This is a genomic window from Polyangiaceae bacterium (genome assembly GCA_020633205.1).
Taxonomy (GTDB): Bacteria; Myxococcota_A; Polyangia; order Polyangiales; family Polyangiaceae; genus JAHBVY01.
Genome location: JACKEB010000012.1, coordinates 743,055 through 973,740 on the forward strand (window position 1 = coordinate 743,055; position 230,686 = coordinate 973,740).

At 65.1% G+C, this 230,686-nt stretch carries 191 protein-coding genes, 3 tRNA genes and 2 pseudogenes (2 of these 196 only partly in view); 97 read left to right on the plus strand and 99 right to left on the minus strand.

Annotation, left to right across the window (positions count from 1 at the left end; all coding sequences use genetic code 11):
* The 3 genes from tkt to H6718_15300 form a co-directional block, all read left to right on the plus strand.
* A protein-coding gene (tkt, locus tag H6718_15290; GenBank protein ID MCB9586764.1) for a transketolase crosses the window boundary here: on the plus strand, nt 1-969 show its 3' portion. Its footprint begins 999 nt before the window's first position; 969 of the gene's 1,968 nt are visible here — the last part of the coding sequence; its start codon lies off the left edge, out of view; its stop codon occupies nt 967-969.
* A gap of 184 nt (nt 970-1,153) precedes the next feature.
* Nucleotides 1,154-1,492 carry a DUF433 domain-containing protein gene (locus H6718_15295; protein ID MCB9586765.1) on the plus strand — a complete coding sequence of 113 codons (339 nt, stop codon included), beginning with the start codon at nt 1,154-1,156 and terminating at the stop codon, nt 1,490-1,492.
* A 683-nt stretch (nt 1,493-2,175) separates the two neighbouring features.
* The gene (locus H6718_15300) at nt 2,176-3,411 is read left to right on the plus strand and encodes a hypothetical protein (GenBank protein MCB9586766.1); all 1,236 of its coding nucleotides are present in this window, start codon (nt 2,176-2,178) and stop codon (nt 3,409-3,411) included.
* Between the two features lie 151 nt (nt 3,412-3,562).
* On the opposite strand, the gene nagZ is transcribed toward H6718_15300, so the two are convergent.
* The 6 genes from nagZ to H6718_15330 form a co-directional block, all read right to left on the minus strand.
* A complete protein-coding gene (gene nagZ, locus H6718_15305; protein ID MCB9586767.1) occupies nt 3,563-4,708 on the minus strand; it encodes a beta-N-acetylhexosaminidase in 1,146 nt (381 codons plus the stop codon).
* Between the two features lie 18 nt (nt 4,709-4,726).
* The gene (locus H6718_15310; protein MCB9586768.1) at nt 4,727-6,115 is read right to left on the minus strand and encodes an ABC transporter permease; all 1,389 of its coding nucleotides are present in this window, start codon (nt 6,113-6,115) and stop codon (nt 4,727-4,729) included.
* The gene (locus tag H6718_15315) at nt 6,112-6,813 is read right to left on the minus strand and encodes an ABC transporter ATP-binding protein (protein MCB9586769.1); all 702 of its coding nucleotides are present in this window, start codon (nt 6,811-6,813) and stop codon (nt 6,112-6,114) included. Before H6718_15315 ends, H6718_15310 begins: the two co-directional genes overlap by 4 nt.
* A gap of 133 nt (nt 6,814-6,946) precedes the next feature.
* Nucleotides 6,947-8,308, minus strand: a complete 1,362-nt coding sequence (locus H6718_15320; protein ID MCB9586770.1) for a phosphoglucosamine mutase — start codon at nt 8,306-8,308, stop codon at nt 6,947-6,949.
* The gene (locus H6718_15325; GenBank protein ID MCB9586771.1) at nt 8,301-8,786 is read right to left on the minus strand and encodes a YajQ family cyclic di-GMP-binding protein; all 486 of its coding nucleotides are present in this window, start codon (nt 8,784-8,786) and stop codon (nt 8,301-8,303) included. The genes H6718_15320 and H6718_15325 overlap by 8 nt, the downstream gene beginning before the upstream one ends.
* Nucleotides 8,787-8,873: 87 nt before the next feature.
* Nucleotides 8,874-10,103 carry a bifunctional folylpolyglutamate synthase/dihydrofolate synthase gene (locus tag H6718_15330; protein ID MCB9586772.1) on the minus strand — a complete coding sequence of 410 codons (1,230 nt, stop codon included), beginning with the start codon at nt 10,101-10,103 and terminating at the stop codon, nt 8,874-8,876.
* 501 nt (nt 10,104-10,604) lie between these two features.
* Between H6718_15330 and H6718_15335 the strand changes: the two genes are divergently transcribed.
* Both H6718_15335 and dut read left to right on the plus strand, forming a co-directional pair.
* A complete protein-coding gene (locus tag H6718_15335; protein MCB9586773.1) occupies nt 10,605-13,241 on the plus strand; it encodes a tetratricopeptide repeat protein in 2,637 nt (878 codons plus the stop codon).
* 128 nt (nt 13,242-13,369) lie between these two features.
* Nucleotides 13,370-13,813: a dUTP diphosphatase gene (gene dut / locus H6718_15340; protein MCB9586774.1), complete on the plus strand. Its 444-nt coding sequence runs from the start codon at nt 13,370-13,372 to the stop codon at nt 13,811-13,813.
* Here the strand turns inward: dut and H6718_15345 are convergent.
* The gene (locus H6718_15345; protein MCB9586775.1) at nt 13,792-14,631 is read right to left on the minus strand and encodes an alpha/beta fold hydrolase; all 840 of its coding nucleotides are present in this window, start codon (nt 14,629-14,631) and stop codon (nt 13,792-13,794) included. The two genes, dut and H6718_15345, sit on opposite strands and share 22 nt — an antisense overlap.
* The gene (locus tag H6718_15350; GenBank protein MCB9586776.1) at nt 14,618-16,081 is read right to left on the minus strand and encodes a sigma-54-dependent Fis family transcriptional regulator; all 1,464 of its coding nucleotides are present in this window, start codon (nt 16,079-16,081) and stop codon (nt 14,618-14,620) included. Before H6718_15350 ends, H6718_15345 begins: the two co-directional genes overlap by 14 nt.
* 622 nt (nt 16,082-16,703) lie before the next feature.
* Here H6718_15350 and H6718_15355 point away from each other — a divergent pair.
* Entirely contained in the window at nt 16,704-17,027 is a 324-nt protein-coding gene (locus tag H6718_15355; protein MCB9586777.1) for a four helix bundle protein, read from the plus strand.
* Between the two features lie 67 nt (nt 17,028-17,094).
* On the opposite strand, the gene H6718_15360 is transcribed toward H6718_15355, so the two are convergent.
* On the minus strand, nt 17,095-17,421 hold the full coding sequence (locus H6718_15360; protein ID MCB9586778.1) for a four helix bundle protein: 327 nt from the start codon (nt 17,419-17,421) through the stop codon (nt 17,095-17,097).
* Between the two features lie 426 nt (nt 17,422-17,847).
* On the minus strand, nt 17,848-18,834 hold the full coding sequence (locus H6718_15365) for a tetratricopeptide repeat protein (GenBank protein ID MCB9586779.1): 987 nt from the start codon (nt 18,832-18,834) through the stop codon (nt 17,848-17,850).
* Between the two features lie 117 nt (nt 18,835-18,951).
* Here H6718_15365 and greA point away from each other — a divergent pair, with 117 nt between their 5' ends.
* The 4 genes from greA (at nt 18,952) to H6718_15385 (ending at nt 25,269) form a co-directional block, all read left to right on the plus strand.
* Nucleotides 18,952-19,425, plus strand: coding sequence for a transcription elongation factor GreA (greA, locus tag H6718_15370; protein ID MCB9586780.1), 474 nt, complete (start codon nt 18,952-18,954; stop codon nt 19,423-19,425).
* A 30-nt stretch (nt 19,426-19,455) separates the two neighbouring features.
* A complete protein-coding gene (locus H6718_15375) occupies nt 19,456-22,683 on the plus strand; it encodes a sulfatase-like hydrolase/transferase (GenBank protein MCB9586781.1) in 3,228 nt (1,075 codons plus the stop codon).
* Between the two features lie 67 nt (nt 22,684-22,750).
* Nucleotides 22,751-24,028 carry a tetratricopeptide repeat protein gene (locus H6718_15380; protein ID MCB9586782.1) on the plus strand — a complete coding sequence of 426 codons (1,278 nt, stop codon included), beginning with the start codon at nt 22,751-22,753 and terminating at the stop codon, nt 24,026-24,028.
* Nucleotides 24,029-24,051: 23 nt separating this feature from the next.
* Entirely contained in the window at nt 24,052-25,269 is a 1,218-nt protein-coding gene (locus H6718_15385) for a PQQ-binding-like beta-propeller repeat protein (GenBank protein MCB9586783.1), read from the plus strand.
* Here the strand turns inward: H6718_15385 and H6718_15390 are convergent.
* The 4 genes from H6718_15390 to groL form a co-directional block, all read right to left on the minus strand.
* The gene (locus tag H6718_15390; protein ID MCB9586784.1) at nt 25,237-26,727 is read right to left on the minus strand and encodes a glycosyltransferase family 39 protein; all 1,491 of its coding nucleotides are present in this window, start codon (nt 26,725-26,727) and stop codon (nt 25,237-25,239) included. The genes H6718_15385 and H6718_15390 overlap by 33 nt on opposite strands.
* 2 nt (nt 26,728-26,729) lie before the next feature.
* Nucleotides 26,730-27,731 (minus strand): winged helix-turn-helix transcriptional regulator, encoded by a 1,002-nt coding sequence (locus H6718_15395; protein MCB9586785.1) that lies wholly within the window; start codon nt 27,729-27,731, stop codon nt 26,730-26,732.
* Between the two features lie 619 nt (nt 27,732-28,350).
* Nucleotides 28,351-28,965 (minus strand): adenylyl-sulfate kinase, encoded by a 615-nt coding sequence (gene cysC, locus H6718_15400; protein MCB9586786.1) that lies wholly within the window; start codon nt 28,963-28,965, stop codon nt 28,351-28,353.
* 186 nt (nt 28,966-29,151) lie between these two features.
* Nucleotides 29,152-30,846: a chaperonin GroEL gene (groL, locus tag H6718_15405; GenBank protein MCB9586787.1), complete on the minus strand. Its 1,695-nt coding sequence runs from the start codon at nt 30,844-30,846 to the stop codon at nt 29,152-29,154.
* Nucleotides 30,847-31,236: 390 nt separating this feature from the next.
* Between groL and H6718_15410 the strand changes: the two genes are divergently transcribed.
* Both H6718_15410 and H6718_15415 read left to right on the plus strand, forming a co-directional pair.
* A tRNA-Gln gene (locus tag H6718_15410) sits at nt 31,237-31,310 on the plus strand.
* 117 nt (nt 31,311-31,427) lie between these two features.
* Nucleotides 31,428-31,499 (plus strand) — tRNA-Glu (locus tag H6718_15415).
* Between the two features lie 284 nt (nt 31,500-31,783).
* Here H6718_15415 and H6718_15420 read toward each other — a convergent pair.
* Nucleotides 31,784-32,149 (minus strand): hypothetical protein, encoded by a 366-nt coding sequence (locus tag H6718_15420; GenBank protein ID MCB9586788.1) that lies wholly within the window; start codon nt 32,147-32,149, stop codon nt 31,784-31,786.
* A 62-nt stretch (nt 32,150-32,211) separates the two neighbouring features.
* On the opposite strand from H6718_15420, the gene H6718_15425 reads away from it, so the two are divergent.
* The 4 genes from H6718_15425 to H6718_15440 all read left to right on the plus strand — a co-directional run bounded on the left by H6718_15425 (nt 32,212) and on the right by H6718_15440 (nt 35,159).
* Entirely contained in the window at nt 32,212-33,621 is a 1,410-nt protein-coding gene (locus H6718_15425) for an MATE family efflux transporter (GenBank protein ID MCB9586789.1), read from the plus strand.
* 7 nt (nt 33,622-33,628) lie between these two features.
* The gene (locus H6718_15430) at nt 33,629-33,793 is read left to right on the plus strand and encodes a hypothetical protein (protein ID MCB9586790.1); all 165 of its coding nucleotides are present in this window, start codon (nt 33,629-33,631) and stop codon (nt 33,791-33,793) included.
* 149 nt (nt 33,794-33,942) lie between these two features.
* Nucleotides 33,943-34,785 carry an AraC family transcriptional regulator gene (locus H6718_15435; protein MCB9586791.1) on the plus strand — a complete coding sequence of 281 codons (843 nt, stop codon included), beginning with the start codon at nt 33,943-33,945 and terminating at the stop codon, nt 34,783-34,785.
* Nucleotides 34,786-34,874: 89 nt separating this feature from the next.
* Nucleotides 34,875-35,159 carry a hypothetical protein gene (locus H6718_15440; GenBank protein ID MCB9586792.1) on the plus strand — a complete coding sequence of 95 codons (285 nt, stop codon included), beginning with the start codon at nt 34,875-34,877 and terminating at the stop codon, nt 35,157-35,159.
* A gap of 2 nt (nt 35,160-35,161) precedes the next feature.
* Here the strand turns inward: H6718_15440 and H6718_15445 are convergent, their stop codons facing one another.
* Entirely contained in the window at nt 35,162-36,091 is a 930-nt protein-coding gene (locus H6718_15445) for an SGNH/GDSL hydrolase family protein (GenBank protein MCB9586793.1), read from the minus strand.
* Between the two features lie 20 nt (nt 36,092-36,111).
* Nucleotides 36,112-37,146, minus strand: a complete 1,035-nt coding sequence (locus H6718_15450; protein ID MCB9586794.1) for an SUMF1/EgtB/PvdO family nonheme iron enzyme — start codon at nt 37,144-37,146, stop codon at nt 36,112-36,114.
* On the opposite strand from H6718_15450, the gene H6718_15455 reads away from it, so the two are divergent.
* The 9 genes from H6718_15455 (at nt 37,145) to H6718_15495 (ending at nt 46,226) form a co-directional block, all read left to right on the plus strand.
* Nucleotides 37,145-37,414, plus strand: coding sequence for a hypothetical protein (locus H6718_15455; GenBank protein MCB9586795.1), 270 nt, complete (start codon nt 37,145-37,147; stop codon nt 37,412-37,414). The two genes, H6718_15450 and H6718_15455, sit on opposite strands and share 2 nt — an antisense overlap.
* A 143-nt stretch (nt 37,415-37,557) precedes the next feature.
* On the plus strand, nt 37,558-38,634 hold the full coding sequence (locus H6718_15460) for an ABC transporter ATP-binding protein (protein ID MCB9586796.1): 1,077 nt from the start codon (nt 37,558-37,560) through the stop codon (nt 38,632-38,634).
* The gene (locus H6718_15465) at nt 38,631-39,926 is read left to right on the plus strand and encodes an ABC transporter substrate-binding protein (GenBank protein MCB9586797.1); all 1,296 of its coding nucleotides are present in this window, start codon (nt 38,631-38,633) and stop codon (nt 39,924-39,926) included. The genes H6718_15460 and H6718_15465 overlap by 4 nt, the downstream gene beginning before the upstream one ends.
* A gap of 5 nt (nt 39,927-39,931) precedes the next feature.
* The gene (locus H6718_15470) at nt 39,932-40,801 is read left to right on the plus strand and encodes a sugar ABC transporter permease (protein MCB9586798.1); all 870 of its coding nucleotides are present in this window, start codon (nt 39,932-39,934) and stop codon (nt 40,799-40,801) included.
* Nucleotides 40,798-41,619, plus strand: coding sequence for a carbohydrate ABC transporter permease (locus H6718_15475; GenBank protein MCB9586799.1), 822 nt, complete (start codon nt 40,798-40,800; stop codon nt 41,617-41,619). Before H6718_15470 ends, H6718_15475 begins: the two co-directional genes overlap by 4 nt.
* A gap of 134 nt (nt 41,620-41,753) precedes the next feature.
* The gene (locus H6718_15480; GenBank protein ID MCB9586800.1) at nt 41,754-42,353 is read left to right on the plus strand and encodes a hypothetical protein; all 600 of its coding nucleotides are present in this window, start codon (nt 41,754-41,756) and stop codon (nt 42,351-42,353) included.
* Between the two features lie 479 nt (nt 42,354-42,832).
* Nucleotides 42,833-44,476 carry a protein kinase gene (locus H6718_15485; GenBank protein ID MCB9586801.1) on the plus strand — a complete coding sequence of 548 codons (1,644 nt, stop codon included), beginning with the start codon at nt 42,833-42,835 and terminating at the stop codon, nt 44,474-44,476.
* A gap of 4 nt (nt 44,477-44,480) precedes the next feature.
* Nucleotides 44,481-45,557 (plus strand): tetratricopeptide repeat protein, encoded by a 1,077-nt coding sequence (locus H6718_15490; GenBank protein ID MCB9586802.1) that lies wholly within the window; start codon nt 44,481-44,483, stop codon nt 45,555-45,557.
* Nucleotides 45,558-45,623: 66 nt separating this feature from the next.
* Nucleotides 45,624-46,226 carry a hypothetical protein gene (locus H6718_15495; protein ID MCB9586803.1) on the plus strand — a complete coding sequence of 201 codons (603 nt, stop codon included), beginning with the start codon at nt 45,624-45,626 and terminating at the stop codon, nt 46,224-46,226.
* 3 nt (nt 46,227-46,229) lie between these two features.
* Here H6718_15495 and H6718_15500 read toward each other — a convergent pair whose 3' ends face one another.
* A complete protein-coding gene (locus tag H6718_15500) occupies nt 46,230-46,574 on the minus strand; it encodes a hypothetical protein (GenBank protein ID MCB9586804.1) in 345 nt (114 codons plus the stop codon).
* Nucleotides 46,575-46,610: 36 nt separating this feature from the next.
* A complete protein-coding gene (locus H6718_15505) occupies nt 46,611-46,916 on the minus strand; it encodes a hypothetical protein (protein ID MCB9586805.1) in 306 nt (101 codons plus the stop codon).
* 106 nt (nt 46,917-47,022) lie between these two features.
* On the opposite strand from H6718_15505, the gene H6718_15510 reads away from it, so the two are divergent.
* On the plus strand, nt 47,023-47,793 hold the full coding sequence (locus H6718_15510; GenBank protein MCB9586806.1) for an SDR family NAD(P)-dependent oxidoreductase: 771 nt from the start codon (nt 47,023-47,025) through the stop codon (nt 47,791-47,793).
* A 3-nt stretch (nt 47,794-47,796) separates the two neighbouring features.
* On the opposite strand, the gene H6718_15515 is transcribed toward H6718_15510, so the two are convergent.
* From H6718_15515 to lon, 3 genes are read right to left on the minus strand one after another with little or no spacing between them, the layout of a single operon-like run.
* Nucleotides 47,797-50,277, minus strand: a complete 2,481-nt coding sequence (locus tag H6718_15515) for a hypothetical protein (protein MCB9586807.1) — start codon at nt 50,275-50,277, stop codon at nt 47,797-47,799.
* A 4-nt stretch (nt 50,278-50,281) separates the two neighbouring features.
* On the minus strand, nt 50,282-50,548 hold the full coding sequence (locus H6718_15520) for a hypothetical protein (GenBank protein ID MCB9586808.1): 267 nt from the start codon (nt 50,546-50,548) through the stop codon (nt 50,282-50,284).
* Nucleotides 50,549-50,561: 13 nt separating this feature from the next.
* The gene (gene lon, locus H6718_15525; GenBank protein MCB9586809.1) at nt 50,562-52,949 is read right to left on the minus strand and encodes an endopeptidase La; all 2,388 of its coding nucleotides are present in this window, start codon (nt 52,947-52,949) and stop codon (nt 50,562-50,564) included.
* A 101-nt stretch (nt 52,950-53,050) separates the two neighbouring features.
* On the opposite strand from lon, the gene H6718_15530 reads away from it, so the two are divergent.
* The 3 genes from H6718_15530 to H6718_15540 all read left to right on the plus strand — a co-directional run bounded on the left by H6718_15530 (nt 53,051) and on the right by H6718_15540 (nt 55,081).
* Nucleotides 53,051-53,734 (plus strand): hypothetical protein, encoded by a 684-nt coding sequence (locus H6718_15530; GenBank protein MCB9586810.1) that lies wholly within the window; start codon nt 53,051-53,053, stop codon nt 53,732-53,734.
* On the plus strand, nt 53,731-54,342 hold the full coding sequence (gene hisB / locus H6718_15535; GenBank protein MCB9586811.1) for an imidazoleglycerol-phosphate dehydratase HisB: 612 nt from the start codon (nt 53,731-53,733) through the stop codon (nt 54,340-54,342). Before H6718_15530 ends, hisB begins: the two co-directional genes overlap by 4 nt.
* A 181-nt stretch (nt 54,343-54,523) precedes the next feature.
* Nucleotides 54,524-55,081 (plus strand): Uma2 family endonuclease, encoded by a 558-nt coding sequence (locus H6718_15540; GenBank protein ID MCB9586812.1) that lies wholly within the window; start codon nt 54,524-54,526, stop codon nt 55,079-55,081.
* Nucleotides 55,082-55,096: 15 nt separating this feature from the next.
* Here H6718_15540 and H6718_15545 read toward each other — a convergent pair whose 3' ends face one another.
* Nucleotides 55,097-55,504 (minus strand): hypothetical protein, encoded by a 408-nt coding sequence (locus tag H6718_15545; GenBank protein MCB9586813.1) that lies wholly within the window; start codon nt 55,502-55,504, stop codon nt 55,097-55,099.
* 109 nt (nt 55,505-55,613) lie between these two features.
* On the opposite strand from H6718_15545, the gene hisH reads away from it, so the two are divergent.
* Nucleotides 55,614-56,267, plus strand: coding sequence for an imidazole glycerol phosphate synthase subunit HisH (gene hisH, locus H6718_15550; GenBank protein ID MCB9586814.1), 654 nt, complete (start codon nt 55,614-55,616; stop codon nt 56,265-56,267).
* 91 nt (nt 56,268-56,358) lie between these two features.
* Entirely contained in the window at nt 56,359-57,084 is a 726-nt protein-coding gene (hisA, locus tag H6718_15555; protein ID MCB9586815.1) for a 1-(5-phosphoribosyl)-5-[(5-phosphoribosylamino)methylideneamino]imidazole-4-carboxamide isomerase, read from the plus strand.
* A 49-nt stretch (nt 57,085-57,133) separates the two neighbouring features.
* Here hisA and H6718_15560 read toward each other — a convergent pair whose 3' ends face one another.
* The gene (locus tag H6718_15560; protein ID MCB9586816.1) at nt 57,134-57,424 is read right to left on the minus strand and encodes a type II toxin-antitoxin system RelE/ParE family toxin; all 291 of its coding nucleotides are present in this window, start codon (nt 57,422-57,424) and stop codon (nt 57,134-57,136) included.
* Nucleotides 57,421-57,735, minus strand: a complete 315-nt coding sequence (locus H6718_15565) for a type II toxin-antitoxin system Phd/YefM family antitoxin (GenBank protein MCB9586817.1) — start codon at nt 57,733-57,735, stop codon at nt 57,421-57,423. Before H6718_15565 ends, H6718_15560 begins: the two co-directional genes overlap by 4 nt.
* Before the next feature lie 317 nt (nt 57,736-58,052).
* Here H6718_15565 and H6718_15570 point away from each other — a divergent pair, with 317 nt between their 5' ends.
* From H6718_15570 to genX, 6 genes are all read left to right on the plus strand, one after another.
* Nucleotides 58,053-59,549 carry a tetratricopeptide repeat protein gene (locus H6718_15570; protein ID MCB9586818.1) on the plus strand — a complete coding sequence of 499 codons (1,497 nt, stop codon included), beginning with the start codon at nt 58,053-58,055 and terminating at the stop codon, nt 59,547-59,549.
* Between the two features lie 33 nt (nt 59,550-59,582).
* Nucleotides 59,583-60,272 carry a CDP-diacylglycerol--glycerol-3-phosphate 3-phosphatidyltransferase gene (gene pgsA / locus H6718_15575; GenBank protein MCB9586819.1) on the plus strand — a complete coding sequence of 230 codons (690 nt, stop codon included), beginning with the start codon at nt 59,583-59,585 and terminating at the stop codon, nt 60,270-60,272.
* A gap of 71 nt (nt 60,273-60,343) precedes the next feature.
* Nucleotides 60,344-60,841 carry a hypothetical protein gene (locus H6718_15580; protein ID MCB9586820.1) on the plus strand — a complete coding sequence of 166 codons (498 nt, stop codon included), beginning with the start codon at nt 60,344-60,346 and terminating at the stop codon, nt 60,839-60,841.
* Complete coding sequence (locus tag H6718_15585; protein ID MCB9586821.1) at nt 60,838-61,326, plus strand: hypothetical protein; 489 nt, start codon at nt 60,838-60,840, stop codon at nt 61,324-61,326. The genes H6718_15580 and H6718_15585 overlap by 4 nt, the downstream gene beginning before the upstream one ends.
* A gap of 20 nt (nt 61,327-61,346) precedes the next feature.
* Nucleotides 61,347-61,583, plus strand: a complete 237-nt coding sequence (locus H6718_15590; protein MCB9586822.1) for a flagellar biosynthetic protein FliQ — start codon at nt 61,347-61,349, stop codon at nt 61,581-61,583.
* A 345-nt stretch (nt 61,584-61,928) separates the two neighbouring features.
* Nucleotides 61,929-62,849, plus strand: coding sequence for an EF-P lysine aminoacylase GenX (genX, locus tag H6718_15595; protein MCB9586823.1), 921 nt, complete (start codon nt 61,929-61,931; stop codon nt 62,847-62,849).
* A gap of 52 nt (nt 62,850-62,901) precedes the next feature.
* Here genX and H6718_15600 read toward each other — a convergent pair whose 3' ends face one another.
* The 3 genes from H6718_15600 to surE form a co-directional block, all read right to left on the minus strand.
* The gene (locus H6718_15600; protein ID MCB9586824.1) at nt 62,902-65,346 is read right to left on the minus strand and encodes a hypothetical protein; all 2,445 of its coding nucleotides are present in this window, start codon (nt 65,344-65,346) and stop codon (nt 62,902-62,904) included.
* Between the two features lie 73 nt (nt 65,347-65,419).
* The gene (locus H6718_15605; GenBank protein MCB9586825.1) at nt 65,420-66,112 is read right to left on the minus strand and encodes an adenine phosphoribosyltransferase; all 693 of its coding nucleotides are present in this window, start codon (nt 66,110-66,112) and stop codon (nt 65,420-65,422) included.
* A 136-nt stretch (nt 66,113-66,248) separates the two neighbouring features.
* On the minus strand, nt 66,249-67,004 hold the full coding sequence (surE, locus tag H6718_15610; protein ID MCB9586826.1) for a 5'/3'-nucleotidase SurE: 756 nt from the start codon (nt 67,002-67,004) through the stop codon (nt 66,249-66,251).
* Between the two features lie 233 nt (nt 67,005-67,237).
* Here surE and H6718_15615 point away from each other — a divergent pair, with 233 nt between their 5' ends.
* From H6718_15615 to grxD, 3 genes are all read left to right on the plus strand, one after another.
* Nucleotides 67,238-68,428 carry a hypothetical protein gene (locus H6718_15615; protein MCB9586827.1) on the plus strand — a complete coding sequence of 397 codons (1,191 nt, stop codon included), beginning with the start codon at nt 67,238-67,240 and terminating at the stop codon, nt 68,426-68,428.
* A 74-nt stretch (nt 68,429-68,502) separates the two neighbouring features.
* Nucleotides 68,503-68,739 carry a BolA family transcriptional regulator gene (locus tag H6718_15620; GenBank protein MCB9586828.1) on the plus strand — a complete coding sequence of 79 codons (237 nt, stop codon included), beginning with the start codon at nt 68,503-68,505 and terminating at the stop codon, nt 68,737-68,739.
* A 68-nt stretch (nt 68,740-68,807) separates the two neighbouring features.
* Entirely contained in the window at nt 68,808-69,116 is a 309-nt protein-coding gene (gene grxD, locus H6718_15625) for a Grx4 family monothiol glutaredoxin (protein MCB9586829.1), read from the plus strand.
* A 74-nt stretch (nt 69,117-69,190) separates the two neighbouring features.
* On the opposite strand, the gene H6718_15630 is transcribed toward grxD, so the two are convergent.
* On the minus strand, nt 69,191-71,194 hold the full coding sequence (locus tag H6718_15630) for a DUF4139 domain-containing protein (protein ID MCB9586830.1): 2,004 nt from the start codon (nt 71,192-71,194) through the stop codon (nt 69,191-69,193).
* Nucleotides 71,195-71,679: 485 nt separating this feature from the next.
* Here H6718_15630 and H6718_15635 point away from each other — a divergent pair, with 485 nt between their 5' ends.
* Together H6718_15635 and H6718_15640 are read left to right on the plus strand one after the other, a co-directional pair.
* Nucleotides 71,680-72,744 carry a hypothetical protein gene (locus H6718_15635; protein ID MCB9586831.1) on the plus strand — a complete coding sequence of 355 codons (1,065 nt, stop codon included), beginning with the start codon at nt 71,680-71,682 and terminating at the stop codon, nt 72,742-72,744.
* A gap of 17 nt (nt 72,745-72,761) precedes the next feature.
* A complete protein-coding gene (locus H6718_15640; protein ID MCB9586832.1) occupies nt 72,762-73,265 on the plus strand; it encodes a hypothetical protein in 504 nt (167 codons plus the stop codon).
* 17 nt (nt 73,266-73,282) lie between these two features.
* On the opposite strand, the gene H6718_15645 is transcribed toward H6718_15640, so the two are convergent.
* Both H6718_15645 and hemH read right to left on the minus strand, forming a co-directional pair.
* Nucleotides 73,283-74,389 carry a hypothetical protein gene (locus tag H6718_15645; protein MCB9586833.1) on the minus strand — a complete coding sequence of 369 codons (1,107 nt, stop codon included), beginning with the start codon at nt 74,387-74,389 and terminating at the stop codon, nt 73,283-73,285.
* A gap of 208 nt (nt 74,390-74,597) precedes the next feature.
* Nucleotides 74,598-75,488, minus strand: coding sequence for a ferrochelatase (gene hemH, locus H6718_15650; protein ID MCB9586834.1), 891 nt, complete (start codon nt 75,486-75,488; stop codon nt 74,598-74,600).
* A gap of 98 nt (nt 75,489-75,586) precedes the next feature.
* Here hemH and H6718_15655 point away from each other — a divergent pair, with 98 nt between their 5' ends.
* Nucleotides 75,587-76,351: a glucose 1-dehydrogenase gene (locus H6718_15655; protein MCB9586835.1), complete on the plus strand. Its 765-nt coding sequence runs from the start codon at nt 75,587-75,589 to the stop codon at nt 76,349-76,351.
* A 4-nt stretch (nt 76,352-76,355) separates the two neighbouring features.
* Here H6718_15655 and pruA read toward each other — a convergent pair whose 3' ends face one another.
* A complete protein-coding gene (gene pruA / locus H6718_15660; GenBank protein ID MCB9586836.1) occupies nt 76,356-77,963 on the minus strand; it encodes an L-glutamate gamma-semialdehyde dehydrogenase in 1,608 nt (535 codons plus the stop codon).
* Between the two features lie 94 nt (nt 77,964-78,057).
* Nucleotides 78,058-79,266, minus strand: a complete 1,209-nt coding sequence (locus H6718_15665; protein MCB9586837.1) for a hypothetical protein — start codon at nt 79,264-79,266, stop codon at nt 78,058-78,060.
* 412 nt (nt 79,267-79,678) lie between these two features.
* Between H6718_15665 and H6718_15670 the strand changes: the two genes are divergently transcribed.
* From H6718_15670 to H6718_15690, 5 genes are all read left to right on the plus strand, one after another.
* A complete protein-coding gene (locus H6718_15670) occupies nt 79,679-83,053 on the plus strand; it encodes a serine/threonine protein kinase (GenBank protein MCB9586838.1) in 3,375 nt (1,124 codons plus the stop codon).
* Nucleotides 83,054-83,115: 62 nt separating this feature from the next.
* Nucleotides 83,116-83,706, plus strand: a complete 591-nt coding sequence (locus tag H6718_15675; protein MCB9586839.1) for a hypothetical protein — start codon at nt 83,116-83,118, stop codon at nt 83,704-83,706.
* A gap of 10 nt (nt 83,707-83,716) precedes the next feature.
* Nucleotides 83,717-84,937 (plus strand): hypothetical protein, encoded by a 1,221-nt coding sequence (locus tag H6718_15680; GenBank protein ID MCB9586840.1) that lies wholly within the window; start codon nt 83,717-83,719, stop codon nt 84,935-84,937.
* Between the two features lie 13 nt (nt 84,938-84,950).
* Nucleotides 84,951-86,927 (plus strand): HAMP domain-containing protein, encoded by a 1,977-nt coding sequence (locus H6718_15685; GenBank protein MCB9586841.1) that lies wholly within the window; start codon nt 84,951-84,953, stop codon nt 86,925-86,927.
* On the plus strand, nt 86,924-87,637 hold the full coding sequence (locus H6718_15690; protein ID MCB9586842.1) for a hypothetical protein: 714 nt from the start codon (nt 86,924-86,926) through the stop codon (nt 87,635-87,637). Before H6718_15685 ends, H6718_15690 begins: the two co-directional genes overlap by 4 nt.
* A 32-nt stretch (nt 87,638-87,669) precedes the next feature.
* Here the strand turns inward: H6718_15690 and H6718_15695 are convergent, their stop codons facing one another.
* Complete coding sequence (locus H6718_15695; protein ID MCB9586843.1) at nt 87,670-89,319, minus strand: L,D-transpeptidase; 1,650 nt, start codon at nt 89,317-89,319, stop codon at nt 87,670-87,672.
* A 233-nt stretch (nt 89,320-89,552) separates the two neighbouring features.
* Here H6718_15695 and H6718_15700 point away from each other — a divergent pair, with 233 nt between their 5' ends.
* Nucleotides 89,553-90,527, plus strand: coding sequence for a hypothetical protein (locus tag H6718_15700; protein ID MCB9586844.1), 975 nt, complete (start codon nt 89,553-89,555; stop codon nt 90,525-90,527).
* Between the two features lie 119 nt (nt 90,528-90,646).
* On the opposite strand, the gene H6718_15705 is transcribed toward H6718_15700, so the two are convergent.
* On the minus strand, nt 90,647-91,219 hold the full coding sequence (locus tag H6718_15705) for a hypothetical protein (GenBank protein ID MCB9586845.1): 573 nt from the start codon (nt 91,217-91,219) through the stop codon (nt 90,647-90,649).
* Nucleotides 91,220-91,340: 121 nt separating this feature from the next.
* Here H6718_15705 and H6718_15710 point away from each other — a divergent pair, with 121 nt between their 5' ends.
* Nucleotides 91,341-92,777, plus strand: coding sequence for a sulfatase (locus H6718_15710; protein MCB9586846.1), 1,437 nt, complete (start codon nt 91,341-91,343; stop codon nt 92,775-92,777).
* A 110-nt stretch (nt 92,778-92,887) separates the two neighbouring features.
* On the opposite strand, the gene H6718_15715 is transcribed toward H6718_15710, so the two are convergent.
* Genes H6718_15715 through H6718_15730 form a run of 4 tightly spaced genes read right to left on the minus strand, consistent with a single transcriptional unit; the run spans nt 92,888 to nt 97,972 of the window.
* The gene (locus H6718_15715) at nt 92,888-93,919 is read right to left on the minus strand and encodes a DUF4340 domain-containing protein (GenBank protein ID MCB9586847.1); all 1,032 of its coding nucleotides are present in this window, start codon (nt 93,917-93,919) and stop codon (nt 92,888-92,890) included.
* Complete coding sequence (locus H6718_15720; GenBank protein MCB9586848.1) at nt 93,916-96,270, minus strand: Gldg family protein; 2,355 nt, start codon at nt 96,268-96,270, stop codon at nt 93,916-93,918. Before H6718_15720 ends, H6718_15715 begins: the two co-directional genes overlap by 4 nt.
* On the minus strand, nt 96,267-97,001 hold the full coding sequence (locus tag H6718_15725; GenBank protein ID MCB9586849.1) for an ABC transporter permease: 735 nt from the start codon (nt 96,999-97,001) through the stop codon (nt 96,267-96,269). Before H6718_15725 ends, H6718_15720 begins: the two co-directional genes overlap by 4 nt.
* On the minus strand, nt 97,001-97,972 hold the full coding sequence (locus H6718_15730) for an ABC transporter ATP-binding protein (GenBank protein MCB9586850.1): 972 nt from the start codon (nt 97,970-97,972) through the stop codon (nt 97,001-97,003). The genes H6718_15725 and H6718_15730 overlap by 1 nt, the downstream gene beginning before the upstream one ends.
* Before the next feature lie 155 nt (nt 97,973-98,127).
* Between H6718_15730 and queG the strand changes: the two genes are divergently transcribed.
* Nucleotides 98,128-99,447: a tRNA epoxyqueuosine(34) reductase QueG gene (gene queG, locus H6718_15735; protein MCB9586851.1), complete on the plus strand. Its 1,320-nt coding sequence runs from the start codon at nt 98,128-98,130 to the stop codon at nt 99,445-99,447.
* A 12-nt stretch (nt 99,448-99,459) separates the two neighbouring features.
* Nucleotides 99,460-99,846 carry a hypothetical protein gene (locus H6718_15740; protein MCB9586852.1) on the plus strand — a complete coding sequence of 129 codons (387 nt, stop codon included), beginning with the start codon at nt 99,460-99,462 and terminating at the stop codon, nt 99,844-99,846.
* A gap of 152 nt (nt 99,847-99,998) precedes the next feature.
* Here the strand turns inward: H6718_15740 and H6718_15745 are convergent, their stop codons facing one another.
* Entirely contained in the window at nt 99,999-100,661 is a 663-nt protein-coding gene (locus H6718_15745; GenBank protein ID MCB9586853.1) for a dienelactone hydrolase family protein, read from the minus strand.
* Between the two features lie 253 nt (nt 100,662-100,914).
* Here H6718_15745 and H6718_15750 point away from each other — a divergent pair, with 253 nt between their 5' ends.
* Entirely contained in the window at nt 100,915-101,646 is a 732-nt protein-coding gene (locus H6718_15750) for a ferritin-like domain-containing protein (GenBank protein MCB9586854.1), read from the plus strand.
* An 82-nt stretch (nt 101,647-101,728) separates the two neighbouring features.
* Nucleotides 101,729-102,853 carry a hypothetical protein gene (locus tag H6718_15755; protein MCB9586855.1) on the plus strand — a complete coding sequence of 375 codons (1,125 nt, stop codon included), beginning with the start codon at nt 101,729-101,731 and terminating at the stop codon, nt 102,851-102,853.
* 232 nt (nt 102,854-103,085) lie between these two features.
* Here the strand turns inward: H6718_15755 and H6718_15760 are convergent, their stop codons facing one another.
* From H6718_15760 to H6718_15810, 11 genes and pseudogenes are all read right to left on the minus strand, one after another.
* Complete coding sequence (locus H6718_15760) at nt 103,086-104,495, minus strand: protein kinase (protein ID MCB9586856.1); 1,410 nt, start codon at nt 104,493-104,495, stop codon at nt 103,086-103,088.
* Between the two features lie 435 nt (nt 104,496-104,930).
* Entirely contained in the window at nt 104,931-106,352 is a 1,422-nt protein-coding gene (locus H6718_15765) for a hypothetical protein (GenBank protein ID MCB9586857.1), read from the minus strand.
* A gap of 241 nt (nt 106,353-106,593) precedes the next feature.
* Nucleotides 106,594-108,372 (minus strand): fibronectin type III domain-containing protein, encoded by a 1,779-nt coding sequence (locus tag H6718_15770; protein ID MCB9586858.1) that lies wholly within the window; start codon nt 108,370-108,372, stop codon nt 106,594-106,596.
* A gap of 67 nt (nt 108,373-108,439) precedes the next feature.
* Complete coding sequence (locus H6718_15775) at nt 108,440-110,464, minus strand: fibronectin type III domain-containing protein (protein ID MCB9586859.1); 2,025 nt, start codon at nt 110,462-110,464, stop codon at nt 108,440-108,442.
* A 417-nt stretch (nt 110,465-110,881) separates the two neighbouring features.
* On the minus strand, nt 110,882-112,396 hold the full coding sequence (locus H6718_15780; GenBank protein ID MCB9586860.1) for a hypothetical protein: 1,515 nt from the start codon (nt 112,394-112,396) through the stop codon (nt 110,882-110,884).
* Between the two features lie 255 nt (nt 112,397-112,651).
* Nucleotides 112,652-113,812 carry a molybdenum ABC transporter ATP-binding protein gene (gene modC, locus H6718_15785; protein ID MCB9586861.1) on the minus strand — a complete coding sequence of 387 codons (1,161 nt, stop codon included), beginning with the start codon at nt 113,810-113,812 and terminating at the stop codon, nt 112,652-112,654.
* Entirely contained in the window at nt 113,809-114,471 is a 663-nt protein-coding gene (modB, locus tag H6718_15790; protein MCB9586862.1) for a molybdate ABC transporter permease subunit, read from the minus strand. The genes modC and modB overlap by 4 nt, the downstream gene beginning before the upstream one ends.
* Nucleotides 114,472-114,493: 22 nt before the next feature.
* Nucleotides 114,494-115,312 carry a molybdate ABC transporter substrate-binding protein gene (gene modA / locus H6718_15795; protein ID MCB9586863.1) on the minus strand — a complete coding sequence of 273 codons (819 nt, stop codon included), beginning with the start codon at nt 115,310-115,312 and terminating at the stop codon, nt 114,494-114,496.
* 45 nt (nt 115,313-115,357) lie between these two features.
* Nucleotides 115,358-116,194: pseudogene (locus tag H6718_15800) on the minus strand (uridylate kinase).
* 81 nt (nt 116,195-116,275) lie between these two features.
* Nucleotides 116,276-117,100 carry a uridine kinase gene (locus H6718_15805; GenBank protein ID MCB9586864.1) on the minus strand — a complete coding sequence of 275 codons (825 nt, stop codon included), beginning with the start codon at nt 117,098-117,100 and terminating at the stop codon, nt 116,276-116,278.
* A 13-nt stretch (nt 117,101-117,113) separates the two neighbouring features.
* Nucleotides 117,114-118,040 (minus strand): methyltransferase domain-containing protein, encoded by a 927-nt coding sequence (locus H6718_15810; GenBank protein ID MCB9586865.1) that lies wholly within the window; start codon nt 118,038-118,040, stop codon nt 117,114-117,116.
* A gap of 527 nt (nt 118,041-118,567) precedes the next feature.
* On the opposite strand from H6718_15810, the gene H6718_15815 reads away from it, so the two are divergent.
* Nucleotides 118,568-124,147, plus strand: coding sequence for a DNRLRE domain-containing protein (locus H6718_15815; protein MCB9586866.1), 5,580 nt, complete (start codon nt 118,568-118,570; stop codon nt 124,145-124,147).
* A gap of 514 nt (nt 124,148-124,661) precedes the next feature.
* Here H6718_15815 and H6718_15820 read toward each other — a convergent pair.
* Nucleotides 124,662-124,730: pseudogene (locus tag H6718_15820) on the minus strand (exosporium leader peptide).
* A 724-nt stretch (nt 124,731-125,454) separates the two neighbouring features.
* Here H6718_15820 and H6718_15825 point away from each other — a divergent pair.
* From H6718_15825 to H6718_15835, 3 genes are all read left to right on the plus strand, one after another.
* Nucleotides 125,455-126,540, plus strand: a complete 1,086-nt coding sequence (locus H6718_15825) for a zinc-binding dehydrogenase (protein MCB9586867.1) — start codon at nt 125,455-125,457, stop codon at nt 126,538-126,540.
* A 58-nt stretch (nt 126,541-126,598) separates the two neighbouring features.
* Complete coding sequence (locus H6718_15830; GenBank protein ID MCB9586868.1) at nt 126,599-127,525, plus strand: alpha/beta hydrolase; 927 nt, start codon at nt 126,599-126,601, stop codon at nt 127,523-127,525.
* Between the two features lie 76 nt (nt 127,526-127,601).
* Entirely contained in the window at nt 127,602-128,213 is a 612-nt protein-coding gene (locus H6718_15835) for a heme-copper oxidase subunit III (protein ID MCB9586869.1), read from the plus strand.
* A gap of 6 nt (nt 128,214-128,219) precedes the next feature.
* Here H6718_15835 and H6718_15840 read toward each other — a convergent pair whose 3' ends face one another.
* The 5 genes from H6718_15840 to H6718_15860 all read right to left on the minus strand — a co-directional run bounded on the left by H6718_15840 (nt 128,220) and on the right by H6718_15860 (nt 134,234).
* Nucleotides 128,220-128,960: a DUF2914 domain-containing protein gene (locus H6718_15840; protein ID MCB9586870.1), complete on the minus strand. Its 741-nt coding sequence runs from the start codon at nt 128,958-128,960 to the stop codon at nt 128,220-128,222.
* A 229-nt stretch (nt 128,961-129,189) separates the two neighbouring features.
* Nucleotides 129,190-129,630: a hypothetical protein gene (locus tag H6718_15845; GenBank protein MCB9586871.1), complete on the minus strand. Its 441-nt coding sequence runs from the start codon at nt 129,628-129,630 to the stop codon at nt 129,190-129,192.
* Complete coding sequence (gene htpG, locus H6718_15850; protein ID MCB9586872.1) at nt 129,631-131,526, minus strand: molecular chaperone HtpG; 1,896 nt, start codon at nt 131,524-131,526, stop codon at nt 129,631-129,633.
* Between the two features lie 126 nt (nt 131,527-131,652).
* Nucleotides 131,653-132,579 carry a hypothetical protein gene (locus tag H6718_15855; protein ID MCB9586873.1) on the minus strand — a complete coding sequence of 309 codons (927 nt, stop codon included), beginning with the start codon at nt 132,577-132,579 and terminating at the stop codon, nt 131,653-131,655.
* Between the two features lie 89 nt (nt 132,580-132,668).
* Nucleotides 132,669-134,234, minus strand: a complete 1,566-nt coding sequence (locus tag H6718_15860; GenBank protein ID MCB9586874.1) for a protein kinase — start codon at nt 134,232-134,234, stop codon at nt 132,669-132,671.
* A gap of 1,022 nt (nt 134,235-135,256) precedes the next feature.
* Here H6718_15860 and H6718_15865 point away from each other — a divergent pair.
* From H6718_15865 to H6718_15875, 3 genes are all read left to right on the plus strand, one after another.
* Complete coding sequence (locus tag H6718_15865) at nt 135,257-135,586, plus strand: hypothetical protein (protein ID MCB9586875.1); 330 nt, start codon at nt 135,257-135,259, stop codon at nt 135,584-135,586.
* A gap of 111 nt (nt 135,587-135,697) precedes the next feature.
* Nucleotides 135,698-136,825, plus strand: coding sequence for an SUMF1/EgtB/PvdO family nonheme iron enzyme (locus H6718_15870; GenBank protein ID MCB9586876.1), 1,128 nt, complete (start codon nt 135,698-135,700; stop codon nt 136,823-136,825).
* Nucleotides 136,826-136,914: 89 nt separating this feature from the next.
* Entirely contained in the window at nt 136,915-137,916 is a 1,002-nt protein-coding gene (locus H6718_15875; GenBank protein ID MCB9586877.1) for an SUMF1/EgtB/PvdO family nonheme iron enzyme, read from the plus strand.
* Between the two features lie 16 nt (nt 137,917-137,932).
* Here H6718_15875 and H6718_15880 read toward each other — a convergent pair whose 3' ends face one another.
* Nucleotides 137,933-138,601, minus strand: coding sequence for a hypothetical protein (locus tag H6718_15880; GenBank protein MCB9586878.1), 669 nt, complete (start codon nt 138,599-138,601; stop codon nt 137,933-137,935).
* A gap of 245 nt (nt 138,602-138,846) precedes the next feature.
* Between H6718_15880 and H6718_15885 the strand changes: the two genes are divergently transcribed.
* The 7 genes from H6718_15885 (at nt 138,847) to H6718_15915 (ending at nt 146,429) form a co-directional block, all read left to right on the plus strand.
* Nucleotides 138,847-139,971 carry a GGDEF domain-containing protein gene (locus H6718_15885; GenBank protein ID MCB9586879.1) on the plus strand — a complete coding sequence of 375 codons (1,125 nt, stop codon included), beginning with the start codon at nt 138,847-138,849 and terminating at the stop codon, nt 139,969-139,971.
* The gene (locus H6718_15890) at nt 139,971-140,903 is read left to right on the plus strand and encodes an ABC transporter permease (GenBank protein ID MCB9586880.1); all 933 of its coding nucleotides are present in this window, start codon (nt 139,971-139,973) and stop codon (nt 140,901-140,903) included. The genes H6718_15885 and H6718_15890 overlap by 1 nt, the downstream gene beginning before the upstream one ends.
* Complete coding sequence (locus tag H6718_15895; GenBank protein MCB9586881.1) at nt 140,900-141,721, plus strand: ATP-binding cassette domain-containing protein; 822 nt, start codon at nt 140,900-140,902, stop codon at nt 141,719-141,721. The genes H6718_15890 and H6718_15895 overlap by 4 nt, the downstream gene beginning before the upstream one ends.
* Before the next feature lie 54 nt (nt 141,722-141,775).
* Entirely contained in the window at nt 141,776-142,723 is a 948-nt protein-coding gene (locus tag H6718_15900) for a MoxR family ATPase (protein MCB9586882.1), read from the plus strand.
* A complete protein-coding gene (locus H6718_15905; GenBank protein ID MCB9586883.1) occupies nt 142,720-143,982 on the plus strand; it encodes a DUF58 domain-containing protein in 1,263 nt (420 codons plus the stop codon). Before H6718_15900 ends, H6718_15905 begins: the two co-directional genes overlap by 4 nt.
* On the plus strand, nt 143,979-145,880 hold the full coding sequence (locus H6718_15910; protein MCB9586884.1) for a DUF4129 domain-containing protein: 1,902 nt from the start codon (nt 143,979-143,981) through the stop codon (nt 145,878-145,880). The genes H6718_15905 and H6718_15910 overlap by 4 nt, the downstream gene beginning before the upstream one ends.
* 63 nt (nt 145,881-145,943) lie before the next feature.
* Complete coding sequence (locus H6718_15915; GenBank protein ID MCB9586885.1) at nt 145,944-146,429, plus strand: hypothetical protein; 486 nt, start codon at nt 145,944-145,946, stop codon at nt 146,427-146,429.
* 57 nt (nt 146,430-146,486) lie between these two features.
* Here the strand turns inward: H6718_15915 and H6718_15920 are convergent, their stop codons facing one another.
* Nucleotides 146,487-147,293, minus strand: coding sequence for a crotonase/enoyl-CoA hydratase family protein (locus H6718_15920; protein ID MCB9586886.1), 807 nt, complete (start codon nt 147,291-147,293; stop codon nt 146,487-146,489).
* Between the two features lie 56 nt (nt 147,294-147,349).
* Here H6718_15920 and H6718_15925 point away from each other — a divergent pair, with 56 nt between their 5' ends.
* From H6718_15925 to H6718_15940, 4 genes are all read left to right on the plus strand, one after another.
* The gene (locus tag H6718_15925) at nt 147,350-148,255 is read left to right on the plus strand and encodes an alpha/beta hydrolase (protein ID MCB9586887.1); all 906 of its coding nucleotides are present in this window, start codon (nt 147,350-147,352) and stop codon (nt 148,253-148,255) included.
* A gap of 120 nt (nt 148,256-148,375) precedes the next feature.
* Entirely contained in the window at nt 148,376-149,254 is an 879-nt protein-coding gene (locus H6718_15930) for an acyl-CoA thioesterase II (protein MCB9586888.1), read from the plus strand.
* A gap of 576 nt (nt 149,255-149,830) precedes the next feature.
* Nucleotides 149,831-150,466, plus strand: a complete 636-nt coding sequence (locus H6718_15935) for a thymidine kinase (GenBank protein MCB9586889.1) — start codon at nt 149,831-149,833, stop codon at nt 150,464-150,466.
* 79 nt (nt 150,467-150,545) lie between these two features.
* Nucleotides 150,546-151,568: an aldo/keto reductase gene (locus tag H6718_15940; protein ID MCB9586890.1), complete on the plus strand. Its 1,023-nt coding sequence runs from the start codon at nt 150,546-150,548 to the stop codon at nt 151,566-151,568.
* Nucleotides 151,569-151,647: 79 nt separating this feature from the next.
* Here the strand turns inward: H6718_15940 and H6718_15945 are convergent, their stop codons facing one another.
* The 15 genes from H6718_15945 to H6718_16015 form a co-directional block, all read right to left on the minus strand.
* Entirely contained in the window at nt 151,648-153,099 is a 1,452-nt protein-coding gene (locus H6718_15945; GenBank protein ID MCB9586891.1) for a phosphoenolpyruvate kinase, read from the minus strand.
* A 99-nt stretch (nt 153,100-153,198) separates the two neighbouring features.
* The gene (uraH, locus tag H6718_15950; GenBank protein ID MCB9586892.1) at nt 153,199-153,543 is read right to left on the minus strand and encodes a hydroxyisourate hydrolase; all 345 of its coding nucleotides are present in this window, start codon (nt 153,541-153,543) and stop codon (nt 153,199-153,201) included.
* Nucleotides 153,540-154,082, minus strand: coding sequence for a 2-oxo-4-hydroxy-4-carboxy-5-ureidoimidazoline decarboxylase (gene uraD, locus H6718_15955; protein ID MCB9586893.1), 543 nt, complete (start codon nt 154,080-154,082; stop codon nt 153,540-153,542). The genes uraH and uraD overlap by 4 nt, the downstream gene beginning before the upstream one ends.
* Nucleotides 154,082-155,185, minus strand: coding sequence for an allantoicase (gene alc, locus H6718_15960; protein MCB9586894.1), 1,104 nt, complete (start codon nt 155,183-155,185; stop codon nt 154,082-154,084). Before alc ends, uraD begins: the two co-directional genes overlap by 1 nt.
* Nucleotides 155,186-155,189: 4 nt before the next feature.
* Nucleotides 155,190-156,584, minus strand: a complete 1,395-nt coding sequence (gene allB, locus H6718_15965; GenBank protein MCB9586895.1) for an allantoinase AllB — start codon at nt 156,582-156,584, stop codon at nt 155,190-155,192.
* Nucleotides 156,581-158,020: an NAD(P)/FAD-dependent oxidoreductase gene (locus H6718_15970; GenBank protein ID MCB9586896.1), complete on the minus strand. Its 1,440-nt coding sequence runs from the start codon at nt 158,018-158,020 to the stop codon at nt 156,581-156,583. Before H6718_15970 ends, allB begins: the two co-directional genes overlap by 4 nt.
* The gene (ureG, locus tag H6718_15975; GenBank protein MCB9586897.1) at nt 158,017-158,688 is read right to left on the minus strand and encodes an urease accessory protein UreG; all 672 of its coding nucleotides are present in this window, start codon (nt 158,686-158,688) and stop codon (nt 158,017-158,019) included. Before ureG ends, H6718_15970 begins: the two co-directional genes overlap by 4 nt.
* A gap of 12 nt (nt 158,689-158,700) precedes the next feature.
* Nucleotides 158,701-159,378: an urease accessory protein UreF gene (locus H6718_15980; GenBank protein ID MCB9586898.1), complete on the minus strand. Its 678-nt coding sequence runs from the start codon at nt 159,376-159,378 to the stop codon at nt 158,701-158,703.
* Between the two features lie 10 nt (nt 159,379-159,388).
* Nucleotides 159,389-159,934, minus strand: a complete 546-nt coding sequence (gene ureE / locus H6718_15985) for an urease accessory protein UreE (GenBank protein ID MCB9586899.1) — start codon at nt 159,932-159,934, stop codon at nt 159,389-159,391.
* Entirely contained in the window at nt 159,934-161,646 is a 1,713-nt protein-coding gene (gene ureC, locus H6718_15990; protein ID MCB9586900.1) for an urease subunit alpha, read from the minus strand. Before ureC ends, ureE begins: the two co-directional genes overlap by 1 nt.
* Entirely contained in the window at nt 161,643-161,972 is a 330-nt protein-coding gene (locus H6718_15995) for an urease subunit beta (GenBank protein MCB9586901.1), read from the minus strand. Before H6718_15995 ends, ureC begins: the two co-directional genes overlap by 4 nt.
* Before the next feature lie 21 nt (nt 161,973-161,993).
* Nucleotides 161,994-162,296, minus strand: coding sequence for an urease subunit gamma (gene ureA, locus H6718_16000; protein ID MCB9586902.1), 303 nt, complete (start codon nt 162,294-162,296; stop codon nt 161,994-161,996).
* 33 nt (nt 162,297-162,329) lie between these two features.
* Nucleotides 162,330-163,214, minus strand: coding sequence for an urease accessory protein UreD (locus H6718_16005; protein MCB9586903.1), 885 nt, complete (start codon nt 163,212-163,214; stop codon nt 162,330-162,332).
* Nucleotides 163,215-163,618: 404 nt separating this feature from the next.
* On the minus strand, nt 163,619-166,525 hold the full coding sequence (locus tag H6718_16010) for a multicopper oxidase domain-containing protein (GenBank protein ID MCB9586904.1): 2,907 nt from the start codon (nt 166,523-166,525) through the stop codon (nt 163,619-163,621).
* 205 nt (nt 166,526-166,730) lie between these two features.
* Nucleotides 166,731-168,518: an endoglucanase A gene (locus tag H6718_16015; protein MCB9586905.1), complete on the minus strand. Its 1,788-nt coding sequence runs from the start codon at nt 168,516-168,518 to the stop codon at nt 166,731-166,733.
* A 134-nt stretch (nt 168,519-168,652) separates the two neighbouring features.
* Between H6718_16015 and H6718_16020 the strand changes: the two genes are divergently transcribed.
* Nucleotides 168,653-169,429 (plus strand): hypothetical protein, encoded by a 777-nt coding sequence (locus H6718_16020; protein ID MCB9586906.1) that lies wholly within the window; start codon nt 168,653-168,655, stop codon nt 169,427-169,429.
* 2 nt (nt 169,430-169,431) lie between these two features.
* On the opposite strand, the gene H6718_16025 is transcribed toward H6718_16020, so the two are convergent.
* Nucleotides 169,432-171,174 (minus strand): hypothetical protein, encoded by a 1,743-nt coding sequence (locus H6718_16025; protein ID MCB9586907.1) that lies wholly within the window; start codon nt 171,172-171,174, stop codon nt 169,432-169,434.
* A gap of 98 nt (nt 171,175-171,272) precedes the next feature.
* Between H6718_16025 and H6718_16030 the strand changes: the two genes are divergently transcribed.
* Nucleotides 171,273-172,172 carry a hypothetical protein gene (locus tag H6718_16030; protein ID MCB9586908.1) on the plus strand — a complete coding sequence of 300 codons (900 nt, stop codon included), beginning with the start codon at nt 171,273-171,275 and terminating at the stop codon, nt 172,170-172,172.
* Nucleotides 172,173-172,187: 15 nt separating this feature from the next.
* Here the strand turns inward: H6718_16030 and H6718_16035 are convergent, their stop codons facing one another.
* Nucleotides 172,188-173,075, minus strand: a complete 888-nt coding sequence (locus H6718_16035; protein ID MCB9586909.1) for a DUF1295 domain-containing protein — start codon at nt 173,073-173,075, stop codon at nt 172,188-172,190.
* Nucleotides 173,076-173,123: 48 nt separating this feature from the next.
* Here H6718_16035 and H6718_16040 point away from each other — a divergent pair, with 48 nt between their 5' ends.
* The 3 genes from H6718_16040 to H6718_16050 are packed head-to-tail and all read left to right on the plus strand — an operon-like array spanning nt 173,124 to nt 175,590.
* Entirely contained in the window at nt 173,124-173,939 is an 816-nt protein-coding gene (locus H6718_16040; GenBank protein MCB9586910.1) for a DTW domain-containing protein, read from the plus strand.
* A gap of 39 nt (nt 173,940-173,978) precedes the next feature.
* Entirely contained in the window at nt 173,979-175,187 is a 1,209-nt protein-coding gene (locus tag H6718_16045) for a radical SAM protein (GenBank protein ID MCB9586911.1), read from the plus strand.
* Nucleotides 175,188-175,212: 25 nt separating this feature from the next.
* Nucleotides 175,213-175,590 (plus strand): hypothetical protein, encoded by a 378-nt coding sequence (locus H6718_16050; protein ID MCB9586912.1) that lies wholly within the window; start codon nt 175,213-175,215, stop codon nt 175,588-175,590.
* Nucleotides 175,591-175,643: 53 nt separating this feature from the next.
* Here the strand turns inward: H6718_16050 and H6718_16055 are convergent, their stop codons facing one another.
* The 4 genes from H6718_16055 to H6718_16070 all read right to left on the minus strand — a co-directional run bounded on the left by H6718_16055 (nt 175,644) and on the right by H6718_16070 (nt 180,359).
* Nucleotides 175,644-176,918: a 6-phosphofructokinase gene (locus H6718_16055; GenBank protein MCB9586913.1), complete on the minus strand. Its 1,275-nt coding sequence runs from the start codon at nt 176,916-176,918 to the stop codon at nt 175,644-175,646.
* A gap of 265 nt (nt 176,919-177,183) precedes the next feature.
* On the minus strand, nt 177,184-177,921 hold the full coding sequence (locus tag H6718_16060) for a hypothetical protein (protein MCB9586914.1): 738 nt from the start codon (nt 177,919-177,921) through the stop codon (nt 177,184-177,186).
* A 31-nt stretch (nt 177,922-177,952) separates the two neighbouring features.
* On the minus strand, nt 177,953-178,687 hold the full coding sequence (locus H6718_16065) for a hypothetical protein (protein MCB9586915.1): 735 nt from the start codon (nt 178,685-178,687) through the stop codon (nt 177,953-177,955).
* Nucleotides 178,688-178,706: 19 nt separating this feature from the next.
* A complete protein-coding gene (locus tag H6718_16070; protein ID MCB9586916.1) occupies nt 178,707-180,359 on the minus strand; it encodes a hypothetical protein in 1,653 nt (550 codons plus the stop codon).
* Between the two features lie 417 nt (nt 180,360-180,776).
* Here H6718_16070 and H6718_16075 point away from each other — a divergent pair, with 417 nt between their 5' ends.
* Genes H6718_16075 through H6718_16095 form a run of 5 tightly spaced genes read left to right on the plus strand, consistent with a single transcriptional unit; the run spans nt 180,777 to nt 186,391 of the window.
* Nucleotides 180,777-182,441, plus strand: coding sequence for an ABC transporter substrate-binding protein (locus H6718_16075; GenBank protein MCB9586917.1), 1,665 nt, complete (start codon nt 180,777-180,779; stop codon nt 182,439-182,441).
* Nucleotides 182,442-182,467: 26 nt separating this feature from the next.
* A complete protein-coding gene (locus H6718_16080) occupies nt 182,468-183,436 on the plus strand; it encodes an ABC transporter permease (GenBank protein MCB9586918.1) in 969 nt (322 codons plus the stop codon).
* Nucleotides 183,436-184,380 (plus strand): ABC transporter permease, encoded by a 945-nt coding sequence (locus H6718_16085; protein ID MCB9586919.1) that lies wholly within the window; start codon nt 183,436-183,438, stop codon nt 184,378-184,380. Before H6718_16080 ends, H6718_16085 begins: the two co-directional genes overlap by 1 nt.
* Entirely contained in the window at nt 184,377-185,336 is a 960-nt protein-coding gene (locus H6718_16090; protein MCB9586920.1) for an ABC transporter ATP-binding protein, read from the plus strand. The genes H6718_16085 and H6718_16090 overlap by 4 nt, the downstream gene beginning before the upstream one ends.
* Nucleotides 185,337-185,356: 20 nt before the next feature.
* Nucleotides 185,357-186,391 (plus strand): ABC transporter ATP-binding protein, encoded by a 1,035-nt coding sequence (locus tag H6718_16095; GenBank protein ID MCB9586921.1) that lies wholly within the window; start codon nt 185,357-185,359, stop codon nt 186,389-186,391.
* Between the two features lie 24 nt (nt 186,392-186,415).
* On the opposite strand, the gene H6718_16100 is transcribed toward H6718_16095, so the two are convergent.
* The gene (locus tag H6718_16100; GenBank protein MCB9586922.1) at nt 186,416-187,345 is read right to left on the minus strand and encodes an HDOD domain-containing protein; all 930 of its coding nucleotides are present in this window, start codon (nt 187,343-187,345) and stop codon (nt 186,416-186,418) included.
* Nucleotides 187,346-187,620: 275 nt separating this feature from the next.
* Here H6718_16100 and H6718_16105 point away from each other — a divergent pair, with 275 nt between their 5' ends.
* A complete protein-coding gene (locus H6718_16105; GenBank protein MCB9586923.1) occupies nt 187,621-190,047 on the plus strand; it encodes a DEAD/DEAH box helicase in 2,427 nt (808 codons plus the stop codon).
* A 684-nt stretch (nt 190,048-190,731) separates the two neighbouring features.
* Here the strand turns inward: H6718_16105 and H6718_16110 are convergent.
* Entirely contained in the window at nt 190,732-191,769 is a 1,038-nt protein-coding gene (locus H6718_16110) for an SIS domain-containing protein (GenBank protein MCB9586924.1), read from the minus strand.
* A gap of 257 nt (nt 191,770-192,026) precedes the next feature.
* Here H6718_16110 and H6718_16115 point away from each other — a divergent pair, with 257 nt between their 5' ends.
* Nucleotides 192,027-193,535 (plus strand): hypothetical protein, encoded by a 1,509-nt coding sequence (locus H6718_16115; protein ID MCB9586925.1) that lies wholly within the window; start codon nt 192,027-192,029, stop codon nt 193,533-193,535.
* A 159-nt stretch (nt 193,536-193,694) separates the two neighbouring features.
* On the plus strand, nt 193,695-195,563 hold the full coding sequence (locus H6718_16120; GenBank protein ID MCB9586926.1) for a helix-turn-helix transcriptional regulator: 1,869 nt from the start codon (nt 193,695-193,697) through the stop codon (nt 195,561-195,563).
* A gap of 78 nt (nt 195,564-195,641) precedes the next feature.
* On the opposite strand, the gene H6718_16125 is transcribed toward H6718_16120, so the two are convergent.
* Genes H6718_16125 through H6718_16135 form a run of 3 tightly spaced genes read right to left on the minus strand, consistent with a single transcriptional unit; the run spans nt 195,642 to nt 202,196 of the window.
* Nucleotides 195,642-198,296 (minus strand): glycosyl hydrolase family 2, encoded by a 2,655-nt coding sequence (locus H6718_16125; protein ID MCB9586927.1) that lies wholly within the window; start codon nt 198,294-198,296, stop codon nt 195,642-195,644.
* Nucleotides 198,297-198,330: 34 nt separating this feature from the next.
* A complete protein-coding gene (locus H6718_16130) occupies nt 198,331-200,289 on the minus strand; it encodes a glycoside hydrolase family 9 protein (protein ID MCB9586928.1) in 1,959 nt (652 codons plus the stop codon).
* Complete coding sequence (locus tag H6718_16135) at nt 200,286-202,196, minus strand: PD40 domain-containing protein (protein MCB9586929.1); 1,911 nt, start codon at nt 202,194-202,196, stop codon at nt 200,286-200,288. Before H6718_16135 ends, H6718_16130 begins: the two co-directional genes overlap by 4 nt.
* Before the next feature lie 45 nt (nt 202,197-202,241).
* On the opposite strand from H6718_16135, the gene H6718_16140 reads away from it, so the two are divergent.
* Together H6718_16140 and H6718_16145 are read left to right on the plus strand one after the other, a co-directional pair.
* Nucleotides 202,242-203,813, plus strand: a complete 1,572-nt coding sequence (locus tag H6718_16140) for an aldehyde dehydrogenase family protein (protein ID MCB9586930.1) — start codon at nt 202,242-202,244, stop codon at nt 203,811-203,813.
* On the plus strand, nt 203,807-204,223 hold the full coding sequence (locus tag H6718_16145) for a hypothetical protein (GenBank protein MCB9586931.1): 417 nt from the start codon (nt 203,807-203,809) through the stop codon (nt 204,221-204,223). The genes H6718_16140 and H6718_16145 overlap by 7 nt, the downstream gene beginning before the upstream one ends.
* A gap of 20 nt (nt 204,224-204,243) precedes the next feature.
* Here the strand turns inward: H6718_16145 and H6718_16150 are convergent, their stop codons facing one another.
* From H6718_16150 to H6718_16180, 7 genes are all read right to left on the minus strand, one after another.
* The gene (locus tag H6718_16150; GenBank protein ID MCB9586932.1) at nt 204,244-205,596 is read right to left on the minus strand and encodes a hypothetical protein; all 1,353 of its coding nucleotides are present in this window, start codon (nt 205,594-205,596) and stop codon (nt 204,244-204,246) included.
* 375 nt (nt 205,597-205,971) lie between these two features.
* Complete coding sequence (locus H6718_16155; protein MCB9586933.1) at nt 205,972-206,232, minus strand: hypothetical protein; 261 nt, start codon at nt 206,230-206,232, stop codon at nt 205,972-205,974.
* A gap of 11 nt (nt 206,233-206,243) precedes the next feature.
* Nucleotides 206,244-206,852, minus strand: coding sequence for a hypothetical protein (locus H6718_16160; protein ID MCB9586934.1), 609 nt, complete (start codon nt 206,850-206,852; stop codon nt 206,244-206,246).
* Nucleotides 206,853-207,166: 314 nt separating this feature from the next.
* Nucleotides 207,167-207,244, minus strand: a tRNA-Glu gene (locus tag H6718_16165).
* Nucleotides 207,245-207,411: 167 nt separating this feature from the next.
* On the minus strand, nt 207,412-208,617 hold the full coding sequence (locus H6718_16170) for a HupE/UreJ family protein (GenBank protein ID MCB9586935.1): 1,206 nt from the start codon (nt 208,615-208,617) through the stop codon (nt 207,412-207,414).
* Nucleotides 208,614-209,495: a peptidyl-prolyl cis-trans isomerase gene (locus tag H6718_16175; GenBank protein ID MCB9586936.1), complete on the minus strand. Its 882-nt coding sequence runs from the start codon at nt 209,493-209,495 to the stop codon at nt 208,614-208,616. The genes H6718_16170 and H6718_16175 overlap by 4 nt, the downstream gene beginning before the upstream one ends.
* Nucleotides 209,492-209,992: a hypothetical protein gene (locus tag H6718_16180; protein MCB9586937.1), complete on the minus strand. Its 501-nt coding sequence runs from the start codon at nt 209,990-209,992 to the stop codon at nt 209,492-209,494. The genes H6718_16175 and H6718_16180 overlap by 4 nt, the downstream gene beginning before the upstream one ends.
* A gap of 60 nt (nt 209,993-210,052) precedes the next feature.
* Here H6718_16180 and H6718_16185 point away from each other — a divergent pair, with 60 nt between their 5' ends.
* Entirely contained in the window at nt 210,053-211,447 is a 1,395-nt protein-coding gene (locus H6718_16185) for a sigma 54-dependent Fis family transcriptional regulator (protein MCB9586938.1), read from the plus strand.
* 15 nt (nt 211,448-211,462) lie between these two features.
* Here H6718_16185 and H6718_16190 read toward each other — a convergent pair whose 3' ends face one another.
* Nucleotides 211,463-211,804, minus strand: a complete 342-nt coding sequence (locus H6718_16190; GenBank protein MCB9586939.1) for a hypothetical protein — start codon at nt 211,802-211,804, stop codon at nt 211,463-211,465.
* 508 nt (nt 211,805-212,312) lie between these two features.
* Here H6718_16190 and H6718_16195 point away from each other — a divergent pair.
* Together H6718_16195 and H6718_16200 are read left to right on the plus strand one after the other, a co-directional pair.
* The gene (locus tag H6718_16195; protein ID MCB9586940.1) at nt 212,313-212,753 is read left to right on the plus strand and encodes a hypothetical protein; all 441 of its coding nucleotides are present in this window, start codon (nt 212,313-212,315) and stop codon (nt 212,751-212,753) included.
* A gap of 121 nt (nt 212,754-212,874) precedes the next feature.
* On the plus strand, nt 212,875-213,468 hold the full coding sequence (locus tag H6718_16200; GenBank protein ID MCB9586941.1) for a hypothetical protein: 594 nt from the start codon (nt 212,875-212,877) through the stop codon (nt 213,466-213,468).
* Between the two features lie 46 nt (nt 213,469-213,514).
* Here H6718_16200 and H6718_16205 read toward each other — a convergent pair whose 3' ends face one another.
* The 3 genes from H6718_16205 to H6718_16215 all read right to left on the minus strand — a co-directional run bounded on the left by H6718_16205 (nt 213,515) and on the right by H6718_16215 (nt 214,998).
* Nucleotides 213,515-213,943, minus strand: a complete 429-nt coding sequence (locus H6718_16205; protein MCB9586942.1) for a helix-turn-helix transcriptional regulator — start codon at nt 213,941-213,943, stop codon at nt 213,515-213,517.
* Nucleotides 213,943-214,422, minus strand: a complete 480-nt coding sequence (locus H6718_16210; protein ID MCB9586943.1) for an SRPBCC domain-containing protein — start codon at nt 214,420-214,422, stop codon at nt 213,943-213,945. Before H6718_16210 ends, H6718_16205 begins: the two co-directional genes overlap by 1 nt.
* 231 nt (nt 214,423-214,653) lie before the next feature.
* Nucleotides 214,654-214,998: a hypothetical protein gene (locus tag H6718_16215; protein ID MCB9586944.1), complete on the minus strand. Its 345-nt coding sequence runs from the start codon at nt 214,996-214,998 to the stop codon at nt 214,654-214,656.
* 97 nt (nt 214,999-215,095) lie between these two features.
* On the opposite strand from H6718_16215, the gene H6718_16220 reads away from it, so the two are divergent.
* Entirely contained in the window at nt 215,096-215,548 is a 453-nt protein-coding gene (locus H6718_16220) for an SRPBCC family protein (GenBank protein ID MCB9586945.1), read from the plus strand.
* Nucleotides 215,549-215,557: 9 nt separating this feature from the next.
* On the opposite strand, the gene H6718_16225 is transcribed toward H6718_16220, so the two are convergent.
* From H6718_16225 to H6718_16235, 3 genes are read right to left on the minus strand one after another with little or no spacing between them, the layout of a single operon-like run.
* A complete protein-coding gene (locus H6718_16225; protein ID MCB9586946.1) occupies nt 215,558-220,852 on the minus strand; it encodes an AAA family ATPase in 5,295 nt (1,764 codons plus the stop codon).
* 4 nt (nt 220,853-220,856) lie between these two features.
* Nucleotides 220,857-222,584, minus strand: coding sequence for a hypothetical protein (locus H6718_16230; protein ID MCB9586947.1), 1,728 nt, complete (start codon nt 222,582-222,584; stop codon nt 220,857-220,859).
* A 15-nt stretch (nt 222,585-222,599) separates the two neighbouring features.
* On the minus strand, nt 222,600-224,339 hold the full coding sequence (locus H6718_16235) for a lipoxygenase (protein ID MCB9586948.1): 1,740 nt from the start codon (nt 224,337-224,339) through the stop codon (nt 222,600-222,602).
* Between the two features lie 498 nt (nt 224,340-224,837).
* On the opposite strand from H6718_16235, the gene H6718_16240 reads away from it, so the two are divergent.
* The 6 genes from H6718_16240 to H6718_16265 form a co-directional block, all read left to right on the plus strand.
* The gene (locus H6718_16240; GenBank protein MCB9586949.1) at nt 224,838-225,065 is read left to right on the plus strand and encodes a hypothetical protein; all 228 of its coding nucleotides are present in this window, start codon (nt 224,838-224,840) and stop codon (nt 225,063-225,065) included.
* On the plus strand, nt 225,062-226,054 hold the full coding sequence (locus H6718_16245; GenBank protein ID MCB9586950.1) for a sensor histidine kinase: 993 nt from the start codon (nt 225,062-225,064) through the stop codon (nt 226,052-226,054). The genes H6718_16240 and H6718_16245 overlap by 4 nt, the downstream gene beginning before the upstream one ends.
* Nucleotides 226,055-226,136: 82 nt before the next feature.
* The gene (locus H6718_16250) at nt 226,137-227,846 is read left to right on the plus strand and encodes a tetratricopeptide repeat protein (GenBank protein MCB9586951.1); all 1,710 of its coding nucleotides are present in this window, start codon (nt 226,137-226,139) and stop codon (nt 227,844-227,846) included.
* Nucleotides 227,847-227,942: 96 nt separating this feature from the next.
* Nucleotides 227,943-228,995: an NAD(P)-dependent oxidoreductase gene (locus tag H6718_16255; protein MCB9586952.1), complete on the plus strand. Its 1,053-nt coding sequence runs from the start codon at nt 227,943-227,945 to the stop codon at nt 228,993-228,995.
* Between the two features lie 17 nt (nt 228,996-229,012).
* A complete protein-coding gene (locus tag H6718_16260; protein ID MCB9586953.1) occupies nt 229,013-230,539 on the plus strand; it encodes a flippase-like domain-containing protein in 1,527 nt (508 codons plus the stop codon).
* Nucleotides 230,532-230,686: the 5' end (the start) of a GMC family oxidoreductase gene (locus H6718_16265; GenBank protein ID MCB9586954.1), read on the plus strand. 1,312 nt of this gene lie beyond the right edge of the window; 155 of the gene's 1,467 nt are visible here — the first part of the coding sequence; the start codon lies at nt 230,532-230,534; its stop codon lies off the right edge, out of view. Before H6718_16260 ends, H6718_16265 begins: the two co-directional genes overlap by 8 nt.

Genomic DNA, 230,686 nt, shown 5'->3' on the forward strand with positions numbered 1-230,686 from the left:
AAAGCCGAGGACCTGCTCGGCAAGCTGTGCGAGGGCCTGGAGGCGAAGGCTGACGCGACGCGCTCGATCGCCGCGAAGGTGGAACAACAGGTCGCCGCGCTGTGTCCTCGTCTGGTGGGCGGCTCCGCGGATCTGGCGGGCAGCTGCAAGACGACGATCAAGGGCGCAGCAGACGTTGGTCCGGGTGCATTTTCTGGGCGGAATATGCACTTCGGGATCCGCGAGCATGGCATGGGTTCGATCATGAACGGCCTCGCGCTTTCGGGGTTCGTGCCGTTTGGCTCGACGTTCTTGATCTTCAGCGACTACATGCGGCCGTCGATCCGTCTGGCCGGACTGATGGAGCAGCAGGCGATCTACGTGTTCACCCACGACAGCGTGCTGCTTGGTGAAGATGGACCGACACATCAACCCATCGAGCAACTCGCGGCTCTGCGACTGATCCCGAACCTCCACGTGGTGCGCCCGGCGGACGCCTATGAGTGCGCCTTCGCGTGGGCCCACGCGATGCAGCGCACCTCGGGCCCGACGGCCATCGTGCTCTCGCGGCAGAAGGTGCCGGAGCTCACTCGCGATGGCGGACTCGACCTACAAGCGATCGCACGGGGTGCGTACGTCGTGTCTGGTGACGCGAATGCCGACTTCTGCTTGATGGCGAGCGGCAGCGAAGTGGGCCTTGCCGTGGACGTTGCCAAGGCGCTGGGCGAACAAGGCAAGACGGCGCGCGTCGTCTCGGTGCCTTGCTTGGAGCTGTTCGAAGCGCTCGACGTGAGCGCGCGCAAGTCACTGCTCGGCAGCGGCAAGCGCGTCAGCCTGGAAGCGGGACGCGCGTTGCCGTGGAAGCACCTCGTGGGTGAAGACGGTGTGTGTATCTCCCTCGAACACTTCGGCGCGTCAGCTCCGGATAAGGAACTGGCGAAACAGTTCGGCCTCACTGTCGATGGAGTGCTGAAGAAGCTGCTCGGCTGAGCGTGCGTTTCTGTCAGCGGAGCCTGCGCTTCTGTCGACGGAGCCTGCGTTTCTGTCAGCGGAGCTGCAGCGCCACCGCGCATCACCCGAGCAGTCTTTACAGCACGCCGCGCCCTCGCGTAGCGTGAGCCCGCTTGGTGCGCGATGGGCGCTCACCTGTGTTGGCTGTGTCGAGGGAGCGAGAGTGAGTCTTCCGATCGTCCTGGTGCCGCATCCCCACGTGCGGGTGGATCCCAAGGTGCTCGCGGGTAGTCCGTTCGTGGTTGGCTCCCGCGTGCCAGTGCGGCGCTTGTTCGGCTTCTATCGCAACGGCGCGACCGTCGAGACGTTGCTCAAGCGTTACCCCCAACTCGGTCCGGCTAAGGTGATGGACGCCCTGGCGTTCGCCTTGGATAACCCCGAGGTGATGGAGGCGGACATCGCTCGTGAGCAGAACCTGCTCCAGAAGAGCGGCGCCAAACCCTCGCTCGGAGCAACGGCATTGAAACAGATCCCGCTGCCCTTCGACCCAGACGGCAAGTAGGTCGAACGTCTCGCTTCGAGGCAGGGCGCGGATACGTGGGGTATGCCGGCGTGGAAATGCTGGCGCGGTAACAGGCCGGCGCCGCCAAGAGCCTAAATTTGCGGCTCTTCCGCCCTGGGCTAGGCCGTTTTTTGGTGAGCCGGTTCGCGCTCTCTGCGCGTCTAGCCTGCGTTGGCTTAGGGGACCCTGCGAGCTCCCTCTCAGCGGGCGGGTCTCCATCCGAACCCCTGATTTTCGCGCTTTCACCCGTTGCCGATCCCCGGAAACGACGCTTGCTTACTCTATTCTCCAGTCGCTCCTGCGCGTTGATCGCGGTGCACCACGGTTTGCAAGCGCATCACCCGGGCCTCCCCACGGCGCAAATTTGCCGTCGCGCGGAAACTGGCTCTTTACAACGTGGCGGAATGGGGCGAAAAGCGCGCCCAGGGCTACACCCCAAAGCGGCACCCAATGTTGGGGCCTCGCGGGGAAGCCTAGCGCAAACCCCCACGAATAAGGGTTGCAATGCTTAGCCGAGGTGTCGGATCTTCCCGGCCCTCGGAAGAGACCGAGTGAGGGATTGAAGTCACATCAAGCAGCCAGCCTTCGATCGTGAAGCTGGGAGTGTGGCGCTGAGTTGTACGGCCCAGGGTTGGGCCCGAGGAGGTTTTAGGAACATGCGTAGGCGGAACGTAAATCGGCTGATCGGAATTTCGGCTCTGGTGTTGTCACCGGCTCTCATGAACTGCGGCGGCGGTCTTCCCGGCATGCCCGGCATGCCCGGTGGTGATTGCCCCTCGGATCCGGAGGCGATTGCCAGCGCATCCTTCGGCCTCAAGGGCGAGCTCGAGGGTAAGGTCAAGGCAGGTCTCCAGGCTTCGGCCAACCTGCAGAACCTGGCCGTCGAGGTCGAGGGTGAGGTCGCGGCAGCTTGTGCCGGTCTCGCCATGGATCTCGGTGCCAGCGAGGAAGACACCAAGCCCGCCGAAGACGGCCCCGGCAAGAAGGCGGAAGCCGCCTGCCAAGCCGCCGTCAAGGTGCTCGGCGAGGTGAAGGCCAAGGCCTCCGGCAGCCTCAAGGTCGAGGTCGTGCCCCCGAAGTGCAGCGCTTCGATGGACGCGATGGCCGAGTGCGCCGGTTCCTGCGACGCGAGCGTGACCCCCGGCTCTGCCGAGGTGCAGTGCGAGGGTGGCGAGATCAGTGGCCAGTGCGGTGGCAAGTGCGAGGGTGAGTGCACCGTCGAAGCTGGCGCCGAGTGCTCCGGCTCCTGCAGCGGCACCTGCTCCGGCTCTTGCAGCGCTGACTTCAGCGGCAAGTGCGGTGGCAAGTGCGACGGCAAGTGCGATGGCACGGCCACCAAGGCTGGCGGCGCCGAGTGCGCTGGCACCTGCGAAGGCAAGTGCGACGCCAAGGCCGAAGGCAAGTGCGGCGGCGAGTGCGGCGGTTCCTGCGACGCGAGCTGTACGGCCAAGGCCGGCGGCGAGTGCAAGGGCACCTGCAGCGGCTCCTGCGACGTGAAGATGGAGGCCCCCAAGTGCTCCGGCGAGATCAAGCCCCCGGAGATGAGCGCTGAGTGCAAGGCCAACTGCGACGCCAAGGTGAGCGCCAAGGTTGACTGCGTGCCCGCGAAGGTTTCCGTGAAGCTCGAGGGTGCGGCGGACGCCGAGGCGGCCACCAAGCTCAAGGCGGCCATCGAGAAGAACCTGCCCGCGCTGCTCAAGGTCACCTTGGGCATGAAGGGCAAGCTCGAAGGCGCCGTGGCCAGCGTGAAGGCGTCGGTCGAGGGTCTGCAAGCGGTCGTCAAGGGCGGCGGCGAGGCAGCGCTCAAGGTCGGTGCGTGCGTGGCTGGTGCCCTCAAGGCCCAGGTGGACGCCTCGGTCAGCATCAACGTGTCGGTCTCCGCCAGCGCTTCGGCGAGCGGCGAAGCTGGCGCGGGCTGATCCAAGCCAACACCAAAACGCTGAAACCCCGCGCGGCGCAAGCCTCGCGGGGTTTCTCGCATTTGGCGTCTCAGCGCCGCTATTGCCCTGCGGAACTAAGCCCCGCGTCTTGGGGCTCGCACGCGACCCGCAAGGCCTCGAGCTTGAGCAGTCAGCGCTCCGTGGGATCGTGACCCGTCGGCTGCTGAGTGAGCCGGTCGAGCTTCGCCTGCAGGCTCCGATGGCGCTGGAAAAGCGCCTCGAGCTCCTCGCGGGTTTGGGGGTGAGGGGGAAACGCCTGGGCTAGCGCCTCCAGCCGTCCGGCCGCCTCAACGACCCGCGCGTTGAACGCGGGGCTTAGTTCGGCTTCTTTCGCTAGCGCCTCCAGAGCGGCTTCTTGACGATCCATCCGGTGACAGATCAGCACCGAGTCGCAGCCCGCTGCGATAGCCAGGACGCTGGCTTCCGCCGCTGGCCAGTGATCGCTGATTGCCTGCATTTCCAGGCAATCGCTGAACACCGCGCCCTGGTAGCCGAGCTCGTTTCGCAGCAGGCCGGTGACCACCTTGGGGCTCAGCGTGGCGGGGAGCGCTGGCTCCAGCGCCTCGAACACGATGTGCGCGGTCATCAGGCTCGGTAGCTTGGCTTCTACTGCCGCGCGGAAAGGGATGAGCTCAAGGTTCCGCAACCGCTCCAGGCTGTGGGGCAGCTTAGGCAGGGTGAGGTGACTGTCGCTCTCGGTGTCGCCGTGGCCTGGGAAGTGCTTACCGCACGGGCTGACGCCGCCAGCTGAGAGCCCTCGAGCGAAGGCGAGGCTGAGCTCCGCGACGTCGTGGGGCTCTGATGCAAAAGCGCGGTCGCCGATCACCGGGTTCGCCGGGTTGCTGTTCACGTCGAGCACCGGAGCGAAGTTCAGGTTGAATCCGCAGGCCAGAAGCTCCGCGGCCACGGCTCTGCCCAGCGCTTCCAGCGCCTCCACGTCCCACTCTCCGTCGTCGCTGCCACCACAGTGGGCGCCCAGGGTGTGCATTGGGGGCAGCTCCAAGAGCGGCGCCTTGAGGCGGCGCACGCGGCCGCCCTCTTGATCGATGGCGACGAGCGCCGGGGCGCCGCCGGACCCGTTCATTGCCGCGTGGATCTGCTTGGTTAGGCTTAGGGCAACGTCTGGGCTGCTCAAGTTGCGGCGAAACAAGATGGCGCCGCCACGACGGCCTTGCTCCAGAGCTGCCGCGTAGTCCCTCGGGAGGTCCTCACCCCCAAACCCGCCTAGGATCAAGCGGCCGCATTGACGAACCAGGGAGTCAGTGGCGGCGCTCATGCTCGTTTCTCCAGAGGCTTAGACGGGGCGACCGAGGGCGCCGGCAGGATCTGTCTTTGCCGCGCGGAGTGCTGGCCCAAGCGCGCCGAGCAGCGCAAACAGCACCGCGAAGCCGATCCCCAGGGCGAATAACCACGGTGGGTAGTCGAAGAAGCTATCGGGCTTGAAGGGGAAGTCGGGCAAGTCTTTAGCTGCCCGCCAGTTGGCGATGGCGCCGCCAAGCAGCGCCCCGACGCAGCCCATCAAGCCGCCCAGGGTGCCGACCACGATGGCCAAGCCGAACAGCCAGCGGCGCATATCCGACGCGCTGGCTCCGAGGGCGCGGTAGAGCGCGATTTCCCCGGAGCGCTCGGCGACCATCACGCGGAAGGTGTGGGAGATGTTCAGCGCACCGACGAGCAAGATCACGCTGGCCACGAGCACCATCAGCGCCAAAACACCGCTGATCAGCACGCTGACGTCGCGCGCACGCGTATCCGTGGGGACCAAATCGAGGTTTGCGCCACGAGCGATCACGCGGCTGGTGGCGCCCTGATCCTCCATCATCACCACGGCGCTCGAGTAGCGCTTGGAGGCAGCCTCGCCCGCGTACTCAGCGTTCCAGCGCCGCACCACGTCGAGGGGCAAAGTGACGCCGATATCCACCGCGCGGTCGCTGATGCCGACCACCTTGATCTTGACGTTGCGGGTCTTTCCGCGCGGAGCGACGCCGAGCAGTGAGTTGCCCAACGTCATGCGGAACTCGACGCCTTTTGCTTGGCGCAGCAAGGTGCCAGCCACCGGTGGGAGGCCATGAGAGGGCGCCACGGCGTGATCGAAGACCTCCACCAGGTAGCGGCTGACGATGGCGGGCACCGGCGCGGAGCACTGGCCAGCGCTCGCCTCGCTGGGCAGCTCACAGTACAAGCCGCTCTCGCAGTCGCTGTCGACCTGGCAGGCTTTCCCAGGTGTTTTCAGGGGATCACTGAAGTCGGTTCCTGGCTCCAGATCGGTGACGAGGGCGCTGTCGATGCCGTCGCCGATCATCTCGTGAGTGCCGATCTCCTTACCGAAGATCTCCTTGCCGCCGAAGGCCGAGCACGGGAAGCGGAAGCGCAGCTTGGGGTACACCGCACGCACGCCTTCGACCTCTTTCAGTGCGTCCAGCGCGGGCTGATCGACCCCTGGGGGTTCGTAGCTGCCCGCGAGCAGGGTGAGCACACCGGTGCTGGTCTTTTGTGGCTCGAGCTCGATCTGATCAATGGGGAAGATATCTCCGAGGAGCACGCGTTTGGCTCCAAGGCCCAGGGCCAAAAAGAACACGAGCGCCGCCACGCCGACGGCGATGCCAAAGCCGGCGGTGACGAGCGGACCCCGCGTGCGGGTTAGATCGCGGCGCAGCAGGGTGAAGAGCGCACTCCAGGTCACTCGTCATCTCCCGTTTCCGTGTGGTGCTCCGTGTTCTCTACCAGGCGGCCGTCTTCCAGGTGGAGGGTGCGGCTCGCGATGCGATCCAGGCGGTGCTCGTGGGTGACGATGACCAGCGTGGTGCCGAGCTCCGAGTGCAGCTCCTCGAATAGATCGATGATGCTCTCACCCGTCTTGCGATCGAGATTGCCCGTGGGTTCGTCGCATAGGAGCAGCTCCGGTTGCCGCAAGAGCGCGCGGGCGATGGCCACACGCTGGCGTTGCCCGCCTGAGAGCTCGCTTGGCCGAGCGCTGGTCTTGTCCGCCAAACCGACGCGCTTCAGCGCCTGAAAAGCGCGCTCTTCCGCGTCGGGGAGGGGAGGATTGGCGAACAGCCCCGGGGCCTGCACATTGTCGAGCACGCTCAGGTGGTCGAGCAGGTGGAAGGCTTGAAAGACGAAGCCAATGCGCTCGCCCCGCAACTTGGAGAGCTGCTTGTCGGAGAGCTTCGCGAGGTCTTTTCCAAACAGGCTCAGCTTGCCTGAATACTGTCGATCCAGGCCTCCGATCAGCGCGAGCAGGGTGCTCTTGCCAGAGCCGCTAGGGCCGAACAGTAGCACCACCTCTTGGGGTTGGACCTCGAAGCTGACGTTGGCGACCGCCTGGCTCTTGGCGCTGCCCTTGCCGAACGTGCGCACCAACGATTCCGCAAGGATCATCGGCTCGGTGTGGGAATGCGCGCGCAGCTTGTCGCCCGCTTCACCCTCCCAGGAGCTACCGATGGAATCCGGGCCGTCGCCGTCCTCGACCTCGCGCGCGCTGACCGCTTCATCCTCCATCCGCGTGCCCGGCTCAGCTCCCAAGGTCCAGGCGGGCCGCTTCTGCCATCTCGCTCAGCAGCTGGTTCAGGAGCTTGGGTTCGGGGCCCTCCGCCATCAGGCGGAGCTTGGGCTCCGTGCCGCTCCAGCGCACCAAAATGCGGCCGTTTTTGCCTAGTTTCTTTTCCGCGCGGCTTTGAATGGCGAGCAGCTTGGGCATCTGTTCCAAGGGCTTGCGTGCCGGCAGACGAATACTCTCGAGCACCTGGGGCATGCGCTCCAGCACCCGGGCGAGCTCACTCACGGGGCGCATCTCTCGCACCATCACGCCCAGCACCTGCAGGGCGCCGACCACGCCGTCTCCGGTCGTGGCGTGATCCATGAACACCAGGTGGCCGCTTTGCTCACCGCCAAAACTGTAGCCGTGGCGACGCATGGCTTCGACCACGTAGCGATCGCCCACCGAGGTTCGGAGGAGCTTGCCGCCAGCGCCCTGAATGGCGATTTCGAGCCCCATGTTGCTCATCACGGTGGCCACGAGCGTCTTCTTCTTGAGGCGCTTCTCTCGCAGCATGCGAATAGCGCACAGGGCCATCACGGCGTCACCGTCGATCTCCTGACCCTTCTCGTCGATCAGGATCAGGCGGTCCGCGTCGCCGTCCAGCGCCACGCCGAGATCCGCCTTCTTGCGTACCACCTCACGCGCGACGTGCTCCGGATGCAGGGCGCCGCAGCCCTTGTTGATGTTCTGCCCGTTCGGCTTACAGCCGAGGGAAATCACCTCAGCACCAAGCTCCCGGAAGACCAAGGGCGCGACCTTGTACGCGGCGCCGTGAGCGGCGTCGACCACGATGCGCAGGCCGTCCAGCGTGAGATCCTCGGGGAAAGTCCGCTTGGCGTAGACGATGTAGCGGCCGGTGGCGTCGTCGATGCGCTCTGCGCGACCGATCTTGGCGCCTGTGGCGCCCGCGGTGTCGAGCTCCTGGCTCTCGAGCAGCCGCTCGATTTCGAGCTCCTCGCTGTCTGGCAGCTTGAAGCCATCGGGTCCGAAGATCTTGATGCCGTTGTCAGCGAAGGGGTTGTGGCTCGCGCTGATCACGATGCCAGCGTCCGCGCGCATGCTGTGGGTGAGGTTCGCGACGGCGGGGGTTGGGATAGGGCCGCTCAACATCACCCGGCCACCCATGGCGCAGATCCCTGACGCGATCGCCTGCTCGAGCATGTAGCCCGAGAGGCGTGTGTCTTTCCCGATCACCACGCGAGGGGCGCGTGTCTTGCCCCTGCCAGCCACACGGGCGATCGCTCGTCCCAGGCGGAGGGAGAGTTCCGGGGTCATCGGGTGGACGTTTGCGGGGCCGCGCACCCCGTCGGTGCCGAAGAGCTTGCGTTCAGTCACGAAAGTTCACGTACTGCAGTTCGAGGTTGAGGTCTGCGGATTTGAGCACGCCGATCACCTCCTGCAGGTCATCGCGCTTCTTGCCGGTCACACGCACGGTGTCGCCCTGAATGGCGGCCTGGACCTTCAGCTTCTTGTCTTTGATGAGCTTCACGATCTGCGACGCCGGCTCCTTGTCGATGCCTTCCTTGATCGTGATCTGGATCTTCGCGCCGCCCTTAGCGGTCTTCTGTGGATCACCCACGTCAAAGTGCTTCAGGCTCACCTTACGGCGCACGAGCTTCTCCACCAGCACGTCCCACGCCGCACGTGCCCGCTCTTCGCTGTTCGAGCTAACGCTCAAGACAGTGTCCTTCTGCTCCAGCGCAGAGTCCGTGCCCTTGAAATCGAAGCGCTGAGAGACTTCCTTCTGCGCTTGATTCAGGGCGTTCTTGATTTCCGAGTGGTCGACCTTCGACACCACGTCAAATGACGGCATAGCGCTCCTTACAGCTCCGCGGGTGAACGCGCAGCCTACACCCGCGCTCTGCTGAGGCAAGCTGCGCAGGTAAGGTGGGAGCGACGCTCAGAGCTCGACGGGAGGATCTGAGGGCAAGCCGAGCAGCATCGAGCGGGCAGCGCCTACCAAGTAGGTCGAACCGGTGACGACGACCACGCCGCGTGGCCCCACTAGGTTCCGCGCGCGGGTCAGTGCTTCGGCCACGCTGCCCGCGACGTCGCCAGTGAAGCGTTCGGCGATTTCATGAGGATCCACGGCGTCAGCAACCGGGGGAGCGACAAACACCTTGTGCCCCGCCGTCGACTCCAGGCGACGCATCATCGCCCGCCAGTTCTTGCGCTTGACCGCGCCGAACACGAGGGCGACTTCGCGACGCGACTCGATCTCCCCAAGCAAGCTCGGATCGAGCACGTGGCTGAGCGCTACGGTGGCGTCCGGGTTGTGAGCGCAGTCGAGCAGCGTGAGATCTTGGTTGTTGCGGTGCAGGAGCTCGTTGCGCCCTGGCCAGACCGTATTCTCGATCCCCTTGAGCAGCGCGTCCGTACCGATCCCGAGCTCACGAGCGATGGTGTTCGCAACGGCTAGGTTCGAGCCGAACATGGCCAGGCGCGGGTAGGCGATGCGCGCGCCGGGAATGGGCTCCGCAGGACCAAGCTCCACGATTTCGGCGCCGACCTCTTTGACCCGTAGGTCGATCTGCTCGCGCGCGTCGGGATGGATGCGGCCGAGCACTACCTTGGTACCCGACTTGATGATCCCGGCCTTCTCCTTGCCAATCGCGGCTAAGGAGTCCCCGAGGTAGTTCATGTGATCGAAGGCAACGCGGGTGATCGCGGCGACCTTTGGTGGTGGGATCACGTTGGTGGCATCCAGGCGGCCACCAAGGCCGACTTCGAGCACTGCCAGATCCACCTCGGCGCGTGCAAACGCCAGGAACGCCGCGACCGTTGCCACCTCGAAGAAGGTGAGGTCCGGTCCCTTGTCCATCACCTCGGTCAACAACTCGACTAGCAGATCATCGCTAATCGGCTGGCCGTCGATCTGGATGCGCTCGGCGAAACGCGAGAGGTGTGGGCTGGTGTAGAGGCCCACTTTCTTGCCGGCGGCGCGTGCGGAGGAAGCCACGAACGCGCATACGCTGCCCTTGCCGTTCGTGCCGGCGACATGCACCGCGTCGAACGTTTCCTGCGGGTTGCCGAACTGGGCGCACACTTCCTCTACCCGTTCGAGCCCCAGCTTGGTGCCTCGCGGAACTAAGGCGTAGAGCCGTTCCAAAGTCTCTTTCAGGTCAGGCAATGCAGGACTCCAAATCTACAGCGCGTGGTGCCATAGCACACCTGGGGTGCTCGAAGGCAATCACTCCGCGGGATCGACTCGCGCGTCGCTCCTCATCGGGACCCAATAACTCCTCAGGGCTCCCAGGACATCCACCAAGCGCGGCTCCTGGTGGTTCGGCCTTGGACGGTCGGTCCGCTGGCAGTGTGGGGGGAGTAGGGGAGGCAATGCGCATGAGTCTGGGGGGCGCGGTGAGTAGCTCACAGCATGCCCGGGAAGCTCTTAGAATTACAGGCCTTTGATTCGATTCCAAGGCGAACGTGATGAGGCCACCAGCAGAGGGCGGCCGCGCGGGAGTCTGCGTGGGCGGCTGTTGGCGCTGTGGGATGCCAGCTCAAGGCCTGTCTCGGCTAATCTTGCGAGAGCCGAGTCCCCGCCTTGGGCATCACGAAGCCTGCAAAGCGACGAGAAGCTAGCCTCACTGTTGGTCGAGCCTCCCAGAGCCTTGCTATACGTTTAGACATGTACGGGGCGAACGTCGCGCTAACCGGAAGAGACGCCGAGATGGCTCGCTTGAAGCGAGCGCGAGATGATGTGGCGACCAGCTCCGAGGCACGCATCGTGACCTTGGTCGGCCCCACTGGAACCGGAAAGAGTCGCATCCTGGAGGAGCTGGCCCGAGAGCTTGCGGCGAGTTCGAGCTTGCCACGGGTGTTTCGTGGTCGTGCCCGGGAGGGTGCAGCGCCCTTCGCGGTGTTCGCGCGCCTCCTGCGCCATCGTTTCGGTGTCTACGAGGGACTCGACAAGGAGGCGGCACGCGGGCGTGTTCGCTCTGAGGTTGCTCGCGTTCTGGACGACCGAAAGGTCGAGGACGTCGCCCACTTCATGGGGCAGCTGATGGATCTCGACTTCCTGGAGAGCCCGCTCACACGCGCCCTGGCTGACGATCCGGTGCAGGCCCGCCTGGTCCAGCGTGCCGTTGTGAGGAACTTCTTCGAGAGCGACGCGGCCCAAGCGCCGATGTGTTTGGTCTTCGAGGACTTGCACTTCGCGGACGACGACTCGCTCGATCTGTTGCGTTACCTTGCGGAAAATATGATGGCCCCGATCCTCGTGCTGTGCACGGCCCGCTCGGAGCTACTCGCGAGGCACGAAGACTGGGGGACGATCGGCGGCGCTCGCCATCAGCTGATCGAGGTTGGGCCCCTTGGGCCAGAGGAGTCCGCGCAGGTGGCGAAGGCCATGCTGAGCCCTTGCGAAGGAGGCGCTCCAGAGGCGCTGGTTGAAGCGGCGGTGAACCTGGCCGGCGGCAACCCCGGGTTGCTCGAGCAGATGGTCCGTATTTTCCACGACGTCGGTGTGCTCACCGTCAAGGGCGACCCTCAAGATGGCCCCTGGGGAGTCAACCTGGATCGCCTCGCCAGCGCCCGGCTTCCACTCACCGTCGAGGACGCGGTGGCCGCACGCATCGCCGCGCTGAGCAATGAGCAACGCCGGGTGCTCGAGCACGGCGCCACGATGGGCAGCGTCTTCTGGCAGGGCGCTTTGCTCGCCCTCATGCGCATGGATAGTCCACCTCCGGATCTCTGGTCGGCGGATGCGGCGGACGACGAGGAACAGCTCGAACGCCTGCTTGGTGAGCTGATTGCCCGCGACTACCTGCTCAAGTTGCCCGACTCTGCGTTCCCCGGGGAAACGGAGTACGTCTTCAAGCACAACCTCGAGCGCGAGAAGGTGGCCAGCCTCACCAGCGCAGCGCTCTCCCGGCGCTATCACCAGACGATCGCGGACTGGCTGAGTCAGCAGGCGGGCACCAAGACCTCGGAGGAGAGCTTGGTGATGCTCGGCAAGCACCTGGAACGGGCGGGAGCGCGCATTCAAGCGGGTGAAGCCTACTTGCGCGCGGGCGATGTGGCGCGTTCGGGCTTTGGTTCAAAGAAGGCCGCGGATCACTTCTCGAAAGGGCTCGAGCTCCTGGGGGACACCGACGCACGGCGCCGCATCGACGCGCTCCACGACTACGGCGACGTGCTCTGGATCGCTGGTCGCAGCGACGAAGCCCAGGCGGCCTTTCGGCAGATGCAGCAGCTGGCCTTTCAGCTGAACCTCAAGGCCAAGGGGGGCGCGGCGCACAACCGCATCGGGCGCCTATTCCGCGACACCGGTGACTTACAGCGTGCCTTCGATCACCTGAACACGGGGCTCGGGCTGTTTTCAGCGGTAAACGACGAGCGCGGCGTTGCGGCGAGCCACGATGACTTGGGGAAGCTCCTGTGGATCAAGGGGGAGTACGCGGCGGCGCTGCGCGACATGAAGACCGCGCTGGAGATCCGGCGGAGGCTCGGAGATCGCCGCAGCATCGCGCTCAGCCTGAACAACATCGGCCTGGTGTGGATGGACCACGGGCGAGCCGCGAAGGCGCAGGAGGCGCTCGAAGCCGCACTCACTATCCGTAAGGAAATTTCGGATCCGATCGGTGTGGTGGAGACACTGGCGAATCTCGGTCGCATCGCGAAGCAGCAGGGAGATCTGCAGCGCGCCCTCGAACTCTTCGGTGAGGCCTACGATGTTGCGCGAGAAATGGGCGAAAAGGGTCGTATCGCCGTGGTGCTGACCTGCTTGGGCGACACGAAGACTGCACTGGGCGAGGCCGAACAGGCGCTGAAGCTCCTGAAGCAAGCCGAGCAAATCTGCGACGAATTGGGCGACAAGCTGAACCTAGGTGAGGTGAAGCGAGTGCTGGCTGACGCCTACCTGGCTCAAGATCAGCTGCGCCCCGCTCGCGAGTCGATCAAGCAGGCAGTCGATTTGTTCGGCCGCGTGCGTTCGAAGGCGCACCTGGCGATCGCGCTGCGAACGCTAGCCGACGTCACGGCTGCTGGCGCCTGGGGCGAGGGCCACGAAGGCAAAGCGGTCGACTACTACATGCGCTCCATCGCGCTCTGCAAAGAGATCGGAAACGAACTCGAAGAGGCGAAGAGCTATCGCGCGTTCGCGGCCTACGTCACCTCATCGCCGCACTACAAAGGCAACCAGGACATTCAGCGCGAGGCCGCACGCCTCAGCGTGATCGCCGACGAGATCTTCAAGCGTCATCGCATTGGGCCACTCGGTACGGATCCTGGCTCGATGCGCCCTCCAAGCGGCAGCATCCCGTAGACGGCTCGCCTCTCCCCCGAGAAATCCAGCGGATAGGCGCTGGCAGTCAACGCTGCGGGAAACGCGGGCGGTGTTGCTGTCTCGGCCCGATCTTGACGCGGGGGTGAGGACCGACGTAGCCCCAGCGCATGCAGCCCAAGGTCCTGTTGAAGCGAGTTGGTGAAGTCGAAGTTCCGTTGCCCCGCTATCAGACGCCGGAGAGCGCCGGCCTCGATCTGTGCGCTGCGCTGAAGGAAGCCGTAACGCTCGCGCCGGGCAAGCGGCAGCTGATCCCCACCGGTCTGGCGATGGCGATACCGCGCGGATATGAAGGGCAGGTGAGGCCACGTAGCGGTCTCGCGCTGAAGCACGGCATCTCCATCGTCAACTCCCCGGGCACCATCGACAGCGACTACCGCGGTGAGGTGGCGATCGTGTTGATCAACCTGGGCGAGGAGCCTTACGCCGTGGAGCCGCTTTCACGCATCGCCCAGCTGGTGATCGCGCCGGTGACCCAGGCGAGCCTGGAGCTCGCGTCGGAGCTCGATGACACCGAGCGCGGCGCGGGTGGCTACGGCTCGACCGGCGTCTGAAGCCCAGCTGACTGGGGCAGCTCGAGCTGTTCCCTGAGGTAGCCAGCTAGGCGCCGCTCTAGCTCTCGGCGCTCGATGTCTCGGGTGACGATGTGGCGGCTGCGTGGCAAGATGAGGATGCGCGTTTCCGCGCGGGTCATCGCGCGCGCCGCGAGATCCGCGTTTTTCATCGGGCACAGGCGATCCTGAGCGCCATGGATCAAGAACGTGGGGCAACGCACTTCGCTCAGCCGCTCCCGCAGGCGCTTGGCAGCCTCGTGAAGATCGACCGCCGCGTGCACCGGTTGCGAGGCGTAGGTGAGGTGATTCTTGCGAGCCACTGGATCGCCGAGATCGCTCGCGAGCTTGGGCAGCTGAAAGTCGGGTAGCCCTAGGCGGCCGGCCCAGTCGAGGGCACGCGCCGGAAATGGGCTGCGCAGCCACAGCGCGTTCGAGAGCAGTACCAGGCAGCGCACGCGCTCTGGATGGCGTAGCGCCAGCTCCAGCGCCAGCAAGCTGCCCATGGACAGGCCGGCGACGCACAGCGGTCGACTACCGCTCTTGGTGTACAGCTCACTCAGGTTTTGTTCAGCGCCGCGCAGCCAGTCGCTGAACCGTGTCTTAGCGAGATCATCAGGGTGGCTGCCGTGTCCAGGAAGCACCGGAGCGAGTCCCTGGAGCCCGAGTCCCTTGGCCACATCCATCAGAAGCTCGACTTCGACTGGTGTTCCGCCAAAGCCGTGTAGCGCCAAGATTGCCGGTGCGGATCCGCTCACCCGGCGCGTGCCAGGATCGCCCGTACCGAGCCAACCGTCGCGCTTGCCCTCAACCTTCCCCACGCTTGATGCCATACGCTCGAATCTTCTTGTGCAAGTTGGTGCGCTCGACCCCAAGGGTCACCGCTGCCTTGGAGATGTTCCAGTCGAATTCGACCAGCGTGTCCACGATATAAGCTCGCTCCGCAGCTTCCCGGTATTCCCGCAGTGACAGTCTCTCGCCATCGGGGCCAGTGATCTGCGGGGCATCCGCGCGGGCGGCCTCGCTCTCGGTGCCTGCGTCGTCGGTGTCCGCGTCATCGTCGAACGGCGAGACGTGCGGGTCTTCTGGGAGATCCGCGATCGTGATCACGTCACTCGAGAGGATCGCCGCCCGCTCCACCACGTTCTTCAGCTCCCGCACGTTACCTGGCCACTTGCGCTGCGAGAGCGCTTCGTACACCGCGGGGTCGATGCGCTTCTGCTTCAGCCCGTTGTCGTTACAGAAGCTGTTCACGAAGGCGTCTGCCAAGAGCCGCACATCGCCCGGTCGTTCGCGCAGCGCCGGAACCCGGATCGGGAACACGTCGAGTCGGAAGTATAAATCCTCGCGGAAGCGCCCTCCGGATACTTCTTTGGCTAGGTCCTTGTTCGTCGCCGCCAGCACTCGCACGTCGACGTTGATCACGTGTTCACTACCGACCCGGATGATCTCGCCGTTTTGCAGCGCGCGCAGCACCTTTGCCTGCGCCGAGAGGTCCATGTCGCCGATCTCGTCGAGGAACAGCGTGCCGCCGTGGGCCTGCTCGAAGAAGCCGCGCTTACGCGCCTGAGCGCCGGTGAAGCTGCCTTTTTCGTGGCCAAACAGCTCGCTCTCGATCAGCTCCTTGGGGATCGCCGCGCAGTTGACCTTAACGAACGGCGCGTCCATGCGCGGGCTCAAGCGGTGCACCGCGCGGCTCACCAGCTCCTTGCCAGTGCCGCTTTCGCCGGTGATCAACACGCTGGCGCGAGTCGGCGCGACCTTGTCGATGTCCTGAAACAGCTTCTGCATCGCAGGGCTGGTCCCGATCATCTCGTAGCGAGCCTCGAGCTCGCCGCGCATGGCCTCGACCGTGCGCGTCAGACGTGCCGTGCGGATACAGTTGCTGACGCTGACGAGTACACGCTCGCGATTCAGCGGCTTCTCGAAGAAGTCACTCGCGCCGAGCTTGATGGCGTTCACCGCGTCATGCACCGTCGCGTGGCCGCTGATCACGATCACGGGCAGGTCCTTGCTGGCGTCGTCGCCGCGGAGCTTCTCCAGCGCGTCGAGCCCGCTCATCCCCGGCAGCTTCAAGTCGAAAATCGCCAAGTCCACGGGCTGGCTCGGGTTGCCGATGGCATCCAACCCTTCCTCCGCGCTGCCCGCGGAGAGCACCTGATAGCCCTCACCGGTGAGCACCATCTCCAAAGTGCGGCGGATGTTCTTCTCGTCGTCGACGACCAGGACCGTGGGGGACACCTGGCTCAGCTCTTGGGGCTCGCTACTCATGTGCAAGCCCGATAGTTCAACAGCCAGCCAATTACTGCAACGCTCGCTCGCGTGAGCGCTCGCTCGCGGAGGGGGAGGGAGCGCGGGGGCGCGAGCGGGAGCGGGGGCTTTGGGCTCGTTCGCTTCGCGAGCCTCGCTGGGAGGGCGGGGGGGAGGGCGAGGCTCGCTCGCTTTAGCTCGCGAGCAAGGGCGGGGCTCGTTCGCTTCGCGAACATCGCGGCGGGGGCGGGGGCGTGTGCGGGTGCGGGGTGTTCGCTTGCGAACCTTGCAGCGTGTGAGGGTGGCGCTTCCGCACTTGGCGAAGCCCTCGCTCCCGCTCTCCAGGCGAAGCCCTCGCTCCCGCTCCCGCTCTCGCTCTCCAGGCGAAGCCCTCGCTCCCGCTCCCGCTCTCGCTCTCCAGGCGAAGCCCTCACTCCCGCTCCCGCTCGTCCGCGCGCTCTCGCCCGGATCGTGCCGCCGTGCTCGTCGCGGTCGAGGCCGGGGCCGTGCTCGCCATGCTCGGACTTCGTCCGGCGCGTGGCTGCGCGCGGTGCGGGCGGTGCCCGCAGCCTCGACCGCGCCTGCGCGCGGCGGCGCGGCGGGGGCGAAGCCCGCGCACTCGAGTGCGGGCGGAAAGGAACCCATGCTTCGCATCTATCCCGTCGTTCTTTCGTTGGTGGAGACCCTCTCGCCCCTCATTCGGCAACTGGAGCGCCACGACCCCGATCTCGCTCGCCAGTGTCGGCGGGCGCTTGCGAGCGCGCCGCTGAACCTCGCAGAAGGCAGCTACAGCCGCGGCCGCAACCGCAAGGCGCGCTACCACACCGCGCTCGGCTCTCTTAGAGAGGCGCTCGCTTGTCTGGAAGTTGGTACCGCCATGGGTTACCTCCCACCGGTCACACCCGCCCTACGCGCCGAGTTTGACCGCATCCTGGGCACCTTGGTGCGGTTGGTGGGCGGCCACTGAGTCCGGCTAAGCGGCTCCCCGCCCAGCGTGGGAGGGCAGCCGCTTGTAGATTACCTCGCGGAAATTTCTAGGCGTGCGTGAGCTTCCAAAGCACCGCGAGGATGTGCTCGAGGTGCGCGCGCACCGGCTCGCAGTCCGCCTCGCTCAGGTAGCCCCAAGCTTGCGCAACCTCCAGCGCGCTGCGGGTTTCGCTGGCGGACCCAGCGGCGCTCAAGTACCGCTGGCGGCGAGTGCCGCCGCTCGAGTGCGCGCCTTCGCCGAGATTCAGCGCGATACTCGAGGCGCTGCGGGAGATCTGCTTCGCAAGCGCGAGATCGAAGCGGCAAAGCCGCGGCATGAGGGGACGGAGGAGCGCAATAGCCTCCACGGCGCTCGCCTGAATTCGCAATGACATGGTCGTCTTTCCTTTCTGCCCCATCGGCGGGGCTCGCCCCCGAGACCCCGACGAAAGGGGCAGGGACGGGGACGGGGCCTGCGAGCGGGGTTGGGCCTGGGTCTGGGTCTGGGTCTGGGTCTGGGTCTGCGTCTGGGTCTGCGTCTGGGCCTGCGACCACGATCGCGGCAAGCGCCAGTGCCAGGCGCAGCCTGGCGCGCGCTTGCCCAAAGCCTCAACGCCAACCACCATAACCCCACGGAAGCGGCCGCGCGCGAGCGCGCCGCGAAGCCTCAACCCATCAAGCCACCCGCCCACAACGTAGCGGCCGCGCGCGAGCGCGCCGCGCTCACCGTCGCGGACGGAGCCGCTGACCCAGCCCCAGTCGCTGACCCGGGCCCAGCCCCTTTCCCCGACGCTGGCCCAGCCCCAGCCCCTGACCCAGCCTCAGTTCCTGATGCTCGGCTCTGCCCCTTCGAGCCCCGGCTCTTCTTCCTCAATGCCCGCGCCCGGGCCCTCGCCCTCCGGCGCCTTCGGCACAGGATCCGGCAGTGCCACCGCGGCGGTGGTCGGGTCCAAGCCCATTTGCTTGAGGAAGTTGCGCGCCGGCAACGTGAACGGGCTCGCGGGGTACTGCTGCAAGACTCGACGGAAGGAAGCTTCGGCGAGCTTCTTCTTCTTCATCTTCAGGTATGTCTCGCCCAGCAGCACCATGGCTTCCGCTTCCAGGCCCGAGCCTTCGAAGTTTCTGAGAGCGTACTGGGCGCGGGCGACTGCGGCTTCGAACCGGTCCTCTCGCAGATAGAACCGGGCGACGTAGAGTTCGTGGCGCGCGAGCAGGCCAGTGACCACCTCGAGCATGTAGTCGAGCTCGCGGCGATCCTCGTGGCCGGGAAAATCAGCGAGGAACTTGTTCAGCTCCACGTAGGCGTCGCTGACGTTCGCCAGATCGCGTTCCTCCAAGGGAGGCAGCAAGAAGGTGTCGGACGTCTGTGCGAACAGGCCTTTGACGATGCGTAGGCGCGCGTAGGGCACCTCCGGGTCGTTCGGGTAGTCGCTGACGAACGCTTTGTAGCCGGCGATCGCCTCCGCGTACTTGTCCTGGTGGTAGGCCGCGTCCGCGATGCGGAGTTCGGCTAGCCGGGCGTAGCGGGTGTAGCCGTAGTTGCGCCGGATCTCTTCGAACAGCAGGACGGCTTGCTCCCAGTCCTTGTCGAAATACGCTTCCAGGGCTTCCTCATAGGCGCGTCGGGCGTTCTCCGTGTACTCGAGCGGATTTTCCGCAGGGCGCGCCGGGGTGCAGCCCATCGCCGAAAACAGCGCCGAACCCGCCACCAACGCCACGCTCACAGCGCGGAGGAGCGGGCGGCGGCCGGACCGCCACACTTTGCTGGTGGCTTTGGCCGGTTGCTCGAGGTCTGAAAGGCTACGCATCTGCGCCGGGGGATTAGCGTTTCGGGGCAGGGAGAGCAAGTACGAGCGCGGCGCGTGGGACGGAAGCGATAGCGGGGTTTGCCCAAGCGGGGGACTGCGGGTAGAAGTGGCGGGGTTATGGCTGAATCGTTTCCAATGACGCCCCAGGGTGCAAAGAAGCTCAAGGAGGAGCTGCAGCGCCTCAAGGAAGAGCGCCCCAAGATCTCCCGCGACATCGAGACCGCTCGTGAGCACGGGGATCTCAAGGAGAACGCCGAATATCACGCGGCGAAAGAGCGCCAAGGGATGGTCGAAGCCCGGCTCAAGGACATCGAGGCCAAGCTGGCGCTGTCGGAGATCATCGATCCCACCAAGCTCAGCGGTGATCGCATCAAGTTTGGCGCGACCGTCACGCTGTCGAATATCGATACAGGCGAGGAGCTCAAGTATCAGATCGTCGGCGCAGACGAGGCGGACATCGATGAGGGCACCATCAGCATCTCGGCGCCCCTCGCCCGCGCGCTGATTGGCAAGGAGACCGGGGACGAAGTTCGTGTGACGATGCCGGCTGGCCAACGGGTTTTCGAGGTCGTGGACGTCGAGTTCGTTTAGCGCCGTTTCGTGGCTGATTGACGCCCAACCATGGCGAACCAAAGACCAGCGAGCGCGGCGCCGCGGCCGCGCCCCGCGCGGAGCCCGCGTGGGGCGCGTTTCCTCGCGGTTTTAGATGTCACCGCCACTGGGATCGGCGCCGCGTGGCTGGTGCTCGCGCTCGAACTCTGTGCCGTCACGCTGCTCGGTCAGCGGCGCTTCGCCAGCGTGTGGGAGATCCAGTTTGGTTCTCTGTGGCTGGCGCCAACGGCGCTGGGTCTGGCGGGGGCTTGCGGGGTCGCGGGCGCGGGTCTGGGCAGTCTGCTGAGGCGGGATTCGCTGGCCGCTCGCCGCCTCTTCGCGTCGCTGATCGGACTAGGTGCAACCGCGGCGGCGTGGTCCGTGGGCGGTGGCCGACACCTGGCTGAGCCGGTCAAACGCTTCGGCTTCGCGGCCGTGGTTGGGCTCGTCGGCGGGCTCGCGGTGCTGTGGATTGCGGCCCGCGCGGCACGCCTCGCGCGCACGCGCCCTTGGGTTTTGCGCGGCCTCGGTTGGCTGGTGGTTGTCGCATGCGAGGTGGTCAACGCGAGCGTCCTGGTGCGCCTGTACCCAGGTTTTCACGCTAGCCTGGCGATCACCGCGCTGCTTCTCGCCGCTGCAACCGCGGTGGCGAGCCGGGCTGAAAGCGCTTCTGCGACTCCAAGAAAGTACCGACTTCTGGGCTATTTCGGCGTTTGGGTGATGAGCCTCGCCCTGGCAACGCTCTCGGCCCAGCGCCTGTCGACGTTCGACAACTATCGCATGGTGCTGCTCGACCGTGCGCCACTGCTTGGGCAGGCGGTGCTGGTCGCCGGCCGCCTGGCTCCGCCGCCGCCCATCAGCGCGGACTGCGACGGTGCCGATTGCTGGCGTCAGCTGAAGAGCGAAGGCCTGAGCCGTGAGGCGCGTGGCGCTTCAAGCCTCGACTGGCGCGGTCACGACGTGCTCCTGATCAGCATCGACGCGCTGCGCGCCGATCACGTCGGCGCGTACGGCTACGAGCGCACAACGACCCAACACATCGACGCGCTCGCGACTGGAGATCGCGACCACAGGGGCGTCGTCTTCAACTGGGCCTATTGCCCAACTCCCCACACGTCGTACTCCGTGACGAGCTTGATGACGGGCAAGTACATGCGCCCGCTCTTGCTTCAGGGCGCTGGCGCTGACTCCGACACCTGGGCTGGGATCCTGCGTACCTACGGTTTCCGTACGGCAGCATTCTATCCCCCCGCGGTGTTCTTCATCGACGGTGATCGCTTCCAGCCTTTCATGCAGTCGCAGCTCGGTTTCGAATACGCGAAGCAAGAGTTCTTGGAGGGAGAGGGGCGCGTCAAGCAGGTCACGAGCTACCTCGATGGTCAGCAGGAAGATCAGCGACTGTTCGTTTGGGTGCACTTGTTTGGCCCTCACGAGCCCTACGAGGCGCACCCTGGGCTGGGCTTTGGTGATCGCGATATCGATCGCTATGACTCGGAGATCGCTGCGGCGGATCGCACCGTCGGGCAGCTGGTTGAAGCGATGCGCAAGCGTCGCCCCGGCAGCATCGTGATCGTCACCTCCGATCACGGTGAAGAGTTCGGCGACCACGGCGGTCGCTACCACGGCAGCAGCGTCTACGAGGAGCAGGTGAGGGTGCCGCTCGTGGTCTCGATCCCGGAGCAGCGCGGGAGTGAAACGGCAGCCTCCCCCCCAAAAACCAGCACCCGAGTGAATGAAGTGGTGCAGACAATCGACCTCCTGCCGACAGTGCTTGGGGCACTGGACGTGCCGATCCCACCGCGGGTGCGCGGGCGTGATCTAAGCCCAGTGATCGCTGCGGCGCGCAAGGCGCCGGCGAAGGATTCGCGACCCGCAGGCGGCTTCGCGCTCGTGGAGACGGACGCCCAGAGCTTGCTTGCCGAAGGTAGTCAGCGGTTGATTTGCGAGCGCCGCCTTGGGGCGTGCCAGCTGTTCGACCTGAATGGCGACCCCCAAGAGAAGCGCCCGGTGGACGACCCAACTCGGCGAGAGGCGTTGCAAAAGCGCCTTAAGCAGCTGGGGGCAAGCCACGGGCGCTTCGAACAGAGCGGACGGCGAGCTGAAGGCAAGGGTTGGCCCGCAGCAATTCTGCGCGGAATGAGCGGAGACGGCGACGCGGCGCCGGAGATCGCGGCGCTGCTCGACGACGCGGACGTGGAGATCCGGCGAAAGGCAGCTGAAATCCTGTTCGAACTCGGTCGAGCGGAGAGCGCAAGCAGCCTCGAGCTAGCCGTGCGCAGGGATGAAGACGAGAGGGTCAAGCGTTGGTCCGCGCTGGCCTTGACGCGTCTCGGGCGTGGCGCTCCACTGACCTTCGAGCTGGTCAAAGGGGACGACTCCGAGTGGCGTCGCTTGGCCGCTTTGGCGCTGGCAGAGTCCGGAGACAAACGGGGCGAAGCGATCTTGATTGCCTGGTGGAAAGACGAAGAAGCGCGTGATTTTACGCGTTCTCAGCAAATCTTGGCGGCTCTAGGCCACTTGCGCTCGGAGGACGCCGTCTGGCCCTTCGTGCAATCCCTGGACGACGTGCGCCTGCGCCCCTACATCGCGCGCGCGCTGGCACAGATCGGCGAAGACGTGGCGCGCGTGCCCCTCGCAAAGGCGCTCTCCAAGGAGCGCTATCAGAGCGCGCGGGTGGCGCTCACCGAGTCTTTGGTGGAGCTTGGAGCGACCGCGGAACTGGTCGAGCCCCTCAAGCATTTCCTCGGGGTACCAGATCCCTTGGCTGGTGGCGTCGGGTTTGCCCGCGAAGCGAAGATCTTGGACCGCCTGGGTGGCCCCGATGGTCGACACCTCGCGAAGCTCGAGAAGCAGGCTGGGCTCGGGGTTCAGCTGCTCCTGGTCGTGCCCAAAGGTGGCAACGGCAAGGGCGTCCGGGCGCTCGTTCGGGCACAGAGCGAGGCGGGAGGTAAAGTGTATATCGGGCCCGAACAGGTAGTGCTCAAGTACGACCGTCACGGCGTGCCGCGCAGCCCGAAGGACCTGCCGCGGATCAACTACGACCAGGCGACGGTGCTCGAGGTCCCTGCGAGCACTGCTCCCGTGGAGGTCTGGTCTCAGCTCGGCGACGCCGTCGGGGCCAAACCGGGCAAGCCCGTGAACGTCGTCGTGTTTGCGGAGCGCGGGGTCAGCCTGCTTGGCCTGGCGCTGGTCCCGCTCAGCGACGAGCTGCCGCCTCCGCCCCCCAAGCCCTGGAAACCTGGTCAAAAAGAAGAATAGGCGGGGGTGGGGGAGAGGGAACGCTGAGAGGCTTCCCAGAGGCCCCGATGATGCTATACGGGCGCCGGTGGCAGAGCAGAAGAAGAAGTCGTCCCGCCGCGCTCAGCGCCGCGCCCGTGAAGAACAAGAGCTGAAGAGCTCGAAGGCGAAGAAGCGCGCCGAGGTCGAGGCGGAAGAAGAGGACACCGAGGACGCAGACTCGGAAGACGAAGCCGACGACGAATCGGAGGACGACGCCGAGTCCGACGAGGAGGAGGCGGAGGAAACCTCGGACGACGGCGAAGAAGACTCCGAAGAAGAGGAAGAGGACATTCGCAAGATCCGCGACCGCAACAAGCGGTTGCGAGCGAAGGCCGCCGCCAAGCGCCGTCAGCGTCGCCGTCAAGAAGCCGCGCAGGCCGTGGGCCTCGACGCCGGTGAGATGGTCGACGACGTGTTGGCGCGCTCGAGCGCCAAAGCCGGTCGCTTCATCAAGAACAACTTCAAGGTGCTGCAGTGGGTCATCATCGTGGGCCTCGTTGGCACCGTCGGTTGGTACGTCTACAGCTACGTCCACAAGCAAGAGGAAGCCAAGGCGACGGATGCCCTGATGAAGGGTATCCGCGCGGAAAATGGCTCCACCGAAGACCAGCAGCAGCTGCCTGAAGAGATGGGCGTGCAAACCTTCAAAGACCATCAGGCGCGCTTGAAAGCCGCTGAAGAAGCCTATCGCGAGGCACTGAAGGACGCGGCGGAACCCGCCGGGCAAGCGCTCGCCCACCTCGGCCTGGCTGGCGTGCTCTTTGACCAAGCCAAATACGAGGACGCAAAGGCGGAGTACGAGAGCGTGCTCGGCTCGGCGCTCTCCGGCGTGGACCTCGACGTGCAGGCTCGCGCGACGGAAGGCGCGGCGCTCTCGGTTGAAGCCAAGGGCGACAAGAAGGCCGCTCTCGAGCTGTACAAGAAGCTCGAAGGCATCGAAGGCTACAAGCCCCTCGGTCAGTACCACCAGGCTCGTCTGGCGCTTGAAGCGGGGGACAAGGAAGGCGCCAAGAAGCTGCTGCTCGAGGTGAACGAGAAGCTGCGCGACGACAAGTTCGCCCGCCAGGGCTACGTCTACGGCATGAGCTTGCAGATGCTTGCGGCTCTCGACCCCCAGGCGGCCGAAGAGGCGCAGAAGAAGATCGTCGAGAGCCCGGAAGAGCAGCTGAAGAAGCTTCAAGAGATGGAGGAGCGCCTGAAGAACCTGCAGGGCCCAGCAGGAGACATCCTGAAGAAGCTTGGCATCGGTCCTGACGGCAAGCCGCTCAAGCCAGCTCCGAGCGGTACACCCGCTCCCGCTCCCGCTCCTAGCGGAGGCGAGTGAAGCGCCTCGGGCTCGTCGCCGCACTGCTCTTCAGCGTCGGCCTTCCGGCGTGCGAGGCGGTGCGAACCGGCGCCAACCCCGAAGTGCCCAACTGGGCCCATCGCCCAAGCTGGGCGATCGAAGTGGAGTACCGGCGCACGCTGCTGGCGGAGAGCCGCAAGGTGGGCGAGCCGTACGAACGGGGTCAGCCGGAGATCGACGTTGCGGGGCGACGGGTGTTCGTCGGCTCGAGCGATCACGGGCTCTACGCACTGAACGCCGTGAACGGCGACACGCTCTGGCGCTTCGAGACGCTGGGGCCTGTGCAGTGCGAGCCGCTCTACGATCCAGAGGAAGATGTCGTCTACTTCGGCAGCAACGACGGCGCGCTGTACCGCGTTCGGGCGCGTGACGGGAAGCTCCTGTGGCGCTTCATGTCGAACGCCGAGATCAACAAGCGGCCGGTGCTCTACAACGGCTTGCTGTACGTCGTGAACGCCAACGACACGTTACTCGCCATCGAGCCGAGCTCAGGCAAGGTGCGCTGGGGACAGCACCGCGCGCCCGCACTCGGGATGGAAGTGGCGGGGCACTCCGGAGTGCTCGTGTGGCAAGGCCTGGCGTATCTCGCGTACAGCGACGGCAACGTCATCGCGTATGACGCGAAGACGGGCGAGGAGCGCTGGCAGCCCGTCGACCTCTCGGCGGAGGCCGAGCAGCTGCTTGGAGACGTACCCCAGTACCTCGACGTGGACACCACGCCGGAGGCGCTGGTGCTGCCCGACGGTCCGGCGATTGGGGTCGGAAGCTACGAAGGCGGCGTGTACGCGCTAGACGCCGAGACGGGCAACCAGCTGTGGTCCAACCCGGCGATTGCTGGCGTTACGGATCTCATGCACTGGCAAGAGCCGGGGCACCCGGATCCTCAAGGCGGCCCAGCCATCGAGGCGCGCGATCTGCTGATCGCTTCGACCGGAACCAGTGGTCTGTGGGCGCTCGAGCCCGCGACCGGCGAAACGGTGTGGCATCGAGATTTGCCGGACGGCGGTGTTTCGCGCCCGGTGCCGATTGCCGGTGCGCTGCTGTTCTCGACGTCTCAGCGCGGGCTCTACCTGGTTTCGCCTTTGAATGGGGGCGTCATCGATGGGATCCACACGGGCATGGGACTCTCGATGGCTCCTGCCGCGCACGGTAACCGTGCGTTTGTGCTGACCAACGAGGGGAAGTTCCTAGCGCTGCACGTCAGTGCTCCGGGCCGCTGAACGGCGCGTCCAAAGCAGGACGCCGTTCACCGTCTTGGTGTGCTTCCAGCCATCCACGCGTAGGCCGTAGTAGACCAGCGGCGACGTGAGGCTGCCTGAAGCGAACACTTCGGGCGGCGCTTCACCTTCTGCGGCACTCAAGAGTTCAGCGTCGGTGAGCAGCTTGTAGCGCTCGCGTTCTTCAGCAGAGACGCGCGAACCGACGATGCGGGTGAAGGGGGAGTCGGCGGCCCGCACCCGCGGGCTCCGGGATGCCACGAGATAGCTTGGCTGTGAGCTCGAGACGCTCGCGCCAGCGGCGAGCGCGTCTATCGCCTTAGCCACTTCGTCCTCTTTGGCTGGGCGACGGGGCGAGTCGAGCGCGGCGTAGCTCATGCAGAATGATATTGCCGCAGGGATACAGAGTAGGGTCGCCCCGACAAGCAGCGGCTTGCTCGACCGGCTGAGGGCGATCGCGCAAGCGACAGCGAGAAACGGCAAGACGAGTACGAAGTATTGAGCGTGCGGCTTGACGGGGATGAACGCGGTGAGTGCCGTGACGCCGCCAAGCGCAAGGTAGCGCCGCGCCACGCCTGGCAGGTTGGAGTAGCCAATCACGCAGCCCACCACGAGCGCGGCGAGCAAGGAGTTCTGAGTCGAGAAGGGACTGCCGATGGTGCCCAGACCGAAGAGCTCCGACAGCGCAGAGCGCGCGTAGTACCAGCTACGCTCACCGCCTGGGTACAAGCCGTGGAAGGTCACGTTGTCGAACCAAAACCTGCTCGGTGAGAGCACAGCGAGCAGCAATGCGGGAGAACAGCCGAAGGCAAGGCCGCTCCCAAAGCGCGCAGCGCTTCGCAACCGACTGCTCGAAGCAATGTCGGCGTTTGCCGCGAACCAAGCGAGGGGCAGGGCTAGCGGAAGGAACGTTGCGCGACACAAGATGCACGCGCCGAGCAGCGCGCCGCCTGCCGCGAGGCGTGCGGTCGACTTGGCGTGCAGCGTGACCGCGCTCGCTGCCATCGCGAAGAACAGCGCCGGAGCGAGCGATTTGGCAGGCGTGAGCCAGAGCGGGCAAAGTGGATTGGCAACCAGAAGCAGCAGCGCGGCGACTGCGGCGAGTCGTCCCGCGTGCTTGCGGGCAACGTGGAAGACGACACCTAGCGTGAGCGAAGCCATCAGCCAGGGCAGCACTCGGCCGGCGCTCATGCTGCTACCGAGGACCGCTTGAGCGGCGCCATACAGGTACGGGGTCCCAGGTAGCTGGGGAAACGCAAAGTGAACATAGGGCAGCTCGCCGTGCATCACGCGCTGTGCCGCGAGCAGGTAGACGCCTTCATCATCGTCGGTCACGCGCCACTGGCTGAACCACCAAAGGTAGAGCGCCGCCGCAACCACGAGCAGGTAGTCCGCGCTTGCGCCGAGGCGCCGCAGCCACCCCACGAGATGGGTGCGCCGTGCATCCGGGGGGAAGCTCATAGTTACTCGAAGGTGGCGCCTGCCTGAGACAGCACCCGGCGCACTACAGCATTCGCGTTGAGCACCTGTAAACGCACCTCTGGATGCGCTCTCTGCCAAACGCTAAAAATCTCCTGGGCGAATCCAAGTCCGACGCCATCGACGCCCTTGAAGTCGAGGCGTACGTCTCGCAACGTCTCCATGCCGCGCAGCAGCGCCTGTGCTTCCGCACGCGAGACGAACCGCGCGCCGTGCTCAAACAGCTTCACATGGCCGGTCGCGCTGAGTGGGCTACTGCCTGGCAGTGTGGAACGCTGAAGATCCCGCCACTCCGCTTCAGTAAGTGGATCTAGCTCGCAGCGCGCCGTCGTACCGACGCTGCCAGGCGCCTCACTCAAGAGCTGATCTCCGCGGCGGTTGTCTTGCACCCAGCACAGGCCGTTCGCGACCAACTCGAAGCGCTGACACGCTGCAGCCACCAGGAACAGCCCGCGACCGAAATGGGCCGCTGGTTGAGTCGTGAGCGGGCCCTTGGAGAGCGCGAACAGCGCGTCCAAGTCGCTCGGCAGCTTCAAGCGCTCGCGGATCCGCGTAAACAGCCCCAGGCCAGTATCGCGAATCTCGAAGCGGATCAGGTTGGGGTGAGAGCGGCAGCGCAGCTCGGCGGAGGCCGCGGCGGCGTGGGATTCAGCATTGCTCAGGAGCTCTACAAAGCAGGCGCGCGTGAGCTCTTCTGCCGCCTGGGTTGCTTCCTCAGGGATCAGCAGATCACGCACCGCGCTCCAGGTTCCTGCCACATCGGGGTCCGCCAGATCGACGCGGAAAGCCCCGGGGGGCGACTTCGGTAAGTAGTAGCGCGTCGCTCGGGCGCGACCCGTGACGGCGAGCTCGCCACTTTCTACCAACGCCCGTAGGTGACGGTGCACAGCCTGCCGGGTGTAGTTGGTCTTTTCGCTAATTTCCGTGCAGTTAATAGAGCCGTGTTTCCGCGCGAGATCGAGCAGGAGAGGGCGCAAGTCGCTCATGGTTGAATCGTAAAATCGTCAACGACGAATGGGCAAGCTCGAATCGTAAAATCGCAATCGCTGATTCCGAAAATCCTAAATCGTCAAATCGTAACCGTCGTCGCATGCATCACAAATCGCAAATTCGTAAACGCTGACCATCAGAGCGCCGCTTTTCTCAAAATCGTAAAATCGTAAAAGCAAGGGCGTGCGCCGGCGATTGATTGGCCGTGGCCTCGACGACCTGAGTTCATCTCAGGGATATGGCGAGTGACGCCGGGATTCTCGGCGCGAACCTCGCGCGCGGACCGACGGTTGTTGCGTGACGACTCGTCGGTCGGTCCAGTCAGCAACCGTGGCACTGTGGCTGTGCGCTGCCACTTCGGGTTCTCCACGGAGCTTGGGTTGAGTGGGCTGGCTGGACCGGCTTGAGTTCGATGATGTGTGCTGAGTGACTGGACGAAGTTCGACGTGTAGTGGCCGACGCTTGATGAGGCGGTCTAGCTGTCAGGGGCACCTCACCCCCAAACCCACACGCAACTTCGCATAAGATAGATTATGTTAACTAACGGCTGCGGGTTTTGCGGGGAAAACGGTGGTTTCCCGTCGGCCCACGGTCTTATGCGGGACACGCGGCGCCTCAGTCGTCGCTCACCGAAACCAGCAGCTGGCGCTCGCCCAAGAGTGCCTCGAGTGCAGCCACGCTCTGCTCCACACTCAGCTGGTCGGTACGCAACGCCAGCTCTGGATGGAGCGGCGCCTCGTACGGAGCGGAGATCCCGGTGAAGTCGCTGAGCTTTCCAGCGCGCGCCTTGGCGTAGAGTCCTTTTGGATCTCGCGCCTCACAGACGTCGACGGGCGCATCCACGTGGACCTCCAGGAACTCACCAGGTCGCATCAGCTCCCGAGCGCGGTCTCGGTCCCCCCGATATGGCGAGATGAAGGCGCTGATCACGATGGCGCCCGCGTCCACGAACAGTGCCGTGACCTCTCCAACTCGCCGGATGTTCTCGCGGCGATCCTCTGGGGAGAAGCCGAGGTCGCTGTTCAGACCATGCCGGAGATTGTCGCCGTCGAGCACGTACGCGAAGATGCCGCGCTCTACAAGGCGGCGCTCCAGGGCCCTCGCCAGCGTGCTCTTTCCCGACGCGGACAACCCCGTGAGCCAAACCGCCGCCCCCTGGTTGCGATGCAGGCTACTGCGCAATTCCCGGCTGACACTCGCGGCGTGCCACTTGATGTTTGAGTCCGCCATCGCCCTGCCCTTCGCTTCGATGGTTTCCGCGCGGATGAAGTCTCGCGGGACGCTGCTAGTTTGCACGCGGTCGCCCCGGAAACCCACAGATTGCGAATCCACGTTAGCCGGAGCTGGCAGTCACAAACGCCAACGGGCGGCACCTCTCGGCGCCGCCCGCAGCGTGTTCACGAGGTGAAACGCAGGTCAATCCATGGGGAATCCGCCCATGCCGCCCATTCCACCCATGCCGCCCATTCCACCCATGCCGCCCATTCCACCCATGCCGCCCATGGGATCCATGCCGCCACCGCCGGGTGCGGCGGGCGCGGGCTTGTCGACCACCAACGCCTCGGTGGTGAGCAGCAGTCCGGCGACGCTTGCCGCGTTCTCCAGGGCGCTACGCACGACCTTCGTGGGGTCGATGATGCCGCTCTTGGTGAGGTCCTCGTAGGACTCGGTGCGGGCGTTGTAGCCGAAGCCACCCTTCCCGGCCGCGACCTTCGCCAACACCACCTCGGACTCGACGCCAGCGTTGTGAGCGATTTGCCGCAGGGGTGCACTCGCGGCGCGCTCCAGCAGGCGCAGGCCGAGCTCTTGGTCGCCTGCAAGCTTGAGGCTCTTCAACGCCTCGGTGGCGCGCAACAACGCGACGCCCCCGCCAGCGACGTAGCCCTCTTCCAGGGCCGCGCGGGTCGCGGCGAGCGCGTCCTCCACGCGATCCTTACGCTCCTTCATCTCGGGCTCGGTCGGGGCGCCCACCTTGAGCACCGCCACGCCGCCAGCCAGCTTTGCGAGGCGCTCTTGCAGCTTCTCACGGTCGTAGTCGCTGGAGGTCTCCTCGATCTGGCGCTGAAGCAGCGCGATGCGGCCGTTGATGTCCGCCTTCTTGCCAGCGCCACCCACGATGGTGGTCTCGTCCTTGGAGATCTCGACGCGCTTGGCGCGGCCCAGATCCTTCAGCGTCACGCCTTCCAGCGTGCGGCCGAGGTCCTCCATGAACGCGGTTCCGCCGGTCAGCACCGCGATGTCTTTCAGCATCTCCTTGCGGCGATCGCCGAAGCCGGGGGCCTTCACGGCGACGATGCGCAGCACGCCACGCAGCTTGTTCACCACCAGGGTCGCGAGCGCTTCGCCCTCGACGTCCTCGGCGATGATCAGCAGCGACGCACCAGCGTCCTTCACCGCTTCGGCCACATGGACCAAGTCCGCCAGGCTCGTCAGCTTCTTCTCGTGCACGAGGATGTAGCAGTCATCGTACTCGCAGGTCAGGTGCTGCTGGTTCGTCACGAAGTACGGCGAGAGGTAGCCGCGGTCGAACTGCATGCCTTCCACGACGTCGATCTCGGTCTCGAGGCCCTTGGCCTCTTCGACGGTGACCACGCCGTTCTTGCTGACCTTGTCGAAGGCCTCGGCGAGCATCTTGCCCACGGTCTCGTCGCCGTTGGCGCTGACCGTCGCGATGTGGGCGACCTCTTCCGTACCCTTCGCCTTCTTGGACTGACCCTTGATGTGCTCGACCATGGCGGTGACGCCCGCGTCGATGCCGCGCTTCAGATCCATCGCGCTGGCGCCGGCCTCGAGGTACTTGAGGCCCTGCTGGAAGATCGACTGAGCCAACACGGTCGCCGTGGTGGTGCCGTCCCCAGTGTTGTCATTCGTGCGAGACGCGACCTCGCGCACCAGCTGTGCGCCGAGGTTCTGGAACTTGGCGTCCAGCTCGATCTCCTTGGCTACGCTCACGCCATCCTTCGTGATGTGCGGGGCGCCCCAGCTCTTCTCCAACGCGACGTTCCGTCCACGCGGTCCGAGGGTCACCTTCACGGCGTTGGCCAGCGCGTCGACGCCAGCGAGCACTTCGCGGCGCGCCTGCGCGCGGAACAGGATCTGCTTGCTTCCCATGGGTCCTTTGATCTTTCTGTTGGTTGCCGGGCAGCGCCCGACCCGAGGTTGCTCTTGCGCCGCTTCTGCGAGCGCGGACAGGTCATTCAATGTGCGGGCGGTCCCGAAAAGGTCGCCCGCAGGGCCCAAACCAGCGATCTACTGCGTGAACGCACGCCGCCGACTTGCGCGCGCGGAGAGTATGTCTTGGTTCGGCCAGGTCAACCCCGCGAGGGCCCATGCGGAAAAAAAGTGTGTCGCGGCCTTGATTTGGTCTCCGATTGAGGGTAGCAAGCGCTCCCCGTCACGGAGGGCTTCGGCACTCCTGGCTGCTCTTTCTTAGTCTACTCAAGCTAGCGTCCGCGATGCTTCCTTCCACTGCCTGCGAGAGCAGGTCGTGGCGCTTCTTCTTGGGGGATCGTCTAACGGCAGGACGCAAGTTTCTGGTACTTGTTATCTAGGTTCGAATCCTAGTCCCCCAGCCAGTTTTCCCTCGAACGAGGTGAAACGTGGCTGCCTTCGACACCGTTTCCTGCCAGGTTTCGAAGGTCTCAATCAGACACTAGCTTGATTGGATATGCGCTCCCTTGACGGAGCAAACCGGCCCCATCGTCTAGCGGTTAGGACACTGGCCTCTCACGCCGGTAACACGAGTTCGAATCTCGTTGGGGTCACTGACATCTTCTCGCGCGGGCGCCCGCAGGCCCGCGCGGTTCATAAAGTATGTACCTGCGGTGCCCTGACGTGGCCCCCGCCGGCCCGTGGGGGACGTGGAATCCAGTGTTCCGAACACTGACCTGGCGGGCGCCCGCAGGCCCGCGCGGTTGACTCCGTATGTGCCTGCGCCAGTGCGCTGCCGAGCGGAACTTTGAGGCGTACCCAGTGGCTGTTTCCATGAGGAATCGCTGGTTCGTGCTGCTGCAGCTCCGAACAATCTTCTCCGCTTTGACTTCTCACGCTAGAGGTTGTCGGTGAGGTCGAAGATCGGCACGTAGAAGCCGTACATGCAGAATCCAATTGCGAACAGGCCGAGCAACGCGCCCAGGGCATAGCTCACGCTGCGGCTTGCGCCCCGTCCAAGTGCACCCACGAGCAGGCAGCCAGCGCAAACCAGCGCGGCTCCAAAGGGGCCCCACCAGGAAGTGGCAAACCGTAGCGAGAAGTATCGGGAAGTCGCTGGGGCGCCGCCGCCAAAATCCAGGTACATGCCTTCGAACCGCGGCGCGACGAACAGCGGAATGAAGAGCAGCACCAAGATCAGAACCGCTACGAAACTGAAGAGCAGCATCTCGCCCAACGTCCAGCTGCGCTCCGCTTGGTCCACGCGCGGAGTCTACCCTCGCCAGCTGCCTGTGGGTTGAGCTATGGCGACGGGCGGCGACTCCCGTGGCTTCCTCTCCCCCAAACGAACTGGCTCCTTCGAGCACGGCGACTTCGGCGAGCCTTGGCAAGCAGCTGCTCGCGTTGGCGATCCCAGCGGCTTCGACCAGCTTGCTGGAGACCCTCGTGTTCCTCGCGGATCGCGTGATGCTTGGGCGTTACTCACGGGACGCCCTCGCCAGCATGCAGGTGCAGGGACCGGTGGTGTGGTCGCTGTTCAGCGTGTTCATGGCGCTCTGCGTGGGCGGCGTGAGCGTCGTCGCGCGCAATATCGGTGCCGAACGCTTTGCGCGGGCTCAGGCAGCGAGCCGCAGCGTGGTGCGTTTGGCGGGGTTTGCGGGGGTGAGTGTGGCAGTCGTTGGTTGGCTCCTCACGCCGCAGATCGCGGCGCTGATCGGCCCTGCTTCGCCAACGATTCAAGGGCTTTCCGTGAGCTACCTGCGGGTGGCGCTGCTGGGCTTTCCCGGGCTCTTTATCGCGACGGGCGCGTCGATGGTGCTTGGAGCGAGCGGCGACACCAAGACGCCGCTGCGCGCCGCGGTCGTCAGCAACGTGCTCAACGTGGGACTGAACCAGCTGCTGATCTTTGGTTACGCGCCCCTCGGTGTGCCGAGCCTCGGCGTGCGCGGTGCGGCGATCGCCTCGAGCGTTGCGTTCAGTGTGCAGGCGCTCTTGATCTTGAGGAGCTTGCTCAAGGCTGAATGCCCGGTGAGCGCCGCTGGGTTCTGGAAGATCCCCGAGGAGACGGACACCATCGCACGGCGCGAAATCGTGCGGCTGTCGGTGCCGGTGGTGGTCGAGCGCGTGATCTTTCATCTGGGGTTTCTGGCGTATGTCAGCGTGATCACTCGCCTAGGGCCGCTGGTGATGGCCAGCAATCAGGCCCTGGTGACCCTCGAGTCGGTGTGCTTCCTCTCGGCCCAGGGCTTTGGAGTCGCGACGGCGGCGCTGGTGGGTCAGTCCATGGGGCGCGGTGACATCCCGCGGGCGCGCCGCGCGGGTTTCCTTGGGGCAATGCTAGCCGCTGGCTTTTTGAGCGCATTTGGCCTCTTGATCTGGCTCTCCGCGCCGCTAACCCTTGAGCTGTTTACCCCGGCGGAAGGTAGCGCCGCCGGTCTCATCGAGGAGGGCCTCAAGGCGGCGCCGCTGCTGGCCCTTTCTCAGCCCTTCATGGCGTACGCCGCAGTGCTTTCCGACGCCTTGCGAGGTGCTGGGGCGACGCGCTTGCCGGTGGGTGTGACCATCCTCGGTATCATCGGTGTGCGCCTGCCGCTGGTGATCTGGCTCGGCATCGAACTCGGCTGGGGCACCTTCGGTGTGTGGGGTGCCAGCACCGTCGACTGGATGGTGCGCACCGCGTGCTGCGTGCTGTTGTTCGCTGGTCCGTGGTGGACACGAGCGAAAGTCGAAGCATAAGGCTGAGATGGCTCTGCTCGCTGGCATCGTGATGGCGACTTGGCTCGCTGAGACGCGCCTCAGTCACGCAACGTTGGTGCGGCCGTGGGGCCTCTCCATCGACCCTTTGGCAGAGGTCGCGGTGCATTCAGTTCAGCGGGGCAGCGCCTGCAGCGCTCCCCTCACCCCCTGATCGGGCGGCTGCCGCGGCTGATTCACGTTTCCGCCAGGGCTCCTCGCCACGAACAGCTCAGACGCGTGCTCGAGCTGCTCACCCATCCGTCGAAGACCTCAACTCAGCAAGACTTGCAAAGCCGCTGCGTGCCACAGTGCTCGCACCTCATGACGACGGACTTCGAACGGCGGCTGATGCGGGTGATCGACCAGGTGCACGATCACCCCGCTGAGGACCTGAATCTCGATCGCCTGGCTCGCGTAGCCGCGCTGAGCCCCTACCACTTTCACCGCGTGTTTCGCGGGATCACCGGGGAAACGCTGGCTCATATGGTGCGCCGCGTGCGCATGGAACGCGCAGCCACCTGGCTCACCTTCGGCACCCTGCCGATCGCAGAGATCGCGCAAGCCGTCGGCTACCCCAACGTCGCGAGCTTCACCCGCGTTTTCGGTGAGATGTACGGGTTGCCACCCGGTGCTTATCGCGAGCGCGGCACACACCGACCTCAACTATTGAACCTACGTCAAGGAGAGAAACACATGACCAGACCCGTTGAAATCCGCACTGAACCCGCCCGCCGCCTGGCTGGCATTCTACACCGCGGGCCCTATCAAGAGCTGACGCTGGCCATCAATCAGCTGTTCGGGACACTTGCCGCGCGGAACCTGATGGATCAGAACCAGGGCATGGCCTGCGTGTTCCATGACGACCCGCACGCGGTGCAGAGCCCGGAGCTCCGCAGCCACTGCGGAGTGATCGTAAACGCCGAATTTCCCGTCGAAGCACCGCTCGAGGAGCTGAACTTGCCGGGTGGGCGCTACGCCGTGATGCTCCACAAGGGCCCGTATAGTGGGCTCTCGGAGGCTTACGACGAGCTGTTCTCCGTCTGGTTGCCAAGCTCCGGTCAGGAGCCAGGTGAGGTGCCGTTGTTCGAGACCTATCTCAACAGCGCCCAGGACACACCACCGGACCAACTCGAAACGGAGATCCACCTCAAGCTCAAAGACTGATGCGTTCCCCCGCGGATCGAGACGCGCGGACAACTTCTTGAGCGTCTCGGACATTTGCAGAGCGAGCGTGACGCCCCAAGCATCGGGGCATGTTCATCGTCCTTCTGAAGTTCGCGAAGCGGGAAGCTGCTGCTTCCCACATGGCCGCCCACAACGCCTGGATCCACCAGGGACTCGCTGACGGCGCCTTTCAGCTGATCGGTACGCTGCAGCCCAAGCTCGGCGGCGCGATCGTAGTTCACGGCGAGAGCCGTGAAGCGCTCGAGCTGCGCCTCGCGGCGGATCCCTTCGTCGAGCACGGCGTCGTCAGCACGGAGATCCTTGAAATCGCGCCGAACCGCGCGGCGGACAGGTTCCAGTTTCTGTTGAGCTGAGCCTACTTCGCCGCGCCAGGCTCCGGCTCGGCGCCGACCGGTGTGCCCTTCAGGTGCCACACCTGAGCAGGCGTGGGCTCGCGCTCGTTCTGCAGCCACTCGACGACTACCTTCGCCCAGCCCTTCCGTGCGGCAATGGTTGGGTGGATCTTGTCGCTCAGGCGAGGCATCCCAGGGTGGATCTTGTTCGTGTCCATGAAGCGACAGGGCGCGCTGTTGTCACGGATGAGATCCATCAGCCCGTTGTCCATGCCCCACAGCGGCGTCGCGATCCATACACAAGGCGTGCCGTTCAGGCGCTTGACGATCTTCTTGATCAAGGGGACCCGCAGCGTGGGGTCTTTCATCGCCATCTCGTTCGCGCCGAGGGTGATCAGCACCAAGTCTGGCTTCAGCTGGGCGATGTAGGCGCCGAGATCGTAGCCGCCAGCCCAGTTCGGGATGAACGAAGCCGTCTTGAAGCGCAGGTGGCTCACCAGGCCCCGGGAGCGCAGCTCTTCGTTGAGCGGTACCCCCAGAGCCCCTGCGAACGAGTCGCCGATGTGCAGCACCACGCTGCCCTTTGGCAGCTCCAGGGGCGCGCTGAGCGCCTCCGCTTCGGGGGCCGCGTCAGCCGTGGGCGCGCCCGCGTCGGACGCCGTCGGCGCGGTTGATGCATCCCACGTCTCTGGCGCGGGGTGGGTCGTGGTCACACTCGAGACCTCGCTCGTCTCGCTCGGTGGCGGCGTGGGCTCTGCGGGCGGTGGTGTTGCGCCACTGCAGGCAAACGCACCAGCGCCCAGCAGGATGAGACCGCAGGTGAGTTTCGACGCTAGCGCGGAGAGCTGAGAGTGCTTCATGTCATTGCCTTGGGGATCGACGCTGCCTTGGGGATCAAACACTGCCTTGGGGATCAACACTGCCTTGGGGATCAACACTGCCTTGGGGATCAAACACTGCGCCGGGTATCAATTCAGGGGCAGCAGCAAGAGTTCCAACCGACTCCAACGTCACGGTTCTTGCAGCCTGCGCCGCCGCTCACGGCGTTGCGCTTGGCGTGGGTACCGCCGACGTACTGGTAGGCATGTGGCCTGCCCGGGTAGTGCGCGTCGCAGTCGGAGTCGAAGCCCGCGGTGCGATTGCGGGTGACTGGGCTGCTCGCCACTTCAGGCGCAGGACCGTCGGCTTCGTGCTCCAGCACGCAGCCAAAGCCCTTCTTCTCCTTGCGCCCTTCGGGGCACGGCGGTGCGCCTTCTTTCGCACAGCGCAGGCCGTTCCACTTCTCCGTTGCCGGGCAGTCCAGCTCCAGCACCTCGCGCAGGCAGCTGCCGTCCTCTGCCTTCCCCGCCGGGCAGCTCACGTCGCTCGGCGTCACCGCGCAGCGCATGCCGAGGTGTGAGCCCTGGCTCTTCGGCGGGAAGCGATTGCGGAGCGGTGTGCGCATCCATTTGTTGAAGCGCCGGCTCCAGCTGCCGCCGCGGTAGACCTTGGAGAGATTGTTCGTGGCGGGCCACGGGTACGGCCCAAAGCTCGACGAGGTCCACTCCCAGACGTTACCCGTCATGTCGAGCAGGCCAAACGCGCCGGGCGCGTACTTGCCCACTTCGCAGGAGCCGCCGGGGTGCTTCCAGCAGGTTCGGCCATCCGGATCTTCGCTGCCCCAGGAGTAGGCGCGGTACTCTTCACCGCCGCGCGCCGCGAACTCCCACTCCACTTCCGTGGGGAGACGTGCATCCTGCGCCTTGCAGTAGGCAGCCGCCTGGTGCCAGTCCACGCAGTTGATCGGGTGCTTGCCGCGGCCTTCCCAGCGCAGGTTGCAGAAGCGATGCTTGGAGCTCGCTTGGTTGCACTTGCCGTCCTTCACGCAGGCTTCGTACGCGTCGACGGTGACTTCGGTCTTGTCGAGGCAGAACGGCTGCAGCTTGGTCTTGAAGCGCGGCCACTCCTCGTCGCTGCCGCTGCCTTTGCGGGAGCCGACCCAAAACTCGCCGCCGGGGATGCGGATCATGCCGTCGGGACAAGCGCCCGGCTTGCTCGCGGTGTTCGCGGCTGCGGAGCTCTCCGGGGCAACGTCACTCGCGCTGGGTGCGGCGCTGGCCAGTCCCTCCCCGCTGCTCGAGGTGGCTCGGTTGGTACCTGGCTCACCTCTCCCCCCACCCGAAGAAACGGCTGGAGATGTCGATGAACCGGCGCTCGACTTCGAATCGTCACAGGCGATTTGCGCAAGAGCGCAGATCGAGAGCGCCGCGAGGCTTAGCAAGCGGGATCCTTTGTGACTACGATGCGCGCCGCTCATGGAGGGATCGCTCGAAGAGGCGTGGCGCCGGGCTGGTTTGCTTTTCTGCCGCTGTGGCATCGAGGGCCGGCATAGCACCACGCGAAGTGTTTGCGACGCAAGGGGGGCGACGTGGCTGCATCAGTGACCCTGGACGGCGTCGAGCGCCGGTTTGCCGGGGCCGATCGACCCGCTGTCGCCAAGCTCAGCCTGCAATTGCCCGCGGGCCAGACCCTGTGCCTCGTGGGGCCCTCGGGCTGCGGTAAGAGCACCACGTTGCGCATGATCGCCGGGCTCGATGAGCCGGACGCTGGACGCATTGCGATCGGCGAGAAAGACATGCGCGGGGTCGCGCCCCAGTCTCGCGACGTCGCGATGGTGTTTCAGGGCTTCGCGCTCTACCCCCACATGAGGGCGCGGGACATCATCGCCTTCCCGCTCAAGATGCGCAAAGTGCCGCCGGCGGAGCGGGACAAGGCCGTGAGCGAAGCGGCCGAGTTGCTCGACATCAAGCACCTCTTGGATCGCCGTCCAGATCAGCTGAGCGGCGGTGAGCGTCAGCGTGTAGCCATGGGCCGCGCTATCGTGCGTCGGCCAGAAGTCTTCTTGTTCGACGAACCGCTCAGCAATCTGGACGCGGCGCTGCGAGCGGAGCTCAGAGTGGAGCTTGGGCGGCTCTTGCGAGAGCTTGGGGCGACGGCGGTTTACGTCACCCACGATCAAGTCGAAGCGATGACCCTTGGGCACCAGATCGCCGTGATGCGCGCCGGCAAGCTCGAGCAGCTGGGCACCCCGCGGGAGATCTACGAGGCGCCGGCGACTGATTTCGTTGCGGGCTTCTTCGGGAGCCCACCCATGGCGCTTTGCCCCGGGGAAACTAAAGACGGCACGCTCCGGCTTGGCGATCTCGAGGTCCCTGCGCCGCACTCGGGAAAGCTATGCTTGGGGATCCGTTCGGAGATCGTGCACCTGGGTGAGCCGCGGGAGGCCGAAATTGGCTTCAAAGCCACGGTCGTGACCCGGGAGCCGCTCGGTGCAGAGACCCACCTCGAGCTCTCCCTGGGTGAAGGCACCGACAGGCCGCTCTGGATCCGTGCGAAAACGCAAGGCTTCGACGCGCCGGAGGTCGGCAGCGAAGTGCGGGCGGCCCTCGACCCGGCCGGGCTCCACTGGTTCGCTGGAGAGGGCGGCAAGCGGCTCTCTAGCTCGGAGAGCGCGTGAAGATCTCGCGCCGCGCGTGGCTCGGCGGCGCTGCAGCGCTGGCAACTCCGGGGCTAGTTGGCTGCGAGGATCGCGGCGTACCTCCAGGGCGCCAGCTCGTGCCGTTCTGGTTCAGCTACGGCGGCAAGAACCGCAAGGTGCTGGAGAAGCTCGTCGATCGCTACAACCAGAGCCAGAGCGAGAACTGGGTCCACGCCGTCTTTCAGGGCGACTACTTCGAGAACTTAGCGAAGCTCCGTACCGCTGCCGCCGCCAAGGCGGTGCCCGCGGTCAGTCACGTCGTCGGCGAAGTGATCCCTTACCTCGCGGAAGCAGGCGTCCTCGAGACCTTAGACAGCTACCCCGGCGCGAAGGATCTCGGTCTCGTCAAAGCCTTGGCCCAAGCCGGATCCTGGGTTGGGGGTGAGGAGCGCCCGCTAGTCGCCCTGCCCTTCAATCGTTCGACACCGATCGCTTATCTAAACGGCGCCTGGCTCAAGCGTCACAACGCCGAGCCGCCAAAGACCTGGGACGAGATGATCGCCCTGGCCAAGACCTTCACTTTTCGCAAAGGCGATCAAACCGAGCGCTGGGGCTTCGAGTGCCCCATCGACTGGTGGTTCTGGGCGGCGCTGGTCGGGCAAGCCGGTGGGCAGATCATCGAACCGAACGGCACTGTGAGCCTGGGTGGCGACGCGGGCGTCAAGGCGGCGCGCCTCTGGCGGCGCATGGTGAGCGAAGAAAAGATCATGAAGCCGCCACCCGGCCGCGACTACAGCGCCTGGGAGGTGACGAACCAGGACTTCCTGGCGGAGCGCGTCGGGATGATCTGGACCAGCACCGCGTTCCTGAAATACCTGGAGGAGAACGCGAAGTTCCCCGTCGTCGCCGCGCCACTCCCCGCGGAAACGCGCGCCGCGGTGCCGAGCGGCGGCACCTTCTTCGTGATGCTCAAGTCGGCGCCCGAAGCGCAAAAGCGCGGCGGCTGGGAGTTCTTGCGCTGGATGATGCTGCCGGAGCAGACCATCGAGTGGGCGACGAGCACCGGTTACATGCCGGTTGCGAGCGCGGCGATCGAGCAGCTCGAGCGCGACGGCTACTACAAGCAGCATCCAAACGACCGGGTGGCCTACGATCAACTGAGCGTCGCCTTCGCCTGGCCCTGGTCCCCTCACCTGTTCCGCATCCAGCGCGAGATCGTGCAGCCGAGGCTCGAGAAGATCGTGCTCTCTGGCGCGGACCCGGCTGAGTCTTTGAAACAGGCCCGCGAGCTCGCCGAGCGCGAGATCCCGGGCGCTGGAGGTGCCGGATGAACCTGCTGCGTCCGCGTCGCCCGGGTGATCCGTACTGGATGCTGCTGCCGACGCTACTGCTCTTGGCGGTGTTCTTCTTTTATCCGCTGGGATTTGCCTTCTTCAAGAGCTTCTACCAGTGGGATTTGTTGACCGAGCCGCGCTATGTCGGCTTCGACAACTACAGCGCGCTCGTCGCCTCGGGTGATCTCTGGAGCACCTTCGCGACCACGCTGATATTCAGCCTGATCGTGGTGGTTGGTGCGATGGCGCTGGGTCTCGGCTTGGCGCTCTTACTGAACCGCTCCGGGGCCCTCGCGGGCTTTCTGCGCGCGGCGATCTTCAGTGCGTATGTGGTGAGCTGGGTCAGCGTGGCGCTGCTCTGGATGTGGGTGCTCGATAGCGAAAACGGCGCGCTCAGCGCGCTGGTGCGCGGCTTGGGGCTCAAGCCCCTCGACTGGCTCGGGGATCCCAAAGTCGCGCTCTATTCGTTGGCTGGAGTTACCATCTGGAAAATTGCCGGGTACGCGATGGTGCTCTACCTTGCGGGTCTGCAGGACATCCCGGAGAGCCTGTACGAGGCCGCAAGCCTCGACGGCGCCGGCGCCTGGGAGCGCTTCAAGAACGTGACCTGGCCGCTCTTGCGACCGACGTCTGCGTTCGTCGGCACCACCAGCCTGATCGCTTCGTTTCAGGTGTTCGATGTGGTGCGGGTGATGACTCAGGGCGGCCCGGTGAAGAGCACCACGGTGTTCGTGTACGCCATCTACGAACAGATCTTCATGAACCTGAGGGTCGGTCGCGCCAGCGCGCTGGTGGTGGTGTTCTTCTTCTTGCTCCTGGGTCTGACCGCGCTGCAGCTCTGGGGCTGGCGGGACAAGGAGTCTTCACGATGAAGCGCGAGTCGACTCCGAAGCGGGTGTTGATCTACGGGTTGATGCTGATCGGCTTGGTGTGGCTCCTGCCCTACGCCTGGATGGTCTCCACCAGCTTCAAGACGCTGCCAGAGATCGTGCAAGCGCCTACCGCGCCGCTGCCTTCGGGGCTCTCCACGGAGGCGTACCGCGAGGTGTTCCACTCATTGCCGCTGGGGCGCTACTTCTGGAACACGTTACTGATGAGCGTGCTGATCAGCGTGGTGCAGATCGCCGTGGCGTTGCCTGCCGGTTACGCGCTCAGCAAGCTGGGCTTCAAGGGTCGCGGGGTGGCGTTCGGCTTGGTGGTCGCCACGCTGCTGATCCCAGCGCAGGTGCGCTTCGTTCCCGTGTTCGCGCTGATGGCGGACTGGGGCTTGGTCAACACGATGACCGCGTTGGTGCTGCCGTTCGGTGTGAGCGCGTTTGGGACCTTCTTGATCCGTCAGGCCCTGGGCAACGTGCCGAACAGCGTGGTGGAAGCGGCGCGCATGGATGGTGCGAGCGAGCTGTACATCGTGTTTGGGCTCTTGCCCCGCATGATCACGCCGACTTTGGTCGCGTTCTTCATGTTCAGCTTCATCTACCACTACAGCGACTACTTCTGGCCGCTGGTGATGACGACGGACGATCAAGTTCGCACGTTACCGCTCGGAATTGCTCTGCTTCGCGAGCAAGGTACCGGCGTGCGCTGGCATGTGGTGATGGCGGGCAATGTGCTCTTGAGCATGCCGGTGCTGGCACTCTTTGCCATCGTACAGAAGCACCTCTTACGGGCCGTGACGTCGCGAGGCATGTGAGGCGCTAGTTGGCGCAGGCGGACCAAGCCACCTCGGCGAAGCCGCAGCAGGAGTGGCGCGCAGTCTGCGGCACGTGGATTGCAGCTTGGTATGCACCTGGCGTTCCTCACCCCCCCAAGATAAACCGGATGATCATGACTTGGACTGCGCGCACCTCGAGCTGGCTTTGGATCCCCACGGCGTTGCTGATGCTGCTCGCGGCCTGCACCGATGAAGCGGTGTTGGTGCAAGGAGCGGCCGGCAGCGGCGGAACCGGCGGCGCAGCGGGCGCTGGAGGGACGGCTGGCAGCGGCGGCGCGGCGGGCACTGGTGGCGTAGCGGGCACTGCTGGCGCAGCGGGTGGAAGCGCAGGCACTGGCGGCACTTCAGGCAGCGCTGGCGCTGGCGGTCCTGGAGGCATGGGGGGCATGCCTGGTGGCTGCTCTCCGGTCGTCGGTCGCACGTCGTCCTGCGACACGTGCATGGAAATGAACTGCGCGACGCAGCTGGCAGCCTGCGAGAAGATGAACGACTGCAGCTGCATGATGTGGGGCGGCGAAGTCGGACAGATGAACTGCATGTTCCAGTGCGCGACCTGGCGGCCCGTCGATACGGACTACGAGCAGTGCTACGACACCTGCGGCAAGAGCGGATTGGTCAGCCCGGAGACGGTCGCGTTGATCGAGTGCATCGCCGAGGGCGGTGGTATGGCCCCGCCGGTGTGTCCGAGCTGTTTTCCAATGCCCGGCGGGTGAGCGCGCAGCGGGGCCGTGTTTCCGTGCGGCGGGGCACTATGCGTCCAGCGCGGTATGCGAATATCGCGCGGAGAGACGGCCTTGCTGGGCGAAGGGCCGATACGTGACAACCTGCAACGCGGCGATACCAGTAACTGCGAACTCTGCAGCCGAACGTGCGGGAGTCGCATCAGAGGTATCTCGTGTCGAAACACCAGGTTGCGAGCGGGGGCGGTGATGTCCCTGACCCCGAGGACGTCCAGCTGGGCGCACCTCTGCCTGAACCCGTGTGGAGATGTCTCACCCGCAGCTCCCTGCCCAAGCGGCGTCAGGCGAGGTCAGCGGTCGTGGGGAGATCCGCGGCTGTTTTTCCCGTTCTCTGCTCCCCGTGGGCCGATTGGCGGAGTACCCTTGAGGTTGGATCCGCAGAGTCGCTGAACGTTTCGCGCGATTCAGGTTCCGGAAGGGTGAGTCTCTCACCACCATCTCACTAGAGCACGATGAGCGTCGACATTCAGCCTGGGACCGTCTTGGCCGGCAAGTACCGCGTGGAGCGGCTGCTGGGTGAAGGCGGTATGGGCGTCGTCGTGGAGGCGATGCAGCTCGGGCTCAATCGCCGCGTGGCGCTCAAGTTCCTGCGTGCAGATACCCAAGGTACCTTGGGCGAGGTCGCGCAGATCCGTTTCGAGCGCGAGGCCCAAGCTGCGGCTCAGCTCCGAGGCGAGCACATCGCACAGGTCTACGATGTGGGCACGCTGGAAGGTGGCGAGCCCTTCATCGTGATGGAGTTTCTGCAGGGAGAAGATCTGGGCGATCTCTTGGAGCGCCGTGGTCACCTCCCCGTCACGGACGCGGTCGCTTACGTGCTGAGCGCCTGCGAAGCCATCGCCGAAGCCCACGCGACGGGCATCGTGCACCGCGATTTGAAGCCTGCGAATCTGTACCTTGCGAAGCGCCCCGACGGGCGGCGTCAGCTCAAGGTGCTCGATTTCGGCATCTCCAAGCTCGTGTCCGAAGTCAGCGAGACATCGGCCTCCGTGGACCTCACGGGCACGCGCGGCACCCTCGGGTCGCCGCTCTACATGTCGCCGGAGCAGCTCGAGTCGCCGCGCGACGTTGATTACCGTGCGGACATCTGGGCGCTTGGCATCATCCTGTATGAGCTCTTGGTCGGCAAGACGCCGTTTCACGGCAACACGCTGGCCATCGTCCACGCTCGCATCCTGGTCGGCCAATACGAGGCCCCCAGCAAGCTGCGCCCAGAGCTCCCGCCGGAGCTCGACGAGATCGTCGCGCGCTGCCTGCAGCACTCTGCGGACGCGCGCTTCCCCACGGTTGCTCACCTGGCGATCGCCTTGGAAGGGCTCGCGCAAGACCGCATGCACGAGATCGTGGCCTCCACGGTGCGCATCATCGCGGCCTCCAAGCTCGCGACGCCGGACTTGAACGTCGCTCCCGGCTCCAACTACCCGCCGCCTTCGACCCACGCGGAGCTGCGGGAGGCGTTGGCGAGCGCGCCGACCCACGCGCTGACACCCAGCAGCGGTGACCGCTCGACGGGCAGCGGCTACGCATCCGGGAACCTGGGCGTGCGCATCTCTCAGCCGGAGGTCGGGAGTTCTGGGGCCGCGCCCGCCACCTCAGTCGAGCCGCCGGCGATCCCCGACGGCATGCCAGAGACCATCGCAAACGGTGGGAAGTCGCCCTGGGTGCCCATGTATTCTCCCGTGGGCCAGACCCTAGGCGGCAGCGCGGTCAGTAGCTCCCGTGACGGTCGCTCGAAGCTCGGCACCACACTCGTTGCCGCTGGAGGCGTCGCGGTCCTCGGCATCGCCGCCCTGGTCTGGTTCATGACCCGACCGGTGACCGCGGAGAGCGAGCCTCAGGTCGCTGCGCCCACCCAAGAGGGACTGAGCGCTCCAGCACCACCAGACCCCACGGAAACAGCCGCAGCGATCGAGCCGACGGTTGAGCCCGCGGTCGAGCCGAGCGCCGAACCTTCCGCCGCGCCCAGCGCGAGCGCTGAGCCCCCCAAGCCCAAGGCGCCTGCGGTCAAACAGCAAAAACCGGCTACCAAATCGACCGCCAAGGCGCCTGCAACCGGGACGAGTGACGCGGACAACATGCTGAAGTATCGAAAGTGAGTTGATGCGTACCCGACTGACTCACCGCTGGCGCTCGGCCTCGTCTGTTGCAGCGGCTCTGGCCCTCGCGTTCACTCTCGGCTCTGTCTCCGCTTACGCGCAGCCCGCAGGCGCGGACGTGTTGTTCGACCAGGGGCGCGCGCTGATGGACGCCAAGCGCTACGCCGAAGCTGCTGAAAAGTTCGAAGAGAGCTACAGCCTGGATCCAGCAATCGGAACGCAGCTGAACCTCGCGGAGTGCTACGTCAACGTGGGGCGCACTGCGAGCGCGTGGACCACCTATCGCGCCGCGGCCGCAGCCTCAGCCCAAGCCGGGCAGCGAGAACGGGAGCGCTACGCGAGCGGCAAAGCCAAGGCGCTCGAGTCGAAGCTGTCTCAGGTCTCTGTTTCCGTGGGGCAGCCGGTTGAGGGCCTCGTGGTCAAGCGCAACGGGATCGATGTGCCTGCGGCGCTCTGGGGGACCCCAGTGCCAACCGATCCCGGCACCGTCACTATCGAAGCCTCAGCGCCCGGCTACGAGCCGTGGAACACGCAGATTGATCTCGGCAAGGAAGCTGACAGGCAAGAGGTCAACGTGCCCTTACTCACAGCGAAGCCGCTGCCCCCCGAGGAAGGGCCCCAGGGTCCGCCTCCGAATCCCGAGCTCGGTGGTTCACTCACCAGCGAGCCAAAAGGCGACCCGGGTGACGCTGGCGTGCTGCCGCCGCCGGACCAAGGCGGGGGCTTCAACGCCGCCGGCTGGATCACCCTGGGCGTGGGGGTGGTGGGTCTCGGCATCGGGACGTTCCTGTACTTTGACTCGCAGGCGACCATCGACGATGCGAACTGCCCGAACTCCCAGTGCGTGGTCGGGATTGGCGACAAAGATCTCCACGACTCGGGCCGCGCCGAAGAAAAGACGGCGTTCATCCTGGGTGGATTGAGCTTGGCGGTGACCGGCGTTGGCGTCTATCTGCTGCTGAGCGACGGCTCGGGAGATGAGAGCGCAAGCCTCAACCACACCAATTCCGCGTGGTACCGCGGGTTGAGCCTTGGCAGCGACGGGCGCACCACCGCGGCCAGCTGGCGCACAGCGTTCTGAGCTGCTTTGAGCCGGAATAGTCGGCACGCCCTGACCTTCGTGGCTCTTGCCTGCTGCGGGTGCGCGATGTCTCAAGAGGCGTTCGACGAGCTGGACGCGGAGGTTGCGGCGCGCAACCGCGCGCGTGCCGAGAGCGTCGGGAAGCAATTCGAGGCCCAGGGCTACCGCACGGTGCACGAGGCGCTCTATGCGCTCTTGCCGCCGGCTACCCAAGAAGCTTGCCTCGCGGAACTCATGGGCAACTCGGACACCGCGGGTCGGCGCATGCCATTGACGGTCAACCGCGCCAAAAGCGGCAGCGAACCGCCTGACCCATCCCTCGACCTGGTCGCGAACTTGAACGACGTCTGTGACTTCTTTCGCGGTCGCGCGGCTGAGCTCGATGTCGAGCGCAGCGACGGAAGCCGCGATCACCTGGTCGCCATCCGCGGCGGCCTCGCCAAAGATCCAAAGGGGCAACTGATCGAAGTCCGCACCCGGGCCCGCGTGATCAAGACGCGTGAGGTGCTCGTGAAGCGGGAGTGCAACCTGATGCCGAGCCCAGCGCCGGAGCCCCTGGAGCACCCCTCCCCGATCCGCGTCGTCTTCGCCCCGAAGCCGCTGCCCGTCGTCGAACTCACCGTCGAGCGCGAAGAGCTCGAAATGAAGTGCACAGACAATGTGTATTGAGCATCACTGGTAGAAGCCGCTGCACACGTGACAGCCATGAATACCGGCGCTGTAGGCGTCGTGCTTCGCGCAATATGTCAGGCATTCGAGGTCCGCTGGTTCGTAAAACTCCTGGAGCAACTGACTGCTGTCGAAGCAGCCTTCCGCGATGGCGCGCAACTCTCCGGCGCTCTGAAACGTTAGCGAGCGACCGATGAGCATCGGCCTCGATCCGGCGAGCGCTTTGACGAGCGCCTTCAGCGCACTCACGCGTGGATACCCCACCCACTGCATCAGAATCGCGAGCTGCGGCTCCTTCATGGAACCGCGCGGTACTGCCCATACATCGAAGCGGATCGGATCTTCCATCGAGGAAACGTCTAGTTTGTGCCCTGCCCGCGCGTGTTACTCGTCATCGTCGGCGTAGTCCTCGGGCCCAAGCGGACTGTACTCCCAAGGCACGTCCGGGGTCGGGCGCCGGGCTTTCCAGCCTCTCGGCAGGTCTGCGGCTAGTGCCGTGCCGGGATGGCGCTTCCACACCTCATCCAAGCGAACCAGCAGCGGCTCGTTGCTGCCGGGGGCATTGGGAGCCGCATGGAATTGCCAGCCCTCCTCATCATGACTGATCTCGAGTACCGGTGCACCGTTGATGACGGCGCGCGTAGTATACGAAACGAGCGCTGGGTCGTTGTCGTTCTCGAAGTCACTCATGTTGCCACCAGCTTTTTGGGGGTGAGGTGCGCTGCACAGCGAGCATGATTGCCTCAAAACGCCGTTCAGGAAAGACTGCGCGCCGGCGACGATCGCAGGAACTCACATGAAGCTAGAAGGCAAACGCATCTTCATCACCGGCGCCTCGAGTGGCCTCGGGCACGGCATGGCCCTCGAGCTGGCGCAGCGCGGAAACGATCTGGCGGTGACGGCGCGCCGGGTGGAGCGCCTGCAAGCCCTGGCGGCTGAAGTGGAAGCCCTCGGTCGCCGCTGCGTCGTGGTGCCGGCAGACGCGACAGACCAAGCGGCCAGCGCGCAGGCGTTTGCACGCGCTGTCGAGGAGCTGGGCGGGATCGACGTCGCGATCCTGAATGCTGGGGGTGGGCGTCCCACGAACATGGCCGCCGCGTCGGTGGACGACGTGATCCGGATCTCGCGCGCGAACTTCGATACGCTGGTGAACTATCTGGTGCCTGCGATGGCTCACTTGCAGGGCGCAGGAGGCGGCGTAATCGCCTACACCGGTTCGCCCGCTGGCTACTTTGGCTTGCCAAACTCCGGGCCCTACAGCGCTTCCAAGGCTTCAGGTCGCGTGCTGATCGACAGCTGCCGGATCGAGCTCGCGCCGCACAACGTGCGCTTTGTCGCGCTGTACCCTGGCTTCACGTACACCGACGGACTGGATCCCAAGCAGGTCCCAATCCGCGCCTTGATCATCGAGAAGGAGCGCGCGGTGCGCGAGATGGTCTGGGCTATCGAGCGTGAGCGCTCCCATCACCTGTTCCCGAAGCGGATCCGCTTCCTGATCGGCTTCGGACGCATGCTCCCGGAGCCCCTACGACGCAGGCTCCTCAGCGCCGCGGCAGGGCCCAAGTAGTCCCTACTTTTCCGCGCTCGCGCGAGCCACGCTGAGCCCGCAGCGCTCCGCGAAGTGTGTGACCCCGCTGAGGCGCGCCGGCGGCACGCCAGGCTCCCTGGCGTAGGCCGCGAACGCGCGCTGACCGACTGGGATGTCACCGCGGGCGCAGGCGACGAACAGCAGCGTGCGCCAGTTCTCTGCTCGGGACTTGGCGTTGTCGATGCGCTTCCTCGAAGCGGCGAGCAATCGCGGCTCCGCCAGATCGAAGCGTCCGTTTCCGTAGAGATTTCTGCCGATCAAGTACTCGGGCAGCCCGTTGTCCGGCTCCGCTTCCGCCCAGCGTCCAAGCTGGCTCGCCGCATCGATCCAGTCCCGCTGCTGATTCGAAGAGCCAATCAGGAGCGCCACCATCGCGGATCTGGCTCGCGGGTCGTTCATGTCCCGGCGCAGCTCGACGCTGCGCAACCGGTCTTCGCCAACCGTTGCTTTCAGCACCTCACCGTAGGTCTTCTTGGCGGCCTCCAGGCTGCCCTGGCTGAGCTCCAGATCGGCGAGCTCCTCGAGCCCCATGGCGCGCTGCGAGGTGCTCAGGCGCTGGTCGTCGGCGATCGCGCGGTACTGCTTGCGGGCGTCGTCGAGATCGCCCTTCGACACCGTCGCCTTGGCTTTCGCAAGGCGGGCGCCGAGGTTCTCTGGTTCAAGCGCCAAGAGCTCGCTGCAGGCCTTGAGCGAGCCGTTTGGATCGTTGCTCGCGAGCGCGCGCGCCTGTTCGAGGAGCCGATCGACGGTGTGCGGGCAATGGCGCCCAAACACCGCGGGCCGATCGAAGCGCGCCTTCGCGACGCCCATGGCGGCGGGGGGCACTTCGACCTTCTGTAGGCTCTGCAGCCAGTCTTGCTCGAGCCCCTCGAGATCCTTGCCGGTGATGGCTCGTAGGGTCTCTCCGCCGTACCAGCGCCGCAACGCTTCCTTGCCCTGTACCGTGCGGAACCATTCTACGAAGGCCCCAGCCACGGTGTACGCAGTGGACGAGTTTTCTCCGAGGAAGCCCAGATGAAAGACCCGCTCGAGGGACGGAAGCAGCTTCAGGTCGAGCATCGCCCGCGCCCACTGCTGGAGGGTCAAATCCGCGTCCTCGTCCGGCGCCGCAGCAACCGCGGTGCCCTCGATCAGGCCCGGGTTTGCGAACACACCCAGCATGCGTCCAGGCACCTTGAACGGCCCCTTGGCGTAGGCACCGCTGACCACATGCGCGAGCTCGTGACCGAGCACTGGGTGGGGATAGCCTTGCGCCTGAAGGTAGACCTCTCGACGCCACGGCTTCGCGATGTAGACGTTCATCGCGCCCATCAGCCGTTGCTTCTGCTGACCGTTGGCGAAGAAGTACGCGGTCACGCGCTCAGGTCCTGGCGCGCCAAAGAAGGCCTCGAGTTGATGGATGTGCGCATCGCAGTCGCGCGCTGTCGCGATCATCAAGCCGCGAGGTAGCGCGGCGTCGTAAGCCAAGTCGCAGCGGCCGTAGGAGTATTCACCTCCCAGCTCGTGCTTGATGTCCGCGGTCGTGTAGTAGTGGCCTAGCGTCGGTCCGCTGATCGTGATCCCCACGGAGACGAGCAGCGCGGCTGCCGCGAGCAACAGCACACCGGGGCGTCCCCGTCTCTGCCAATAGAGCTTTCCTTGGGGCCCGAGCTCGACGTGGAACGCAGCACAGCTGAGCGCCGCCAGCGTCGCGAGCGTGCCGAGGCGGTAGGTCAACAGGCCCTGGGCGTTGATCACGGTGTCGTAGATCGAACCGGAGAAATAGCCGACGAACGGGTCGTACGCGAAGACCATCGGGCTCGTCACGAAGCGCACGACGCTCACCCCGATGCTCGCGAGGGGGAGCGCGAGTGCCGCGGCCAACGTCAAGATCCGCATGGATCTGGGCTTCACCTGACTACCAGCGTGCAGGCGACGACGGATGCGGCGGCGCAAGAAGAGCCCAACCACGCCGCCCCAAGCGCCGCCTGCCAACGCGCCGAAGCCCGGTCCAAGGAGCATCAGCTCGAGATCGCTTGCGGGATCGCACCAGCCGAGACGTAAGCCGTGGAAGCTGTTCAGCAGGACGAAGCTCAGCCAGATCAGCGTCCCACTCCACAGACCGTGGCCGATCACGTCGAGCGCGCGCAAGTTCAGGCCGTCGCGCGGCCGACTGTAGGGTTCCGGTTGTTCCGCGGGGTTTGCGGCTTCAGCGCGCACCCTGGAGTTTTGCAGGCTCCTGCTCACCGCCCGCAGCCCTTCGGCGTTGGCTGCCAGCGCGGGGAGCAAGAGGCCTGCGACGACGGAAGTCTCGTAGCCCGGACCGCCGAGTAGCGGCAGAAAGCCGAGGCCCAGGCCGAGACCGCCCGCCAGTCCCACGCCGATGCACAGCGGGCGCTCGCCGCGCCACGAGCGGGTCAGCCAGCCCCGCGGGCCGGATGGTTCGCGCGCGCTGCTTGCGGGCGGTTCCGCGAGGTTACTCACTGGTCTATTGACTGTCGGGCGCGCAGCGCAGCTTGCAGTCGTCTTCGGCGAAGCCCAGGGCGCGTCGGCACTGCTCCGGCTCGAGCACTGGCTTCTCGCAAGTTGCCTTCTCCGCGCTCGCTAGCTCCTCGCACTGGGTCTTGCAGGCTTCGACCTCCGCCTTGTTTGGCTTTGGCGGTTTCTGCCCTTCCGACGGCTTGCTGCAGCCGTAGAGCGTGATCCCTAACCCCCAAACCCAAAGCCAGCGGGAGGCGCCTAGACGTGAAGCCATGTTGCGAAACACCTCAGACCGCCGGAGACCCGGTGAGGCCAGGCGGGCTCTTGTCTGGCGTGCTGGGAGTTGCTCCGCTCTCAGGGCCAACGAGCACCAGCGGGAGGACTTCGTCCAGGCGCTGGACGAAGTGGATGCGCAGATCATTGCGGATTTCCGCAGGCACCTCCTCCAGGTCGCGTTCATTGCGCGCTGGCAGGACGACCTCGCGCAGACCCGCGCGGTGTGCCGCGAGGATCTTGTCCTTGATGCCTTCCACCGGGAGGATCGACCCACGCAGCGTCAATTCGCCGGTGATCGCGACGTCGATGCGCGCCGGCGCGTTCAGGAGCAATGACACCACGGCCACGAAGATCGGCACGCCAAGGCTCGCCGCGTCTTGGGTCGCTCGAGCACGCGGCACGTGCAGGTGCAGATCGATCTTCTCGAGCCACTGGGGGTCGAGCATCAGCTTCTCCGCCTTGGAGCGCACGAAGCTGACCGCGGTGTTGGCGGACTCTTTCATCACGTCCCGCAGGTTGCCCGTGATGTGCACCTCGCCCTTGCCGCGCATCTTCGTGGCTTCGACGAACAGCAGCTCACCTCCGGCGGCGTTCAGGCCGAGGCCAGTGGCCACGCCAGGAGTGGGTTCGCGCTCCGCCAGCTCTGGGCGGTACTTGTGCACGCCAAGCACCTTCTCCACGTATTCGCTCGTAGTCTTCTGGCCCTTCACGTCTTCGCCTTCGGCGAGGCGTACGGCGATGTCCCGGCAGATCGAGGCGACCTGGCGCTCGAGGCTGCGCACCCCGGCTTCGCGGGTGTAGGCGTCGATCAAGAGCTCGATGCCTTCGCTGGTGAACTCGATCTGCTCAGCGGTCAGGCCATGTTCGCTGAGCTGCTTCGGCACCAGGAACTCGCGGGCGATGTGGATCTTGTCGCTGCGCGGGTAGCCAGGGACCTCGATCACCTCCAGGCGATCTTTGAGCGCCTCGGGGATGTCTCGCGGGTAGTTCGCGGTGGCCAGGAAGGTCACCTGGCTCAGATCGAATGGTACCTCGAGGTAATGGTCCACGAAGGTGTCGTTCTGTGCAGGGTCGAGCACCTCGAGCAAGGCAGCCGCCGGATCGCCGCGGACATCGGCGCCCATCTTGTCGACCTCATCCAGCACCAGCACGGGGTTCCTCGTGCCGACCTTCTTCAGCGCCTGGACGATGCGTCCCGGGAGCGCGCCGACGTAGGTCCGGCGGTGCCCGCGGATTTCCGCTTCGTCCCGCACGCCACCCAGGGAAATGCGACCGTAGCGCCGTCCCATGGCGCGCGCGATGCTGCGCCCCAGGCTCGTCTTACCCACGCCGGGCGGACCAACGAACAGCAAGATCGGGCCGCGCTTATCCGTGCGGAGCTGACGGATGGCGGTGTATTCGACGATGCGCTTCTTCACCCGCTCGAGGCCCCAGTGGTCCTCGTCGAGGCAACGGCGCACCGCCTTCACGTCGATGCGGTCGGGGCTCGTGCGCGACCACGGCAGATCCGCGAGCCACTCCACGTAGGTGCGGGTGACGTTGAACTCGGCGCTCTGGGGCTGCATGCCAGAGAGCCGCGACAGCTGCTTGCGCGCGGCTTTTTCCGCTTCCGGTGGCATGTTGGCGATGGCCACGCGCTCACGCAGCGCCTCGACCTCGTCGTCGTCCGCCTCACCCAGCTCTTCGCGGATGCTCTTGAGTTGCTGGCGCAGCACGTAGTCGCGCTGGCTGCGGCTCATCTCCTCTTGCACGAGCGCGGTGATCTCGCCCTTGACCTGCAGCACCTCGAGCTGGCGCTTGACCATGTCGAGCACCAGATTCATGCGCTTTTCGACGTCGAAAGCCTCGAGGATCTCCTGCCGGCGCTGGATGCTCGCGTGTTCCTCGGGGAAATTAGAAGCAATCAAGTCGGCGAGCGCGCCCGGCTCGCGCACGTTGTCGAGGATGCTTGCGGTCTCCCGCGGCAGATCCGGCATCAGCTCGAGCACCTTGCGGGTGTGCTCACGTAACGTTCGCCCCAGTTCTGTCACCTTCGCGTCGGGTGCAGGCTCTTGAATGCGCACCACGTCGGCGGTCATGTACGGCTCGAGGCCGAAGCTCTTCTCCAGCTCGAAACGCGCCAAGCCGTTGAGCACCACGCTGTAGTTCCCGGGGCCGAGGCGGATCACCTTCACCACGCGCGCCAGGGTGCCCACGCGATACAGATCCTCGAAGGTCGGCTCGACCGCGTCCGAGGACTTCTGGGTGATGACTCCGATGAGCCCGCCGTCCTGGCCGAGCTCCTCGACGAGGCGCACGCTGCGAGGCCGGCCCACGTTGATGGGCACGACGCTCATGGGGAAGAGCACGGAGTTGCGCAGCGGGAGGATCGCGACGCGCTCAGAGGGGCCAGAAGCCATATCGCCGACACTAGTCCCTGAACGGCGATCTGTCGATCAACCCGAATCCAGTGCGCGCGGAATCTCGCCGACGCTTGGTGCCTATGGTAATGCCCGACGTCGTGAAGTCCCTGCGATCGCTCATGCTAAGTGCCGTTCTTGGCACCCTCGCCTCCGCCACGGTGGGTTGCGGTGGACCCGCTCCCGCCAAGGGCCCGCGAGACGTCCTGACGCAGTACGCCGTCGCCCTGGACGAGGGTCGAGTCGAGGACGCATACGGATTGCTCAGCGATGAGGCGAAGAAGACGCTTCCGTTCGACGCCTTCCAGCGCATGGTCAAGGAGAACCCAGACGAGGTGAAGCAGGTGTCTCAGAGCCTGCTTCGGCCCTCCGGGCCGCCCCGCGTCACGGCGACGGTGACCTCGCCGAACGGTGACTCCCTGCTCCTGGTTTATGAAGACGGCGCCTGGCACGTCGACGGCTCGGCGATCGATCTGTACAGCCAGGCGAACCCGAAGGCGGCGTTGATGGCCTTCGTGCGCGCCTTCGAGAACAAGCGCTGGGACATCCTGATGCGCTTCGTCCCCGAGAGCGAGGCGGAAGGCCTCTCCGCGAAGAAGCTCGAGACCTACTGGACCGGAGAGCAGAAGGAAGAGCTCGAGAACCTGACTCGCGCCATCAAGGCGGCGTTACCGACGGCCAAGCTCGAGGTGATCGGCGACCACGCCACCATGCCCTATGGCGGCAGCGGCACCGTGGAGCTCCTGCTCGAAGACGGCCGCTGGAAGATCCAGGAGTTCAAATGAGCACCGAACTCGCGACCCTTGGCCGGCGCGCTGTGGTCGAGCGTACCACGCGTGAGACTTCAATCCGCGTGGAAATCAACTTGGACGGCTCGGGGCAATCGAAGATCGACACCCCCCTGCCCTTCCTCAGCCACATGCTCGATCAGATCGCGCGCCACGGCTTGTTCGACCTCACGGTGGACGCCAAGGGCGACATCGAAATCGACGGCCACCACACGACGGAAGACGTGGGCATCGTGCTCGGCCAGGCCGTGCGGGAAGCTCTGGGCGATCGCGCAGGGATCCGCCGCTACGGCTGGGCCACGCTGCCCATGGACGAGGCGCTGGTCACCGCCGCGCTCGACCTCTCGGGGCGCGCCTACCTGGTGTGGCGCGTTCCCCTCCCCAAGGCCAAGCTCGGCACCTGGGACACCGAGCTCGCAGAAGTCTTCTTCGACGCCTTTGCCCGCACCGCCCAGTGCAACCTGCACCTGAAGCTGCTCGAGGGCGAGAACCTCCACCACATCGTGGAAATCACCTTCAAGGCTTTCTCCAAGGCGTTGCGCATGGCGACCGAGAAGGATCCGCGAGTAAGCGGCGTGCCGAGCACCAAGGGCAGCCTGGACTAGCTTTCGCGTTTTTGTTCCCCTGGGGAAACGTTGCTCTCCCAGCTGAGGTCCCTGGTGTTGGGGGTGAGGGAGCGCCTCCCGTCACCGTGCAAGTCGCTGGGCTGAGCCAGGAGCCAGCCTTTGCAGGTGGCCGTTTGTACCCGGGCGCGATATCCTCAATGCAATGAGCCTGGCGCCAAAAATGGCGACATACGCCGACCTCCTCGCTCTCGGGGAAGACGTGCGGGCTGAGGTCCTTGCAGGCGAGGTACATGTCGCGCCCGCGCCGTTGCCCAGGCACTCGCGCGCCCAGGGGGCGCTGCGGCGCTTCATCGGCGGGCCGTACGACGACGACGACGGTTTTGGTGGCCCAGGCGGTTGGTGGATCCTGCTCGAAGTCGATGTCGAACTCTCGGCACACGACATCGTCCGACCGGATTTGGCCGGCTGGCGCCGACAGCGACTTCCAAGCCCTTGGGATACACGCCCGCTCAAGGTCGCTCCCGACTGGATCTGCGAGGTGCTGTCGCCGTCCAACGCCGCAACCGACCGCGTCTACAAACGAAACCTCTACGCCAAGGTGGGCGTGCCCCACTTTTGGATGCTCGACCCGACCGCGCGCACCCTGGAGACGTTGCGACTCCAAGACGGCGTGTGGGTCGACTCGGGGAGCTACGACGACTCAGCGGTCGTGCGTGTGCCGCCATTCGAAGAGGTCGAGCTCGCAGTGGCGCGGCTGTTTCCGCCCTCACAAGGGTAAGCCGTGGAGTGGGGGCTACCTATTTCCCTGGGGAGTTGCCAGCGCGTCAACATTGTGGTGCTGGAGGACCCGGGCTTTCCAGTCCGCGTCCCGTAGGGAGACGATCTCGGCGACCCTGCCGGACTCGACTAGCACGAGCTCTCCCCATCCGCCGAAGCGCGTCGCAAGGCCACGGAGCCAATCCGGTAGATCGTCGATATCCACCACCCGAAGCGGGAGTGGGACGCCGAGCGTTGGTAGCTCTGCGGTGAACGTCTCAAGGGCGCGTACGGACGGCCCGCTCCAACCCGCGAGAACGAACACGATACCTCGATCGATCTGCTCCGGTTGATCGCTGCAGCGCACGACCGTGCCGGGCGGACTCGCGGCGAACCGTTGGATGAGGTCGCCTACAAGGTCCTTTGAACACGAGATTAACGGCATGCGCTCAGGCCCATCTCGCAGCTGCTCGGCGCGATCAGTCAACACTTCCCACGTTGCGGTGGCGTGCGCCACGCAGTATTCAAGCCCCGGTTCCCGTTGAGAAGCGACAATGACTGACGTGGTGATCGTAGACGCTGGGCTCGGCAATTTGCGCTCGGTGGAGAAGTCGGTGGTGCGCGCGGCCGCGGAGTGCGGCAAGCCGGATCTCCACGTGCAGCACAGCGCCGATCCGGAGCTGATCCGCAAGGCCGCGCGCATCGTCGTGCCGGGGCAAGGTGGCTTTCGGGACTGTGCCACGGTGTTCGCGGGTGAAATCGGCGAGGCGGTGCGCGAACAGCTCAAGCGCGGTACGCCCTACTTCGGCATTTGTCTTGGCTTGCAGGTGCTGTTCGAGAGCAGTGAGGAGGCCCCCGGCGCCGGCCTTGGCTGGTTCGAAGGCCATGTGGCGCGGCTCCAAGGCGCGCCCGCGACTGACGACAGCGCTGCGATCAAGGTGCCGCACATGGGCTGGAACCAGCTGCAGATCCCTGGGGAAGTGCACCCGTATCTCGCCAAGGCTGGCGGCGCCGGGAGTTGGTTCTACTTCGTGCACTCTTTCCACGCGGTACCGAAAGACAGCGGCTTGGTGGCGGCCCAAGTCGACTATGGCCCGAACCACGTGACCGCGGCGGTCGCCAAAGATCACGTGTTTGCGACGCAGTTTCACCCTGAAAAGAGCCAAGCCGCGGGCCTGCAGCTGCTAGAAGCCTTCCTGGCTGCTTGAGGCGACCTCGAGCCGTCTTCAGCCGCCGCACCTTGCTTCACCGCACCTTTCTTCGCCGCACCTCCCCCCCAAAAACCGAAGAGCTCTAAGCATGTTCGAAGTCATTCCCGCCATTGATCTCCTGGAAGGCAAAGCCGTCCGGCTACTTCAAGGGCGCTACGATCAGGTCACGGCGTACGAGACGGATCCCGCGGAGCTCGCGGCGACTTGGCGCGGACAGGTGCCGCGCCTGCACGTTGTGGATTTGGAAGGCGCCAAGGCCGGACAGGCGGTGCAGAAGGACTTGGTGCGCCGGGTGGTCGACGCCTTCGGTCCAGGCGTCCAAGTTGGTGGCGGTGTCCGGAGCCTCGCGGCGGCGGAGAGCTACCTCGAGCTCGGTGTGGATCGCGTCGTCGTCGGCACGCTAGCCATCCGTGAACCTGAGACCTTCAAGGCGCTGGTGCTGAAGCACCCAAACCGGGTGGTGGTTGCGTTGGACGCCAAGGGCGGACGCGTTGCGACCGACGGTTGGCTCGACGTCTCGGAGAAGCTCGCCGTCGACGTGGCGAAGGAGCTGTCCGTGTTGCCTGTCGCGGCGGTGCTCTACACCGACATCGACAAGGACGGCACCGAGCGCGGCCCCAACTTCGCGGAGACGGCGCGCCTGGCGCGTGACGGCGGGTTGCCCGTGATCGCTAGTGGCGGCGTTGGGACCCTCGACCACATCCGTGAGCTGACCAAGAGCGCCGCGGACGGAGTGCTTGGGGCGATCGTTGGCAAGGCACTCCATGAAGGGCGCTTCACCCTCAGCGAAGCGGTGGCGGCGTCCAAGGGCTGAACGCGACGCGCGCAACGCCTACCGTCCATTGCCGCAGGGTAATAGCGTGCTACTCGTCCGGATCCAGGTCCAGCAGCTTGTGTCCTTCAAAAACGGTGAGCACCACGATTTCGTCGGGAATCACCCGATATACGATTCGATAGGTGCGCACCAAGACCTCGCGGATGTCGTCCCTACCGATCTCCGGAACGATACGCCCGGCGCTAGGCAATTTACTTGCAGCGTTGGCCCGCTCGCGGAGCCGCTCGACCCAAGAGCGTGCGGCGTCTGGGTTGTCGTGCGCGATGTAGTCGCCAATTGTGATCAGATCCGCGACAGCCCGTTCCGTCCACCGAATCATCGCGGCTTGACGGCACCAAAGCGAGCGTCGAGCAGACCGGTCAGTTCGTCGTCGCTGACGACTCGCCCGGCTGCCTGATCTTCCAGGCCCTCCTGGACGGCGGCTACGAAGCGAGCCTGCGCGGTGAGGCGGTCGAACTCTTCCGGCGATAGCAGTACCGCCGCTGCCTTCCCGTTTTGGGTCACCACGAGCGGTCGACGACGCCCTCTCAGCGCTCGGATCTGCTCAGAAAGGTGCGCCTTGAGTTCGCCGATGGGGAGAATGTCCTCAGCTACCTGAAGCGCTTCTGGGCCATTTTTGGGCCGGTACACGGGTCTGAATTTAGACCGAACATGCGGACTCAGCAAGCCAGAAATGACCGTGCGACGGCCTCAAAGAAGCCGTGTTGCCGCAGGGCAATGTCTGCGAGTCTTGGCGCCCAAGGCGTTGAAACACCGCTTTGTGTCGCCGTCGACCCGCCGCGCGGCGAGAACTCCGCCCCGACCGCGCGGCGGGGGTGGTTGAGCCCCACAACCGGCTCCCCCCATCCCTGGCAAGCGCTCGCCCCCACCCAAATCACTTACGGAACGGCCCGCTTCTGGACTTCTCTGTCATCTGGAGCGCCCTCTGAGGTACAAAGCTGCTTCGCATGCCCGACGACTCCGAGCCGACCCAGCACGAAGCGCCGCTACGCGAAGCGCCGCGTTCGGAAGAACACGACGGGCTCGGCGCGAACTTCGATGGCGAGGATTTCCTCTTCCACCTGTATCGCGGCTCCGAGCTGCTACAGGACAACCGCATCGAAGAGGCAAAGACCGAGCTCGAGACTGCGCTCGGGATGCAGCCTCGGGACATCGAAGGTCAGGGGCTGCTGGGCGTCGTCTACTTCCGCCTTGGCATGTACCCCCATGCGATGGAGATCTACGAGGAGCTCGTGCGGGCCTGTCCCCGCGAGGTCACTCCTCGGATCAACCTCGCGCTTTGCTACCTGAAGACCGGGCAGCTCTTGCAGGCGCGCTCCGTGCTCGAGCAGATCATCGGGCTCGTTCCAGAGCATCAGCGAGCTTGGGGGTACCTTGGGCTCGTGTTCGAGCGCCTGGGGGATCACGCCAAGGCGCAGGTCGCTTTCGAGCGCGCGGGGCAGCCTCACCTCGCCCGCCGCATGCAGCACATCCTCGAGGAACGCTCGCGGATCCCCGGGGAATCGCAACCTCCGGATCGCCAGGAAGTGATGAGCGCCGCTGCGGACGCCGCGGCGGAGCTCGAGCGCGGCGAAGAAGCCTTCCACGTGGCGGGGAATTCCGATGGTGCGACCTCACGCTCGGGCCGTTGGCGCGCCATCGAGCTCGGGCAGGAGCGCCTGCCCCCGCCTTCACGGCCGTTTACGCCGGTATCGCTGACGCCCAGCCGCCCCCCGCGCCCGCCGTCGCTGCCACCAACCAGCGCGCGCGGCGGTGCGCCGACGCTCGCAGGCGGAGTCTTCGTCCCCCCACCGGTCGACCAGCTCGCAGAGGAGTCGCTCCTGGTATTCAGCGAAGAACCCCGGGTCGTGGGTCACGCGGATGGGGTGGTGCTCGTCAACTCCGAGGAGCGATTCTGCCTACGCCCGAGCGCGGTGCGCGCAGTGCTCCCCATTGGCAACGATCTGACGAGCCGTCAGCTCAAACGCCGTTCACGCGGCCGGGAGACCGAGGAGCTTCTGGGTGACGCCGGGGACGGCATCATCGAACTCCTGGGGCCAGCACGCCTAGTGCTTGGGAGCCCCGAGGGGCGCCTGGTGGTCACCCAGCTCGACGGGCAGTTCCTGTACTTGAGGGAGCGGCTCCTGGTGGCCTTCGAGAGCGGGATTGCCTACGAAAGCGGGCGTTTGCCGGTGAGCGGGGAGCGCCATGAGGCGGTGGTGCAGTTGTCCGGGCAGGGCGCGGTGGTGTTCAACGGGGGCGACCTGATCGAGGCGCTTGATTGCCGCGCGGAACAGCCCTTGTGGATCGCGGCGGAGTACGTCGTGGGCTGGACTGGCAGGCTGTTGCCGCGACCGCTCGACCCCTCCGAGGCGCTAGGTGTGGCGCAGCTCGGGCGCGTCGGGGGCTCCACGGGGCTGATCAGCTTCTCGGGGGATGGTGCCGTTTTCGCCAAAGTGCGCTAGAGAGGGCGCGTTGCCCGAGACTCGAGGCGCTGAATGAGTGATTCTCCCCCCCAAACCGAGAGCGCGAAAAAGAAGCGTCCCAAGGTCGATCCGGAGCAGCGCAAGGCGCGCCGCAAATCGTTGCGTGAAGACGCAGTCAACATCCCGAATCTGCTGACTTTTGGCCGCATTGCCATCATCCCAGTGGTGCTCTGGCTGCTCGACCGGGGGACACCTCAGGACTGTGTGACGGCGGCGTTGGTATACGCCGCGGCGGCGATCACCGATCTGCTGGACGGGTACCTGGCGCGCAAGCTGGGTGTGGTCAGTGTACTCGGGAAGTTCCTCGATCCCCTCGCGGACAAGCTCTTGGTAATGGCCGTCCTGATCTGGATGGTGCCGATGGGGCGCATCTCCGAGTGGGTGGTGATTCTGCTGCTGGGGCGCGAAATCAGCATCACCGGGCTGCGCTCGATCGCCAGCAGCGAAGGCGTGGTGATCGCTGCTGGTGGCGGCGGAAAGAGCAAAACCGCGCTGCAAATGGTGGGGATCTTGTGCCTGGTGATCGGCTACCCGTACCACCTGGACATCGGGATCTACGACCTTGGTGTGGTGGATCTAGTGCCCGTCGGGCGCTGGCTCATCTACATCTCCCTGGTCTTCAGCTTCGGCAGCGGCTTCGAGTACGTGAGGCTCTTCGCCGAGGCGGTCGAGGCCAAGGACCGGCGCCAGGCAGAGAACTGAGCGGGAACCGCCCCGAAGTCGCTCGCAGAAGCGTGACAAGTCCCCTGCCTGGCTGCTAACACAAGCCCGCCATGCGCGTGAGACACGCCCTTCTTTTGGGATTCATTGGCTTTGTGTTCGTCGCTTGCTCCAAGCAGGGCGAAGGCGAGCGCTGCGACCTTCTCTTGAGCGGTGAGACCGGCGACTGTGAGGTTGGCCTGGTTTGCACTGCAGCCAACACGCTGAACGACAACAGCACGGACCGTTGCTGTCCGCCTGAGGGCGAGTCCTTCAGCGACAATCGCTGCGCCCCGAAATCGAGCATCGGTTCGAACGGGGGTAGCGCTGGCACTGGTGGCACGTCGACTGCGGGCAGCGGCGGAACGTCCACCGCAGGCAGCGGCGGAACGTCCACCGCAGGCAGCGGCGGAACGTCGACTGCGGGCAGCGGCGGAACGTCCACCGCAGGCAGCGGCGGTACTGGTGGTTCGGCGGGTACTGGCGGTTCGGCAGGCACGGGCGGCAGCGCTGGCTCCGCTGGCACGGGCGGCTCTGCTGGCGCTGCGGGCAGCGCAGGGACTGGGACGTGAGAGTCCGCGCCTTCTGGGTGGGCCTCTTGGGGCTCGCTTTGTTGCGCTGTTCAAGCGCGGCAGCAGAAGGCGAAGGCTGCGATCTCGCGGAGGGCAACGCCGACTGCCAGAGCGGCTTGGTGTGCACGTCGCCTTTGGACATTCAGGCAGATCACGCGGTGTGCTGTCCTGGCCCCGGTGACTCACCCAACGAAGCCGCGTGTCGCTCGTCAGCGGACGGCGTGATTCCCGATGCTGGTGTTGGCTCTGCATACTCGAGCGGCGGTTCCGTGAACGATGGTGGCGCAGCCGCCGGTTCGGGCGGTGTTGCGGGCTCGGCGGGCACAGGCGGCTCGGCGGGCACAGGCGGCTCGGCGGGCACAGGCGGCTCGGCGGGCACAGGCGGCTCAGCGGGTACAGGCGGCTCAGCGGGTACAGGCGGCTCAGCGGGTACAGGCGGCTCAGCGGGTACAGGTGGAACCGGCGGTTCCGCAGGGAGCAACTAGCGATGCCCGTCAGCGATCTGATGGCTCAGGCTCAAGAAGCGCTGCTGCTCAGTATCGCGGTCTCCCTGCCGGTGATTGGTGCGGCCGCTTTGGCTGGGTTGTTTGTTGCTATTTTCCAGGCGGCAACTCAGGTGCAAGACATCACCCTCGCCCATTTGCCGCGGCTACTCGTCGTTGCGGTGGTGCTGGCGCTGGCTGGCCCCTGGATGGGACACCAAATCGCGAGCTTCGCGGCCCGCGCATTCACTGGCGGTTGAGGCTGGGGCTCGGTTCAAATGGGCGGCGGCGCGCAGGTGCTCGACGTTTCTCAAGCCGTTCTGGCGCTGAGATCCGACGGCGTGTTGGTCGGGGGTGAGGTGCGCGGTCGGCTGACGGAGCTCGGCCCAAGGCACCTCGTGCTCGAAGACGCGGAGCTGCGACTCGAATGCAGCTGTGAGCCAGCCCTGGCGGAGGCAGGTGCAGCCGTGGCCGGCGACCTAATCGCCGCGCAGATCACTCGGGTAGAAGCCGACGTCGTGCACGTCGGGACAGTGCGGCGCATTGCCTCGGGGAAACTGCTTGAGCAGCCGACTGGGGAGCATGCTCGGCGCTTGGGGCGGCGCATGCGTGCCCGCGCGGCTGCCCAGCGCTTCATCCGAAGCTACTTCGATGACGCCGGTTTTCTAGAGGTGGATACGCCAGTGCGCGTGCAAGCGCCGGGGCTCGATCTGCACGTGGACGCGCTTTCTGCACATGACGGCTGGCTGATCACCTCTCCAGAGCACCACATGAAGCGGCTGCTGGTCGCTGGTTTGCCGCGCATCTACCAGATCGCTCGGGCGTCTCGCGCCGAAGAGCTGGGTGCGCTGCATCAGCCCGAGTTTCTGTTGCTCGAGTGGTATCGCGCCTACGCGGGTATGGCCGAGGTGATGGCGGACACCGAGGCGCTGGTGGTTGGCGTTGTCGAGACGTTGCGCTCGCTCGCTCCAGGAGCCCAGCTGCGCGATGTCTCATATCAGGGCACACGCTTCGATCTCTCGCGGCCATTCGAGCGCGTCAGCGTTCGCGAAGCATACCGCCGCTTCGCTGATGTGGACGACGTGGTCGCGCTCGCGAGAGACGACGAAGACCGCTATTTCGAGCTCATGGTGGATCGGGTGGAACCCGGGCTCACTGCGCTCCAGCGACCGGTGTTCCTACACGGTTACCCCCTCAGCCAGGCGTCCCTAGCGCGGCCGGATCCCCTCGATCCCGAGACGGCGGAGCGCTTCGAGCTCTACTGGGCAGGCGTCGAGCTATGCAACGGCTTTGGCGAGCTGAACGACGCTGCGGAGCAGCGTCGCCGCTACGTCGCCGCGATCGAGGATCGTCGCTCGCGACAGATGCCGGTCTACCCGTTGGATGAGCCTTTCCTCACGGCATTGGAAGAGGGTATGCCCCCTGCCGGAGGCAACGCGCTTGGGCTCGATCGCTTGTTGATGTTGGCTCTGGACGAGACGAGCCTGGACGCGGTGGTCCCCTTCCCCATCCCGCGCCCAGAATGAATCACGCAGCCTGATTCAAGCTGCGTGATGCGAGCGGCGCCAGCGCCGCCGACTACTGCCCCACGCTCGGGGTCATGCTCTGAGCCGCAGCGACCAGGAAGCGGACCATGTCCGCGTTCGCCGCAGGCACGTCGAAGATCACGAAGTGCCCGTCTTGGTCGATCGGCGGACCGTACTCCCGGGCGCCCAGGGTGAGCGTTTCCGTACCGCTACCGAGGTTGCCGCTGACAGGGCCAGGCTGCTCGTCGACGCCGCTCAGCGCGTCTGGAGGGCTCGCGCTCGAGTCTGCCTTGGCGAGGTCGAACTTGCCGGCCTGGATGTAGGTCGCGAGGGTGACCGGGGTGCTGTAGCTGTCTCCCAACCCGTAGGTTTGAAACACGCTCTTCGGTGACATATCGGTCTCCGGATTGCGCCACAGACCCGCAAAGTTCAGTGGATCGGCGGGATCCACCCATTGCTGCAGCAGAGTCAACACCGGGTGATTCGTGCCCGCGACCAGCTCGAAATCAGCGCTAAAATCGCCGAGCACGAGGGGCACCGCTGCCTTGATGTTCACGGGTTGAGTCTTGGTCAACAGCGAGTCTTTCAAGCTTGCTCCGTTGCCTGAAAGCACTGCCGCGCGGAAATCCGTTGCGTAAGGCACTGCAAGGCTACCTTCAGTCGCGCCCTGGGAGTGCCCGAAGAACACGATGCGCAGCGGATCGACCTTGATCGCGTCGCCCCCGGTGTCTCCCGCGCTCACGTCAAGCGACGCGGCGAAGCGCCCAAGCGAGAGCTGGTCCGCTGCGCCTTGGAGCGGATTGCCGCGCGCGGCGGCGGGGTTTCCAAAGTTGAAGAAGAGGTTGTTGGGAGACTCGTCGGAATTTCCCCGACGAGGGCCGTGCTCGACTTGATCGATGCCCAGCACGACGAAGGGCGTGCTGGCTTTGGCCAATGCCCCCGCTACCTCATCCCGCACGTGGGAGCGGAAGCTCCCACCAGTGCCATGCGCGAAGACTACTGCGGGCCAACCTTCGGTCGGCATGGTCGTGCCCTTAGGGACGGTGACGGAGAGGCACACCGCTTCGCTGCGTTGCACGCTGTTCTTGATCCCGCCACCGCTCGCCAGGTACGGCGCGTCTCCCTCCTGGAAGATCGGGAGCGACACGAGCGCGTGGTACTCGGCGAAATCCGCGCCCTCAGCCTGACAGCCGCGGTCTCCTTCGGCGTCAGGGCAAGGAGACTGCACGCCAGCGTCGCAGCGCACCCAGCCGCTGGCGGTTGGTGCTGGGGCTGCCGTAACGGCATCCGCGACCTGACGCATGGGCGCCCGCACGTCCTCGGTGGTGATCACGGTGGCGTTCAAGACGGTCGCAGGATCGATCGCCTGATCCGCGAGGTAACTGCGGAAGCCGGCAAACTTGGCGTGAGCATCAGCCAGCACGGGGTCACTCGGCGCCGCGTCCGCGAGTAGCGCCTCGAACTGCTCCGAGCGCTCGATCGCATTGCCGGACTTATCCTTGCCGTCGGTCGTGAGGAACACCGCGTAGCTGTGCCCTGGAAGCATTGGCGACCCTTGAGGACGCTGAATCGCGAAGTAGTCCGAGCAGACGTACTTTCCGCCGGCCTCGTTGGCGACCCAACGCAACCCAGACGTGCGCCCGAAGTCGTCACCTGGCGTGATGTCGACCCACTGCACCGGCTTCTTCACGCCCTCCACGAACTGGAAGGACTCGAAGTCGATGTGACCCGAGAAGCGGAAGATCACGGCTGGATAGGTGCCCCAGCCGGTTGCGGATTGGCTCAGCGCGTCGATGTAGATCTTCACCGGATCGTAGCCGAGCAAGGCGGAGCCAGGGGTTGGGAAGCCCTGCAGGTTCAGCTTCCCGTCTTGGAACAACAGGTCGTTGGGGAACGGGAGCCGAAAGAAGTCTCCCGCCTGTCCCGCCGGGTCATTGACCCCGGGTACCTCGAAGAACGCTCGCACAGTGCCCGCGGAGATGGGTGCGCAAGTGACGCCGGGGAACTCAGACGCGCCGAGGCTCGAGCCGCCTGCCGGCGCTTTCTGACATTCGCCACCGACGCAGGTCAGACCGCCGAAGCAGCTCGAGGGGGTCGCACAGTTGCCGCCGAGATCCGTGTTGCCTTCGGGGACACACTGAGCCCCGAAGCCGACGATGGCGCAGCGCAGGCCGTGTACGCAGTCCGTATCCGCAAGGCAGGCATCCCCGCTCTGACCCTCACCCGCGTTGACACAGCGCGAGTCCACGCACTGCAGCTCATCTTTGCACTCCGCGCTGATCGTGCACGCGGCACCAAACGCGATGTTGCCAGCGGGTTGGCACACGCCACCTGGGCTGCACTCGAGTCCGCGGCGACACTCGCCGCCACTGCATGCCTCCCCCACTCCGGCGTTGCCGCCGCCCGTTCCACCGCCCTCGTCCCCACCGGAACAAGCTGCAACCAGCAGCAGGCTGAACGCGGCAGCCCCTGCGATCCCGCTCCAAGATTTGCGCATCCCCGCGAGCATAACCCTGGCCTATGGGGCCAGGCCAGCGTGGCCGGCGAGCATCGGCCTGCGGCCATCGCCCTCAGTAGTGCAGCACGCTCACGACGGGGTGCGGCAAGAGCCGCTCTCGGCCGGCGAGATCATCCAATTCGATCACGAACGCGAAGGCAGAAACGTAGGCGCCTTGGCGATGCACCAGCTCCGCCGCTGCCGCCGCTGTGCCTCCGGTGGCCAGCAGGTCGTCGACGATCACCACGCTCGCGTCTTCTCGCAGTGAGTCTCGATGCATCTCGAGCTCGGCTTCCCCATACTCGAGGGAGTACGCAACTTTATCCGTGCGGTATGGCAGCTTGCCTGGCTTGCGGACGGGCACAAAGCTCGTGTTCAGGCGGGCCGCGAGGGCGGCGCCGAAAATGAAGCCGCGGGATTCAATGCCGACGATTGCATCCACGTGCTCTCCGGTGAAGCGATGTGCCAAGGCGTCCAGCACGATATGAAAGCCCTTCGGATCCGCGAGTAGAGGCGTGATGTCCTTGAAAAGGATACCGGGCACCGGGAAGTCCGGGATGTCGCGGATCAGTCCGCGCACATGGGCGATGGGGTCGAGGTTTACGACCTCGGCGAGCGGGCTCGTGCCGCGACCCCCGACGCGAGAGGCCCGCTGCGGAGAGCCCTCGGTGTTGCGTTTCCTTGCGGTACGCTCCTTGGCTGTCTTTGCCGTGCCGGCCTGGGACTTGTCCACACCTCGAGGAGTTGGTGAGCGTCTGGCCGGCATCGCTGCCGGTGCTGCTTTCGAGCCACGCTTGCGGTTCGCCATGGCGGACAGGAGTAGCACCGTTTGGCGGCAGCCAGAAGCGTTCCTAGGGTCGCACGGGTGTCATCGGGCAGCGCCGTTCAGCCAGCAGCGCCGTTCAGCCAGCAGCGCCTTCCACGACTTGCTCTGCCAGGGCTTGCTGAGCTGAATACCAGAGGTCTAGCACCAGCGGCGTGACCCCAACCTCGCCGCGATCGAAGGCTTCTGTGTCAGAGCCGGCGAGGGTGTTGTGCTCCACCCCAGAGCCACCAATCCAGAGGTACTCCTTCCCTCGCGGATCCCGACGAAACTCCACCGCGTCGAGATACCTACGCGTGCCCAAGCGAGTCGCGGCGAGCTTCCAGTCGGAGCCTGGGGGAAAGTTGACGTTGAGCAACGTCAGTTCGTCACGTGAGCCGCCGAGGAAGCTCTGGGCAAGCCGAGCCGCGACGCCCACAGCGGCCTGACGATCCGCTCGGTTGTCCGCGGAGACGGCAATGGCAGGGATGCCCTTCAGCGCTGCCTCGCGCGCGGCGGCGACGGTTCCGCTGTAGAACACGTCATCGCCGAGGTTCACCCCATGGTTCAACCCAGAGAGCACCAGATCCGGGCGCCGTGGCACCACGCGGTCTGCAGAGTGCAGCGCGACGTAGACGCAGTCCGCCGGGGTGCCATCGACAGAGAACACGCCGGGCTCGTGGCGCACCAAGCGCAACGGGCGGTGCAGCGTCAGGGAGTGGCTCATGGCGCTCTGCTCTGAAGCCGGTGCGCACACCACCACCTCCGCGAACTCGCTCAGCGCGCCTCTCAGCGCCTGCAGCCCTTCAGCGCGAAAGCCATCATCGTTGGCCAACAAGATCAGTGGTTTTGACAAGGTTTCCTCGAAATCGGAGCGAGCTGCATGGCGGTGAGGGCTCTGTTAGTGACTCCCGGCCCGCGCTGCAAGGCGCGCCACGCGGCGCAGAACCGCGCGTTCCTCAGACGTGGCCCCTAACCCGCGCGGCGCCGACTTTGCAGCCCCGGCGTGCCAATGCGAGTGGTGTATCGAATCATCCAGCTCTCGAACGAGGGCAAACAGAGTGGTTTTGGCTATGCTCTTACACATCAGTGTCAGAGCACACGCGCCATCATCTCGATGAGATCACGACTCAGGTCGCAGAATGCATCACTCGCTTCGGCGTCGCTGGTGAGGTGCACGTCGACGCGGAGCGCGCCAGCCTGACGGGCTATGGCCCGCCGGCGGAGGTCGCAATTGGTGATCTACTGGAACGCTGGCCAGAGCTCAGCCATGAAGACCGCGCGCGGCGTTGTTTGGAAACCGCGCGGAAACTCGTGGCGGCTCGGCGCAGTTCGCTGCCACCAGGTCGGCCCAAGCGGCTACTGCAGCTGCCCGGGTGGCTCGCGCCGCTGATCTTTTTTGCCCTACTCGGCGGCTTCGGCTGGTGGTGGTTGAGCCGCCCCGTCCCCAAGACGGCTGTCGCCGAAGCTGCGGCGCCGGCGTCGACATCGGGAGCCGTAGATGGCGAACAGCGCGCCGCGAGTGTGTGTCAGCGCACGCGTTCTAGGGTGATGCGTGGCGCGAGCGTCGGTCCTCTCGACGTGGAGGGATGGGTGGTGGAGCTGGCGCTTCAGCGGCCTTCGGATCGGCCCTTCGAGAGGGGGAAGCTGCTAGGCGATTTCATCGACCTCGATCAGGACGAGCCGCATGTGGTTTGGACCCAAGCCCCGGCGCTCAGTAGCCTGACCGGGATCGGCACACGAGTAGAGGTCGCGGAGTCCTCACTCGTTGCCTCCGGGATCGAGCCGAGGCGCTCGCTCGTGCTGACCTTCATGGGCAGCTACATCAAGCCATACTTCGACGAGAAGGCGCGCATCCAGTACGTGATGTTTGCCAACGCTCTCGCGCAGCGCGCCGGGGCGAGCCACGGCGCCCTCTACGCGCGCTGCACGGGAGATTCGAATCATCACATTGGTGCTTGGTTCCTCGGACCAACGCCGGGCGAAGCCGTGGGGTCGTTGATCTACTTCATGGGCACCTATGCAAGCTCTCCCCACGTCTCAGCGTACGCCCTGTCGGACGCCGCAGCGCCCGACAGGGCTAGCCTGCTCGACAGCATTCTCAAGTCGACGGCGAACTCGTCGCGCAGCGAGATCGGACTCTGGTTGGGTGCCCAAGGAGGGATGCTGGCGGGTCCGGCGGACGGACCGACGCGCATCACGTTCCCTTTCAAAGACGCAAACCGCGCATCGCGAGCGAGCCGGGAAATCGCCCGTCTGCTGGAGATTGGTCCCGGTTGATGGGCTCAGGCACATCCCGACAAGAGGTCGCGGGGTTGACCACGGGCAGGCCTTAGGCCATGTGAAGGTCGAAGATGCTGTCGCCGAGCGATCTCGAACAACGCCTGCTGGCGTCCTTCCCCGACGCGCAGGTCCAGATCACCGACCTCACCGGTACTCAGGACCACTATCAACTGCGCATCGTCAGCCAGCGTTTCGCGGGTCTGGCTCCGCTTGCTCGCCACCGTATGGTTTACGCGGCGCTGGGTGAGGCCATGCGCGGACCCATTCACGCGCTCTCGTTCGAGGCGCTGGCGCCGACGGAGGCGTGACCCGCATCCGCGGTGGCTCGCCAACACTTAGACCAACGCGCCAAGTCTAGGCGCAACGGAGAATGAAAATGGAACAAGCACTTCGCGACCAGATCAAACACACCATTGATGACAACCAGGTCGTGCTGTTCATGAAGGGAAGCCGACTGTTCCCGCAGTGCGGCTTCTCGGCGCGCGTCGTCGATATCCTCAAGCGCATGGAGGTCCCTTTCAAGGACGTCAATATCCTCGCGGATCAGAGCTTGAGAGACGGCATGAAGGAGTTCAGCGAGTGGCCCACCTTCCCTCAGCTCTACGTGAAGGGTGAGTTCGTCGGCGGCTGTGACATCGTCATGCAGATGTTCGAGAACGGCGAGCTCGAGAAGATCCTGAAGTAGCTGGCTCTACTCCCCAACGCGTGGCGGCCCGATTCCAAAGGAACCGGGCCGCGGTGCTTTTGTGACTCGGAGACCTACTTGTCCTGCGGGCGACTCATGACGATTCGCAGCCCGCGCAGCGCATCAGCGAAGCGGATCCGCTGCTCTTCGATGGCGAGGCTCACCTCGACCAAGCGCTTCTCGATCTGCTCCATACGCTTCGTGTTCTCGGCGAGGCGCTGAGTCAGCGTACGCTTCAAGTCATCAGCGAAGCGGTTCTTCTCCAGGCTCTTCAGCTTGAGACGATCTTCTCGGGCAAAGCGCTCGAGCTCGTTTCGCTCCAAGGAGAGCTTGTTTTGCTCGTCCTCGGACGTCTTGAGCTTGTTGCGCAACTCCCACGCTTTGCGTAGCCGCTCGACGCGCTCGGCGTCGATCTCCTTTGGAGGCGACTTGAGGAAGGCTTCAATCGCTTCGCGGGCCAAATCGCTGGTCCAGCTCGCCCACTCTTGGGATGGTTGACGCTCCTCCACGAGCAGCTTGCCGTCGCTGTGAGGCTTCACGTTGAGCGGCACGAGGGCGTGGTCGACGTTGTCTTCGGTGCCCTTGGGCGGCTCGAAGAGCGTGCTGCTGCCACGTCGGGGGTGCTTGATCAGCAGCTTCGCGGGTTCCCCGCCGCCGTTCTTCACGCCGTACGTCGTCTCGTAGACCACGTCCCGCTCGATCATGATCTGACCGTTTTCGATCTTGTAGAGACGGGAGTGGCGGCGGTCGACCTTCAGGTCCGAGTTGATCAACAGGCTGCGCTCGAGAGCGAACGGGACCGTCGCCGAAGCCTTCGGCGGTAGCGGTTCCACCATTCCCTGGCCAAGGAAGGAACCTTGCTGGAACACCGCGATTGGGCCCCGCTCGAGCAGGCCCTTGGTGTCATTCTTGAACCTTGCCACGCGGAAAGGATGAGAAGAGGACTCTGGCACCCCGCCGTCGGGCGAGAACAGGAACATCGCCTCGCCCCTCACCTTCTTGGCCACGAGCAGCACCATGGTGGCGCTCTCATTGGGAACAGTCACAGGATTCGGGATCGCGTAGCGCGTGGTCCCGCTATCCACCGCGACTGCGGCGAGGGCGCTGACGTTTCGCGGTCCGCTTGGGCCCTGCTGCTGTGCCTCCGCCAGGGCGATACGCCGGCGCTCCGCCATGGAGACCTTGCCCTTGTCCTTCTTCATCGGTGCGGATGAGGCAGAGGCTGTCGGCTTCGGAGCTGGGCGCGCCGTTGCCCGACCCCCGCCGCCGGCTCCTGTGCCGCGCATGCCGAGGCCAGCGGGGGCATCGGCGGCGGCGACGTCGTCATCCATATCGTAGCCGTAACCTTCTTCAGCTTTCTCCTCGACTGGCATTGGCTCCGCCTCGGGCGGCGGTGGCGGAACTTCGGTGGAGAGCGTCGTAAGACCCTCGGGCACCGCGGCGATCACTTCGCCCTGGTCGGTCACGATGGGGCGCTGCGGGACCACGGGATCTCCAAGCGTCGACTCGAACGCGAGCGGCGCTCCGGCGACCAACACCAGCTTCACCTGGGACCAGTCCTCGCCGGAGAGGTTCTGCACGATGCCCCAGGCTTGGAGATCCGCGCTCCCGTCTTCTTGGACGACGAGACGGTAACTTGGCCGCCAAACGGGCGTCTCCGAGACGTACCCTACGGCCAGCGTATGACGTTGCCCGTCGAGGTGGAGCACCACGTCCTTCAGATCCTTCGCGGTCTTCGAGGGCTCTGGCTCTGGCGGCAGCGGCTTGAGCATCGAGTAGAGCCGAGGATCCCCCGACGGCGGCTCCTCCTCGCCCTCGATTTCGAGGGGGAAAGACGCCGAGCGCACCGAGCTCCCGCCGTGTTCGACGATCGCCAGCGTCGCGAGGAAGTCCCCGACCATGCGCTGCTTCATCTTGAAGCGTACTTCGTCGCTTTCGACCTCTCCTGCGCGCTCGAAGTACCCCACTCCGTTTCGGTAGACGACGACCCGAGACAGCGGGAGCTGATCGGTGGTGACGTTGGCGGTGGCAGCGCACCCACCGCTTCCAAGCGCGGAGAGGCCGAGCGCGAGTGCCATCAAACTTGAGCGCCACGTTGCCCCGGGCGCCATCCGAGCGCTGCCCCGGCGATGAATCAAAGCCATGTTGAGTGTGTCCTCCTCTAGAAGCCGACCCCGACCGCGCCCCTGTGGTGCGGTTGAACCGCAGGTCTATGCAAGACCGCGGGTTCGATGAGGTCGTGTGTTCGAAGCAACTGGGGTCGCGCAAGCGACCCAGCAGCACTGCGACGTTTGAAGTCGGTGGAGGAGTCTACAGAGAGGTGAGAAGAGTGAACACACGCTGTGACAAAGCGCTGCGGACGTCTCCCTGCAGGCTCTCTCGCGCAGCGCTGGCAGGCGGCCCGCGCGTGGGCCCTCTCCCCCAAACCCCAAGACCCTGGAGCGTTCGCGCTGACGCGCACGACTTCATGAAACGCTGCCTGCTGGGTGCAGCCGCCCCTCGCCGAGTCCGGCGAGGCACAAATCTCCCTGGCGGTAGCAGATCCGGCTATCCTGATGCCACTGTGAGTCGTCCCGCGCCGCCGCCCAAACCACCGCCGAAGCCAACTCGACAGAGCAACGAAGCCTCCGGGGCACACCAGATGCCTCCAGACTCCGCGCCAGGCCCGCTGAGTGCGTCGGCCAAAGAGCAGCTCACCTTGCAAGCACTGGGACTGCGCAACGAGCAGGTTCAGGCGCGGATCATCCACTACAAGGGTGACCTCGAGACCAGCCCTGAGCTCGACGCCGTGACGGCCCAAGTCGTCGCCCAGCTCAAGGCGATGCAAGCGGTCGTCGAGAGCGACCCCAATGAGCGCGAGTCTCCTGACGCCATCGAGGCGGAGCAGATCGAACTTCTGTCCCGCTTGTTGCAGCGCGTGTTCACCAAGGACGAGCAGAGCAGCCTCGTCACCCAGAACCTGAACACCATTGGGCGCCGAGTCGCGAAGCTGTTCTTCGAGAGCGAGCTTCATGAGAAGACCCGCGGTGACAAAGAGAAGACCATCTACCACGCGGAACAGGGCATCTACTACGTGCTCTCCCGCTACAAGAACCGCATCAACGCGGAGCTCGAAGGCTTTGACTACGTCGATGACGACATCAAACAGCTGACCTTCGACCTCTTGACCAAGATGGAGCGCGACCTCCAGGTTGGCTTCTTGTCGCGCCGCTCTCCCGAGATGAAGCGCGTGATGGGCGACTACACCGCCGTCTTGATCGACTTCTTCCGCGAGCACCTGCCTCCGCGCGTCGAGCAGATGGCGAAGGTCACGATCCGCGCAGCGGAGACCGCCCAGCAAACCAACAGCGTCAGCTACAAGGTTCATGCCGATCGCTTTCCGTACTTCCGTGCGGAGTGGGAGCGGCTCTTCGTGCAGCAGATGGTCAATTTCTGCGGCGACGCGTTGATGGCTCGACTCGAGAAGACGGACCACGATATCCGCGACGAGACGGTGAAGTTCTTCACGGATCCCCACGTCTTCAGCGAGACGTGTGAGGTGATCTGCGACGCGCTGTACGACTTCCTGTGCCTCGAGGGCTTCCTCGATCTGCCGGTCGATTGGCGGGTGAAGCTGGGGCGCGCCTAGATCCCAGGTCATCAGCCGTGGAACGTCGTCGCCTGCTCGCGTTGGTTGCCGGTGTCTTGGGCACTGGCCTGATCGGCTACGCGTTCTTTACGGACGAGTCGGAGGAGGAACGTGTGCGGAGTGTGCTCAGTCGCTTCGGGCGTGCGGTCTCCGTCGAGGCGGACCAGACCAATCCGCTGGCTCGCTTGGCGTTCGTGAACGGCGAGTTCAAGGAGACGGTGGACCCCGATGTGCACGCGAGCGTTCCGGAGCTTCGTAACTTGAAGCAGGGGCGCCAGTCCCTCGCGGAGATGGCCGTACAGAGCGGGCAGCTCTTCCGTACGGCAACAGTCGAGTTCTCGAACTGCGATATCCAGGTTGGCAACGCGGGCGCCAAGGCGGACTGCGTCGGGCACCTAACCGGAGTGAACAGGAGCGGCGAACCACGCAAGGAGGAGCGCACCGTGCATTTCGAGCTGCGTGAGCAGGACGGCGCCTGGATGATTCAAAGCATCATCGTCAGCGAGGCCGCCAGCAACTAACGCCGGCTTTTCTGACATCAGAACTTGTCGTCTTCGTCCCCGAGCTCGGAGGTGTACGAAACGATGGCCGCGTTGCCCCCCACAGCGCTCAGAGGGTTCCATGGAGGACTCACCGATCCGATGCGGTTCGAGTTGTCGATCACCACGTAGTAGTGCCCCTGAGGCAGCTTGAATTTCTGCCGGAACTCCTGGTTTGGCTGGAGCACGAAGCTCGCCAGCGGGGCCTGTGCGGGGGGAGCCTCGGCGCCCCGCTGCATCCCGTCACGCCACAAGTCGCCGACTCCGCGTGGATAGATCATCACGTCGACGGGCTGTCCCGTGAGCTTCATGCGCAAGAAGAGCGCCTGGTCCGTATCAGCCACTTCGAACGGCCCCAGAAAGTCCACCTGGTTGTTGCGGATCTCCGTGGTCTCGTTCGCGAACACGTAGCGATCCCCCTCCGAGGTATCGAAGGGCTTCTTCGGGCGCGCGGGGGGCTGCAAGATCCCCAGGGCAAACTCATCGCCGTCGTCGCTGTGAACCACGGTGAAGCCACTGGACAGCTGGCTCTGCACGACTTGACTCCCGAACGTGCTCGCGAGGTAGCCGACCGGTGTCTTGTTCGCGATGTCCACGAACTTGTTCTCGATCGCTCCAACCTGGAAGGTCGGTCCGTAGGCGATGCGATTGGTGCGGGCGTAGACGTAGACCGCGTCCTCCGCCATGTAGAAATCCGGACGGTACTCGACGGCAGCTTCCACGCTGAAGCCGATGCGCCCAGCAACCGGCGTCCAGGCGTAGCCAGTTCCACCAAAGCGGATCGTCAGCGTCTTGTTCTGGTCGTCGACTTGGTAGCTACAGCTCGACGGGAAGAAGCGCCCGATCACGTTGCCGTCGGGGGACAGCTTCAAGGACGCGCCCCGCTTCAGCATCTCCGGACACATCTGGTTCGCGCCGAAGTTCGAGAACAACCACCAGCGAAGGTTGGGGCTGGCGTTCACCGTATTGCGGACGCACGGGCAGCCAACGCCGAGAAGCATCGGCAGGCAGAGCAGCGTGATGCGCCAGTACAGGCTGAACCAACGCCGCACGCCCACCTCCGGTGTCGCCCGCGAACTCACTTCGTCTTGGACGCAGCTGGTCATGATTCCTTACTCATCAATCCGTTCGCCCACTCGGGATCGAATCATTCGCGAGGCCCACCAAGTATCCACCGAGCGCGGCTCGTAGCTCGACTCTCGCACGAAACCACGCGAGTTCGTTGATGTATTTTGGCCGCTCCAGCTGGTGGAGAGCTGCTGTTGTGGCGGCGCAGTAGCGTTGAGCTGCGCGAACGCGAGCGGTTACGGCGTGTCAGCTATTCGCCCGACGCACGACGTCAGCCAGCGCGTCCAAGAACGCCGGATCCGTGTTGTGCGCGGGGACTCGCAACAGCTCGAGCCCTAGATCCTTCGCCCAGCCACGGGCCTCGATGTCCAGGTCGAAGAGTGTCTCGACATGATCCGCCACGAAGCCGACCGGGGCGATGGCAACTTGCCCCGTCGCGTTGTTCTGAGCGGCCTGCTTCAGCACATCCTCGAGAGCTGGGCCGAGCCACTCTCCCCCACTCGCGCCTTGGCTCTGGTATGCGAGCGTCGTGGGGCGCCCGAGCGACTTGCCAATCGCGGTTGCGCTTGCGCCAAACAGCTCAGCGTAGGGATCGCCGCCCCGCAGCACGACCAGGGGAAGGCTGTGAGCCGTGAGGATCAATGGTGTATCCGCGTGGCAAGAAAGCTCAGCCAGTGACCGAGCTACGAGCGCGGAAGTAGCCGCGACGAACGCAGGATCCTCTCCGTAGGGGGTCACGGCGACGACCTCCGGCACCTGGCGGCCTTGCTCCGCAAACGCCGCCAAGGCATCGCGGATCACTCCGCTGTAGATGTGGACGCTGAAGGGCGCCATGGGCAGCAACACAACGCGCCGATAAGCCGTCAGCTGGTCCAGGATCTCGTCGAGCGTGGGAGACCAGAAACGCATCACCACCCGACACGGCAGGCCTAGGCGCTCACTCAGACCCGCGGCTTGCTCCTCGGTGATGCGCAAGAGCGGTGAACCCCCGATCGCGGAGTAGCGATGACGCATCTCCGCGATGAGCTCGTCCGGCGCCGGGCGACCACGACGAATGCGCTTCAGGAACTCCGGGAGCTGGTCGAGCTCGCTCACGGTGCCGTGGCCAACCAGCAGCACCAACGTGTCTTCAGCCATGCCCGGCTTAGTAACGCCACGAGGCTGGGGTCGCAATCGCCCGTGGCAAGGATCCGGTGAGGCTCGACGCCGGATCGCGCATTGAGTATCCAGGGCTCATGGCGCTGATTCATTTGCAGGACAAAGTGGCGATCGTTAGCGGCGCGTCACGAGGCATTGGCGAGGCTATCGCGCTCGCCTTCGCAGAGGCGGGCGCGAAGGTCGTGGTCTCGAGCCGAAAGCAAGAGGGCGTTGACCAGGTCGCAGCCAAGATCAAGGAAGCTGGGGGTGAGGTGCTCGCCGTGGCGGCGCACATCGGACACGTCGACCAGTGTCAAGCGCTGCTCGACCGCACGATTTCCGAGTGGCAACGGGTGGACGTCGTCGTGAATTGCGCCGGCACGAACCCCTACTTCGGTCCGATGCTCACCATCGATGAAGGGGCCTACCAGAAGACCTTCGATATCAACCTGCGCGGCGCCTTCGAACTCTCGCGACGAGTGACCCAGACCATCATCGACCGCAAGGGCACCGGCTCGATCGTCAACATCGCGAGCGTCGCGGGGATGCGAGCGTCGCCCCTGCAAGGCGTTTACGGCATGACGAAGGCCGCGATGATCGCGATGACTCGCAGCATGGCCATGGAGTTCGGCTCGAGCGGCGTGCGGGTCAACAGCATCAGCCCGGGGCTCATCGACACGCGGCTCGCAGCAGCCATCGTTCAGAGTGACGCCGCTCGGGAGATCGTGACGTCCCGCGCGGCGCTAGGCCGCATCGGGGTGCCCGAAGAGCTCGCCGGCGCCGCGCTGTTCTTAGCCAGCGACGCCGCGAGCTATGTCACGGGGCACAACCTAGTGGTCGATGGCGGCTTGACCATCGTTTGATCACTTACCCCATGTACGGGTAACGCCAGTCCGTGGGGGGACACAAAGTCTCCTTCACGGTGCGCGGGCTCACCCAGCGGGCGAGGTTCTGCGCGCTGCCGGCCTTGTCGTTGGTGCCCGACAGGCGGGAGCCGCCGAAGGGCTGCTGACCGACGACGGCACCGGTCGGCTTGTCGTTGATATAAAAATTCCCCGCGGCAAATCGAAGCTTGTTCGCCATCTCGACGACTGCGTGGCGGTCGCGGGCAAATACGGCTCCGGTGAGCGCGTAGCCGCTGGTGGTGTCCACGAGCTCGAGCGCCTCCGTGTAGCGCGCGTCTTCGTACACGAAGAGCGTCACCACGGGGCCGAAGATCTCCTCCTGCATCAGGCGGTGCTTCGGATCCTCGACCTCGAAGAGCGTCGGCTCGATGAAGTAGCCGACCTCGCGGTTCCCTCCCCCTCCTGCGACGCAGCGCACCTTCGGGTCGCTCTTTCCAAGCTCCTGGTACTTGGAGATCTTCTCGAAGCTCTGGGCGCTGATCACGGCCCCCATGAAGTTCGAGAAGTCAGCGGGGTCGCCAACCTGGAGCTGGGCGATCGTCTCCTCGAGGATCTTCTTGAGCTCGGGCCACACACTCTTCGGAACGTAGACGCGAGAAGCTGCGGAGCACTTCTGCCCCTGGAACTCATAGCCGCCGCGCACGATCGCCACGGCGAGCTGCCGAACGTCCGCGCTCGGGTGTGCGAAGATGAAGTCTTTGCCTCCGGTCTCACCGACGATTCGCGGGTAGCTCTTGTACTTCGGCAGGTTGTTCGCGATTTGGGCCCACAGCGACTGAAAGACGCCTGTCGAGCCCGTGTAGTGCAGCCCTGCGAAATCTGGGGAGTCGAGCAGTTGCGAGGTGATCGCGACTGGGTCGCCGTTCACCAGGTTGATCACCCCAGGCGGTAAGCCGGCCTCGTTGAAGAGCTGCATCACCCGCTCTGCGGAGAGCATGGCGTTGGGCGACGGCTTCCAAATCACGGTGTTGCCCATCAGCGCTGGAGCGCTCGGCAGGTTCCCGGCGATGGCGGTGAAGTTGAACGGCGTGATCGCGTAGACGAAGCCGTCCAGGGGTCGCTGTTCGAGGCGATTCCAGATCCCTGCGGAAGAGCTCGGTTGGTCTTCAGCGAGCTTGTCGGCGTAGTGGGCGTTGAAGCGCAAGAAGTCGATCAGCTCACACGCGGAGTCGATCTCCGCCTGATGCGGGGTCTTGCTCTGACCGAGCAACGTCGCGCCGTTCAGCCTCTGCCGCCAAGGGCCGGCGAGGAGCTCCGCGGCACGTAGGAACACCGCAGCGCGGTCAGCCTGGGAGAGCGCGGCCCAGGGGCCTTTGGCTTGCTTCGCGGCTTCGACGGCTCTGGCGACTTCGGCGGTGCCCGCGAGACTCGCGCTGCCGAGCTGTCTTGCATGTGCTTGCGGTGAGCTGAACGGCAACTCCTGGCTCGTGCAGATCGCCTCCCCCCCAATCCAAAGCGGGAGTGACTCCGCCTGATACGCATCGAGCTCCGCTCGCAGCGCCGCGCGCTCGGGGCTCCCTGGGGCGTAGCTCAAGACGGGTTCGTTGTGGGGCACGGGCGCCTGAATCATGCTGCAGATCCTCCAACGCGGGGTGCTGTATGTTCCCGCTGCCCGAGGCTACACCCCGACCCGGCTTCGATGCCACCCGCAGGCTTCTACGCGCTCAGTCTCGGCTCAAAATGTACGAGATCTTGGTCTCCACCTCGATCTCTCCAAGGTCGAGCTCCAGCATGCGTTGGCGCACTTCGTCGCCGCGATAGCCATACGCCGCGCCCCGCACGTCACCGATCGCGTCCACCGCGCCGTCGGGACGACTCAGCTGGAAACGCCGCTGATCTGGGCCGTCTTGCAGCACGCCCTGCACCTCGGTGTATTGGCTGTAGGCGTATCCACCTCCGTGCGGAAGCAAGTTCACGCCGCGCAAGCGCTCGAGCAGTCCGTGCCGCTCAGCGCGTTGATAGAGACCGGTCTGCTCCAAGATGCGCGTCTGAAAGCTGGGCTTTGGTCGCACCAAGTAGGCGGGCAAGTCCGGCGCCAACGTCAGCGGGAAGCGTTGGCCGCTGTCCAGGTCGCTCTGGCTGAAGTGGTAGCAACCCAAGATCGCGTCGTTGATCGCCTCGAGCCCCTGGTGGGTGCGATTGCAGATCACCTTCAGGGAACCCACCAGCTCCCGAGCCAGCAGCTCACGCCGCCTCAAGCTGAAGTCTTGGCACCAGCTGTAGGTGCCGTACCAGTCCTGAGCAGCCTGCCCCTGCAGGATGTGGAGGTCGCCCCATGGAGTTTCACGCCGCTCGAGCATCGCCGCGAGCGCTGGGCTTGCATCGAAATAGATCCCGGGGCCGTGAGGTGAACTCTCGCGAAACTCGTGGCCGCTGGTGTGGATGATCACGTACTGCTGCGCGTCGGCTTCGGCGCCGTTGAAGGTCTGCACGACGTCGCACACGTCGACGAAGTGGTTGCCCTCCCCCAAGTCGAAATCGACGGTGTGGCCGTCGAGCGACGGCGGGTTCGCCTGCAGGCGCTTGGCGTTCGCCTCCAGCGCCTCGATATCCACCGGCTGCTCGGGTGCCACGACGATCATGCCGCAGCAGTTGCTCTTGATGTCGAGCACCGCGAAGTCGCCGCTCCACTGGATGCGCCCGCCGTAGCCGAAGCCTTGGCCCCAACGCTTGGTGTTCCGGGTCACGGTGGCGTCCGTCGCGCCAATGAACGAAGCGTCGGCGGGGAGTCCGAGCTCGCGTTGCACGTGGTGCATCTTCGCCAGGCCAAAGGCCATGTTGGCGGCGCACAGCGCTTCGCCGACATCCCCAACTCCCGACATGAAACAGTGCTCTTGAGCGCGCGCTAGGGCTTCCTCGGGACTCGGCTGCATGGCGTCACGCTAGTTCCTACACGGCTTCGTCGCAAACTCGCTACTCAGACGCCTTCGGAATGGCTGCCTGCGGCTTCCAGCAAGCGTGGCTCCGGCAATCTGGCCCCGGCAATCTGGCCCCGGTACGCCAGCTCCGACAAGGCGAGCTTCGGCGCTGCTTTTGGTCGGGCGGATTTGGGGGTGAGGGTCCAATCCTTCACTGCCCACACCCGCTTACAGGCGGAGGATTGACTGGAGCAATGGTTCGAGCCGGACCTCCAAAGCTCTTGAGAACCCAAACCGCGACCGTTCACCCCTGGAGGTGCCGTCGATCGTCCTTCCGACCGGTGCCAGCGACCAAGCACGACCCAATCATTCAGCTTATCCACGGGTTGCATGAGCCGGGCCCCTCAGTAGTAATGTAGAAGACTGCATGCGCCTTCGACCCAATCCAGTGGAGGCCCTGAACACGCTTCCGCGGCTCGGGGACGCTGACGAGCGCCGAGCGAGCTGGCGCCAAGCCGTCGCCGCCTTGGGACGCGCTCAGCGCATCGACGGCCCGCCGCCGCTCGACGGCGTGGAAGTCTCTGAGCTGGTAGCAGCCGCGCGCGTCGCCCTCGACCGTGGTTTGGCGGACGACCTCGACTGGATCGCGCCGAGCTCCCGAGCCGTCGCGCTCTACGAGATCTCTGCAGCGTTACCTCCGGGAAACGAACGCCGGGAGTTCGGGCGCCGCGCCTTCACCCATCTCTACGGCGGCACCGCGAGCACCTTCGCCGCGGTTGCCCACCGCATGGCACTGGGCAACGCCAAGCCTCTCGACACGGCGACGCTGCGAGCAAGAGTGAGCCTGGTTACGGATCTGTCGATTGGCGCTTCCGTCAACTCCGATCCCTTGGCCTTCGCCCTGGTCGCCCGCCGCGAGCTGTTCGAGCGCTGGGTCGCCGAGCCGTCCACGGGCGCCCTGCCTGCCCGCCGCTTGGCAGCTCGTCTGCTCGAACGCGCCGCGCGCGAGGCGGTAACTCGAAGCCACCAAGGCGACCCGTTCCCGCGTCAGCTGCTGCGCAGCCCCGGGGTGCGCCCGGTCTTCGAGCGTCTGCTCGATGATCGGGAGCCGCTGGTCTGGCGCCACGCCGCCGTCGCCCGCGGCCTGCTGTCCGGCGTCGAGCCTGAGATCCGCGAGGAAATTGAGCTGGCGCTCGATCCAGCGCTGACGCCGACGGAGTGGCGACGCGCGGCGGTGAGCCTCGTTGCGTGCATGTCGAGCGACGCGGACACTGCGATGAAGCAGTGCCGCAGCCTGCTCAAGGGGCCAATCGCGGAGCGCGACCCGGGTATCGCGGCCACGATGACGTGGGGCCTGCCGTGTGTGATCGAGACCGAGCCCGACGCCGCGGAAGATCTGCTGGATTGGCTCACCGCCACGCTGCGCTTGGATGTGGCGGAGGCCACGGTCGAGCTCTTGCGTGACGTCACGAATCCTGGGTTTGGGATGCGGGCACAGGAAATCGTGAGAGACGTGCTCGACGATCAGATGCGCACGTCGGATCCCGTGACCGGCTACGTCGCCCACCGGGCGCTCAACGATCTGTCACAGGACGTGGAGAGTGAAGGCGGCCTGCTTCAGAGTGTGCGCCGCGCCCTGATCGCGTTCGAGACCCGAGGTGCGCGCATGGCTCACGAGCTCGCCCTCGAGGCCGCGGCCCGAGCGAGCTCGGCGATGGACCGCATCGTGCGCTTGTCCGCGGACGGCGAAGTGGTCGCCGAGACGTTCCCTCCGCTGCTCACCTTGGACGCCGGCGCGCTCGAGCGCTCTCGACTGAGTGATCTGCTGCTCCTGGGACGCCGACCTGGAGACACCGACGCCTCGGTCCCGGAACTCGATCAGCTCTACGAACGCCTCGGTCGCTGGCTCATCGAGGGCGAACGAGCGAGCGAACCCGACGGGGGCGACCGCGCGCAGGTCGTCGGGACCGGGCGGCGCCTGCGCACCCTATTGCACTTGGTCGATCTCGAGACCGCCGGGCGGGATACCGCTGAAGAAGCGGCATCCCGCGTGAAGAACCGCGTGCTCGACATCATCCGCTTGATGATCGAGCGCTTGAAGAGCTGTCCTCGTAGCCTGCACCGCATCACCTGCGCCACGCTCGCTCGCTCCTTCGACGCCGCGGTGCGCGAAGGCGTGGCCGATCCGAGCGACATCTTCCTCGTGCTAGCGAGGGAACTGGACGACGCCCGCAGTGTCTCCGCCATAGCCGAGGCATCCACCAGCGAAGATGTGAGCGCACCTGCTGCCGCATGGGCCGGCTTCCTGGCAAGCGGAAATCGCGGCGCGCTCGACTCCATCGCAGATGGGAACCTCGACTCGCTGCCCCCTCCCGATGTCGACGGCAAGGAAGCGGCGTTGGCGACCGCCACCGTCGAGCTCAGCCGTCGCGTGTCCTCTACGGGTTCTTACCGTGGGGAAGCGCTGCGGCAGGTCGTGCTGCGTATCGGCCGAGCGCTAGAGACCATAGCCGCCGCCCGTGGTCTCTCGGAGATCGTCGACACCGCAGGGGGAAACAACGCGATCGCCGACCTGGAGCACGCAGTGGATGCTCTGCGTAGGCTCAGCGCCGCGGCAAGTCGCCGGCTGCTCGCGAGCGGCGGCAGCAGCGCAAGCATCATGATCATCGCCGATGTGCCACCGCTCTCGGCGTTGATCGAGCGAGCGGTGACTGCTGGCGTCCCGGCGAACCGCGATCAAATGGCCATGGCCATCGGTGAGCTCGCGGCTGACCTTCCACCGGCGCTGGCTGCAGCGATCGCCAGCGTCACGACACGCATCGCCTCGCTGCCCGCCAGCCCGCCGAGCGACGTCTACGCGATCCCGCTACAAAAGCGCCGGGAGGCCCTACCGGATTGGTTGCTGCCCCGTCGCACCATCGGCGGCTTCTACGTCGTACGAGCGCTGGGCGCTGGCGGTGTCAGCTCGGTCTTCGTCGCCCGACGAGTGGAAGAGCGCCACTCGAACAAGGCAGAGCTGTTCGCCCTGAAGGTGCCGCAATACGACCCGACCATGGCGCGCTCGATCTCCGAGCAGGAGTTCTTACAACTTTTCCGGGAGGAAGCAGGCGCGTTGCTCGGGCTGCCACAACATCCCAATTTGGCGCGCTTCGTTACTTTCGACCTGGCGTCTCGGCCGAAGCCTATTCTGGTGATGGAGCTGATCCGAGGCTTCAGCCTGGATCGCCTGATCCGGAGTCGATCCCTCACCACGGAGCGCGTGCTCGGCTACCTCGATGGGATCCTGGCAGGGCTCGAGGCGATGCATGAGGTCGGCGTAGGCCACCTGGATGTGAAGCCTGGCAACGTGATCTTGAGAGACGGCGCGGATCCCGTGCTCGTGGACTTCGGTTTGAGCGGGCGCCAGCTGCGTCCCGGTTGTGGCACGCTCGAATATTGCGCGCCGGAGATCCTCGGTGTGGTTCCGGATGACCTCACCCCCCCACCCCAAGCCGCAGATATGTACGCGTTCGCGTGCACCGCCTACGAGATGCTCACCGCGAATACGCTGTTCGACGGCGACGACGAGATGACCCTGGCCTCGAGCCACGTGGGACACGACGGCTGGCCGGATCACATCGCCAAGCTCGGCCAGTTCACGGAGCTCACGAACCTGATGACGATCCTGGCGGCCTGCTTGCGGCGCGATCCAAGACACCGGCCGAGCGCCAAGGACACCCGCAAGGCGTTCGCCTCGCTCGGCGAATCGGTGAAGCAGCTGCCCTGGCCGATCACCGCTCCCGAGGAAGCGGCAACGGGTTGAGTCAGCCCTAAATCCAGCTTCAGAGCTTGCCTCGGGACGGCAATCTGTGCGGATCTGCGCTCATGGGGACTCGAAACAGCCACCTCCCGCAGACGCTCGGCGCCTTGATGGCGCTCGCGGCGCTGAGCGGGTTGCTTGGATGTGACGAGCAACAGGTCGCGCCCCTCGAGGTCGATGTCGGGGTGGGTGAAGCGGTTCAGTTCAAACCCAAAGCCGCCTTCGCCGAGTACGTCGAGCTGCCCGGCCTGCGCAATGAGCTACGCCTGACCCTCGCCGACTACGAGGCGTCTTGTGAGCAATTCGTCCCGCCACCCGAGGGCAAAGTGATGGTCTCCGTCGTCGTCGCCACGCCCCCAGGCATGGCGCTCCAGCCCGGGAGCTACACCTGGGCCGGACCCGAGCTACGCGGCATGACCGCCGGCGTGCAGTCGCACCCTGTCGCGGAGCCGACCGTGCGCATCGGCGGCAAGGGCTACCTGTTTGGCGCGGGCGGCGGCGTGCAGCTGCAGACGGTGAATCTGGACGAGTACGGCGAGGTCAGCGGAGTGATGGGCTTCGACACGGCCGCTCAGGACGGTCGCGGCCCCAGTCGCATTCGCGGCCGTTTCCGTGCGAAAATATGCCGCAGCAATCGCGCTCCGGTGCCTCAGTGATCCCTCGCGGGTGTCGCGTTTGACGCCTGCCACTTCGCGCAGTGCCCCAGGAGCCGGTGGCCTCGGCTGGCTCTTAGCCTGCGCTCAGCTTGGCGAAACGGCGCTCGAGGCCTTCGTTCTCGCTCGCTTCGTCGAGCGGATTGGCGCGGCGGCGCTGCCCTTGGCGTTGGCGATCCGTGCGGGAATGGACGCGGTGGGGTCGGTGCTTGCCGAGCGGCTACTCTCGCGATTGAGCGCCGCGTCACGCATCGCCCTGGCCACCGGGCTAGGCACGGTACTGTGCTTGGTTTCTCTCTTTCGGCCCTTCGATCACTGGGCAATTTACCTGTGTTTCGTCGCTGGCTCGCTGGTCACGCGCCAGCGCAGCATCGACTTTGGCGTGCTGACCTTGGAGAAGCTTGCCCGCGGCGAACGCGCTGAGCGCCTACCGGGGATCTACGCGCTCGGCCGCATCGGAGCGCTTGCGAGCGGCGCGCTCTTGTTGCTCGCGGGCTCGAGGGGCGTCGTGATGGTGCTCGCAGCGATCGGCTACGCCGCTGCTTGTGGCTTCGCGACCTCGATGCACTTCGGCCAGCGCTTCGAGCAGCCGATGCCGGCGAGCGTCAACGCCAGCTCTGGCTCCCACCGCATGTTGACCGCGCTGATGTTTGGCGCGCTCGCGTTGGCCGTGGGGCGCGTCGCGTTGATCACGCAGAGCGGCGGCGTGTTGGCTCACGCCTTCGACGAGCACAGCCTGATCCGCGTGCTCGGTGGCTACAGTGTCGCAACCGCGTTGCTCAGTTTGTTGATCCAGGTCGCCTTCCTCAGGCGTTGGCTGGCGGCCGGCCGACTCGAGTCCGTCAACGGGGTTTGGGGGTTAGGGTATCTGCTGGGCCAGCTAGGACTGGCGTTGACCAGCATCGTGAGTCCCGTCGCGGCGGTGGGGTTGGCGCTGGGTGCGCGCTGGGTCGACGGAGAGCTCCGCGCCGCTCTGCGCGGCCCTGTGACGAACCTGCTGTACGAAGTGATGCCCCCCGCGGACCGCCGCCGGGCACGAACTTGGGTCATCGGCGTGACGGTGCCCGTTGGAGGGCTCGGGGCGGGTCTGTTGCTAAATCACCTCGAAGCTCCCGCAATTCTGGCTTGGACCGGCGCGATTGCGGGCGTTTCGGTGTGTGTATCCACACTGATTCAGGGCCGACTCTGGGCTCGGTCACGTGTTGGTTTGTCAAGCGACCGCCACCAGAGTTAGCGTGCCAAGTCGCATGGGCTGGGCGACGTTGAGCGTGCGCGGGAAGATCATGGGGACGATCGTCTTCGTGTCCGCGGTGGTGTTGGCGTTGGGTGCTTGGACGGCGTACGACGCCCTCCGCTCCCAAGGTCGAGGGCTTTATCTCAAGACGCACTTTCAGCGCTTCCAGCGCGACCTGCGTCAAACCGGAACATCGGAGTACGCCGCGGCGGGCGTCGTCGCGAAGGATCCCGCGCTAGTCGCGGCCCTGGCGAGCGGTGAACCAGCGCAGGCGCTGGAAGCCATCAAGCGGCTCTCCGAGGTGCTGTCCGGGACGATGGCTCCCGAGATCATCACCTTCAGCGATGCCTCGGGGAAAGTGATTCAGGCGCCTGGCTTCGACTCCGTCCCCGACTACCGCGGCACGCGGATGTTCCAGGACTTGAAGGCGGGTAAAGGGATCCGCAGCGAGCTCGGGGTGATCGACGGCGACGTCTACCGGCTGTCTGGCGTGCCCATCCAAACCCAAGGCGGCAGTGTAGTTGGTACGCTGCTCATTGGTCAGCGCCTCACGCGTTTCCTCAAGGATTTTGCGGCCAACTCAGGCTCGAACGAGCCAGGTAAGCAACACCGCATCGCGCTTGTTTCTGGCGATCGCGTCGTAGCGAGTGCGTTGCCTTCCAAAGAGAACAAGCAGCTGCTCCACGCCATCGGCAAGCCGCGCAGTATCTGGGAGAGCGTCGACGGTGAGGACGTCGAGGTACCGGTGCTGGATTTCGACGCCGATGAGACCTTCGACTTCTACAAGGGTGACGCCAAGGGCTACTTGGGCCCTGAGGGCGACGCCAAGCTCGGCACGCTGTACCTGGTGCGCACCCGTGGGCACACCACCGACGAGCTGCGGGAGCATACGGTGAAGATCGCCGGGATTTTCGCAATCGCAGCGGCGATCGCTTTGCTGGTTGGCTATTTCCTCGCGGCACAAATTACCCGGCCGTTGCGTAGGTACATCGAAGTCACCGGCCAGCTGGCGCGTGGTGACGCGGACCTGACGACGCGGCTCGAGGTGCGTACTCGGGACGAGCTCGGCGTGCTCGCGGCGAACCTCAACCAGGTTTTCAGTCAGATCCACGATCTGGCAGGTTCGGTTCAACGTTCGGCGTTTCAGGTGGGCGCCAGCTCCGGCGAGATCTCTGCCATCTCGAAGCAGATGCTCGACGGCGCTCGCCATCAGGCACAGAAGATCAGCGGCTCCACTGCTGCCGTCACGGAGCTCTCATCGTCCATCCAGCAGGTCGCGGAGAACGCCGCGAGCGCCTCGCGCAGCGCCAAGCAATCGGGCGAGGCCGTGCACAACGCCATCGGCCGCCTGGCGGAGATCCGAAAGACCGTGGAGGACGCGGCGGGCCGCATCGAGACGCTGGGCGAGAGCGGCAAGCGCATCGCCAACATCGTCGACGTGATCCGACAGATCAGCGAGCAAACCACGATGCTAGCGCTGAACGCCGCGATCGAAGCGGCCCATGCCGGAGAGCACGGACGAGGATTCGCGGTGGTCGCCGACGAGGTCAGTAGTCTGGCCAAGCGCGTGGGTCAGAGCGCCAAGGACATCGAAGATCTGATCGGCACCATTCGCGACCAGACCGGCGAGGCGGTGCGAGTGATGCAGGATGGCTCACGGGAAGTCGAGGAGGGCACCGGCCTGGTGAGCAGCACGCTCGGCGACCTGCAGTCCCTGATCAAGGTAATTGACGACACTGCCCTCGCGGTGCAAGAGCAGGCCATCGCTTCGGACGAAATCGCCCGCAACATGGACGCGGTCCAGCAAATCGCAGAACAGGTGCTCGACTCGAGCCAGGCCGCCGTCGCTACCGGGGAAAAGCTCCACGGTCTCGCCGGCTCCCTCGAAGACAGTGTTCAGGGCTTCAAGCTCGACCGCGAAGCGGGAGAAACCGCGGAACGCATGCTCGGCGCGTCAAGACAGGCGGAGCTACCCCCAAAGAAATCATGAGTTATTCACGCCGTCTCTGGCCCCGATCTTTCCGTGCGGTTTCATACCTCGCCTCACTATTAGGCGCGTCGCTGATCGTCGGCTGCAGCAGTACCGACTCCACGACCAGCTCCACCAAGGCGGTTCCGCCGACGCTGAGCCTCACCAGGATCACCCCCGTAGGCGCGCCTGCGTGGACTCCGGGAGGGAACTGCGTGGAGCGTGGACACGACGCCGACGGCTCCGTCGCGGTTCAGGTGAGCGTCACCGACGCCGAGCTGCGTGCTCCCGGGAGCTGCGGGAGCCGCAGTGCGTGTGGCCATCTCGAGTTCTCGATCGCGAGCGCAGACTTCAGCCGCGATGCACGCAGCAGCAGCACATCCCACACCTTTTCCTTGGCGGATGCGCCGCTCGGCGTCGTGTACGCGGTCAGCGTGATCCTAGCTGATGACGACGGCGTCGCTCTGAAAGACGCCGATGGGAACGACCTGAAGGCGAGCGCAGACGTCGAACTGAGCGCCCCCGGAGCCTGCGGCGGCAAGCTCGATCCTGATGCCGGTACGGACGCTGGGACTGATGCCGGTACGGACGCTGGCTCGGACGCCGGTACGGACGCTGGCTCGGACGCCGGTACCGATGCTGGCTCGGACGCCGGCAACGACGCGGGCTCCGATGCGGGCTCCGATGCGGGCTCGGACGCTGGTAAGGACGCCGCCTCCGACGCCGCCTGAACTAACGGTGTACCGCGAGGAAACTCGCTTGCTTATTGGTGCACGAAGATGATCGTGCCCTTCAGCGGTAGCAACGCGCCGTGCCAACCCGTTGGCACGTGGGGTTCGGTCCAGTAGAAGATGCGCCGCGCGTCTTCCGGAGCCAGGTTGATGCAGCCATGGCTCTTGGGCGTGCCAAAGCGGTCGTGCCAGTACGCCGCGTGGAGCGCATATCCATCCTCGAAGTACTGTACGTAGGGCACGTCACGCAGCTCGAACTCCTCCCCCACCTCGTCCGAGCTCATGGTCGTCGTGACGTGCTTGGTGTGGATACGGAAGATCCCGCGCTTGGTCGCGGTGCTCGTCTTGTGGTCCTCGAGGCCTGCCTCACCGCTGCTAATTAGCGTCGCGTAAACGGGCTTCGTGCCTTCGTACAACACGATACGTTGCAGCGTGAGGTTCACGTCGATCCACTTGCTGCCCTCTTTGCCCCACTTGGGCATCTTCTTCGCAGGTTCGATGCGGGAGGCTTCGCGATCGCTCAGCCAGTAGCCGTCCTTGGTTTCGTAGTGCAGCACCTTCTCGAAGAAGCGCTGCTTGCCAGTCAGACTGACGGCGCCGCCGTAGGGGGCCTTCTCGAACTTGGAAAGCCGGCCTTTGTCCTTCTTGAAGACGTAGAAGTACGCGAACGGCTTGCGCACCAGTGCGAACGGGAAATCAATATCCTCGGGGATCCGCACACCGTGGAGGTCCGAACCTTGGATCGGGCGCAGTCGGTCCGTGGGCATCACGCGGAGGCCGGTCGTCACCCCGTACCGCCGTCCCTCCCAGAAGAACGTGCGGAGGAACGAGTAACCGACCTTGGGGCGCATGTTTTCGATGCTCAGGGCGTTCAGATCACCCTTGAAATGCAGGAGGTTCGGCGCCATTGCGCCGTTTCTTAGATACTCCGGGACTCCCTCCGTGAGCTTGTCCTCCCAGGCTTTCGTCGGGTCAGGTACCTCGCCCTCTCCCCCCAGCCATACGTGCTGTGCATAGGACGCGCCAATCTCGCCCTCCGCCTCGAGCCAGTCCTTCATCCGCTCGTCGAACCCTGGCTCCTTCTTTTGGAGCTCCTCGCTCGTGGGCAGGCGGCGGTAGATCGGTCCAGGTTTCCGCACGGTACCGTAGATATACGGTAGCTTGCGCATGTGGTCCGGACGGTACTCCTGGGTGGCCAGCACCACGGGGTCTTTGCCGTCCAGGGTCGCGCGGCGGCCAGTGCAGACGAAGCCCCCCGGCTCGACCGGGTACCAGCCCTTGGGACAGTCATCGTGACCCGCAGGCTCGGCGCTCGTCGGGGATGAGGCCCCGGAGCGCAGGTAGCCGAGGCGCCGACTCTTGCGGGTGGGCTGCTGGTAGACCCAGACGCGGAGCGCCTTGGCGTAAACGCGCGGCCCGGGCTTGACCACGGTCACTGCCGCCGGGCGGGCAACGCCGGAGAGGTCCACAAGCGGCGCCTGAGCCGGCTGCTCAGCGATGGGATCGGGGGCTTCGGCTGGCTGCGTGGGCTCTCCGCTGCTGGCGCCCTTGGCCTGCCCGCTCCCACGCGGAGCAGCTGCCGAGAGCTTGGTCTCGTCAGCGTCTGGATCGTCGCCCTTGGAGCATCCGATGACGAACGCCAGCGCGCCGAGACACGCTGCGAACCTGACTGAGCTGCGCATGCTCCTCGCATGGCATAAGTGGGGCCGAAGTCGCAAAAAGATCGCGGTTTTTCGGCGGATCTCGTGGCGCGCACGCGCTCTCCAGCGCGCCCTCACCCCCAAATTCTGAGGCCCGTGTGTCGGTCCAACGGAGGCCTCGGGTGGGGCGAGATGCAACATACGCAGTCGTATCCGTAGCCTGCGCAAAAAAGCAGGCATCCGCGGGCGAAATGGGACTAAGACCCGCCAGACCCATGCGCCTGGCACGTCTCGACAGCGACGTCCTCGTCTTCGAGAGTCGAACCCCGGTACGCGGGGGACTGGGGGTCGGTACGCTGTTCGTGCTGGCGTCGCTGCTCCCGTTCTTGGGGGAGGATCTGACGCTTCCACACTGGCTTACCTTCCTGGTGCTAGCCGGAATCGGTGGCGGCTTGATCGGACTCAGCTGGCCTCGTCGTCGACGCCTGCTGCTGAACCTGAGAGAGCGCCGCTTGGAGGGCGCAGGCAACCCCATCGCCCTGGAAGACATTCAGACGCTGGAGCTTGCTGGCAGCACGCAGAACCCAGATGAAGTGCCGATCATCTGTTACGAGGTGCGCCTCAAGGCCCGCGCCGGGCGCGAACTGGTGCTGCTCAGCGGAAAGGACCCGGCGCTCGTCGTACGCGACCTGAGCCGGTTGCTCGAGGTGTGTCCCCTGCCATTGCGCTCGGGCTGGGGACTGCCCAAAGGCGCCGCGCCTTGGACCGTTAACGAAGAGGCCAGCGCCTCTGAGCGGCCGAGCTCTTCGCCCCGCGAGATCCTCCTCGAGCGTCACGACCCGCCGTTGCCCGGCGGAATCACGGTCTTGATCGGAGGCGTCGGCGTTGGCCTGATGTGGGGGATCGACATCTATCGCCGATCTCAAACGGGGCTGCCGCTCTCCGTTCTGAGCGTCGCCCTTGCGGTCTTCTTCACCTGCCTGCTGACATTGCTCGGCCTGGCTCTGATCTCGAACCGGCTGGTGCTCCGCAGCGGTCCAGAAGGCCTGATCTTGGAGGCGCGTACGCTCGGGATCCGCCGTCAGCAGTTCCGCATTCCCCCGGCCACGCTCAGCCGAGTGCACGCTGTGAGCCCCGACGGCGAGGACGCTTGGCACGTGCTGCTCGAGACCAACCACGGTCCATTCAGCATCCCCTGTCGGCCAAGCAACGCGGCTGAGCTACTACAAGAGCTTCGCCGCACGGCGTAGGCCACAAAAGCCAACAGGCCGCCGAGAGGCAGCCTGGGAGAGTTTCGAGACCTGGTAGCCACGCCTGCTGCGAGCTTCGCACAGCAGGCGTGAATGACCGCGGCCTCAGGTGCTGAGGATCACTGCGCGGCGTAGGCGTCGCAGGTCGTGCTTGGGATGCCCGTGCAAGACACGAGCTGATCGTAAGCGTTGTTCTCGCACAGGCAGGCCGTGCAGCAGCTGAGGTCGCCGTTCGGGCCGCACTCGTTCTTGTCGGAGATGCACTTGCTGACGCAGCTGGTCGCCGCCACTTCGACGGTGATCACCACGCAGCGTGAGCAGTCGTTCGCGGCGATCGCGTTGTTCGTCGCGGTGTCGATGCAGGTCTGCACGCAGGGTCCGAAGTTGTCGGTGCCAAGGTCGCCAAGGCACATTCCACGACCGCAATCACCAGCGATGTCGCCGATGGTCTTCATCTCGCCGCCCACGTCGTACGAGGCCTCGTACTCGGTTTGCAGGTCGACGCATGCGTCCTTGGGGAGCGTCGTGCCGCCGCCGCTGCCGCCAGCGCCGGTGCCACCGCTGCCGCCGCTTGCGCCGGTGCCACCGGTCGCGCCGCTGCCGCCGTTGCTGCTGTCGCCGTCATCGCTGCAACCAGCGATGCTGGCGCTAAGAGCCAAAATGGAAGTGAGGATCAAGAGCCGGGTCTTCATGTGGGAAAGGTTCGCACGCGGATATGGCTTCGGCAATTGAATTGCATCCCTGAGGTTTCCGGCACCGGTCCGTTGTGTAGCCAGGCTGGATCCGGATCCCAGATCGGGCTACGTCGCCCCAATGCGTTCAACCCCACCACACTCGCTCCTGTCTCCTGCTCGCGCCAGCCAATCTCCGGCCGTACGCCCCAGCGCGCTGCTGTGCTTCGCGGGCCTCTTGGCGCTGGGTTGTGGCAATGCTCCGCCAGCCGAGCAGCCGACCGCCAACACTGCAAGCGCGCCCACCGAGGTGGCGTCCGCGGCTGCTCCTCCGAGCGCTGTACCCAGCGCGACCGTGACCGCGCCGCCAGATCCGCCGCCGAAGCCAGCGCCGGATCGGCCGCTGAATGTGCTCTTGATCCTCGTGGACAGCATGCGGGCCGACATGCCCTGGGCTGGCTACGACAAGCCGATCGCGCCAAACCTCACGGAACTGGAGAAGCACAGCGTCAGCTACACCCGTGCGCACTCCATCTCGAGCTACACCGCGAAGAGCGTTGGCGGGCTGCTAGCTGGGAAGTACCCCTCGGCGCTGCGTCGAAGCGGCTTCTTCTTCACGAAGTACTCCGATGCGGACACCTTCTTTCCGGAGCTCCTGCAGGCGGCAGGCGTGCACACCATGGCGGGCCACGCCCACATGTACATGAAGCGCGGAAACAAGATGGATCAAGGCTTCGATGACTGGCGCGTCGTGCCCGGCATCGACTTCGACGCCCAGACCGACAACCACATCACCAGCCAGAAGATGACGCCGATGGCCATCGAACAGCTGGGAGCCGTCAAGGCGGACAAGCCGTTCTTCATGTACCTGCACTACATGGACCCCCACGACGTCTACAACGCCCATAAGGAGGCTCCCGACTTCGGCAAGTCGGCGCGTGGGCGCTACGACTCCGAGATGTGGTACACGGATTTCCACATCGGTAAGTTGCTCGACTACTGCAAGGCGCAGCCCTGGTGGTCCAAGACCGCCGTAATCGTCAGCGCAGACCATGGTGAAGCCTTTGGCGAGCACCATCAGTTCCGTCATGCATTTTCCCTGTGGGAAATGCTGACGCACGTACCGCTGTTCATTCACCTGCCAGATCGTGAGGAAGGTCGCCGTATCGACACCCCTCGCGGGGCCATCGACATCGCTCCCACGGTGCTCGACCTGATGGGCGTCAAGGCGCCCGAAGGCGAGTTCCCAGGCAAGAGCCTGGTGGAGGAGATGTACGGACGCGAGGAGCCGGCGGAGCGGCCGGTGATCCTGGATCTCCCGGCGGACAGCAACAATCCCCGCGTGCGCGCGATGATCGTCGGAGACTACAAGCTCATCGTCTATGACAACGGCTGGCGTAAGGACTTGTTCAATCTCAAGGCCGATCCCGGTGAGTCCAAAGATCTCGCCAAGACGGAGCCCGACAAGTTCAAGGAAATGGTGGAGCGCTTCGACGCTGAGTGGGGCAAGGTCAAGGAGGTCAAGCCCTATGGCGGTAACAAGCTGAAGGACGGCAGCACCGCAACCGGTCCGATGTGAGCTTTTCTGTGCGGGAATAGCGCCTGGCCGTCACAGACTGGGAGAAGCGGGGCTGTCGCCAAAGAGCGACGGCCCCGCGGTGCTTGGTAGCGCTGTTTTGTGGGGGAGCGTTAGCGCACGACGGACCCGAGATCTTGATCGAGCTGTTCGGCGGTGGTGCGGATCACACTGGCGTACCAGCGGGTGTGGTTCGTCCGCACGAGGTACTCCGTCTTGCCGTCGGAGTCTTCGCCCTCACCCTTCGCGCTGACGAGCACCAGCTCGCCGATGCGCTTCTTGCCTTCGAAATACTCGACAGCGAACACCGGCGTGGCGCTCGGATCAGGCTTTTCTGCCACGTAGCGATTGGGGCGCAGGCGGCCGAGCTTCACCATCCAGTTCGTCGCGGTTTCGTCCTCTTGCTTGGGTGACTCTGCGTCGGCCCAAGCACTCTCGTTGCCGCCCATGGGCACCAGCTCACGCGTCTGATTTCCAACGCTAATGCGCACCCGCGTCACCTGCGCGGGCTCGAAGCCGTTCAGGTTGCGTTCGGTCAGGCGCGAGTCCGCGTTCTCCAGGTCGCGGGTGATGCTGCCGAGGATCGCGTAGGCGACGCCGCTGTCTTTGTCCCGAACGTAGCGATCCGCGCCTCCCGGCGTGGTGCCACCGAGCTCCAGCGCATGCGTCTTGCCCCCAACCGTCACCCGCAGCGTGCCCTCCGGCTTGTCGAAGCCGAAGTCTGCTGCCTGGCCCTCGGCGATTTTCCCCAGGGATCGATAGGCACCAAGCGGGGCGAGCTGTTCGGCGAGCTTTTCCATGCTGCTGGCCGCGATGAAGCGCACCGTCTCCGACTCGGGCTTCGGCTCGGGGGGCTTCTCTGCGCCAGCGTCCGCCTTCACCGGGGTGGGCGGCTTGCGCTTCTCCCGCGTCAGCTCCCCCACGTAGTAGCGCCCTTCCTTGTCCTGCTTGCCCTCGAGGGTGACCTTTCGCCCCTGCATCTCGAGTTCGATCTTGCTCAGCTGGTCTGGCGTGCCGCTCCACACCTGCACCTCGAGACGCTGAGTCCCAGCAGGCGGCGCGCTCTTGGTGTAGCCAGAGTAAGCCAGCGCACTAGCGAGGAGCAGCAGGCCGCCGTGAAGGAACAAGCTCCGATTGGTCTTCATCGCTCTTCCTCCTCGTCCTGATCTTCGGCGTCTGCGTCGGAGTCTTCTGCGTCGGAGTCGGAGCCAGGTTCTGAGTCTGGCTCGTCGTCCTCATCACTCGGATCAGACGTTTCGTCGGCTGGGTCCGGGTCGGACTTCTCATCCTCCTCGTCTGCCGATTTACCCCGCGGATTTGGGGGTGAGGAGCTCTCTTCAGCAGACCGAGCTGGCACCTGCCGACGACGGCTTAGCAAGAGCCCAAGGCCAAGCACCAGCATCGGCACCCCGAGGATCGTCGCGTAGAACCAGATGGTGTCACCCTTCTTGGTGTGTTCTATCGGGTGATCCTCTTCGCTCGATATCTCCCCAGCGAAGCTCTCTTCTCCGCCCAGCCAGCGCACCACGTCGACGAACATCAGCTGATTCGTAGGCGATTTCGCCATCACGAAATCGCTCACTGCGTCCGCGTCGGAGATCACGAAGGCGCGCATCTCGCTCGGTAACAGCTCGTCCTTGAGAGGCTTGCCCTTGGGATCCGCTTTGGGCTCCGGCTTGGTCGGAGCTTTGCTCGCGCTGCTGGAGACCGCGGCGGCGAAGTTGTACACCTTTCTCAACTCGCCCGGGTCGAACTGGTAGTTGCGATTCAGGTCGGCGAAGGTCCCCGAGAGCGAGCGGATGGCAAAATCGACCTGAGTCGTGCCTTGCGGAGACTTGACGAGGCTGCCCGCGCCGTTGACCACGATCGCGGCGCGCGCGGAGTTGCGGCTCAAGGTGGACACCGACGCATGGGACGAGAACTTGTTCGTCGGCAAGAGCCCGTTGTCCGACGCGTTGAAGCGCAGGCGCAGGTGCTTTGCGGGTGCGTCGTTCACCAAGATGCCTGGTTCGAGATCGAGCCCGACCACCTCGGCGAGCGCGTTCAGCTGACCGAGCGCCTCAGACGGCTCCGTGGGGGTCGCGACCTCGGTTGCCTCTGACGGCCCCGCGCTGGGCGCAGGCTTGGCGCTGGGCGCAGGCTTGGCGCTGGGCGCAGGCTTGGTGCTAGGCGCAGGCTTGGCGCTGGGCGCAGGCTTGGTGCTAGGCGCAGGCTTGGTGCCAGGCGCAGGCTTGGCGCTAGGCGCAACGGCCACATCGCTGTCGGCGGCTAGGGTCGGCGTGGTGGAAACTGCGTCAGGATCGAGCGCAATGAACAGCTTGCCGCCCCGAGCCGCATACCCTTTCAAGGTCTTGAGCTCCTCGGGTGCGAAGGGCTCCGTCGGGCCGAGCACCATCACCAACGTCGCATCCTCGGGGATCTCGCTGCCTAGCCCCTGAGCGAGGCCGAGGGTTTTCACTAGGTAGTTCTGCGCCTCGAGCTGGCGCTTCAAGATCGACGCGGAGCGATCCTGGGCGGCATCGCCCGCCAGCGGCTGATCGTTGATTTCCCCGTGGCCGACCGTGAGATAAGCCACGCGGCGCTTGCGCACGACTTTGAGCAGCTTCTCCTGGAAGTCCGCATCCAGAGTCTTCAGCTTCTTCTTGGCGCCACTCATTTCGGTGCCGATGCGCAGGCTCTCGTTGACGCTGTCTTTGACCAAAACGATCACGCCGTCTTGAGTCACCCGAAGCTCGCGAGCGAGACCGGGCGCCATCAAGCGATCCTGGATTTCCACCTGGAGTTTTGGATTCACGCGGCCTAGCTCGTCGAGGTAACCCTTGACCTCGCTGCGGGCCTCGTTGACGTCAGGGAAGAACGCGACGACGCGCACGGGCTCCGTCAGGCTCTCCACGATCTTCTTCGTCGAATCGCTCGGTCGCGACGTACGGAAATAGGAGAAATCCAGCTTCCAATCCGACGTCCCCGCGGCAAACACGAACAGGCTGCAGTACACCGCGGCCGCAGCCAGCGAGAGGCCCGCGGTGGCCGCAGCCAACACTCGCCGGCGCTCGCTGCGGGCCGCCCGCCGAGTCGGCCAGAGCGCCGCTTCCGCGAAGATCAGCGGCAGCGTTCCGAGCAAGAGCAGCGCGGCCCAGACGACGCGCAGCACTTCGACGGTGCGTTCGCGGTCCTTGGCGGGCCCGGTGTCGAGCCCGAAGGCGCTCAAGCCGGCATCCGTGCTGACGAAGTACGCCGCGACGCCGGCGAGGGCCACCACGCTCAAGATCTGCAGGATGCGCGCGATGCCTTGGGTCTCTCCGCGCTCCTGAAACGCGGGAACGAAGCGCCCCAGCGTTCCGAAACCGATCAGGAGCAGCGCTGGACCAGTGATCAGCCACCGCCCACTCTCAGCGCCTGCCAGTACTCGCTCGCCGAGCAGTAAAAGCAACAGGCCAACCAGGTAAGCGGGAAGCAGCCACGGTGCCAGGCTCTTCGATTGCTTGACGTCGCTCATCGCCAACGCCTCGCTTCCAGTACCTTGGTGGCGGCCAACAAGAAGAACGTTGTTACCGCGAGGTAGTAAGCAACGGCATCCAGCTTGAGCACGCCGTCCATGAACGGCTTGAAGTTGTCGTGGTGCAGGGAGAGTGCTCCAAGGAAGGAATTGAGCGGTGGCTCAGTCACTTTTGCGAGCAGCCAGAGCGTCACCATCGGCCCGAGGATCAGCGCGGTGATCACCACCGCAACCACCTGGGAGCGTGCGAGCGTAGAGGCGAAAAGCCCGATGCTCATCGCGGCGCTCCCCAAGAGCAGCAGGCCAAGGTAGCCCACCAGGATGTGACCAACGCTGACCTTGCCGTTCACGAAGATCAGCGCGGGCATGTACGCCGTGAGTACCGTCGCGAGGCTGATGACGCAGAGCGCTGACAGGAACTTACCGAGCACGATTTGCCCGTCGGTCACCGGTGAGGTGTTGAGGAGCGTGAGAGTACCGGTTTGCCGTTCCTCCGCTACCAGGCGCATCGAGAGCAGCGGGCACGCGATCATCAGCGGCCCGCTAGCGTTGTAGAAGAACTGCCTGAGCACCTCAGCGCTGAGGAGTCTGTCGGCGCTGAGACCGAAGATGTAGAACAGGATGCCGCTCATCAGGAGCATCCCGCTGACGACGATCGCTCCTAGCGGTGAGCGACGGTAAGACTTGAGTTCCCGCCCTGCGATCAACGCGACGTTTCCAAGGGAAGCCATCAGTGAACGCCCCCACCCTGGCGACTGCGACCGCCGTCGGCGTACGCGCTGCCTTCCGCCAGACGCATGAACACGCTCTCCAACTCGTGCTCGCTGCGGCCGAGCTCCAAGAGCTCCGCCCCGGCTTCGACCACCCTGCGGGCGATGCTCGCGCGTTGATCCGACTGTGTCCGCAGCTCGGCGCGCAAGGCTTTACCCTCTTTGCCAAGCTCTACGATTTCCACGGCCTCAAGGTCCTGAAGAAGCGAACGCAGCGCGTCCACCTCCAACCCGGAGACCAGCAGGCTGAGGCGCATCCCTCCGAGCGTGCGATTCACGATTGCTGCCTCGCTGTCGTCTGCGACGATCGTACCGTCGCGGATCACGAGCAGTCGGTCGCAGGTCTGACTGATTTCCGAGAGGATATGACTTGAGATCAGCACCGTGTGATCCCCCGCCAGCCCGCGGATCAGATGCCTCATCTCCACGATCTGCCGCGGGTCGAGTCCACTGATCGGTTCATCCAGCACCACGAATTTCGGCCTGTGCACGATGGCCTGGGCGATGCCCACGCGTTGCTGAAAGCCGTGGCTCAGCGTGCCGATCACCTGGTCGAGGCGGGCCGCGATCCCGGTTTGCTCGGCCGCCTCGTTGACGCGCTTTTGCACGTCGCCTTTCGAAACGCCCTTCAAGCGAGCCGCGAACACCAGGAACTCGCGCACCGTCATCTCTGGGTAGAGCGGCGGTTTGTCCGGCAGATAGCCCACCCGGGCGCGCACCTCGTCGGGGTGGTCCACCACGTCATAGCCGTCGACCATGACCTGGCCGGCAGAGGGCAGTAGGTCGCAAGCCAGGATGCGCAGCGTGGTGGTCTTGCCAGCGCCGTTCTCACCCAACAACCCGACGACTTGCCCTGCTTGGACTTCCACGTCGAGCGGCCCGATGGCGCGGCTTGGGCCGTAGTATTTATAGAGACCTCGGATCTGGATCACTTGCTCGAAGCTCCCGTTCGCTGGGGCGTGCTCCAGAGACCAGCCTCGGAGGGTCTGAACCAGGATCTCGCCCGACGAACTGTGGTGCGCCATCGGCGCATAAGGCGGCCCTTCAGACCAGCTCGCCCGGCCGCTTATTCCCCAAAGATTCCGCCGTGGCAAGAGAGCGCCCCGCTTACTTTGCGATTGATCTGTCGCTGGGCGGAGAGAAGAGCCTTGCTAGGCTGCGCCCCCACGTGGCCACCATCCCCTCGGAACTGCCTGCCGGCGCGCGCGTCCATCACCCGCAGAACGCTGCCAAGCCGCTCGCGCCCCAGGCGATCGTGGCCGCTCTGGTGGCCCGGGCGCCCGAGCTCGGGCTGTCTCAGCTCGCCGTCACCTCGGCGGAGCCTCTAGAGCAAGCGGATGCCAACTGGCAGAGGTGGCTCAAAGCCGGCCACCACGGGGAGATGGACTACCTTGGTGACGGCGAACGCGCGGATCCTCGCGCGTTAATGCCCACCGCCAAGAGCGTGATCTGCGTGGCGATGCCTTACGCGACGAACGCCTCGCTGATCCCCGCCGAGCGCCTCTTGTCGGGCGCGGGTTCGGATACCCCGAGAGGTCAAGTGGCTGCCTACGCCCAGGGCCGGGACTACCATCCCTTGCTTTGGAACCGACTGCTCGCTTTGGGTGATTTCCTCGCGGATCTTGCGGCTCGGCCCATCCTGGCGCGACCCTGCGTGGACACGGCGCCGCTGCTCGAACGCGCCATCGCGGCTCGCGCCGGGCTCGGTTTCGTGGGCAAGAATGGCTTGGTCATCGCCCCGGGGGGGAGCAGCTTGCTGCTCTTGGGAGAGCTCTTGGTCGACTTCGACCTGCCAGTGGGCGCGCCGATAAAGGACCGTTGCGGGGAGTGCACGAAGTGTCTCGACGCTTGCCCCACGGCAGCGTTCGTCGGCCCCTACATCCTCGACGCCACGCGCTGTATCTCCTACCTGACGATTGAGCTGCAAGACGCCATCCCTCGGGAGCTGCGAGCGCCCATTGGGACCCGAGTCTTCGGTTGTGACGTCTGCCAGACGGTGTGTCCCTTCAACGGCTCGAGCGCTCGCGCCCGTGCCGGCTGCGCCCCGGAGCTCGCGTCCACGCGGGACGGCTTGTCCCTGATAGAGCTATTGGAACTGGGAGCGTCTCGCTACCGCAGCGTGGTCCGACGCACCGCTTTGCGCCGCGTGAGTCGGGTTCAGCTCGCGCGAAATGCGGCCGTTGCGTTGGGTAACCTCGGGGACAGGCAACATAAGGGCGCGCTGTTTCGCGCCGCCGCGCAACACTCCAGCCCGATGGTGCGGGAACACGCCGCCTGGGCCTTGGGGCGCCTTGGCGCGGAAAGCGAGCTGAGGACCCTGAGCGCCAGCGGGCAACCGGAGGCCGTACGTGTGGAAGCCTGTCGCAGCCTTGCCGAACTGCTTGACCGAGCCGCCGACGCCACGTAACTCATTTGTTCGATGCGAGGGAACGAGGGGGTCAAGTCCAGCAGCGGTCGCTCTCAGGGCGGGAGTCCTGGGGTGATGAGCTGGCTGCGAGCACGCACCGGCGGAATCATGCCGTGGCTTGCAGTCGGTACACTGCTCGGCGTTTTGTTCGTCACCGCTCCGGCAGCTGCCGATCTCCCCACACCCGAGGAAGAAGCGCAGCGAGCGGCTCCGGTTGCGGCTCAGGTCGGCGACACGAGTCAGCTGCCCGAGTCGGAGGCGCCGCCAGTCGTGACCCCAGCGGGTCATAGCAAGCGGCCTGTCTTCATGGCGCTGCTGGCGGTCGGGTTCCTAATCTTCGCGGGCGTAGTCGGGGCCAACGACAAGGTCGACGGCGACAAACCGAAGCCCGCGCTCTAAGGCGGCGAGTTCTCAGGCCGAGAAAGTGGCGGAAGCGGGTTGGTATCAGCGCCGCTTCCACGGTCGTTCGAACGGTCCAGTTTACCGCCCCATCGTTTCCGCACGGCTAAACGACGGTGCGGTTAAACAACGGGGCGCCGAGCGACGGGGCCTCAGGCGAGGGTGCGCTTGAAGAAGTCCACGGCGCGGTCCCACGCTTGCTTCGCACAAGCCGCGTCGTAAACCTCCGGACGCTTCTCGTTCATGAATGCGTGCTGCGCATCGTAGCGGAATAGCTCGTAGTTCACTCCACCCGCCTTGAAGTCGGCCTCCAAGCCGTTCACTGCGTCGGGGGTACACCAGTCGTCGATGTTGGCGAAGTGGCACTGCACCGGGATCTTGATCGTCTTGGGGTCAGCCACTGCAGCCGGTGGGATCCCGTAAAAGCACGCGCCCGCCGTCATGCCGTTCACCCGCACCGCGCTGAGCAGTGTAAGCGCGCCGCCCATGCAGAACCCAGCGACCCCCACCTTGGTGCCAGCTTCCCCGAGGAAAGAAACCGCGCCCTGGATGTCCTGCTCTGCGGCATCGAGGAAGTTCAACTCTCCCATCATGTGGTTCGCCTCGTCCCCATCCTTGGCGATCTTCCCGCGGTACAGATCGGGAACGAGCGCGCGGAAACCCGCATCTGCCATGCGATCCGCAAGCCCTTTCATCTGATCGTTGAGGCCCCACCACTCCTGAATCAGCACCACCCCTGGGGCACCGGCGGCTCCGGTGACATATCCGGGACAACTCTGCCCATCGGGGCGCTTGAACTCAATCGACTCACCCATGCCTTGTCTCCTCCTTGCGGCTTGGCTCGCGTTCCTCGAACCCGGGCGCAGCCTACACGCGAGCCCTGGCGGCGCCCAGCCCGGCCAACCAGCCCGCGACGTTCCGTTTGGGAACTCAGCGCCGAGACTCTTGCCACCACGAGCGGCTGAGGCGTTCGTGCGGAGCGCTCCTCAGCGGCGTAGCCCGGCTCGCGGTGGGCAGCGTTCGCCCTGCGCAGATCGGCACCAATCGGGCTACACTACGAAGCCAGCCATGAGCGAACTCAGCAAGCCCAGTGCAACCGACCGCGTACGCAACGAGTGGTTGCGTCGCGTCGAAGCGGAGTACCGGTCCGCTGCCATCACCCAACACCTGACGTTGTGGTTGATACAAATCGGCGCTTCTCCAGACTTGATCAGCGATGGGCTTCGCATCGTGGAGGATGAGCTGGCCCACGCCGAGCTGAGCCATGAGGTGTACGTCGACGGCGGCGGCGCCGAGCCTCCCCACATTGTGCGGGAGTCACTGGCGCTGCCGCGCTGCCCCGGAGACCCTCTCGAACTCGATGTGCTCCGCGCAGGGGTTGATATCTTCTGCCTCGGGGAAACGGTCGCGGTCCCACTGTTCAAGGAGCTCCGCGACAAGTGCACCGTCCCGAGCGCTAAAAAGACCCTCGATCGCGTGCTGAAGGATGAGGTCCGGCATCGGGATTTCGGTTGGACCCTGCTCGCCTGGCTGATGGATTCGCCGCGGGAACCCGAGTATCGGCGCCTCATCGAACACGAGCTGCCGCGCATGTTCGGCCGCATTCGCCGCCTCTATTCGCCGACGCTGGCGCAAAAGGATCGCGAGATGGCGGATCAAGAGCGCGCCTGGGGGTTGATGCCCAGCGCGCGCTACGGGGAGATCCTCCAACGCGCCCTTGAGCGGGACTACATCCCCCGCTTCAAGGAGCACGGGCTGGATGCTCAAGCGGCTTGGGACGCTTCGCAGGCGCCGAGCTGAGTCGAGCGGTCTGATATCGGCGGAGTTTCGCCCGCGGTTTGCCCTAATCACCTGGGACACTAAGCTGTGAGCGGGGTTCGGGATGAAACACGCACAGGTCCTACTCAGCGCTCTTTTCTTTGGGTTAGGGGCAGTCGCTTGCTCTAGCGACGACGGGCCTTCCGGCGGTGGCGCGGGAACGGCAGGCGCCGGCGGTTCTGTAGCGGGCGCTAGCGGGGCGGCGGGCGCGGCTGGCGGCGGAGCCGGCGGCACAGCGGCCGCGGCAGGCAGCGCCGGCACGGCAGGCAGCGCCGGCACAGCGGGCAGCGCCGGCACAGCAGGCAGCGCGGGCTATCCCCCGCGCCTCAGCGAGACCGGGCTCTACGCCGACATCGCGAGCGATACGCTCGCGCAAGGCGTTCAGGCTTTCGAGCCACAGTTCAAGCTCTGGACTGACGGCGCGACCAAGCGCCGTTGGGTCTACCTCCCCGACGGCGCCCAAGTTGACACCAGCGACCCAGACTACTGGGTGTATCCCCAGGGTACCAAGCTCTGGAAGGAGTTCACCCGCGGGAGTATCCGGGTAGAAACCCGCTTGCTCGAGAAGACCGCGAGCGGGTGGACAATGATCGCGTACCAGTGGCAAGACGACCAGCTCGATGCGTTGCCTGTGCCCGATGGCATAGAGAACGCTTCCGCTACGGACCACGACATCCCGAGCGTCAACCAGTGCCACCAATGCCACAACAACCTGCCGGATCGCTCTCTCGGCTTCACCCAGATCCAGCTCGCGCACTCCGGTCCGGGGTTGACGCTTCAGGGTCTAGTTGACGCCAATCGCCTCACCAACCCGCCAAGTAGCCAGCCGGTGGTTCCCGGAGACGCCACCGCGCAAGCTGCCCTGGGCTACCTCCACGCAAACTGCGGGATGTGCCACAACCCGAAGTCGGCGACGTTCTTCCGTGTGGATATGGATCTGTGGTTGAGAGATGGCACCCTGAGCAGCGTTGAAACGACGCCGACGTATCTCACCACGGTCAACGTCACGCCCTTTGAAGGGATCCCAACTGGAAGCACCGCGCGCATCGCTCCAAAGGACCCGACCCACAGCGCTGTTCTCGGACGCATGAAGAGTCGCGAGCTCTCGGTCGCCATGCCACCCATTGGTACGGAAGACGTCGACGACTCCGGCGTCGCGGCGGTAGAAGCCTGGATCAACGCCCTCTAAGGACTTGGGCCTGGCGCAAACGAACGGATGGCACGCGACTCAGTTGCCTTCAACTGAGCCGCCGGAGCGTCCCGGGGCCAGGCGTACGCGCGGCAAATGCAAGGAGGCCGGAAGCGCTACCTTCCGGCCTCAGATCAGGTCGCGTGGTTATCCGACCCAGGCGACCCTGCTGAATCAGCCGACCCTGCTGAATCAGCCGACCCTGCTGAATCAGCCGACCCTGCCGAACCAGCTACAGCGTGGGACGGATGATGCGGTTACCGGACTTCGTCGGCTCGTTGCCAGCAGCTGGTTTGGACGATGGCTTTGGAGTCGCCGCAGGCCTCGGCACATAAGGTGCGGCCACCCGCGGCTTCTCCTCCGGCTTTTCTTCGGGCTTGTCCTCAGCCACCTTCTCTTCAGGCTTTTCTTCGGGCTTGTCCTCAGTCGCCTTCTCTTCAGGCTTTTCTTCGGGCTTGTCCTCAGTCGCCTTCTCTTCAGGCTTTTCTTGGGTGGTGGTTTCAGGCTGTGTGGGTGCCGGCGGCGTCTCCTGGGCGGCCGCAGCGTCTCCCCCGGATAGCTTCATTGCAGCGAAGCCGCCGCCACCCAACAAAACGACCGCGGCGATTGCTGCGCCGACGATCAGCCCGGTGTTGGACTTCTTCGGCTGGCTCTCCCCCGCCCAGGCACCCTGGGTCCCGGCGAGCGCGGGGTTCGCCGGAGGCGGAGCGGCTTGAGGCAAACTCGCCATGGCGGGCCGAGGTCCCGTCAGGTCCGCCGCAGCCATGGGCATCGAGACACGTCCGCTCGCCCATCCCTCGATCGCGCTCTGGAATTCCTTTGCCGTCTGGAAACGATGTGCCGGCTCGCGCGCCATGGCGCGCCGAATGATTTCAGCGAAGCCGCGATCGATCTCCGGAACCAACTGCTCGAGCGGAGGCGGCTCTTCGAGCACGATCTTGAAGAGGAGCTCGTTGAACGTGTCCGCGTTGAAGGGGACCTGCCCGGTCGCACACTCGTAGAGAATCACGCCCACGGAATACAGGTCGGCGCGTTGGTCCATGCCCTTGGCGCCCTTCGCCTGCTCGGGCGACATGTAGTACGGCGTGCCCATCACCGCACCGGTGCGGGTCATGGAGAAACCGCTTTCGTTCCCCAGCGCGCTGAACTTCGAGATGCCGAAGTCCAGAATCTTCACGAAGTCCGTCTGCCCCGCGTGAGACGTCAAGACGAACACGTTGTCCGGCTTGAGGTCGCGATGGATGATCCCCGCGGAATGAGCGGCTTGGAGACCCTCGAGCAACTGGTACGCAATGGGATAGATCTGCTCCGGCGTGAGCCGACCGACCTTACGGATACGGTCGCTCAGGCTATCCCCATCCATGAACTCCATGACCATGTAGCGATCGCCGTCAGGCAAGTCGCCAAGGTCGAGCACCTCTACGATGTGCTGTGAGCCGATCCGCCCGGCCGCTTGGGCTTCACGTTCGAAGCGTTGAACGGCGTCGGCGTTTTCGGCGACGCCAGAGTGCAACACCTTGATCGCAACACGGCGGTGGATGCGGGTGTTCTCGCCTTCGTAGACAGCGCCCATACCACCTTCGCCGAGTAGTCGAACGATGCGGTACTTGCCGTCAATGATGTCGCCGGTGCTTAGGGACATGGTTGCCTCGGTTCAAAACGAACGTTTCATGCTGGGATGGAGCGGAGACCTGATGCAGCACCAGGCAGTGCTCCTGCACGAAACCCATGAAGTTTACGCTCCACTGGTCCTAGGAGGCTAGCACGGTCCACCACTTCAGGCCCAGAGTCGGGACTGTACTGTTGTTCCGTGAGTCTGGGTTTCCGTCAAGACCGCTGCCAATTCGTGCTCAGCCCCCGAACTGCCGCGCAGCGGCTGGGGGTTCTCCACCAGACGTACCGCTGCGCCCAACGGTCTCGCGTGGGCATGAACTCCCACAACTTTTGCTGCGATCTCACCTGCCAAACGCGGGGAAAAAGGCGGGGAAAAAGGCCGGGAAAAATGTCTGATGGCCAAGCGCTTGAGGCGCCGAGATGCTGTGGAACAGGTACGCCCTGGCCCCACAAAGTGGGTGCGTCAGTTGCTTGTACAGAACTGCTTTGCAGGCGTCTCGACTTCCATCTGGAGCGGCCGCAGGTCCGCCGGCGGGTCCCACGGCGGCGAGGAGTTCGCATCCCGCTCGGTCAACGTGGGGGAGGTTGCATCTCCGCCCAAAAGGAACGCTCTCAGCTCAAAGTTCGCCTGGTCGCCGCGGGGAAGGATCAGCGTGCGGGTGTACTGGTCGAAGAACACGGCACCCACAGGGACGCTCCCGATGCTCTGCCGGAAAGGAGTTCCAGTAGTCGTGCCCGTCGGGATGGCGAAGATGGCGAGCTCTTCCAGGCTTTCGGTCGCGAAGTAGATCTTGTTGCAAGGGTCCCAGGCAGCACCACGAATGAAGGATCCACCTACCTCGAAGTTCACCGAGCCGTTCACATTGAAGTTGGTCGCGTTGAACCGCGTCACCTTTCCAGCAGTGTTCGTACTCACACCCTTCACCCAGAGCGGGTCTGGAAAGGCCACCGCGTCGTCGTTCGACGCTTCGACCGCGGAGATGCTCCCGCCACTCTGGCGAACTTTGCCGATCACCAGAGGAGATCCGGCATAGCCGGGTTTAGGCGATGATGCCGAGAGGCTAGCGCGAACACGCTGAACCTCACACATGTTGACGTCCGACCCGTTCTCATCAACCACGCCGTCCGGCGCGCAAGTTGATGACTTGATGAACAGGTTCAAGCTGCCTCCGGCGTCCGAGCCGTTTGCGCGCGGAATCGCCGCCAGGGGGCTGGCAAAAGTCGGGATGTCCTGAAGGGGTGTCGTCGGCGCAGGGGACTGCGGATTGTCGACATTGATCACCGTGAAGCCCTGAGTGGGTGCACTCGCGCCTTCCTTGTAGACGCTCCAGTACAGAACCCGCTTGTTGAGTACGGCGATCACCCCGGCCGGAGCTGGCACCGAGGCAGTGCCCTCCTCGTCGAACTCACCACTCGACCGGTTGAAGGTCCACACGTGGAAGGTGTAGAGGTCTGTCGCCCCTCCTTCCTGTGTCCAGACATACCAGTACCCAGCTTCTCGGTCGTAGGCGACGAATCCGTTCTTATTCGCGCCGAATTCCTTTCGTGTGAACTCCTCCCCTGTACGGGGGTCGAGCGCCGCGACCACCAAGCCACGGCCTCCAGCAGTCAGAGTCCCTTCGGCCGCTACCACTACCAGTCCGGGTTCGATCAGGCTGCCCCCGGCGCCAGCCGAGCCGCCAGTGCCAGCAGTGGCTCCGGCTCCACCGCTTCCGCCACCGCTTGAGCCGCCCTGCCCGGCGGTCCCCCCGCTCGCTCCGCTTCCGCCCGCTCCGGCGGTAGCTTCCTGCTTCAGGTCGTCGAACGAGTTGATCACCGAACAACCCGAAGCGCCCAAAACGCTGGCCGTCAGCGCGACCGCACACACAAGAGTAAAGGTTCTCATGGCTAAGCTTGAATGTATCTAAGGTGTGGGTGGAGTCGGGAGACATTCTCCCGAACCACACATTTTTTGCGCCCCGCTGGGAGTATAGCGAAATGTCGACCGGATCTCCCGTATCCAACGGCTACTAACGCGCTTGGTGATTCGCGGGCGGTCGACTCCTAGATGTCGACGCGTCACAGCCCTGAGGAGGTCGCTCCCCAGGGCTGTGTACAGACGAGCCAATCCTCGGTTTTCTCGGCTCTCAGTTGTTCTCCGCGCCTTGCATGATCCAGGTCGCGATCGCCAGCTTCTCCTCGTCAAGCAGCGGGACACCGCCGGTGTCACGCGGCATCTGCTGTCCTTCGATGTCACCCATCGGATCGATCTTCCGGTAGAGGTAGCTGTCGCGAGGATTGGTCGAGGAGCTGTCGACGCGCATGATGGTGAGGCCGCCGGGCTTCTCCACGGCGGGAACGTCGACCAAATTGAAGTAAGCAAAGTCCGGCGCCAGAGTCATACCCTGCTGGGGATTCACCAGCCCGTGGCACGCATCTTTGTTGCACTGCTTGTCGAAGATCGCGTTCTCGATGTCTTGAGCGAAGCTCACCTTGGTGGTGCGCGTTTCTTCGGTGGTGTTGGTGCTCTCGTTGCCTGCTTCGTCTCGGGCCCGAACCACCCAGAAGTAGTCGGTCGAGGAACTCAGGCCGGTCAGTGTGATGCCGAGCGAGCCGGGGCTCGACTGCGCGACCGGCGGATTGTCCAGCGCGGTGCCAGCGATGGTGCCTTGATACACGACGTAGACGATCCCACCAGCTGCAGTCTGATCATCGGTAGCTGGGTCCCAGGCGAGCTCAGCCGTGGTCGAGCCCTCGACGACTCCGGTGATACCTCCGAAGTCAGGCGGCGTACCGTCGGTGAGCGTCGTCGTCGTTCGGAAAGAGAGGTTCGTGTCCTCATTCCCCGCGGAATCGGCGGCACGGCAGACGAAGTAGTAGGTCGTGTCGTTGGAGAGGCCTGTTACCTCACCTTGGGTTCCGCCGACGAACGTTCCCTGAGGGGAACCAAAGGGGGTCTCCGCGTCCGGTGGCTCCGTGAATGCGTAGACGTTGTACGTCATCGTATCCACGGTCTCGACGTCGTCCTTGGCCGGATCCCAGCTGAGTGTGGCTCGGGTAGCACCTGGGGCCCCGATACCGGTGCAACCGCCGAACACGGGTGCGGTGGTGTCTTTGCCGGTGCTGCCTTCCTTCTCCTCTACGTTGCTTTCCGAGTTGCCTGCAGCGTCGGAGGCGCGGACGTTGAAGTAGAAGTTGGATTCAGCCATTGGCAAGCCGGTGACGACCACGCTGCTCGCTCCGGGGACGCTCACCGCACCGACCTTGCCAGTCGGAGCCGCTCCGGACGAGGTCGACCAGCGGACGGTATATGTAATGCCTTCAGCGGGTGTCTTGTCGTCGGTAGCTGCGTCCCACGACACCTTCACCGAGGTTGCACCAGCAGGCTCCGTTCCAGTGATCCCGGAGAAGGTCGGCGGCGTGTCGTCCGCATCCGGCGCGCCGGACTGTTCAGCGGTGTTCTCGTCCATCGCCCCGGCCTCGTCCTGGGCGCGAACGACGAAGAAGTACTCCGTGCCCTTCGTCAGCCCGCCAACGAGCACGCTCTGTGCGCCGGGCGGACTGGTCACGGTGGGAGCACCGTAGTTCTGCGTCCCTGAGCTGGTCGCGACGTAGATGTTGTAGACCAGGGAGTCGCTTGCGGTGACGTCGTCCGTCGCTGCGTTCCAGGTCACTTGGACCGCTGTGTCGCCCGCTGGTGCAACGCTGCGCACGCCATCGAAGGTCGGCGGTGCGTTCTCGATGTTGCTACCCGTGCCACCCGTGCCGTCAGCGTTCGGAACGCACTGGGATCCATTCTTGTGAGTCCCTGTTCCGCAGGTGATGTCTTCTCCACCACAGCTGGGCAGGAAGCCGGCGGTGAGCCCCGCGCCGGTCAACAGGACCAGCGTCAACGAAGAGCGATTTGCGAGTTTGAAAGTCCCCATAATCTTCAACCTTTGCCGATAAGCCGAGGCTCGGTGGCATGGTGCGCCTCGAGAAGAAAAAAAGCCCTCAGTTGGCGAACGCGCCCTGTTCAATCCATTCACGAAGCAGCCCGTCCTCCGCGCCGCTCAGCGGCGAAGACGTCAGGCCGTTTCCGTCACGTGGTTCCTGCAAACCCGAATAACTGTTGGGCTTGCTTGCCGAGAACGGCGAGGTGGTCAGCCCGTCCGGGTTGATGCGGCGGTAGATCAGGCTGTTTTCAGGCTGACCCGGGAGAATGAGCGGAAGGCCGCTCGTGCTGCTCACGTCTGGGTCAACGAAGCCGCCGGGCACGTTGACCGTGGTCGAGTGCTGGAAGCTGTGACAGCCGTTGCACTGGTCACGCCACAACGGAAGGATGTCGAAGCGGTAGGAAACCGCCGTGGTCACCGCCATCGAGTGGTTGCCCGTCTCGAAGTTGCCGGACATGTCTTCCGCACGGACGTAGACGTTGTACAGCGTGCGTGACGACAAATTCGATAGCCGCGCGGTGGTGGCGCCCAACGCCGTGGTAAAGCGGATGTGGCTGTTGAAAGCCGCACCTTCGCAGTCCTTCGCGTCGGGTTCCGCGCATACGTGGTAACGGATTTCGGCGGCGCTGTGGGTGTCGTCGGTCGCGTCCACCCAGGAGACATCCAACGCTGCGAGCCCCGCGTTGACGCTCAACGATGGCCCCGAGCTCCAGGTGGGTGCCGTGGTGTCCCCCGAGGCAGCGAGTGTCGTGCCGCTAAGCTCCTTGCTGCTGACGCTGACGTTTCCTGCCTCATCCATCGCTCGAACGACGACGAAGCGCGTCGCATTCGCTGGCAAGCCGGTGACCACCGTGGAGGTGATGCCTGGAGTGGTTACCAGCGTCGGGTTGTTGAAGTCGTGGACACCAGCGGTATCCGCAACGAAGACCTGATAGCGGATCTTGTAGTCCGGGGTCGACGTGTCAGTGGCCGCCGTCCAGCTCACGAGCAGCGTAGACGGGCTCGAACCGGCGACAGAGTCCACGCCGTTGAACGATGGCGCGGTGGTATCCGAGTCACCGCCTGTCGTGGCGTTGACCTGGATGGTGTTGTTGTCGCGATTCCCTGCCGCGTCCCGAGCGCGCACCACGTAGTAGTACTTGGTGTTTGGCATCAGGCTCGGCACGACGAACGAGATCGCGCCAGGCGGAGAGGTGTAGCTCGGGCTCCCGAAGTTCTGCTGTCGATCTTCGGTGGCTTCGTAGATGTCGTAGACGATGTTGGCAGGTTCCGTCACGTTGTCCGTGGCCGGGAACCAGTAGAGCTTGATGGTTTGACCCGTTGCGATCGCCTGCTTGGCTCCTGAAAAGCTTGGAGCGACGCCCTCTGGCGTGCGGGCATAGCGCGTTAGGGTGTTCTCGTCTTCGTTCCCCGCGGTATCGACTGACCGTACGATCACGGCGTAGTCGGTCAGCGGACTCAAACCGGTCAACGTGACCGAAGACTCCCCTGCGGCCGAGGTCACGACGGGCGTGGTCAGGTCAACGTCGATCCCGCCTGGACCGAGGTACACATTGTAGATGAGCGCGCTCTGGTCGGTGCCCTTGTCGAAGCCGGCCTTCCACTCGACGCGCAAGGTGCTGGAGGTCTCAGCCTCGACCAAGCTCACCCCGGCGAACTTCGGCGGGGATCCGTCAGGAGTCGCATCGCCGACCTCTGTGGTGTTCTGATCTTCGTTGCCCGCCTCATCAACCGCACGCACGACGAATCGATACTGATGCGACGGCGAGAGCCCAGTGATGGCGGCGGTGGAAGCGCCTGATGGCGTTGCAAGCCATGGCGTGGTGAAGTCGAACTCCTCACCCGTCGCTGCCCCGTAGACGCGGAACACGATGCGGCTAGTGTCAGAAACGTTGTCAGTGGCCGCGGACCACGAAAGATCGATCCGCGATTCACTCACAACCGACGCGCCGCTGGCGCCGTCGAATGTTGGGGGTGTGGTGTCCGCGTTTGGATCACCGCCGCCTCCTGTATCACTACCGCCACCACAACCCACCGCGAAGTAGGCCGCGGCGCAAAGGCCAAGCCAAAGTCGATGCCTCATCCCATCCTCCAAGGGAGCCCGCAAACTCCAACCGCTTGAGCGTAGCAAGCTGCGAGTGCTCGTAAACCCCTGTTCAGCAACTCCGATGTTGGTTCTGGGGATTCAAGTGAGGCGAGCCTGCTGATTCCGCAGTGCAAGTCGCGGTGCTTCCTCAGGCTGCGGTGCTTCCTGAAGCTGCGGTGCTTCCTGAAGCTGCGGTGCTTCCTGAAGCTGCGGTGCTTCCTGAAGCTGCCGTGCTTCCTCGGCCCGTAGCGCTTGAGGAAGCACTCTCCAAGTGACGGCATCGGCTGTGCGCCGCGCCTCCCCCAAAAACCCTGCAAGTATCTCGCCTCGTCATTCCATTGGGTCCGCACCTGGAAAGGCTACGGACCCTCTAGAGTTCTGCCCGGAAACTCTGGTTAATTCCGCGGCGGCAGTTTACGGCTCGCTGCCCAGCTTGGGGCGATCGAAGGGCGCCTGCTCGTTCTTTACCCGCGGATCCGTTAGGGCGTTGCGCATGAAATCGATGATGTCAGCGATTTCCGCGGTGTTGATCGGGAGCGGATCGGTCGGGCCACCCACACCACCGACGACGGGATCGATGTTCGGCGAGTTGGGGAACGGGATGTTCTTGTAGGCAGCCATCACCGCCTCGAGATTGGCTCCCACGCCCGCGCCGGTGTGCAGCAAGCCACCGGCCTCTCTCAAGCCGACGTTGCGCAGCCCGGGCGTCTTCACCTTGAAGCGATCCGTCGCGTCCATGGTGACCTTCTCGCGTCCGTTGTCGAAGTTCGGGTCCTCGTCGAAGAAGCCGAGGTTGTGGAACTCGACGTCGTCGCCAGGAATGAGCACGTCGGAGAAGAGCGGCGGCGAGTGACAGAGGTTACAGCGCGCCGTGGTCATGAAGAGGTTGAAGCCGTTGATTTGCGCCTCGGTCATGGCGCTGGCTTCCCCAGCGTTCCAGCGATCCCAAGGTGTTTGATTCGAGGTCAGGCGCCGCTCGTGAGTGGCGATGGCGAAGGCGATCCGCTTGGTGTTGATCTCCTCCGTGCCGTACACCGCCTCGAACATCTTCGGATAGGTCGGGTACTTGGCGATAAACGCCTTCATATCCGCGGGGATATCGTGAGCCAGCGCAAGCGGCTGAGCTGTGGTGAGCTTGGCGTGAATCGAAGGCCAGGTGCGATTTTCGCAGGCCATCTCAGCGTCGGCGAGCGGCGGCCCAACGGACTGGCTCTCGAGCGACCCGCCAGCTGCGATCGCTACCTGATTCGTATCGGGATCGATGAACTGGGAGCGCGCGCGACCGTCCCAGAAGTTGTCCTTGTTGAACATCGCATCCAGGTACGTCGGCGGCTTACGCCCTGTGACCTGACGATTCGCGCCGAAGATCGGGTCGTTCTTGTAGGTTACGTTTCCACCTGATTCGGTGCAGCGCTTGATGCCCTGAGCGCCCCGACGGTCGTCTGCCGTCCCCAGCGTGCCATCCGGGCCTGGATGAATCGCCGTGCTCTGAGAAGCGCGGGGATCCGAGCCACCTGCGGAAGCGCGGTGGCAGGTACCGCACGCCATGGTGTTGTCGCTGCTCATCTGCTCTTCCCAGAACAGCACCTTGCCGAGCATCTCCTTGTCTTCGGTTGGCTGGTTTTCCGGGGGGTAAGGCACCGGTGGATACGCCATGTAGGCGCTGCCGCCCGTGCCGCCCGTGCCGCCGGTGCTGCCGCCTGTGCCTGCGGTGCCGCCCGTGGCTGCGGTACCGCTACTCCCCGCGGTACCGCCGGTGCCAGCGGTCACGCTACCGCCGCTACCGCCGCTACCGGCCTCGCCCGCCGAGCCGGCGGTCCCGCCCGTTCCACCGGTGGTGTTTCCGGTGTTTGGGTCCGTGCCATCGCTGCAGGCGACCGCAACTGCGGACACCAGCGAGACGAAGAGAAGTGCGTTTGTTCGCAGCATGCGTTTAAAGCTCCCGAAGTTGCCTCACGACCAAGCCGTCGCTCGAAGGGGTTAGCGCCGAATGCTAGCGCAGGTGTGGGGGCCACACCAACTCGCTTGAACCCAGTGGTGTTGATTGCCGAGCGGCAGGAATCGACCACTTGCTCGGCATTTCGTCCGTGGGATTTGCTTGGGGAAACGTGAGCGCGGGGCGCGTATCCGCGGCCTTCTAGTGTCGTGTCTCCATAGTTCGCTGCAAAGTAGTTCGCTGCAAAACTAGCCCTGGGCGGGCGATACGACACAGGCAGAGCTCTTGATCACCACATAAACTGCGAGCCCCGCTTCGAGCCCGAGCTCGCGGATGGCGCTATGGCTGAGTTCGACGAGCAGGCCAGCGGCGGTGCGAACATCTAGTTCTGCTGGTGGTGCTTGGTCCACCTGATGCAGCAGCGCGACCTCGATCACTCCGCCTGCGTCGACCTGTCGCACCTGACCGAGGAGTACGTTTCGCGCCGAGATGCGTTCGGGTTGGGAGCGGGCGAGGATCACGTCCCGCGCGGCGACGCTCACCAACGCGTGCTTGTGAGCATCTTGGTTGAGCGATTCGCGTAGCGCCCTGCAAAACAGCTGCGTTCCACTCTCGAGGCGAACCACGCAGCGATCGTCCGAGGACTGGACGATTTCGCACGGAAGCGTGGACTCCAGCTCGTCGGTGCCACGCAGCAGGGCGAGCGTGCTGCCTGCTTCACCCCCCTCCAGACGACCCTTGCCCATCAAGACGTCTTCTGGACGACCGCGCGCCACGACGCGCCCCGTGTCGAACGCCAACACCTCGTCACACAGCGCCAGGACCTCCCCGGGGCTGTGACTCACGAGCAGCATTGGGACGGCGAATTCCTCGCGCACTTGGCGCAGGAACGGCAGCAAGCGGCGCTTGAGCGCGATGTCCAAGGCTCCGAGCGGCTCATCCAGCAGCAACAGGTCCGGTGCCGAGCAGAGCGCCCGGCCCAGGGCTACGCGCTGCCGCTCGCCACCGGACAAGGTGCTTGGGCGCCGGGACCACAACGGTTCGAGCTGGAGCACTCGACTGACTTGCTCGAGCCGTGCGGTCACCTGCTCTGATGACTGGCGTTGCGCGCCGCTCAGCAAATTCTCCCGGGTATTTAGATGCGGAAACAGCAAGCCGTCTTGCGGCACATATCCAATACGTCGCCGCTCAGGCGGAACGTTCAACCTCTGCGCCGTGTCGAGCCAAGCCGCGCCGTTGAAGGTGATGCGCCCGGTAGCGCCACGACGGAGACCCGCAATGCACTCGAGCAAGCTGGTCTTGCCGGCCCCAGATGGGCCAAAGAGCGCCGTGACTTGCGCCGTGAGCTCGACCTCGAGCTTCAGCTCGAAGCGGTCCAGAGGTAACTGCAGATCGACGGCAAGCGTCACGTCCGCCTCCCCTGCCCCAGGTACTCGGCGATCAACACCGCCGCGAGACCGCTCACCAGAGCGACTCCCAAGAGCACCCGCGCCTCCGCGTCTCTTCCAGCCTGATCGGCGCTGAAGATCGCCAGCGCCAGCGTCTGGGTCCGCCCGGGAATGTTGCCCGCAATCATCACCGTTGCGCCGAACTCTCCCATCCCGCGCATGAAACCCAAGATCGCGGCGGCACTCAGGCCGCGCAGGCCTAAAGGCAGTGTGACCAAGCGAAACGTGGCGAGCCTGCCGTGACCCAACGTTCGCGCCATCGCCTCGAGCCGCGGGTCAATCGCATCGAACGTTACCTTTACCGTGCGGATCACGATCGGGAACGACATGGTGGCGGCGGCGAGGACGCCGGCCTTCCAGGTCAGAAGCAGATCTGGGTCGAACCCCAGTGTCTCCCGACCGAGGGGGCCAGCGTCGGCGAGTAACGACAGCAGGAGGTAGCCCACGGCGGTGGGGGGCAATACCATTGGCAGCACCAGGCAAGCGTTCAACCAGAGCTTCCCTGGGAATTGCTTGCGGCTGAGTAGGTAGCCGAGCGGCACCGCCAAGAGCAGCACCAGCAGGGTCGCTGTGCCGGAGATCTTGAAGGTTAACCAGAGCGCGCTGCTAGTCGACTCCATGGCTGCTCAGTCGAGGGAACCTTCAGCTGCCCTTCTTTTCGACCAAGCGAAACCCGAAGCGCTCGAACACGGCCTTGGCGTCGTTGCCGCGCAGGTAGCTGTACAGTTGGTCGACGCTCGGCTTTCCGAATGCGGGGCTACCGGCGATCTTTGCCATGGGGTAGCGGATTGGCTGACTTTCGCTCTCCGGTACCTCGAACAAGACCTTCACCTTCTGCGAGAGCGCAGCGTCGGTCTTGTAGACGAAGCCCACCGCGCCCGAGCGCTGCTCGATTTGTACTAGCGCCGCCCGCACGTCGGGCATCGGGACGACGCGCTTCTCGAGCGTCTGCCAAACGCTCCCGTCTCCCTGCTTCAGGCTTTGCAGGTACTGCTTCGCGTAAATCCCCGCGGGAACGGCGGCGGGATCGCCGAGTACGAGCTCTTTGAAGCGGGGATCCGCAAGCTCACGGGGGTGACTCAACTGCGACGTAGATGCGGCGTTGCCGATCAACACCAGTTGATTGCTCAGCAAATCCTGCCGGCTGTCAGGCGCTACACGTCCCGCCTTTTCAACCGCGTTCATCCAATCTTCGCTGGCTGAAACGAACACGTCCGCCTTGGGTGCGGCGATCAACTGCCGCGCGAGCGAGTTGGAGCCCGCAAAATTCAGCGCGACGGTCACCCCGGCGTGGGAGTGCTCAAAGTCTTGCTTGAGTTGCAGCATCGCGTCCCGCAGGCTCGCTGCGGCAAAAACGGTCACTTCCCCGTCCCCGCCCTGTCCGCTGGAGCCTCGATCACAAGCGCTCAGCAGCAGAGTCGCGCCCGCCCACCGCAGCAGCTCTCGACGTTGGATCCCCATCGACGCGAGAGGGTTACATCGAGGGGCCGATGCTGGCAACTGATGTCACGCGGCGGGCGCGCGGACGATGGTGCCGACGTGCTCCCCAGCCAAGGCGCGCCGTACGAGATCCGGCTTCAGCCCATTGACGATTTGGAAGCTGGTGAGCAGGCGAGCGTTCTCGAGCAAATCGAGGAGCACGCGGTCGAAGGGCAGCGTCGACAGATTCAACTCGCGGAGCGCCTTCGCGTCGATATCCAGGATCATCTTCGCGTCCGGGTGTTGTTTCGGATCTCGGTCGTAGAGCCCGTCGACGTCCTTCACCAGCACGAGCCCAGCGCAGCCGAACGTTTCCGCAAGCAAAAACGCCCCGGCGTCGCTGCGGTGCGGGGGAATGCGGCCGACGCCCGGAGGATGCTCCCAGAGCGAATACGGCGGGACACCGTGGAAGATGATCCCGGGGGCTGCATTCAAGAACAAGGGCATCAAATGGCCGAGGATCTCCGGCGGAATGGCGACCACGCCATGGGGAGCGAGCAACGTGCCTAGGATGTGCGCGTTCCCCAGCCCGTCCGCGGCGGCAAGCTGAGCCAACACGCCGGTCGGCAGTCCGAGATCGATCCCGATTGAGAACAGGTGCCGCGTGCGCGAGCCGCCGCCGGTGCTGATCACCAGGCGCTGCTCCTTCAAGGCGGCCCCTAGCACATCAACCAGCGGGACCACGGCGTCGCGACCCGCTTCGAGGATCGAGCCTGCGCCGACCTTCACGACTTGAACGTCGGGAAGCATGCGCACGACAGGCGATTCAGTGGAACGCATGACCTGCTTGTCGAGCAGGCTCTCGCGCATCAACAGAGAGTTTAGGTGGTGGCGGCGGTCGTCGCTTGTCATCGCTCTTTAGATCCGTAGGGAAGAAGCCCGGAGCTCCTCACCCCCAAAATTCGAAGATTTACCGAGTGGACTGATCAGGGATGAAGCGTCGCCTCAATCAGCGTGGATGATGGTGCCCACGTGCTCCCCGTCGAGGGCGCGGCGGAGGTTGCCTGGCTTGAGGCCGTTCACCACTTGGATGCTGCGGCGGTGCTGGGCGTCCTGCATGAACTCGAGCACGGGTCGCTCCACGACGACGTCGTTGAAGTCCTGGGCGAGCAACTCCTGAGCGCTGATCTTCGGGATGAACTTCGCGCCCTTTTCCTTCTTCGGGTCGGCGGTGTAGAGGCCGTCCTCATCCTTGACGTAGATCATGGAGCGGGTGCCGAATACCTCACTGATCAAGTAGGAGCCCGTATCCGTGCGGTGGGGTGGAATGCGCCCAACGCTGGGATTTCTGTGCCAGAACGTGTACGGCGGCATACCGAAGAAGATCGCGGCACGCCTTTCCGCGAGGTAAAGCGGAAGCTGAGGGAACTGCACCGGCTCGATGAACGGGATGCCATGTTTAGCCAGCAAGTAGTGCAGCATGCGGGCGTTCTGCATGCTGACGAAGGTGCCAAGCACGCTGAGCACGCCGGTGGGCACACCGAGCTCGATCCCCATGCTGTAGGCGTGACGGGCGCGGGTCCCGGCGCCAGTGCCGATGATCATCTGGTGGTGCGGCAGGGCGTCCACGATCTCGTCGATCACGGGAAAAACGGCGCTTCGACCGCGGTCGATGATGCTCTGACCGCCAACCTTGATCACGTTTGCTTCGGGCAGGATCGCGAAGCTCGGGCTGTGCCCCGTCGAGCGCAGCAGCTCGTCGTCCGTAAGAGAGCCACCGACCAGGCGCTTGCCCAGCTCGCTGAGGAGTTCGTCTTTGGAATCGTTCACGGGGTTCCTGAAGTCAGACTTGGGTTACTGCCAAGATGGGGCCAAAACGCGAGGCCAAACGGATCGGAAACGGGTCACCCAAGATGGGCTCCCTGGCCGCACCTTGAGGCGCGAACTGCACGCCTTCTATCGCATACTCTTCACTGCAGGCTAGCTCCGTCTCGAGTCCCCCGAAGCGTTGATTGGCCAGCTCCGAGACTTCGTCCAGTACCTCGGCCCGCGCTTTTGCTGGCAATTCGAGCCCAGCCAGGCTCGGCTTGGCGCGCCAGCCGTCGAGGATCTCCGCTGGCGCCGCGCTGAAGCCCCAGCGCAGCACCGCCTGACGCGGGATCCAGCAGGTTCGCGGGTCTCCGTGCGCGATCTCATAGAGCAACTCGCCGCCGCGCCGCGGACCGTCTTTGGGCTCGAGCCCCCGGACGCGCAGTGCGCGATGGACCTCGCGCCGCAGCCAGCGCCGCGGATGATCGAGACTCCGCACCACTCGCCCCAGGACGAAGCAAGTGCCCGGGCGACTGACCCGCGCGAGCTCTGCGCGCAGGTGCCCGGGCTCGAACCAGTGTGCGCTGCGCGAGGCGAACACCAAGTCTACGGAGTTCGCTTCTGCGGGCCACGCCTGATCCGCGTCCTGCACCTCGAGCGCACTCTTCGAACTCAGCTCCGGATGACTCGCGAAGCGCTGCCGCCAGCGCTCCGCCATGCCTTGAGACGCCTCGACACCCACGTAGTGCTCAGCGCGGGCTGCGAGTGCGACACCGATTTCACCCGTACCCGCCCCCAGCTCGAGCACCCGCGTCGGTGCCTGACCCAAGAGCTTCACCAAAGCGCGCGCAATCCAATCCGGTGCAACCTCCGCCAGCCCTCGCTTGGCATCGAACGCGGACGCCTGGGAACCATAGAGGCGTTCGGAAAGGCCATCCGCCGGTGGTTGATCTTCGGCCACGGCATCTCGGTAGCTCACGTGCCTCCGCGAAGCGAGACCGAGCGAGATCTGCACACGAACTGCGGAAAGCGCACCCAATCTTCCGCTACTCCGTCGAGTGACGGATGCCTGCAGGTCCGCCGCACGAGGCGAGGCTGTGATTCGCTGAACCAATCAACACAGCGTTGACACGACACTATCAGGCTGATTTTTGGGAGAGGTCCAGCGGTCAGCGCGGAAACTGCCAGCGCCTACATCGCGCGAGCTCATGCGGCACAAGGATTGCCACAAACCCTTGCGGATGAGCGCTGAAGCATGAGCGCTGAAGCATGAGCGCTGAAGCATGAGCGCTGAAGCATGAGCGCTGAAGCATGAGCGCTGAAGCATGAGCGCTGAAGCCGCGGATATTCGTGCGGAAACGCGGACGTTCGATCGTTCGGTTGCAGATCTTTGGTTCGAGGGCGCATCGCCGTTGACGTGAGCGCGCACTCTGCGATCCTCAGAGGATCTGGGATTGGGGCACGAGCTCGCTCGTGACGGGTTGGACTATGGCTAAACTTCTTCCTGGCGTTCACGCCGCGGGTGGCTCCGCGCGTGTGCAAAGTCTGTTCTGTTGTGTGCTTGCGCTGCTCGCGCTGGCGGGTTGCTCTTCCGCGCCCGAAGAGCCTGAGTCACGCGAGCCGGTGAGTCAGAGTCAAAGCCAGGCGATCACCTCGACGCTGACCGCCATCGACGACAGCTACATCAACAGCAGCGACACGTCGAACACCGCGGGCGGCACGCCGTATGTCTTCATCGGGCAGCGCTCGGGCACGATTTACCGAACGTTCTTGAAGTTCGACCTCACGGGGATCCCTGCAGGCGCAACGGTTAGCAGCGCCACCCTCACCCTGTCGAACGTCACGCCGACGAACATGGGGATGAACAACACCACCAACCCCTCCGTTCGCGTCTACCCCGTCAGCTCGGCCTGGTCAGAGGACACCAGCAAGAGCGCGACCCCCGGAGGCGGCGGTCAGGCGCACGGCGTGCTGTGTACCGGCAGCACTGGGGTCACTTGGCTGCGCCGGGACTGCAGCTCGAACAGCTGGTCCACGGCGGGCGGTGACTTTGGTTCTCAGATCGCCGCGACTTCCGTCGCCGCCACCAATGGAGACGTCACGTTCAACGTACAGAGCTTCGTTCAGGCGGTGGCCAATGGCACTCAAACGAACAACGGGCTGATCCTGAAGGCCTTCAACGAAGCCGTGGACAACGTTCGGTTGTTCGAAGCCACTGGCAACACGAACCCCCCGGAGCTAAGCGTCGTCTACACGCGCAAGAACGGTGACGCCTGCACGGTGGACGCGCAGTGCACGAGCAACAGCTGCGTCGACGTGAACGGCCTCGATTGCGCTACCGGAGGCGGTGGCAGCTGCGTGTGCTGTAGCGCCGCCACCTGCAGTGGTGATTGTCAGAGTTGTCACCTCTCTGGCAGCGTGGGCACCTGCACCAACAGGCCGGCCAGCACCGAGTGCCGGCCGGCCGCGGGCACCTGCGATGCGGCAGAGTTCTGCACCGGTTCGTCTTCGACCTGTCCCAGCGACGTGAAGAAGAGCGCTTCGACCGAGTGCCGCTCGTCCGCAGGTGACTGCGACCCCGCAGAGTTCTGCACCGGGAGCTCGAACTCCTGTCCTTCTGATGCCAAGTACACGTCATCCCACACCTGCCGTGTGGCATCGGGCGCGTGCGATGTCGCGGAAGTGTGCAACGGCTCGAGCAACACTTGTCCTGCGGATGGTGTGGCGTCGGCCGGCACGACGTGCCGTGCGGATTCAGGCGGTGGCTGTGACGTAGCCGAGACCTGCAACGGATCGAGCAAGAGCTGCCCCAGCGATGGTTTCAAGACGGCGGGGACTTCCTGTCGCGCTGCCAGTGGCACCTGCGACAACGCGGAGACCTGCACCGGCTCGAGCGCGAACTGTCCCGCGGATACCTACAAGACCGCGGGCACCACCTGCCGCGCCGACTCCGGCGGGGGGTGCGACGTCGCCGAGACCTGCACGGGCTCGAGCCCCGCGTGTCCGACGGACGCCTTCAAGACCGCCGGCACCACTTGCCGTGCGGATTCAGGGGGAGGCTGTGACGTCGCGGAGACGTGTACCGGCTCGAGCGCGAACTGCCCTGCTGACAGCTTCAAGACCGCTGGCACCAGCTGCCGCGCCGCCGCCGGGGCGTGCGACAACGCAGAGACCTGCACCGGCTCGAGTGCGAACTGCCCTGCCGACGCCTTCAAGAGCGCTTCCACGGTGTGTCGTACGGCAGCTGGGAGCTGCGACAGCGCGGAGAACTGCACGGGCTCTAGCGCGAACTGTCCCGCGGACACGTTCCTCAGCAGTTCGACGGTTTGCCGCGCCTCGGGGGGCGCGTGTGATGTCGAGGAGACTTGCACTGGCGGCGCCGCCACTTGCCCGGCCGATAGCAAGCTCGCCAATGGCACCGTCTGCCGACCGGCGGCGGCGATCTGCGATCTCGCAGAGTCGTGCGATGGAGTCAGCAACGGCTGCCCGAGCGACGCCAAGGCCAGCGCCGGCACCGTTTGCCGCGTGGCGGCAGACGTTTGCGACGCTGCAGAGACCTGCAACGGCAGCGCCGACACCTGCCCAAGCGACGGCTTCCAGCCTGCCACCACCTCGTGCCGCAGCGCCAGCTGTGACGCCACCCCGCCGGCGACGGCCACGCTCGCCGCCACCTGCACGGGTTCCGGGGTGAGCTGTCCAGCGGTTCAGACACAGCAGTGCGCAGGCACCTGCGCCGGGACCGCCTGCGGCGACTGCACCCTCGACGGCCAGTGCCAATCGGGGGAGTACTGCAATGGCGGCGCCTGCGCCACGAAGCAGGCGAATGGCGCGGATTGCGGAGCGGGCAACGCGTGCGCCAGCGGCTTCTGCGTCGACGGCAAGTGCTGCAACAGCGCGTGCTCGGGGGGCACGAGTGACTGTCAGTCGTGTGCCGTGAGCGGCAGCGAAGGTACCTGTTCACCGATTCCGAGCGGAACCGTGTGTCGCTCCGCCGTAGGGATCTGCGATGCGGTCGAGACCTGCAACGGCACCGCCACGACGTGCCCCAGTGACGCCAAGCTTGGCAGCAGCACCGAGTGCCGCGGTTCTGCCGGAAGCTGCGACCCCGCGGAGTTCTGCAGTGGCAGCAGCGACAACTGCCCAAGCGATGCGCGTTCGCCATTGGGTACCGTGTGCCGCACCGCGGCTGGCACCTGCGACGCGGAGGAAGCGTGCGACGGCTCGAGCGTCGCTTGTCCAACCGATGTGAAGAAGCCGTCGAGCACCGTGTGTCGCATATCCGCGGGCTCCTGCGACGTCGCGGAAAATTGCTCTGGATCGTCAGACACCTGTCCGAATGACAGCTTCGTGGCTGGAGGCACCATTTGCCGCACGGCAGCGGGCGTCTGCGACGTCGCGGAGACGTGCAGCGGCACCGGGGCTGCCTGCCCGAGCGACGCGAAGCTCCCAAGCGGGACGGAGTGTCGCCCTGCAGGCGGGATTTGCGACGTGGCGGAGAGCTGCAACGGCTCGACGAACAACTGCCCAGCGGACGCGAAGCAACCGAGCAGCATGGTCTGCCGCTTGGCAGCGGGCGACTGCGACGTCGCAGAGAACTGCACGGGCGCAGCCGATGCGTGTCCGACGGACGCCAAGAAGAGCACTAGCACGGTGTGCCGCGCGAGCGCGGGAGTGTGCGACGTGGCCGAGAACTGCACCGGAGGTGACAACTGCCCGGCGGATAGCTTTGCGCCCGCCAGTCAGAGCTGTCGCTCGGCGAGCTGTACGACGGGCACTGGCACCCTCGCCGCCAACTGCACTGGGTCGTCGGCCCCTTGCCCCAGCATCCAGACGCTGACCTGCGATCCGTACATCTGTGCGGGTACCGCTTGCGGCACCTCCTGCACCACGGACACCGAGTGCACCCTCGACCACTACTGCTCGAGCGGCGTGTGCACCCCGAAGTCCCCCAACGGAGAGCCGTGTTCCGCAGCGAATCAGTGCACCTCGGGGATCTGTGCTGACGGCTTCTGCTGCAACTCATCGTGTACGGGGCAGTGCGAGGCGTGCGACGTCGCGACTCAAGAAGGCGCCTGCGTTGCGACGACCGGTGCACCTCACGGCGCCCGCACCGCGTGCGACACGGACGGCACGGTTTGCGGCGGCGCGTGCGACGGCTCGAATCGAGCTGGCTGCTTGTACCCCGGCAGCGCGACGCTGTGCCGCGCCCCGAGCTGCACTTCGAACGTCGCTACCTTGCCCGCGGGCTGCCAGGGTGATGGCACGTGTCCGAGCGAGCAGCTGCAAGATTGTTCGCCCTTTGTCTGCGGCCCCACGGCGTGCGTTGGCAACTGCACGGCGGACGTTCAGTGCCAGTCTGGTACCCAGTACTGTTCCGCAGGGATCTGCGTGGACAAGCTGGCCAATGGCTCGGCTTGCGGCGCCGCTAACCAGTGCACCAGCGGGCTGTGTGTGGACGGCGTGTGCTGCGACAGCGGCTGCTCCGGTCAGTGCGAGGCCTGCAACGTGAGCGGCAGCGAGGGCACTTGCAGCGCCGTGACCGGCGATCCGGTGGGTGGCCGTGCACCCTGTCAGAGCGACGGCAGCGCCTGTGGCGGCAGCTGCGATGGCACCGATCGTCAGGCCTGTGTGTATCCTGGCTTCGGCGTCGAGTGCCGCGCAGAAGCCTGCTCGAACGACGTCGCGACGCTCAGCGCTTCGTGTAACGGCGCGGGTTCTTGCCCTCCGGCCATTCAGCAGAGCTGCGCGCCAGGGACTTGCTCTGGCAACCGCTGCGATGGTGGCTGCCTTGTGGACAGCCACTGCAACGTGGGTGAGTTCTGCGCGGCGGGCGTCTGTCAGACTCAGAAGTCCAATGGCGCCACCTGCTCTGCGGCTGGCCAGTGCGTGAGTGGCAACTGCGTCGACGGCTACTGCTGCAACTCGGCGTGTACGGGTCAGTGCGAAGCGTGTGATGCCAGCGGGACTGAAGGCGCGTGCTCGCCGATCGCTGGCTCACCCCATGGCACCCGCCAGGCGTGTACAAGCGACGGCTCGGCGTGCGGAGGCTTCTGCGACGGGACGAATGCCGCTGCCTGTAGCTACGCCGGGAGCTCGACGGTATGCCGCGTCGCGGACTGCACAGACAACGTCGCGACGGTCGAAGCAACCTGCCAAGGCAATGGCCGCTGCCCGATCGTCGAGCAGCAAGCCTGCCCACCGCCGAACACGTGCTCGGGGGAGATCTGCGGCGGTGGCTGCACCACGAACACGGACTGCCAAACGGATCAGTACTGCTCGGGCGGTGTGTGCGTCTCGAAGCGCGCAAACGGGGCCACCTGCACCACGAGCTCGGGTTGCGCGAGCGACTCCTGTGTGGACGGCGTGTGTTGCGACACGGCGTGTAACGGCCAGTGCGAAGCGTGCGACGTGCTCGGCCAGGTCGGGACCTGTACGTTGGTCACGGGGCAGCCCCACGGCGGTCGCACCGCGTGCCTGGGCTCGGGCGCTTGCGGCGCCGTCTGTGATGGCTCGGGCACCACGTGTGCGTTCCCCGGCGGAACCACGGAGTGCGGTCTCGGTAGCTGTGCGGACGGCGTCTCCATCGACGCTCCGGTATGCAACGGCGCTGGCACCTGCTTGGCTCCGACCGCCACCGATTGCTCGCCCTACCTGTGTGCGGCGAACGGCTGCGGCACGAGCTGCACGACGAACGACGAGTGCGCGGCGGGCTTCGAGTGCCAGAGCGGCGCGTGTGTCTCCCCGCTGCCCGACGCCGGTCCAGACGCCGGCACTGGCGGCAGCGCAGGAGCGGCGGGTACAGGCGGCAGCGCAGGAGCGGCGGGTACGGGCGGCAGCGGCGGCAGCCAAACCACCGGCGGCAGCGCTGGCAGCGAGCTCCCGGACGGCGGGCTGGATGCTGGCACCGATGGAGGGATCTTCCGCCTGCCTGACGAAGACGGTGGCTGCGGGTGTCGAGTCCCTGGAGAGCGCGGTTCCTCGTCGCCCCTCCGTGGCAGCAGCGGCGCGTTGTGGTTGGGCCTTGGGCTCGCCGTGTGGGCGGCTCGCCGCCGTCGGGTGAACGGCTAGCGGGCGCATTGCTTGCCGGCGATACCCCGGCAGCAACACAAAGCAGAACGGGCGCCAGTCATGGCGCCCGTTGGCTGTTTCTCTTAGGTATGGATCCCGGCGGAAAGGCCGTTAGCTTGTAGAGGACCCCTCCCCCAAGAAAAACTCGCGATCCTCAGAAGCGCTTGCCGAGCGCCGCGCCTGCGAAGCCCGGGCCCACAGCGGGAGTGAAGCTCACTCCGGTGTCCATGGTTGCGACGGGCTTCTCGGGGCGAGTCACGTAGAAGACGGCGGTCAGCACGCCAGCGACCACGCCTACTCCGAGCGCGATGTCGGCGAACAGGTTGAGCTGCTCACCGGAGTCTTTGAGATCCTTGGCGCCCGTCGGGTCGGTGCCGTCGTTCGCCTTGTCGTAGTCGCTCTTTTTGCCGCTCGCGAGAGCCCCCAGAACACCGAAGCCAATGAAGCCGGCGACGGCGACGCCACCCGTGATGAAGACGGTCGTTGGGATCGGGCGCTCGGTCTGCACCTGGTCCGGGCCTGTCGGACCGGTGGGACCTGTCGGGCCGGTGGGTCCCGTCGGACCGGTGGGTCCCGTCGGACCCGCGACTTCAGGCTCCTTCATTTCGAACGAGTGATCGAGCGCCGCGCTGGAGGGCGCGTCGAACTCCCATACGGCGTCCTGGTAGCCGTTGACGGAAACCGTGATCTTGTGGTGGCCCGGGCGCAGGCCGAGCTTCATCTCTTGCTCTTCGAAGGTGTAGCGGTTGTAGACGGGCTCGCCGCGCACCGGAGTGCGGACGTCGACCATCGTGGCGCCTGGCTGATCCACCTTGACGGTGATCCAGGCGACCGCTGCCTTCAGCGTGTTCAGGTCACGCGTGTACTGACTACGCTCCGCCGGGTCGATCGCGTCTTTCCCGCCCTCGAGGTACTTCGTGTAGGCGTCAATGGCCTCACCATCACGCTCGAGCTTCATCGCCGCGAGGCCGAAGTTGCCGAGGATCTTCCACGAAGGGCACTCGGAGTAAGCGACCTTGAACTCGCGATAGGCGTCCTCGTAACGCGCGCCATCAGGGTCGGTGAGGAAATTCACGCCGGCGCCGAAATGATTGCGGCAGGAGTCGGTGATCTGAACTTCTTGAGCGCTGGCGCGGGGCGCCGCGAGGACGACGCCAGTAAGCAGGCAGGCAGGAACCAAGACGTGACGTAGAGCCATGGGATCTCGATGTTTTCAGACCTGTGCCTCACGCGGCAACTTCATTCTTGCGCAGTGCGACCAAGACTTTGACCATCGCCTTCAACGGCATCGCCGATATCCGCGAAATATGGCTTCTTTTCCTGATCAACAACCCAAACCAAACGAACCGGGGGTCCGTGCACTGCGCGTGGTGATTCAGCGGCCGGGCGGCTACGACCAACTGCGCCTCGAGCGAGGCGACCCTCCCAGCCCCTCGACCGACGAGCGCCTGCTCCAGAGCCTGGCGGTTGGGGTCAACTACGCCGATTGCGTGGTGCGCATGGGCCTCTACGCCTCGGCCCGCAAATACGTGGGCTGGCCGATCACCCCAGGCTTCGAGCTGGTTGGCTTCGAACCCGGCGACCCCCTACGAACGCCCCGCCTCGCCCTCACGCGCTTCAACGCTTATGCAAGTCACGCCGCCATCGACCAGCGGCTGATCTTTCCCTTGCCTCGAGGATACAGCGTTGAAGAAGCCGCGGGCTTCCCCACCACGGCGCTGACTGCCTGGTACGCGCTGCGGCGCCTGTGCGCTGTCGAATCCGGGATGCGCGTCTTGGTGCACAGCGCCGCCGGCGGTGTCGGTCTGCGCCTGTTGCAGATGTGTCGGATCCTGGGCGCCGAAGCGGTGGGACTCGTTGGAGCGCCCCACAAGGCTCACACTGTGGAAGCGTGTGATGCGCGCGTGATCGTGAAAGGGCGGCGCCCCTGGTGGCAAGCGGCGCGAGAACTCACTCCTCGCGGATACGACATCGTGCTGGATGCTACCGGCGCCGAAACACTGCGCCATAGCTACGACTTGCTCGCTCCCATGGGGCGCCTGGTGATCTACGGCTTCCACAGTATGTTGCCCAAGAGCGCTTCAGGTGCAGGCAGTGCGTTCGCTCCCACGGCGCTGCTGCGCCTGGCTCGCACCTACATTTCGACGCCGCGCTTCAACCCCCTAGCCTTGACCGGGGACAACAAGAGCGTGCTCGGCTTCAACCTGAGCTACCTCTTCGACGAAGTGCCCCTGGCTCAGCGCGGCATGCAGGAGCTCCTGGCGTGGGCCAGCCTGGGCAAGCTGCCCCCGCTGCCAACCGAAGTGTTTCCTTTCGCAGAGGTCGCCGCGGCCCACGCGCGCCTCGAGTCGGGGCAAACCACCGGGAAGTTGGTGCTGAGCCTCGAGCGCTAGGCGCCGCGGAAGCCAGACCCTTTACGTGAGCCCACCCGGGTGCCATGTCCCCCTCCCCGTGAGTTCCAAGAACCCGAACGCAAACCAGAGTTGGCAAGATCCCCCGAGCGACCTTCCGCCGCCGGTTTCACGCCGTGTGCGCCTCGCAACAGGCCTGGAGTACCACTGTCTCGAGTGGAACGCGGAGAGCGACGCCCAGCACACGGTGTTCCTGATCCATGGCTTCTTGGATCTGGGGCGTAGCTGGCAACCAGTGGTCGAGTCAGGGCTGGGCGCTGGGCTCCACTTGGTAGCTCCGGATATGCGGGGGCACGGCTTGAGCGATCGGGTCGGGCCGGGTGGCTACTACCACTTCATGGATTACCTCGCGGATCTGGCCTCGCTGGTGGAGCAGCTCGGCCGCGAAGAGGTCAGCCTCGTCGGTCACTCCATGGGCGGCAGTATCACCAGCTACTTTGCCGGCGCGTTCCCGGCCCAAATCAAACGCTTGGCGCTGCTCGAGGGCCTCGGCCCGCCGGAAGACCAAACGGCGGTGCCGGAGCGTGTGACGAATTGGGTTTCCGCGTGGAAGCGACAGGCGCACAGCGCCTTGAAGAGCTACGCGGACGTCGCCGAGGCAGCCAAGCGGCTGCAGCGCCTCGACCCACTGCTTCGAGATCGAATGGCCACTTGGCTCGTCGCCCACAGCACCCGGGAGCTCCCCGAAGGGGGGCTGTGCTTCCTCCACGACCCGCTCCATTTGACGACGGGGCCGTACCCTTATCGGCTGGAGATCGCCGAGAGCTTCTGGCGTCGCATCGCCTGCCCCACCCTGTTCGTCGATGGAGCCGAGTCCTTCTTGCGTCACGCCGAAGTCGAGGCGGATCGCCGCAAGAGCTGCTTCGCTCAGGGCCAGAGCGCCCTGTTGGAAGGTGCCGGCCACATGATGATGAGACACCGGCCGGCGGAGCTCGCGACCCTGCTGCAGGGCTTTTTGACGCAGTAGCGCCGCCGTTCCCCGAGGGTGCGTCGCCGCCTTGGCAGCGCGGCCACTCGGGGGTAGAGGATCCGCCGGACGAAGCATGCGCGATCCATTCATCGGAGCCGACCGAGAGACCGTCTCTCCCCGAGAGCCGTCGTTCAAGATGTCCATCGGCCAAATGGGCATGATCGGCTTTCTCGCGTCGGTCGCCATGATCTTTGGCGCGACGATCATCGCCTACCTGGTGACGCGCGCGAACAACGCGGTGTGGCGCACCGCGGAGATGCCGGGGCTGCCACTCGGCTTGCTCGGCACCACAGCGGTGATGTTCCTTCAAGCAGCGTGCATGAGTTGGGCGCTGCGATCGGTGCGCGCAAACAAGCTCGCCACGCTGGAGCGCGCGCTGTGGTGGTCCCTCGGGCTCGGCGTTGCGTTCATCGCTGGCCAAGCCATCAACTGGTACGAGCTGCAGAGCGCTCACCTCACGGTCAGCGCTCGCAACCTGTACGTCTTCACCTTCTACATGCTCACCGGCGTGCACGCGCTGCACATCATCGGTGGTTTGCCGCCCTTGGGCGTGGTGATCTACCGCACCCGCCAGCGGGAGTATTCGAGCTCACGTCACGAAGGCCTGAAGTTCTGCGTGCAGTACTGGCACTTCCTCGGGGTCGTCTGGTTGATCCTGCTGGGAGTGCTGTTCTTCGCGACCTGATGTCGCTCACTTGGCGCTGGTCGGCAGCGCTGCGGGCTTCTCCGCGCTCTTGGTCTCGCTGACCTGAAACTTCGTGCGAGCCAGCTCATGGCCGTCGGCGTCGGTGACGATCGCCTCCCATTCGCCACCCTGCTTGATGTTCTGGGTGCGACCCCAGGTCCGCCAGCGTCGCTGCTTTGCGGGAATGTGCAGCTCTACCAGGCCGACCTTGCGCCCCGAACTATGGATGAAGGTCACCAGAACGTCCTGTTGCTCATCCGCTGGGTTCTCGAGTTCCATGAAAGCGTAGATTGGGCCGCTGCCCGCTTCGAAGCTCGAGACCTCGACCGGCTCGCGCTTGTCGATTTCTGTCGTCACCACCAGGCGCTTGATCCTGAGGGGCACCGCGGCGGAAGACTTCACGTCCGCAGGCTTCGTGTCGCTCGCGCTCGGGTCCTTGGCGCTCGGGCCCTGCGCGCTCGCCGGCTGGGTGTCATCGCTCGGCTTCACCGAGTCTGGATTCGACTTCGCTGCCAGATCCCGCGCCGGCTCGGCAACGATGCTCGAGTCATCTTTGTTTTCCTGCGGAAGCGCGAGTGGCTTGTTCAGCCCAGGCTTCGCGGGGTTGATCTCCACGCTGACCTTCGCCGGGTCCGGCTCCGCGTGGGTGTCCCGTCCGCAGCCAGCCATCGTCGCCATCAAGGCGCACAGGCCAAGGCCCAGCACGCTCTTACGGAGCACGCTCTGAATCGGGGTCACACTCGTCATTTCAATCCACCTTTCCGCCAGACAGTCGCCCCCGCCCCACTGCGGGGTTTGAGGGCCGCTCGTCCTTGGCAAGGAAGCTAAAGGGCAAGCTTCGAACCACCCAAGTTTGTTGCAGGCGAATTGGGGACTTTTTACGGGATTTTTGGGGGTGAGGAGCGCCGCAGGGCGTCACACCTGACTTACGGAACCGTGTGTCTTGCGAAACGCGCTGTGTCCCGTGAGACGCAAACTACGACTTCTGCACTCGAGCCGCCGAATACGCCTCCGCCAGGTGCAGCAGCGCGGCGCTGATCGAGGTGCAGAGCTCGTAGCGCGGCCACTCAGCGCCTGGCTCCGATCCGCTGGGAGTGAACACCAGGTAGTCTCGGGGCTCGACGTCGAACCAGGTGCGGTGGCGTAAGCGTTTCAGTAAGCCCTCAGCGAACTGGAGTTGGTCATCGCTGGAGGCCAAGGGCGCCTCCCCCCCAACCCTTTCAGGATCCGGGGAGGTATCAAACAGCTGACCGTAGCGCTGAAAGACGCGGGTTATGCTTCCGCGTGGTAATGCGAGAGGCGCCGCGTCTGCAACCTGAAGTGCGGCGCCCGTCTCAGTTGCGATGAGCCAGGTCTGCTCCCGGACGCCGGGGGCGATCTCCCGTTCGAAGATGCAAAGGCGCGGCGCTTCAGCCACTCAGACGCCCGCGGCCTTGCTCATCAGCGTGGTCAGGCGCTTGGCCAAGGCGGCAGGATCTTCCAGCGGGCTACCCTCGGCGAGCAGAGCCTGATCGTAGAGCACCTCGATCCACTCACTGACGTCGCCAACGTTCTTGGCGTCGCTGTTCAGCGTGTCGAGGCGCTTGATCAACGGGTGCTCCGGGTTGATCTCCAAAACCCGCTTCTGAGGCGGCATGCCGAGCTTCTGGGCGCGCATCAGGCGCTCGATATGAGGCGCGAGGCCGCCGTCGGGGATCACCAAGCACACCGGAGAATCCTCGAGCCGCGTGGAGGTGCGCACCTGGCCCACGCGGTCGCTGAGCACGCGCTCGAAGCGCTCGAGCAGCCCCTTGAGGGCTTCATCCCGCGCTTCGCGGGCCTTTTCGGCCTCTTCCCCGTCGCCGTCCAGGTCGAGCTTCTCGCTCATGGCGTTGACGAGCTTGTGGCCGTCGTACTCGGTGAACTGGGTCACAACGAACGGGTCCACCGGATCCGTCATGAACAGCACCTCGTAGCCGCGCTTCTTCAGCGACTCGAGGTGAGGGCTCGTTTCCACGAGGCGACGCTCCGCGCCAGTGACGTAGTAGATATCCTTCTGACCTTCCAGCATGCGCCCGACGTAGTCCTTCAGGCTGTAGAGGTCGCTCGGCGACTTGGTGCTCTCGTAGCGCACCAGCTCCTGGAGCTTGTCGGTGTGCTCGGGCTCGAAATGCAGCCCTTCCTTCAGCACCGCGCCGAACTCGCGGAAGAACGTCACGTAGTCTTCTGGGCGCTCCTTTGCCAGGTCGTCCAGCATGCTCAGGGTCTGACTCACGACCTGCTTCTTCATGATGCGCACGGCCTTGGAGTCTTGGAGGATCTCCCGTGAGACGTTCAGCGGCAGATCTTCGCTGTCCAGCACGCCGCGCACGAAGCGCAGCCATTTCGGCAGCACTTCTTCGCAGTCGTTCATCACGAACACGCGCTTGACGTGCAGGCGAATGCCCTTCTTCGCTTCCGGATCGAAGAGATCGAACGGCGCCTTCTTCGGCACGAAGAGCAGCCCCGTGAACATCTGGGTGCCTTCCACGTGGAAATGCTTGCGCGCGAGGGGTGCCTCGAAGTCATGGCTGAGGTGCTTGTAGAACTCCGCGTATTGCTCGTCGGTGACTTCCTTCGGGTTACGCTGCCACAGCGCGCTGCCGCGGTTGATGCGCTCGAAGGTCGGCGTGGCGTCGGCATTCTCTGCGTCCTCGGGCTCTTGCTTGAGCTCGATTGCGTGACTCACGTAGTCCGAGTAGCGGGTCACCAGCTGACGAAGGCGCCAGTACTCGAGGTACTGCTTGGCGTCGCCCTTGAGCGTGAGCACGATGTCGGTGCCGCGCTCGGCGCGCTCCGTCGGCTCGATGGTGAAGCTGTCTTTGGCTTCAGAGGTCCACGCGAAGGCTTCCTCGCTGCCGGCACGGCGGCTGACCACCCGCACCTCGTCAGCGACCAGGAACGCCGAATAGAAGCCGACGCCGAACTGGCCAATCAGCTGCAGCGCGTCTTTCCCTGCGGATTGAGCCTCGGCCAGGCGCTCCATCAGCTGCCTCGAACCGGAGTGCGCGATGGTGCCGAGGTTCGTCACGAGCTCGTCGTGGGACATCCCGATGCCGTTGTCGCTGATGGTCAGCGTGCCGGCCTCGGCGTCCGGTGAGATGCGGATCCGGAGCTCCGTGTCGTCGCCCATCAGCTTGGGATCCCCGATGGCCTCGAAGCGCAGCTTGTCGAGGGCGTCGGACGCGTTGCTCACCAGCTCCCGCAGGAAGATCTCGGGGTTCGAGTACAGCGACCCCACGACGAGGCGCAAAACTTGGCTGACTTCGGCTTGGAATGAGTGAACTTCAGACATCTCGGGGCGCAGAAATGGCCACCGCTCGACGTGCTGTCAAGCATCGCCTCCCCTCATCGCGCCCTGACGTCGAAGGAACCGCCAAGGACGCCAAGGGCGCCAAGATTCGTTCAGGGAACGGGAGCTCTAGAAGCGCGCCCAGACGCCTAGCCCGCCGCTTTGGGGAGCCAGCTGGGGCACGAGAGCGACGTTCGGTTGGTCCTTTTCGTCGTGGCTCAGCACCAAGTAGGCGCCAGCGGCCAGTAGCACTGTGCCAGCGATGATGCCGGTTGCGCTGACGGTCCCCAGGGTGCGGCCGCTCTCGACGGCGTCGTAGCCCTCAGCGTCGCAGCGTTGGTTCGGGCAGTGGTCGTCCGCCGTGCTCTTCTTCGAGAGCGTCATGAAACCTGTCACGCCGCCGACGACCAACCCGAGGATCCCCACGCCACCGAGCACGTAGCCAAGGGTTGGAGAGCCAGCATCCGTGGAGAGGCTGCCGCTGGCTGACGACGACGCGTCGCCAGCGCTGATCTCGAGGTCCTTCTGTTCGCCCTCGGCAATGCTGAGCTTGAACTCGTTCGGTTCGTGCCCCGGCGCCTCCACCTTCACCACGACGTCCCCCGGATCCACAGGCAACGGCGCTCCGAAGCTCGCTTGGGTGAGTTCGACGCCGTCACGCGTGACCTTGGATCCCTCGGGAAGCGCCTCCCCCACCTTGATCGTCAGCTTCGGCAGCCGCGGTTCGAGCGCCGCGGCACGCTGAGCCGCCAGGGCGCGGCGTTCGTCCGTTGCCGGCAGGCGCTGAGCGACCTCTTGAAAGTGGGTCCACGCCGTGGCGACGCGGCCGAGCTTCTCCTCGCAGTCGGCGATGTTGAGCAGCGTGCCGACGGCGGGGTCGAGGCGGTTGCTCTCACGGAACTTCTCGCATGCCGTGCGGAAATCACCCGCGTCAGCAGCAGCGCGGCCCTGTTGAAAAAGCGCCTCTGCGGCGGCGGGATCGTTCTGCGCGGAGGCCGTTGAGGCGGCGCCCAGCGTGGCCAAGAGCCCGAGCAACATCCAGAGCTTGCGCTTCATCACTGGGAGCGTACCGAAGAACCGCGCAGCTTGCGAGGGTCGCCGCTGCAAGGAGGTGAACCCTCTCCCCCCGATCCAAACCTGCAGGCTCAGTGACGCCGGTCGAACGGATTCGACGTGGAGACCGGCGCCGTTGCCGGCGGCTTGGCGGTGGCTGGCGGCTTGGCGGTGGCTGGCGGCTTGGCGGTGGCTGGCGGCTTGGCCGTGACGGGCGGCGCAGTGACCGGCGGCTTCGCGGTCGTCGGCGGCTTGCCCGTGATCGGCTTGGAGATCGCGGTTGGGTGCGCTGGGACCTGAGCCGTCGGGACCTGAGCCGCAGTCTTCACCGCTTCGGGTTCTTTGGGCGGATCCTCCGCGGTGGTCCCTGATAGCTCAAGCTCGCTCGGCTTCTCGGCTTCGGCGGTTGGCTTGGCTTCAGGGTTCTCCGGAGCGCTGATGGGTGCCTGACCTGCCGTGGGATCCGGTTGCTCCGCGGAAACGCGGGATCCGAGGCTCAAACCGAGCACCACGCCGACGCCAATCAGCGCGGCAACGCCAGCGCCGATCACCGCGCCCCAGCGCTTGCGAGGCGCGGGCGTCTCCGAGGTGCGCACCAGCGCGTCGCCCGTCGTGGTCAGCGCTGGCACCGACTCGATGCCACTTGGCCCCGTGGTGCTTGCGTCGGGAGCGCTGGTGGCGGGCACGATATCAACGCTGTGCACGGACGGTGCGGTGATCGTGGGCGGCGCGCCGCCTGCGACCGACGGCCGGGGCAGGCTGAGGGGGCCGGAGAGGTCCATCGACTCCTGGGCCTCCCGCAAGCCGCCTTGCATCGCACGCGCATTGTCCCAGCGATCGAGCTTCTTGAAAGCCAACGCGCGGTCCACCAAGCGCACCACCGGCACCGGAAGGTTCGGGCAAAACTGCGCGACGCTGGGCGCGTCATTCGTTGCCGCGAGGATCAGCTGCTCGTTGATGGTTTCCGCCTCGTGGACGTAGCGCCCGGTGAGCAGTGTGAACAGCGTCGCGCCAACGGCCCACAGATCCGTGCGCTGATCGACCTCTTCCAGCCGGCCGAGCGCTTGCTCCGGTGCCATGAACGCCGGCGTGCCGAGCAACGACCCGACCTTGGTGGTCGCGCCCGTTTGCTTCGAGAGCTCGCGCAGCCGCGCGATGCCAAAGTCGAGCACCTTGAGCCGCCCGTCCTTGGTCAAGAACAGGTTCTCAGGCTTGAGATCCCGATGAATCACGCCCTTGGCGTGGGCTGAAGCCAGCACGTCCAGCAGCTGATCGACCACCGGGAGTACCTCGCTCACCGGCAGCTCGTGACCCTTTCGCTCCCAGCGCGCCTCGAGGGTCTCGCCCTCGAGCAGCTCCATGACCAAGAACGCGGCGCCGTCTTCGGTGACGTCGTCGTCGAATACCTGCACGGTGCCTGGATGGTCCACCGTGTTGGCGACGTACCCCTCGCGCAGGAAGCGCGCGGTCACCTCGGCGTCGAGAGCGACCTCCGGGTGCAGCATCTTGATCGCGACACGGCTCTGATTGCGATGAGTGGCGGCGTACACCGTCGCCATTCCACCTACACCCAGCACTCCATCCAGGGTCCACTTCCCCTTGAGGGTTGTGTTCACTCGATGTCGAGCTCGGTCAGAAACGTCTTCGCGCAAAGCCATGCGGCTTGTTCCGGGGAGTGTGGGCGCCGCAGCTCCGTTGGAGTGCGGCAACATCAGTTCGTGCTCCGCAGCCAGAGTGGGCTGGGAGGCAGCTGGGAGGACTTGTGCCTGGCAGCGTACCCCGGGTGTGACGGGTGACGCCAGCCCGGCCGTATGGCTGAAACGTACGTTTGTCCCGTCACTTGTCTTCCCCGACTTTGCATCGCTCCGACTGAGCGGTTTCGGGGGCGCCGAGTGAGGCAGCGCACGCAGCCGCTTCCCCGAACTGGGCAGTCGAGATCCCGGTTCGTCGCTGGCTGCGGGTTGGCGCTGTGGCTGGGGCATAGTGGCTCGGAGTTCGGTGTGCGGGGCCGTTTACGGGGGCGCGAACGAGAGCGATTGGCTTGCAGAACGCGCTGGAATCGTGGGCCTTACACCGCCTGGGCTGCGAAGTTGCCCAGGCTCAGATGCGGCGCTCGGTGAGCGTTGGTTCGAAGCTAACCAACTCGCGTCCGCGTTTCACGTGTGGATATTTGTTTGTTCTTTCTGCCGCTTACCGCGCCGCGGAAACACCAATCGACCCAGGGCCACTGGATGATTCCCGCGCGGAAATGTTGCTGGGTCCCTTAAATCTTTCTTTCTTGGGGGTGAGGTCAGCCACGTGCGTTGCCGTACGTAACCGGCCCTGCCCTCGCCCGCCTCCAGACAAACAGCTTGGGATGATCGTTCCCACGCTTTTGATCACTCGCGTTCTTGCACCTGGTGGGCGCATGTAGGTGAATGCGTGTTTGCGACATCCGCCGCAGAAAACTGCTGCATTTCGCGCCAAGAAAGCCCACGGAACACAGCGCCTTCCTTCAACGCTCAACCGCACGGATTCGATCTATCCGCAGCCTTTCCGCGCTCGGAAATTCTCTCGGTGCCCGCTCACCGCGGGCGAATTTCAACAAAGTGATGCGTCGGGGGAATTTCGGGGAATGGTGACTGGGGGCTCACGTATGATGCTTGGCCTTACCGGAACCCATGCGAGGGAGGACCGACCGATGAAGATGATCAACTGGAAGCAGCGCACCCTGAAGACCCTGGGCGCCGGAGCGGTACTCGCCGGCGTGTTCTACGCCGGCATGGCGTTCGCGGCGGTAGACCCAAAGCTCGCGGACGCTGATCGCACGCTGGACAACACGATCGCCTTGCTCCAAGCCGCGCAGAACGAGGGCGTCAAGCCACCCTTCGGCGGCCACCGAGCCAAGGCGATCTGGCATGCGAAGCAGGCTAAGAAGGAAATCGCCAAAGCCCAGAAGTACGCCGAGAAGCATCAACCGGGGGACGACTCCAAGAAGGACAAGAAAGATCGGGGCCACAAACGGCACTGATCCCGGACCACCCCACATCCCACGACCCCGTGCCTCGCCGCCGGGGTCGTGACGCGTGGGCCCCTTGGATCCCCACACGAGCACCGGGATGGAGTAACTTCAGGGCACATGATGGGCCGCGGACTTCTTCGCTTGTCTTCTGCTGTGGCGCTGCTGGGCGGCATCGCTGCCTCAGGCTGCTTGGTTTCCTTCGACGGCTACGAGAAGGCTGACCCAGGTGGCACCGGCGCTCAGGGGGCGAGTGGTGGTGCGGGGAGCGGCGGAACCGCTGCTCAAGGCGGATCGGCGGGCGTTGGCAATGGCGGGGCTGGCGGCTCTGCGGCTGATGGCGGCAGTTCTGGCGTCGGCAACACCGGCGGTGGTGGCACGGGCAACACTGGAGGCGGTGGCTCGGCTGGCGTTGGCAACACGGGAGGCGGCGGCTCGGCTGGCGTTGGCAACACGGGAGGCGGCGGCTCGGCTGGCGTTGGCAACACCGGAGGCGGCGGCTCGGCTGGCGTTGGCAACACCGGAGGCGGTGGTACGGGTGGCGCTACGACTTGTCCCACCAATCTCAAGGGACCGGCCATGAGTCGGATGACCCTCGGTGGTAGCGACTTTTTCTGCGTGGATACTACGGAAGTAACCAACGCCCAGTACGCCGAGTTCGTCTCATTTGGCAACCTCGGCGGACAGCCAGCGGAGTGTGCCTTCAACAATACGTACGCGCCTACGCTCGGTGGCCCCTGTACGGTCCTTGACTACGATCCAGCAAGTAAGCCTAACTACCCAGTCAGCTGCGTCGACTGGTGCGACGCTTACATGTTTTGCCAATGGTCAGGGAAGCGCCTATGCGGATCTCTCGGGGGCGGAAGCGTTCCAGCGGGGGACCGCGCCAAGGCCGCGGTTGACCAGTGGTACAACGCATGTAGCCTGAATGGCACACGTGCATTTCCGTACGGCAGCACGTATCAGGAGGGACGATGCAACGACCTCAGCTCTACCGGGGTCGGACCGTTCATCTGCGGCGCTTTCAACACGTGCTCAGGCAGTTGGATCGGTGAGGCGCCCGTATACGATATGAGCGGGAATGTCGCAGAATGGGAGGACTCTTGCTCGGGGAATTCCTGCGCGGCACGAGGAGGCGACTGGAACGCCTACCAATCCACGGCGTCCTGCGCTGCGGTCATGACGGCCAATCGGGACGTTCGAGACGATAACGTCGGCTTCCGCTGCTGCTGGGACCCGCCCACCAACTAACACCCGCCGCAAAGACGGGCTGCTGTGGAGCCATTTCGTGCTAGGCAGCGATGGTGCGCGTTGCGCTGTGCTTCTCTGCGGTTCTCGCCATGGGCTGCTCGTCACTGATCGGTCTTGATGAGTTCAAGCCTGATCTCGGCACCGGAGGTGCTGGCGGCAGTTCGGCTGGAATCGGCAACACTGGAGGCGGCGGCACGGGAACCGGCAACACCGGAGGTGGTGGCACGGGCAACGCAGGCAATGGCACTGGGAACACGACCAGCGGTGGCGCCGGCAACGCGTCGGGGGTTGCCGGGAACACAGGCAGCGGCGGTGCCGGCAATGGTGGCGGTGGTACGGGTGGCGGCGGTACGGGGAATACAGGCACCGGCGCTAGTGGTGGGACAGAGTCCGGCAGCGGTTGTCCCTCGACCCTCAAAGGGCCCGCGATGAGCCGGGTTCATCTCCCAAATGACGACTACTTCTGCATCGATACCACGGAGGTCACCAATGCCCAGTACGAGGAGTTCGTCACTTTCGGAGACCTTAAGGGACAACCGACGGTATGCTCGTTCAACCAAACCTACGAGCCCGCGCTGTCGGACACCTGTACACTCCTCATTAACTACGATCCGGGAAACAAGCCAACCTATCCAGTGGCGTGCGTGGATTGGTGCGACGTCTGCCAGTGGGCAGGCAAGCGACTATGTGGCGCAGTCGCGGGAGGTTCCACTCCAGCCTCAAGCAGGGCCAACCCAAACATAGACCAATGGCACAACGCCTGTACACTAGGCGGAAGTCGAACGTATCCATACGGCAACACGTACACCGAGGGTCGCTGTAACGACCTCACAGCGGCTACGTCCGGGCCCTTCCCGGTTGGAGGCTTCCCTCAGTGTTTCGGCAACCACCCCGGCGAGGCTCCGGTATACGACATGAGCGGCGACTTGCAGGAGTGGGAGGACTCTTGCTCAGGGAACTCGTGCGCAGCGCGCGGAGGGGACTGGCTGGGCTACGAGGGCACCGCAGCCTGCGCTCAAACCGACACCGCCAACCGCGATGTTCGCGACCATCACCGCGGCTTCCGCTGCTGCTGGGACCCGCCGAACTGAGACTGTTCGCTTGCCGCTACTCGAAGCGCTTTCGCGCTAGCCCGACCAGGTGGCTCGGGATCTGCGTCAGCCGTTGCTCCAGGGGCGACGCCGGGTAAGCGATGGCGCAGTGGTTGACGAAGCGCACCAGATCCGTGAACTCCGGACGTAAGAAGCCTGCCACGTCTTTTTCCGTGGGGTAATCAAAGGCCTCGGCTTGGTCGATCCAGCCGCCGGGTGCGAGGAACCTTTGCCGGTATTCGGAGGCCTTAGGGAGCACGCGGTCGATCCAGCGGCGTTGGCGTCGCGCCTGGCGGGTCGAGCCGTCTTCGATCGCCAGGGTGTAGCGGCGTAGCTCTTCGAGGCCGCCCGGCACGCTCTGCACCAGCTGCAGATCGAACGCTGGCATGCCCTCGTGGTAGACGAAGTTCAGGTGCCGATAGAGGCTCACTGGCTTCGCATGCAGACCATGCCCCACGCGGAAGTGATCGAGCCCCACGTTGGCCAACACGACCGGCGTGCGCAGCAGCGGATGTCCGAGCAACGCCCCTTCGTAGCGCGCGTTGTCTCCAGCGTCCGGCGCCACCACGTACGGCGCCATTTCGAGCTGCCCCTGCCAGAGCTGCCACGTCGTCGGCAGCTTCGGGATCAGTCCCCGCTCGATGAACACCTGGAGCCGCTTCCTCGGATCCCGCAAGCCTCGCATCACAGGAATGTACCGCCCCGACGCACGACCTCGCTAGTGTCGCGTCTCTTGCGCGCTTGCTCGTCTGCTCTGCGTATGGGAAGCGGCGCCGAGGGCAGACTCGCTCGGCGCCGCTTGGCCATCAACCGTGAATCCCGCCACGGAATCCCGCCACGGAAACCCGAATCCGCCACGGCCACGGCCACCGCCGCTGGAAGTAGCCCCTCAAGGATCCAAAAGTCGGACCGTTCTCGAGGCTTAGCCGCATGTCTCGATCTCAGCACCCTGCCTCCGCCCTCGTTACCGCTCCTTCATCCGTGCCGATAGCGGTGCATGAACGACCGGAGGTGCAGCTGCCAGCGAATGACGTGGTGCCCAGCTCTCAGAGCCGTGCCTTGCTCCTCGAGTATGAGTTGCGCCGGCTGCGAGAGGAGCGGGACATCGTGCTCCTGCGAAACGTCGATACGCGGTCGGTGCTCGGGATCTTATGCGACTGTCCTCGCCCCCAACTCGAGCCGGGACAGGTGCTGATCCGGGCCGGAGAGACGGAAAACCGCATGTACCTGCTGCTCGATGGTCGGCTCCGGGTACACGTGGACAGCCTGCAGAACGACCCGGTGGCGGTGCTGGAGCCCGGTGAGACCGTCGGCGAGCTTGCGTTGCTGGACGAGAAACCCCGTAGCGCCTTCGTCGTGGCGGACACCCCAGCGACCTTGCTCGAGCTCGATTGCGATCTGTTTTGGTCCCTCGTGCACAGCTCCCATGAGGTGGCGCTCAACCTGCTATCGATCCTCGCGGAAAGGCTCCGCGGGAGCAACGGCACCGTGGCGCAGAGCCGGAAGCTCGCCCAGGAGTATCAGCGTCACGCGAGCGTGGATGGCCTGACGGGTCTCTACAACCGTCGCTGGCTCGACGACGTGCTGCCGCGACAGATCAAGCGCAGCGCGATCGCGGGGGAACCGATGTGCGTGGTGATGATCGACGTCGACCACTTCAAGCGCTTCAACGACGAACATGGCCATCGCGCCGGGGACTTCGTGTTGTTCAGCGTTGCGCGCGTGCTACGCGAGCGCTTTCGTCCCACGGATCTCGTCGCTCGCTACGGTGGTGAGGAGTTTTGTGTGGTGCTTCCGGATACGGATCTCCAGGGCGCGCAGGCGGCTGCGGAGCGCGTACGTGAAGCCGTGGCGCGGGCGAGTCTGGACTACGAAGTTCCCCTGCCCTCGGTGACCATTTCCGTCGGGATCTCCCTGGCGCAGCCGGACGACGCGCAGGGCAGGCTGATCGAGCGCGCAGACGCGGCGCTCTATCGGGCCAAAGCATCCGGCAGAAACCGCGTAGAGCTCGCGCCGACCGTGGGCGCTGCCGCTGACGCGGCTCCGGAGGTCTAGTGCAGAGCACTCCGCCAGCAGCGCTGCTCCGGCTGCCCCCAGCGCGACCACCGATGATCCGCTCACTGCGGCCGACGGTGCCCTACGACCCGCGGGCGGCAGAGCCCAGCGAGGCGCCCCAAGGCGTGGGCGATGGCGTCGCGTGGGTTGGCCGCGGGGGGATCCGCGCGTCCGCTTGGCTGTGGGGAGTCGCCGCCTCGCTCCCGCGCAGCATCGCCGCAGTGCTGGCTGCAGACGCTTCCGCCCGGCGCGAGGTGCGCCGCGCCAGCGTCGAGGGCGTGTTCGAGGTCGCCTACAAGAGCCTCCCGTTGCTGCTGACGGCGGGCGCCCTCGTGGGTGCGCTAGCCGCGCTGCAGGCGCGCATGGTCGCTCCCGGCCTCGACAGCGGTCGCCTCGGACAAGTCTTGGTGACGCTGGTGGTGCGGGAGCTTGCGCCGCTCCTCACGGCTTGGGTCGTGGCTGCCAGGAGCGGAACGGCGATGGCGACCAGCCTCGGACTGATGCGTCAGCGGGGTGAGGTGTCCGCGCTCGAAGTGCTCGGCATCTCACCACAGGCGCTGCTGGTGTTTCCGCGCCTGGTCGCGAGCGCGCTGGGTGTCCTGGTGCTGGCGATATACTTCGGGTTGTGCGCCTTGGTTGGCTCAGCGTTGGTCGCGTCTGCGCAATCGACCGGCGCCTTGGCTGAGCTGATGGGTGGGCTTGGGCGGTGCCTGGTTTGGCAGGACTTGCCGCTTTTTATCGTCAAAGCCTCGGGCATGGGCCTCTTGACCGGGCTCATCAGCTGTTTTCAAGGGCTGCGTGAAGACGCGGACGCCGCGAGCCTTCCAAGCCACGCGGGCAACGCGGTGGTCGGGTCGCTGATCGCCTGCGGAGTCCTCGATCTGGCGCTCACCGGCGTCTTCTACTGGCTCAACCCGGCGGGCTTCAGGTGATCTTAGAGGCGCGTAGCCGAAGCTTGGTAGCGGCACTGGAGTTTCAGAACGTTTCCGTGCGGCGTGGCGAGCTACGGGTGTTCGACCACGTTCAGCTCAGGCTCGAGCACGGGAGCTCCGCGGTGGTCTTTGGGGAGAACGGTGCCGGCAAGAGCACCCTGATTCAACTGGCTAGCGGACAGCTGAAGCCAGACACCGGAAGCGTATGGCTCAGCGGCAGGCGGAGCGCGGTAGAGCTCGCAGGGCGCCTCGTCGCAGACGGAACCCGCGTCTTCACCCTGCTCGAACAACCGGGACTGGCACCGGGGATCTCGGCGCTAGACAACGTGGCGCTGCCACTTCGCTACCACGCGAGCGCGCTCAGTCTGCACCCTGAGCAGGCTCCGAGCCTGGCCCGAGAGGCCCTCGCCGCCTTGGGCGTCTACCCGCCTGACATCCACTCGCTGCCCGACAGATTGTCATTCGGGACCCAGAGGCGAGTCGCTCTGGCACGCATCCTCGCGCTCCGCCCTCACCTCGTGTTGCTCGATGACCCGCTGCTCGGGGTCGACAGCGAGAGCTGCCAGATCATCGAGGGTGTGCTGCGAAGCTGGGTGCGCGACCCAACGCTCAGTGTTTTCTGCACGACGGGGGATCGTGGGCTCGCCGAGCGACTCGGCACTCCGCGCCTGGATCTGACGCCGGACGGGCTGGTCGTCGATGGGATGCTGCTCGCCGACGCGCTTCGAGTCGCAGCGTCCTCCAGGGGCGCGGCTCGCTTTGACGAGACACAAAGTCAGTCGAGCGAGGCAGCTGGCGACGCAGGAATGCTGCACTAGTATTCTGGGTTCAGGACACCGCAACGCGCGTCGCGCTGCGCGTCGAAGGAACCCGTGAATCAACGACTCCGCGAACCCACTTCTCAGCTCCCCGTGATCCAAAGTGCCCTGGCCGGGGTAGTGCGCGGGCAGCCACGAGCGATCGAGCTGCTTCTCACAGGGCTCCTGGCCGGGGGCCACGTGCTGATCGAAGACGTACCCGGAGTGGGCAAGACGACCCTCGCCAAGGCGCTCTCGCGGGTTTTCGACGTGGAATTTTCACGCATCCAGTTCACGCCAGATCTGCTGCCGGCAGACGTGCTCGGGTCTCAGGTGCTGAACCCGAAGGACGGCAGCTTCAGCTTCCAAGCAGGGCCAGTGTTTACCCACGTCTTGCTGGCGGACGAGATCAACCGCGCTTCCCCGCGGACTCAATCTGCGCTGCTGGAAGCGATGAACGAAGATCAAGTGACGACCGACGGTGTCACCCGCAAGCTGCCTCACCCATTCTTCGTGATCGCCACCCAGAACCCCGTGGACTTTCAGGGTACCTATCCCCTCCCCGAAGCTCAGCTGGACCGCTTCGTCCTGCGTTTTGGCCTGGGTTATCCGTCGTTCGATGAAGAGCTGGTCATGCTTAGCGACCGCAAGCGGAGCGACCCGCTAGAACAGCTCTCCCCCCTCGCGAACACCGAGCTCTTGCTGGAGCTTCAGCGTGCAGCGCGCGAGGTCGAAGTGAAGGAAGCCGTGAGTCGCTACCTGCTTGCTCTCGTCCGGGCCACCCGGGAGCGCCCGGAGCTGACCCTGGGAGTGAGCCCCCGCGGTGCTCTGGCGCTGACGCGCGCGTCGCAGGCTCGAGCGCTGCTCCACGGTCGCAGCTTCGTCACCCCGGACGACGTTCAAGCGCTCACGGAACCCGTGCTCAGTCACCGGGTGTTACTGAGTCGCGACAGTCGCTTCGGCGGCAGTGATGCCGTGGGGATCTTGAAAGAGGTGCTGCTGCAGGTGCCGGTTCCGACGTGAACCTCGCGCGCCTGAACCACATCCTGATCCCCTCGACGAAAGAGGGACGCGATCGTGTCCGCGCCGGTTGGGCGGTGCGGATCTTTCGACCTCTCACCTGGTTCGGTGAAGCGACGACTCGGGAAGGGCGCTTCTTGACTCTGCTGGTGATGGCGATCGCCCTCGCGAGCGTGGACGTGCAGTCGACTCAGGTTTTCCTGCTCTGGGCGGCGCTATCCGGGATCCTCTTGGCGAGTCTGGTCGGGCGCCACTTCTTCAGGTTGCAGCAGGTGAAGCTGCGGGCCCAGTGCCCGCACCGCGTGACCGAAGGCGAAGCCTTGGAGATCCGCCTCAGCGTCGAGAACAACAGCGACGAGCCTCACCAGGCGCTACGCATCACCGGACCGTTTTTGCCCTGGGATGGCGCATGGGTCAGCCCTGCACCGCGCATCGCCGAGCTAGAGGCAGGGGCGACAGCAGAGCGCACGACCCACGCCCGCTTCATCGAGCGCGGCGAGCACCACTTGGACGTGTTCAGCGCGGCGTGTTTGGTGCCTTTTGGCCTGGCTCTGGGGCCCAGCGTGGAGAGCGATGGCTGCCGTTTCACGGTCCTACCGCGACCCATCCAGGTGCGCTCCCTCGCGCTCTCCCAAGCGACGTTGGATGCTGGAGCAAAGCTCGGCGCCAAAGCCAGCCGTGGGCGAGGTGCAGGGCTCGAGCTCTTGGGGGTGAGAGGGTACCGCGCCGGGGATCCAGTGCGAGATCTCCACGTCAGAACCTGGGCCCGCACCGGCAAGCCTCACGTCCGCGAGTATCAGCCGACCTACGAAGGGCGCTACTTGCTCTTGCTGGACGCCGCGGGCGCACGGGACGAGCCCGCTTTCGAGGCCAGCATCCGCCTTACCGCGGGGATCTGCACGCTATGGACAGATCAGGGACAGATCTGCGATTTGGCGGTGAGCGGAGAAGCCGCTGTGGTGCACGGCATCGGCTCCTACCGCGAGTCACTCACGGCGGCACTGGATCGCCTGGCACGTGTGGCGCCAAACAGCTTGCCCATTGAAGAGGTGCTCGAGCGCATCGCAGCGCTGACCAGTGACGAGGTGGAGGCAATCGTCGTTGTCACCTCCTCAGCCGAGCGACAGCGACGCATCAGCGCGATGTTGCGCGGGCTGGGTCATCCTTCCCGAACTCTGTGCTTGGTCAAGCGACGGGTAGATCCCGACCCTGACCAGCTGCTGGTGTCGGAGGTGATGGACGGTCGCGAGGTCGCGCTGTGACGCGCTGGACCTCGGTTGCGGTGAGCCTGGTCGGCCTGACGGCCCTACTGGTCGGTCCGATGCCCGTGTTGGCGCTGATCCCGCTATTGATGAGCGGGATCCACGTCGCGCTCAAGCGCGCCATCAAGCTGAACACGGGCTCCGAGTTGATGCTGGAGCTGAGCCTGTTCGCTTTGTGCGTCGTGGTTGGGGTCAACATCGATTTGATGCCTTCCCCGATCGGTGAGGCGCCGATCTTGCGAGGCTGGGCGACCTTTGGCTACGGCCTGCTGGTCATCGCAGCGTTGCGCTTGTGGGTTGAGGGAGCGCGCGGCGGCACGCCCGCGACCATTGGTATCGCACTCATCTCAATGGCCGTGTGGGGCGGCAAAAACACTGGCTGGTTCTATCCGCTGGTGATCGCGCTCTTCCTTGGCTTTGCGGCGTTCGCCCTGCGGGCAGCTGACGCCGGGCGTCCGCAGCTCAAGGTCCTGAGTCGGCGTCACGTCTCTCAAGTGTTCGTCGCGCTCACGCTCGCGCTCACCACGGCCACCGCGGCCGCAGTGACGCTACCTCCGCTCCACAGCTGGGTCGTGAAGCGAGTGATGCGCGGTCTCCCCAACAAGTCCGGCTTCAGCTCGTTCCTGTGGCTCGGCTCGATGAAGGGCATGCTGCAATCCGATCGCATCGTGATGCGGGTTCGGGGCGCGGAGACCAACTACCTGCGCGGCATCGTCTACGTGGAGTATAGCCACGGCGCTTGGACTCGACGTGATGCGGACAAGCAGGTGCGTCCGGTGCCCCGTTCATTGCCGTCGGGAAACAACGTCACCGAGATCGAAGTCGTAAGGGACGGTCCCAGGTACTTCACGCCCCTCGGTACCAGCGAGCTGGCGGCTTCCACGGGCTTCGTTGCGCTGGACTCCGGCGGGATCTACGAGCCGGTCGCGGGCGACCCTGCAAAACGGCTGTGGCTCAGCGTCCGCCCTCCCGTCGAGGGCGAAAAGTCCCCGCAAACCGAGGCACCAACTCCCCTCGAGCGCAGCGTGCCGCCATCGCTGCTACGTCCTCTACAGCGTCTCGCCGTAGCTTGGACTCGCGGCACCAAGACTCCCAAGCAACAGCTCGAGGCCCTCGCGCTGCACTTGCGCTCGGAGTACGCATACAGCCTCGACTTCGAGCGACCGCGACGCGCGGATCCGGTGCTCGACTTCCTGTTCCGTGGCAAGCAAGGTCACTGCGAGTACTTCGCCTCAGCCCTTGCGCTGCTAGCTCGCAGCATCGGGATCCCGACCCGCGTGGTCGCTGGCTACAGCGTGAGCGAGTACAGCGAGGTCGGCGACTACTACCTCGTGCGGGAGCGCAACGCGCATTCCTGGGTCGAGGCGTGGACCGGGGAGCGCTGGGAAACGTACGACGCCACGCCAAGCGCGGAGATCTTTCCCACGAACCGCCGTACCGGCTGGCTACCAGGGGTCGTCGACTGGTTCGGCGCGACCTGGTCGCGCTTCATGGATTGGCTCCTAGAGCGCGAACTGAGTGAAGTCCTCAGCGCCCTGGGCGCGGCCATCGCGTTGCTTTTTCTCGTGCGCTTCCTGCGCCTGCGGCGGAAGCGCGCGGATACGCTCGGGCGGCTGCTGCACGACGGTGTCGGACCGCTCCCTGGCTGGGTCGCGCTCGAACGCGCCCTCAAGGAGTCGAGCCTTGCTCGTTCCCCCACGGAAACTCCTGAGGCCTGGGGGAAGCGCCTCTCCCCCGCCTTGCCGGTTTTCGGCCCAGAGCTGAGCCAGCTGGCCGCCGAATACAGCGCGTTCCGCTATGGCGCCCAAGGGGACGCCGAAGAGCTCGAGCGGCGCTTGCGAGATCTGGCACTTCGGGTCACACGTGCGCCCCGCCAGCGCATAGCTCGCGAGCCCTGACTCCTTTCTCGACCCCAGCGCGGGGCCGCGCTAGCATCCATTCGCTTCGCAAGAACCTGGCTCATGGCTGATCCTCCCCCCTCCCTCGAACGCACAGCGCTGCAGTTCCCCAGCGATTGCCCGGAGTGTGGGGCGATTTTTCCCGCTGGCACTCAAGCCAACACGGACTGCCCGACCTGCCGCGCCAAGGCTCAGGAGAACGCCCGCGTAGCCCTCGCACGGGCCCAGGCGAAGCAGTGGGCAGCTGAGCTCAAAGCCGCTCAGGAGAAGCACGCCCGGGTCTACAGCCAGGCAGGGCCAGCCGCCGTGCCGGCTCCGAACAGCCGCGCCCCACGCCAGCGCAAGGGCTCCGTCCCGACTCTTGGTACTCCGCAGGCAGCCCAAACTCCCGCCGCCCCCGAGGCCTCGGTCGCGTCGGGTTCGGGTCAACACCGGCTGCAGCTGATCAAGGCGCTCACGGACTCGATCGTCCAGTCCTCGAGCATTGGCGACAAGCGGGGTGCCCGCCAGGCCTACGAGGCACTGAATCGCCTACTCCCCGAGGAGTAGCGCTCCCTTCGGGGCCAGAGATGGCGTGGTGCAGTGCCTCGCGGATAGAAAGTGCGCTCAGTCGTCTTTCTTGGGGGTGAGGTCAAACGTTCCGTGACGTCCGGCGCCTCCAGCAAAACGTGCGGCGCCAGCACCGGTCTCCCCCGAACGGATGACGTTCAGCCCACCGAGGGTCTCTTCCCGCAGTGCCGTCACCCAGTCCAAGTCCCAGGCTGCGTACGCGCTCTTGCGATCTGCCCGCATGCATCCTTGGGGAAACGCATTCAGCTGAGCGCACAGTTCCAGGGCCGTTTGGAGCGCCTGACCCGGTTCGCAAACCCGATTCACGAGTCCCATCGTGAGCCCCTCTTCCGCGCTCACCGGTCGCCCCGTCAGGATCAAATCGAGGGCGCGGCTCTGCCCGATCAAGCGCGGCAAGCGCACGGTGCCGCCGTCGATCAACGGCACCCCCCAGCGCCGACAAAACACGCCGAAGGTCGCGTCACGAGCCGCCACTCGCAAGTCGCACCACACCGCCAACTCGAGTCCGCCGGCGACCGCGTAGCCCTCGACCGCAGCGACGACCGGCTTTTCGGTGACCAAACGACTCGGCCCCATTGGGCCATCGCCAGCGGGGTCGACCCGGTTGCCGCGTTCGCTACCGATCGCTTTCAAATCGGCGCCAGCACAGAAGTGCCCGCCACTGCCGGTCAAGATCAGGCTCTTGATCCGAGCATCGGCATCTAGCTCCCTGAGCGCGTCAACCAGCGCGCTCGCCGTCGGGCCGTCGACGGCATTACGCACAGCGGCTCGCTCGATGCGCACGACTCCCGTCTCACCCACGACCTGCCGACTCACCAACTCAAGCGCTGAGGACTGCTGCATGCGGCGCGCATAGTGACGCGAGCGGCTCTGAGCGCCAAGCGTGCTACACTTTAGGGTTGAAACACTTTGCATCGCTCGTCGCCTGCCTCGCGCTCAGTTGCGCAAGCGGTCCGCGCGCTGCACCTAGCGCCCCGGCGGCGCCGACCGCCAAGGAACCTGCGGCAAAGCCAGCCGTTCTCCCGCCATCAACGCCAGAGAAGCTCGCGAGCGCACCAGCGACGCAGTCCGCCGAGGGCGAGGCGTCCCCCAGCGCTGCGAACGATGGGACGACAACGCTCGTTCCGCCGCCTCCACTGGACCTCCCGGCGTCGCTCCCCGTGGGTGAGTTCGTGCATTTGGACACCCCGGACGGCGGACTCGAGGTGCTCCACGCCCCTGCTTCCGTACGGAGAGCCCTCGTCTACCTTCACGGCGCCTGCGGCAACCCCCGCGCCGCCGAAGCCTTCAAGCAGACCCTCGGCCGCTACGCAACGCTGATTGCCGTGTACGGCGAGCGCAGGTGCGGCAGTGGGCACCCAGGGCGCTTCTACTGGAATGGTCGAGCTGCACCCCTGATGCGTCGCATCGACGCGGCGCTCGCGGCGGTTGCTGACCAGCGGGACGGCTTGCTCGACACCCAGCAGCCCCTCTTGTTTGGCTACTCTCAGGGATCCGAGGTCGCTCAGTTGCTGAGCGAACGTTGGCCCGAGCGTTTCCCGGAGGTAATATTGGGTGGCGTCCCGTCGACGCCAAGCGTCCAGAGCTTGGTCAAGGCCCGCAGCGTCGCCATCGTGGGTGGTAGCCGCGAATTCCTGACCCCGATGCGCACCGGGGAGTGGCTCCTGACCCACAACGGGGTCAACGCCCGGCTCTTCGTGCTGAAAGGCGCGAAGCACGGGTCCTTTGGTAGCCACGCCGAACGAGACTTCAGCGACGTCTTCCAGTGGCTGCTCGCGCCAGGTGGTGCCGATCGCGAGAACTAGCGCGCGGAAACCTACTCGACACGCGCCAAAGCGCCATACGCCTCGGCAGGCCAAGGATATCTCGAAGCTTCGGCGCGACGGGCGCTGACAATCGACCCGGAGTGCCGTAGGCATTGGTCCATGTCGGATCCCCACACAGCCGTGCAGACCCTGCTTCAACGCCTTGACCTGGAGGAGATCGACACGAACCTCTACCGCGGCTTCAGCCCCATCGACGGTCGACCCCGAGTCTTCGGCGGGCAAGTGGCTGGCCAAGCGTTGGTCGCTGCCTGCCGCACCGTCGAGGGGCGCACCGCGCACTCGCTACACGCCTACTTCTTGCGCCCAGGCGATCCGGCGATTCCGATCATCTACGAGGTCGATCGCATCCGTGACGGTAAGTCCTTCACCACCCGCCGCGTGGTCGCATTGCAGCGGGGCGAAGCGATCTTCAGCATGGCGGTCTCTTTCCACGTCGAGGAGCCAGGGCTCGAGCATCAGGCGCCAATGCCCACCGCGGATCCTCCGGAGAGCGTGCCCTCCAACAGTCAGCGTCTCGAGGAAGGCTATCAACGCACCCAGAGCCCGCTGCTCGAGTTCCTGATGAAGCTCGAGCGTCCTATTGAACAACACGATCTGGACCCGGTAAACATCCTAGAGCCCAAACCCCATCGGGGCCTGCATCGCATCTGGTTCAGGAGCCGGGCCAAGCTCCCGGATGATCCGCTCCTGCATCAATGTGTGCTGACCTATGCGTCGGACATGTCGCTGCTCGACAACTGCATCAACTACCACGGCATCACCTGGTTCAACCCAAACTTGATCGCGGCCAGCCTCGACCACACGATCTGGTTCCACCGCCCTTTCCGCGCGGATGAATGGCTGCTCTACGCGATGGACAGCCCGAGCGCCGCTGGCAGCCGTGGCTTGAACCTCGCCCACGTCTACTCCCAAGACGGCACCCTAGTCGCCTCTGTCGCCCAGGAGAGTTTGATGCGGCTGGTCGACAAAAAGCGCTAACCGCAAAGGACGCGCAGACCGCGAGCGTCCAACGGCGCCACCATTCTCAAAGCGACTTGCGCCGCAGGGACTTCAAGGAGGGGAACCGCCAAGGACGCCAAGGACGCCAAGATTTGGGGGGCGTACAACTGGCCCGCCTCACTTCAGCGTCTTCCGCTGCGCGCGGTTCAATCCCCAAGATCCTTGGCGCTCTTGGCGGTCCAACAATCAAACGAGCTCAACGCCTCCAACCGCGAATGCGACCTTGAAAGCAACCACGACTCACGCAGCGAGGAAGGGCACTTCAGCGTCTCCCGTGGCGGTCTGTTTCAATCCCCAAAGATCCTTGGCGCCCTTGGCGTCCTTGGCGGTTCAACCATCGAGCAAACCCAAAGGGCTTCGGTCCGCGAAAACGGCACGCGCCGCTCTCCACGCACTGCAGACAAGCGCGCGAGCAGCGTCTTGAAAAGCTGTGGAAAGCTTCGGGTACGGCTGTGGGTTGGCTGTGCAAAAGCGGTGATCTCCCCCAAAAATCCAGCGCAAGGAGTCACCTGCCCCTTCCGTTCGAGGCGCGCTTGTCTAAGCCTGCCGACCGCGATGGCCAAGCTCTACTTCCGCTACGGCACCATGGACAGCGCCAAGACCCTGAACTTGCTCGCGGTGGCGCACAACTACCGCAAGCAGGGCAAGCGCGTGTTGTTGCTCAAGCCGAAGCTCGACGTGCGATTCGGTGCGGACACGATTCGCTCGCGCTCAGGACTCGAGGCGCCTGCAGACTTGCTGGTCGACCCCGACGCACCCCTCGACGTGGAGCAGCTCCGCGGCCTGAACTGCATCCTCGTCGACGAGGCGCAGTTCCTCAGCGTGGCAGTCATCGAGCAGCTGCGTGAACTGACGACAGAGCTCGGGGTACCCGTGATTTGCTACGGGCTGCGGACCGATTTCCAGACGAAGCTGTTTCCGGGGAGTAAGCGTCTCCTCGAGCTCGCAGACAGCATCGAAGAGGTGAAGGTCACGTGTCAGTTCTGCGATCGCAAGGCGGTGTTCAACCTGCGCATGGCTGACGGCCTGGCCGTGGTTGATGGTCCGCAGATCCAGCTCGGCGCCGATGAGCGCTACGTTCCCGCTTGCTGGCGGCACTATCGCGGTGAAATGGAGAAGGCTCGCCTCGCCGCCGCTCGGACTGAAGAGCACAGCGCCGAGGCTGGCGATCCCGAAGCTGCGTCCCTATAACCTCCCCTCTGCTCGCAGCGCGCATGCCGCACCAACCGCGAGCGTGAGAACCGGACAGCGCAGCAGCGAGGAGGGAACCATGGAACTACGCAGGCTCGGTAACTCGGGGCTGAAAGTCAGTGTGCTCAGCTTGGGCGCGATGACCTTTGGTGAATCAGAAACCTTCATGAAGGGCGTCACCTCGGGTGACGATGAAGCGCGTCGCATCTTCGACGCCGCGATCGACGCTGGCGTCAACTTGGTCGACACGGCGAACGTCTACAGCGAGGGCCGCTCGGAGGAACTCACGGGCCAGTGGATCGAAGGCAAGCGCGACCGCGTGCTGCTAGCGACCAAGTGCCGCTTTCCAATCGGTTTTGGCACGCGACCCGTGGGTCCCTACGACATGGGGCTCTCTCGCAAGGCGATCTTGGATGCCTGCGATGCCTCGCTCAAGCGCCTGAACACCGACGTCATCGACCTCTACCAGGTGCATATGCAGGACGGCTCGGTGCCGATCGAGGAGACCTTGCGTGCCCTGGATGATCTCGTTACCGCGGGGAAAGTGCGCTACATCGGCTGCTCGAACTACGCAGCCTATCGCCTGGTGGAGTCGCTGTGGGCCGCGGACAAGCTGCGTACACACCGCTACGCTTCTGTCCAGCTGCAGTGGTCTCTCGCGGTGCGTGACGCCGAGCGTGAGGTGATCCCGGCCTGCCGTCACTTCGACATCGGCACGCTGATTTGGTCCCCGCTCGCCCGCGGCTTCTTGAGCGGTAAATACAAGAAAGGCCAAAAGGCACCAGAAGGTTCGCGCCTCGAGAGCTGGCAAGACAGCTACGCCCAGTTCGACAACGACCGCATGTGGAACCTGATCGACGTGCTTGGCGAAGTCGCGCAGCGCCACGAGACGACCCACGCCGCGATCGCCCTCGCCTGGCTGCTGAATCGCCCCGAGACGACCAGTGTCATCATGGGGGCGCGCACCATGGATCAGCTCAACTCAAACCTGAAGGCGGCCAACGTCAAGCTCACCCAGAAGGATGTGCAAGCGCTGGATGACGCGTCGAAGCCCGCCTGGGGTTACCCGTACGACTTCATCGCCCGCCTGGAACAGTGGTAGTTCGTCGCTGACCCTCAAACGCACGACGCCGCGTATCGCTTCCCTGCGGTACGCGGCGTCTCTGTTGCTCGCTGCCTTTTCAGTGTCCGCGTGCGGTACGCGCGTCCAAGATCTTGGCGAAGGAGCGCAGCAGCATCTCCTCCTCGGTCAGGCCAGTCACCTTGAGTTCTGGCAGGCTCACGGCGCCGCAGGCCAGCCCACGCAGGAAGTAGTTCAACAGGCCCTGCCCCGTCGCGGCGTCGTCGAACACGTTGCCCACCAGCGTCGCCTGCGCTGCCTTGTCGATGAAGTTGCCCAGGCGCTCCGCCGCCGCAGAGAAGCCGCTCAGGAAGAAGGCGTAGAGCGCCGCGTAGCGCACCGGCAGCTGCGCCGGATGCAAGTCCCAGCCCTGGTACACCCCGAGCCGGAGCGAGCGCTGGATGTGGCCGTACGCGATCGCCCAGGCGCGATGTACAGCCTCGACGTTCTCCCGCTGCTGCTGCGCCGTCAGCGCTTCACCCGCTGCCGCGCGGTGCGGACCAACGGGCATGATGTTGGTGGCGCCGTCCGACAGAAACACGCCGGTGTTGGCGAAGCAGTTCTTCATCAGCAGCACCGCGAAATCACACGCCGGGTGATCCATGGTCTGGTACGCCGCGGTGATGTTGCAGGACGCGGTGTAGTCGTAGGTTCCGAAGTGCGCCCCGCTGCAACGCCCCTCCGCCGCCTGAAGCAGGAGCGGCAGGTTGTTGTTGCCGAAGCGGTCGAAGAAGGTCGCCGTCAGCTCCACCATCAGCTCGAGCTTCAAGCTCTTCGGTTCCAAGCCAAGACGCGACTCCAGGCGCTCGAACAGGCGCACCAGCGCAGTGACTTGCTCCGGCACCGGAACCTTGGGCAGCGTCACCACGAAGCCCTCGGGGAGTTTCCCTGCGGTTTGAACCAGCGTCGTGATGAACAAATCCAGGGTGCGCACGGCGCGCAGCTTCAGCTCTTCGTTGAGCGGCTTGATACGGATCCCTACGAACGGAGGCACGATGCCCTCCGCCATGGCCTTGGCCAGCTCCTTGGCGGCACGCACCGCGACTTCATCCTCTTCGGCGTCCGGGCGATTGCCGAAGCCGTCCTCGAAGTCGATGCGCATGTCCTCGACGGCTTCTCGCTCGAGCTTGGCGCGCACCCGCTCATACACGGTGAGCGCCAGCCAAGCTGCCCGGTGCTCTCCCTCGAAGGCCTTCGGATCGGCCTTGAAGCGCGCAACCAGCGGCGCTTGCGTATCCAGCGTGGTCGGCAGCTCTTGAGCGCCCTCCATGCCCACGGCCCGCGCGAAGCTGAAGGCGTCTGGCCCGAAGTCATCCAACGCCCGCAGGGCGAGCTGGCCTAGGCGCTGGCCGGTTTCGGCCTTGAACAGCTGGGCGCCGCCATAGATGGTGTGCACGGGTTGGCGCGTCGGTAGATCCCCAGGGAAAGCGGCGGCGTAGGCCAGGTTGGCCTCGGACAGGCTCTTCAGATCAGCGGCGGCGTCTTCCGCCAAGGTGCTTTGATAGGTGGTCATCTCGTGGTCACAGTCTTTGTCGCCGAACGCCTCTCGTGTGCGTTCGGGTTTGGGGGGGAGGAGCGACGCAAGGTCGCCTTCATCAATCGAGTGGTCGCTTCAGCTACCGCGGTAGGTGCTGAAGCCGTAGGGCGCCAGCAATAGCGGCACGTGGTAGTGCTCCGCGGCGTCGCGCACCCGGAACACGATGCTGGCCTCCGGATAGAAGCTGCTGCGCCCCGTCCCCTCGAAGTAGGCGTCCAGAGCAAACGTCAGGCGATACTCGCCGGCCTCGAGGCTGGCCGGCGCGAGCAACGTCGAGCAGCGCCCGTCATCGTCCGTGGTGCCCTCAGCCAACGCCTGCCAGGCGCCGTCACGCCGGACTTCTAGGTTCAGGGCCACGCCCTTCGCGGGGCGCCCCAGGGCGGTATCCAGGACGTGAGTGGTGATGGGTGAGCGGCTCATGCGAGTTTCTCCAGGCGAATGCGGGTGATCTTGGCTTGTTCCCCCGCGGCAATATCTAGCTCCGCCTCCCGCGTGTGTGGCAGGCGGGCCTCGAGCAGCGCGAGCATTTCCTCCGCGCTCTTGCCCGTGGCACAAACGATGAAAATGAAGCCAAACTTGGCTAAGTACTCCCGGTTCTTCACCGCCAAACGCTGCAGCGTGGCCTCGGAAGCGCCTGCGACCTGGGCCTGCTCCGAGCCGGACCAGGTCGCGCTCTGGGTGCCTGCTGCCACGTGGGCGGAGGCGGCGAACTTCTTGCGGAGCGCCTCCAGGTCGCCGCCGATCTGCGGGTGGCCAGCGAACGCTTCCAGGCGCTCCTGCTCGCTCGCCTGACTCCATAGCGCGTGCGCGCGCTGCTCCAGCGCCGCCCCATTGGAGAAAGGCGCCTGCGCTCCGAGCTCCGACGCCCAGCGCTCACAGTGGCAGCAGCTGAGTAGCGCCGCGACTCGCGCACTGGGGCTCAGCGTGTTCAAGTGTTGCGCCGCTTCATCGAGCCCCATCAACCCTCCAAATCCGACTTCAGCGGCAGCTCGCTGGTGGGGCTCGGCTTACCGTAGATCCTCAGGCGACTCACCCCGCCATCCGGGAAGATCTCGAGACGGACGTGGGTGAAGGGCCCCTCGGCCTTTAGTTCCTTACGGAAAAAGTGCCGCTCGCTCGCCGTCAGCTTCGACTCAGGCAAGACCAGCTTCCATGCCTTCGACACGATCAGCTCGGTAGTGCGCGCGCCAGGCGCGTAGATCCCCCACAGGGCGCAGCGGTCCGGGAAGTTACCCTTGAAGTGATTGGTGTCGACCTCGACCAACCCGACCTTTCCGGGTTCTCCAAGCTCTAGCAGGATCCAGTCGCTGCCCGGCGTGCGCCGCCGCTTGGTTTCCCAGCCGCCGCCCATATTGGCCGCGCGCCCCGGAGCCAGGAGGTTGTTCATGGGACCGAAGAAGGCATCGCTACACGCCAGCGCCTTGCCCCCACGCCGCAACGCAACCAGATCGACTTCGCCGGACCAAAGGCCTTTCACGCCGGGTTCTTCAGGTGCCTCCGAGAGACTAGGCGCCGCGTGCCCCCACAGCCTGAGCCGGGCTACACCGCCGTCGGGGAAGATCGACAACCGCACGTGGGTGATCGCATCCCCTGAATCCGAGAGGAACAGGTTCTGGCGGCCAGGGCCGAGGGGGATCTGGTTCAGGAGCGGCGCCCAGCCGAGCTTGGGGTCGCTTGCCTTTGGCTTGTGGCGCAGCTCTTGGTAGGTCGAAGCGCTCGGCGCCACGATGCCTTCCAGCTCCGCAAATGGCGGGTGGTTGCCCAGGAAGTGCGCGGTGTCGATGTCGATCGCGCGCACGGATCCAGGGACACCGAGGCGCAAGATCGCCTGATCGGCGTGGTACTGATCGTGCCCTTCACCGCGCTTGCGGCGGCTCTCCCAGCCGTCCATCCACTTGCCGCGATCGGTGTATTCATCGGGGAGGAACACCGCCGGGGCGTCCTTGACCAGGTTCGTCGCCTCGGCGAAGAACTCGTCACTGCTCCCAAGCACTGTGGCGCCCAAACCTTCGCTGGCGAGGTTGATGAGCCCAGTGAAGCCAACCTGGTGGCTTTGCTGCATGAAACTATCTCCTGTCGACTAGGGGCCGCCCAATGGCAGGTCCAAAGCGCTCGGTGGTAGGCGCGTCTGAACCGGCTGAAGCGGGAGCCTCGAAGATGACATGTCCTCGAAGCCACGTCTGCTGCACTCGCCCCCGTGCCTTGCGGCCGATGTAGGGCGACAGCTTGTGCTTGAAATGCAGCCTTTCAGGCACGACCTCGTACTCCACATCGGGGTCCCAGACCACGAAATCTGCGTCACATCCTGGAGCGATGCGGCCCTTGCGAGCGAGCCCGGCGAGCTCAGCGGGAGCTTGGCTCATCCAGCGAGCCAACTGAGCGATCCCCGCGCCCCTCCGCTCAGCCTCCAACCACACCGCGCCGAGGCCTAAAGACAGCGAGGCTATCCCGCCCCACGCTTGGCCAAAATCGCCGCTCTCGCGCTGTTTCAGCGCCGGCGTGCACGGCGAGTGGTCCGACACGATGCAGTCGATCAGGCCAGCCTCTAGCCCCTGCCAGAGCAGCTCCCGATTGGCAGCTTCGCGGATCGGGGGCGCACACTTGAAATGCGTCTCCCCGTCCCCGATCTCTTCGGCGGTCAAACACAGGTAGTGAGGGCAGGTCTCTGCCGTCACGGGCAGGCCCGCCTGCTTCGCAGCGTCGATGAGCGGCAACGCCCCGGCGGCGGAGAGGTGCACTACATGCACGGGACAACCGGTTTCCCGGCACAGCCTGATCAAGAGTTCGATAGCCGCGATCTCCCACTCCGGTGGCCGCGAGCTCAGGTAGCTCCCGTACGCCCGGGGATCAGCGCTCGCTGGCGGGGCACCGATATCAAGCTCCGCGTGGGCGATCAGCGGCACGCCGGCTCGTTCGAGCTCCCGCATCGCCTGGCGCAGCTCCGCCTCGCCTACCTCGGGGAACTCCTCGATCCCCGAATCGATCATGAAGGCCTTGGCTCCGCGCACTCCCGCTTCCGCAAGGGAACGCAACTCCGCGGCATTGTGGGGCACCACACCGCCCCAAAAGCCCGTGTCCACGAACAGCTCGTGCTCTCCGGATCCGGCCAGGGCCTCGAGCTTCTGATCCAGCGCGTGGGTGGAGGTGGTGACCGGAGAGCAGTTCAGCGGCATGTCGACCAGGCTCGTGATGCCGCCGCTCGCTGCGGCCTTCGTCGCAGTGACGAAACCTTCCCACTCCGTGCGTCCCGGCTCGTTCACATGAACGTGGGTGTCCACCAGGCCGGCCATCAGCACCGCTCGACCCAAGTCGTGGATCGGCGTCTCTGGATTGAGCGACGCGTCGACCGGAAGCACCGCCTCGATGCGTTCCCCGCGGACCACCACCGTGGCTCCCTCGAGACGCCCATCCAACAGCACGCGCTCGGATCGGAGCGCGAACGTCGACTCGGCGTTGCTCATTCGACTTCGAACTCGGTGGTATCGAAGCTCTCGAGGCCGTGAAAGTACTGCTCGAGATCTTCCAGGTAAAAGCTTCGCGTGATCCCCGACACGATGCGGGCGACCGAGTACTTCATGCCGGAGATGCTCGAGCCACCAAAACCCATGCTGAGCCAGCTGCCGAACGTGTAGTTGAACACGTGGCGCACGTAGGCATCCGCCTCGTTGCGTGGTTCGAACTCGAAATGGCTCCCAAGATACGGGTGCCGCAGCAAGTCCGCGTGGGCCTGGTCAGGCGGCGGAGTGAAGGCATCTCCCCAGCGCTGGAGCTTGCTCTCCATCTCAGAAAGCTCCGGGCGCCGCGCGAGATCCGTGACGAAGCCCGTGCCGACGATCAGGAAATCGAGGTCGTAGCTCTCACCCCCCGCCTTCAGGATCATCCCGTCCGCGGTTGCTTCAACGTGGTCGACACCGCAGCCGGGGTGCAGGTGGAAGCCGCTGTGGCTCGTTGCCCTACGGAAAGTGTCCGCTGGTGGCAGCTGGCCCATCTTGACGATCTGCTGCACGAAGCGCCAGCGCTGAGCGTCGGGCATATCCGCGTGATGCTTCAGGAAGCCCACGAATTCCGCCCAGCGGTAGGGGTTCACGGTCACCAGGCGCTTGCGGCGAAAAAACAGATGAACTTCGGAAGCTCCGGTCTCGAGGGCCACGGAGGCGTTGTCGAAAGCCGACGCTCCGGCGCCAATCACGCCGATGCGCTTGCCTTTGAGCGCTTCGAAATCGATCGGCCAGCGGGTGTGTGCGTAGCGCTCCTTGGGCAACGCATCGCGGATGATCGCGGGCACCGCCCAGTCACCGGAGCCCTCGATGCCCGTGGCCAGCACGACCCGTCTTGCCCACACCCGCTCTTCGCCTTTGGGTGATGTCAGCGGGATCTCGAACAAGCCTGACTTCTCGTCGTAGTGGATCGCGCCCGCGCGCGTGTCACAGCTGAACTCCACGCCGAACATGCGACGCACCCAACACAGGTATTCGTTCCAGCTTTCCTTGGGGATCAGACCAAGCTCGTCCCAGCTGCCGGTGCCATGCTGCGCCTCGTACCAAGCGCGAACCGTCAGTGCGGGTACCTCTAGATCTGGACCGCTTACGTGCTTCGGCGTGCGCAGCGTGATCATCCGAGCGAAGGTCACCCAGGGTCCCGCCTGACCTTCAGGGTTGGCGTCCACCACCCGCACGCCAGTTACGCGCTCGAGCCCGAGCTTCGCCGCCACAGCGACTCCGCCCTGACCACCACCCACCACCAAAACATTGAGGGCTTCACTGCCGTCTGGTGCTTGGCGTGGGATGACCCAGTCGCGCCCTGGATAGCTGAGCAGCTCGAGCTCGCGCTTCACGCGTGCCTCCAGGGCTTCGAGCCCGACGCCGCCGAAGCATGCGTTATCGGAAATCAGCATCATGGCAGTTGTCCCTCCGCGAGAGGTGCGAGCGCGAGCATGCCCTTGTCGGCGATGAAGCTCACGATGTGATCCAGCCCCTGCCCAGTCTTCAAGTTGCTGAAGACGAAGGGCGCGTCCCCGCGCATGCGGCGTGCGTCACGATCCATGACCTCCAAGGATGCCCCCACATGGGGGGCGAGGTCGATCTTGTTGATCACCAGCAGATCCGAGCGAGTGATTCCTGGTCCGCCCTTGCGCGGAATCTTGTCGCCAGCAGCCACGTCGATCACGTACAGCGTGAGATCCGAGAGCTCCGGGCTGAACGTGGCGGCGAGGTTGTCCCCTCCGCTTTCGATCAAGATCAGGTCGAGCTCCCCCAGGCGGCTCGAGAGCTCGTCCACCGCGACCAAGTTCAGTGAGACATCTTCGCGGATCGCCGTGTGAGGACAGCCGCCGGTCTCCACACCGATGATGCGCTCCTCGGGCAACGCGCCGTGCCGTGTGAGGAACTGGGCGTCTTCCTGCGTGTAGATGTCATTCGTCACCACGGCGAGCCGAGTGCGCTCTCTGAGGGCGCGACACAACGACTCCACGAGCGCTGTCTTGCCAGAGCCCACCGGGCCACCGACGCCAACACGCAGCGGGCCATGGTTCGCTTGATTTGGGGGTGAGGTCCTCTGTGTTTCCATATGCAATTCTCTTCAAGAGCGAAACAGGCGCGAGTACTGCACCTCGTGCAAGCTGCTCGCGATCGCTAGTCCCGGTAGCGAGCAACCGATCTCCGCGTCGTGGAGGTTCGCGCCGAGCTCCACCCAGGAGCTACAGCGCTCACCGATGCTGAGCAGAATACGCTGCGCCGCCGTGTGTCCCAAGATGCCGCACTTGAGCGCAGCTTGAAGCTGATTTTCCGCCCAACCAAAGGCGTAGCCCAAGAGCGCGGGACGCTCACTGATGCCCCATCCCACGCTGGCAATGGCGAACCCCAAAGGCCAACTGGGGAGGGTCGTGGAGCGCAGGCGTCTGGCGTCCTCGAGTTCGAGATCCGCGAGCAGGCGCAGCGCGGCCCGCCCGAGCGCCCGATCTTGCTCGAGCAGCTCGCGAGTCTCACGCCCTGCCGCCAAGAGCTCGCAGGCTTGTTGAAGCGCCCCAGCGTCTTCGCTCTGCAGCGCGCGCCGCATGCGCAAGAGCAGCGGCAAGTCGAAGTGAGCCAAGCTGCGCTCGCCCACGCCGAAGAGGTAGTCTTCCAGGCTTCGCGCATCGGAGAGCCATCCGAGGGCCTGCAGCGATTCCAACCCGCCGGAGTAGCTGAACGCGCCGACTGGCAGCACAGCGCTGCACAGCTGCAGGAGGCGGGCTACTTCCACGGAGCCCGCTGGCATCCCCGAGGATTCAGTCATCGTGGGAGTGCGAGTGGTCGTGAGAGTGCGAGTGGTCGTGAGAGTGCGAGTGGTCGTGAGAGTGCGAGTGGTCGTGAGAGTGCGAGTGGTCGTGAGAGTGCGAGTGTTTGGCGTACGCGCCAGCTTCCGGCTCGAAAGGCAACACCGCGGCGTCTACTTGCACTCCGAGGCCCCGTGCCATCTGATCGAGGACGCTGTCTTGCAGGTAGCAAGCGTAGCCGTCCCCGATTTGCAGCGGCACGTGGCGGTTCCCCAGGTGATAGCAGGCGCGCGCGAACGCCACGGGATCCGCAGAGGCGACCCGACTCACCGGTTCTGGCGCGGCCACCACCAGCACGCACTCCCCGGAGCTTGACAGCAGCCGATCCCCTCCCCTCAAAATGCTGCCGCGGGGAAGAAAAACGCCCGCAGCGCGGCCATCGGACAGGGTCACCTTGAGGCGGCTTTTGCTGCGTGAGTGAAACGGCAACACCAGCTGCAGCGCGGGCTCTGAACCGGCAGCCTCTCCCCCCCGAACTAGGGTCGTGAGTTCGAGCATCAGAACAGGAAGTAACGCTGCGCCAAGGGCAGCTCTGCCAGGGGTTCACAGCTCAGCACATCGCCGTCAGCGCGCACCTGGTAGGTCTCCGGATCGACCTCGATTTTGGGCGTCGCCGTGTTGTGGATGAGATCCTGCTTGCGCACCGCGCGGCAACCCTTCACGGCGACCAATGGCCGCGCGAGCCCGAGTGCTGAAAGGCTGCCCCGATCCAGGGAGAGCTGGGAAACATAGAGCTGGCTCGTCGCGCAAGCGGCGCGCCCGAACGCGCCAAACATCGGACGATAGTGCACCGGCCCCGGCGTTGGGATGGACGCGTTCGGATCCCCCATGGGGGCCGCGGCGATGAAGCCTGCCTTGAGCACCAGGCTCGGCTTGGCGCCGAAGAACGCGGGCTTCCACAGCGCGAGATCCGCGAGCTTGCCGACCTCCACGGAACCAATCTCGTGGGCCACCCCGTGAGTCAGCGCCGGGTTGATGGTGTACTTCGCGATGTAGCGCTTGGCCCGAGCGTTGTCGTGCTCCGCCGGATCCCCCTCGAGGGAGCCGCGCTGCACTTTCATCTTGTGAGCCGTTTGCCAGGTGCGGGTGATCACCTCGCCGATGCGCCCCATGGCTTGAGAGTCACTGGCGATCATGCTGATCGCGCCGAGATCATGCAAGATGTCCTCGGCGGCGATCGTTTCCCTCCGGATCCGACTCTCCGCGAACGCCACGTCCTCGGCGATGCTCGGGCTCAGGTGGTGACACACCATCAGCATATCGAGGTGCTCGTCCACGGTGTTCACCGTGTAAGGCCGCGTCGGGTTCGTCGACGACGGCAGCACGTAGGGCTCTGCACAGGCTTTGATGATGTCTGGCGCGTGGCCGCCTCCCGCCCCTTCGGTGTGATAGGTGTGGATCGCGCGCCCCTTGAAGGCTGCGATGGTCGCCTCGACGAAGCCCGACTCGTTCAGCGTATCCGTGTGGATCGCCACCTGGATGTCGGTTTGCTCGGCGACGCTCAGGCAGTTGTCGATGGCGGCCGGGGTGGTGCCCCAGTCTTCGTGGAGCTTGAGCCCCATCACGCCTGCGGCCACCTGCTCCAGCAGCGCATCCGGCAGGCTGGCGTTGCCCTTACCCAAGAAGCCGAAGTTCATCGGCATGCCGTCCACCGCTTGCAGCATGCGCGCGATGTTCCACGGCCCCGGAGTGCAGGTCGTGGCGTTGGTGCCCGTCGCCGGGCCCGTGCCGCCGCCGATCAGGGTCGTCAAACCGCTCATCAGCGCTTCGTCCACCAGCTGAGGGCAAATGAAGTGCACATGGGCGTCGATCCCGCCCGCCGTGAGGATCTGGCCTTCGCCGGCGATGGCCTCCGTTCCCGGACCAATGACGATGTCTACACCCGGCTGCACATCGGGGTTGCCCGCTTTGCCGATCCCCACGATGCGCCCGTCCTTGATCCCGACGTCGGCTTTCACGATCCCCCAGTGGTCGAGGATCAGCGCGTTCGTGATCACGAGATCGACGGCCGCGGCGTTGGTGAGCTGGCTCTGGCCCATGCCGTCGCGGATCACCTTGCCGCCACCGAACTTGACCTCGTCGCCGTAGTGGGTGTGGTCAGCTTCGACCTGGATGATCAGTTGAGTATCGCCCAAGCGAACGCGGTCCCCGGTGGTCGGGCCGAACATCTCGGCATAGGCGCTGCGATCCATGCGTCGCGGCTGAGTCATTCTCCGCTCCCATCAGCGCTGTCCAGCGGGCCCATGGTGAGGCCCCGGAAGCCGTAAACATGGCGGCGTCCCGCATAGGCCACCAGCGTCACCTCCCGCGACTCGCCTGGCTCGAAGCGCACGGCCGTACCCGCCGGAATATCCAGCCGGAAACCTTTGACGGCCGCCCGATCGAAGTCGAGCGCGGCGTTCGTCTCCGCGAAGTGGTAGTGCGAACCGACCTGGATTGGGCGGTCCCCCGTGTTCTTGACCTCGACGCTGATGCGCTCGCGTCCGGCGTTCAGTTCGATTTCGCCCGCAGCGGGAAAGACTTCCCCAGGGATCATGCGTTGCTCGCTCATGGTTCCTCAAACGATGGGGTCGTGTACCGTGACCAGCTTGGTGCCGTCAGGAAACGTGGCTTCTACTTGGACGTCGTGGATCATCTCAGGCACGCCTTCCATCACGTCCTCTCGGCTGAGCAAGGTGCGCCCGTAATCCATCAGCTGAGCGACGGTTTGGCCGTCTCGCGCTCCTTCGAGGATCGCCGCAGAGATGTACGCCACGGCTTCCGGGTAGTTGAGCTTCAGCCCACGCGCCTTGCGACGCTCCGCCAGCAAGCCTGCCGTGAAGATCAAGAGCTTGTCCTTCTCACGCGGTAGTAGATCCATCCTCTCCTCACTTCATGCACCCAAGCCTGCCGCTCAGGTGTCCCAGATCCTTGGTCGATGGGGCGCTTGACCCCGCTCGAGTTCACGCCAGCGTCCCCAGAGGGCCTCGAACACCCCACGCACAGGCCCGGGTGCATCCGCCAACGCCCTCACCACAACCAACCCATCGAGACGTGTCAAGCCAACCACGAGTCGTGCGGAGTCATCCTTACCGATGGCGTCTCGCAGCTGGGCGTTCGTGTCGGCTTGGTCACAGCTCAACACGAGGCTCGCGAACACACGGCGCCCACCGAGGCCCCAGGGCGCGCCCCGCATGGGGTCGTCCGCCGCCAGAGCGAGCCGTTCATGAAACACCCGGCGGCGCGCACTGCCAACGCGCCGCCAAATGGTCCAGCGCTGCAAGAGCGAGCCACGCTCGAAGCGCTCTCCCATGTGATGCCGCCCCAGGCAGACAATCTCCCAGGCGGCAAAGCCGGACCCCGGCTCCAGCTCGACCTCGGTCTCGAGCTCGAGTTCCGCTTCGTTGAACACCAGCGTTTCCTGGGGGAACCACTCAAGGCAGGCATCCCCAGACACCCGCAGGTGCTGAACACTGCGGGCTCGACGGCCCGCGCTCTTATAGAACTTCGTGCTCGCTGGCGTCGTCCCGAAGAGGCCTCCGCCTGTCGTGACGGCTACGTCGACGGCGAGCAGATCGCCCCCGGCGACCCCTCCAGGCGGGTGAAGCAGGATGGCGTGGCAGGGACTCGGGCCTTCCGGGTAGAGCACCCGTTGCAAAGCCAGCGGTCCCGAGCGCCTGCGGTGGCGGATCACGCTCTTGTTCGCAGCGAGCTCACTCCCGTGCGGAGCGCTGCCCTGGCAGATGAGGTTCAGCTCCGCCCGCCAACCGGGTGTTTGGGGTTCTAGCGCCAGGGCCAAGCCCAACAGCTACCATCCAGAGGGCGCCACGTCTCGGAAGAAACTCACGCTCCCCGCCACATCGAGGGGCCAAACCAGGGGAAAACCTCGAGAGAAAGCTGGCGGAAACCTGCGCGAAACCTGACAGGCGGGAGTCAAAGCTTGTACGCGTTTCCTTGGGGAATTATGCCGAACTAGCGCCTGGCGGAGGTGTTCGGAATGAAGTTGATGGGGATCTGGATGATCGCCGCACCACCCGGCGGTGGTGCGAACGCTCGTGCTGCGGCGACCACCCGCGCGCAGCTCTGGAGCTCGCCCGATTAGAGCTGCAGGCGGCCCTCCATATGCCTTCAGCTGAAACGCTCGCAGGCCCCTCACGCCGAGGAGCCTGCATCACGGTAACCACTACGCAAGTCGCAGATTTGCTACCGCGCGGCAGCGCGCCGGCGGCGCCACAGCCACAGCCCCAAACCGAGCGCGACTAGACCGCGGGGCGACGAACCGCTGCCACCAGGCAGGCTGCAGCCGCAGCCGCCGTCGTCGCCGCCCCCCTTCGAGCCGCCGCCGGCAGAGCCCCCAGCCCCCGCGTCGGGGCCGGCGTCGCAGTCGGAGCAGGCGCCGTCCGGCTGACAGGTCGCGTCGCAACCGTCACCCGAGACCGTGTTGCCATCGTCGCAACCCTCGCCCGCGGTCGCGTTCAGGGTGCCATCGCCGCACTCGGCCACGCTGCAGTCCGCGTCACAGGTCGCTGACTCGCCGCCGTCATCGCACTCCTCGTTGCCGCCGTCGGTGTTCCAGACGTAGCCGTCGCCACAGCGCGCCGGCATGCAGGCTTCCCCGAGTCCGCTGGGACACGAGTCGTGAGTGTCGTCGTTACCGTCGTCGCACTCTTCAGTGGGCAGTCCGCGCACGCCGTCGCCGCAGTCGGTGCGGGTCTCGAACTGCCGCATCATGTCCTGGTCCTCGTGCTCCAGGATGTGGCAGTGATAGGGGAACTTCCCGACGAAGTCTTCGAACTTGGCGATCACTCGTACCACCTCGAAGGGCCCAACCTGAACCGTGTCTTTCCACCCGGTTTCTTCAGGCAACGGGGGCTGACGGGTCCCCGTTGGCACCGGCTTGCCGTCGATTAGCTCGATGGGTTGGCGATCCATTACCTGGAAGAACACGAGGTGCATGTGCATCGGGTGCGTGATGCCGGAGCGGTTCACGAAGCGCCAAACCTCAGTCGAACCGAGCAGCGGACGCTCAGTGATGTCATCCCAGTGCAATCCGTTGATCAGCCAAGCCCGACCGGTGCAAGCGTCGTCACCCTTCTCGAGCTGAAAGTCTCGAGTGAAGAGCGCGGAGGAGACATCCAAGGCATCGATCGTTCGCAGGTCCTGAGGCGCCATGTTCAAGGCACCCGCCTCACTGCCAACCACGAACTTCATGACATTCGTGACCGGCTCGTCGATGCCTCCCTGGGGATATGGGGTTGCAGCGCTGTTCGTCATCACGATTTCGTCCCCAGCGGTGTTGCTGGTGAAATCCAAAATGACGTCGGCGCGCTCCGCGGGACCGATGGTCAGCTCGTTCAAATCGATGGGGTGTCTCAGCAAACCACCATCGGTGCCGATCAGCTGGAAGCTCGCACCGCCAGACAGCGTGAGCTTGAAGAAGCGCGAGTTCGCCCCGTTCAAGATCCTGAAGCGATATCGGCCGCGCTTCACGTCGAGATACGGCCACACCTTGCCGTTGACCAAGATCTTGTCCCCGAAGAAGTGCTCCATCCACATCGCCGGGTACTTGAAAGAACCGTCGGGATTGAACGAGCGATCCTGGATCACCAGCGGGATCTCGAATTCCCCCTCGGGTAGGTTGAGCGTTTCCTCGTGATCGTCTCGGATCACGTAGAAACCGGCGAGACCCATCATCACGTTCAAGCGGGTGATACCCAGAGCGTGGTCGTGGTACCAGAGGGTCGAGGCGTCTTGCCAGTTGGGGTACTGGTACACCGTGCTCTCGCCGGGCAGGATGGTTAGCTCTGGATAGCCGTCATATTCCGCGGGGATATGGCCTCCATGGAGGTGGGTCACCACGCGAGCGGTGTCGGTGTGCGCGCCATGGGGGCAATGGTCTACCGGCAGGATGTGCTTCGTGCGTAGCTGGCCAGTCTCATCCCTCAGATCGTTGACCCACTCGACCTCCACGTTCTCGCCCTTGCGGGCTTCGATCGTCGGTCCAGGAAAGCCAGCGTTTTGGCCATCGCTGTAGGCCCACACCGTGGTGTCCGGCAACTCCGAGTGAAGCTTCTGCTTCATCTCGACTGTAGAGATCCGATAGCTCGCCTCGCCTCCTGCAACACCAGTCACGGGCTGAGCGACCACCGGGATCGGCAATGGATCGACGAACGGCGTGAGCTCCACCTTGCAAGGGTTCGGCGTGCAGCTGCTGCTCGAGCCTTGGAAGACGCCGTTCGCCGTCGAGCAGGCGGCGGCGGTCAGGCTTTGACAGGTAGCATCAGCGTCCGGAAGGCAGCACGCACCCGCAGGCTGCGGGCAGGTGTTGGGCGAACACGTCGTGGATGCTCCTTGGTAAGTGCCGCTGCAGCTGCTGCCCGGGTCCAGCACCACGCTGCAGCTGCCACTGGCCGCGCAGCAGGCACCCGTGACCGCAGGGGGAGTGAACGTGATTTCCAACGCCGGGCGCTCCGCTGCGCTGGCCTCGCGAGAGCCAAAGCGCTGAGAGGTCTGAATCGCGGTTTCGTCGCCGACCAGCATCCAGCCGAGGTTGTTTGCCGGCGTGTTCAGCCAGCCTTGCACATCGCTCACGAGGCCCGCTCCGCTCCACTCGTAGGCTTGCAAGTCAGGACCGACGTTCGTGGTGGCGCTCACAGTGGAGATGAAGTCACCGCCGGCACTCGCCCAAGACGCGCTGTTGAAGATGCGATAGGTCCAGGTAGCGTCGCTGGTCGCCGCCGCTGCGCCTCGACCCTCTTGCCCCGCGGCAACGGAGGTTCCCTCTGTCCACAGGGCAGACACCCGATGCACGGCGACGCCATGCACCGCGGCCCGCGTCCGGGTCATCGTCAACCTCAGCTTGACCGCCGTAACAGTGGAACCACTTGGCATAGCGCTCGCGACGTCGAAGGCCAGCACGCTGCGCCGCACATTGCCCGAGGCGTTTTCGCCGACGAACAGCCCTTGTCCGGCGCAGTTGGCGAGCCCACCGTCCTCCGCGTAGAGCGTGCAGTCCATGCTCGGCGCCAGCGTCACGGTGTCGGCAAGAGCTGGAACCGAAACCGCAAACGCACCCAAGGCCGCGAGCGCAGCCGTACCTCGAAACCGCATGGCGCCGAGTAAAGCAAACTTCACGCCTCGAGCTACGCCCCAGCGCTAAAATTGGCGCACGGGAGGCGCTAACAAGGCGTGCTTCAGGTTGGAGCGGCGTGAACCTGCCGCAATGGATGATCTGAGCAACCCTCAGACGCGGATTTCGCGCACCCGTTGCGGCCTTTGGTCGTGCGCGCCGCAACGACGGACGGGCTGCCACTCCCTAGGGCAGCAGGACGATGGTGGAGATGCTGTAGGCCGGGAGCTGATGCACGAATGCGTTGGCTTTCGAGATGGTCACGTCGGCCGCCCGCACGGGGCTCGCGCTACCTGCCGTGACCTCGTAGACCTCCGCCTTGGTGAAAGCCTGGGTGTGGGTCAGAGCAATGCCCGCGTCCACTGCCGCTCCGGTCTTGTTCAGCGCGACGAGCACCACGCGACCTTCGTTTCCGTCGTCCAAGCTCGCATAGACGCTCGTGCCGGCGACGTCGCTGGTGGTCGCCGTGAGCCCGGTGTTCCCGAACCCGGCGCCCGCACCGTCGTAGCTCAGGAAAGCGTCGAAGGCGGCCCAGACGTAGCTGTCCTGTCCCGTCAGCGACCAATAGCAAGCCGCGAACAGCCCCTCGCGACCGTAAATCCCCAGCACGTCGGCCTGGGCGATGCCGCCCGAGATGTGGTCGGTCCCGCCGTAGTTGTATTCGGTGATCGCGAGCCCCGTGCCGGGGTAGTGCGCGTCGATCTTGCTCTGCATGCGATGGATCAAGTCGATGGGGCCGTTCGTCGAGTACTGAGTGATCCAGCTGTCCTCCGTGTAGCTCGAGTCCCATAGACTCCGCGGGGCCTGTAGCCGCGCGGCAACGATGCCCGCTCCGGTGCTGCTCGCGGTGATGCGCTCTCCCCCACCTTGGGCCTCGGGGTACCAATGGAAGTCGAGCACGTCGATCAGGCGCTTGCCCTCCTGTTGCTCCGCGTTCTTCGCCCCATCGAGGAAGAAATCGAGGTAGTCGCGGCCTGCATTGTCTGGAGCATCCTGCAGGTTCGTCATGCCAGCCCAACCGTAGTTCACGGAGCCGAAGACCTTTGCGCTGGGGACCACGCTCTTGACCGCCTTGGCGTAGTCGACGTTACGTCCCAGGAGCTCGTCATAGCCAACGGGATTCGGGTGGATCCGCTCATGGGTGTGCGCCCAGAGGTCCGGCTCGTTGTCCATGGAGTAGAACACCGTCTTCTGGCCACCTGTTTTTGCGTACGGAAACTTCTTGTCCAGCCAGTACACAAACTCGTCTTGAGCCACGACGCCGTCGTTCGGATCCGGTGTCTCGCTGAGCGCTGATCCCTTGAACGCCTGGCTGACCTTGAAGCGCGTCTGCAGGTAATTCGGCGTCTGAACTACGTCGCCTCCGCCGTTCTTGTCCGCCGCGACGTAGCCAACCAGAGGTACAGTGACCAGCATCGCGGCATCGTGATCGTGGGCAGCTTGAACTGCCGACCGCACTACCTCCCCCGGGGTGCTACCGCCGCCGAGATAGTCGTCGTTTTGATGCAAGTAGTCGCTGCCCGCGTTGGAAGCGTTATTTTCCCAGTTGTACGCGGTCATGCGATTCCCGCCTTGGCGCGCCATCGGGACGTGAGGGTGCCCCTGCCAGTCCGGCTGATTGGTGCAGTAAACGCCTGGAGAAATGCCGTGGCGTGCTTCGCTACTGATATCGAAGCGCACGCTGCCTCCGCCGGGGTCATCGGGCGTGATGAAGCTTGCATCCGTGGGGATCCCAGTGCCTCCGGTCCCTCCAAATCCGCTGCCAGAGCTGCCGGCGCTTCCGGCGCTGCCTCCGCTGGCAGACGAGCCGCCATTACCAGCGCTGCCGCCGCTAGCCGAACTGCCCCCGCTGCCACCTGAAGCGCCGCTGCCTCCCGCGGCGCCGCTGCCACCTGAAGCACCGCTGCCGCCGCCCGAGCCGCCGTCATCACCGCAAGCGACCGCCAGGCTGATGGCGACTCCTAGGCTCAACAGCTGCGGCAGGTACTTGACCCCTCGCGCCAGAGTCTTTCTGCAACTGCCAACCGACGCCTTGTTCGTCCCCATGAGCGCTGAGCCTACTCCGATCCACCGCGACAGGAAGGATCGACCTGGTTAGGCTCGACGGCGTGAAGCAAAAGCTCCGGCTGGTTGTAATCTCTGGCGGCCTCTGCGTCTTGCTGAGTCATCGGATCGGGCGCGCCGAGGCTCGGACTCCGCTCCAGCTCCCGGTCGAATCCTCACGTATCCATGTTCAAAACAGCGCCGCACTCGGCGCTCCCCTCACCCCCGCCAACCCCGACAGAGACGCCAGGTTGAGCTACGTCGCGGGCGAACTGACGGCCAACGCGCCCGCAGAGCGCCGCTGGTGGTACGGTTGGATTGGCGGCTTCGCAGCGCTTTCCGCGGGGCAAGCGTACTTCTTCTTCACCAAGGACGAACCCGCTGAACGCATCCTGAATGCGGTGGGTGGAGGAATGAGCTTCATTGGCCTGGTGGGGCTCCTGGTGCTGCCCAACGCCGGTCGCTTCGCGGATGAAAATCTGGCGGAGCTACCCGAGCGCACCCCCGCGGAGCGAGCCGCAAAGCTCGACAGCGCGGAGCGCATGCTCACGGACGCGCAGGAGGCGACGCGGCGCAAGCGAAACGCCGTCGCGGTGATCGGCCCGACGCTGATAAGCTTCGGCACCGCTGCCTACGTCTGGGCGAAGTACGACGCCGCGATGCCAGCCCTGCGGACGATGGTCGGCTCTCTGGCGATCAACATCGCGCACTGGTGGACGCGACCTACGTCCAACGCCGAAGCCGCACGTCGCTACCGCGGCCAGAGCGCCAAGCTCGACTGGCAGCTCTTGCCCTGGATTTCGCCCCAGGTGACGGGATTGGGGTTAGGGGCAGTGTTTTAGCGCTACTTCTTTTGCGTGAGACGTTTCCGGACGGATTGAATCGCGTCCTTGAGCACATCCGGCTTGCGTAGGCAGGCGTAGCAGTCGTCGCGCCCGCTGCTGCCACAGCCGCGCTTGTTACCCAGGCGACCGAGCAGGTGAAGCGACCGCACGTCCCCGTCCTTTTCAGCCCGCTGCACGAGCTTCTTAGTGGACGCACACGGATCGTCCTTGTCCACCGTCCGGAGCTCGAGCGCGACGCCGAGGGCGGGCGAAGCTTTCTTGCGCAAGTCGTTGCTCATCACCAGCTCCTCTGCAAGCTGCGTGGTGTCGGTGCGCTTGGGCGTGCCCACCCAGATCTCGTAGAGGAAGTCTAAGGCATCCTCGGTGCCGAGCGCAGCCACTGCCTCCAAGGTCTCCGTGGAGAGCTCACGATTGCGCGCGTAGTCTTCAAGCCGCTTCTTCTTCGCCTTGTCGCTGAGCTCGCTGGGGTTCTGCTTCAAGCCATCCATGAACTCACGCCAGCTCGCTCGCAGCGCCGCCGAGCGACCACGAGCGAGAGCCAGCGCCTCCGCGGCGCTGCGCTCATCAGGAGCTTTTGCCTCGAGCGCCTTCATGGCCTCTGCATCCCCGCGGATCACGGCTGCGAGTTCGCCCGTCGGGGCTGGTGCTTCCGGCGGCTCAGCTTCGCTGGCAGCAGGCGCTGGCGGCTCCGGGGCCACGGACGGGGCTGCGCTGGCGAGCTCCGGGGCACTCGGCGCGGGCGCCGCGACCTGCACTCCGGAGGCAGCCACGGGCGTGGTGGCACTCGATCCAGATGAACCGAGAGCGGCACCCAGCCCCAAGCCCACGAGCAGCAGCAGCGCCGCGGGTGCGAGCAGGACGAGCCACAGCGCGGGTTTGCCGCTGCCGACCCGAACTGGCTCGCTCAAGGCCTCGGCCAGAGAGAGCGCGGGCGCTCCAGCGCCGATGGGCGGCAGAGACGGCACCTCGCTGGGATGCGGCCCTGGGGCACCAAACATATTGCCCTGCGGCAACGGATCCAGCTCCGGCATCGCCGCGAGGGGTTCAGTCGCGGGGGCCGCTGGCGCACCCGCGACGAACGCCGGGGGCGGCTCTGGGGCGGGTGCTGCGGCCACGCTGCCTTCCCCACGTGGAGGAGGCGGCGGTTCTGGCGAGATCACCTCGAGGATGTCATCGCTTTCCGCTGCCGGCGCGAGGGGCGGCACGCTGGGCGGCGGGAGCGGCGCCGCGGGACTGGCGACCACTGGCACCTGGGAGTCCGACGCCGGATCCGCAGGATCGATGATCCGCGGCGAACTCGAATCGCTCTCAGACGGCATCGCGAAGCGTGGCAGGATACCGGACGCGCCCGGCTCGGGTTCAGGCAGCTCCCCGGCTTCAACGATCGCGGGCGTGAACATGGTGTCCTCGTCCGACTCCTGCAGCGACCCCGCGGGATCGATCTGATCTTCGATCTCGTCCAGCAGGTTCGCGACCTCCGTCACGGAGTCGACCGCGGCGCGGGGTGGAGCTGGGCGGGCCCTCGGAGGGCGCGGCGGCGCCTTCAAATGTGGCAGCGCTGGCCGAGGCGGGGGCGGCGGGCCCGCCGGTCCGTCTTCCGAGGTGTCGGAAGCATCGGCTTCTGCGTCCACTCCGTAGCCCACGGCGGGCACCAGCACGGGCTCGATGTCGGTTTCGTCGCCCCAACCAGAATCGACCAGGGAGGTTCTTGGCAGCTTCGAAGGCGGCTTGTCTTCGCCCATATCGAGCAGCCTAACACAACCCGAACGCTGACCGCCCAGTCTCCACACGGCTGGTGGAAAGTGGACCGCTGGTCTGGGATCGGCTAGCCCTGCGCTGCGTGGCCACCCTGGAATACAAGCGGCGAGTGCGTCTGCCCGAGGATTTCTTCCTCGACAAGCGTTCGCTCGCGCGTCGTCCGTGGCCCCGCTGGCCCTGGGTTGTAGCGGGTTGGCTCGGGTTTACAGGCCTGTGTTTCGCCATCACAACCGATCGAGTTCCACTGGGGAAGTGGCTGACGGAGGCGCTCGAGCCGGCTGCCGCTGCCGCGCCTCCGAGCCGACCGAAGGAAGCGCCAGCCATCACGACACCACCGGTAGTTAACCCCGCGGAAACGCAAGCGGCGCCGGCAACTCCAGTGGCAGAGCTGGCGGAAGACGCAGCCGAGGCAGACCCGCTAGCCGACGAGACGCCGGCCGCGGATCTCCCAGAGCCAAGCGGCGCCTCTCCGCTCTTGGCCGCTGCCGAGGCGCCACCTGACCAGGACTCGCTCGCCCCAAGCGCTGCACCGCCGGACGCAGACGAGGAGCAGCCATCGACAGGCGACGCTGATGACGTCGCCGAGAGGGCCGCGGAGGCGCTCCCCTCTCCCCCTGAACCCGCTCAAGAAAAACCGGCAGTGGCGTCGCAGTCGAGTGTCGGGACCAGCTGCGAAGCCGCGATTGCGAGTTACCAGGAGGAAATCCGTATTGGCGGCGCGGCGGCTCCCCCTGACCTCAGCCGCGCGCAGTTCGCTTCGGTGCTGGAAAACGGCCGCTATTTCTCCCACTGCGGCGTGCCGGACGCGATGCGTGTCGATATCTGCGCCGCGGTGCGAAACGGTCGTGCCGTCGGTGTGACCATTCGCACCAGCCCTGGAAACAGCACGATACAAGCGTGTATCGCGCGAGCGGTGCGCGGGCTCGGGTTCCCAGCGCATCCCCGGCTGGACGTCACGCGGACGAGCTTCGCCGCGCAGTAACCCACGGTTTCGAACCTAGCCCCTTTTGGGTGGGAGCGGCAGCAACATCGAGACCCGCCGGCAGACCTGTTCAAAGGCTGGGCGCCGCTCGAGCATGCGCTTTTCCATCATGGGAATACTGACGAAGCGGAACATCACCGTGATCGCCACCGCGCCGCTCACCGCCCACCACGCCGCGCTGTTCCCTGCTAACCCGAACAGCGCGAGGCCCCACCAGAACATCATCTCGCCGAAGTAGTTCGGGTGTCGGGACCAGCTCCAGAGGCCTCGCTCGAGCACCTCTCCCGGGCGCTTTGGTCCAGTGACGAACGCCCTGAGCTGACGATCGGCGATGGCCTCGATGCAGATCGCGCCGAGGGTGACGATGGCACCCGCGACGTCCAGGGCCCCGAGCGGCGCGCTCCCGGTGAGCGCGGGCCACAGCGCCAAGCACCCCGCGAACACCTGAACCGTGGGGAAAAGATGGATGCCTGCGAACGAAACCAGCCAGTACAAGCGCCCGGTCTTGCGCCGGAAGTCCTCGTAGCGCCAGTCCTCGTGATCGAGCCCGCTCCAGCCGCGCGCCCAGTTCATGGTGAGCCTGAGACCCCACCAGCAAACGAGCGTGAGCACGATCAGCTGGCGCAAGAGCACGCCGGAGCTGCCCTGGGGCGTCAGCAACATCCAGTAGCCGGCGATGGGGATCGGCGCGACGCTCCAGTACGGGTCATACGTGCTGGAGTTGTCGAGCCACAGACTCGCGGCGAACACCACCACCGTCGCGGCCAGATCAGCCAGCGCCGCGACCAAGATGGGATGTGCGGTTCGCTGCAGAAGACCCACGCCTACCGCAGCCGCAGAGGCGACCACGTACACGGCCACGACGATCCCGAAGGATGCAGCTCTGCCGGGTCGTAGGGCCATGTTGCGTTTCATAACCCTGACCTGTCAGAGTTGGGAAGCGTACGAGCCATGAAACCGCGATCAACAGAGGGCGCGCCTCAGGGCGACGGGGCCGTCGCGGCGGAGCGCGAAGCTGGCAGCGCGGCGGACAGTGAAGCTGGCGGCGCAGCGGACCGTGAAGCTCGCGGCGCGAGGCAAACTCAGCCGTCTGGTCCGCCACTCACTCCACCACTGCCGCGCTTCGACGTCGCCAGCCGCCCGACGGGGCGCGGATATCGCTTGCCACGCTGCAGCGGTTGTCGTGCTCCCCTCGACCACTGTTTCTGCGCGGAACTAGTCGAGGTGGACTGCAATATTCGCGTGCTGGTGATCCTTCACGCCTTGGAGCAGTTCCGCCCGACGAACACGGGTCGCTACGCCACCCAGGTGTTGAAGGGTGCGGAGCTACGCATACGCGGTGGGCGTTCGGAGACTGGTACCCCCGTGCCCCTGGAGCTCGGCGATCTAGATCCCGAAGACTCGAACGTCTTGCTCTTGCACCCAGGCCCCGAGGCGGAGCTGCTCGATGCTCACTTCCAGCAGCCGCCAGGCCCGGTGCGGCTGGTCGTGCCCGACGGCACCTGGACGCAGACGCGCCAAATGTTGCGGCGTGAGCCACGCCTGAAGGCGTTGCGTCAAGTCGTGTTACCGCGGGGCAAACCGTCCATCTACGCGCTGCGCCGAGGCGTCACTCCCGATGGCCTCTGCACCCTGGAGGCGATTGCACGAGCGCTGCGCGCTTTGGGACAGGCGGACGCGGCATTGCGCCTCGAACACATCTTGCTGACCGCGGTACGTGTTGGCATGGCGGCGCGCGGCTACCACGACTGGCAACCACCAGCCTGATCCCTTGCTCGATCGGGCTCTGGCTCCTAGCCTCTGCGGGTGAAGCGAGGTCTACCGATCTGGGGACTCAGCCGGCCCCAGAGGCCGCTCGAGACAGCGCGACCCCAGGACGCCGTGCGCCCAACCTACTGCGTCTGGGAGGTGACCTTACGCTGCGACTTGTCCTGTGCTCACTGCGGGTCCCGTGGTGGTAAAGCCCGGGCGGACGAGCTCGATACGGCGGAGTGCCTCGACGTCATCACGCAACTCGCCGAGCTCGGCGTGCGCGAAGTGAGCCTGATTGGCGGAGAAGTCTACCTGCGAGAAGACTGGCAAACGCTGGTCCGGGCGGTGCGTGACGCGGGCATGACCTGCGGCATCGTCAGCGGCGGCCGAGGCTTTGATCGCACCCGAGCAGCGCAGGCCCGCGACGCCGGCGTGAACGGCGTGAGTATCTCGGTGGATGGCCTCGAAGCAGCCCATGACGAGCTGCGGGCGCTCCGCGGCAGTTACCGCGCGGCAATAACAGCGTTGGAGTCTCTCGAAGCTTGCGGGGTGCGCCACGCCGCAAACACGCAGATCAACCGCTTGAGCCGCGACGACTTGCCGGAGCTCCTGGAGCGGCTGATCGAACGCGGGATCTACGGCTGGCAGCCGCAAATCACCGTCGCCATGGGGCGCGCGGCGGATCACCCGGAGCTTCTGTTGCAGCCTTACGAGCTGCTCGATGTGATCCCGATCCTCGCCGGGCTGTCGGAGCGCTGCGCAGAAGCTGGGGTGCGCTTCGCGCCAGGGAACAACGTCGGCTACTTTGGGCCCCACGAATCGGCGCTCCGGCGTCACTCGCAAAAGGGCCACTGTCAGTCCTGCACCGCGGGCCGCCACACCCTCGGGATCGAGGCAAATGGCGACGTGAAGGGCTGTCCTTCCCTACCAAGCTCCGACTACGTCGGTGGCAACCTGCGACATGCCTCCCTGCGCGCGATCTGGGAGGGAGCGAGCACGCTGCGCTTCAACCGCGATCGCGACACCTCGGAGCTCTGGGGCTTCTGCAAGGACTGCTACTACAACAGCGAGTGTCTCGCGGGTTGCAGCTGGACCAGCCACGTCTTGTTCGGAAAGCGCGGAAACAATCCGTATTGTCATCATCGTGCGCTGGAGCTCAAGGATCAGGGGGTGAGGGAGCGCCTGGTGCGTGGCGTCTCTGCGCCGGGCACTCCGTTCGACTTCGGCGAATTCGAGTTGATCCGCGAGCCCTGGCCCACTTGAGTGAAAACTGAGCTAGACTGCCGGCATGACGCTCGTGCCCTGCCCCGCTTGTCACCGCCACCTTCGCCACACGGAAACGGTGTGCAGGTTCTGCTCCGCCCCGCTGGCGGGAGCGACCGGGGCTCGGCCTAGCGCCCTCGCGAACCGCGCTGGAGCGGCCGCCGCGATCGCGCTGGCGGCCGTCGCGAGCGTTGGCTGTGGTGGTGGCACCCCTGAACCCGAGGCGCCGCCCCCGGTGGTTCCCGTCGACCCAGAGCCCGATCCGGAGACGACGCCGCCGGTGGATGAAGGCAACCCTGTGGTTCCGGATCCGGGCACTCCCGAGGCAGGACCGGGTGATCCTGAGCGCGCCGTCCCAATGTACGGCATGCCCGCTCCCGAAGAGGGACCGCCCCAGCAGTAGTCGTTGGGCGGCGACGGTTTCAGCGGCCCGCCCGCTCGAGTAGTAGAAGCGACCTAGCTGCCGACGGCGTTCAGCCGCAGCGGCGGCGCCTCCGCGTCGACCAGGTACTCGAATTCCTCGCGGAACCGTTCGGGCGTCAGGCCAGCGACCTCTGCGTAGCTCGCGATGGCTTCTTCGTTGCTGAAGTCGTCGCGGCGGAGCCGGATCATGTAGCGGCGCGCGATCTTGTAGCTCTCGGTTTCAGTGTCCACCATACGCACTTTGGTGGTGCCGGTGGCTGCATCGAGCATCTCGCTGAAGGGGATCGGCTTGAATACGCCACGCTGAATGGTGACCATCGCGCCCCCTCCCCCCTGAAGCAAATACTTGGTGGCGCAGTACCCGAGGTCCCGGGTGTACTCCATGTCGAACGGGATGGGGTCGGCGCAGCGCAGTTCGTAGCCGACGTTCTTGGCCACGATGGTCACCTTCAGGCCCAGCTCGTTCAGGCGTGCTTGTACCCGGCGCTTGATCAGATCGCCGAAGGAGACCTCAGCCAATCGCAGGTTGCCGTGGATGTCGCGCTCGATCTCGGGCAGCTCCGCGAGCTCTGCCGGGTCGAGCTTCTCAATCAATCCCTCGGCCAGGATCGCCACGCCGTCGTCTCGGCCCTCCGCGCGGCGCTTGATGATCGCGCCCACCAGCAGATCCACCATTTCGCTCAAGGGCACCGTTTTCGTGCGGAACTCTTCGGCGATCACCGTCAGCGTGCAGCCCGCGCTCTTGCCGATGCCGAGCGCCAGGTGCCCCGCAGCGCGCCCCATGGTCACGATGAAGTACCAACGCCCTGTGGTCTTGGCGTCGGTCATGATGTCCTTGACGATGCGCACCCCAACGTGACGGGCCGTTTGGTAGCCGAACGTCGGGCTCATGTCCGGCAAGTCGAGATCGTTGTCGATGGTCTTGGGTACGTGGACCACGCGCAGCGAGTCCCCTGCAAGTCGCTGCAGGCTCATCGCGGTGAACGCCGTGCCGTCACCCCCGATGGTCACTAGGCGATCCACCTCGAGGCGACGCAAGCTGTCGAGAGTCTCCTCGAGCTTGCCCACCTGAGCTGGATTTGCGCGGGCGATACCGATCGCCGAGCCACCGCGGTAATGGATGCGACTCACGGCGTCGATGTCGAGGGGCGCTACCCGACTGGTGTCACCCCGCATCAGCCACTTGAAGCCGTCGCGGATCCCGAGCACCTCGATCCCCGAAACACAGGCGCGGATCGTCGCCGCAGCGATCACGCTATTGATGCCGGGCGCTGGACCACCGGCTGCCAAAATTCCCAGCTTGCTCATCGAAACGGGCCTCGTCAGTGGCCACGGGAAACCCCCGCGGCCGGACAACAGACTGCCACGGCACGTGTTTCAGGCACGCAACCCGCGAGAACCAACTTCGCAGGCCCTGACAATCCTCTGGATGCAGCGCCGAGGGGTGCCCGCCCTTAGCGCCGACGGGAAACCTGCCCGCTTTCAAGGCGTCGCGCAAGGCCTCGGCGCTGTGGAGTGGGTCTATGTAGCTCCGGGAGCTGGCTGTAAACCACCGGTCCCAACGACCGCCCAGCTAGGGGACGAGCACGATGTCATCGACCCAGACGTCGAACTCGACGTTGGTCCCGACTTCGAACTGCATCGAGTAGAGCTTGTCCGTCTGCAGGCTTGGGAAGGCCATGCCCCAGCCGTCTTGTTGCAGCTCGGCGAAGCTGAGCGTGAACTGCTGCCAGCTTTCGGTGAGGGAGATGTTCGCACCGAATGCGTCATCGCAGCTGTCCTCGGCGGCGGGATCACACTGTCCGCCATCGGCCGACGTCTGAGCGTCACTCAGCGCCACACGGACCGCCAAAGCGCCCTTCCCACTGCGCGCCCAGAAGCTGACGCCGCTGAAGGATGAGGCATCGTAGGTGCCGCGACTGGTGCCGTTGTTGTTCAGATCGAACCCAAAGCCGGCGCCCCAGTCCGTAAACCCGCTCCCGCTCGAGTGAGCCGCGTAGCTGCTCTCGTCACGGGGCTCGCTGAGCGCGCTCATCGCGAAATCACCGCTCTCCGGCGGATCTTGGCTGCCGGTTGCGTCGTTGTAGACGTACCACGCGCCGACACGGCCTCCCTCCTCGGGGATGGAGCTATCGCCATCCTCCATGTCGTCCAACATCGTGCCGCCGCTCACGCTGCCACCGCTGCCGCCATTCCCCGCGGAACCTCCGTTTCCTCCCGAGGGCTCACTGCTCCCGCCATCACAGGCCCCCAGAGCTAGCGCCATGCTGGCTCCAACGACGATCCAACCACCCAAGCTCATGCTGCTCATTGCTGCTCTCCTTCGTCTCGCTGAAGCGGCGTCACTGACACCCCGTAAATTCGATGTCGTCGAGCCAAACGTCGAACGTCGCGCCTGGCTCACTCACCTGGAACTGCACGCCGTAGAGCCGTGATCGGTCCACGCTCGCGGGCCGAGGTGCACCCCAGTCGGACTCCTGCTTCATCGCCCCGAAGGGCACGACGTAGCGCGTCCACTCGGCTTTCAGGGGGACGTCAACGCCGAAGTCGTTGTAGCACTCACTACACTTCTTTCCCTCAGGCGCCGTGTTTACATCAGGCACTTTGACCCGCAGCTTTTGCCCCGCGGAAGCCGCCTTCGCCCAGAACGTCAAGGCGCCGAACTTGGAGGCGTCGTAGCTGCCGCCTTCCTTGAGTCCGAAGCCGACCCCCGCGTAGACGTCCTCGCCACGACTCAAGCTGCCCTGCATGCGCACAGCACCCTCGGAGTCGTGACCAGCGCTCGCGAGCTTGAACTCCTTGCCAGGGTCGACCTTGGAGCCCACCTCGTCGACGTACGAGTACCAGTATCCGTTGTTCCCGGCCTGATCGTCGCCGTCCTCGGCGTCCTCGAGTAGGCCCCCAGGGCAGCTCTGAGCGATCGCCGGGCCACTGTGCCCTGCGGCTGCGATTGGCTCCGCGCCTGCGACTGGTTCGGCGCGGCTTGCCTGCCCCGCGCCGCAACCGCTGACGTTTAGGCTGACCAAAGCCGCAGCCACAATCGCCTGAAGTCCCTTGGGAGATGCTGGTTTACTCATCACGTTGCTCCTTGTGCGGTCACCACCACATGCTCGCATCCACGCGGAAAACATTCACGTCGGGCCGAGTGGCGCTGATCGTGCGCAGGGTGTCTTCATCAGCCGTCGCGGAGCCGAACCCGTCCGGGGTTGAAACCGACGACGGAGGCTGGACACACAGCTCCGACCGCGTCGGGTCGTTGCACTCGCGCTGGTTGTACACGTAGCGGCTGTACTGGATGACGAGCATCTCGTTGCTGACCCAGCTCGAGCGGAACACCACACGAGGGCTCAAGATCATGAACGACTGCTCGGGCACTCGGCTGTTCGGCTGCAGACGATCCGCGCGCGCTCCGACGCCGAACCACTTGAGCATCATCCACTCGAGGTCGGCGCCGTACTTGACCTTGCGCAGGCCATCCACGCGAGAGTTGTCGCTCTTGACCCAGTTGAGCATGCCGTAGAGCTTGATCACGACGTCTTCGCCCTCACCCCACCAATCGAACTCGGGGTCCCTCCAGCTGCCGATCAGGTTGCTCAAGCTGATCTCGTATTGCCCCGCCAGGGTGCTGACGGCTCCGTTTCCGCGACTGCAACCCGCGGCAGTCGGGGTCTCGAAACAATCGCGGGTGTCGAGGTAGTTGCCGGTGATGCCGTGGTCGAACTCTCCGCCGCCGTCGGAGTGGATCACATTGATCGCCGGTGCGACGGTCAGCGCGTCCTTGGCAACCACGCGGCTGAAGCCGGCGTACAGCAAGCCGAAGCCGTGAAAGTCCAGGCGCACGTCGCCGCCGTAGACCATCAGGCTGCCGTCGGGCTGATCTTGCAAGGGGTCCTGGTTTCGGTCCTCTTCCTGTGTCCACGAGGAAAGGAAGTGGAGTCCCACTTCGTAGTCCTGCATCAGCTGGGCCCACAGGTGCTCGTGATGCAGCAAAGTGAAGCGCGTCTTGTTGAACACGTCGGGATCGGGACGGCGGGTGCCGAAGCCTTGCTCCGCCTTCAACGTCACCCCCGGCAAATCGTGCTCGTAGCGCGCGGTGTACCCCATCACGGCGGTGCGCCCGAACAGATAGGTGTCGTACTCTCCCGCGTCGTAGCGACCCATTTCTCCGTACAAACCCCAGTGCGCACCGGCGCGGACCTCGAAGCGGTCTTCGCTTCCGAGATCGGGGGTGAGGGTCACGAATGCCTGGCTGATGCCGAGCTGCGCTTCTTGCTCATTGTACGAAGCGTCGGTGAAGTTGTAGGCCTGGAGTCCGACGGTACCCTTCGCGAAATCTTTCCCCACGGATAGATAGAGCTCCGCCCAGTCGCGCTGATTGTGCCGAGTGTACTGCCAGCTCAGGTACTGATCGTCAGGTGTGAGCGCGTTGTGAAGGGTGGTCGAGCTCTGGCCATCAGCCGGGTTGTCCCGCTTGCCGATCCCAAGCCGCATTGGGGCACGAAAGAAGCCGTGGAACTCCGTAACCAAGCCTTCGGAGCTGCCTGGTCCGCTGGTACTGGTAGGTGTATCCCGACTCTCCCGCTCGGCTCTTGCAGTTTCCCGGGAGCCTTCCGGCGTACTGTCGGTATCGTCACCGCCGACGATCACGGTTTCCTGTGCGGAAACTCTAGACGGAGCCACCACAATCGCGATCAGCACGAACGCAGCGCACAGCGCCAGGTTCAGGCTACGGGAGGACGGAGCAAGCATGCAGCTCGCGCTACAGCGAAACTCGTGCCACGCCGCACCCGCACCCGCCTCCTGGTCCGTCAAGCGAGCGTTCGCGCTGAAGCGCGTAGCCGGCGGAGCGAGCGCGATCCGAGCATGAGCCAAACCGGCCACGCCGGTGATTGATTTCCGCCCGGTACTAGGGAGAGAACGGCACTGGGTGTTCCGGATCGGGAAGATCCCCGGGATCGAGGGCATCCCTGGAGATTGCCCAGCAGCGCTCCGACGAGATGGGCGTTTCTGAGCGCAAGATTGGTCATTTTTGACACCCGCGACACTTTGCTAGCGCGGAAAACTCCGAGTGCGCTGCTCGCCCAAGTCACGGCGCGACCTCCGCGCGGTCACCGGCGCGGGCGGCACGCCTCTCGCAAAGTGAATCGAAGACCCATCAACACCCTCATGGACTTCCGCCGAACTACTCACCCGTTGCGCTGCTGGCTCGCCCTCCTGCTCTGCGCCTTCAGCGTGGGCTGTGAGCCAGAGTCTCGGGCTCCAGAGCCGGGCGTCCTGGTGATCACCGAGAGCGAACAGACCGCCTCCTACGTGAGGAACTTCAACCCGCTACTTGGTGCGGGTCGCTGGGCAGCGAACCACGCGATCTACGAGCCGCTGCTGATCTACAACGTGGCGCAAGGCCGCTACGAACCCTGGCTGTCCACGAACTACGCCTGGAGTGACGATGGGCTAGCGCTGTCCTTCACGACTCGAACCGGGGTGAAGTGGAGCGACGGCGAGGCGTTCAGCGCGCAGGACGCCGCCTTCACCTTCGAGCTCTTGCGCCGCTTCCCCGCCCTGGACATCAACGCCGTGTGGAAATTCCTGGAGCGTGTCGAGACGCTCAGCGAAAACCAGCTCCGCTTGCGCTTCAAGCGGCCTTTTGTCCCAGGTTTGTACTACCTCGCGAGTCAACCCATAGTCCCTGAGCACACCTGGCGGGACGTAGAAGATCCGGTCACTTTCGCCGATCCGAACCCGGTGGGCACGGGGCCGTTCACGGAAATCGAGAGCTTTCAGAGTCAGGTCTATCAGATCGGGAAGAACCCCAACTACTGGCAGCCGGAGAAGCCCAAGCTGAAGGCGCTGCGGTTCCCTGCGTTCCCGGCCAACGACCAGACGAACCTGGCCTTGATCCACGGGGATCTCGACTGGGCGGGGACCTTCGTCCCGGCGATCGACCGCACCTTCGTCAGTCGCGATCCGGATCACCACCGCTACTGGTTCCCGCTGATGCAGGGCAGCGTGCTGCTGTATCCGAACCACACGCGCGCGCCGCTGGATGACGTGCGCGTGCGCAAGGCGCTGAGTCAGGCGATCGACCGCAAGAAGCTGGTGCAGGTCGCGCTCTTCGACTACTCGCGCCCCGCGGACGCGACGGGCCTATCCGACGCTTACGCGAAGTATCGCGACCCCCAGGCTGTCGCGGCGGGCGACTGGGTGAACTACGACCCACAGCAAGCAGCCACCCTGCTTGACTCCGCGGGGATCAAGATGGCCGCCGACGGACTGCGCCACCTGCCCTCGGGAGAGCCGTTCGAGCTCGAGATCAACGTGGTGGCGGGGTGGAGCGACTGGGTGCGCTCGGCGCAGGTCATCTGCCGAAACCTCGAGCAAGTCGGCGTCAAAGCCACCCTCCGCAGCTACGACTTCGGTGCCTGGTTTCAGAAGCTCCAGCGGGGTGACTTCTGGCTCAGCCTCGGCTGGACCGAGGAGGGTCCAACGCCGTATTCGCTCTATCGCGGGTTGATGGCCACGGAGACGAAGCAACCTTTGGAAGAAGAAGCTGCCACCAACTGGCACCGCTTTGCGTCAGCAAAAGCCGACGCCTGGTTGAGGGAACTCGAGCGCACGACGGACCCGATGCAAGAACACGCGCTCTACGCCTCTTTGCAGCGACTGTTCGTCGAGCAGGCTCCTGCCTTGCCACTCTTCCCGGACGTTTCCTGGGGGGAATACAACCTCAAGCGGTTCAAGGGCTTCCCGAATGAAGCGGATCCCTATGCGCTCCTCACCCCCAACAAGGCTCCCGACAGCTTGTTGGTCCTCACGCGCCTGGAGGCGAAATGAAGAGCTTGAGTCGGGCCTCCGCGGGGCTGAAGTTCGTGCTGCGACGCCTGGGGTTCTACCTGATGGCGGCTTGGGCCTCGATCACGCTGGCGTTCTTGATCCCTCGCTTGATGCCGGGCGATCCCGCATCCGCGATGTTCGCGCGCTTCAAGGGTCAACTCAAACCCGAGGCGATGGACGCGCTCCGCCAGGCCTTTGGCTTCAGCGACGCCCCGCTCCACCAGCAGTACCTGAGCTACCTGGGACACGTGCTGCGAGGGGATCTCGGGGTCAGCATCAGTCACTTCCCTGCCAGCGTGAACACGGTGATCGGTGGGGCGCTCTTCTGGACGCTACTGCTCGCTGGCGTCTCCGTGGTGTTGAGCTTTGGCGTTGGGACCGCCCTCGGCGTGATCAGCGCGTGGAAACGCGACGGTAAGCTTGACCGATTCGCACCCCCTGCCCTGATCTTTCTCGGCGCTTTTCCCTACTTTTGGCTCGCGATGCTGGCGTTGTTCCTGCTCGGTTTCGAGCTGGGTTGGTTTCCGCTGGGACACGCCTACGCAGATCACCTCACGCCGAGCTTCTCTTGGGGTTTCATCGGTAGCGTTCTGAAGCACGCGATCCTCCCGGCGCTGACCATCGTGGTCGCAACCCTCGGGGGCTGGATGCTGTCGATGCGCAACACGATGATCTCTGTCCTGGGAGAGGACTACATCAGCCTCGCGCAGGCCAAGGGCCTCCACAGCCGGCGGGTGATGTGGACCTATGCCGCACGGAATGCCTTGTTGCCCAACGTGACGGGTTTTGGCATGGCGCTCGGCTTCGTCTTGAGCGGCTCGCTGCTGACGGAGATCATCTTCTCCTACCCGGGTCAGGGCTATCTGTTGATTCAGGCGGTGAGGAGCCTGGATTACCCGCTGATCCAGGGATTGTTTCTGACCATCACGCTCGCGGTGCTGGGGGCCAACTGGCTCGTCGACATCGCGTACGCTTGGCTCGACCCGAGGACGTGATGAGGGGTCTGCTCGCTTCGAAACAGGCGGTCGTCGGCCTCTCCCTGTTACTGTTGTTCGCGCTCATCGCGATCGTCGGACCTTACCTCGTGCAGGATCCAACCGCGTTCGCCGGCGTGCCGCTCGAGCCGCCTTCGGGTGCTCACTGGCTCGGCACCAATGGGCAGGGTCAAGACGTGCTGGCTCAGACCATCGCAGGCGCGCGCATGTCGCTGCTGGTTGGGTTCGCCGTCGGCTTTGGGGTGGTGGCGATCGGCGCCGTGGTTGGCACCGCAGCGGGCTTCTTCGGGGGCTTCATCGATGACGCGCTCAGCCTGCTGATCAACGTCTTTCTGATCATGCCGGGTCTCCCGCTGATGGTCGTGATCGCCGCCTACCTGCCTCCTGGACCGGTGACCATCGCTTGGGTCTTGATCTTCACTGGCTGGGCCTGGGGAGCTCGCGTGATTCGCTCCCAGACTCTTGCCCTGCGGAACAAGGACTTCGTGTCCGCAGCCATCGTCTGTGGTGAGCATCCGCTGCGCATCATCTTGTGGGAGATCTTGCCAAACCAGAGCGGCCTCCTGGTCTCGTCATTCATTGGCGCCACGATCTACGCCATCGGCGCTCAGGTCGGTTTGGAATTCTTGGGGTTAGGAGATGTGTCTCAGGTGACGTGGGGCACCAACCTCTACTGGGCTAGCAACGATGCTGCGCTGCTGACGGGTTCCTGGTGGACGTTCGTGCCGACAGGGCTGTGTGTGGCCCTCGTAGGGCTCGCCCTCGGGCTCCTGAATAACGCAATCGATGAGCTCTCGAACCCGCGCCTGAAGCGAGAAAACGCCTACGAACGCCGGATGCGCGAGGCGGGAGTCACGAGCGGCGGCGCGACGGCCGTGCTGCTGAAGCGTCGCCCGTCAGTGCCACCCGCCGTTGACGCGGTCGAAGCGCTGGGGGGCGAATGAGCCTGCTGGAAGTCTCGGATTTGCGGATCGACTACATCACGCAGGCGGGAGACGTCTCCGCCGTCGACGGCGTCTCTTTCCGCGTGGACGAGGATCAGATCTTCGGGCTCGCCGGGGAGAGCGGCAGTGGGAAGTCCACGGTAGTCCAAGGGATCTTGCGCCTGCTCAGGCCTCCCGCCGCGATCACCGGAGGCAGCGTGCGGCTACTCGGGAAGGACCTGTTGGCGATGAGCGAAGCGGAGCTACGCCGAGTGCGCTGGCGGGACGCCTCGCTCGTGTTTCAGAGCGCGATGAATGCGTTGAACCCCGTGCTGCGCGTTTCCGAACAGCTCACGGACGTGATGCTGGCCCACGAAGCGCTCTCACCCCCAGCCGCACGGAAACGCGCGGAGGAGCTACTGGAACTCGTGGGCATCGACTCGACGCGCCTCGATAGCTTCCCCCATGAACTCTCCGGCGGGATGCGGCAACGGGTGGTGATTGCCATCGCCCTCGCTTTGCGCCCGAAGCTCTTGATCATGGACGAACCGACCACCGCGCTCGACGTGGTGGTGCAAAAGGAGATCCTCGCGCAAATCGCGGAGCTGCGTCATCGCTTGGGCTTCTCCGTGTTGTTCATCACCCACGATCTTGGGCTCATGCTGGAGTTCTGCACGCACATTGGGGTGATGTACGCAGGCAAGCTGGTGGAAGTGGCAGAGGCCGATGAGATCTATCACCACCCGCGGCACCCCTACACCCAAGGCCTGCTCGCGTCGTTCCCCGATACGGCAGGTGACCAGACGTCCCTCGAAGGCATCCCCGGCTCACCTCCCGATTTGCTTCATCCACCGCCAGGCTGCCGCTTTCACCCGCGCTGCAGCCAAGTGCAGAAGCGCTGTCACGCGGAGCTGCCCCAGCTCGTCTCCCTGGGGGGCAATCACCTGGCCGCTTGCCATGTCGCCCGTCAGCCGTAGTCACCTCGCGGAAATGACCCATGTCCACCTCTGAACCACTGCTGGAGCTGCGCGGGCTCTCAAAGACCTTCTCCCAGAGGCGCGGGCTCAGCATGCGGCACGTGCACGCCTTGCGAGACGTCAGCCTGCGAGTCCACGCGGGCGAGATCGTCGCCCTCGTCGGAGAGAGCGGAAGCGGCAAGAGCACGGCGCTCAGGCTCGCGGCGCGACTCACCGACCCGAGTACGGGCGAGCTTTGGTTCAACGGGCAAGCGGTGCCACTCAAGCGTCGCCCGGGCGCCGAGTATCGCCGCCAAGTCCAGCTGATCTTCCAGGACCCGTTCGCTTCGCTGAATCCGGTGCACCGCCTCGGCTACCACGTGGAGCGTCCACTGGTTCGCCACACGCGGCTGAGCAAACGTGACGTCGAGCAGCGGGTGCTCGAGCTGTTTGACCAAGTTGGGCTCAGCCCCGCCGCGGAGTTCGCCAAGCGCTACCCGCACCAGGCGTCGGGCGGCCAACGTCAACGCGTCGCGATAGCGCGCGCGCTCGCAGTCACCCCACAGCTCATCCTGGCAGATGAGCCGACCAGCATGCTCGATGTGTCCATCCGCGTGGGGATCCTCAACCTGATGCGGGAACTCAAGCAGGAGCGCAACATCGGCTTCCTCTACATCACGCACGATCTGGCCAGTGCGCGCTACATCGCCGACCGAACACTCGTGCTGTATGCGGGGCAAGTCGTGGAAGAAGCGAACAGCGCCGAGCTGATGCGCGAGCCGCTCCACCCGTACACCCGGCTGCTCCTGAGTGCGGTCCCCCGGCCTGGAGGCAACATCCTTTCGCCCTTGGCGGCGAAGAGCGGCTCCCCGAATCTTCAGCAGCCGAGCGTCGGCTGCGCGTTCGCCGGGCGCTGCCCGGAAGCCGTTCAACGTTGCCGCGAGGTAACTCCTGAGCTTGCACCTGTCGGCGCTGGCCGCAGCGTGCGTTGTCACCTCATCGAGAGCACTCGACTCGTGCGGGCGCCCGCCACCAGCGGTCATCTGGAAGCGCTTCCGCTTGTAGCGGCCCGTTAGCCAGCGCCTGGGCCAACTGCGCTGTCAGTCGCCGGCGAAGGCAACGACGACCTGCGCTACGGAGCTGTGTTGCTCGAACAGATCCGTTGCGGCATCCATGTCGAGGGGCACGCCGACCTCGTGAGCCAAGACGATCAGCCCCTCCACATCAGATGGCAAACTGGTGATGGCGTCCCAGCCGGCGATCGGCGTGGCGAGCACCTTGGCCAAGGCGACGGACGCGGCCGCGGGGACCTGGCTATTCGGTCGGTGGTGCTCGCTCAGGGCGATCTTCAGGTCCGGAATCGGCAGCTTGCGAGAGATCACGAGACCCGCTCGCTCGTGGTAGCGGGCCGCGGCCTTGAGCTTCGTGGCCGGCCCGAGCTTGAGCCCTTCCTCACGCTCGTAGCGATCCAACAGCTGAAGGACCACCGGCCACCCCACATCGTGGAGCAGACCACACACGAACGCCGTGCCGCGGTCGATGCCCTGCTTGGCAGCAACGTGGCGCGCGTAGAACGCCGTCGCGACCGAGTGCCGGTACAGCTCGCGCATCAGACCAGCGAACTCGCCGGCCGTGAACACGTTGTCCTTGCACGCCACCACCAGCGCGATGTCACGGATCCGCATGGATCCCAGCTGAGCGACAGCGCGATCGATCGTCGTGATCGCCACCCGCGCACCGAACGCCGCCGAGTTCGAGAGCCGCAACACTTCCGCCGTGAGGGACGGGTCCAGGGCTAGCTCGGAAGCGATTTGCCGCAGATCACTCTCCGGGTCGAGACTCAGCTGAAGCAGGCGGCTGGCCACGGCCTCGAGCACCGGGACCTGGATCTGACCGAGGTCCAGAGTGTCTTCGAGCCATTCCTCGACGTCCGTGGGCAACGGGTCGCCCTCGGAGTGGGCCACCTGAAGCGCGAGGAGTGGCTCGCGCACGAAGGCAGGAGCAACGGACGGAGCGAAGGCTGAGTGCATGCATCTCCAAACGGCCGTTCGTAGAAAGCCTGAACGCATTCAGTGCTTTCTCACCCCCCTGCCCAGGATGTTGGGCTTGCCCGGGCCCGCCACCCCAGGATGTTGCGATGCGCCGTTTTTCAGCGAAGTTCCGCCACTTTCTTGCGTGATTCCGAAGAGATTCGGCATCGACAAAGCCAAGGGTTTGGGGTTACCTGCCCCTTCCCCTGGCCGTCTGCGCAGGGAACGGGCGGTCAGCTCCGCCCCAGGACACCCCGAAGCGGGTGCAAGCAGCCTTGATCAGTTCAGCAAGCGCTCAGACCCATCAGCCCAGCGAGGCCCACTCCGCCGAAGCCCGTGCGCCCCAACGCGCCCTCGCGTTCGTCCCGGAACTCTTCATCTACACCGAGGCGATGATGGTGGAGGGCCCCACGAGCGGTCGTGGGAAGCGCCCAAAAGACGTCGAACTGCCGGTGATGAAGCTGCGCTTCAACTACGGCGGGATCCAGGTGCGCCCCGAGGGCGACGGCGATCTCGACGACCTGGACTTCGATTTCGATCTCGACGGAGAGATCTCGAGCGGCCCCAAGTCGGACGTGGTGGACCGCGATCGGGCGGCCGAGGCCCGCGCCCAGTGCATGCTGGAGACCTTCGGGGCGGTGGATCTGAGCTGCGTGGAAGACGTGATCCCGCCGTTCGGCTCTGAGGCGGACTACCTGGTCCAGTCGAGCAACAACGCTCACTCTCAGTGCTCCTTCATGGCGCACGCCGTCCCGCAGCTCCGCAAGCTCGGGTGGCGCGTCGAGATCCACAAGGACTTCCCCTACCAAATCGTGGAAGGGCACGTGCCCTGGTACGCCGACGTCGATCAACCGGACGACGACGCGCCGGGTTGGTTCAGTCTCGAGCTAGGCGTCGAGGTGTCCGGTGAGCGGGTGAACCTGCTGCCGGCGTTGGTCGAGCTACTCGACTTCTGCCCCGACTCCGAGAGCCTGGACGCGCTGCTCAAGCTGCCTGCCCGCTACCGCGCGATCCCGGTTGGCCCCAATCGCTACCTGCCGATCCAGCCGGAGCGCCTGAAGCATCTGCTCAGCGTCTTGCTCGATCTGTATCGCGGCGGAAACAAGGGCGAAGGCGGAGTCATCGAGTTCGACCCGGGTGCGGTCGGCTGCCTCACTCAGCTCGAGGACGCCATGGGCGAGGCCGGGACCCAGCTCAAGTGGACCGGCGCCCAAGACGTCGTGGAGCGCGCTCGCGCCTTGAGCCGCGCGCCAAGCTTTGTCTCCGAACCCGTGAGCTTGAAGGCGACGCTCCGCTCCTACCAGCACGAAGGCCTCACCTGGATGCAGCACCTGCGAGAGCACGGCGCATGCGGGGTGCTCGCCGACGACATGGGCCTCGGCAAGACGCTGCAGACCATCGCTCACCTCACCAAGGAGAAGGAAGAGCACCGCACGGATCTGCCAAGCCTCGTGCTGGTGCCCACCAGCCTGATCGGCAACTGGCAGCGCGAGACGAAGAAGTTCGCGCCGCACCTGAAGATCTGCGTTTTGCACGGCCCCAAGCGCCATGAGCGCTTCGAGCGCGCCAGCAAGGCGGACGTCGTCCTGACGACGTACCCGCTGTTGGTGCGCGACATCGATCGCCTGGAGGAGATGGACTTCCACTACGTGATCTTGGACGAGGCGCAGGCGATCAAGAACCCGCGCAGCCAAATCGCACGCACCGTACGGCGCCTCAACTCAAGGCACCGCATGTGCCTCACGGGCACCCCGGTCGAGAACAACCTCGAGGAGCTGTGGTCGCTGTTCGACTTCTTGATGCCGGGTCTACTCGGTGAAGCCGCACGTTTCCGCGCGGCTTTCCGTATCCCGATCGAGCGCGAAGGCAACGACGCCCGGCTCGAGGCGCTACGCCGCCGCGTGTCTCCCTTCATCCTGCGTCGACTGAAAGAGAGCGTCGCGACGGAGCTCCCGCCCAAGACGGAGCTCGTGCGCCCGGTAGAAATCCACGGCGACCAGCGTGAGCTGTACGAAGCCATCCGCGTGGCCGCTCACGACGACGTGCGCAAAGCGATCCGCAAGAAGGGCTTCGCCGCCTCGACCGTCGCCATCCTCGACGCGCTGATGCAGCTCCGTCAGGTGTGCTGCGATCCCCGCCTGGTGCACGTTGCGGGTGCCTCGGAGTGCCAAGGCAACGCGAAGTTCGAGATGTTCTTCGAACTCCTCACGACGCACCTCGAGCAAGGGCGCCGCGTGCTGGTGTTCAGTCAGTTCACGCGCATGCTCGCGCTGATCTCCCAGGAGCTCGGCAAGCGCAACACGGGGCATGTGGTGCTGACGGGCGGCACCGCGGATCGCCAAGGGTTGGTGGACCGCTTCGAGGCGGGTGAGGTCGACGTCTTCCTGATCAGTCTGAAAGCAGGCGGCACGGGTCTCAACCTCACCAGCGCCGACACCGTGATCCACTACGACCCCTGGTGGAACGCCGCCGCCCAGGCACAGGCTACAGACCGCGCCTACCGCATCGGCCAAAAGCGCCCGGTGTTCGTCTACAACTTGATCGTCAGCGGCAGCGTCGAAGAGCGCATGCTCCACCTGCAACGCCGCAAACGACACCTCGCGGATACGCTGCTCGGCGGAGGCTCCGCAGCCCCCAAGGCGATCAGCGAAGAGGACATCGACAGCCTCCTCGCCCCCCTGGACGAAAACGAAGACGACTGAAACGTCGCGCGTCGGGCTCTCTACCCAAGGGAACCGCCAAGTTTTTGGGGGTGAGGAGCGAGCCGTTAGACATCATGAGAAGGCGTTTCCAGCGCCTGAGGAAACGTGCGCGCTGCTCCTTCCCGGGGCCTGATCCGTTGTGCCAGCAGATGCCTTTTTCAAAGGGAACCGCCAAGGGCGCCAAGGACGCCAAGATTTTCTTGGGCAGCAATAAACGCATCCGCGCGGCAACATCTGGGCGACTCACGTAGCGCGAACGGGCGCACTGCAGCGCGTCGCGGGGTGCGGAATCTCAATCCCCAAATCCTTGGCGCCCTTCGCGTCCTTGGCGGTCCATCCCTCTCATGACGCTGAATCCGCTCTTCGGCGCACCGGCCGCCTCGCGTCTCAATCCCCAAATCCTTGGCGCCCTTGGCGGTCCATCCCCAGCGACCAGTGACCAACAGCGACCGTTCGGCACTCACGACGTCTTGAGCCTCCAATCCTTGGCGCCCTTGGCGTCCTTGGCGGTCCATCCTAGCAACCAGTGAGCACCAGAGACCGTTCGGCACTCACGACGTCTTGAGGCTCGAACCCCCAATCCTTGGCGTCCTTGGCGTCCTTGGCGGTCCATCCCCTCTCACAGCAGTGAAGCTGCTCTTCGACGCGTTCCAGTTCCTTGCGTGTCTATCGCAGAGGTCACACTCAGCGGGTGCGGGTCACTTTGGACAAGCCCCGCGGCGTGTCTGGGTCGAGGCCCTTGGCAACCGCCAAGGCGTGGGCGAACTGTTGGCCGGGCACGACGCTGACGATGGGGCTCGCCCACTCGGCGACTCCGCGCGGCAACTTGAGGCTGGCTTGACCCCGACGGCAGAGCTCCGTGTCATCGCTCAGCACGACGACGTGGGCTTTGCGTTGCCTGAGCAGCTCCACGAGCTCACTGGCTCCGGCGAGCGCCTGCCCGCTAGGTGCGATCACCAGGCATGGGAAGCCTTCGTCGACCATCGCCACGGGTCCGTGCAGCAGATCAGCGACCGAGTAAGGCTCGGCCACGATGTAGCTGGTCTCCTTGATCTTGAGCGCGACCTCGAACGCCGTGCAGTAGTTGAACCCTCGGCCCAACACCAAAAACTGGCTTGAGCCGGCGAATTCCTGCGCCAACGACTCGATCTGCTGGTTCTTGCTGATGGCGGTGCGCACCGCACCAGGCACCGTCTCGAGCGCCTCCCAGTTGCTCTGCTTTCCGCTCAGGGCGGCGCTCAGCATCCCAAGAGCCAGCAGCTCGCCGGTGTAGGTCTTCGTCGCGGCGACCGCCTTCTCTTCCCCCACGGAAAGAGGGATGCAGGAGTCAGCGCTGAGAGCGAGCGGCGAGCTCGGATCGTTCGTGATCGCCAACGTGGCGCCCCCCTGACGCCGCGCTTCCTCGACCCACGAGACGATGTCCGGTGATTGACCCGATTGGCTGATGCCAATGGTCAACGCGCGTCGCATATCCGGCGGGGCATCGTAGAGCGTGCACAAGGACGGCGCCGCCAGTCCGACACCCAGGCGGTTGTGTGCGCCAAACAGGTACTGCGCGTAGCGGGCCGCGTTGTCCGAGGTTCCACGCGCGGCGATCACAACCCAGCTAGGCTGAAAGGCGCGGATCCGACGCGCTGCCTCCATAGCCGCCGAGCGTCCTAGCTCGAGCAGTCGCGCTAGCGTCTTCGGTTGTTCTTCGATCTCACTCAGCAGTTGACTCATCTCAGCTTCCTCTGGAGGTGCGGTTGCAAGAAGCGAACCGTTTCCGCGGGCAATCGGCTCGCGGGCTGGTTCGGCTCCGCGGGGCAGCCCCAAATCCGCGCTGGGGAGGATCGGGGGGATCCGAGGGATCCCTCGGATCCCCCCTGCAATCGTGTCCATTGCGTTCAGAACCGATGCTCATTCTCGAAAGCGCGGGAAATTGCCTACCTCGGCACCCGCACTTTGTTGCTGGCACACGGCGTGCTGAGTCCTGAGCGATGCCGCTAAGGCCTGGGATCTCCAACGGTAAGCTCTGGAATACTCCGCCGTCGCTGAAACGCTGCGGGGGCGGCCAGTCACGAATCGCTAGCGTGGTGTTCGCCGCGCTGCTGGCGTTGGGGTGCGACGTCGGTGAGTCCGGGTCGTCGAGCGCTGAAGGCGGCAGCTCAGCTGCTGGGGCGTCAGGCGCTGGTGCGAGCGGCGGCGCGGCTCAAGGCGGAGCGGAGCAAGGCGGCTCAGGCCAGGGCGGCTCAGCTCCCGGCGGTGCGGGTCAGGGCGGCTCAGCTTCGGGCGGTAGCGGCGGAACGCCGGAGCCCGGCTGCACGACGGCGACCGACGCGGCGCAGCCCTTTGGAAACCACCAGCTCGCGTATACCTCGGGTGCGATTCTCCCCAGCCACCAGAGCCAAGCACAGCTGGACCAAGCGGTGCGCGACTATTATGCCGCGTGGAAATTTAGGTACCTGGAGGCTGGCTGCGGCGATGCTCGCGCGTATGTCAACGTGCACAACAACGGGCTGACCGTCAGCGAAGCCCACGGCTACGGCATGCTGATCGCCGCCTTCATGGCCGGCGCGGACTCGAGCGCGCGTAGCACCTTCGACGGCCTGTTTCGTTACTTCAAGGATCACCCGAGCTCCGGCGACGGGCGGCTCATGGCTTGGAAGCAGGGCGAGAGCTGCACCAACGTCGACGGCTCAGACAGCGCTACCGACGGCGACCTGGACATCGCCTACGCGCTACTGCTTGCGGACAAGCAATGGGGCTCGAGCGGCGAGGTCGACTACCACGCCGAGGCGCTCAACGTGATCAGCGGCGTCCGCGCCTCCGAGATCAGCGCTGGGGGCTACCTCAAGCTTGGCGACTGGGTGGATAGTGGCGACTACGCCAACGCGACCCGCTCCAGCGACGTGATGCCTGGGCACTTCGCGAGCTTCGCCGCAGCGAGCAACGACAGCAGCTGGACGACCCTACTCGATCAGTCCCTCGACATGTTCGCGACCCTGCAGGCGAACCACGCGGCAACGAGCGGACTCATACCCGACTTCATTCAGAGCCCCTACGCCTCCCCCGCCCCCGTCGACCCTTACTTCCTCGAGAACGCGGCGGACGGCGCCTACGGCTACAACGCCTGCCGCGTGCCGTGGCGTGTCGGCGCCTACTGGCTGACCAGTGGTGACGCGCGGGCGAAGCAGATCCTCGACAAGCAAAACGCCTTCATCCGAGGCGCCAGCGGCGGCGATCCTTGGTCGATCGCTGCGGGCTACGAGCTGAGCGGTCAGCCGTTGCCGAACTCCGGCTACAGCTCTCTCGCGTACATCGCGCCGTTCGGCGTCGGCGCGATGAGCGACGCCACGAACCAGGATTGGCTGAATCAACTGTGGGACACCGTGATCACGATGGGCCTGGCTGACGAGTACTACGGCGACACGCTCAAGCTCTTGAGCCTGATCGCCATGAGCGGCAACTGGTGGACTCCCGCCGCCGCGCCGTGTCCTGACAACTGAACTCCCACACTGAACGTTTTCCCACGGAACCAAACTGCGTGCTTCACTTCTCCTCTCCCCCAACCCCTGCCGCGGCGAAACCCATCGAGTTCGATGGCGCCGCTGCGCACGCACGGTTCTGAGGCTTTCCCCCGTAAGAAACCCGCAAGGAGCTAGACTATGAACACCGCTGCCCTACTCACCCCGCCCCCGCCGCCGTTTGACGTCGCCCCGATTTCGGAGAGCATGGTGCGAGCGATTCGTCCTCCCTGGCAGCGTCAGCTCACGAGCTTCTACGCACTGCAGAACGTGATCAGTCGGCGGCCACAGCTGCCGCTGTATGTGATTCAGTGGGACGGTGAGCGCGGTCTCGAGTGGATGGAACTCGGAGTGCCCTCGGACAACCTGAAGCCGTTCCACTTCGAGATCTTCTACGGCAAGGAGTCGAAGCGCGATCAGTACTACCTCGAGTGCCTACAACGCGCGAAGCTCGCCCAGAGCCTGGTGGTAGAAGAGCTGTTCGGCTTTGCGGACCTGTTCCTGCCCATCAAGTCAGACGACAGCGGCCAGACGTTCCTCTACGCCGGGCAGTTCCTCACGAAGGAGCCGGAGTGGGAGTGGCTGGCTGAGAGCTGGCGTCAGCTGACGGGGCGCGAACCCACGAGCGCCAACGCCGACTTCGTGCGCTTTGTGCGCATGGCGTTGAGCCTGCCGGTGCTGTCCGCGGAGCTCTTGAGCGGTCTCGAGCGCTTCCTCGGCTTCTACGCTGCGTTTCTCACCGCGGAACCGGGGAGCCTCGACATCCAGCAAGACGTCGACGAGCTGAACAGCACGGTGTTCGACAAGCTGTGGCCCATCGACGTGTGGGTGGAGAGCGCGATCAGCGCCGACAAGTTCCACATGACGCCCTGGTACTACGAAGGGCAACTCACGGACTGGCTCAAAGAAGGCATCGGCATCCAGCGCCTGCCGACCACGGCCATGACGCTGATGCCCCTCGAGGCGCGAGTCGAGCCGATGGATCCGGTGCGGGCGATGATTCGCAATGCCCGCATCCAGCGCGCGCTGATCGCCTATGTGCGCGAGTGGCCGGAGACCGCGGCGGTTCCGCTGGCGGACTACGGTGTCTCGTTCATCACCTCACCGCTGCGTGGCAAGAGCGACGTGCGTCAACGTCTGGAGCTGCGTGAGCGAGCGGAACGCCTGCAGCAGTTCGTGTACAAGCAGTTCGGGCTGCGCTCGGTGGTTGGCATCGGGCGCTCACTGCCTGCGGGTTCGTCGCTCTACGAATCGCACCGCCAGGCGGTGTTGGCGCTCCACCTCTGCTTGCAGCTCGAGCAAGACGTGCTGTTCCACGAGGATCACTACGGACGCGAACAGGTCACCTACAGCCAGCTACAAGACGCCGCGACGGATCTGTCGGAGGCATTTGGCCGCCAGCGCGAGACGGAGATCAAGGTCGCTGCGGATCGCTACGTGCGACTGGTCCTGATCCACAGCGACGAGCGCATCGAAGTCGTGCGCTCCCAGTTCCTCGCGATGCTCTTCCAGCTCTTCGGTGCGATTCAACGCCGCCACCCGATGCGACAGGAGGCGCGGGACCGTTTCGCGGCGGATCTGACCCGCCGCGTGGAAGAAGCGACCACCGCCAGCGAGATCATCGACACCTTCAAGGCGGCGCTGGAACGCCTGGCGTTCGTCTCCCAGAAGTCGCTCGAAGGACCCAAGGTGATGCGCCTCGAAGCAACCCTGCAGTACCTGAAGGAGAACTTCGCCGAGCAGCTCCGGCTGCCCGACGTGGCGCGCAAGGCCGGCTTCAGCGTGCCGGCGTTCAGCCGCGTGTTCAAGCAAGCGACCGGGACGTCATTCCTCGCGTACGTCCGCGCAGTGCGCGTGGAGCACGCCAAGCGCCTGCTCGCGACGACGCCCCTCACCACGGAGCAGATCGCCCAAGCTTCGGGCTTTCAGTCGCAGCACCACCTGATCCGCTCCTTCAAGAAGGTCACCGGGGACACGCCGGGCGCCTACCGCAAGGGCAGCGGAGCCTGATCCTTACGGAACTGCCAACAAATCACAAACGGCGCACCCGAACAGGTGCGCCGTTCGCCGTTTGTCACTCCTTGACAGCTATTCGGCGCTCGCCGTCTCGAGCAAGTCCGGCAGCTGCAGCGGTGGCAACGAACGCGCCGAGTGCACCACGCGGGTCGCCACGTTGAAGCCTGAGACTTCAACCGCGAGGGGCGCAGCAACGGTCGTCGAGCCACTCACGACGCGCTCCTCACCGGGGCGCAGCGTCACGTAGTTGTCCTCCCACAACACCGGGAGCACATCCGAGCCATCTGCGTCGCACAGCCGGAGCTCGACGAAGAAAGCGACCCGGGGCCCAGGGTTCTTCAACTTGACGTCGAAGCGCTGCACGCCGGGCTCCCGTCGCACCCGCAGATCCGCCGCAAAATCGCCTGCCTCCGCGAGCTGGCTCAGCGCGCGCAGATCCGCGAAGCGCTTGACCGGGGTGTAGTACCAAGTGCCGTTCGGGAAGTCGATTTCGTCTGCCTCCGCGGGGATCCAGTACCAGTTGCGACTGACGGATTGTCCGCCTTGGAGGAGCTCGAGATCGAGGAACACGACGCCTCCAGGGCTGAGCCCTAGGGCCTCGACGGGCGGCAGCTCGAGCACACGCAGCGCGCCATCTGGACCAACGCTCACGCTCTGGGAGGCGGAGAAGCGCAGCTCACCGCCGAGCCCATACACGCGCACCAGGAGCTCCAGGTCTTCCACGGCGCGGCGATAGTCGCTGGTGAGCCAGACGGCGTGATCGTCGTAGCCGTACAGCACGTGGAGCGGTTCAGAGCCCCGTTGAGTGCCGAAGAAGCCGCCCGCCGGACGCAGGTAGTAGTCGTAGAGGTGCCAGATCAGGCTCGGCCAGGCGTTGTTGAGCATCCACTGCACCACGCCGGTCGCGCGGTACTTGTTGCGCGCGTACGCCTCGAACATCGCTCGCTGACCTTCATAGGTCAAAAGCTGCGCCTTGCGTGCGAAGTCGGCGATGCCTGTGGGCTCCCCCAGGCGTTCGCGCGTTGCCTCGAGGAATAAATCGAGGTTGTGAAACTCCTGACCACCACAGTGAAACTTCCAGGTGTCGTCCGGCGGCCAGTGGTTCTGCGCCGGGAGCATGCGCTGCAGGCTCTCGAGCGGCGGCACAGCGACGCCGGGGCAGATTTCGCTCGCAAAGCCGAACGCGCCGCCTCGCTCCTGGTCCGTGAGCCAGTAGCTTGGCGGCACGTACTCGTACGGGCCCACCATCTTGATCCCACTCGGCCCAGTCACGGGGGTCGGCTTGTTGGCCGCTGAAGACTGCTTGCAGTTCGGCCACGCTTCCGCGTCAAACACCTCGAGGTAGCTCTGCTCGACCCGCGGGGGCGGTGGGAAGTCGCTGCCGTACCACCAGGTCAGCATGCTCGGGTGGTGAGCGACCCGCCGCAGCTGACTTCGCAGGCTTTCGGCGGCGACGCCGTAGTCTTCTTCTTTCCAGTTGTCCCACCTTTCCCAGTGATCACAGCAGCACCACCCGGCGATCACCAGGAGCCCCAGCTCATCGCAGCGCTCGAGGAAACGCCCGCGCTCGAGCATGCCTTCGAAGCGTATTGTGTTGAGGTTCATCGCGACGACGTACTCAATCTGGCGCTGATCGCGCTCCCAGTCGGGTCGCAAGAAGAGGTCCGTCGCCCAACCGGCGCCGCGGATCACCAGTGCTTCGCCGTTGATGCGGAACAGCGTGTGCTCGTCAGGGGTGAGTTCACTTGTTACCTCGCGGATCCCGAAGCGAGCTTGGCAGCGATCGCTCAAGCAGCCTTGCAAGCTGGCGGTGACTTCCAGCTCGAAGAGCGGCTGCTCCCCCATCACTCGCGGCCACCAGAGCGGCGGATCGTCGAGTTCGAGCTCTGGGTGGGCGTCCGCTCGCCACACGACTTGGCGGCACTCACCAGGGCCGAGCTCGACCTGGGCCTCCAGCACGATCCCCAGAGCCGCGATGTCCGCTCGGAGCTGGACACGCTCGGTGTCGCCGCTCAAGTTGTGGAGCTCCGTGTGCACTTCGAGGCGCGCTTGAGAGCCGCCCTCTCCACGTAGCACTCGGCTCTTCACGAACGCTCGGGTGACTCGCACCGCGCCCACACCTCGCAGCCAAACCTCGCGCCAGAGTCCGAGGTTCTTGTCCGGCGGCGACGGGTTCCAGTCCACCCAGGTGATCGCCAGATCGTCCTTGTTTGGCGCCTGGACGGAGATCGCCAGCACGTTCGGCGCGTCCCGATGCACGTAGTCGGTGATGTCGAGCACGTAGTCTCGGTAGGCGCCGACCAGCGTTCCCTCGTCGGCCACCAGCTCTCCGTTGATCCACACGGAGCCACGGTAGTTGAGACCATCGAGGCCGAGCAGCACGCGCTCTCCGAGCTCGGGGGGAGTCTCGAACGTCGTGCGATACCACCACGGAACAGCAAACGGGCTGTCTTCTGGCATGTCGTGGTTGGAGAAGTTGACCGCGGGGGGACCCTGCCCCGGAACGTCGAGCAGGCGCTTGCCAACGAACGGCTCGGGGTACACCCCAGCGTCCACCAGCGCCCCGAGCACGGTGCACGGCATGCTGATCTCGAGCCAGCCAACTTCCTTGCGGATCAGCTCATCGCTGCCGGCGCCGGCGCTAGTGCTTAGTTCTCGGCCATCTCGACCCACGCGCGCGCTGGAGCCCAGATGCCAACCTGCGTTGAGGTCGATCCGATTGTTCACGTTGTTCTCGCTTGCTTGGGTTCGGCGGTTCGCTTCAGCGCGGCGCTTGCATCGCGCTCGCTACGAGCACCAGGTTCGCGTTGTAGTAGATGTCGGGCTCGGTGACGGACCACCAGCCGTTGCCCCACTCGCCCTCGGCCTCGAAGCCACCATCCCAGAGGTCGCTCTGCTCTGCGTGCCACAGCGTGCCTGCCGGCAGCCCTGACCGCAGCGGCTTCGGGTTCTCCCAAAGGATGGTTTTCGCCGGTGCGTTGGGAGCCAGCACCTTCATCTCCATCGCGTTGGGGCCGCCGATCAGGTAGCCTGGGGGAGGCTGCTTCTGGGTTCCCCACTCCACGTGATACATGCGCTCGGGGCCCTTCCCGACTCGCGTCACCATCGAGTAGGCGTTGGGGTTACGACCGAGCACCCAGTGCCATTGATCCCGAGCCGCTTGCCTGGCCCACGTTGCCTCGGGGAATAGCTGACTCACTTCGTGCAGCACGTGGGCCTTCTCGAGCAGGTTCGAGTTGTGACCCCAGTAGTAGCCATCGAGTCCCGTCGCGCAGCGGTACCCGTCTTTCGTCTCCACGCGAGCGCGGAGCGCCTGGGCAGCAGCCAGCAAGCGCTTCTTGGCTTCATCACGCACATCGCTCGGGGTCTTGTCGTCCTTGGCTAGCGTGATCAGTGCCCAGCGGCTCAGGTTGCCCCAGGCGCCGTCGAACAGCTCGTCCGCCTTCGCCTCGGTGGACACCTTGAGCCAGTGCTTCACTTGATCCAGCGCCTTCGGCACCCGTAGGTTGCGCCACACTTCGGCAGCCGCGAGGAAACGCGCACCGTGGTCGGTCTTGAACTCAGGCCCGTCGTCCCACAGCGGTTGCTCGCTGCCCTTGTTGTCCACCATCACCCGCTCCGGGTGCTGCTCGAGCCAGGCCCAGGCGCGGCGGGACGCCGCTTCTGCGCGCTTCGCGAAGGCGGGATCCCAGCGCTGAAAGACGCGGGACGCCAGCGCCAGCACGGCTGCTCCCTTGGCGGTGCTCGCGCTACCGACCCCGCCGATCCAGCGCGGCTTCTTCTCCTTGTCAGCGGGCCCGGCCTCGGACCAGTCGAACACCGCCTCCCGGTGCCGGAAGGCGCCGCTCGGATCTTGCACGCTCAGCACCCAGCTCAGCCCGTAGCGCGCTTCATCCAAGATGTCGGGGATCCCATCACCGCTCTCGGGGATGTTCTGCGCCTTGTCCGCAAACTGATCCGGGTGCGCGTCGTAGGCCATCAAGAGCGCCTCGGCGGTGGGCGCCGTCGAGGGCACGTACATCTCGAAGTTCCCAGCGTCGTGCCAGCCGCCTTCCACCTTCCAGTGATGCTTCTTCGCTGGGTAGTCGTTGTAGTCCCACGCCGTATCCGCGTGGGTATGACACGCCGTCTCCCGGGTGTAGCTGGTGCCTTCCCACTCGGCGAAGGGCGCTTTCAGGGCGGTGCGGCAGCGCTGGAAGTAGAAGTGCTTGAGCCCGGCGATCAGCGACTTGTGATAGACGTCGCTTGCGATTTCGAAGGGAAAGCTCTGAGCGCCGCTCTTGTCTCGCAGCGTGTACTTGCCCGGCGTCTTGAACTCGCTGAAGTCGACTTGCCAGACCGGGTCCTTACTGGCCGCATCGATACCGCGCGCGCTGACCTTTGCCGCGGGGATCGCATACGCCGTCTCCCCGGCTGCGTTGACCACCCGGGGCTCTTGAGGCTCGACGTTGAACACCGCGACTTTGGTCCACTCCGGGGGGTAACCGACGGTGTCCACCTTGATCGCCGGCACGTTTTTCCCAGGCATGGCTGGAGCCGCCACGGGGGTCTGTTTGGTAGCGCCTGGCGCCTGGCCGACGATCACACTGTCGCCGCTGCCGTCAGCCACGGAGTCGCTGCCTTGGGCTGGCTGACCCAGACGACAGCTCGCTGTGGCGCAGCACGAGCCGATGAGCAGCGTGCCTAACCCCAAAACCCTGGAAATCCGTCGAAGCTTCATCGGGGCACCGTTTCGCAGTGGCAGGTATTATCCGCACGGATCACACAGGTCTCGCTCCCCACACAGCCAGCGCAGCCGCCTTGAGGATCCGCCTGGCAGGGCAGGGTCTCCGTCCAGTAGGCCGTCAGGCTGCCGTCTTCGAAATCCTGGTACGGCAGCCAAAAGGGCGGATACGACGGATCGCCGCTACCCACCTTGGAGACGTCCACCGCGAACATCCAGAGCTGCGTCTGGTCGGCGGCGAGGAAGCCGTAGTCCGCCCGGGTGTTGAAGGAGATGAAGAACAGCTGATCGCCGGCTTGAGAGAAGGGCGCGAACTTGGGCCAGGAGCTCTTCTTGCCAAGCCCCGAAGCCGCCTCGCTCGGCGAATACAGCGTGCCCCGAGTAAGCTCGATGCAGTCGCTGCCTGGGCAGGTGTAAGGACCGCCGGAGGTCCTTACCATGCGGATCAACCCATTGGGCGTGGCCTCGGAGGTCGTCTCGAAGTCGTTGCTGCCGCGAGTAGCAGACATGAACGCGAGCCACTTTCCGTCGGGAGACCACGTTGGGTAGTAGTGGAAGTCGTTGCCCGACTGCGGCACCAAGATCTTGGGCGCTGACAACACACCGCCACTGAAGCCGAGGATCGCGATCCCCGAGCGACAGGTGTCGCTGGTCCACACGCAGCCGAACTGATCCGTGTCCCCGGTGGCGTCCGCCAAGGTGACGGCGATGGCGCTGCCGTCTGGGCTCCACTCCGGCAAAATAGGCAGCTTTTCCGCGCCGAACAGCGGATCACCCAGGTCCCAGCGCTGGATCGTGGTGCCGGTTTGGGTCTCTCGCAGCTCGAAATAGGGCGGCCATCCACTGACATCCACGCCGTTGATCGCAGCCATGCTTCCGTCGGGAGACAAAGCCACGTTGTGCCCGAAGTAGTTCGTTGGGCCTTGGGTGTTTCCACCACTGAACTCGCCGGTTGGGAACGGCGTTGGGCCTTCGGGGGGTCTGACGTAAGGGGTCGTCGGATCGTCGGTGGGCGCTGTTTGGATGGCCGCGATGTCTTCACCCTGCTCGGGCGCCACGGCGAAGGCGATGGTCTTGCCATCGCGGCTCACGCTGTGACACGCCACGCAGGCGTAGTCGTTGGTGGCGGAGTTCGGGATGATGTAGTCCACCGCCTCGTGGGAGCCGAAGGTGGCCCGCTTGATGCTGCGGTTCTTCGACGCCCAGTAGTAGAGCGCACCGGCGACCGGCCCCGGTGAAAACTCGAGGGTGGTCTGCGCTGACTCGGTGATCACGCCGCCTGCGCTCGGACCACTCTGTCCGTCGCTACCAAGCAGGCGCACCGTGAAGGGTCGCCCCGCGAAGCGTTGTCCGAGGGTGAGCCACTCGTTGCGCGGCAGATCGATCACGCACTGCGCGTCGCTGCACGGCACGTAGAAGTGGTACTCCGCGTCGCCGCTCAAGACATCGATGCGGAACACCGTGTTCTGCGCGCTGCCTTGGCTGAAATGAAACGCGATCTGCCCGAGGTTCATCGGGTGCATGGACTCCGCGAGGGGGTACACTAGCGAAGCTGCGCCGTCCCCAGTCGTTGCCCCAGAGAAACGGTCGCGGATGTCGTCGGGCAGCGACGGGTCCTTGTAGGCGCCGGTCGCTCCCGGATCCTCGTACTCGAAGGCGGGTCCAATCGGTTCGATGCTGCCGCCGCTGCCTCCGCTCCCCCCAAACCCGCCAAAGTCCGAGCCGCCGCTGCCGCCGTTAGCAGCGCTGCCGCCTTGCCCGGAGCCGCCGGACTGAACCGTGTTCGCGTCGCCCCCTGCACTGCAGCCGCCCGCGAAGCCCAGAGCCGTCCCCGCACCCACGGCGCAGGCGCTCCACAGCGCGGCGTCCAGCCAGCGCGTCAGCCGTGTCGTTCGCTGCTTCATCGCGCCTCCATCACGAAGCAAGCTACCAGGCGGAAACAACGCCCGATGGCGGTTTCCCGTCCCTTGAGATGTTCGTTTTGGCTTGTTTCGCGGCGCTCGGAGGCGGCAGATCCGGCGGCGCTCGATCCCAAGGATCGCGCCGATCCACACGTCTCGCGGCGCTCCGTAACCGCCCTGACACCGTCAGAAAGCAGCCACTGGACGCCGCCCCGGCCACGACTACGATGCCTGACCGTGATCGACGTCATCAATCCTGCCACCGACGAGCTCATCACCCAGCTGCCAGAGCCAGAATCGGGCCAAGTCGCAGCCGCCTTTGCGCGCGCTCAGGCCGCGCAGAAGAGCTGGCAGGCGACACCTTACCCCGAGCGGGCGATTTGCATCGCGCGCTTCGCCGCGCTGTTGGACGAGGAGACTTCGGCGCTCGCGCTCACCACGACGCGGGAGATGGGTAAGCCTATCGCTCAGGCCGAGGGCGAGGTGAAGGCGCTGCAGGGTCGCATCAGTTTCTTCCTGGAGCGCACCGAAGCCGAGCTTCGCGACGAGCAGCTGCTCAGCGCGGATCAGGGCGGCACCGCCGAACGCATCCGTCATGAGCCGTTGGGGGTGATCGGAAATATTTCTGCCTGGAATTATCCTTACTTCGTCGGCGGCAACGTCTTCTTGCCGGCGCTCCTGACGGGCAACGCGGTGCTCTACAAGCCTTCGGAGCTCGCGAGCATGACCGGCGAGTACCTAGGCCGCTTGCTCCACGAATCGGGGATCCCGAAGGACGTCTTTCAGGTGCTGGTTGGTGGCCCCAGCGTGGGCCAGGCGCTGCTCGATCAGCCCCTCGGCGCGATGTTCTTCACGGGCTCGAACGCCACGGGCGCCCGCATCGCCAGCGCCCTCGCCCCGCGCATGATCAAGTTCGCGCTGGAGCTCGGCGGTAAGGATCCGGTCTACCTCGCCGACGACATCGACCTCGGGCACGCCGCGGAGAACATGGCCGAAGGCGCGTTCTACAACACTGGGCAGAGCTGCTGCGCCGTGGAGCGCATCTACGTCCACGCGAGCCGCTACGAAGGCTTCCTCGAAGCGTTCGTAGCCGCCACGCAAAAGCTCAAGCTCGGCGATCCCGAAGAGCGCGACACCTTCATCGGCCCCCTCGCCCGCCGTTCAGCCGCCATCAGCGATCTCCAGAAGCAGGTGGACGAGGCCAAGCAGCGCGGCGCACGGATTTTATTGGGGGGAGAGCGCGCCCCACGAGCCGGACACTACTACCAGCCCACCATCGTCGCCGACGCGCCGCAGGACTCCTTGATCATGCAGGCAGAGAGCTTCGGCCCGATCATCGGCGTACGCGCCGTCAAAGACGATGCGGAGGCCGTCCAGCTGATGAACGACACGACGTACGGCCTCACCGCCAGTGTCTACTCCAAGGACGAAGCCCGCGCCCTCAAGATCCTCGAGGAAGTGGACGCCGGCACCGGCTACTTCAACTGCTGCGACCGCGTCAGCCCGCGCCTGCCGTGGACCGGACGCCGCGGCTCCGGCATCGGCTGCACGCTATCGACTTACGGTATCGAAGCCTTTCTGAGACCGAAGGCGCTGCATTTACGGCCGCCAGCGTGGTGACGCGCTTCACCGCTACCGCTGTTGGGCACATCGAGCTGAAGCAAGCGCAAGACGGGATCAACGGTGAGGTGCTAGTGCTCGCGGAGACTGAAGCCGACGGCCTGCGGCTCGAGCTGCAGAAGGCTTCTGAGTACGACGAACAAGACGTTGCGCTCGCGATGGACACTACTGCCTGTGTACGGAATGGGGCGCCTGTTTGCTATGGCGGCGTGAAGGCTTGGCGGTTAGTCGGCGACTCACTCGAGATTGAGCTCGATGAGCAGGCGGCGGCTACGCTGGAGACGTCGGGCTTCCTGGTGCATTTCCCCAAGGCACTACATGGGCTGATCGCCGAAAAGCTGGCCGCGATTCTTGGTGAAGCGACTCTCACACTACCACTCGTGTGGGCACATCGCTTGCTAGGGTGTTGAGCGGCCGTCGGCTCATCCCATCATACCGCGCGCTCCTTCGCCTTGCGCTTCGGCGCAGGGTTGAGCTCAGCCAGCGCCGTGTCCAGGTCGGTGACTTCGTACCAGGGACCCTTGTAGCGATGCCTAAAGATGACCCGTCCGTCTTCGAGCTCCCGGGCGCCCCACGCCTCGAGCTTCCACTTCGCCAGCTTCTTCAGCTTGCGCTTCCTATCCAGAGCAAACACGCAGACATCCTTCTCCCCACACGCAATCAGTACGGAACCATTTCGGGCGCTCTGCAAGCGTGTGACCCGGACCTTCTGGTTCGCCACTTCCACGGGGTTCAGTGGATCCGTCGGCGCCGCTTCGAAGATCCGCAGTGATTTATCGAGAGCCACCGCGAAGGAGCGGCCTCCCTCCAGCCACGCAACGTCGTGCAGCTCGAGGTTCCCCTTGCCGTAGTAGTAAGGTGGATCCCGGTACCAGCTGGTGTGTTCGCCACTCTCGAGGTCGAGGCAATAGGCTTCGCCTCCGTAGCGACCGGTGCTTGCCGCAAGGAGGCGCTTTCCCTGAGGATCTGCTTTGAGCGACCTCTGCCGAAAGTATGGAAGCTTGGCGTCGCACCGCTCCCCCTCCTCGCTGAGCCAAAACACTCGCTCCGCCGCGTAGCTCTTCGGCAAGAATCCAACTGGACGCTCAACGATGCGAGCTACTACTTCGGCCTTTCCGTCGTCCGTCGCCTCAGCGAGCTGAAGCTTCGCGAGTACCTCTGCGGGCCAAGAGACCTCGGGCTCGTTCAGCTCCTTGGCAAATGGGGCCAGCCCCACCGTGCCTCGCTTGCGTTCCGTCTCGAGGATCTTCCGCAGCGCATCGTCTGCCATGGCAACGCGCCCGTCGACACGGCCTTGCTCGAAGACGGGATTCGCGGCGGGAACCGGCAAGCTGGACTCGACACTCGAAGCCCAGTGGGTCGATAGCTGGAACGCGGGTTTGGGTGAGGGCGCGCCCTGAGCCTTCGACCAGCGCGTCCAGGCGTCGTCGGAAGCGATCCCCATCACTCCGTGAAACGCAACCTCCTCGAGGGGAACGATCTCATGCGCAGCGAGCGCGAACCGCGTCACCGGGCCCATGAAGTGCGGCACCCGGGCGTAGCTGTTTCCACGCTCGCCCACATCGAACATCGCGAAGCGATCCGACCACTGCCATGGCTTGTCTGAGGGCTCCGCACTGCCGCTCGACAGCGCGAACTCGTAGGCTGCAGCGATCCGCAGTAGTTCGTCATCCGTCGGAGCACGGGAGAAACAGAGCGTGAAGCAATGCCCAGCGTTCCCTCCCTCCGTCCAGTCCGATGGTTTGTGTCCGTAGAATCGAAACGGGTAGTCACTCGCGGGCATCGGCTCTCCTCTCATGAACTGGCGATGAGAGTGCACAAGGCTCACGTCAGATTCTTGAGCGGAGCGTGATCAAAGCTTGAACGCGACAACCATCCAGAGCTCCGGGCGCTGTCACCGTGGGGAATCAACAACTGGCCGAGCGACGCAGAGGGGCGTCTGCGCACGGCGCTGATTGAAGAACCCGACGAGGATGTGCAGGCGGAGATCGCGATGTTGCTAGCGGGCGAACTCATTCCCGACGACGACTAGCGTCGCGAGCGAATAGCCGTTCGTCGCGACGCTCCGGGCTTGGTCAGAGCAGCGTCGCGGGGTTGTTGGCCTCCTTCCTGGACGAGTTTCGAACCGCGGTGGCGAGGTGGCTGGGGACGTGGCTTGTTAAACCGCCTCCTCGACGGATTCCTCTTCGTCGGGGGCAACCGTGAACACGAACTCGACTGCAAGTCGTTCCTGATCGTTGAGGCTCTGGCGCAGCGCATGCCAGACCATCTTCTGCCGCTCAGCCTCATCCATGCCCGAGAAGGACCCGGACACGACCGTGGCGATGATCGATCGATCAATACCGTGAACGTCTATCTGGGGAGCCTCTAGCTCGAGGTCACGAAGCGCGGCCGTAATCTTTTCGCTCAGGTCTGCCATTCTCTCAGGTCCTAGGGTAGCGCACCCACGATCCTCCCGCCCACACCTTCGACCATGTCGACCCAGGTCTCGACGGTTAGCTTGGGCAAATGGACGGTGAGTGGGACGCCCCTTCCACGCCGCGGGAGCGGGTTCTTGTCCGCACGATGAACGATGAGATGCCGCCGCTTCATCAACGACTCCATCTCGTCCTGGTCTGGGTCGAGGACCGTGGGCTTGAGCCCGATGCGGTTCAGAGCCGCGGCGACCTCGGTGACGCTGTTGTAGTTCGACCGCTGGAGCCGGGCGCGTACGGCCTCCCGTATCAGATCGTCGACGGATCGCCCTCTGAACGGGTGAAGCTCCCCCAATGTAAACTTCGGCTTCGTCTTGTCTTGGCCATCAGGAAAACCGATCTCGTTCAACACTTCCTCGCTTGCCGCAGGCAGAATCTCCTCCGAGCTGGTCCGGATCACGTCTTCCAGGGTCGCATGCAGCAGCACCACCGCCGCCCTCAGTACGTCGACCTGTTGAACCGAGGGACGGCCGGCACCCGGCGTGTTGAGGGTGTCGTACGCCCCTACCAAGCTCCTCACGCGGGCGATATTGGCTCGGAGGTTTGCTGCAATTCGCTCTTTCACTTCCCGATCCATACCGCGCCGCAGTGTAGCATGCGCAAGTCGCTTCCGTCGGTGTAGAGGACGCACAGATGCGATTCCTCACGGTCCCGTCTTGGCCAGGCCCCGCCTCTGGCAACCGAGGCCATAGGCCCGGAACCAAGGCCCTGGCTTCCCGATGATCACCACACGGAAACGGCGGACGCTCCGCGTCGTGTGGTGCGTTCTACCCAATCTGACCCGAAGCCAGGCATTGGGCCGCGAGACTGAGTGCAGGTTCGAGCACAGCCGTTCGTCGCGACGCTCGGGGCTTGGTCAGAGCAGCGTCGCGGGGTTGTTGGCGTCCCCAACGGGATTCGAACCCGTGTTACAGCCTTGAAAGGGCCGTGTCCTGGACCTGGCTAGACGATAGGGACTTGAAGGCGCTGGCTTGGTAAGCGACGCAAGGTCGCGATTCCAAGGCACAAAGCCGGCTGAGGGCGGGCTTTATAGCCCAATCTCACCTGCTGACAAGCCAAAGATGCTGCTCATCTGTCCGGTTCGCGCGGCGGCCTTATCAGGGAGGCTTTTCCCTTGCTTTGCGTCAGCCGAGGCGCTCGAAGAGCCAGCGCGTAGCAAGCGCCGTCGCCGCCGCTGCGCTCAGCACGGCGATCCAGGGCCGCTGAGCGCGCAGACGGCTGACTAGCGCCCACAGAGGCAGCATCACGAGGATCTGCCCGAGCTCGACCCCAAGGTTGAAGCCAAACAGCGCGCGCCAGCTGAGGTCGCCAGGGTCCGCCACGCCCTCCCCCAGCGCCGCCGCAAACCCCAGCCCATGAATCAACCCGAAGGCGCTGCTGAGCCACACGCCAGAGCCCTTCGCCCGCTCGCGGCGCGCCAGGTAGCACACGCTGAAGAGCCAGGCGCCGCCGAGGCTGAGCGTCGCCGGATAGCCCGCGAAGGCGCTGACCAGCACGAGCAAGCCGAGCCCAAACACCAGCAGCAACGCCGGCGGCTCCTTCAACAGGGCGCCGAGCTGCTGCTCCCGGTTGACTGAGGAGGCAGACGGCAGCGGGACGCTGATCAGCTCGGTTGCCAAGAGCAGGATCGAAAACGCGATCAGCGTCTCGACGATGGATGTTTCCACATGGATCCAACCGCGACTCGCGGCGATCAGCGTGAGGCTGTGCCCGAGGGTGAAACCGGTCACGGTCTTTGCAAGGTCTCTGAGGCGCGCGCTGCAGAGCAGCAGCAGGACCAGAAACGTGAGGTGGTCCGCGCCAGCCCAGATGTGCCTCACCCCCAAGAAAAGCCACGAGGCAAGCGACGGCTCTGGCGGCTTGCCCTGGGCGGTCAGCCACGGCAGCGGGCGCTTCGTGCCAAAGCCCACGGCGACCAGCTCCGGGCCCTCCCCCCGGGCGAACAGCAGGCTGCCGGGACCGCCGAGCTGCGACTCGAGAGAGTAGTTGCCGCTGCCCGGGCACAAAAGCCGCACTCTGAGCCGATACCAACCGGGCTCGGCCCGCGGCTCGCTGAAGCTCTCAGGATCCACACGGCAAGGCCATGGCCCCCGCATCACCGTCACGTCGGCGATCAAGGAGCGCTGGTAGCGCTGCGGGGAGATGCTCTTGTCCCGCGCCTTGAGTCGCGTCGTTGGGATCGACAGCTCGAGGCTCAACGCGTTGCCCTTGGCCTGGACGACGCGCACATACCCGGCGCGCTGATCGTGAGCCGAGGCCACGCCGCTGCAACAGAACACCCAGAGCCAGGCGCACACCGCCAGGCACGTTAGCTGGAGCGCGCGCCTCAATGCCGCTCCGGAGCGACGCGCACCGCACGCACGGCACGCAAGTGCGAGACCAACTGGCGCAAACGCACTTCGCTCTGGCGCCGCTGATAATCCGCGCGGACCTGGGGCTCGACCGCGGCGAACGCTGGCGGACGCTCCGCCCGACGCGCCTTGACCTTGGCCACGCCCCAGGCGTCATCCAAGCGGAATGCCTCTGAGATCCCGCCCTCGGGCAGCTCACTCAGGGCGTCGCTGACGTCGCGCCCCAGGTAGTCACGCCACTTTCCGACGGGCACCAACCCGCTCGGCAGCGGCAGGCTGGCCTTCGCATTGCCGCGCGGCACGGTTCCACCGCGCCACAGCTCCACGGCGAGCACCGCGTCGTCCGCTGCCGAAGGACCGCGAAAGAACACCGTCTCGAGCTCGAGCTGCGCTGCAGGCGCAAAGCGCGCGGGATTCGCGCTGTAGTGCGTGAGCAGCTCCGCCTGGGTTGGCGCCTTCACCGGTGCGGCGTTGCTCGCGTCGATCAGGTCCCGAACCAGCGCGCCCCGCAGCCGCACGTCCGTGTGGTGCAGGTCGAGGCGCAGCGCTTCTTGCAGCAGCAGCTCTTCGTCCACCAGACGGTCGAGCACCGTCTTGCGGTCGATCTGGCTGAACCCCGCCTGACGCAGGCTCTGCAGCGTCGCGTCCACCTCGCTCTCGGGGATTTGCCGCTCACCCACTTCAGCCGCGATTCCCGGAGGCAACGCGCGTTGCGTCTTGCCGAGGCCAACCCCCATGGACGCGATGCCGGCGAGCATGCCCACCAAGAGCAATGTCGAGCGCAGCTCGAGCGCCGGCACTCGCGGCTCCGGCGCGTCCGCGGAGGCAGGTCGCTGCTTCGGCCATTTCAGCTTCACGGCCGCTCCCAAGGTTGGGTGTTATCCGCCTCCCCGATCACCAAGCGCTGCACCTTCCACCCATCGCCGCGCTTGATCAGTCCAAGGTCGATGCGCCGCTGGTCGCGATGTAGATCGCCCACCTGGGTGGCGGAGACATTGAGCAGTCCGACGGCGCTGGCTTGGTCGCCTTGAAGCGTCACCTCCACCCGCTCGACCTCGAAGAAGAGTTGCGGTCGGCTCGCTGCCAGGCCCTCCAAAGCCTGCAGGTTCGCGTCGACCCCAACGTAGCTGCCACCGCCGGCGATCTGCACCTGGGTGGACTCATCGAGCCAGCGCGTCATCACACCGCGGAAGCGCGAGGCGCGCGCGGCGGATCCCTCGGTGGAGGTGTACGAGAGCGCACTCGCCAACTCACCGAGATCGCTCTCGAGGCGACCTTGGGGGCTCTTCCACAGCAACACGGCCGCAAACAACAGGCCGAATCCCAGGAGCCAAAGTAGGCGTTTACGCTTCATGGACCGTTCGAAGAGAGGAGAGACAGCTTGCCAGCGAAGCTGCTAGAGTCCCTCGGAAAAATGGCAGATGCGCAGGGCAAAGAAGGCGACGAGACGCTGCTGATGCGCCGAGTGGCGCGGCCATCGTCGCGGGAAGCGGGCTTCACGCTTCACGTCCTGGAGGGCCCAGACAAGGGCAAAGCGCTGGTCATCGACGCGAGCTTCCCTTCCCGCGTGTTGGTGGGGCAGAGCCCCTCATGCGAGTTCAAGCTGACGGATCGCCAGGTGTCACGCCGCCACTTGGCCTGTGAGTCCGCAGGAGAGCGCCTACGCGTGACGGATTTGCAGTCCCTCAACGGCACCATGGTCAACGGCGTCTCCCTCGGTGAGGCTTATTTGCGGGGGGGAGAGCGCATCGAGTTGGGCTCGACGGTGATCCTCGTGGAGCTGTCTCGCGCCGCCGAAGACGTGCCGCTCCCCACGGCGACGAAGTTCGGCCGCACGGTGGGCGCCAGCGCGGCCATGCGCAAGCTGTACCCGCTGTGTAAGCGCCTGGCGCAGACCGACGTGGCGGTGATCATCGAAGGCGAAACCGGCACCGGCAAGGAGGTGCTCGCAGAGAGCCTGCACGAGCAGAGCCCGCGCGCTTCAGGGCCCTTCGTGGTCTTCGATTGTACCGCTGTGCCGCCAAATCTAGTTGAAAGCGCGCTGTTTGGACATGAGCGCGGCAGCTTCACCGGCGCCACCGAGACGCGCCGTGGCGTGTTTGAAGAGGCCCACGGCGGCACGCTGTTGATCGACGAAATCGGCGATCTGGACATCGACTTGCAGGCCAAGCTCTTGCGCGTGCTGGAGCGCTCCGAGGTGCGGCGCATCGGCGGCAATCGCTTCATCAAGGTCGACGTGCGGATCCTCGCGGCAACTCGCCGGAACCTCGACGACGAAGTCGCCGCGGGACGTTTCCGTGACGACTTGTTCTTCCGCTTGGCGGTCACGCGCATCGAGCTACCGCCGCTCCGCCACCGCAAAGGCGACATCGCGACCCTGGCGCGGCATTTCTGGAAGCGCATCTCGGATCCGGGCACTCCCATCCCGGACGGCTTCCTCGAGCGCCTCGAGGCGTACAGCTGGCCGGGCAACGTGCGCGAGCTACAGAACGCCGTAGCGCGTCGCGTGGCCTTGGGTGATCTCGCCGTCGACGACGTGCGCATCAGTGAGTCCCTGGCCGCGCCGACCGACGTCGCGGCGCCCGTGAGTAGCGTCGGTGGAGACAGCACCATCGAGCGGATCCTCGGGGAGAATTTGCCGCTGCCCCGTGCGCGTCAAAAGCTCGTCAACGAGTTCGAGCGGCGCTACGTGGAGCGCGTGCTCGAACTCCACGGCGGCAACGTCGCGCGCGCAGCCGAGGCATCCGGCATCGCCCGGCGCTACTTCCGGCTTTTGCGAGCGAAGCTGCGCGAACAGCAAGACGACTGAGCCCTCGCCAGCTCGCTACAGCCGAACGTCGGGCTGGACGACGCCGCACTCGTCTCCCGTGTAATCAGGCGTGGCGGTGCCGTCGCCGTACACCTCGCCGTCGCGGCTTACCCTGACGTGGATCGACCTGGGCGTGCCCTCGGTCCAGAACGAGTCGAGGCTGCCGTCGTCTGCGAACTCGACGACGTGGATCAACTTGCAGCTGGTGGCAGCCTGGGTGGACGGGGCCGTCTTCACATCACCTAGCCGTTTTGACGCTCCGATCGACTTGATGCTCACCGTGCACAGCTCCGACTTCGCATCTGCATTCACGCTCACCTCGTAGGTGCCCACGGTCTGCAGGGCCTTCGGGAGCACGAGTCTAGCGTGCGGCGGGATGTACACAGCGGGACACCACCCCTGATCGGAGCCTATTGGCCTCGACGACGGCTCTCCCACGCCGAGCCACCATACCGCCCCAAACACGCACACACCCACCACCAATCCCAGGATCGCTACAGGTGCGATCGCCCAGACTGTGGAGTCGCGTCGGGACCGCCGCACAGACTTTTGACCAGACATGCAGCGTACCTACGGATCGAGTGGAGATCCGTCGGCAGCATCCGCTCGTCAATACCGTGCGGCAAAAGCCGTGTGACCTCGGTCAAAGGACGGTTGCCGGAACCCACTGCTGCACGCTAAGTCACGGAGCATGCGCGTCTTCGGCCTCCTATCAGCTCTCATGCTCGCCGCATGTGGCCCGCCCCCATCCGCCTGTGCTCCTGCCACCGCGAGCGTGCCGGCGCAACCGACCGCTGAACCCGCGCCCCCCGGCGACGCGGCAAGCGTGCCGCGGAACGCCTCCGCGACCGAAGCGAGGGAGCCGGTGGACCCGAAATCGGAGTCGATCGGCGGATTCTCGTCAGGCACGACCTCTGACGACGTGATCTCCAAGCTCGGCGAACCCGACAGTCGCCCCGCGCGCGTCGAAGAGGGTGCATCAGGCGAGTTCGTGGTGAGCTGGAAGTGGCAAGCCCAGGGGATCCTGCTCGAGATGGCGAGCCCCAGCGCCGACGGACCGCTCAGCGTGCGCGGGCTCTCCATCCGCGCACCGAGCCAGCTCAAGACCTCAAAGGGCATCGGGATCGGCGCGTCGCGTGCCGACGTCGAGCGAGCGTATCAAGGGCTTGGTTGGAAAGCGGGCGACGATGGAATCGCCCCTCAGCCGAACGAGTTTTTGATCGGCACCGTGTACGGCGGCACACGCTTCCGCTTCGACGGCGACGCCAAGGTGGAGTCAATCGAAGTCGGCGCGTGGGCTGAGTAGTACGCTCAGCCCCATCGGTTTGTGTTCAGCGACTCGAATGTTCACTACCGCGCGGCAAAGGCGTCGACCTAGGCCGAAGGACGGTTGCGCAAAGCGCCTGTCGCGCACACAGTCATGAGTCGTGCGTGCCTTCTACATCCTAGCTGGTCTCGTGCTCGCCGCGTGTGGCGCTCCGTCAGCAACCCGCACGCCTACCGCACCGCGTCCACCGACGGATGCAAGCGCGGCTCAAGTCGATCCTCCGCGCGCGCCACTGAGCCCTCACGCCAGTGGCACCCCGGAACTCGCCGAGGGGACGGTTGAGTCAGTTGGTGGATTGTCCCTCGGAACGAGCGCCGATGCGGTGCTCGCCAAGCTGGGCGAGCCCGACGTTCGCGAAGAAGAAGGCGAACAGGATGACGGCGACGAGTTCGTCGTGCGTTGGGAGTGGCGAGCACGAGGCGTCGTCATCGATATGCTAGGCACCACCCCCGACGGGCCACTCAGCGTGCACAGCCTTTGGATCCGCGCGCCGAGCAAGCTCGAGACATCGCGGGGTGTTGGGATCGGCACGCCTCGCGCCGAGGTGGAACGGCTGTACCAAGGGCTCGGCTCGGATGACGAGGACATGGTCGACCCCAACGAGTTCGTGATGGGCGATCTGGCGGTGGAGACAACCTTCCGCTTCGATGAACACGAAAAGGTGCTGTGGATCGCGATCGGCCCGTGGGAGTAGTTCCTCCGCCCACGCACCTCGGCACTTTCTTCAACTCTTCAGCGCCTCAGGGCTTGGGTTTGTGACCCGTTCTTCGCGTCGGCGGGCGCGCCCCGCGGCGTCGCTCAGGCTGAGGGACCGATTCGGGAGCTGGCGATTCGCCCGCCCCGGCGCGAGCTTGTAGTTCCGCGAGGTAATCTCCCAAGCTATCGAAGCTGCCTTCCCAGAACTGCCGGTAAGTCTCGGTCCAGTCCGCAACTTGCTTCAGCGGCGCCGCCTCCAGGCGACACGGGCGCCACTGGGCTTCCCTGCCCTGGCTGATCAGCCCGGCTCGCTCCAGCACCCGCAGGTGCTTGGAGATCGCCGGTGCACTCATGCTGAACGGCTCGGAAAGCTCCTTCACCGTGGCGGAGCCCGCAGCGAGCCGCGCCAAGATGGCCCGCCGCGTTGGGTCTGCGAGCGCTGCGAAAGTGGTACTCAGTGCGTCGGTCGCCATCACATCTCCAGGAGGTGTGCCGCCAGCTTGTCGAGGGTCTGGAAGCCGTACTCCACGGCGCCGAATGCGATCTTCTGCGCGCGCAGCTCCGCCGTTGGATGCAACTGCCGCAGGGTAACGACCGTCTTTCCGTTGCTCTGCTCGTCGAAGGTGACGGTGACGCGGAAGAGCTCCTCGTCATCGTCCTTGTCTGCGCCGTGGTCGAACACCAAGAGCTCCGGCTTCCGCACCTCGAGGAACAGCATGCGGTTGCCCCAGTGCGTGCCGTCCGGCGCGACGAAGTCGAATCGCCAGCGCCCCCCCACCCGAATGTCGATTTCATGGGTCGTCAGCTCGAAGCCTTTGGGCCCGAACCAGCGCACGATGTGCTCGGGGTTCGTCCACGCCTCGAACACCAGCTCCCGCGGCGCGTCGTACACCCGCGTGATCACGATTTCCCTGTCCAAAGCCCACTTTTTCTCGCCGATTGCCTGATTCATGACCGCCCTCGCCTGCCTCCCTTAACCTCAAGGTTAATTAACTCTTCAGTTATGTACGCGGGCGCGGGTCACTTGTCAATGCCGACGTCACATGACCAATCAACTGACAGCCCCGTATCACGATCGAGAACGACACCTGACACGCCCTCGGCGCACCAGTGTCTCCGCGCGGCAATAACTGAGCGAACCTTGTGCTTACCCCTCTGAAGCGCGCGCAGCGGCGCCGGCGAGCTACTCGAGACTGAAGCGCGCACCGGGAGGAAACACCACCCGGTAGCTCTCCGCGTCGTCCGCATGATCCACGTCGCTGACCGCAACGATCACGCCGCACTCACTCAGCGGGTTTCCGAGGATGGGCGAACCGTGGAGCACTTCGAGCACCCGCGACACCGCAGCGTCCGCATCCCGCGTGGTGAGGAAGACCGTCATGCGCTCGGAGGCTGCCCCGTAGTCGTAGCCGTCTTCGCTGAACAGCTCCGGCCAGCGCTCCACCAAGCGACCGGGAAGCACGTAACGCAGGTCGGCGTCAGGGTTTGGCAGCGCGGCTGGGTCGAGCTGAATCGCGATCTCGGCCATGGTCTAGACGCTTACGGTGGTGTCTCGAGTCGCTCCCTCACCCCCAACCCGAGAACACGGGGAATGTGCGTAGCACGCAGGTTGTTTTCCACGCCTGATGACCAAGATCAACTCGGGAGCGCCGGTGACCGGTGCGGCGTCGATCCAGATAGACGCGATGCCTGATGTCGTGTGGGAGGTGATTAGCGACGTGAACGGCTGGCCAAGCTGGAACCCAGACGTAAGCGGCGCGCAGCTGCTCGGACCGCTCGCTGTAGGCACCGAGTTTCGCTGGAAGGCGGGGCCTGGAACGATCACGTCCACGCTCCTCGAGGTCGAGCCGCTCCGTGAGATCAGCTGGCGTGGGAAGAGCCTCGGCGTGAGCGCGTTGCATGTGTGGCGCCTGCGACCGGCGGCGCAGGGCGTGACCCTGGAGGTCGAAGAATCGCTGGAGGGGCTGCCTGCGCGGTTGTTCCGAGCAAGCCTCAGGCGAACGCTGGAGACCGCACTGCAGAACGGTCTGACTGCAGTCAAACTGGAGGCCGAGCGCCGGGGGAGCTGCGGAGCCTAGGCGTGAAGGTCAAACGAACTCGACGTCGCCCTTCGCCAGCGCGGCAGCGCTGACCCCCTCAGAGCGCTGCTTGGCGCGATCTCGGAGCACCGCTGCGACGCGATCCGTGGGGCAACGCTCGATGCACTCATCGAAGCCGCTGATGGCGTCGGCGTAGCGCCCCGCGCGATACGCGCTCAACGCCTTGTCGAAGACAGGCAGTGTCTGGCGCTTCGCGCTGCGCTGGGCCTCGGGATCGCAATCGAAGACCTCCACGAGCGCCAGAGGATCTTTACGCCCGTGGACCCGTACCTTGCCGAGCTCCCGTAGGTCGTACGCCGAGGGATTGAGCATGCGCCACATCACCTCTTCCGAGATCAGCACCGGTGCGCCCAGCGTCTTGGTGGCCGCTTCGATGCGTGCAGTCGCATTCACCGTGTCACCCACTGCGGTGATATCAAGGCGCTCCTCGGAGCCGATCGTGGCCAGCATGACCTGACCCGAGTGCAAGCCAGCGCCGAGCTGCAGGCTACCGACACCCGGGATATCCCGCTCCCGGTTCATTTCCTCAAGGGAACGCACCATCTCGATCACGGCGTCGACCGCGGCGTCCGCGGCGCCCATGAAGGACGCCATGATGCCGTCCCCCAGGAACTGGATCACGATCCCTTGATGCTTACGAATGATCGGGCTCATGCGTCCGAAGTATTCGATCAGCATGCGATAGCCCTCCTTCGGATCCAGTCGCTCGAAGAGCGCGGTGAAGCCACGGAGGTCGATGAACATCGCGGTGATCTGGTGAGTCGCAGCGTCGCCCAGCACCAAATCGACCACTCGCTCTCGCCCGAGCGGAGGGAGGAACTCCTTGGGAACGAAGCGCTCGAAGGAAGCAGCCATGCGCCGCGTCTCGTCGTAGAGCCGGGCGTTCTCGATGGCGACCGCCGCCTGGGTCGAGAGCAGCTCGAGCACCATGAGGCGCTCGGGCGTGAAGGCGCCAGGCACCAAGTTGTTCTCGAGATAGACCACGCCGACGCGCTTGCCTTGATACGCGATGGGCACGCAGAGCACCGAGCGTGTGCGCTCCCCGGCGTGTTGGAAGCGGCGATCGTGCCGCGCATCTTCCACGACCAGCGGCGCGCCTTCGTCGAACACCTGCCGCACCACATTGCTTTGCAATGCGGCCACGTCGTCAATCGGCGTGCCCCGTGGGCAGGGAACGGCGCCGTCCACATCTTCAGCGACCTCGACCCGCAGCACACCGTCCCGCGCCAACATCAAGAAGCCCTGGGTCGCTCCCGCGTTCTGCATTGCGACGGCGAGCACGCGCTCGAGCAGCGCGTCGATGCGCATTTCAGACGCCAGTGCCGCAGTGGCCTTGAACAGCGACTGCACATCGAGCGAAAGATCCGAATCGGTCGAGACTTCAACCGTCGAGGTCAGTGAGCCGGTGGTGACCTCGCTGCTGCGCACGGCGCTGAGGCCCGGATACTCCGCCTCCAGGAAATCGACCTTCGCAGTGGCGCCCCAGCGTTGATACGCGGCGCGCGCTTCCATCAGGTACGCCCGGGCCACTACCCGACGCCCGCGCTCGGAGTAGAAGCGCCCGCAGAGCTCGCAGGCGAGCGCCTCGTGCTGCACGAACGCGCCCGCGCGCGCCAGCTCGATCGCCTCGTCGTACTTGTCCATTGCCTTCACGAGGTCGCCTTCGACCCGCGCGCGTTCCGCGTCGATCAGCGCAACGCGGTGCGCGTGGTTTGCCGCGCAGAAACCGCTCCAGAGCTCCAGCATGGCGCGGTGCTCGTCGACTCCAGCCAACAGCGCGGCGCGCTCTTCGTCGCTTACGCTGCTACACAGCTGTAGCGATGCCAGCGCGCCGTAAAAGCGACACGCCACGAGCATGAAGGTCGCGGGCACGGCGTCCCCGTGCTCGAGCCCACGTGCAGCCGCTTCCGCTGCCCCGGCGTAGTCCGCGAACAGGAAGCGAACCTTTGCTGCCATGGCGTAGGTGACGGCGACGCCGCTCCGGTAGTTGATCGCCTGATAGCCCTCGATGGCCTGATCTTCGTGAAAGTCCGGACCGATCAAGCGCGTAGGGTCCGCTGCGCGCCCGGTGAGGTTCTCGATCGCCTGACGGATCTGCACCATCACGTGCGCGGCTGCGTCCTGCTGCAGCTCGAAGCACACCCCGACGTACGTCGCGAACTCCTTGCGCAGGTGTTCGAGCTCAACACCGGCCCAGAACGCGCTCGCGAGGTGGATCTGGATCCCCCAGCAGCCGTATTCGACGTCGCCGTTGTCCATCCCGAGCAGGTAGACCTCACGCTGGTCCTCCAGCGTCTCCCGTAGCGGCAGATTCCAGATGCGGGTGAAGCCGAAGATCAGGTGGTGGGGGCGAGGGCGCAGCGAACGGTCACCGAAGCGATCCAGGAGCAGCAACGCAAGCTCCGACTGCTTATAGGCAATGTCGCAGAGATTGATGGCTGACAAGAACAGCCCGAATAGTCCAAAGCCGTAGGCTGACTGCCGCGCGACGCCTTTCCGCACGGACATGTCGACCATGTCGAAGGCGAGCAGCGCCAAGAGGCGCGGACGCGCGAGGAACGCGGCGGCGCTGACCGCCACCTCCAGGCGCATGATCGCGAGGCCGACAGGATCCTGTGTCTCGGGTAGCGCGGCGATCTCGTCGTTCGGGCGATTGTTCAGCAGCCCGAGGGTAGCCACCAAGCCACGCTCCACGTCTTCTGCGGTCGGGTCTGCGATCAGCGTGTGACCCAGCGTGGCCAGGGTCTCGAGGGCGAGCTCCAACGCCTCGATAGCCTTCTGCCGCCCGACCAGCGACAACGCCCGGACCTCTTGGGCCCGGAAGCTGTCGAGAGGCGAGCGGGAATGCTTCAAGACCTCGTCGGCAGCTTGATCCATCGCGTCGGAGTCGCCTGTTAGATAGGCGGCGCGCGCGGATTCCACGCCCACGTCGAGGGCATACGCATAGTCGCGCTCCCAGGCTTCTTTGCCGCTCAAAGCGGCCGCACGCCGGAAGTACGTGTAGCCATGAGCGTAAGCAGCGGACTGCAGCGCACGCTGGCCAGCCGCGTAGTTGAGTCGGGAGACTCGATCTCGGGCGACGGTGTCTTTGATCAGCTCCGTCGCCTCGTTGAAGTGCTCGACGATGTCGAACAGGTGGTAGTCGAGCTCCTCTTCGCTGAGGCCGTCGAGTAACGCCCAGCCCAGCTTCAGATGCGTTTCCCTTCGGATCCGATCGGGGATCAGCGAGTAAGCCGCCTGCTGGATGCGGTCGTGGCTGAAACGGAACTCGAAGTTTGGCACGTCGCCGTCACTGGCTTCCCAGTACGCGGAGCCTTCTGGACGAATCAGGTCCTCGTCGAGGGCCTCTCGAAGCGCGCTCTGCACCTGACGGGCAGTTTGACCGAGCAGGCTGACCAGCGTGCCCAGCGCGAAGCGGCTGCCAATCACGGACCCGAGCTGAAGCACATCGCGCGTCGCCGGCGCCAGCGTGCCGATCGCCTTGCACATGAAGTCGACGACGTTCTCCGTTACGTCGAGCACCTGGAGCTGTTCGATATCCCAGGTCCAGCGTGCGCCGACGGGGTCATACGAGAGCAACCGATTCTGATGCAGCGACTCCAGAAAGCGGTTCAGGAAGAACGGGTTGCCTCGAGTCTTCGCCAGGCAAAGCTCGGCGAACTCGCCAACTTCTTCTGAACTTCGGCCAGTGGTGTCAGCGAGCAGCGCGGCGACGTGATCCAGGCGCAACGGGCCAAGCTGGATGTCGCGGACGACCACACTGGCCTCACGCATCTCGCGCACGATCTGGGTAACCGGGTGCGCTTCATTCACCTCGTTGTCGCGGTAGGCGCCGATGAAGAGGACGTGGGAGATCTCGCGGTCGCTGGCCAGTGACTTGATCAAACGCAAGGACGGCAGATCCGCCCACTGCAGGTCGTCCAAGAACATGATCAGCGGGTGCTTCGGGCCGGAAATCGCCCTCACGAAGTGGCGCATGGTGCGCCGCAACCGGTTCTCACCCTCGGTGGACGACACCTGAGCCAACACGGGTTGAGGCCCGATCAGGGTCTCGACTTCTTGGACCAGATCCGTCAGCACACGGCCGTTGGCGCCGACCGCCTCGAGGATCTGGCCTTTGAACGCCGAGCGAGTCGCTTCGTCCTCTCGCAGGATCTGCGTTACTACCGCACGGAAAGCTTGGGCGAGGGAGTCGTAAGGCACGCCGTGCTTGAATTGGTCGCACTTGCCGCTGCCGAACACGCCCTTGCACTCGAGGATCGAGCGCTGAACCTCGTTGACCAGGGTGGTCTTGCCAATCCCCGAATAGCCGGCGACCAGCAGCGCTTCCGTAGCGCCTGCCGCGACCCGCTGGAAAGCCCCCAGCAACGCCGCCGTCTCCCGTCGACGACCGTAGAGCGTCTGCGGGATGACGAAGCGCTCGTGCTGATCGCGGGTTCCAAGCTCGAACTCGCCAATGTGCCCGCTCTCCTCGAGCATCGCTTTCGCCCGCTCGAGGTCGAACAACAGACCGCTGGCGCTCTGGTAGCGATCATCGGCGCGCTTCTCCAAGAGCCGCATCACGACCCTGGAGAGCGGCTCCGGGACCTCTGCGTCCACCTCGTGGGGAGCGAGCGGGGTCTTCGCGATGTGCGCGTGCACGTATTCGAGGGTGTCGCTCGCAGCAAACGGCAACTCGCCCGTCAACAGCTCATACAGCGTGATCCCAAGCGAATATAGATCCGTGCGGTAATCCAACACCACGTTCATGCGCCCGGTTTGCTCGGGAGACATATACGCCGGTGTTCCCCGCACGGTGCTGGTGGTCTGGGCTTCCACCGACTCCCGACGCAGCATGCTGCTGATCCCGAAGTCGATCAGCTTGACCTGCCCCGTCTCGGGGTTCCGCACGATATTGCTCGGGTTGATGTCCTTGTGGACGATCTGGCGTTCGTGCACCACGGCCAGCGCCCGAGTCACCGCGACCGCAATCTCCAGGCACTCCGCCAGGGAGGGTCGGGCGTCCGCAATCTGAGAAGCCAGCGAACTGGCGCCGAAGTCCTCGACGATCAGCCGTACCACGCCCTCCTCTTGCTCGATGCCGAGCGCCCGCACCACGCCGTCAGAGGCGGCGAGGTTCGTGAGGTCGAGCTCCCGCTGCAGCGCGGCTATCTGCTCAGCCGACGGGTAGAGTTTGCGTAGTTGCTTGACCACCACCGCTTCGCCGTCGGGCTCTCGGACGCCGCGGAACACGACCGAGTCGGCGCCGTCGCGAAGTCGCTGAAGGGTGCGGTGGGTCGTCATTGGATCAAACGTGGATGCTCTGCGTCGCTTCCGATGGAGCGTAGTACAGGTAAGATAGCGGCCGTGAGGCGTCTGCCTGGCGGATATGGGCGTCCACATCGCTCAAGCGGGACTGCAAGGTCTGTAGGAGCGGCGCCACCGCAGGATCGGCGAACGGCGAGTACTGACCGAGACGATTCAGCTTGGCGGTGAGCGGCCAGTAGATCGCGACGGACTCATAAGCCAGATCCTCCGGCGGGAACATCTGGCGCAGCGCAGCTTCTGTATCGGACGCGTTTCCGTACGGACCAGGACCATACACGGAGGTCGGCCCGCTTGGCGCGAAGCAGAAGTCGTACAAGGGGTAGTTGATCGATGCGTGGTAGGAGCTCGCGCGGAAGATGATCTGGGCGACTAGGTCGATCAGGTCGTCCACGCCGGTCAGGGCCGTGAGGCCTTGCAGGCGCCCGCCATCCTGGGCACCCATCTCTCGCACGAACGCGGCCACTTCGCCGTCGCGGAGCACGTCGGCGTCCTGCTTGTAGTAGAGCCGCAAGTAGCTATCCACCCAGTCGCGCATCACCGGCCAAACCTGGAGCGAGTCATCGCGGAATGGATACTCCGGGAGCCCTTGCAGATCGTCCACCCCGCGGCGGGCGAAGTCTTTAGGTGGCGCGGACTCGCTGAGCCTGAACTCCGACAGCCCCTTGAGACACACCTCGAGTGAGTCATCCAAGGTTGGCGACTGCAGGCGATCGATGATTCCTCCGGGATTCACGAGCGTGGTCTTCGTGATCTCGTTCGCGATCAGCGTGTACTGAAAATGCGGCTCGAGGAGCACCCGTACGGGGTGCTCTTCTGCCAGCTGTCGCCGGGCCGAGAGCACGACGCTCTCCAGCGCCAGGTGACACAGGCCGAAATGCACGATCAGGCCGCCCTGGTTCGACTCGGCGCCCATCAGCGCTGTACGCGCCATCTGCCAGCTCACGCCATCGCGGGGCGTGAAGATGGGCGAGTCCGGAGTCTGACCGCACTGAATCGCGATCGGCATCAGCTTGCCCCGCCCGCCGCCCGCAGCGGGCTGCCAGGCGTAGAGCGCGATCGGCGCAACCAGGTACTTCTGCTGGCCGTCGACGACGCCGCCAGGTACGCCGGCGAAGAGCCGATAATCGGTCGTGTAGCAACGCCCTTCCGCGAGCGCCTTCTCATAGCTGTCGGCCCCGTTCGTGGCACGACTGTACAGTTCATCGGTCACCCCGAGCTGAGCCGGGCGCTCGTTGACCCGGGTCAGCATCGTGGGGTTGTAACCAGCGACCGCTTGCCACGCGAACATCTCATCGCTGCGCCAATTGTGGGCTATGGGCGGGGTGCGCAGCTTCACGAACATCTCTTCGTAGTCTTGAGGGTCCTCCGGCCGCCCTCCGTCGATGTCACCCACAACCTCCCGCTCGAGCTGAGAGCGCAGCTTGCCGAAGTTGTCCGGCTCCGAGCCGTCGAACAGCCGCTTGAAGCGCTCGGCGATCTCCCCCGCCTTCTCCTCGCCTTTCCACAGAGCTTTGTTGGCCTTGACCTGCAGCGTCTTCTCCCCCACTCCGGCCCAGTAACGTGGGTCCGACTTGTCGACGAGGGGGACCTCCTTCGCGTTCGCCAGGTTCTTGTAGCTGTAGTCGAACTGGTACTTGTCCCGGGCGTGCTCCAGCTCACGAGTGCGTTTTCTAGGGTTCGGATCGTCTTGTGGCAGCGAAGGTAGCATGACGTTTCCTTGCGGTTATATGCTGATGCTCTGAAGGATCTGCGAGGGCCGCAGGTACGGGTATGACATCAGGCGGTTCTTATCCCGCTCTTCCGTCGCGCTTTCGACCTCAGAGAGGGCGCTGCGAAAGCGGGCCAGCGAAGCCAAGACCCGAGGATCCACGAACTGCGTCAGCGGATAGTGCCCAAGGGTGCTGATGCGCAGGTTGCTCAGCAGGTACACCATGTTGACCCCCTCACACGCGAGCCTCATCGGGGGCATCATCGCGGTGTACGTGGCCTCGTCGTTCGGCGTGTCCTTGGTGGGTGGCGGCAAGTAACTCGCTCCCGGCATGTTCACGACCATCCCCATGAAGGGAAACTGCGAGAAGTTCACCGCAGAGTGCTGGGCCGACGCGACGAACACGATTCGGGTCACGAACTCGACCAACTCATCGACCGTCCTGGGCACCGGCACACCCGGGATGCGGCCACCGTCCTCGGCGCTGATTTCCCGGGCGAATGCCGCGAGCTCCTCGTCTCCCTGCACGTCTTGCGCTGACGCATAGTAGTGGCCGACGTAGTCACCTACCCAGGTCTTGATCGCGGCCCAGACCGGCAAGACATCGTCTCGATAGGGGTAGACTGGCAGTGCCGAGTCATCGACTTCCCGGCTGCGCAGCTCCAAGTTTGGATCGAGGTTGTCCCAGGAGAGCGTCTGCAGCGCCTTTCGCACCAAGCCGCCGAACTGGTCGATGCGTGGCCCGAAGCAATGATCCACGGTTCCGTCCGGAGCCGTGAGGCTGAACTTGGCTGAGTCGTTGATCGCCAGAGTGTGATCGAAGTGGGGGGTGAGGAGCAGCGAGAGTGGATGATTTTCAGCCAGTTGACGCCGCGCGGCGAGCAACACGGCTTCCATCACCAAGTGCGTGCGCCCGAGGTGGGCCACCCCTTCGTGAACGGCCGCGTCAGCGGCCTGCACATGGGCCATCGCCATGCGCCAGTGCCAGCCGTCTGCGGGAGTGAACAGCGGGAACTCCTTGCCAGGGGTTTGCCCACACTGAATCGCCACGGGCCTCAGCACGCCTGTGCCCCGCTCGACGGCAAACAGCGCCATCGGCGCGGAAACGTACTTCTGTTCGCCGTTGGTCTTGCCAGAGATCACTCCGGACAACACCTCGTAGTCTGCCAGGTACACACGACCTTCGCCGAATGCGGCCTCCAGGCTGTCCCCACCGCCCATCACCTGCGCGTAGATCGCTGGCGTCACCGGAAAGTGATCCGGCATCCGATTCACGCGGAACAGCACCATGGGGTTCGCTCCGGCGATGCGCTGCCAGGCGAACGCCTTGTCGAGTTCCGAAGGCGGACCCGAAAAGAAGCTGACGATGGGTGGCTTGTCCCAGGTCTGGAAGATGTTCTCGTACTCGCGCCAGCTCTCAGGACGCCGCGTGGAAATTCCTTTACTGATGTCCCCCGAGAGATCGAAGAAGCGACCGCGAAACTCTGAAGGCTTCAGCTCGTCGAAGATCTGACGGATGGCCTTCAGCGGGTTCTTACTGAATAGCGCCTCCGAAGCGTGTCCCGCGGTGTTCTCCGCGATAGACGCGTAGATGGGCAGTGACTTCGCGGTGTACTCGCGACCGTATTCGTCGCCGTCGTAGAGCTTCACGGCGGTCGCGACACCCGGCGGCCAGTCGTACACGTAGCGGTACCGTAGCTGGTTTTGGAACAGCTTTTCCTGACGCGTCGGATCACTGTCCTTCGAAGGCAACATCGGGAGCATGCCTTGGACTCTATCAAGCCCGCCCCAGAGTTGAGTGCCTATCTGTGTCCGAAGTGCCTAGGTCATTCGGACCTGCAGAGCTACCTACCTATGCCCACATCAAGCGCTCTGCTTGGGGCAAGCGTTTGCGCGACCGACTCCGTATGGTGCAACGCAGAAACAAGCCACACGGATGGGGCGACCTTGATAGGTATATTGATAGCTGTCGCGCGTTACCGTGCGGCATAAGTTCGCCATCCGAACCACCAGCGATCACTGCCAGTTCCGCACTTGACCAGCGGCCGCACGTCCGAACGGCAACAATGCCACAAAACGTAGGCTATCACGCCGGAATCAGGCCTCTGCTATGCTCCGTCAAGAGGAACCGCTCCCATGCCTGGCAACACCAATACCTCCGCTCGTGTCACCCTAACCGTCGCCCCCTTCCATATCCCTCCCGTCGAAAGCGTGCTTGTCGTTGGCAGGCGAGCGCCCATTGGCGCCAAGGCGATGACTAAGGCCTTCGACGAGATGTTGCCCAATACCTTTGAGCGCGTCGAAGTCGACAGCCCCCTCATCGAGGCACTGATCGTGCGCCGTTCCCACCTGAAGCGTTTGCCCGAACAGAGGCTGGTGGACCTAGTGTTGCGGCACGCTGAGCGCCTGATGGAGGACTCGGAGATGCTCCAGGTGAAGTTGGAGATCGAAGTGGTGGCCAACGAGGAGTTCGCTCTGTGACCTTCGGGTCGATCGGGGACTACATGTCCCCGCTGAGTGAGGCCTCCCCACTCGCCACCCTCGCTGACGTCGAACCGGCGCTCCGCCAGGGGTCACCTGCCTTTTTTCGAGAGGGTCAGTCTTGGCGCGGAGTGGTTGCGGAGATGGTGGCCGGCCAACCCCGGAGCCGCCGCTTGATCGATCTGCCTTCGCTCGAGGTGGTGGCCGCCCATCCCGATTTGGACCCCAGCGAGCTGCTCCGACTCGCCGATCCCGCCTTCGCGTTTACGCCCATCGTGCGCGGCGAACAACTGGTCGGCGTGGTCGATCGTCGCCGCCTGGCGGTGAGTCTCGATGACGAAGCGTTCCAGACCGCGCTGAGCGCAGTCGAAGGCACTCGGGTCACCGTGCTGGGCCTGCTCCACGACATGGCAAACTTGGTCACGGTGTTGCAGGCCGAAGACCTCGGTCCGCGGGTGGGAAGTTCGATGGAACACCTTGGCCTGCTCGTGCACCGCATGCGAGCTCTGCAGCTCGGCTACGATCTTCAGAGCACCGAAATCGAGATCGGCCACATCCTCCAGAGGAGTCGCCCGCTGTTGGAGCTCCAAGCCGGCCCGACACTCACCTTGGTTATCGAACCAAGCCAGCGTGAGATGAAAGTCCGCTGCGTGCCGGGCCTAGTGACCCGGTGCCTCGCGAATCTGGTCTCGAACTCGAAAGACGCAATTCAGGGGACCGGTTGCATCACGCTTCGTTCGGGCCTCTCGAGCGACTTGCGAATGGTCTTTGCAGAGGTCGCGGATGACGGGCCCGGAGTCCCTGAAGCTCTAAGGAGCCAAATTTTCGAGCGCGGCTTCTCCACCAAGAAGGGGCAACACTGGGGCCTCGGTCTCTACGCCTTGCGGCGCGCTGCTCGACGAAATGGCGGCGATCTGAAGCTCCAGTCCGGCGAGCCCGGTAATTGTTGTTTCCGCTTGGAACTGCCCCGCGCTGAGGAGCCCGTCTAGTCCCACGGCAGACGCACGCGACCCGCTACTGCCTTGAAAACGCCAGGTTTCCGCAAGCCGTACCGTCTGTATAATCGCAGCAGTGACCGACAGCTGCAACCCAACCAACCTGGAAGAGGAGCTCGCCATCGCGCGGGGCGCGCTCGATACGGCGGACCATCGCCACGCCGCCCACCACCTCGCTGCGGCGCTGGTGACCGCCCCCGCGGGGCTCGAGGTCGCCCAGTTGGTCCGACGATTGTTCCACGCGACCCGGGATCCTCACAGCCTGATCCCTGAGAAGATGTGGACCGGAGACGCGTTGCTCAAGGCACGCTTCTTCGAGATCGCGAATGCTGACGACGACGCCATCAGCTGGCAACTGATGGCCCAGGCAGCAGCGAAACAGCAAGCAGTCCTGAACCTCGATCCGTGGCTCGATCCCGAGCGTGCCCGAGCACTCGATCAGGACCGGCTCGGCCGCGAGCTATCCAAGGTCCTCGATAGCCCCATTGCCATCGAGCAGCTCTGGCCTCTGCTTGACTTACTCAGGCGCCAAGGCCCACTGAGCACCTGGCTCAGTTTCCACGTGGTAAGATTGCTCAGGGCCCGCAATGAGTTCACTGAGGCGCTCGAGCTCGCCTCCGCCACGCATGCCCGAGAAGCGAGCTATTGGTCTGCCACGTCCCTGGCGAGTACCTATCGAGACATGGGTAAGCTCGAGGAGGCCGTTGACGCCTTTCGTCAAGCGGCAGCCCTCGACCCGGCTGACGCCGCCGTGTACCTCGACTTGGGAGATATCCTGCTCGATCTCCGGCGCCCCGCTGACGCTGCCATTGCCTATTCCGAAGCTCTCACTCGAGATCCCGACAGCGACTGGGCCGTCGCTTCCCTGCCCTACGCTGAGTGGCGGTCAAATCATGCGGCGCCTCACGCACAGCGGATCGTCGAGCTCGCACGTGCGGGCAACTCCCGGGCCCGCGCCCTGATGGCACACGTAGCGCCCTTCGACGCTGGCTTTCGTCACCCGGCAAGTTCTTTGGTAAACAGCTTCGCGCTCGCGGAAGACAAGCCGATCCTGCGCTGCGCGGTCTCCAGTATCGAGGCACCGAGCTGCGTGCTGGCGATCCAGCTCGAATCGGGATTTCGCGGGCAGAACCCTCCTTTGGTCAACTGGGGCGAGATCCCCGAGCCAGATCCCAGGCTGTCCCGCGCGGAAACGTCCGTGCGGCTCTGGACCTACCAAACCGCGAGCGGCGAGCTCGAACAACACGCGATGCCCGCGTTGCTTCCGCCGACCAATCCCGCGCTGCGCCTGGTCTCGAGCATCGCCACTACGGATTACGATCTCGAGCGCTGGTGGCAAGCTGCCACTCTGCGAGCGTCGGAGCTATCGCCGGACTTGGCTGAGCAGTTGTTCGCCTGCATGTTGCACCCGCCTGCCACGCCGGAGGGCGAATACGCCTGGAACTGGCTGTTCAAGGTGCAGATCGCTGCGGCGCTCCTGCTGGTTCAGGCCAGCCCGGACTGGAGCGCCGCTCAAGGACGCCAGGCGCTGTTCGACTTGCTGAACGGGCCCATCGACTGGACCACCAGCGCTGGGATCATTGCGAGCTGCCAGCTAGCGCGCGCGGTCCCGCAACGCGTCGATGACGTCTACGAGTTGCTTCGGCCCTTGCTCGTGCCCCCGCGCTACCCCGCGGAATGGGCAAACATTGCCGAGGTGTTGGTGGAAACCTTGGGCTGGCTCCCGACGCTCGACGACGACTTTGCGGCTTGGCGGAACGCGGTTCGCGAGCAGCTGGACGAGTAGAGTTCGAGCTTTACGTGGCCAAAGAGGTCTGGGCATGCTGCCCTACGCATGACCTCACCCCCAAAATCAGCTTCAAATTCGCCGGCGCTGGAGCCCCTGTCGGGGCGCGTGATCGTCACCGGGGCAAGCGGATGGCTGGGGCGTCGACTCGTGGCTGCGCTGCTCCACGGCCTGCCTGGCGTGCCGCCTTTCGAGAACCCTCCAGCGCTCGCTGAGTTGGTGATTGGTATTCATTCGGCTGACGCAGCCCTCGAGGAGTGGGACGACCCTCGGGTGCGCGTGGTGAAGGGCGACTTGCGCGACCCGGACTACGCCGACCGCCTGTGCAGGGATGGTGATGGATCCTTGCTGCTGCACACCGCTGGCTTGATCCATCCTCGCCGCGTCAAGGATTTCTACGCGGTAAATACTCAAGGCACCCAGCGCGTCTTGGAGGTCGCCGAGCAGCAGGGGGTGAGGCGCGCCGTCGTTGTCTCTTCGAACTCGCCCGTGGGCTGCAACGCCTCGCCCGAGGCGCTATTCGATGAAGCGACGCCGTTCAATCCCTATATGGGTTATGGGCGGTCAAAGATGCTGATGGAGCAAGCGACCCTCGAGATCCAAGAGCGGGGCAAACTCCAGACGGTGCTGGTCCGGCCGCCCTGGTTCTACGGTCCGTATCAGCCCCCGCGCCAGACGCTGTTCTTCGAGATGATCCGCGCGGGGCGCGTCCCGATCGTCGGCAATGGGGAGAACCTGCGCTCGATGGTCTACATCGATAACTTGTGTCAGGGCCTACTCCGCGCCGCGGCGGTTCCTCACGCAAACGGCCGCGTGTACTGGATCGCCGACGCAGAGCCCTACCCGATGAACCGCATCGTCGACACCGTGGAGCGCCTGATGGAGACCGAGTTCGGGTTCCAGGTGGCGCACAAACGCCTGCGTTTGCCAGGGTTTGCCGGGGAAGTCGCCACGCTACTGGACGGCGCGCTGCAGCGCGTGGGCGTCTATCAGCAGAAGCTGCACGTGCTGGGGGAGATGAACAAACACATCGCCTGCAGCGTCGCCAAGGCCCGCTTGGAGCTGGGTTACACACCCACGGTCGCCCTGGAAGAGGGCATGCGGCGCAGCATCCAGTATTGTATCGATCAAGGGTTACTCCGGCCCTGAGTCTCCGAGCCTCGCCCATGACCGCCTCGACCAACGCGCCTCTGGCCCATAGCAAGGGACGTCGAGTCGTCTTCGTGCTGGCCGGTCTCTTGTCGAGCGCGGCGTTCATGTTGCTCGCCGTGAGGCGCCTGGCGTTCGATGACGTCACGCGGGCGCTCACTCACGCGGAGCTGTGGCCTTGGCTCCCCCTGGGCGTGCTGAGCTACCTCGCGGGCCATGCAGTGCGGGGGATCCGTTGCCGCCGCCTCGCGAGCGGAGAGGCACGCCTCACCCGCACGACCGCGACGAATGTGGTGGTGCTTGGGTATGCGGTGAACAACATCCTCCCTGCGCGCCTCGGTGAGTTCGCCCGCGCAGCCATGCTCGCAGAGCGCAGCGGGCTTCCGTTTGCTCAGGGCCTAAGCATCACCTTCCTCGAACGCATCCTGGATGGGCTGATCATGCTGGGGCTGCTGGCCGTCGCGTTCTTCAGCCTGCCTCAGTCGACCCACCAGGGCTGGCTCGGCGCCACCCTGCAGATCGCCGCGCTGGTGTTCTCCGTAGCGCTGGTTGGGGTGCTCGCCGCGGTGCTGGCGCCGAGCTTGATCTTGCGCTGGACCAGCCGGGTCGCCCATCGCGTTGCCCCGCGGATGCATGATCGGTTCGTGCGCGTGATCGACCAAGCGGTGCGCGGAGTGGCTTACCTGCGGGAGCCGCGGGCCGCGTTGGGGATCGCCGCGTTGAGCTTGCTGGTGTGGCTGTGTGAGGCGGGGCTCTTCCTGTGTCTGCTGCCTGCCTTTGGCCTGGCCTTCGACCCACGCTTGGCGCTGCTCGCGATGACCGTGACCAACTTGGGGATCTTGGTCCCGTCGAGCCCCGGGTTCATCGGCCCGTTTCACTTCTTCTGCATGCGCGCGCTGACCGCCGTCGGGATCGCCGAAGCCACAGGTTTCGGCTACGCAGCGCTGGTCCACTTGGCCTTCTACGTCCCGATCACGCTTTGGGGTGTTGGCATCATCGTCGCCTACGGCTTCCGCCTCGGGGCGAATCTGGACGCACAAAAGAGCGCGTCTCCTCTCGGCTTGCTCGACCCCGGGCAACGTTTCCTAACACCTGGGGAGCGCTCGGATCCGGCTCCGTCCGCGATCACCATCGCGCTGTGTGAAGCGTTGATCCCGGAGGAATCAGCGGATGTCCCTGCTCACGCTGAAGTGGTGAAGAGCTGCGCGAGCTTCACCGCCGGTCAGCTCGCGGCGCTGCCGTTTCGCCTGCGCGTGTACTACGGGGTTGGGATGCTGGCGCTACGTACGGCCACGTTGCTGCGGTTCGCGCGGCCGTTCTGCAAGCTCGACCAGCGCCGCCGCCGGCGCTGGGTGGAAGCCTGGGCCTATGGAAGACTCAGCCTCGGCCGGGCGCTGCTCAGGGCGCCGCGGAGCACGACGCTCCTCGCCTACTACGAGCACCCTGCGGTTCAAGGAGCGCTCGGGGTCGAACCCTCCTCGAGAAGTGCGGCAAGCGACGCAGTGATCTTGCAACTCAAACCGGGGCGGCGCGCGAATGGCTGAAGCGCCTCAAGACGAAGCCCAGGTCCTGGTGATCGGCTCCGGCGCCGGTGGTTCCACCGTGGCCTACGAGTTGGCCCGTCGCGGCTTCGACGTGGTGGTGCTGGAGGAGGGTGGCCACTTCGAACTGGCCGACTATGGTCAACCAGC

Excerpts from the sequence above, each read along its gene's own strand:
- nagZ (MCB9586767.1), bottom strand. The coding sequence starts at position 4,708 with ATGAGCGCCGCCACTGACTCCCTGGTTCGTCAATGCGGCCGCTTGATC.
- H6718_15315 (MCB9586769.1), bottom strand. The coding sequence starts at position 6,813 with ATGATCCTTGCGGAATCGTTGGTGCGCACGTTCGGCAAGGGCAGCGCC.
- H6718_15325 (MCB9586771.1), bottom strand. The coding sequence starts at position 8,786 with ATGCCGTCATTTGACGTGGTGTCGAAGGTCGACCACTCGGAAATCAAG.
- H6718_15335 (MCB9586773.1), top strand. The coding sequence starts at position 10,605 with ATGTACGGGGCGAACGTCGCGCTAACCGGAAGAGACGCCGAGATGGCT.
- dut (MCB9586774.1), top strand. The coding sequence starts at position 13,370 with ATGCAGCCCAAGGTCCTGTTGAAGCGAGTTGGTGAAGTCGAAGTTCCG.
- H6718_15350 (MCB9586776.1), bottom strand. The coding sequence starts at position 16,081 with ATGAGTAGCGAGCCCCAAGAGCTGAGCCAGGTGTCCCCCACGGTCCTG.
- H6718_15355 (MCB9586777.1), top strand. The coding sequence starts at position 16,704 with ATGCTTCGCATCTATCCCGTCGTTCTTTCGTTGGTGGAGACCCTCTCG.
- H6718_15360 (MCB9586778.1), bottom strand. The coding sequence starts at position 17,421 with ATGTCATTGCGAATTCAGGCGAGCGCCGTGGAGGCTATTGCGCTCCTC.
- H6718_15365 (MCB9586779.1), bottom strand. The coding sequence starts at position 18,834 with ATGCGTAGCCTTTCAGACCTCGAGCAACCGGCCAAAGCCACCAGCAAA.
- greA (MCB9586780.1), top strand. The coding sequence starts at position 18,952 with ATGGCTGAATCGTTTCCAATGACGCCCCAGGGTGCAAAGAAGCTCAAG.
- H6718_15375 (MCB9586781.1), top strand. The coding sequence starts at position 19,456 with ATGGCGAACCAAAGACCAGCGAGCGCGGCGCCGCGGCCGCGCCCCGCG.
- H6718_15390 (MCB9586784.1), bottom strand. The coding sequence starts at position 26,727 with ATGAGCTTCCCCCCGGATGCACGGCGCACCCATCTCGTGGGGTGGCTG.
- H6718_15395 (MCB9586785.1), bottom strand. The coding sequence starts at position 27,731 with ATGAGCGACTTGCGCCCTCTCCTGCTCGATCTCGCGCGGAAACACGGC.
- cysC (MCB9586786.1), bottom strand. The coding sequence starts at position 28,965 with ATGGCGGACTCAAACATCAAGTGGCACGCCGCGAGTGTCAGCCGGGAA.
- groL (MCB9586787.1), bottom strand. The coding sequence starts at position 30,846 with ATGGGAAGCAAGCAGATCCTGTTCCGCGCGCAGGCGCGCCGCGAAGTG.
- H6718_15430 (MCB9586790.1), top strand. The coding sequence starts at position 33,629 with ATGGCTCTGCTCGCTGGCATCGTGATGGCGACTTGGCTCGCTGAGACG.
- H6718_15435 (MCB9586791.1), top strand. The coding sequence starts at position 33,943 with ATGACGACGGACTTCGAACGGCGGCTGATGCGGGTGATCGACCAGGTG.
- H6718_15440 (MCB9586792.1), top strand. The coding sequence starts at position 34,875 with ATGTTCATCGTCCTTCTGAAGTTCGCGAAGCGGGAAGCTGCTGCTTCC.
- H6718_15455 (MCB9586795.1), top strand. The coding sequence starts at position 37,145 with ATGCCGTCGGGACAAGCGCCCGGCTTGCTCGCGGTGTTCGCGGCTGCG.
- H6718_15450 (MCB9586794.1), bottom strand. The coding sequence starts at position 37,146 with ATGATCCGCATCCCCGGCGGCGAGTTTTGGGTCGGCTCCCGCAAAGGC.
- H6718_15475 (MCB9586799.1), top strand. The coding sequence starts at position 40,798 with ATGAAGCGCGAGTCGACTCCGAAGCGGGTGTTGATCTACGGGTTGATG.
- H6718_15480 (MCB9586800.1), top strand. The coding sequence starts at position 41,754 with ATGACTTGGACTGCGCGCACCTCGAGCTGGCTTTGGATCCCCACGGCG.
- H6718_15485 (MCB9586801.1), top strand. The coding sequence starts at position 42,833 with ATGAGCGTCGACATTCAGCCTGGGACCGTCTTGGCCGGCAAGTACCGC.
- H6718_15490 (MCB9586802.1), top strand. The coding sequence starts at position 44,481 with ATGCGTACCCGACTGACTCACCGCTGGCGCTCGGCCTCGTCTGTTGCA.
- H6718_15495 (MCB9586803.1), top strand. The coding sequence starts at position 45,624 with ATGTCTCAAGAGGCGTTCGACGAGCTGGACGCGGAGGTTGCGGCGCGC.
- H6718_15500 (MCB9586804.1), bottom strand. The coding sequence starts at position 46,574 with ATGGAAGATCCGATCCGCTTCGATGTATGGGCAGTACCGCGCGGTTCC.
- H6718_15505 (MCB9586805.1), bottom strand. The coding sequence starts at position 46,916 with ATGAGTGACTTCGAGAACGACAACGACCCAGCGCTCGTTTCGTATACT.
- H6718_15510 (MCB9586806.1), top strand. The coding sequence starts at position 47,023 with ATGAAGCTAGAAGGCAAACGCATCTTCATCACCGGCGCCTCGAGTGGC.
- H6718_15520 (MCB9586808.1), bottom strand. The coding sequence starts at position 50,548 with ATGGCTTCACGTCTAGGCGCCTCCCGCTGGCTTTGGGTTTGGGGGTTA.
- lon (MCB9586809.1), bottom strand. The coding sequence starts at position 52,949 with ATGGCTTCTGGCCCCTCTGAGCGCGTCGCGATCCTCCCGCTGCGCAAC.
- hisB (MCB9586811.1), top strand. The coding sequence starts at position 53,731 with ATGAGCACCGAACTCGCGACCCTTGGCCGGCGCGCTGTGGTCGAGCGT.
- H6718_15540 (MCB9586812.1), top strand. The coding sequence starts at position 54,524 with ATGGCGACATACGCCGACCTCCTCGCTCTCGGGGAAGACGTGCGGGCT.
- H6718_15545 (MCB9586813.1), bottom strand. The coding sequence starts at position 55,504 with ATGCCGTTAATCTCGTGTTCAAAGGACCTTGTAGGCGACCTCATCCAA.
- hisH (MCB9586814.1), top strand. The coding sequence starts at position 55,614 with ATGACTGACGTGGTGATCGTAGACGCTGGGCTCGGCAATTTGCGCTCG.
- hisA (MCB9586815.1), top strand. The coding sequence starts at position 56,359 with ATGTTCGAAGTCATTCCCGCCATTGATCTCCTGGAAGGCAAAGCCGTC.
- H6718_15560 (MCB9586816.1), bottom strand. The coding sequence starts at position 57,424 with ATGATTCGGTGGACGGAACGGGCTGTCGCGGATCTGATCACAATTGGC.
- H6718_15570 (MCB9586818.1), top strand. The coding sequence starts at position 58,053 with ATGCCCGACGACTCCGAGCCGACCCAGCACGAAGCGCCGCTACGCGAA.
- pgsA (MCB9586819.1), top strand. The coding sequence starts at position 59,583 with ATGAGTGATTCTCCCCCCCAAACCGAGAGCGCGAAAAAGAAGCGTCCC.
- H6718_15580 (MCB9586820.1), top strand. The coding sequence starts at position 60,344 with ATGCGCGTGAGACACGCCCTTCTTTTGGGATTCATTGGCTTTGTGTTC.
- H6718_15590 (MCB9586822.1), top strand. The coding sequence starts at position 61,347 with ATGGCTCAGGCTCAAGAAGCGCTGCTGCTCAGTATCGCGGTCTCCCTG.
- genX (MCB9586823.1), top strand. The coding sequence starts at position 61,929 with ATGCGTGCCCGCGCGGCTGCCCAGCGCTTCATCCGAAGCTACTTCGAT.
- H6718_15600 (MCB9586824.1), bottom strand. The coding sequence starts at position 65,346 with ATGCGCAAATCTTGGAGCGGGATCGCAGGGGCTGCCGCGTTCAGCCTG.
- H6718_15605 (MCB9586825.1), bottom strand. The coding sequence starts at position 66,112 with ATGCCGGCCAGACGCTCACCAACTCCTCGAGGTGTGGACAAGTCCCAG.
- H6718_15620 (MCB9586828.1), top strand. The coding sequence starts at position 68,503 with ATGCTGTCGCCGAGCGATCTCGAACAACGCCTGCTGGCGTCCTTCCCC.
- grxD (MCB9586829.1), top strand. The coding sequence starts at position 68,808 with ATGGAACAAGCACTTCGCGACCAGATCAAACACACCATTGATGACAAC.
- H6718_15630 (MCB9586830.1), bottom strand. The coding sequence starts at position 71,194 with ATGGCACTCGCGCTCGGCCTCTCCGCGCTTGGAAGCGGTGGGTGCGCT.
- H6718_15645 (MCB9586833.1), bottom strand. The coding sequence starts at position 74,389 with ATGACCAGCTGCGTCCAAGACGAAGTGAGTTCGCGGGCGACACCGGAG.
- hemH (MCB9586834.1), bottom strand. The coding sequence starts at position 75,488 with ATGGCTGAAGACACGTTGGTGCTGCTGGTTGGCCACGGCACCGTGAGC.
- H6718_15655 (MCB9586835.1), top strand. The coding sequence starts at position 75,587 with ATGGCGCTGATTCATTTGCAGGACAAAGTGGCGATCGTTAGCGGCGCG.
- pruA (MCB9586836.1), bottom strand. The coding sequence starts at position 77,963 with ATGATTCAGGCGCCCGTGCCCCACAACGAACCCGTCTTGAGCTACGCC.
- H6718_15665 (MCB9586837.1), bottom strand. The coding sequence starts at position 79,266 with ATGCAGCCGAGTCCCGAGGAAGCCCTAGCGCGCGCTCAAGAGCACTGT.
- H6718_15670 (MCB9586838.1), top strand. The coding sequence starts at position 79,679 with ATGCGCCTTCGACCCAATCCAGTGGAGGCCCTGAACACGCTTCCGCGG.
- H6718_15675 (MCB9586839.1), top strand. The coding sequence starts at position 83,116 with ATGGGGACTCGAAACAGCCACCTCCCGCAGACGCTCGGCGCCTTGATG.
- H6718_15685 (MCB9586841.1), top strand. The coding sequence starts at position 84,951 with ATGGGCTGGGCGACGTTGAGCGTGCGCGGGAAGATCATGGGGACGATC.
- H6718_15690 (MCB9586842.1), top strand. The coding sequence starts at position 86,924 with ATGAGTTATTCACGCCGTCTCTGGCCCCGATCTTTCCGTGCGGTTTCA.
- H6718_15695 (MCB9586843.1), bottom strand. The coding sequence starts at position 89,319 with ATGCGCAGCTCAGTCAGGTTCGCAGCGTGTCTCGGCGCGCTGGCGTTC.
- H6718_15700 (MCB9586844.1), top strand. The coding sequence starts at position 89,553 with ATGCGCCTGGCACGTCTCGACAGCGACGTCCTCGTCTTCGAGAGTCGA.
- H6718_15705 (MCB9586845.1), bottom strand. The coding sequence starts at position 91,219 with ATGAAGACCCGGCTCTTGATCCTCACTTCCATTTTGGCTCTTAGCGCC.
- H6718_15710 (MCB9586846.1), top strand. The coding sequence starts at position 91,341 with ATGCGTTCAACCCCACCACACTCGCTCCTGTCTCCTGCTCGCGCCAGC.
- H6718_15715 (MCB9586847.1), bottom strand. The coding sequence starts at position 93,919 with ATGAAGACCAATCGGAGCTTGTTCCTTCACGGCGGCCTGCTGCTCCTC.
- H6718_15720 (MCB9586848.1), bottom strand. The coding sequence starts at position 96,270 with ATGAGCGACGTCAAGCAATCGAAGAGCCTGGCACCGTGGCTGCTTCCC.
- H6718_15725 (MCB9586849.1), bottom strand. The coding sequence starts at position 97,001 with ATGGCTTCCCTTGGAAACGTCGCGTTGATCGCAGGGCGGGAACTCAAG.
- H6718_15740 (MCB9586852.1), top strand. The coding sequence starts at position 99,460 with ATGCGAGGGAACGAGGGGGTCAAGTCCAGCAGCGGTCGCTCTCAGGGC.
- H6718_15745 (MCB9586853.1), bottom strand. The coding sequence starts at position 100,661 with ATGGGTGAGTCGATTGAGTTCAAGCGCCCCGATGGGCAGAGTTGTCCC.
- H6718_15750 (MCB9586854.1), top strand. The coding sequence starts at position 100,915 with ATGAGCGAACTCAGCAAGCCCAGTGCAACCGACCGCGTACGCAACGAG.
- H6718_15755 (MCB9586855.1), top strand. The coding sequence starts at position 101,729 with ATGAAACACGCACAGGTCCTACTCAGCGCTCTTTTCTTTGGGTTAGGG.
- H6718_15760 (MCB9586856.1), bottom strand. The coding sequence starts at position 104,495 with ATGTCCCTAAGCACCGGCGACATCATTGACGGCAAGTACCGCATCGTT.
- H6718_15765 (MCB9586857.1), bottom strand. The coding sequence starts at position 106,352 with ATGAGAACCTTTACTCTTGTGTGTGCGGTCGCGCTGACGGCCAGCGTT.
- H6718_15770 (MCB9586858.1), bottom strand. The coding sequence starts at position 108,372 with ATGGGGACTTTCAAACTCGCAAATCGCTCTTCGTTGACGCTGGTCCTG.
- H6718_15775 (MCB9586859.1), bottom strand. The coding sequence starts at position 110,464 with ATGAGGCATCGACTTTGGCTTGGCCTTTGCGCCGCGGCCTACTTCGCG.
- H6718_15780 (MCB9586860.1), bottom strand. The coding sequence starts at position 112,396 with ATGCTGCGAACAAACGCACTTCTCTTCGTCTCGCTGGTGTCCGCAGTT.
- modB (MCB9586862.1), bottom strand. The coding sequence starts at position 114,471 with ATGGAGTCGACTAGCAGCGCGCTCTGGTTAACCTTCAAGATCTCCGGC.
- modA (MCB9586863.1), bottom strand. The coding sequence starts at position 115,312 with ATGGGGATCCAACGTCGAGAGCTGCTGCGGTGGGCGGGCGCGACTCTG.
- H6718_15815 (MCB9586866.1), top strand. The coding sequence starts at position 118,568 with ATGGCTAAACTTCTTCCTGGCGTTCACGCCGCGGGTGGCTCCGCGCGT.
- H6718_15825 (MCB9586867.1), top strand. The coding sequence starts at position 125,455 with ATGGCTTCTTTTCCTGATCAACAACCCAAACCAAACGAACCGGGGGTC.
- H6718_15835 (MCB9586869.1), top strand. The coding sequence starts at position 127,602 with ATGCGCGATCCATTCATCGGAGCCGACCGAGAGACCGTCTCTCCCCGA.
- H6718_15840 (MCB9586870.1), bottom strand. The coding sequence starts at position 128,960 with ATGACGAGTGTGACCCCGATTCAGAGCGTGCTCCGTAAGAGCGTGCTG.
- htpG (MCB9586872.1), bottom strand. The coding sequence starts at position 131,526 with ATGTCTGAAGTTCACTCATTCCAAGCCGAAGTCAGCCAAGTTTTGCGC.
- H6718_15855 (MCB9586873.1), bottom strand. The coding sequence starts at position 132,579 with ATGAAGCGCAAGCTCTGGATGTTGCTCGGGCTCTTGGCCACGCTGGGC.
- H6718_15860 (MCB9586874.1), bottom strand. The coding sequence starts at position 134,234 with ATGGCTTTGCGCGAAGACGTTTCTGACCGAGCTCGACATCGAGTGAAC.
- H6718_15865 (MCB9586875.1), top strand. The coding sequence starts at position 135,257 with ATGAAGATGATCAACTGGAAGCAGCGCACCCTGAAGACCCTGGGCGCC.
- H6718_15870 (MCB9586876.1), top strand. The coding sequence starts at position 135,698 with ATGGGCCGCGGACTTCTTCGCTTGTCTTCTGCTGTGGCGCTGCTGGGC.
- H6718_15875 (MCB9586877.1), top strand. The coding sequence starts at position 136,915 with ATGGGCTGCTCGTCACTGATCGGTCTTGATGAGTTCAAGCCTGATCTC.
- H6718_15880 (MCB9586878.1), bottom strand. The coding sequence starts at position 138,601 with ATGCGAGGCTTGCGGGATCCGAGGAAGCGGCTCCAGGTGTTCATCGAG.
- H6718_15885 (MCB9586879.1), top strand. The coding sequence starts at position 138,847 with ATGTCTCGATCTCAGCACCCTGCCTCCGCCCTCGTTACCGCTCCTTCA.
- H6718_15915 (MCB9586885.1), top strand. The coding sequence starts at position 145,944 with ATGGCTGATCCTCCCCCCTCCCTCGAACGCACAGCGCTGCAGTTCCCC.
- H6718_15920 (MCB9586886.1), bottom strand. The coding sequence starts at position 147,293 with ATGCAGCAGTCCTCAGCGCTTGAGTTGGTGAGTCGGCAGGTCGTGGGT.
- H6718_15930 (MCB9586888.1), top strand. The coding sequence starts at position 148,376 with ATGTCGGATCCCCACACAGCCGTGCAGACCCTGCTTCAACGCCTTGAC.
- H6718_15935 (MCB9586889.1), top strand. The coding sequence starts at position 149,831 with ATGGCCAAGCTCTACTTCCGCTACGGCACCATGGACAGCGCCAAGACC.
- H6718_15940 (MCB9586890.1), top strand. The coding sequence starts at position 150,546 with ATGGAACTACGCAGGCTCGGTAACTCGGGGCTGAAAGTCAGTGTGCTC.
- H6718_15945 (MCB9586891.1), bottom strand. The coding sequence starts at position 153,099 with ATGACCACCTATCAAAGCACCTTGGCGGAAGACGCCGCCGCTGATCTG.
- uraH (MCB9586892.1), bottom strand. The coding sequence starts at position 153,543 with ATGAGCCGCTCACCCATCACCACTCACGTCCTGGATACCGCCCTGGGG.
- uraD (MCB9586893.1), bottom strand. The coding sequence starts at position 154,082 with ATGGGGCTCGATGAAGCGGCGCAACACTTGAACACGCTGAGCCCCAGT.
- alc (MCB9586894.1), bottom strand. The coding sequence starts at position 155,185 with ATGCAGCAAAGCCACCAGGTTGGCTTCACTGGGCTCATCAACCTCGCC.
- allB (MCB9586895.1), bottom strand. The coding sequence starts at position 156,584 with ATGAGCAACGCCGAGTCGACGTTCGCGCTCCGATCCGAGCGCGTGCTG.
- H6718_15970 (MCB9586896.1), bottom strand. The coding sequence starts at position 158,020 with ATGATGCTGATTTCCGATAACGCATGCTTCGGCGGCGTCGGGCTCGAA.
- ureG (MCB9586897.1), bottom strand. The coding sequence starts at position 158,688 with ATGGAAACACAGAGGACCTCACCCCCAAATCAAGCGAACCATGGCCCG.
- H6718_15980 (MCB9586898.1), bottom strand. The coding sequence starts at position 159,378 with ATGCCAGCGGGCTCCGTGGAAGTAGCCCGCCTCCTGCAGCTGTGCAGC.
- ureE (MCB9586899.1), bottom strand. The coding sequence starts at position 159,934 with ATGCTCGAACTCACGACCCTAGTTCGGGGGGGAGAGGCTGCCGGTTCA.
- ureC (MCB9586900.1), bottom strand. The coding sequence starts at position 161,646 with ATGACTCAGCCGCGACGCATGGATCGCAGCGCCTATGCCGAGATGTTC.
- H6718_15995 (MCB9586901.1), bottom strand. The coding sequence starts at position 161,972 with ATGATCCCTGGGGAAGTCTTTCCCGCTGCGGGCGAAATCGAACTGAAC.
- ureA (MCB9586902.1), bottom strand. The coding sequence starts at position 162,296 with ATGGATCTACTACCGCGTGAGAAGGACAAGCTCTTGATCTTCACGGCA.
- H6718_16010 (MCB9586904.1), bottom strand. The coding sequence starts at position 166,525 with ATGCGGTTTCGAGGTACGGCTGCGCTCGCGGCCTTGGGTGCGTTTGCG.
- H6718_16025 (MCB9586907.1), bottom strand. The coding sequence starts at position 171,174 with ATGGGCGAAGACAAGCCGCCTTCGAAGCTGCCAAGAACCTCCCTGGTC.
- H6718_16035 (MCB9586909.1), bottom strand. The coding sequence starts at position 173,075 with ATGGCCCTACGACCCGGCAGAGCTGCATCCTTCGGGATCGTCGTGGCC.
- H6718_16040 (MCB9586910.1), top strand. The coding sequence starts at position 173,124 with ATGAAACCGCGATCAACAGAGGGCGCGCCTCAGGGCGACGGGGCCGTC.
- H6718_16050 (MCB9586912.1), top strand. The coding sequence starts at position 175,213 with ATGACGCTCGTGCCCTGCCCCGCTTGTCACCGCCACCTTCGCCACACG.
- H6718_16055 (MCB9586913.1), bottom strand. The coding sequence starts at position 176,918 with ATGAGCAAGCTGGGAATTTTGGCAGCCGGTGGTCCAGCGCCCGGCATC.
- H6718_16060 (MCB9586914.1), bottom strand. The coding sequence starts at position 177,921 with ATGAGCAGCATGAGCTTGGGTGGTTGGATCGTCGTTGGAGCCAGCATG.
- H6718_16065 (MCB9586915.1), bottom strand. The coding sequence starts at position 178,687 with ATGAGTAAACCAGCATCTCCCAAGGGACTTCAGGCGATTGTGGCTGCG.
- H6718_16070 (MCB9586916.1), bottom strand. The coding sequence starts at position 180,359 with ATGCTTGCTCCGTCCTCCCGTAGCCTGAACCTGGCGCTGTGCGCTGCG.
- H6718_16075 (MCB9586917.1), top strand. The coding sequence starts at position 180,777 with ATGGACTTCCGCCGAACTACTCACCCGTTGCGCTGCTGGCTCGCCCTC.
- H6718_16085 (MCB9586919.1), top strand. The coding sequence starts at position 183,436 with ATGAGGGGTCTGCTCGCTTCGAAACAGGCGGTCGTCGGCCTCTCCCTG.
- H6718_16090 (MCB9586920.1), top strand. The coding sequence starts at position 184,377 with ATGAGCCTGCTGGAAGTCTCGGATTTGCGGATCGACTACATCACGCAG.
- H6718_16095 (MCB9586921.1), top strand. The coding sequence starts at position 185,357 with ATGTCCACCTCTGAACCACTGCTGGAGCTGCGCGGGCTCTCAAAGACC.
- H6718_16100 (MCB9586922.1), bottom strand. The coding sequence starts at position 187,345 with ATGCACTCAGCCTTCGCTCCGTCCGTTGCTCCTGCCTTCGTGCGCGAG.
- H6718_16110 (MCB9586924.1), bottom strand. The coding sequence starts at position 191,769 with ATGAGTCAACTGCTGAGTGAGATCGAAGAACAACCGAAGACGCTAGCG.
- H6718_16115 (MCB9586925.1), top strand. The coding sequence starts at position 192,027 with ATGCCGCTAAGGCCTGGGATCTCCAACGGTAAGCTCTGGAATACTCCG.
- H6718_16120 (MCB9586926.1), top strand. The coding sequence starts at position 193,695 with ATGAACACCGCTGCCCTACTCACCCCGCCCCCGCCGCCGTTTGACGTC.
- H6718_16130 (MCB9586928.1), bottom strand. The coding sequence starts at position 200,289 with ATGAAGCTTCGACGGATTTCCAGGGTTTTGGGGTTAGGCACGCTGCTC.
- H6718_16135 (MCB9586929.1), bottom strand. The coding sequence starts at position 202,196 with ATGAAGCAGCGAACGACACGGCTGACGCGCTGGCTGGACGCCGCGCTG.
- H6718_16140 (MCB9586930.1), top strand. The coding sequence starts at position 202,242 with ATGGCGGTTTCCCGTCCCTTGAGATGTTCGTTTTGGCTTGTTTCGCGG.
- H6718_16150 (MCB9586932.1), bottom strand. The coding sequence starts at position 205,596 with ATGCCCGCGAGTGACTACCCGTTTCGATTCTACGGACACAAACCATCG.
- H6718_16155 (MCB9586933.1), bottom strand. The coding sequence starts at position 206,232 with ATGGCAGACCTGAGCGAAAAGATTACGGCCGCGCTTCGTGACCTCGAG.
- H6718_16180 (MCB9586937.1), bottom strand. The coding sequence starts at position 209,992 with ATGAAGCGTAAACGCCTACTTTGGCTCCTGGGATTCGGCCTGTTGTTT.
- H6718_16185 (MCB9586938.1), top strand. The coding sequence starts at position 210,053 with ATGGCAGATGCGCAGGGCAAAGAAGGCGACGAGACGCTGCTGATGCGC.
- H6718_16205 (MCB9586942.1), bottom strand. The coding sequence starts at position 213,943 with ATGGCGACCGACGCACTGAGTACCACTTTCGCAGCGCTCGCAGACCCA.
- H6718_16210 (MCB9586943.1), bottom strand. The coding sequence starts at position 214,422 with ATGAATCAGGCAATCGGCGAGAAAAAGTGGGCTTTGGACAGGGAAATC.
- H6718_16215 (MCB9586944.1), bottom strand. The coding sequence starts at position 214,998 with ATGGCCGAGATCGCGATTCAGCTCGACCCAGCCGCGCTGCCAAACCCT.
- H6718_16220 (MCB9586945.1), top strand. The coding sequence starts at position 215,096 with ATGACCAAGATCAACTCGGGAGCGCCGGTGACCGGTGCGGCGTCGATC.
- H6718_16225 (MCB9586946.1), bottom strand. The coding sequence starts at position 220,852 with ATGACGACCCACCGCACCCTTCAGCGACTTCGCGACGGCGCCGACTCG.
- H6718_16230 (MCB9586947.1), bottom strand. The coding sequence starts at position 222,584 with ATGCTACCTTCGCTGCCACAAGACGATCCGAACCCTAGAAAACGCACT.
- H6718_16235 (MCB9586948.1), bottom strand. The coding sequence starts at position 224,339 with ATGTTGCCTTCGAAGGACAGTGATCCGACGCGTCAGGAAAAGCTGTTC.
- H6718_16240 (MCB9586949.1), top strand. The coding sequence starts at position 224,838 with ATGACTAAGGCCTTCGACGAGATGTTGCCCAATACCTTTGAGCGCGTC.
- H6718_16260 (MCB9586953.1), top strand. The coding sequence starts at position 229,013 with ATGACCGCCTCGACCAACGCGCCTCTGGCCCATAGCAAGGGACGTCGA.